181 protein-coding genes, 1 tRNA gene and 1 riboswitch are annotated in these 199,553 nt (G+C 72.3%); of the genes, 102 read left to right on the top strand and 80 right to left on the bottom strand.

What is annotated here, in order from left to right:
* Nucleotides 1-134 precede the first annotated feature (134 nt).
* Entirely contained in the window at nt 135-1,928 is a 1,794-nt protein-coding gene (locus ACFY1T_RS26430) for a 5'-nucleotidase C-terminal domain-containing protein (protein ID WP_390790361.1), read from the bottom strand.
* A 178-nt stretch (nt 1,929-2,106) separates the two neighbouring features.
* On the opposite strand from ACFY1T_RS26430, the gene ACFY1T_RS26425 reads away from it, so the two are divergent.
* The 4 genes from ACFY1T_RS26425 (at nt 2,107) to pyk (ending at nt 6,432) form a co-directional block, all read left to right on the top strand.
* Nucleotides 2,107-3,363 (top strand): ricin-type beta-trefoil lectin domain protein, encoded by a 1,257-nt coding sequence (locus tag ACFY1T_RS26425; protein WP_390790368.1) that lies wholly within the window; start codon nt 2,107-2,109, stop codon nt 3,361-3,363.
* 273 nt (nt 3,364-3,636) lie between these two features.
* Nucleotides 3,637-4,341 (top strand): SIMPL domain-containing protein, encoded by a 705-nt coding sequence (locus ACFY1T_RS26420; protein ID WP_390790360.1) that lies wholly within the window; start codon nt 3,637-3,639, stop codon nt 4,339-4,341.
* Nucleotides 4,338-4,853: a GNAT family N-acetyltransferase gene (locus tag ACFY1T_RS26415; RefSeq protein WP_390790359.1), complete on the top strand. Its 516-nt coding sequence runs from the start codon at nt 4,338-4,340 to the stop codon at nt 4,851-4,853. Before ACFY1T_RS26420 ends, ACFY1T_RS26415 begins: the two co-directional genes overlap by 4 nt.
* Before the next feature lie 151 nt (nt 4,854-5,004).
* Nucleotides 5,005-6,432, top strand: coding sequence for a pyruvate kinase (pyk, locus tag ACFY1T_RS26410; protein WP_030858845.1), 1,428 nt, complete (start codon nt 5,005-5,007; stop codon nt 6,430-6,432).
* 60 nt (nt 6,433-6,492) lie between these two features.
* Here the strand turns inward: pyk and ACFY1T_RS26405 are convergent, their stop codons facing one another.
* Nucleotides 6,493-7,269, bottom strand: a complete 777-nt coding sequence (locus tag ACFY1T_RS26405; protein WP_390790358.1) for a helix-turn-helix domain-containing protein — start codon at nt 7,267-7,269, stop codon at nt 6,493-6,495.
* 85 nt (nt 7,270-7,354) lie between these two features.
* Nucleotides 7,355-7,438: transfer RNA gene (locus ACFY1T_RS26400), tRNA-Leu, on the bottom strand.
* A 92-nt stretch (nt 7,439-7,530) separates the two neighbouring features.
* Between ACFY1T_RS26400 and ACFY1T_RS26395 the strand changes: the two genes are divergently transcribed.
* Entirely contained in the window at nt 7,531-8,181 is a 651-nt protein-coding gene (locus tag ACFY1T_RS26395; protein WP_030155829.1) for an ANTAR domain-containing response regulator, read from the top strand.
* 62 nt (nt 8,182-8,243) lie between these two features.
* Here ACFY1T_RS26395 and ACFY1T_RS26390 read toward each other — a convergent pair whose 3' ends face one another.
* From ACFY1T_RS26390 to ACFY1T_RS26355, 8 genes are all read right to left on the bottom strand, one after another.
* On the bottom strand, nt 8,244-8,960 hold the full coding sequence (locus ACFY1T_RS26390) for an ABC transporter ATP-binding protein (RefSeq protein WP_030858849.1): 717 nt from the start codon (nt 8,958-8,960) through the stop codon (nt 8,244-8,246).
* Nucleotides 8,957-10,018 (bottom strand): ABC transporter ATP-binding protein, encoded by a 1,062-nt coding sequence (locus ACFY1T_RS26385; RefSeq protein ID WP_390790357.1) that lies wholly within the window; start codon nt 10,016-10,018, stop codon nt 8,957-8,959. Before ACFY1T_RS26385 ends, ACFY1T_RS26390 begins: the two co-directional genes overlap by 4 nt.
* Before the next feature lie 5 nt (nt 10,019-10,023).
* Entirely contained in the window at nt 10,024-11,763 is a 1,740-nt protein-coding gene (locus tag ACFY1T_RS26380) for a branched-chain amino acid ABC transporter permease (RefSeq protein WP_390790356.1), read from the bottom strand.
* A 5-nt stretch (nt 11,764-11,768) separates the two neighbouring features.
* Complete coding sequence (locus tag ACFY1T_RS26375; RefSeq protein ID WP_030155821.1) at nt 11,769-12,701, bottom strand: branched-chain amino acid ABC transporter permease; 933 nt, start codon at nt 12,699-12,701, stop codon at nt 11,769-11,771.
* A 111-nt stretch (nt 12,702-12,812) separates the two neighbouring features.
* Nucleotides 12,813-14,051, bottom strand: coding sequence for a branched-chain amino acid ABC transporter substrate-binding protein (locus ACFY1T_RS26370; RefSeq protein ID WP_030858855.1), 1,239 nt, complete (start codon nt 14,049-14,051; stop codon nt 12,813-12,815).
* A 532-nt stretch (nt 14,052-14,583) separates the two neighbouring features.
* Entirely contained in the window at nt 14,584-14,994 is a 411-nt protein-coding gene (locus ACFY1T_RS26365) for a hypothetical protein (RefSeq protein WP_390790355.1), read from the bottom strand.
* Between the two features lie 164 nt (nt 14,995-15,158).
* A complete protein-coding gene (locus tag ACFY1T_RS26360; RefSeq protein WP_030858859.1) occupies nt 15,159-15,629 on the bottom strand; it encodes a PaaI family thioesterase in 471 nt (156 codons plus the stop codon).
* 58 nt (nt 15,630-15,687) lie between these two features.
* Nucleotides 15,688-17,958 carry an FdhF/YdeP family oxidoreductase gene (locus tag ACFY1T_RS26355; protein WP_390790354.1) on the bottom strand — a complete coding sequence of 757 codons (2,271 nt, stop codon included), beginning with the start codon at nt 17,956-17,958 and terminating at the stop codon, nt 15,688-15,690.
* 133 nt (nt 17,959-18,091) lie between these two features.
* Between ACFY1T_RS26355 and polA the strand changes: the two genes are divergently transcribed.
* Nucleotides 18,092-20,812, top strand: coding sequence for a DNA polymerase I (polA, locus tag ACFY1T_RS26350; RefSeq protein WP_390790353.1), 2,721 nt, complete (start codon nt 18,092-18,094; stop codon nt 20,810-20,812).
* A 7-nt stretch (nt 20,813-20,819) separates the two neighbouring features.
* Here the strand turns inward: polA and ACFY1T_RS26345 are convergent, their stop codons facing one another.
* Nucleotides 20,820-21,698 (bottom strand): DUF4184 family protein, encoded by an 879-nt coding sequence (locus ACFY1T_RS26345; protein WP_390790352.1) that lies wholly within the window; start codon nt 21,696-21,698, stop codon nt 20,820-20,822.
* Nucleotides 21,699-21,863: 165 nt separating this feature from the next.
* Between ACFY1T_RS26345 and ACFY1T_RS26340 the strand changes: the two genes are divergently transcribed.
* Nucleotides 21,864-23,033: a lytic transglycosylase domain-containing protein gene (locus tag ACFY1T_RS26340; protein WP_390790351.1), complete on the top strand. Its 1,170-nt coding sequence runs from the start codon at nt 21,864-21,866 to the stop codon at nt 23,031-23,033.
* A 25-nt stretch (nt 23,034-23,058) separates the two neighbouring features.
* Here the strand turns inward: ACFY1T_RS26340 and ACFY1T_RS26335 are convergent, their stop codons facing one another.
* On the bottom strand, nt 23,059-24,084 hold the full coding sequence (locus ACFY1T_RS26335; RefSeq protein ID WP_390790350.1) for a hypothetical protein: 1,026 nt from the start codon (nt 24,082-24,084) through the stop codon (nt 23,059-23,061).
* Between the two features lie 232 nt (nt 24,085-24,316).
* On the opposite strand from ACFY1T_RS26335, the gene ACFY1T_RS26330 reads away from it, so the two are divergent.
* Both ACFY1T_RS26330 and ACFY1T_RS26325 read left to right on the top strand, forming a co-directional pair.
* A complete protein-coding gene (locus ACFY1T_RS26330) occupies nt 24,317-24,457 on the top strand; it encodes an SPW_0924 family protein (protein ID WP_107089976.1) in 141 nt (46 codons plus the stop codon).
* A gap of 13 nt (nt 24,458-24,470) precedes the next feature.
* Nucleotides 24,471-25,475, top strand: a complete 1,005-nt coding sequence (locus ACFY1T_RS26325) for a DUF3068 domain-containing protein (protein ID WP_390790349.1) — start codon at nt 24,471-24,473, stop codon at nt 25,473-25,475.
* Here ACFY1T_RS26325 and hrpB read toward each other — a convergent pair.
* Together hrpB and ACFY1T_RS26315 are read right to left on the bottom strand one after the other, a co-directional pair.
* Nucleotides 25,459-27,999 carry an ATP-dependent helicase HrpB gene (gene hrpB, locus ACFY1T_RS26320; RefSeq protein WP_390790348.1) on the bottom strand — a complete coding sequence of 847 codons (2,541 nt, stop codon included), beginning with the start codon at nt 27,997-27,999 and terminating at the stop codon, nt 25,459-25,461. The genes ACFY1T_RS26325 and hrpB overlap by 17 nt on opposite strands.
* 7 nt (nt 28,000-28,006) lie before the next feature.
* Nucleotides 28,007-28,876, bottom strand: coding sequence for a class I SAM-dependent methyltransferase (locus ACFY1T_RS26315; protein WP_390790347.1), 870 nt, complete (start codon nt 28,874-28,876; stop codon nt 28,007-28,009).
* Between the two features lie 368 nt (nt 28,877-29,244).
* Here ACFY1T_RS26315 and rpsA point away from each other — a divergent pair, with 368 nt between their 5' ends.
* The 4 genes from rpsA to ACFY1T_RS26295 all read left to right on the top strand — a co-directional run bounded on the left by rpsA (nt 29,245) and on the right by ACFY1T_RS26295 (nt 33,039).
* Nucleotides 29,245-30,753, top strand: a complete 1,509-nt coding sequence (gene rpsA / locus ACFY1T_RS26310) for a 30S ribosomal protein S1 (protein ID WP_030160280.1) — start codon at nt 29,245-29,247, stop codon at nt 30,751-30,753.
* Nucleotides 30,754-30,920: 167 nt separating this feature from the next.
* A complete protein-coding gene (locus tag ACFY1T_RS26305; protein ID WP_030858875.1) occupies nt 30,921-31,859 on the top strand; it encodes a PAC2 family protein in 939 nt (312 codons plus the stop codon).
* Nucleotides 31,860-31,929: 70 nt separating this feature from the next.
* Nucleotides 31,930-32,565, top strand: a complete 636-nt coding sequence (gene coaE, locus ACFY1T_RS26300) for a dephospho-CoA kinase (protein ID WP_390790346.1) — start codon at nt 31,930-31,932, stop codon at nt 32,563-32,565.
* Between the two features lie 66 nt (nt 32,566-32,631).
* On the top strand, nt 32,632-33,039 hold the full coding sequence (locus ACFY1T_RS26295) for a tetratricopeptide repeat protein (protein WP_390790345.1): 408 nt from the start codon (nt 32,632-32,634) through the stop codon (nt 33,037-33,039).
* 35 nt (nt 33,040-33,074) lie between these two features.
* Here ACFY1T_RS26295 and ACFY1T_RS26290 read toward each other — a convergent pair whose 3' ends face one another.
* The gene (locus tag ACFY1T_RS26290) at nt 33,075-33,335 is read right to left on the bottom strand and encodes a DUF6343 family protein (protein ID WP_390790367.1); all 261 of its coding nucleotides are present in this window, start codon (nt 33,333-33,335) and stop codon (nt 33,075-33,077) included.
* 31 nt (nt 33,336-33,366) lie between these two features.
* On the bottom strand, nt 33,367-33,924 hold the full coding sequence (locus ACFY1T_RS26285) for a hypothetical protein (RefSeq protein WP_390790344.1): 558 nt from the start codon (nt 33,922-33,924) through the stop codon (nt 33,367-33,369).
* A 279-nt stretch (nt 33,925-34,203) separates the two neighbouring features.
* Here ACFY1T_RS26285 and ACFY1T_RS26280 point away from each other — a divergent pair, with 279 nt between their 5' ends.
* Both ACFY1T_RS26280 and ACFY1T_RS26275 read left to right on the top strand, forming a co-directional pair.
* Nucleotides 34,204-37,092, top strand: coding sequence for an SNF2-related protein (locus tag ACFY1T_RS26280; RefSeq protein ID WP_390790343.1), 2,889 nt, complete (start codon nt 34,204-34,206; stop codon nt 37,090-37,092).
* Nucleotides 37,089-38,294 (top strand): SWIM zinc finger family protein, encoded by a 1,206-nt coding sequence (locus ACFY1T_RS26275; protein WP_390790342.1) that lies wholly within the window; start codon nt 37,089-37,091, stop codon nt 38,292-38,294. The genes ACFY1T_RS26280 and ACFY1T_RS26275 overlap by 4 nt, the downstream gene beginning before the upstream one ends.
* Here ACFY1T_RS26275 and ACFY1T_RS26270 read toward each other — a convergent pair.
* Entirely contained in the window at nt 38,275-38,823 is a 549-nt protein-coding gene (locus tag ACFY1T_RS26270; protein WP_390790341.1) for a hypothetical protein, read from the bottom strand. The two genes, ACFY1T_RS26275 and ACFY1T_RS26270, sit on opposite strands and share 20 nt — an antisense overlap.
* 162 nt (nt 38,824-38,985) lie before the next feature.
* Here ACFY1T_RS26270 and ACFY1T_RS26265 point away from each other — a divergent pair, with 162 nt between their 5' ends.
* On the top strand, nt 38,986-39,660 hold the full coding sequence (locus ACFY1T_RS26265; RefSeq protein ID WP_390790340.1) for a chaplin: 675 nt from the start codon (nt 38,986-38,988) through the stop codon (nt 39,658-39,660).
* Between the two features lie 7 nt (nt 39,661-39,667).
* Here ACFY1T_RS26265 and ACFY1T_RS26260 read toward each other — a convergent pair whose 3' ends face one another.
* Entirely contained in the window at nt 39,668-40,366 is a 699-nt protein-coding gene (locus ACFY1T_RS26260; RefSeq protein WP_390790339.1) for a DUF2293 domain-containing protein, read from the bottom strand.
* A gap of 152 nt (nt 40,367-40,518) precedes the next feature.
* Between ACFY1T_RS26260 and ACFY1T_RS26255 the strand changes: the two genes are divergently transcribed.
* Nucleotides 40,519-40,917 (top strand): cupin domain-containing protein, encoded by a 399-nt coding sequence (locus ACFY1T_RS26255; protein ID WP_390790338.1) that lies wholly within the window; start codon nt 40,519-40,521, stop codon nt 40,915-40,917.
* A gap of 58 nt (nt 40,918-40,975) precedes the next feature.
* Here ACFY1T_RS26255 and ACFY1T_RS26250 read toward each other — a convergent pair whose 3' ends face one another.
* Nucleotides 40,976-42,421: a WGR domain-containing protein gene (locus ACFY1T_RS26250; RefSeq protein WP_390790337.1), complete on the bottom strand. Its 1,446-nt coding sequence runs from the start codon at nt 42,419-42,421 to the stop codon at nt 40,976-40,978.
* A 91-nt stretch (nt 42,422-42,512) separates the two neighbouring features.
* On the opposite strand from ACFY1T_RS26250, the gene ACFY1T_RS26245 reads away from it, so the two are divergent.
* Both ACFY1T_RS26245 and ACFY1T_RS26240 read left to right on the top strand, forming a co-directional pair.
* Nucleotides 42,513-43,175 carry a uridine kinase gene (locus ACFY1T_RS26245; RefSeq protein ID WP_390790336.1) on the top strand — a complete coding sequence of 221 codons (663 nt, stop codon included), beginning with the start codon at nt 42,513-42,515 and terminating at the stop codon, nt 43,173-43,175.
* A 166-nt stretch (nt 43,176-43,341) separates the two neighbouring features.
* A complete protein-coding gene (locus ACFY1T_RS26240; RefSeq protein ID WP_390790335.1) occupies nt 43,342-43,986 on the top strand; it encodes a hypothetical protein in 645 nt (214 codons plus the stop codon).
* Between the two features lie 28 nt (nt 43,987-44,014).
* Here the strand turns inward: ACFY1T_RS26240 and ACFY1T_RS26235 are convergent, their stop codons facing one another.
* On the bottom strand, nt 44,015-44,962 hold the full coding sequence (locus ACFY1T_RS26235) for a carbohydrate kinase family protein (RefSeq protein ID WP_390790334.1): 948 nt from the start codon (nt 44,960-44,962) through the stop codon (nt 44,015-44,017).
* On the bottom strand, nt 44,959-45,885 hold the full coding sequence (locus tag ACFY1T_RS26230; protein ID WP_390790333.1) for a pseudouridine-5'-phosphate glycosidase: 927 nt from the start codon (nt 45,883-45,885) through the stop codon (nt 44,959-44,961). Before ACFY1T_RS26230 ends, ACFY1T_RS26235 begins: the two co-directional genes overlap by 4 nt.
* Before the next feature lie 457 nt (nt 45,886-46,342).
* Here ACFY1T_RS26230 and ACFY1T_RS26225 point away from each other — a divergent pair, with 457 nt between their 5' ends.
* Nucleotides 46,343-46,705: a cupin domain-containing protein gene (locus ACFY1T_RS26225; protein ID WP_030858908.1), complete on the top strand. Its 363-nt coding sequence runs from the start codon at nt 46,343-46,345 to the stop codon at nt 46,703-46,705.
* Here the strand turns inward: ACFY1T_RS26225 and ACFY1T_RS26220 are convergent.
* From ACFY1T_RS26220 to ACFY1T_RS26210, 3 genes are all read right to left on the bottom strand, one after another.
* The gene (locus ACFY1T_RS26220; RefSeq protein ID WP_390790332.1) at nt 46,695-47,990 is read right to left on the bottom strand and encodes an MFS transporter; all 1,296 of its coding nucleotides are present in this window, start codon (nt 47,988-47,990) and stop codon (nt 46,695-46,697) included. The genes ACFY1T_RS26225 and ACFY1T_RS26220 overlap by 11 nt on opposite strands.
* Before the next feature lie 203 nt (nt 47,991-48,193).
* Entirely contained in the window at nt 48,194-48,757 is a 564-nt protein-coding gene (locus ACFY1T_RS26215) for a methylated-DNA--[protein]-cysteine S-methyltransferase (RefSeq protein ID WP_390790331.1), read from the bottom strand.
* A gap of 124 nt (nt 48,758-48,881) precedes the next feature.
* Nucleotides 48,882-49,838 (bottom strand): glycerophosphodiester phosphodiesterase, encoded by a 957-nt coding sequence (locus ACFY1T_RS26210; protein WP_390790330.1) that lies wholly within the window; start codon nt 49,836-49,838, stop codon nt 48,882-48,884.
* Nucleotides 49,839-50,118: 280 nt separating this feature from the next.
* Between ACFY1T_RS26210 and uvrB the strand changes: the two genes are divergently transcribed.
* The 4 genes from uvrB (at nt 50,119) to ACFY1T_RS26190 (ending at nt 56,220) form a co-directional block, all read left to right on the top strand.
* Nucleotides 50,119-52,287 carry an excinuclease ABC subunit UvrB gene (uvrB, locus tag ACFY1T_RS26205; RefSeq protein WP_030858915.1) on the top strand — a complete coding sequence of 723 codons (2,169 nt, stop codon included), beginning with the start codon at nt 50,119-50,121 and terminating at the stop codon, nt 52,285-52,287.
* Nucleotides 52,288-52,373: 86 nt separating this feature from the next.
* A complete protein-coding gene (locus ACFY1T_RS26200; protein ID WP_030858917.1) occupies nt 52,374-52,952 on the top strand; it encodes a TerD family protein in 579 nt (192 codons plus the stop codon).
* Between the two features lie 66 nt (nt 52,953-53,018).
* A complete protein-coding gene (locus tag ACFY1T_RS26195) occupies nt 53,019-55,001 on the top strand; it encodes a TerD family protein (protein WP_390790329.1) in 1,983 nt (660 codons plus the stop codon).
* 235 nt (nt 55,002-55,236) lie between these two features.
* On the top strand, nt 55,237-56,220 hold the full coding sequence (locus ACFY1T_RS26190; RefSeq protein WP_030858921.1) for a TerC family protein: 984 nt from the start codon (nt 55,237-55,239) through the stop codon (nt 56,218-56,220).
* A gap of 19 nt (nt 56,221-56,239) precedes the next feature.
* Here the strand turns inward: ACFY1T_RS26190 and ACFY1T_RS26185 are convergent, their stop codons facing one another.
* The 3 genes from ACFY1T_RS26185 to ACFY1T_RS26175 form a co-directional block, all read right to left on the bottom strand.
* Nucleotides 56,240-57,550, bottom strand: coding sequence for an MFS transporter (locus ACFY1T_RS26185; protein ID WP_390790366.1), 1,311 nt, complete (start codon nt 57,548-57,550; stop codon nt 56,240-56,242).
* A 147-nt stretch (nt 57,551-57,697) separates the two neighbouring features.
* Complete coding sequence (locus ACFY1T_RS26180; protein WP_030858925.1) at nt 57,698-58,354, bottom strand: MBL fold metallo-hydrolase; 657 nt, start codon at nt 58,352-58,354, stop codon at nt 57,698-57,700.
* A gap of 9 nt (nt 58,355-58,363) precedes the next feature.
* Entirely contained in the window at nt 58,364-59,062 is a 699-nt protein-coding gene (locus tag ACFY1T_RS26175; RefSeq protein WP_390790328.1) for a maleylpyruvate isomerase family mycothiol-dependent enzyme, read from the bottom strand.
* Nucleotides 59,063-59,259: 197 nt separating this feature from the next.
* Between ACFY1T_RS26175 and uvrA the strand changes: the two genes are divergently transcribed.
* Nucleotides 59,260-62,235, top strand: coding sequence for an excinuclease ABC subunit UvrA (uvrA, locus tag ACFY1T_RS26170; protein ID WP_390790327.1), 2,976 nt, complete (start codon nt 59,260-59,262; stop codon nt 62,233-62,235).
* 56 nt (nt 62,236-62,291) lie between these two features.
* Here uvrA and ACFY1T_RS26165 read toward each other — a convergent pair whose 3' ends face one another.
* Nucleotides 62,292-63,173, bottom strand: a complete 882-nt coding sequence (locus tag ACFY1T_RS26165; protein WP_390790326.1) for a carbohydrate kinase — start codon at nt 63,171-63,173, stop codon at nt 62,292-62,294.
* Nucleotides 63,174-63,335: 162 nt separating this feature from the next.
* Here ACFY1T_RS26165 and ACFY1T_RS26160 point away from each other — a divergent pair, with 162 nt between their 5' ends.
* On the top strand, nt 63,336-63,767 hold the full coding sequence (locus ACFY1T_RS26160; protein ID WP_030858934.1) for a Rieske (2Fe-2S) protein: 432 nt from the start codon (nt 63,336-63,338) through the stop codon (nt 63,765-63,767).
* Between the two features lie 21 nt (nt 63,768-63,788).
* Here the strand turns inward: ACFY1T_RS26160 and ACFY1T_RS26155 are convergent, their stop codons facing one another.
* Nucleotides 63,789-64,763: a hypothetical protein gene (locus ACFY1T_RS26155; RefSeq protein WP_390790325.1), complete on the bottom strand. Its 975-nt coding sequence runs from the start codon at nt 64,761-64,763 to the stop codon at nt 63,789-63,791.
* A 251-nt stretch (nt 64,764-65,014) separates the two neighbouring features.
* On the opposite strand from ACFY1T_RS26155, the gene ACFY1T_RS26150 reads away from it, so the two are divergent.
* From ACFY1T_RS26150 to pgi, 13 genes are all read left to right on the top strand, one after another.
* Nucleotides 65,015-65,647 carry a papain-like cysteine protease family protein gene (locus tag ACFY1T_RS26150; protein WP_390790324.1) on the top strand — a complete coding sequence of 211 codons (633 nt, stop codon included), beginning with the start codon at nt 65,015-65,017 and terminating at the stop codon, nt 65,645-65,647.
* Between the two features lie 5 nt (nt 65,648-65,652).
* The gene (locus ACFY1T_RS26145) at nt 65,653-66,465 is read left to right on the top strand and encodes a hypothetical protein (protein ID WP_390790365.1); all 813 of its coding nucleotides are present in this window, start codon (nt 65,653-65,655) and stop codon (nt 66,463-66,465) included.
* A 90-nt stretch (nt 66,466-66,555) separates the two neighbouring features.
* The gene (gene uvrC, locus ACFY1T_RS26140; RefSeq protein ID WP_390790323.1) at nt 66,556-68,601 is read left to right on the top strand and encodes an excinuclease ABC subunit UvrC; all 2,046 of its coding nucleotides are present in this window, start codon (nt 66,556-66,558) and stop codon (nt 68,599-68,601) included.
* A 44-nt stretch (nt 68,602-68,645) separates the two neighbouring features.
* Nucleotides 68,646-69,593, top strand: a complete 948-nt coding sequence (gene rapZ / locus ACFY1T_RS26135; protein WP_030858943.1) for an RNase adapter RapZ — start codon at nt 68,646-68,648, stop codon at nt 69,591-69,593.
* On the top strand, nt 69,590-70,660 hold the full coding sequence (gene yvcK / locus ACFY1T_RS26130) for a uridine diphosphate-N-acetylglucosamine-binding protein YvcK (RefSeq protein ID WP_030858945.1): 1,071 nt from the start codon (nt 69,590-69,592) through the stop codon (nt 70,658-70,660). Before rapZ ends, yvcK begins: the two co-directional genes overlap by 4 nt.
* The gene (gene whiA / locus ACFY1T_RS26125) at nt 70,651-71,640 is read left to right on the top strand and encodes a DNA-binding protein WhiA (RefSeq protein WP_030160342.1); all 990 of its coding nucleotides are present in this window, start codon (nt 70,651-70,653) and stop codon (nt 71,638-71,640) included. Before yvcK ends, whiA begins: the two co-directional genes overlap by 10 nt.
* A 171-nt stretch (nt 71,641-71,811) precedes the next feature.
* Nucleotides 71,812-74,763, top strand: coding sequence for a M14 family zinc carboxypeptidase (locus tag ACFY1T_RS26120; RefSeq protein ID WP_390790322.1), 2,952 nt, complete (start codon nt 71,812-71,814; stop codon nt 74,761-74,763).
* Between the two features lie 231 nt (nt 74,764-74,994).
* Entirely contained in the window at nt 74,995-76,002 is a 1,008-nt protein-coding gene (gene gap, locus ACFY1T_RS26115; RefSeq protein ID WP_030160344.1) for a type I glyceraldehyde-3-phosphate dehydrogenase, read from the top strand.
* 144 nt (nt 76,003-76,146) lie between these two features.
* Entirely contained in the window at nt 76,147-77,358 is a 1,212-nt protein-coding gene (locus ACFY1T_RS26110) for a phosphoglycerate kinase (RefSeq protein WP_030858947.1), read from the top strand.
* Between the two features lie 6 nt (nt 77,359-77,364).
* Nucleotides 77,365-78,141, top strand: coding sequence for a triose-phosphate isomerase (tpiA, locus tag ACFY1T_RS26105; protein WP_390790321.1), 777 nt, complete (start codon nt 77,365-77,367; stop codon nt 78,139-78,141).
* A gap of 152 nt (nt 78,142-78,293) precedes the next feature.
* Complete coding sequence (gene secG, locus ACFY1T_RS26100) at nt 78,294-78,515, top strand: preprotein translocase subunit SecG (RefSeq protein ID WP_030858951.1); 222 nt, start codon at nt 78,294-78,296, stop codon at nt 78,513-78,515.
* A 187-nt stretch (nt 78,516-78,702) separates the two neighbouring features.
* Nucleotides 78,703-79,038: an RNA polymerase-binding protein RbpA gene (locus ACFY1T_RS26095; RefSeq protein WP_010352468.1), complete on the top strand. Its 336-nt coding sequence runs from the start codon at nt 78,703-78,705 to the stop codon at nt 79,036-79,038.
* 175 nt (nt 79,039-79,213) lie between these two features.
* A complete protein-coding gene (gene pgi, locus ACFY1T_RS26090; protein ID WP_390790364.1) occupies nt 79,214-80,869 on the top strand; it encodes a glucose-6-phosphate isomerase in 1,656 nt (551 codons plus the stop codon).
* Between the two features lie 88 nt (nt 80,870-80,957).
* Here pgi and pgl read toward each other — a convergent pair whose 3' ends face one another.
* The 5 genes from pgl to tkt all read right to left on the bottom strand — a co-directional run bounded on the left by pgl (nt 80,958) and on the right by tkt (nt 87,653).
* A complete protein-coding gene (gene pgl / locus ACFY1T_RS26085) occupies nt 80,958-81,740 on the bottom strand; it encodes a 6-phosphogluconolactonase (protein ID WP_030858962.1) in 783 nt (260 codons plus the stop codon).
* Between the two features lie 103 nt (nt 81,741-81,843).
* Nucleotides 81,844-82,884, bottom strand: a complete 1,041-nt coding sequence (opcA, locus tag ACFY1T_RS26080; protein ID WP_390790320.1) for a glucose-6-phosphate dehydrogenase assembly protein OpcA — start codon at nt 82,882-82,884, stop codon at nt 81,844-81,846.
* A complete protein-coding gene (gene zwf / locus ACFY1T_RS26075; RefSeq protein WP_373312979.1) occupies nt 82,881-84,407 on the bottom strand; it encodes a glucose-6-phosphate dehydrogenase in 1,527 nt (508 codons plus the stop codon). The genes opcA and zwf overlap by 4 nt, the downstream gene beginning before the upstream one ends.
* A gap of 5 nt (nt 84,408-84,412) precedes the next feature.
* The gene (tal, locus tag ACFY1T_RS26070; RefSeq protein ID WP_390790319.1) at nt 84,413-85,531 is read right to left on the bottom strand and encodes a transaldolase; all 1,119 of its coding nucleotides are present in this window, start codon (nt 85,529-85,531) and stop codon (nt 84,413-84,415) included.
* Between the two features lie 34 nt (nt 85,532-85,565).
* Nucleotides 85,566-87,653 (bottom strand): transketolase, encoded by a 2,088-nt coding sequence (tkt, locus tag ACFY1T_RS26065; protein ID WP_390790318.1) that lies wholly within the window; start codon nt 87,651-87,653, stop codon nt 85,566-85,568.
* Nucleotides 87,654-87,907: 254 nt separating this feature from the next.
* Between tkt and ACFY1T_RS26060 the strand changes: the two genes are divergently transcribed.
* The 3 genes from ACFY1T_RS26060 to ACFY1T_RS26050 all read left to right on the top strand — a co-directional run bounded on the left by ACFY1T_RS26060 (nt 87,908) and on the right by ACFY1T_RS26050 (nt 90,473).
* Nucleotides 87,908-88,855, top strand: coding sequence for a heme o synthase (locus ACFY1T_RS26060; protein ID WP_078860104.1), 948 nt, complete (start codon nt 87,908-87,910; stop codon nt 88,853-88,855).
* Nucleotides 88,856-88,894: 39 nt separating this feature from the next.
* A complete protein-coding gene (locus ACFY1T_RS26055; protein WP_390790317.1) occupies nt 88,895-89,239 on the top strand; it encodes a hypothetical protein in 345 nt (114 codons plus the stop codon).
* A 106-nt stretch (nt 89,240-89,345) separates the two neighbouring features.
* Nucleotides 89,346-90,473 carry an amidohydrolase family protein gene (locus ACFY1T_RS26050; protein WP_390790316.1) on the top strand — a complete coding sequence of 376 codons (1,128 nt, stop codon included), beginning with the start codon at nt 89,346-89,348 and terminating at the stop codon, nt 90,471-90,473.
* Between the two features lie 96 nt (nt 90,474-90,569).
* On the opposite strand, the gene ACFY1T_RS26045 is transcribed toward ACFY1T_RS26050, so the two are convergent.
* From ACFY1T_RS26045 to ACFY1T_RS26030, 4 genes are all read right to left on the bottom strand, one after another.
* On the bottom strand, nt 90,570-91,559 hold the full coding sequence (locus tag ACFY1T_RS26045) for a heme A synthase (RefSeq protein ID WP_390790315.1): 990 nt from the start codon (nt 91,557-91,559) through the stop codon (nt 90,570-90,572).
* Nucleotides 91,560-91,563: 4 nt separating this feature from the next.
* Nucleotides 91,564-92,712, bottom strand: coding sequence for a hypothetical protein (locus ACFY1T_RS26040; RefSeq protein WP_390790314.1), 1,149 nt, complete (start codon nt 92,710-92,712; stop codon nt 91,564-91,566).
* An 84-nt stretch (nt 92,713-92,796) separates the two neighbouring features.
* Nucleotides 92,797-93,579, bottom strand: a complete 783-nt coding sequence (locus tag ACFY1T_RS26035; protein WP_390790313.1) for an ABC transporter permease — start codon at nt 93,577-93,579, stop codon at nt 92,797-92,799.
* A complete protein-coding gene (locus ACFY1T_RS26030; protein WP_390790312.1) occupies nt 93,576-94,502 on the bottom strand; it encodes an ABC transporter ATP-binding protein in 927 nt (308 codons plus the stop codon). The genes ACFY1T_RS26035 and ACFY1T_RS26030 overlap by 4 nt, the downstream gene beginning before the upstream one ends.
* 510 nt (nt 94,503-95,012) lie before the next feature.
* On the opposite strand from ACFY1T_RS26030, the gene ACFY1T_RS26025 reads away from it, so the two are divergent.
* The 9 genes from ACFY1T_RS26025 (at nt 95,013) to ACFY1T_RS25985 (ending at nt 103,221) form a co-directional block, all read left to right on the top strand.
* A complete protein-coding gene (locus ACFY1T_RS26025; protein ID WP_390790311.1) occupies nt 95,013-95,774 on the top strand; it encodes a helix-turn-helix transcriptional regulator in 762 nt (253 codons plus the stop codon).
* The gene (gene sufB, locus ACFY1T_RS26020; RefSeq protein ID WP_030858986.1) at nt 95,771-97,186 is read left to right on the top strand and encodes a Fe-S cluster assembly protein SufB; all 1,416 of its coding nucleotides are present in this window, start codon (nt 95,771-95,773) and stop codon (nt 97,184-97,186) included. The genes ACFY1T_RS26025 and sufB overlap by 4 nt, the downstream gene beginning before the upstream one ends.
* Before the next feature lie 77 nt (nt 97,187-97,263).
* Entirely contained in the window at nt 97,264-98,442 is a 1,179-nt protein-coding gene (gene sufD / locus ACFY1T_RS26015) for a Fe-S cluster assembly protein SufD (protein WP_390790310.1), read from the top strand.
* Nucleotides 98,442-98,759 carry a bifunctional 3-phenylpropionate/cinnamic acid dioxygenase ferredoxin subunit gene (locus tag ACFY1T_RS26010; RefSeq protein ID WP_030858990.1) on the top strand — a complete coding sequence of 106 codons (318 nt, stop codon included), beginning with the start codon at nt 98,442-98,444 and terminating at the stop codon, nt 98,757-98,759. The genes sufD and ACFY1T_RS26010 overlap by 1 nt, the downstream gene beginning before the upstream one ends.
* A gap of 7 nt (nt 98,760-98,766) precedes the next feature.
* A complete protein-coding gene (gene sufC / locus ACFY1T_RS26005; RefSeq protein ID WP_030858992.1) occupies nt 98,767-99,531 on the top strand; it encodes a Fe-S cluster assembly ATPase SufC in 765 nt (254 codons plus the stop codon).
* Nucleotides 99,528-100,784 (top strand): cysteine desulfurase, encoded by a 1,257-nt coding sequence (locus ACFY1T_RS26000; protein WP_030858993.1) that lies wholly within the window; start codon nt 99,528-99,530, stop codon nt 100,782-100,784. The genes sufC and ACFY1T_RS26000 overlap by 4 nt, the downstream gene beginning before the upstream one ends.
* Before the next feature lie 22 nt (nt 100,785-100,806).
* Nucleotides 100,807-101,271, top strand: a complete 465-nt coding sequence (gene sufU, locus ACFY1T_RS25995; RefSeq protein ID WP_030858995.1) for a Fe-S cluster assembly sulfur transfer protein SufU — start codon at nt 100,807-100,809, stop codon at nt 101,269-101,271.
* On the top strand, nt 101,268-101,615 hold the full coding sequence (locus ACFY1T_RS25990) for a metal-sulfur cluster assembly factor (protein ID WP_030160393.1): 348 nt from the start codon (nt 101,268-101,270) through the stop codon (nt 101,613-101,615). Before sufU ends, ACFY1T_RS25990 begins: the two co-directional genes overlap by 4 nt.
* 235 nt (nt 101,616-101,850) lie before the next feature.
* Nucleotides 101,851-103,221: a DUF3616 domain-containing protein gene (locus ACFY1T_RS25985; protein ID WP_390790309.1), complete on the top strand. Its 1,371-nt coding sequence runs from the start codon at nt 101,851-101,853 to the stop codon at nt 103,219-103,221.
* A gap of 44 nt (nt 103,222-103,265) precedes the next feature.
* On the opposite strand, the gene ACFY1T_RS25980 is transcribed toward ACFY1T_RS25985, so the two are convergent.
* Entirely contained in the window at nt 103,266-104,141 is an 876-nt protein-coding gene (locus tag ACFY1T_RS25980; protein ID WP_390790308.1) for a winged helix-turn-helix transcriptional regulator, read from the bottom strand.
* Between the two features lie 85 nt (nt 104,142-104,226).
* On the opposite strand from ACFY1T_RS25980, the gene ACFY1T_RS25975 reads away from it, so the two are divergent.
* Both ACFY1T_RS25975 and dapD read left to right on the top strand, forming a co-directional pair.
* Entirely contained in the window at nt 104,227-105,498 is a 1,272-nt protein-coding gene (locus tag ACFY1T_RS25975; protein WP_390790307.1) for an MFS transporter, read from the top strand.
* 9 nt (nt 105,499-105,507) lie between these two features.
* Entirely contained in the window at nt 105,508-106,488 is a 981-nt protein-coding gene (gene dapD, locus ACFY1T_RS25970; RefSeq protein WP_030859004.1) for a 2,3,4,5-tetrahydropyridine-2,6-dicarboxylate N-succinyltransferase, read from the top strand.
* A gap of 129 nt (nt 106,489-106,617) precedes the next feature.
* On the opposite strand, the gene ACFY1T_RS25965 is transcribed toward dapD, so the two are convergent.
* Nucleotides 106,618-106,872, bottom strand: a complete 255-nt coding sequence (locus ACFY1T_RS25965) for a hypothetical protein (protein WP_390790306.1) — start codon at nt 106,870-106,872, stop codon at nt 106,618-106,620.
* Nucleotides 106,873-107,108: 236 nt separating this feature from the next.
* Nucleotides 107,109-108,950 (bottom strand): endonuclease/exonuclease/phosphatase family protein, encoded by a 1,842-nt coding sequence (locus ACFY1T_RS25960; RefSeq protein WP_390790305.1) that lies wholly within the window; start codon nt 108,948-108,950, stop codon nt 107,109-107,111.
* 319 nt (nt 108,951-109,269) lie between these two features.
* Between ACFY1T_RS25960 and ACFY1T_RS25955 the strand changes: the two genes are divergently transcribed.
* Together ACFY1T_RS25955 and ACFY1T_RS25950 are read left to right on the top strand one after the other, a co-directional pair.
* Nucleotides 109,270-110,769: a hypothetical protein gene (locus ACFY1T_RS25955; RefSeq protein ID WP_390790304.1), complete on the top strand. Its 1,500-nt coding sequence runs from the start codon at nt 109,270-109,272 to the stop codon at nt 110,767-110,769.
* Between the two features lie 214 nt (nt 110,770-110,983).
* The gene (locus tag ACFY1T_RS25950; RefSeq protein ID WP_390790303.1) at nt 110,984-112,423 is read left to right on the top strand and encodes an alkaline phosphatase PhoX; all 1,440 of its coding nucleotides are present in this window, start codon (nt 110,984-110,986) and stop codon (nt 112,421-112,423) included.
* A gap of 69 nt (nt 112,424-112,492) precedes the next feature.
* Here the strand turns inward: ACFY1T_RS25950 and ACFY1T_RS25945 are convergent, their stop codons facing one another.
* From ACFY1T_RS25945 to ACFY1T_RS25930, 4 genes are all read right to left on the bottom strand, one after another.
* Entirely contained in the window at nt 112,493-112,669 is a 177-nt protein-coding gene (locus ACFY1T_RS25945) for a hypothetical protein (protein WP_199813622.1), read from the bottom strand.
* 112 nt (nt 112,670-112,781) lie between these two features.
* Entirely contained in the window at nt 112,782-114,023 is a 1,242-nt protein-coding gene (locus ACFY1T_RS25940; protein WP_390790302.1) for a TerD family protein, read from the bottom strand.
* A 53-nt stretch (nt 114,024-114,076) separates the two neighbouring features.
* On the bottom strand, nt 114,077-114,298 hold the full coding sequence (locus tag ACFY1T_RS25935; protein ID WP_390790301.1) for a hypothetical protein: 222 nt from the start codon (nt 114,296-114,298) through the stop codon (nt 114,077-114,079).
* A 42-nt stretch (nt 114,299-114,340) separates the two neighbouring features.
* On the bottom strand, nt 114,341-115,870 hold the full coding sequence (locus ACFY1T_RS25930) for an aldehyde dehydrogenase (NADP(+)) (RefSeq protein WP_390790300.1): 1,530 nt from the start codon (nt 115,868-115,870) through the stop codon (nt 114,341-114,343).
* A gap of 146 nt (nt 115,871-116,016) precedes the next feature.
* Here ACFY1T_RS25930 and ACFY1T_RS25925 point away from each other — a divergent pair, with 146 nt between their 5' ends.
* From ACFY1T_RS25925 to ACFY1T_RS25895, 7 genes are all read left to right on the top strand, one after another.
* Complete coding sequence (locus ACFY1T_RS25925) at nt 116,017-116,880, top strand: IclR family transcriptional regulator (protein WP_390790299.1); 864 nt, start codon at nt 116,017-116,019, stop codon at nt 116,878-116,880.
* 93 nt (nt 116,881-116,973) lie between these two features.
* Nucleotides 116,974-117,924 (top strand): hypothetical protein, encoded by a 951-nt coding sequence (locus ACFY1T_RS25920; protein WP_390790298.1) that lies wholly within the window; start codon nt 116,974-116,976, stop codon nt 117,922-117,924.
* Nucleotides 117,924-119,210 carry a sensor histidine kinase gene (locus ACFY1T_RS25915; protein WP_390790297.1) on the top strand — a complete coding sequence of 429 codons (1,287 nt, stop codon included), beginning with the start codon at nt 117,924-117,926 and terminating at the stop codon, nt 119,208-119,210. Before ACFY1T_RS25920 ends, ACFY1T_RS25915 begins: the two co-directional genes overlap by 1 nt.
* A complete protein-coding gene (locus ACFY1T_RS25910; protein WP_390790296.1) occupies nt 119,207-119,878 on the top strand; it encodes a response regulator in 672 nt (223 codons plus the stop codon). The genes ACFY1T_RS25915 and ACFY1T_RS25910 overlap by 4 nt, the downstream gene beginning before the upstream one ends.
* Before the next feature lie 62 nt (nt 119,879-119,940).
* The gene (locus ACFY1T_RS25905; protein WP_390790295.1) at nt 119,941-121,389 is read left to right on the top strand and encodes a peptidoglycan D,D-transpeptidase FtsI family protein; all 1,449 of its coding nucleotides are present in this window, start codon (nt 119,941-119,943) and stop codon (nt 121,387-121,389) included.
* A gap of 62 nt (nt 121,390-121,451) precedes the next feature.
* Nucleotides 121,452-121,964 (top strand): GNAT family N-acetyltransferase, encoded by a 513-nt coding sequence (locus ACFY1T_RS25900; RefSeq protein ID WP_390790294.1) that lies wholly within the window; start codon nt 121,452-121,454, stop codon nt 121,962-121,964.
* Nucleotides 121,965-122,007: 43 nt separating this feature from the next.
* A complete protein-coding gene (locus ACFY1T_RS25895; RefSeq protein ID WP_390790293.1) occupies nt 122,008-122,712 on the top strand; it encodes a DsbA family oxidoreductase in 705 nt (234 codons plus the stop codon).
* 117 nt (nt 122,713-122,829) lie between these two features.
* On the opposite strand, the gene ACFY1T_RS25890 is transcribed toward ACFY1T_RS25895, so the two are convergent.
* On the bottom strand, nt 122,830-123,897 hold the full coding sequence (locus ACFY1T_RS25890) for a pyridoxal-phosphate-dependent aminotransferase family protein (protein WP_390790292.1): 1,068 nt from the start codon (nt 123,895-123,897) through the stop codon (nt 122,830-122,832).
* 78 nt (nt 123,898-123,975) lie between these two features.
* On the opposite strand from ACFY1T_RS25890, the gene ACFY1T_RS25885 reads away from it, so the two are divergent.
* Nucleotides 123,976-125,064 (top strand): amidohydrolase family protein, encoded by a 1,089-nt coding sequence (locus ACFY1T_RS25885; RefSeq protein WP_390790291.1) that lies wholly within the window; start codon nt 123,976-123,978, stop codon nt 125,062-125,064.
* 317 nt (nt 125,065-125,381) lie between these two features.
* Complete coding sequence (locus tag ACFY1T_RS25880) at nt 125,382-126,305, top strand: SCO1860 family LAETG-anchored protein (protein ID WP_390790290.1); 924 nt, start codon at nt 125,382-125,384, stop codon at nt 126,303-126,305.
* 27 nt (nt 126,306-126,332) lie between these two features.
* Here ACFY1T_RS25880 and ACFY1T_RS25875 read toward each other — a convergent pair whose 3' ends face one another.
* Both ACFY1T_RS25875 and cobC read right to left on the bottom strand, forming a co-directional pair.
* Nucleotides 126,333-127,571: a CapA family protein gene (locus ACFY1T_RS25875; protein ID WP_390790289.1), complete on the bottom strand. Its 1,239-nt coding sequence runs from the start codon at nt 127,569-127,571 to the stop codon at nt 126,333-126,335.
* Between the two features lie 119 nt (nt 127,572-127,690).
* Nucleotides 127,691-129,121, bottom strand: a complete 1,431-nt coding sequence (gene cobC / locus ACFY1T_RS25870) for an Rv2231c family pyridoxal phosphate-dependent protein CobC (protein WP_390790288.1) — start codon at nt 129,119-129,121, stop codon at nt 127,691-127,693.
* Between the two features lie 86 nt (nt 129,122-129,207).
* Here cobC and ACFY1T_RS25865 point away from each other — a divergent pair, with 86 nt between their 5' ends.
* Nucleotides 129,208-129,933 carry a ZIP family metal transporter gene (locus ACFY1T_RS25865; protein WP_030163119.1) on the top strand — a complete coding sequence of 242 codons (726 nt, stop codon included), beginning with the start codon at nt 129,208-129,210 and terminating at the stop codon, nt 129,931-129,933.
* Nucleotides 129,934-129,935: 2 nt separating this feature from the next.
* Here the strand turns inward: ACFY1T_RS25865 and ACFY1T_RS25860 are convergent, their stop codons facing one another.
* The 7 genes from ACFY1T_RS25860 to ACFY1T_RS25830 all read right to left on the bottom strand — a co-directional run bounded on the left by ACFY1T_RS25860 (nt 129,936) and on the right by ACFY1T_RS25830 (nt 138,576).
* Complete coding sequence (locus ACFY1T_RS25860) at nt 129,936-131,369, bottom strand: cobyrinate a,c-diamide synthase (protein ID WP_390790287.1); 1,434 nt, start codon at nt 131,367-131,369, stop codon at nt 129,936-129,938.
* Entirely contained in the window at nt 131,363-131,962 is a 600-nt protein-coding gene (gene cobO / locus ACFY1T_RS25855) for a cob(I)yrinic acid a,c-diamide adenosyltransferase (protein WP_390790286.1), read from the bottom strand. The genes ACFY1T_RS25860 and cobO overlap by 7 nt, the downstream gene beginning before the upstream one ends.
* Entirely contained in the window at nt 131,962-134,106 is a 2,145-nt protein-coding gene (locus tag ACFY1T_RS25850) for a putative cobaltochelatase (protein ID WP_390790285.1), read from the bottom strand. The genes cobO and ACFY1T_RS25850 overlap by 1 nt, the downstream gene beginning before the upstream one ends.
* A gap of 76 nt (nt 134,107-134,182) precedes the next feature.
* Nucleotides 134,183-135,766, bottom strand: coding sequence for a cobyric acid synthase (locus ACFY1T_RS25845; protein WP_390790284.1), 1,584 nt, complete (start codon nt 135,764-135,766; stop codon nt 134,183-134,185).
* Complete coding sequence (locus ACFY1T_RS25840; protein ID WP_390790283.1) at nt 135,763-136,722, bottom strand: cobalamin biosynthesis protein; 960 nt, start codon at nt 136,720-136,722, stop codon at nt 135,763-135,765. The genes ACFY1T_RS25845 and ACFY1T_RS25840 overlap by 4 nt, the downstream gene beginning before the upstream one ends.
* A 37-nt stretch (nt 136,723-136,759) precedes the next feature.
* A riboswitch (cobalamin riboswitch) is annotated at nt 136,760-136,911 on the bottom strand.
* Nucleotides 136,912-137,045: 134 nt separating this feature from the next.
* Nucleotides 137,046-137,267, bottom strand: a complete 222-nt coding sequence (locus ACFY1T_RS25835; RefSeq protein ID WP_030859054.1) for a hypothetical protein — start codon at nt 137,265-137,267, stop codon at nt 137,046-137,048.
* Nucleotides 137,268-137,295: 28 nt separating this feature from the next.
* Nucleotides 137,296-138,576 (bottom strand): inorganic phosphate transporter, encoded by a 1,281-nt coding sequence (locus ACFY1T_RS25830; RefSeq protein WP_030859056.1) that lies wholly within the window; start codon nt 138,574-138,576, stop codon nt 137,296-137,298.
* Between the two features lie 355 nt (nt 138,577-138,931).
* On the opposite strand from ACFY1T_RS25830, the gene ACFY1T_RS25825 reads away from it, so the two are divergent.
* Both ACFY1T_RS25825 and ACFY1T_RS25820 read left to right on the top strand, forming a co-directional pair.
* On the top strand, nt 138,932-140,062 hold the full coding sequence (locus ACFY1T_RS25825) for an alpha/beta hydrolase family protein (protein WP_390790282.1): 1,131 nt from the start codon (nt 138,932-138,934) through the stop codon (nt 140,060-140,062).
* A 117-nt stretch (nt 140,063-140,179) separates the two neighbouring features.
* A complete protein-coding gene (locus ACFY1T_RS25820) occupies nt 140,180-141,634 on the top strand; it encodes a hypothetical protein (RefSeq protein ID WP_390790281.1) in 1,455 nt (484 codons plus the stop codon).
* A 51-nt stretch (nt 141,635-141,685) separates the two neighbouring features.
* On the opposite strand, the gene ACFY1T_RS25815 is transcribed toward ACFY1T_RS25820, so the two are convergent.
* Nucleotides 141,686-142,081 carry a VOC family protein gene (locus ACFY1T_RS25815; protein WP_390790280.1) on the bottom strand — a complete coding sequence of 132 codons (396 nt, stop codon included), beginning with the start codon at nt 142,079-142,081 and terminating at the stop codon, nt 141,686-141,688.
* Nucleotides 142,082-142,141: 60 nt separating this feature from the next.
* Entirely contained in the window at nt 142,142-143,032 is an 891-nt protein-coding gene (locus ACFY1T_RS25810; protein WP_390790279.1) for a neutral zinc metallopeptidase, read from the bottom strand.
* 248 nt (nt 143,033-143,280) lie between these two features.
* Between ACFY1T_RS25810 and ACFY1T_RS25805 the strand changes: the two genes are divergently transcribed.
* From ACFY1T_RS25805 to ACFY1T_RS25795, 3 genes are all read left to right on the top strand, one after another.
* Nucleotides 143,281-144,879 (top strand): ABC-F family ATP-binding cassette domain-containing protein, encoded by a 1,599-nt coding sequence (locus ACFY1T_RS25805; protein WP_030859065.1) that lies wholly within the window; start codon nt 143,281-143,283, stop codon nt 144,877-144,879.
* A gap of 352 nt (nt 144,880-145,231) precedes the next feature.
* Entirely contained in the window at nt 145,232-145,453 is a 222-nt protein-coding gene (locus ACFY1T_RS25800) for a helix-turn-helix domain-containing protein (RefSeq protein WP_030163146.1), read from the top strand.
* A 162-nt stretch (nt 145,454-145,615) separates the two neighbouring features.
* Nucleotides 145,616-146,395, top strand: coding sequence for an enoyl-CoA hydratase/isomerase family protein (locus tag ACFY1T_RS25795; protein ID WP_030859068.1), 780 nt, complete (start codon nt 145,616-145,618; stop codon nt 146,393-146,395).
* A gap of 44 nt (nt 146,396-146,439) precedes the next feature.
* On the opposite strand, the gene ACFY1T_RS25790 is transcribed toward ACFY1T_RS25795, so the two are convergent.
* Nucleotides 146,440-147,393, bottom strand: coding sequence for a zinc-binding dehydrogenase (locus ACFY1T_RS25790; RefSeq protein WP_390790278.1), 954 nt, complete (start codon nt 147,391-147,393; stop codon nt 146,440-146,442).
* A 199-nt stretch (nt 147,394-147,592) separates the two neighbouring features.
* Between ACFY1T_RS25790 and ACFY1T_RS25785 the strand changes: the two genes are divergently transcribed.
* The 5 genes from ACFY1T_RS25785 to amaP are packed head-to-tail and all read left to right on the top strand — an operon-like array spanning nt 147,593 to nt 149,832.
* A complete protein-coding gene (locus ACFY1T_RS25785) occupies nt 147,593-148,024 on the top strand; it encodes an Asp23/Gls24 family envelope stress response protein (RefSeq protein ID WP_078860112.1) in 432 nt (143 codons plus the stop codon).
* Nucleotides 148,025-148,037: 13 nt separating this feature from the next.
* A complete protein-coding gene (locus ACFY1T_RS25780) occupies nt 148,038-148,220 on the top strand; it encodes a hypothetical protein (protein ID WP_030859074.1) in 183 nt (60 codons plus the stop codon).
* 7 nt (nt 148,221-148,227) lie between these two features.
* Nucleotides 148,228-148,653: a hypothetical protein gene (locus ACFY1T_RS25775; protein WP_390790277.1), complete on the top strand. Its 426-nt coding sequence runs from the start codon at nt 148,228-148,230 to the stop codon at nt 148,651-148,653.
* Complete coding sequence (locus ACFY1T_RS25770; RefSeq protein WP_390790276.1) at nt 148,650-149,252, top strand: DUF6286 domain-containing protein; 603 nt, start codon at nt 148,650-148,652, stop codon at nt 149,250-149,252. The genes ACFY1T_RS25775 and ACFY1T_RS25770 overlap by 4 nt, the downstream gene beginning before the upstream one ends.
* A 4-nt stretch (nt 149,253-149,256) precedes the next feature.
* Nucleotides 149,257-149,832, top strand: a complete 576-nt coding sequence (gene amaP / locus ACFY1T_RS25765) for an alkaline shock response membrane anchor protein AmaP (protein ID WP_390790275.1) — start codon at nt 149,257-149,259, stop codon at nt 149,830-149,832.
* A 6-nt stretch (nt 149,833-149,838) separates the two neighbouring features.
* On the opposite strand, the gene ACFY1T_RS25760 is transcribed toward amaP, so the two are convergent.
* From ACFY1T_RS25760 to ACFY1T_RS25735, 6 genes are all read right to left on the bottom strand, one after another.
* The gene (locus ACFY1T_RS25760; RefSeq protein WP_390790274.1) at nt 149,839-150,594 is read right to left on the bottom strand and encodes an SDR family oxidoreductase; all 756 of its coding nucleotides are present in this window, start codon (nt 150,592-150,594) and stop codon (nt 149,839-149,841) included.
* A gap of 10 nt (nt 150,595-150,604) precedes the next feature.
* Nucleotides 150,605-151,399, bottom strand: a complete 795-nt coding sequence (locus ACFY1T_RS25755; protein WP_390790273.1) for an SURF1 family protein — start codon at nt 151,397-151,399, stop codon at nt 150,605-150,607.
* An 83-nt stretch (nt 151,400-151,482) separates the two neighbouring features.
* Nucleotides 151,483-151,716: a hypothetical protein gene (locus ACFY1T_RS25750; protein WP_078622409.1), complete on the bottom strand. Its 234-nt coding sequence runs from the start codon at nt 151,714-151,716 to the stop codon at nt 151,483-151,485.
* Between the two features lie 64 nt (nt 151,717-151,780).
* A complete protein-coding gene (locus ACFY1T_RS25745) occupies nt 151,781-152,758 on the bottom strand; it encodes a DEDDh family exonuclease (protein ID WP_134075758.1) in 978 nt (325 codons plus the stop codon).
* Nucleotides 152,759-152,801: 43 nt separating this feature from the next.
* Nucleotides 152,802-155,390: an MXAN_6230/SCO0854 family RING domain-containing protein gene (locus ACFY1T_RS25740; RefSeq protein ID WP_390790272.1), complete on the bottom strand. Its 2,589-nt coding sequence runs from the start codon at nt 155,388-155,390 to the stop codon at nt 152,802-152,804.
* 152 nt (nt 155,391-155,542) lie between these two features.
* Entirely contained in the window at nt 155,543-156,178 is a 636-nt protein-coding gene (locus ACFY1T_RS25735) for a TetR/AcrR family transcriptional regulator (RefSeq protein ID WP_390790271.1), read from the bottom strand.
* 125 nt (nt 156,179-156,303) lie between these two features.
* Between ACFY1T_RS25735 and ACFY1T_RS25730 the strand changes: the two genes are divergently transcribed.
* From ACFY1T_RS25730 to ACFY1T_RS25715, 4 genes are read left to right on the top strand one after another with little or no spacing between them, the layout of a single operon-like run.
* Nucleotides 156,304-157,101 (top strand): acetoacetate decarboxylase family protein, encoded by a 798-nt coding sequence (locus tag ACFY1T_RS25730; RefSeq protein WP_390790270.1) that lies wholly within the window; start codon nt 156,304-156,306, stop codon nt 157,099-157,101.
* 1 nt (nt 157,102) lies between these two features.
* On the top strand, nt 157,103-157,987 hold the full coding sequence (locus tag ACFY1T_RS25725; RefSeq protein ID WP_390790269.1) for an SDR family NAD(P)-dependent oxidoreductase: 885 nt from the start codon (nt 157,103-157,105) through the stop codon (nt 157,985-157,987).
* Nucleotides 157,988-158,033: 46 nt separating this feature from the next.
* Nucleotides 158,034-159,326, top strand: a complete 1,293-nt coding sequence (locus tag ACFY1T_RS25720) for an amidohydrolase family protein (protein WP_390790268.1) — start codon at nt 158,034-158,036, stop codon at nt 159,324-159,326.
* Nucleotides 159,326-160,543, top strand: coding sequence for an amidohydrolase family protein (locus tag ACFY1T_RS25715; RefSeq protein WP_390790267.1), 1,218 nt, complete (start codon nt 159,326-159,328; stop codon nt 160,541-160,543). Before ACFY1T_RS25720 ends, ACFY1T_RS25715 begins: the two co-directional genes overlap by 1 nt.
* Before the next feature lie 30 nt (nt 160,544-160,573).
* Here ACFY1T_RS25715 and ACFY1T_RS25710 read toward each other — a convergent pair whose 3' ends face one another.
* Nucleotides 160,574-163,639 (bottom strand): NACHT domain-containing protein, encoded by a 3,066-nt coding sequence (locus tag ACFY1T_RS25710; protein ID WP_390790266.1) that lies wholly within the window; start codon nt 163,637-163,639, stop codon nt 160,574-160,576.
* A 114-nt stretch (nt 163,640-163,753) separates the two neighbouring features.
* Here ACFY1T_RS25710 and ACFY1T_RS25705 point away from each other — a divergent pair, with 114 nt between their 5' ends.
* From ACFY1T_RS25705 to ACFY1T_RS25695, 3 genes are read left to right on the top strand one after another with little or no spacing between them, the layout of a single operon-like run.
* On the top strand, nt 163,754-164,689 hold the full coding sequence (locus ACFY1T_RS25705; protein ID WP_390790265.1) for a sterol desaturase family protein: 936 nt from the start codon (nt 163,754-163,756) through the stop codon (nt 164,687-164,689).
* A complete protein-coding gene (locus tag ACFY1T_RS25700; protein ID WP_390790264.1) occupies nt 164,686-165,381 on the top strand; it encodes a lysoplasmalogenase in 696 nt (231 codons plus the stop codon). Before ACFY1T_RS25705 ends, ACFY1T_RS25700 begins: the two co-directional genes overlap by 4 nt.
* Before the next feature lie 28 nt (nt 165,382-165,409).
* Nucleotides 165,410-166,453: a zinc-dependent alcohol dehydrogenase family protein gene (locus tag ACFY1T_RS25695; RefSeq protein WP_390790263.1), complete on the top strand. Its 1,044-nt coding sequence runs from the start codon at nt 165,410-165,412 to the stop codon at nt 166,451-166,453.
* Nucleotides 166,454-166,520: 67 nt separating this feature from the next.
* Here ACFY1T_RS25695 and ACFY1T_RS25690 read toward each other — a convergent pair whose 3' ends face one another.
* Nucleotides 166,521-168,062 carry a S8 family serine peptidase gene (locus tag ACFY1T_RS25690; RefSeq protein ID WP_390790262.1) on the bottom strand — a complete coding sequence of 514 codons (1,542 nt, stop codon included), beginning with the start codon at nt 168,060-168,062 and terminating at the stop codon, nt 166,521-166,523.
* 276 nt (nt 168,063-168,338) lie between these two features.
* Between ACFY1T_RS25690 and ACFY1T_RS25685 the strand changes: the two genes are divergently transcribed.
* From ACFY1T_RS25685 to moaA, 3 genes are all read left to right on the top strand, one after another.
* Complete coding sequence (locus ACFY1T_RS25685; RefSeq protein ID WP_390790261.1) at nt 168,339-168,704, top strand: DUF485 domain-containing protein; 366 nt, start codon at nt 168,339-168,341, stop codon at nt 168,702-168,704.
* Nucleotides 168,701-170,341 carry a cation acetate symporter gene (locus ACFY1T_RS25680; protein ID WP_390790260.1) on the top strand — a complete coding sequence of 547 codons (1,641 nt, stop codon included), beginning with the start codon at nt 168,701-168,703 and terminating at the stop codon, nt 170,339-170,341. Before ACFY1T_RS25685 ends, ACFY1T_RS25680 begins: the two co-directional genes overlap by 4 nt.
* Nucleotides 170,342-170,536: 195 nt before the next feature.
* A complete protein-coding gene (moaA, locus tag ACFY1T_RS25675; RefSeq protein WP_390790259.1) occupies nt 170,537-171,526 on the top strand; it encodes a GTP 3',8-cyclase MoaA in 990 nt (329 codons plus the stop codon).
* 27 nt (nt 171,527-171,553) lie between these two features.
* On the opposite strand, the gene ACFY1T_RS25670 is transcribed toward moaA, so the two are convergent.
* A complete protein-coding gene (locus ACFY1T_RS25670) occupies nt 171,554-171,829 on the bottom strand; it encodes a hypothetical protein (RefSeq protein WP_390790258.1) in 276 nt (91 codons plus the stop codon).
* Nucleotides 171,830-171,975: 146 nt separating this feature from the next.
* Nucleotides 171,976-172,308, bottom strand: a complete 333-nt coding sequence (locus ACFY1T_RS25665) for a DUF3099 domain-containing protein (RefSeq protein ID WP_030859116.1) — start codon at nt 172,306-172,308, stop codon at nt 171,976-171,978.
* Nucleotides 172,309-172,486: 178 nt separating this feature from the next.
* On the opposite strand from ACFY1T_RS25665, the gene ACFY1T_RS25660 reads away from it, so the two are divergent.
* Nucleotides 172,487-172,765 (top strand): GlsB/YeaQ/YmgE family stress response membrane protein, encoded by a 279-nt coding sequence (locus ACFY1T_RS25660; RefSeq protein ID WP_390790257.1) that lies wholly within the window; start codon nt 172,487-172,489, stop codon nt 172,763-172,765.
* An 80-nt stretch (nt 172,766-172,845) separates the two neighbouring features.
* Here the strand turns inward: ACFY1T_RS25660 and tyrS are convergent, their stop codons facing one another.
* Genes tyrS through ACFY1T_RS25645 form a run of 3 tightly spaced genes read right to left on the bottom strand, consistent with a single transcriptional unit; the run spans nt 172,846 to nt 177,127 of the window.
* Nucleotides 172,846-174,111: a tyrosine--tRNA ligase gene (gene tyrS / locus ACFY1T_RS25655; RefSeq protein WP_390790256.1), complete on the bottom strand. Its 1,266-nt coding sequence runs from the start codon at nt 174,109-174,111 to the stop codon at nt 172,846-172,848.
* A 56-nt stretch (nt 174,112-174,167) separates the two neighbouring features.
* On the bottom strand, nt 174,168-175,568 hold the full coding sequence (locus ACFY1T_RS25650; protein WP_390790255.1) for a metallopeptidase TldD-related protein: 1,401 nt from the start codon (nt 175,566-175,568) through the stop codon (nt 174,168-174,170).
* Nucleotides 175,565-177,127 (bottom strand): TldD/PmbA family protein, encoded by a 1,563-nt coding sequence (locus tag ACFY1T_RS25645; protein WP_390790254.1) that lies wholly within the window; start codon nt 177,125-177,127, stop codon nt 175,565-175,567. The genes ACFY1T_RS25650 and ACFY1T_RS25645 overlap by 4 nt, the downstream gene beginning before the upstream one ends.
* 146 nt (nt 177,128-177,273) lie before the next feature.
* Between ACFY1T_RS25645 and fabG the strand changes: the two genes are divergently transcribed.
* The 3 genes from fabG to ACFY1T_RS25630 all read left to right on the top strand — a co-directional run bounded on the left by fabG (nt 177,274) and on the right by ACFY1T_RS25630 (nt 179,465).
* Entirely contained in the window at nt 177,274-177,993 is a 720-nt protein-coding gene (gene fabG, locus ACFY1T_RS25640) for a 3-oxoacyl-[acyl-carrier-protein] reductase (protein ID WP_030300576.1), read from the top strand.
* A 5-nt stretch (nt 177,994-177,998) separates the two neighbouring features.
* A complete protein-coding gene (gene fabI / locus ACFY1T_RS25635) occupies nt 177,999-178,769 on the top strand; it encodes an enoyl-ACP reductase FabI (protein WP_030162294.1) in 771 nt (256 codons plus the stop codon).
* Between the two features lie 240 nt (nt 178,770-179,009).
* Nucleotides 179,010-179,465, top strand: coding sequence for a hypothetical protein (locus ACFY1T_RS25630; protein ID WP_390790253.1), 456 nt, complete (start codon nt 179,010-179,012; stop codon nt 179,463-179,465).
* Between the two features lie 22 nt (nt 179,466-179,487).
* On the opposite strand, the gene ACFY1T_RS25625 is transcribed toward ACFY1T_RS25630, so the two are convergent.
* Nucleotides 179,488-180,159 carry a FadR/GntR family transcriptional regulator gene (locus tag ACFY1T_RS25625; protein WP_390790252.1) on the bottom strand — a complete coding sequence of 224 codons (672 nt, stop codon included), beginning with the start codon at nt 180,157-180,159 and terminating at the stop codon, nt 179,488-179,490.
* Nucleotides 180,160-180,230: 71 nt separating this feature from the next.
* Here ACFY1T_RS25625 and ACFY1T_RS25620 point away from each other — a divergent pair, with 71 nt between their 5' ends.
* The 4 genes from ACFY1T_RS25620 (at nt 180,231) to ACFY1T_RS25605 (ending at nt 182,683) form a co-directional block, all read left to right on the top strand.
* A complete protein-coding gene (locus ACFY1T_RS25620) occupies nt 180,231-181,550 on the top strand; it encodes a CynX/NimT family MFS transporter (RefSeq protein ID WP_390790251.1) in 1,320 nt (439 codons plus the stop codon).
* A 5-nt stretch (nt 181,551-181,555) separates the two neighbouring features.
* On the top strand, nt 181,556-181,675 hold the full coding sequence (locus tag ACFY1T_RS25615; protein WP_267884370.1) for an SGM_5486 family transporter-associated protein: 120 nt from the start codon (nt 181,556-181,558) through the stop codon (nt 181,673-181,675).
* A 147-nt stretch (nt 181,676-181,822) separates the two neighbouring features.
* A complete protein-coding gene (locus ACFY1T_RS25610) occupies nt 181,823-182,023 on the top strand; it encodes a hypothetical protein (protein WP_390790250.1) in 201 nt (66 codons plus the stop codon).
* Between the two features lie 138 nt (nt 182,024-182,161).
* Complete coding sequence (locus ACFY1T_RS25605) at nt 182,162-182,683, top strand: SixA phosphatase family protein (protein ID WP_390790249.1); 522 nt, start codon at nt 182,162-182,164, stop codon at nt 182,681-182,683.
* A 74-nt stretch (nt 182,684-182,757) separates the two neighbouring features.
* On the opposite strand, the gene serB is transcribed toward ACFY1T_RS25605, so the two are convergent.
* Both serB and ACFY1T_RS25595 read right to left on the bottom strand, forming a co-directional pair.
* Nucleotides 182,758-183,957, bottom strand: coding sequence for a phosphoserine phosphatase SerB (gene serB / locus ACFY1T_RS25600; RefSeq protein WP_390790248.1), 1,200 nt, complete (start codon nt 183,955-183,957; stop codon nt 182,758-182,760).
* Nucleotides 183,958-184,174: 217 nt separating this feature from the next.
* Entirely contained in the window at nt 184,175-185,737 is a 1,563-nt protein-coding gene (locus ACFY1T_RS25595; protein WP_390790247.1) for a streptophobe family protein, read from the bottom strand.
* A 254-nt stretch (nt 185,738-185,991) separates the two neighbouring features.
* On the opposite strand from ACFY1T_RS25595, the gene ACFY1T_RS25590 reads away from it, so the two are divergent.
* The gene (locus ACFY1T_RS25590; protein WP_390790246.1) at nt 185,992-188,523 is read left to right on the top strand and encodes an FHA domain-containing protein; all 2,532 of its coding nucleotides are present in this window, start codon (nt 185,992-185,994) and stop codon (nt 188,521-188,523) included.
* A 102-nt stretch (nt 188,524-188,625) separates the two neighbouring features.
* Here the strand turns inward: ACFY1T_RS25590 and ACFY1T_RS25585 are convergent, their stop codons facing one another.
* The gene (locus ACFY1T_RS25585) at nt 188,626-189,339 is read right to left on the bottom strand and encodes a transglycosylase SLT domain-containing protein (protein ID WP_390790245.1); all 714 of its coding nucleotides are present in this window, start codon (nt 189,337-189,339) and stop codon (nt 188,626-188,628) included.
* A gap of 487 nt (nt 189,340-189,826) precedes the next feature.
* Between ACFY1T_RS25585 and ACFY1T_RS25580 the strand changes: the two genes are divergently transcribed.
* The 3 genes from ACFY1T_RS25580 (at nt 189,827) to ACFY1T_RS25570 (ending at nt 191,987) form a co-directional block, all read left to right on the top strand.
* The gene (locus tag ACFY1T_RS25580; protein WP_390790363.1) at nt 189,827-190,957 is read left to right on the top strand and encodes a GAF domain-containing sensor histidine kinase; all 1,131 of its coding nucleotides are present in this window, start codon (nt 189,827-189,829) and stop codon (nt 190,955-190,957) included.
* On the top strand, nt 190,950-191,591 hold the full coding sequence (locus ACFY1T_RS25575) for a response regulator (protein WP_390790244.1): 642 nt from the start codon (nt 190,950-190,952) through the stop codon (nt 191,589-191,591). Before ACFY1T_RS25580 ends, ACFY1T_RS25575 begins: the two co-directional genes overlap by 8 nt.
* A 150-nt stretch (nt 191,592-191,741) precedes the next feature.
* Nucleotides 191,742-191,987, top strand: a complete 246-nt coding sequence (locus tag ACFY1T_RS25570) for a chaplin family protein (RefSeq protein ID WP_390790243.1) — start codon at nt 191,742-191,744, stop codon at nt 191,985-191,987.
* Between the two features lie 144 nt (nt 191,988-192,131).
* On the opposite strand, the gene ACFY1T_RS25565 is transcribed toward ACFY1T_RS25570, so the two are convergent.
* Nucleotides 192,132-192,914 (bottom strand): hypothetical protein, encoded by a 783-nt coding sequence (locus tag ACFY1T_RS25565; RefSeq protein WP_390790242.1) that lies wholly within the window; start codon nt 192,912-192,914, stop codon nt 192,132-192,134.
* A gap of 145 nt (nt 192,915-193,059) precedes the next feature.
* On the opposite strand from ACFY1T_RS25565, the gene ACFY1T_RS25560 reads away from it, so the two are divergent.
* The 4 genes from ACFY1T_RS25560 to ACFY1T_RS25545 all read left to right on the top strand — a co-directional run bounded on the left by ACFY1T_RS25560 (nt 193,060) and on the right by ACFY1T_RS25545 (nt 196,323).
* The gene (locus tag ACFY1T_RS25560) at nt 193,060-193,860 is read left to right on the top strand and encodes an ABC transporter ATP-binding protein (protein WP_030873641.1); all 801 of its coding nucleotides are present in this window, start codon (nt 193,060-193,062) and stop codon (nt 193,858-193,860) included.
* Nucleotides 193,861-193,937: 77 nt separating this feature from the next.
* Nucleotides 193,938-194,366 (top strand): NfeD family protein, encoded by a 429-nt coding sequence (locus tag ACFY1T_RS25555; protein ID WP_030873642.1) that lies wholly within the window; start codon nt 193,938-193,940, stop codon nt 194,364-194,366.
* 94 nt (nt 194,367-194,460) lie between these two features.
* The gene (locus tag ACFY1T_RS25550) at nt 194,461-195,447 is read left to right on the top strand and encodes an SPFH domain-containing protein (RefSeq protein WP_030873643.1); all 987 of its coding nucleotides are present in this window, start codon (nt 194,461-194,463) and stop codon (nt 195,445-195,447) included.
* 105 nt (nt 195,448-195,552) lie between these two features.
* Complete coding sequence (locus tag ACFY1T_RS25545; RefSeq protein WP_390790362.1) at nt 195,553-196,323, top strand: sulfite exporter TauE/SafE family protein; 771 nt, start codon at nt 195,553-195,555, stop codon at nt 196,321-196,323.
* Between the two features lie 80 nt (nt 196,324-196,403).
* Here ACFY1T_RS25545 and ACFY1T_RS25540 read toward each other — a convergent pair whose 3' ends face one another.
* The 3 genes from ACFY1T_RS25540 to ACFY1T_RS25530 all read right to left on the bottom strand — a co-directional run bounded on the left by ACFY1T_RS25540 (nt 196,404) and on the right by ACFY1T_RS25530 (nt 198,438).
* Entirely contained in the window at nt 196,404-196,907 is a 504-nt protein-coding gene (locus ACFY1T_RS25540; protein WP_030873645.1) for an HNH endonuclease, read from the bottom strand.
* A gap of 149 nt (nt 196,908-197,056) precedes the next feature.
* Complete coding sequence (locus ACFY1T_RS25535) at nt 197,057-197,590, bottom strand: YbhB/YbcL family Raf kinase inhibitor-like protein (RefSeq protein ID WP_390790241.1); 534 nt, start codon at nt 197,588-197,590, stop codon at nt 197,057-197,059.
* 65 nt (nt 197,591-197,655) lie between these two features.
* Complete coding sequence (locus ACFY1T_RS25530; protein ID WP_390790240.1) at nt 197,656-198,438, bottom strand: sporulation protein; 783 nt, start codon at nt 198,436-198,438, stop codon at nt 197,656-197,658.
* 111 nt (nt 198,439-198,549) lie between these two features.
* Here ACFY1T_RS25530 and ACFY1T_RS25525 point away from each other — a divergent pair, with 111 nt between their 5' ends.
* The gene (locus ACFY1T_RS25525) at nt 198,550-199,191 is read left to right on the top strand and encodes a DNA-3-methyladenine glycosylase (RefSeq protein ID WP_390790239.1); all 642 of its coding nucleotides are present in this window, start codon (nt 198,550-198,552) and stop codon (nt 199,189-199,191) included.
* The last annotated feature ends 362 nt before the right edge of the window (nt 199,192-199,553 follow it).

The following is a 199,553-nucleotide window of genomic DNA, read 5'->3' as shown; positions in this document are numbered from 1 at the left end:
CCGCGGCGCGGGGGGGGGGGGGGGGGCGGGGGGGGCCGCGGGGGGGGGGGGGGGGCGGCGCCCGGGCCGCCCCCCCCCCCCGCGGGGGGGGGGGCCGCCCCGCCCCCCCCCGGCCCCCCCCCGCCCCTCCCGCGCTAGAACACCGGGACTCCGGCGCGGGTCAGCCGCCAGTCCACGGACGCGAACTGCGCCGGGTCGATCGTGCCCTTCGCCTTCACCCACTGGATGATCGTGTTGCGGATCTCCTCCGAATTCGCCCACAGCTGCTTGGCCTGCGGCACGTGCGGGAAGTTCCCGCCGCCCGACGCCCGGTAGTTGTTCACCGCCAGCACGAACCGCGCCGCCGGATCCACCGGCTTGCCCTGGAACGACAGCCCCGAGATCCGCGAACCGGCCGGCTGCGCGACGTCGATGTCGTACGTCACCCCGTACACGGCGTCGTAGTTGTAGTCCGGGATGCTCTCGGCGTTCGTCAGCTTCGCCGGGTCCACCGGGGAACCCGCGGCCGTCTGCACGTAGTACCGCGCCGAGAACTCCAGGTAGTCCTTCAGCTGCGCGCCCGTCAGCAGCCGTGCCTCCAGGGTGTTCTCGAACGGGTACAGGCCCGCCGCGTCCTTGATCGTCACCTGCCCGGCCGGTATCGCGGCCGTCCGGGAGAAGCACGACGCCTGCGACAGCACCGGCAGCGCCGCCCACTCCGTACCGGCCAGCGCCCCCTTCACCGTCTCCGCCTGCACATGGCTGATCAGGTCGATGATCGCGACGTCCTTGACCGGCCCCTCCGCCGAGGACATCGCCTGCGTCGACGTACCGATCACCTGGTTCACGTACGCCACGACCTTGCGGTGCTCGTCCGAGAGCAGCCGGGTGATCTTCGGGTCCTCGGCGGCCGTGTTGGAGTTCAGCACCCGCGCCGACACCTTCGCCACCGACCAGCAGCCCTTCGACCAGGTCAGCTCGAAGTCGAACAGCGTCAGGCGCTGCCCCCACTTCAGCGGCTCGGACAGCACCACGTCCTTGCCGGTCGCCTTGTTCTTCACCCGGTACTCCGGGATCTCCGTGTGCGCGTGCCCCACCAGGATCGCGTCGATCCCCGGCACCTGTTCCGCCACCAGACCCGCCGCGTTCTCGATGTACGGCAGCTGGTCACCGTACGAGGAGGTGCCGCTCGAACCGGAGTGCGCGGACACGATCACCACGTCGGCGCCCATCGAGCGGAGCTTGGGCACGTACTTCGCGGCCTGCTCCTCCAGCCCCGGGAAGGTCATCTTCCCCTGCACGTTGGCCTTGTCCCAGATGGCGATGCCCGGGTTCGTCAGCCCCAGCACCGCCACCTTCACGTCCCGCCCGCAGGGCGTGCGCAGCTTGTGCATGCTGTACGGCGCGAAGGCCGGGCGCAGCGTCTTCGCGTCCAGCGCGTTCGCCCCGAGCAGCGGGAAGTCGCACTGCTCCTCGAACTTGCGGAGCACCGGGATGCCGTAGTTGAACTCGTGGTTCCCGAGCGCGGCCGCGTCGTAGCCGATCGCGTTCATCGCCTGCGCCATCGGGTGGACCGGCCCGCGGCGCGCGGTGATCGGGTCCACCTTCGCGTAGTAGTACGACAGCTGCGTGCCCTGGATCGTGTCGCCGGCGTCGATCAGCAGGGTGTTGCGGCGCCCCTTCTGGGCGCGCACCTGGTTCACGAGCGTCGAGATCTTCGCGAGGCCGACGTCGTTGTGCGCCTTGTCGTCGAACTCCTTGTCGGTGAAGTAGTCCCAGTTGAAAACGTTTCCGTGCAGGTCGGTCGTACCCATCACCGTGAAGGAGTACGTGTGCTGCCGCGCGGTCGCCTCGGCCGCGGCGGCCGGAGAGCCCGCGGCCCCCGTCAGCGCGACGGCCGCACCCGTGGCCGCCGAAGTACCCAGAAACGTCCTACGGTCGAACGCCATGCCATCTCCCCTTGTCAGCGTGAACAACGCGCGTAGATTCTGACCGATGGGTAACGGGGAACAACACCCCCGCCGGTGCGGATGTCTTGACGCGGCCCGGCCATGAGCCTTCAATCAAGCATTGAACTAAGGCAGTTGAGGTGAATCCCCCCACTTGAAGTGATGTGATGTCATGGTCATGCGCACCACCTGGCGCCACCGCACCGCACTCGGCGCCCTCGCCCTGCTCTGCTGGAGCGGCCTCGCCGCCCCGCCCGGCGCCGCCGCGGAACCCCCCACGACCGCGGCCGCCGCGGCCGCCGCGGCCACCTTCTCCGACGAGTTCGACGGGCCGGCCGGAGCGGCCGTCGACCCCGGGAAATGGCAGACCGAGACCGGCGACAACGTCAGCAACCACGAACGGCAGTACTACACGGCGGGCAACCGGAACGCCGCCCTCGACGGCCAGGGCCACCTCGTGATCACCGCCCGCCGCGAGAACCCCGGCAACTACGCCTGCTGGTACGGGCGGTGCGAGTACACCTCGGCACGGCTCAACACCGCAGGCCGCTTCACGCAGGCGTACGGACACGTCGAAGCCAGACTCAAGGTCCCGCGGGGCCAGGGGATGTGGCCCGCCTTCTGGATGCTCGGCAACGACATCGGCCAGGTCGGCTGGCCGAACTCCGGCGAGATCGACGTCATGGAGAACGTCGGGTTCGAACCCTCCACCATCCACGGAACGATCCACGGACCCGGATACTCCGGCTCCGGCGGCATCGGCGCCGCCTACACCCTCCCCGGCGGCCAGGCCTTCGCGGACGCCTTCCACACCTTCGCCGTCGACTGGGCCCCCGACTCCATCAGCTGGTCCGTCGACGGCGCCGTCTACCAGCGCCGCACCCCCGCCGACCTCGGCGGCCGCACCTGGGCCTTCAACAAGCCGTTCTTCCTGATCCTCAACCTCGCCGTCGGCGGCTACTGGCCCGGCGACCCCGACGCCGGCACGAGCTTCCCCCAGCAGCTCGTCGTCGACCACGTACGGGTCACCACCTCCGACACCGGCACCGGCCGCACCGGCCCGATCACCGGCCTGGCCGGCAAATGCGTCGACGTCGCCGGGGCCAACCCCGCCAACGGCACCCCCGTCCAGCTGTACGACTGCAACGGCACCCCCGCCCAGCAGTGGACGATCGCCGCCGACGGCACCCTGCGCGCCCTCGGCAAATGCCTCGACGTGACCGGCGGCGCCACCGCCGACGGCACGCCCGTACAGCTCTACGACTGCAACGGCAGCCCCGCACAGCGCTGGGCCCTGCCCGCGGCCCGCGACATCGTCAACCCGCAGGCAGACAAGTGCCTCGACGTCACCGGCAACAACCCCGCCAACGCGACCCGCCTCCAGATCTGGACCTGCGGCGGCGGCCCCAACCAGAAATGGAACCTCCCGAACTGACGGATGCGGCCGCAGCCGCCCGCGCTGCCGCTGCCGCTGCCGCTGCCGCTGCCGCTGCCGTTCCCGTTCCCGCCGGGCCCGCGCCGATCGGCGCGGGCCCGGCGCCGGAGGCTACGCGCCGCCCGCCCGCCCGCCCGATCAGGCCGGCCACGGCAGCGGGCCGCGACACGTACACGCAATGGCTCGCCGGGACCTCCACCACCGGGCCGCCCTCCGCGACGCGCTGGCAGAACTCGAACGACACGCACCGGACGACAATGCGACAGTGAAACCATGACCCAGGACTCCGCACACCAGCCCTACGGAACCCCCGAAGTCCCCCGCGTCGCCGTCCGCGGCGAAGCCCGCCTCGAAGTCGATCCCGAAATCGCCCGCATCGGCGTCACCGTCACCGCCCGCGGCACCGACCGCCGCACCGCACTCGAGGACCTCACGCGCCGCAACAACACCGTCCTCGAGCTCGTCAAGAGCTACGGCGACGCCGTGGAGAAACTCGAAACCGGCGCCTTCTCCATCAACCCGGAACTCACCCGCCACGGCCGCGCCGAACGCATCCGCGCCTACCACGGCAGCGTCCACGTCACCGCCGAACTCAGCGACTTCACCGCACTCGGCGAACTCACCACCCGCCTCGCAGACCTCGAACTCACCAGCATCGACGGCCCCTGGTGGGCCCTGCGCCCCACCTCGCCCGCCCACGGGGAAGCCCGCCGCCAAGCCGTGCTCGAAGCCGTCCAGCGCGCCCGCGAATACGCCGCCGCCCTCGGCGCCGACCTCGCCGCCCTCGTCGAACTCGCCGACCTCGGAGCCGAGAACGCCGTCCCGGGCTACCCGCAGGCGGCCCCCGGCGGCGGCATGCGCACCATGGCCTTCAGCGCCTCCGAGGACACCGCCCCGCCGCTCGACCTCGAACCCCAGCGCCAGACCGTCAACGCCCAGGTGAACGCCCGCTTCACCATGACCCCTCCCCAGCTGTGAACGCGCCCGCCCCGGCCGGCGCGTGGACCCTGGAGAGCCTGCGCGCCGACCACGCCCCCGCCCTCCTCGACTTCGAACGGCGCAACCGGGCCTACTTCGCCCGCACCGTCCCCGACCGCGGTGACGCGTACTTCCTCGAGTTCGCCGACCGCCACCGCGCCCTGCTCGCCGAGCAGGAGACCGGCCTGTCCCGGTTCCACGTCCTCGTCACCCGGCAGGGCGACCTGGCCGGCCGCGTCAACCTCGTGGACATCGAGGACGGCAGCGCCGAACTCGGCTACCGCATCGGCGAGAACGCCGCCGGCCGCGGCCTGGCGACCGCCGCCGTCGCCGAGATCTGCCGCGTCGCGCACCGCGCGTACGGGCTCTCGCGGCTCGTCGCCGTCACCACACTGGACAACCCGGGCTCCATGGCCGTGCTCCGGCGCAACGGATTCACCCAGGTCGAGACCATGACCGTCGACGGCCGGCCGGGCGTCCGCCACGAGCGCCCGCTGACCTCCGCCGACTGATCGAAAACGCGTACCGGCAGGACCTCCGGGGGTGCTCATCAGAGCACCCCCATGCACATTCAACAATTGTCAACAACCTTTTGCCCAAAGGTTGTTGAGTGGTCACCCGGAACCAATTTCCTACTGCCTGGTAGGGGCATACGCTCGCCCCATGCGCCGAGCAAAAATCGTATGTACCCTGGGCCCCGCCACCGACTCATACGACCAGATCAAAGCCCTGGTCGAAGCCGGAATGGACATCGCCCGCCTCAACCTCAGCCACGGCACCTACGCCGAACACGAGGAGCGCTACCAGCGCGTCCGCAAAGCCTCCGACGAAACCGGCCGCAGCGTCGGCGTCCTCGCGGACCTTCAAGGCCCGAAGATCCGCCTCGGCCGATTCACCGAAGGCCCCGTACTCCTTGAACGCGGCGACGAGTTCACCATCACCGTCGAAGACCTCGAAGGCGACCGCCACACCTGCGGCACCACCTACAAGGGCCTCGCCGCCGACGTCACCACCGGCGAACGCATCCTCGTCGACGACGGCCGCGTGACCCTCGAAGTCACCGGCGTCGACGGCCCCCGCGTCCACACCCTCGTCATCGAGGGCGGCATGGTCTCCGACCACAAGGGACTCAACCTCCCCGGCGTCGCCGTCTCCGTCCCCGCCCTCTCCGAGAAGGACATCGAAGACCTCCGCTGGGCCCTGCGCACCGGCGCCGACGTCATCGCCCTCTCCTTCGTCCGCAGCGGCCGCGACATCGAAGACGTCCACCGCGTCATGGACGAGGAAGGCCGCCGCCTCCCCGTCATCGCGAAGATCGAGAAGCCGCAGGCCGTCGAGAACATCGACGACATCGTCGCCGCCTTCGACGGCATCATGGTCGCCCGCGGCGACCTCGGCGTCGAAATGCCCCTGGAACAGGTCCCGATCGTCCAGAAGCGCGCCGTCAAGCTGGCCAAGCGCAACGCCAAGCCGGTCATCGTCGCGACCCAGATGCTCGACTCGATGATCGACAACTCCCGGCCCACCCGCGCCGAAGCCTCCGACGTGGCCAACGCCATCATCGACGGCACGGACGCCGTCATGCTCAGCGGCGAGACCAGCGTGGGCAAGTACCCCGTCGAAACCGTGAAGACGATGTCCCGGATCGTGGAGGCGGCCGAGGAGGACATCCTCGCCAAGGGCCTCCCGCCGCTCACCGAACGCAGCAAGCCCCGCACCCAGGGCGGAGCCGTCGCCCGCGCGGCCGCCGAAATGGGCGACTTCCTCGGCGCCAAATTCCTGATCGCCTTCACCCAGAGCGGCGACACCGTCCGCCGCCTCTCCCGCTACCGCTCACCCATCCCCCTCCTCGCCTTCACCCCCGACCCGGCGACCCGCTCCCAGCTGAACCTGACCTGGGGCGTCGAAACGTTCCTGGGCCCCCACGTCGACTCCACCGACGCGATGGTCGCCCAGGTCGAGGAAGAACTCCTGCGCATCGGCCGCTGCGTACGCGGTGACGTCGTCGTCATCACCGCCGGCTCGCCCCCCGGGGTCACCGGCTCCACCAACCTGGTCCGCGTCCACCACATCGGCGACCCGGTCCACTGACGCCCCGCCTCACCCCGCGTCGGGCCCCGTCCCGCCCGACGCGGCCACGGCGTGCGCCGCCTAGTACTTGGGCCCGATGTGCGCGTCCATGAGCGCGACGGAGCCCTTGCGGGCGACGGAGACGTTGTACGGCCGCCCATGGCGCGTGCAGTTCGTCCAGACGACTCCGAGTCGATCGAGGGTGTCCGTGAACAGCCTCCGGATGTCGTCGGAGACGTTGGTGAACCAGTAGCGGGGGTACTCGTACCGTTTCCCGTTGCGCACGGTCCAGTTGGTCAGTCGGCATCCGTCCGAGTGGATCAGACCCCGGATGAACTGCCAGGAGTGCTGATCCACGATCTCTTGCTGCCAGGGCTCAAGGGCTATGACGCGCTCGTGTTTCCTGCCGGGGCCGTGCTGCGGGAACATGCAGGGCAGGTGGGTCGAGTAGACCTTGATGTTGTGGGCCCCTTTCGCGCGGACCCTGCACGTCGCATGGCGGGGGAACACCGCCTTGAGCGCCGCTTCGGCCTCGTCCTGGATGCCGGGCCATCGGTCGTCGAGGGTGATCATGAGGCTCCAGGTCCTGTGTCCGGAGTAGCGGCTGACATGGCCGTCGCCCAGATAGAGGCCGAGCAGGTACGCGTACGCGGAGCGGTCCAACGGCACACCGTCACACCGCGCGCAATCCCGGGCGCGCCGCCCCGGGCACTCGCCGCGTGTGGCGCGATCCTTGTGCTTCCAATAGCCGACGGTGCCGAGGGGCACGTTCAGCTGCCGGGCCACGTCGGCGTTCTTGGCTCCGCCGCGCAGGAGTGAGAGGGCCGTTTGCCGTATTTCGAGGCTGTGGAACTCCATGGATCAACTGTGCGTGACCGGTCGTGACCGGGCGCGACAAAAAGCGGACGTTCACGCGAAGGTGAACGTCCGCTTTTCGGACACGTGCCGGGTATGGGATTCGAACCCACACGTCCTTTCGGACAGAGGTGTTTGAGACCTCCGCGTCAGCCAGTTGCGCCAACCCGGCAATGTTGCTGGTCGGAGTGTACCGGGTGACCGCCGCGCACTGCAGCTAGGTAGGCTCATCCAAGCATCACCGCCCCGCACCGAGGAGCCATCGTGACCGCCGAGCACGAGTCGACGCCCACGCCCGACGCCGACCAGTCGCACGTTCCGCCGCTGACGACGCGCGTCGTCATCGCCGAGGACGAGGCGCTCATCCGTCTCGACCTGAAAGAGATGCTCGAGGAAGAGGGGTACTCCGTCGTCGGCGAGGCCGGGGACGGGCAGACGGCCGTCGAGCTGGCGCGCGAGCACCGGCCCGACCTGGTCATCCTCGATGTGAAGATGCCCGTCCTGGACGGCATCTCCGCGGCCGAGAAGATCGCGGAGGAGTCCATCGCCCCGGTGCTCATGCTGACGGCGTTCTCGCAGCGCGACCTCGTCGAGCGGGCGCGGGACGCCGGGGCCATGGCGTACCTGGTGAAGCCGTTCAGCAAGAGTGACGTCGTGCCGGCCATCGAGATGGCCGTGTCGCGGTTCGCGGAGCTGAAGGCGCTGGAGAAAGAGGTCGCGGACCTCTCGCTCCGGCTGGAGACCCGCAAGCTCGTGGACCGGGCCAAGAGCATCCTGCAGACCCAGTACGGGCTGACCGAGCCGGCCGCGTTCCGGTGGATCCAGAAGACGTCCATGGACCGTCGCATGTCCATGCAGCAGGTGGCCGAGGCGGTCATCGAGGACGCCGAGGAGAAGAAGAACGCCGCGAAGTAGTCCGTGCGTACGCGAGAGGCCCGCCACCGTTCCCGGTGGCGGGCCTCTCGTGTGTGAGGGGATCAGTCCTCGCCGAGGTAGGCCTTGCGGACGTCCTCGTTGTGCAGGAGCTCCTGACCGGAGCCGCTGAGCACGATCTTGCCGATCTCCATCACGTGGGCCTGGTCGGCCAGCGAGAGGGCGGCCTGGGCGTTCTGCTCGACGAGCAGGATGGTGGTGCCCGTGGACTTGAGCTCGGCGATGGTCGCCATGATCTTCTGCATCATGAGGGGGGAGAGACCCATGGAGGGCTCGTCCAGCATGAGCAGCTTGGGGCGGGACATGAGTGCCCGGCCCATGGCGAGCATCTGCTGCTCACCGCCCGAGAGGGTGCCCGCGGCCTGCTTCCGGCGTTCGCCCAGGATGGGGAACATCTCGTAGGCGCGCTGGACGTCCTTCTCGATGCCCTCCTTGTCGGTGCGCAGGAACGCGCCGAGCTGGAGGTTCTCGGCGATCGTCAGCCGGGGGAAGATGTGGCGTCCCTCGGGGGAGTGGGCCAGGCCCAGGGAGACGATCTTGTGGGCGGGGACCTGCGCGAGCGGCTTGCCGTCGAAGACGACGGTGCCGCCGACCGGCTTGAGGAGGCCGGAGAGGGTGCGCAGGGTGGTGGTCTTGCCGGCGCCGTTGGTGCCGACGAGGCAGACGATCTCGCCCTCGTTGACCTCGAACGAGATGCCCTTGACGGCTTCGATCTTGCCGTAGGCGACCTTGAGGTCCTTGACCTCGAGCAGTGCGGTCACTTGGCCTCTCCGTCCGTGCTGGTGGTGCTGTCCGGGGCCGCGGCCGGCTCGGCGTCCGCGGCCGGCTCGGCGGCCGGCTCCGCGTCGGCCTCGGCTTCCGCCGGTGCCTCCGCCTCGGCCGGTGCCTCCGCGTCGGCCTCGGCTTCCGCCGGTGCCTCCGCGTCGGCTTCGGTCTCCGCCTCGGCCGCCGCGTGCTCCTCGGCGGCTTCGACCTCGGCGACCTCGGCGACCTCGGCGATCGCGGCCGCCTCGGCCGCGCCCGGGTCGCCCTCGAAGGGCTCTCCGAGGTAGGCGGCGATGACGCGCTCGTCGCCCTGGACCTCGGCCGCGGTGCCCTCGATGAGCTTCTCGCCCTGGACGAGACAGGCCACGCGGTCGCAGAGGTTGAAGATGAAGCGCATGTCGTGCTCGATGACGAGTACGGCGATGCCCATGTCCCGGATGGCGAAGATGAGCTCTTCGGCCGCGCGGGTCTCCTGCGGGTTCATGCCGGCGGTCGGCTCGTCCAGGAGGATGAGGCCGGGGTCGCTGGCGAGGGCGCGGGCGATCTCGAGCTTGCGCTGCTCGCCGTAGGGGAGGTTCTTGGCGAGGTGCTGGGCCTTCTTCTCCAGGCCGATGAACTCCAGGAGCTCCATCGCCCGTGCCTCGCTGGCGGCTTCGGCCTTCTTGAAGCCGGGGCCGCGCAGGAGGGCGGACCAGAGGCCTTCCTTGGTGCGGGTGTGGCGTCCGACGAGGACGTTCTCCAGCACCGTCATGTTGTGGAAGAGCCGGATGTTCTGGAAGGTGCGGGCGATGCCGGCGCTGGTGACCAGGTGCGGCTTGGGCGGCAGGACCGTGCCCTTGTAGCTGACGGTGCCCTCGGTGGGGACGTACAGCCCGGTCAGGCAGTTGAAGAAGGTGGTCTTGCCGGCGCCGTTGGGGCCGATGAGACCGACGATCTCGCCCGCGTTGACCTTGAGGTCCACGCCCTTGACGGCGGTGAGGCCGCCGAAGCGCATGGTGACGCCGCTGGCTTCGAGGACCGTGGTCACCGTGGTGGTGTCTGTGGTGGTGGTCATGGTGTTCACGCACCCGCCTTGGCGGTGGCCAGGTCCGCGGGGGCCTGGTCAGTCGTCTCGTCGTCGTGGTACTCGAGCTGCGCGCGCTTGTTGGCGATGAGACCTTCGGGGCGGAAGCGCATGAGCAGGATGAGGGCGATTCCGAATGCGAGGAGCTGGTAGTCCTGGAGGAAGGCCAGCTTCGCCGGGATCAGGAACAGCAGTGCGGCGCCGAGGATGGGGCCGCGGATGGTGCCCATGCCGCCGAGGATGACGGCGGCGAGGAGGAACGCGGAGTTCGGCGGGACGGGCCCGGCGAAGACGTAGTTCTCGGGGACGACCGTGCTGTTGACGTGTGCCTGCACCGTGCCGGCGAGGCCGGCGAGGGTGGCGCCGAGGGCGAAGGCGATGAGCTTGACCTTGAAGCCGTTGATGCCCATGGCTTCGGCGGCCGTCTCGTCCTCGCGGATGGCGACCCAGGCGCGTCCGATGCGGCTGTTGCCGGCACGGGCGAAGACCAGGATGACGAGCGCCATCACGAGCAGCATCAGGAAGTAGTAGTTGGCGTAGGCGCCGAGGACGATGCCGCCGACGTTGTGCGACTCCCCGAAGTTCCACCCGAAGAGTTCGAGGTGGGGGATGTTCGGGATGCCGTTGGGGCCGTTGGTGATGTCCGGGCCGGAGGTGCCGTCGAGGTTGCCCATGGCGATGCGGAAGATTTCTCCGAAGCCGAGGGTGACGATGGCGAGGTAGTCGCCGCGCAGGCGCAGGGTCGGGGCTCCGATGACCACGCCGAAGATCAGCGAGGCGAGGGCGCCGACGATGACGGCCGCCCAGAAGGGGAGCTGGAAGCCGAAGGCGGAGGCGGTGCTCCCGGAGACCAGGGCCGCAGCGTAGGCGCCGACGCCGAGGAAGGCGACGTAACCGAGGTCGAGGAGGCCCGCGAGGCCGACGACGACGTTGAGGCCGAGGGCGACGGTCGCGAAGATCAGGATGTTCACCGCGATGAGCGTGTACGTGTCGCCGCTCTGCTGGATGAACGGGAAGGTGATCGCGGCGGCCGCCGTACCGATGAGGGTGACCTGGCGGTTCTTCGCCGTGAGGAGGCCGAGCCGGTCGAAGAGGCCGGACTTGAGCAGGGCGAAGGCCGCGAAGCCGACGATGATCAGGTACGTGACGAAGAGCTGCGGCTCCTTGTCGTCGGTGTCGATGCCGAAGGTGACCACGTAGAGGCCGACGGCGAAGGCACCGATGATGATGAGGAGCTCGCCCCAGGAGGGCAGCTTCTTGGCGGCGGCCGCCTTGTGGCTGTCGTCGGCGAGCTTGTACGCGGCGAGGGCCGGGACGAGCGAGCCGATGAGGGCGACGTAGGCGCCGGGCTCCAGGTGGACGAAACCGCCGAGGACCACTGCGATGGCGATGACGGTGAACCAGGTGCCGGCGAGCGTGCCGAGCGAGAGGATCCACACGGGCTTGCGGGCGCCGGTGGGGGTGAGCCAGCGCAGGCCCTTGACGCCGAGCGCGGAGAGCGCGTGGACGGCGGTGAGGAGGGCGCCGACGAGGCTCAGGAACTGGATGGGGGCCGGGCTGCCGTAGTAGGTGAGGTCACCGGGGAACTCGGCGGTCCAGGTCCAGGCGAGGAAGGTGCTGACGATCGTCAGCAGGCTTCCGCCGATGACCGTGTAGAGCAGCGCGGTGCGGGAGAGGGTGCCGGTGCCGGCACCGGTGGCTTCGCCCTCGAGGGGGAGAGTGGCTTCGTTGGTCATGGTTCTCACGCCCGATCCGCGACGCGCTCACCGAGCAGGCCTTGTGGCCGCACGAGGAGGACGACGATGAGGAGTACGAACGCCCAGACGTTGGACCAGGCTCCACCGCCGAGCTGCGACATGCCGGGGATGTCCTCGATGTAGGCGATCGACAGGGCCTCTGCGAGGCCGAGGACGACGCCGCCGACCATGGCTCCGTAGATGTTGCCGATGCCGCCGAGGACGGCCGCGGTGAACGCCTTGAGGCCGAGGATGAAGCCCATCTCGAAGTTGATCTGACCCTTGTCGAGGCCGTAGGCGACGGCGGCGACGGCGGCGAACGCGGCACCGATGGCGAAGGCCATGACGATGATGCGGTCGGTGTTGATGCCCATCAGCTTCGCGGTGTCCGGGTCCTGCGCGGTGGCCTGCATGGCGCGGCCGCTGCGGCTCTTCTGGACGAAGATGCCGAGGGCGAGCATGCAGAGCGGGGCGAGGATGAGGACGAAGAGGTCCGCGCGCTGGATGGCCAGGCTGTCGGTGATCTTGAAGGCTTCACCCTTGAACTCGGGGAAGCTGACGGCCTTCTTGGCATCCGGGTAGAACTGCCAGACGAGCTGCTGGAGCGCGATCGAGAGGCCGATTGCGGTGATGAGGGGAGCGAGCCGGGGAGCGCTGCGCAGGGGACGGTACGCGAAGCGTTCGGCTGCGGTGGCTACGGCGACGGAGGCGAGTGCGCCTCCGACGATCATGACGGGGATCGCGATCAGCAGGGAGGTGCCGGTCGGGAGTGCGGCGTAGGCGGTGAGCGCGCCGAAGCCGCCGATCATGAAGATCTCGCCGTGGGCGAAGTTGATGAGCTGGACGATGCCGTAGACCATGGTGTACCCGATGGCTATGAGGCCATAAAGGGCACCGAGGGCAAGGCCGTTGGCCAGCTGTTGCGGCAGTTCGTGCACCGCAGGGCCTCCGATGAGCGTGTCGGATAAGACTCCGCGCGAGGGCGCTGTTGCGCCCTCGCGCGGTGGGTTTGGTTCAGGTGCGGCTGGTAATGCGGGGGTCCTACGGGATTACTGGTTGAACGTGTCGCTCTTGACGTCGATCCACTTGCCGCCCTCGACCTTGTAGACCGTGAGCTGCTTGTTGGTGGTGTCGCCGTACTCGTCGAAGGCGACCTTGCCGGTCACACCCTCGAAGGACACCTTGCCGAGAGCCTCGACGACCTTGGCGCGGGCGTCGGTGGGGAGCTTGCCGCCGTTGGCGGCGACGACGGCCTTGACGGCCTGGACGACGGACCAGCCGGCGTCGTAGGAGTAGCCGCCGTACGCCGCGTACGGGTCCTTGTAGCCGCCGGCCTGGTAGTCGGCGATGAAGGTCTTGGCGGTGGGCAGCTTCTCGACCGGGTAGCCGATCGAGGTGGAGAGGTCGCCCTCGTTGGCCTCGCCGGAGGCGGTGATGAAGGCGGGGTCCTGGATGCCGTCGCCGCCCATGAGCGGGATGTTGGCTCCGGCCTTCTTGACCTGGTCGGCGAGGAGGCCGCCCTCGGGGTACTGGCCGCCGAAGTAGACGGAGTCGGCGCCGGAGGACTTGACCTTGTCGGCGGTGGAGGAGAAGTCGGTCTCCTTCACGGTGACGTGGTCGGTGCCGACGACCTCGCCGCCGAGCTTCTTGAACTCGTCGGAGAAGATCGCGGCGAGACCGGCGCCGTAGGTCTGCTTGTCGTCGACGACGAAGACCTTCTTCTTGCCGGCGTCCTTGAAGAGGTACTGGGCGGCGAACTTGCCCTGGACCACGTCGGTGGCGGCGGTGCGGAAGTAGGTCTTGAAGGGGCGCTTGAACTCGCCCTTGCCCCAGTTGTCGCCCTGGCTGAGCGCGGGGTTGGTGTTGGCGGGGGAGACCTGCGCCAGGTTGGCGGAGGCGAAGACGCCCTGCATCTGCTGCGCGACGCCGGAGTTCAGCGGGCCGACGACGCCGACGACGTCCTTGTTGCCGACGAGCTTGGTGGCGTTGGCCTGGCCGGAGGCGGGGACCGCCTGGTCGTCGAGGGCTTCGACCTTGAACTCGATACCGGGGACCTCGTTGTTCTTGTTGGCCGTCTTGGCCGCGAGGTCTACCGAGTTCTTGATGCCCTGGCCGAGCGCGGAGAGCGAGCCGGTGAGCGGGGCGTCCACGCCGATGACGACGACGGTCTTGGCGCCGTCGGCCTTGTCCCCGCCGGTCTTGGCCTCATCGCGCGAGCCGCAGGCGGTGAGGGTCAGTGCTCCCGTGGTGATCACGGTGGTGAGGACGAGCAAAGAACGGTGTCGCACGATTCTTCCTTTCCCTGGCGCGGCCCCCTCAGATGAGGTGCCGTTGGGTCGCCGGGCCGCACTGGGATGTCCACGGCCGTGCCGGGTTGCGCCCTGTGGCGCGGTGACTGGCCGTGACTCTAGGCCGAGGTGGCGAGTGCGGGGAGCGGGGAAAGGAGGATGTGACTGTCTTGTTATGCCGAGGCCAAGAATGTGTGGCGGGAGTGTGGACAATTCGGACGTTTAACCACTTCGGGGAATGTCCGCATGGTGAGAATTCCCCGTTCCCCTAAGGGGCTTGAGGGGTTCATGCTCCTGTCATTGATCAAAAGGGCAGGAATGTCGCTGGCTGTGTCCGGAAGAATCCGCCGGGTTGCATTCCGCGGGGGTAAAACGGGATTCTGTGGGGCGTCGGCATTACTGTGGGTAATTTTTCCCCTTGATCCACTTCAAGCGGATCGATCTTGGTCAGGGGTGCGGGAGGCTTCCGACCTGCGGATCGGGTCCGCGCCGCCGGGCGCCCGGAAGTCGGACAGCGTGCGCGGGATTCCGGTCATCCGGGCGGGCTCGGGGGCCGCCAGTTCTCGGAGCTCCAGGTTGCCCCGTTCTGTTCGGCGCAGCGCCGTGCGGTGAGCCGGTCGGCGAGCTCAAGTGCCTTGTCCAGCCCGGCAGTTCGCTCCTCGGTGCGACCTGCGGCCACGACTTCCTCGTGGATCTTGTACTGGTCGTTGGACATGCCCTTCTGCTCCCAGTCGAGCCCGGCCCACTTGCCGCCCTTGAGGGCCTCCTTCGCCCAGTAGGACACCAGGCTCGTGCAGATCTGGGCGGGCGAGGAGGGGCTGGAAACGGGCGTTGGCGTGGTCCGCGGGGCGGGTGGGGCGGATATGGAGCATCCGGACAGGGCGAGTGCCGCCAGGAGTGCGGCGGCACCGCAGTGGGCCGCGGTGCGTGGCTGGGTCCCCATGAAGGGAAGGTAGGCCGTCACCTTCGGTGACACAACAGTCGTCGCGGCGCCGGGCGCGGACTGGCGGATTCCTGGTGGTTGCCGGGCCCGTACGCGCCGCAGGCCCGGGTCCGGCCCCCGGGCGGGGGCGGGATCCGGGCCCGCGGGGGCTCTGCGCGGGCGGGTCAGGCCCCGGCGGCGGGGTCCGCGTCGCGCAGCAGGCAGGTCAGGCGGGCAGTGCACACGCGCCGGTCCTGCTCGTCGCTGATGACGATCTCGTACGTGGCGGTGGAGCGGCCGCGGTGCACGGGGCTGGCGACGCCGGTGACCAGGCCCGAGCGCACGCCCCGGTGGTGGGTGCAGTTCAGGTCCACGCCGACGGCGATCTTGTTGATGCCGCCGTGCATCATCGCGCCGACCGAGCCGAGGGTCTCGGCGAGCACGGCCGAGGCGCCGCCGTGCAGCAGCCCGTACGGCTGGGTGTTGCCCTCGACGGGCATGGTGGCGACGACGCGCTCCGCCGAGGCCTCCAGGATGCGGATGTCCATCCGCTCGCCGAGGTGGCCCGCCGAGAACAGCGAGGGCAGGTCGATGCCCAGGGCCGCGTACTCGTCGAGGACCTCCTGCGGGAACTTCACAGCGTGCTGCTCGCCCATGGGCAGGCTCCGTTCGTGTGTCAACGCTCGTTAACCGTCTTGTCCTGAGGTCGTTCTATCAGGCCGGTTCGAAGCGGATGACGACGGACTTGCTCGCGGGGGTGTTGCTGGTGTCCGCCGTGGAGTCGAGCGGGACCAGCACGTTCGTCTCGGGGTAGTACGCGGCCGCGCAGCCGCGGGCGGTCGGGTAGTGCACGACGCGGAAGCCGGGCGCGCGCCGCTCGACCCCGTCCTTCCACTCGCCGACCAGGTCCGTGTACGAGCCGTCCGCGAGGCCGAGCTCCGCCGCGTCCTCGGGGTGGACCATGACCACGCGGCGGCCGCCGGTGATCCCGCGGTAGCGGTCGTCGAGGCCGTAGATGGTGGTGTTGTACTGGTCGTGGCTGCGCAGGGTCTGCAGGAGCAGCCGGCCCTCGGGGACCTTCGGGTACTCGACGGGGGCGGCGGTGAAGTTCGCCTTGCCGGTCTTGGTGGGGAAGCGGCGCTCGTCGCGCGGGGCGTGCGGGAGGCGGAAGCCCTCGGGGCGGGCCGCGCGGGCGTTGAAGTCCTCGAAGCCGGGGATCACGCGGGAGATCCGGTCGCGGATGGCCGCGTAGTCCCGCTCGAACTCCTCCCACGGGGTGGCGGAGGCGGCCCCGAGGACGGCGCGGGCCATGCGGGCCACGATCGCGGGCTCGGAGAGCAGGTGCGGGGAGGCGGGGGCGAGGTTGCCGCGGGAGGCGTGGACCATGCCCATCGAGTCCTCGACGGTGACGAACTGCCTGCCGCCCGCCTGTACGTCCTTGTCGGTGCGGCCGAGGGTGGGCAGGATCAGGGCGCGCCGGCCGGTGACCGCGTGGGAGCGGTTGAGCTTGGTGGAGACGTGGACGGTCAGGGAGGCGCGGCGGATCGCGGCCTCGGTGACGTCGGTGTCGGGGGTGGCGCCGACGAAGTTCCCGCCCATGGCGAAGAGGACCTTGGCCTCGCCGTCGCGCAGGGCCTCGATGGAGCGCACGACGTCGTAGCCGTGGCCGCGCGGCGAGGTGATGCCGAATTCCTTGTCGAGCGCGTCGAGGAAGGCGGGCGCGGGGCGCTCGAAGATCCCCATGGTGCGGTCGCCCTGCACGTTGGAGTGGCCGCGGACGGGGCAGACGCCGGCGCCGGGGCGGCCGATGTTGCCGCGCAGCAGGAGCAGGTTGACGACCTCGCGGATGGTGGCGACGGAGTGCTTGTGCTGGGTGAGGCCCATGGCCCAGCAGACGATGGTGCGCTCGGAGGCCAGGATCATGGCCAGCGCCCGCTCGATCTCGGGGCGGGTGAGGCCGGTCGCGGTGAGGGTCTCGTCCCAGTCGGCTTCCGCCGCGGCGGCCGCCAGCTCCTCGTAGCCGTGGGTGTGCTCGCGGATGAAGGCCTCGTCGGTGGCGCCCGCGGTCTCGATCACGAGCTTGTTGAGGAGACGGAAGAGGGCCTGGTCGCCGCCGATGCGGATCTGCAGGAAGAGGTCGTTGAGGGCGGTGCCCTTGAACATGCCGACCGGGGTCTGGGGGTTCTTGAACCGCTCCATGCCGGCCTCGGGCAGCGGGTTCACCGAGATGATCTTCGCGCCGGAGGTCTTGGCCTTCTCCAGGGCGGAGAGCATGCGCGGGTGGTTGGTGCCCGGGTTCTGCCCGGCGACGATGATCAGGTCGGCCTGGTGGAGGTCTTCGAGGTTGACGCTGCCCTTGCCGATGCCGATGGTCTCGTTCAGCGCGGAGCCCGAGGACTCGTGGCACATGTTCGAGCAGTCGGGCAGGTTGTTGGTGCCGAACTCGCGGGCGAAGAGCTGGAAGAGGAACGCGGCCTCGTTGCTGGTGCGGCCCGAGGTGTAGAAGAGGGCCTCGTCGGGGGAGCCGAGGGCCGTCAGCTCCTCGGCGATGATCTCGAAGGCCCGCTCCCAGGGGACGGCCTCGTACCGGTCGGCTCCCTCGGGCAGGTACATCGGCTCGGTGATGCGGCCCTGCTGCCCCAGCCAGTAACCGGAGCGGCCGGCGAGGTCGGCCAGCGGGTGCTCGGCGAAGAAGTCCGGGGTGACCCGGCGCAGCGTGGCCTCCTCGGCGACGGCCTTGGCGCCGTTCTCGCAGAACTCGGCCGTGTGTCGCTTGTCTCCCTCGGGCCAGGCGCAGCCCGGGCAGTCGAAGCCGTCCTTCTGGTTGACCTTGAGCAGGGTGCGGGCGGTACGGGCGACGCCCATCTGCTGCTGCGCGATCCGCAGGGTGTGCCCGATGGCGGGCAGGCCGGCCGCGGCGTGCTTCGGGGGCGCGACCTGCGGCGCGTCCTGGACGGGATCACCTGCGGGCGGCTTGGTCGCCATGTCGCTCCCCTTTGAGCAGTCGAGCAACGCAGCGTCGGCCGCTGCGCGTATTCGCGTACGCGTCCGATCCTGTCACGCCCGGCCGACATCTCCGACGCCGGAATTGTCAGCGGGGCCGCCTAGGATCGGGTGCGTGGCAGAGAACGCATCGAAGAAGACCGACCAGCCGACCGAAGCGGGCCGCCCCCGCCTGATGCTCATGGACGGGCACTCCCTGGCGTACCGGGCGTTCTTCGCGCTGCCCGCGGAGAACTTCACGACGGCGACCGGGCAGCCGACGAACGCCATCTACGGCTTCGCGTCGATGCTGGCGAACACGCTGCGCGACGAGGCGCCCACGCACTTCGCGGTGGCGTTCGACGTCTCGCGCAAGACGTGGCGCTCGACGGAGTTCCCCGAGTACAAGGCGAACCGCTCCAAGACCCCCGACGAGTTCAAGGGGCAGGTCGAGCTGATCGGCGAGCTCCTGGACGCGATGAAGGTGCCGCGGTTCGCGGTCGACGGCTTCGAGGCCGACGACGTGATCGCCACGCTGGCGACGCAGGCGGAGGCCCTCGGCTTCGACGTCCTGATCGTCACGGGGGACCGGGACTCCTTCCAGCTCGTCTCCGAGCACACCACCGTGCTGTACCCGACCAAGGGCGTCTCCGAGCTGACCCGGTTCACCCCGGAGAAGGTCGAGGAGAAGTACGGGCTCACCCCGCAGCAGTACCCGGACTTCGCGGCGCTGCGCGGCGACCCGTCGGACAACCTGCCGGGCATCCCGGGCGTCGGCGAGAAGACCGCCGCCAAGTGGATCACCCAGTTCGGCTCGTTCGCGGAGCTCGTCGAGCGGGCCGAGGAGGTCAAGGGCAAGGCCGGGCAGAACTTCCGGGACCACCTGGAGGCCGTGAAGCTCAACCGGGTCCTGACCGAGATGGTCAAGGACGTCGAGCTGCCCCGGTCCGCGGGCGACCTGGCCCGCCTCCCCTACGACCGCTCCGCGGTCACGGGCGTGCTGGACGTGCTGGAGATCCGCAACGCCTCGCTGCGCGAGCGGCTGCTGGCCGTGGACCCGGGCGCCGCCGAGGAGCCGGCCCCGGCTCCGGCCGCAGGCGTGGAGCTCGACGCGAGCGTGTTGGGCGCCGGCGAGCTGGCGCCGTGGCTGGCGGCCCGCGCGGGCGAGCCCCTCGGCATCTCCACCGTGGACAGCTGGGCGCTGGGCCAGGGCAATGTCAGCGAGATCGCGCTGGCCGCGGCCGGCGGTGCCGCCGCCTGGTTCGAGCCGTCCGCGCTGGACGAGGCCGACGAGCGGGCCTTCGCGGCCTGGGCCGCCGATGCCGCGAAGCCCAAGGTGGTGCACAACGCCAAGGGCCTGATGCGGGTCTTCCCCGAGCACGGCTGGAGCCTGGCCGGCGTCACCATGGACACCGCGCTCGCCGCGTACCTGGTCAAGCCGGGCCGCCGCTCCTTCGCGTTGGACGTGCTGTCCAACGAGTACCTGCACCGTGAGCTCCAGCCCGCCGCGGCCGACGGCCAGCTCGCCTTCGGCGCCGACGAGACCGCCGAGGCGGAGGCCCTGATGGCGCAGGCCCGCGCCGTCCTCGACCTCGGGGAGGCCTTCACCGGCAAGCTGGCGGAAGTGGGGGCCGTGGAGCTGCTCCACGACATGGAGCTGCCCACCTCGGAGCTGCTGGCCCGGATGGAGCGGGCCGGCATCGCCGCCGACCGCGACCACCTGGAGGCCATGGAGCAGCAGTTCGCCGGAGCCGTGCAGCAGGCGGTGAAGGAGGCGCACGCGGCGGTCGGCCACGAGTTCAACCTCGGCTCGCCCAAGCAGCTCCAGGAGGTGTTCTTCGGCGAGCTGGACCTGCCGAAGACGAAGAAGACCAAGACCGGCTACACCACGGACGCGGACGCGCTGGCCTGGCTGGCCACGCAGACCGACCACGAACTGCCGGTGATCATGCTCCGCCACCGGGAGCAGGCCAAGCTGCGCGTCACCGTCGAGGGCCTCGTCAAGACGATCGCCGCCGACGGCCGGGTGCACACCAGCTTCAGCCAGACCGTCGCCGCGACCGGACGCCTGTCCTCCACCGACCCGAACCTGCAGAACGTGCCGGTGCGCACGGACGAGGGCCGGGCGATCCGCCGCGGGTTCGTCGTCGGCGAGGGCTTCGAATCCCTCATGACCGCCGACTACAGCCAGATCGAGCTGCGCGTCATGGCGCACCTGTCCGAGGACGAGGGCCTCATCGAGGCGTTCCTCTCCGGCGAGGACCTGCACACCACCGTCGCCTCCCAGGTGTTCGGCGTGGAGCGCTCCGAGGTCGACGCCGAGATGCGGCGCAAGATCAAGGCGATGTCGTACGGACTCGCGTACGGGCTCTCCGCCTTCGGTCTCGCCCAGCAGCTGAACATCGAGCCCGCCGAGGCCCGCGGCCTGATGGAGACCTTCTTCGAGCGGTTCGGCGGGGTCCGGGACTACCTGGGCCGCGTGGTCGAGGAGGCCCGCGCCACCGGGTACACGGCGACCGTCTTCGGCCGCCGCCGCTACCTGCCCGACCTCAACAGCGACAACCGCCAGCGCCGCGAGGCCGCCGAGCGGATGGCGCTGAACGCCCCGATCCAGGGCACCGCGGCCGACATCGTCAAGGTCGCGATGCTGCGCGTGGACAAGGCCATCACCGAGGCCGGGCTGAAGTCGCGGATGCTGCTCCAGGTCCACGACGAAATCGTGCTGGAGATCGCCCCGGGCGAGCGCAAGAAGGCCGAGGAGCTGGTGCGCCGCGAGATGGGCGCCGCAGTGGAACTGCGCGCCCCGCTGGACGTGTCGGTGGGCGTCGGCGCCGACTGGGAGTCGGCCGCGCACTGACGCAGGTCTACCGGACGCCCGTTCCCGCCGGCCGCCCTGCGGCGGGGACGGGCGTCCGCGTCTCCTCGTCCGGGCGGGCCGGCCCGCGCCGGTGCAGGAGCCGTACGAGGACCCCGTACAGCAGCAGGCCCACGGCGAGTCCGCCGCCCGCGCCGAAGCAGACGGTCGGGATGATGTCGAGCGGTGTGCGGATCCGGTCGAAGAACGTGAAGAAGCGCAGCACGCGCATCGTCACCCCGACGGCCACGCACACCACGACCAGGGCGGCCGCTCCCAGCAGCTCCGCCCGGCCGAGCACCGGCACGGACCCCGGCACGGGCGAGTCGGGCAGCCGCCGCACGGCGGTCACCGCGAACCAGAGCAGGGCGCAGGCGGCGAGAGCCGAAGTCCCGTACTGCACGTACGTATAGAGGGGAAGCCCCTTCGCGAACGGCTCGCCGAGCACGGGCAGCGCGTCCGTCCCCCACCGGTGGGGGTGCGTGAAGCTGTCCCACACCACGTGCGTGAGGGAGCCGATGACGGCGCAGACGTAGAACCACGACACGAGCGGCACCGGGCCGCGGCCCCGCCAGTCCTCTCCCCGTACGAAGGCGTGCATCCGGCCCCGGCGGCGGCGCGGCAGCAGCGCGATCAGCGGTTCGCGCAGCAGCAGCCAGCAGGCCGCGAGCGCGGCGGTCAGCACGGCGTCCACGGTGAACACCCCGGGCAGCGAGTGCGCGAACTCCCCGTACGGCCAGACGCCCGGGACGACGGCGTCCGCGAAATAGAACGTGTCCGGCGCGAACGACCCGAGGACGAGCGCCGACGCGACCAGCGGTCCGCGGGCCCGGCCCGTACGGCGCACGGCGGGCAGGGCGGCAGCCGCGTGGCTGAGCGTGAACGGCATGACATCTCTTCCTTACTTCGGGCCAATGCGCCCCGAACGGTCCGGGTCAGTATGCGTGAGCTGCCCCTCAGGTGGGGAAGTCGTGAAATCCGGACGCAGATCGGTGCAGGTTGAAGGGAGTTGACGTAGGGTCGCGCCGACGTCGAGGGGGAGGGGACCCGGCTCATGTCGGCTCGGATAGGAAGCAGGCTGCGCAGGGGTGGGGCCGCGGTCCTGGTCTGCGCGTTCGTCGCCGCGGCGCTCACGGCGTCCGGGGCCCCCGTACGGGAGCGGATATCCGCCGCGGACTCCGAAGGGCCGGCCGCGGACCCCGCACGGCCGACCGGGTCCGGAGGGGACACCGACTACCTCACCGAACTCCCGCCGGTGGCGGCGGAGCTGCCGCAGGAGGTCCCGGCCGCCGCACAGCCGGCGCAGCCGGACGCCGGGGCACTGGCGACGCACAACGAACCGGTGGCCATGGGCGGCGGGGAAGGCGCGCAGGGAATCCCGGCGACGGTCCTGGCGGCGTACCGGCTGGCCGAGCAGAAGGTGGGGCGCAGCGACCCCGGTTGCGGACTGCGCTGGCAACTCCTCGCGGCCATCGGCAAGGTCGAGTCCGGGCAGGCGCGCGGCGGCCGCGTCGACGCCGCCGGCACCACCCTGCGGCCGATCCTGGGCCCCGTGCTCGACGGCAACGGCTTCGCCGACATCCGCGACACGGACGGCGGACAGTACGACGGCGACGCCGCGCACGACCGGGCGGTGGGCCCGATGCAGTTCATCCCGTCCACGTGGGCGGCCTGGGGCCAGGACGCGGACGGCGACGGCCGCCGCAACCCGAACAACGTGTACGACGCGTCGCTCGCGGCCGCCCGCTACCTCTGCGCGGGCACCCGCGACCTGCGCGTACCGGCCGATCTGGACCGCGCGGTGCTCTCGTACAACCAGTCCGCGGAGTACCTGCGCACGGTGAAGTCCTGGTTCACGTACTACCTCCAGGGAGCGCACGAGGTCCCGAACGCGGACGCGGGCCGGCCCCCGGCGCAGCCCGGGCCGAGCCCGAAGCCGACCCCGAGCCCCACACCCAAGCCCACGCCGGTGCCGACGCCCACCCCGACGCCCACTCCCACCCCGACGCCGGATCCGAAGCCCACGCCGACGCCGACGCCGACCCCGACGCCGACGCCGACGCCGACGCCGACGCCGACCCCGACGCCGACCCCGAGCCCGACGCCGACCCCGACGCCCTCGCCGACGGCGAGCGCGCGGCCGACCCCGGCGCCCACCCCGAGCCCCTCGGCCACGCGCAAGGCGTCCCCGGCCGCGTCTCCCACCGGGACCAGGGCCCCCTAGCCGGCCGCAGAGGCGGTGGCCGTGGTCACGGCGTCGGTACGAGCAGCTCCGCGGTGAGTCGCGGAGCGACGGCCGTGCTCAAGGATCCCGGCACGAACCGCGAGCTGGCGTTGGCGCCGGTGGTCTGGAGGACGTGGAGCGTGATCACGTCGCCCACGGCCAGCTCCAGGGTCGCCGACACCGACTGCGAGACGTACCCGGTTCCCGGGAGGACCGCGGTGTCCTGTGAGTCGAGCGCGCGTCCACCGCCGTTCACCTGCAGTTGCAGGTTCCGGGCCCCTGCCGGATTCGGGGTGTAGGTCAGCAGGACCCGGCCCGTGACCTGGTAGCGCCCCGCCGTCCTGACCACCAGGGCCGAGTTCGGAGCGTCGAACATCATGCTCGTGTCGTAGACCGCGCTGCTGAAGAGGATCTTGGTGAGCGTGGTGTCCGCGATGATCTGGTCGCTGAAGGACTGGATGCTCGCGCCGACGTTGATCGTGGGCCCGGGCGGGCCGCTGGGGCCGGGCGGGCCGCTGGGGCCGGGGGAGCCGCTGGGGCCGGGCGGGCCGCTGGGGCCGGGGGAGCCGCTGGGTCCGGGCGGGCCACTGGGTCCGGGCGGGCCACTGGGTCCGGGCGGGCCACTGGGACCGGCAGGGCCACTGGGACCGGCAGGGCCACTGGGACCGGCAGGGCCACTGGGACCAGGGGGGCCGCTCGGACCGGTGGCCCCGGGCGGACCGGGTTCGCCGGGTTCACCCTGTTCACCCGGTTCGCCGGGCGGGCCGCTGGGGCCCGGGGGACCCTTCGGGCCCCGCGCGCCCTGCCGCGGGTCCTTCCGGCAGTCCGTCCGCTGCTTGCCGGTGCGGGGGTCCTTCTCGCACTTGCCGCCGCCGCCCGCGGCGCCGTACGCGCTCGCGCGCCCGCCCGCGTCCTGGGCCGCCAGCGCGTTCGGCACGGTCAGCCCGGCCGCCAGGAGCAGCGCGAGCGAGGCGACCGCGCCGCCGGCCATCCATCGGGTGCGAAGGGTGCGCGGATCCGGCCGCGCCCCCGTCGTCTTCTCCGTACTCATCCGCGTGCTCCTCGACTCCGGGGGAACTCCACTGAGATGCCAGGAGGAGCTTGACCCGTGGGACACCGGAACACGTCACGTAGCGTCACAACACGCCTGACCATAGGTAATTCGGACCAATGCCGCTCCGTGATCCCGGGTCACGACGGTTCTCATCTCCGCCCGGCGTTGCTACGGTGCGGGCTCCGTCCTGACGCCCAGTCAGATTCCATCGGATTCCGGAGGCCCCGGCATGCGCGCACTCCTCGCCGCCGCCATCGGGCTTGCCGCCGCGCTGGCCCTCGTGTTCGCCATCACGGCGTTCGGGGCGCCCGAAGGCAAGACCTCGCCCAAGCCCCTGCTCACCACCGCGCCCAGCGCGCCCGGACAGTAGAGGAGGCCCGGCCTTGAGACGTACCGCCAGCCTCGTCCTGCTCGCCTTCGCCGTGTTCCTCGCCGCCCTCGCGCCGCTGCTGCGCTGGTACGCGTACCCCCGGCTCGCCAAGATCCCGCCGGGTCAGTACCAGGAGATGGTCCTGGAGGCCAAGGACGCGACCCTCCTCGACTACACCGCCGGCATGCAGCCCAAGAAGGTGGACAAGGTCACCATCGTCCAGACCCTGAAGGGCAACGTCGAGGCGTCGAAGGAGATCGAGGCGAGCGCCGGCAAGGACGTCGTCGTCTGGGACACCCTCACGTACATCATGGGCCCGGACGGGAAGATGGTCTCCCAGATACCGGAGCGCTACATCTTCGACGCCCACAGCCAGGACCCGGTGCACGCCACCGGCGAGATGGTCGACGGCGACCCGGTCCAACGCCAGGGCATCGAGTTCAAGTGGCCGTTCTTCACCGAGCCGCGCGACTACCTCTACTTCGACGCGCAGACCCGCACCGCCTCGCCCATCCACTACGTCGGACCGCGCACGTACCGCGGGATGGACGTCTACTACTACGAGCAGACCCTCCCGTGGACGAAGGTCGCGCTCCCGAAGAAGATGCCGATCGAGGGCATCGACCCGAAGACCTTCGAGCAGAGCACCGGCACCAGCCTCTGGTACCAGGCCAAGGCGATGTTCTGGGTCGACCCGGTGACCGGGGCGCCCGTCAACGCCGAGCAGGTCATCGAGCAGGAGATGCGCGGCGGCATCGCGGCGGGCGCGCCCGACGGCAGGCTCACCGTCTTCGCGGGGCACGTGAAGATGCGCGAGGACTACGCCGCGTACACCGTCGACCTGGTCAAGTCGAACCGTACGAAGGTCCTCGCGCTGCACACGTACGCCCCGATCGGCCTGGCGGCGGGGGCCCTCGTCCTGTTCGGGGCGGCCCTGTGGCTGGAGGCCCGCAGCCGGCGCCGCGGTGAGGCGCAGGACGGGGAGGCGCCCACCGCGCGGCTCACGGCCGACGTCTGAGCCGGGCGTTGGTGTGCCGGGTGGGCTCGGCGGTCGCCGGGTCCTGCGGCCACGGGTGCTTGGGGTAGCGGCCGCGGAGCTCGGCGCGCACCGCGCGGTAGCCGCCCTGCCAGAAGGAGGCCAGGTCGGCGGTGACGGCGGCGGGCCGCCCGGCCGGGGACAGCAGGTGCACGAGTACGGGCACCCCGGCCACCTTCGGGGTCTCGGCCAGCCCGAACAGCTCCTGCAGCTTCACGGCGAGGACCGGCTGCCCGTGCCCCTCGGCGGCGTAGTCCACCCGGATCCGGGAGCCGCTCGGCACCTCGATCCGCTCCGGGGCCAGCTCGTCGAGGCGGGCCGCCTCGCCGGTGGCCCAGGGCAGCAGCCGGTTCAGCGCCTGCCCGGCGTCGATCCGCCCGAGATCCGCGCGGCGGCGGGCCCGTGACAGCTCGGGCTCCAGCCAGTCGCCGGCGCGGTCCAGCAGGGTGGCGTCGTCCTCTACGTCGGGCCAGTCGCCGCCGAGCGTGCGGTGCAGGAAGCCGAGGCGGGCGCGGAGCATCCGCGCGTCCGGGGACCAGCGCAGCAGGCCGAGCCCCTCGCCGCGCAGGCCGTCGAGGAGGGCGGCCCTGACCAGGTCCGGGTCGGGGTTCCCGAGCGGGCGCACGGCCAGCTCGACGGCCCCGAGCCGCTGCGCGGACCTGGCCACCACGTCCCCGTCCTCCCAGCGGACCTCCTCCCCGCAGGACAGCAGGTGGCCGGCGGCGGCCCGGGCCGTCTCCTCGTCGACGACGGCGGCCAGCCGGACCCGGGCGGAGACGGAATGCGGCCCCCGGTCGGCGACGGCCACCGCCAGCCAGGGCGCGCTGCGCAGCGATGAGCCGTCACCGAGCTCGGCCCCCGTCCCCGAGGCCATCAGGAACGCCCCCTCGCCCTTGGCCCGGGCGACGCGCTCGGGGAACGCCAGGGCCGCGACGAGCCCGGCGGCGGCATCGTCGGAAAGCCCCTCGGGGCTCCCGGCGGGGCGCTCCGCGGCCCGCTCCAGGCGGCGGGCCTCCGCCCGCCAGCGGGCCGCGTACGCGTCGCCGCCCGCGCGGGCCCGGCGCCAGGCGGCGGCCAGGTCGTCCCCGTACTCCCGCGGCGGCTCCTCGCTCAGCAGGGCGACGATCTCGGCGGCCCGGCGCGGTCCCAGCGAGGCGGAGCCGTCCAGCAGGGCGCGGGCGAGGCGCGGGTGCAGCCCCAGCCGGGCCATCCGCTGCCCGCGCGCGGTGACCCCGCCGGCCGGGGACACCGCGCCCACCGCGACCAGCACCTCCCGGGCCGCGGCCATCGCCCCGGCCGGCGGCGGGTCCGGCAGGGCCAGCCCGGCCGCGTCCGGATCGCCCCAGCACGCCGCCTGCAGCGCGAACCGGGCCAGGTCCGCGATCCGGATCTCGGGGGAGGGGAACGCCGCCAGGCGGCCGTCCTCGGCCTCCGGCCAGCAGCGGTACACCGCCCCCGGCGCCTCGCGCCCGGCCCGGCCCGCCCGCTGGCGCCCGGCCGCGCGGGACGCCCGTACGGTCGCCAGGGAGCCCAGCCCCCGCGCGTGGTCCACCCGGGGTTCGCGGGCCAGCCCGGAGTCCACGACCACCCGTACCCCGGGCACGGTCAGGCTGGACTCCGCCACCGCGGTGGACAGGATCACCCGGCGGTGCGGCGCGACGGAGAGCGCCGCGTCCTGCACCGCCGCCGGGGCGCGCCCGTGCAGCTGGAGCACCTCCGCCTCCACCCCGGCCAGCTGCCCGGCCACCCGGGCGATCTCGCCGACGCCGGGCAGGAAGCACAGGACGTCACCGGAACGTTCCGCCAGCGCCCGCCGCACCACCGAGGCCACGTGCGCGAGCTGCGCCGGGTCCACCCGCATCCCGTGCGGCGGCCGCACCGGCCGGGCCGGCGGGACCCAGACCGTCTCCACCGGGTACGAGACCCCGGCGGCCTCCACCACCGGCGCGCCCCCGGGGCGCCCGCGGCCGAGGACGCGGGCCCAGCCCGTCGCGTCGGTCGTCGCCGAAGCCGCCACCAGCCGCAGCTCCGGGCGCAGGGTTTCCCGTACGTCCAGCAGGAACGCGGCGACCGTGTCGGCGTCGAGGTGCCGCTCGTGGCACTCGTCCAGGACCACCACGTCCACGCCGGCGAGCTCCTGGTCCCGCTGGAGGCGCTGGAGCAGCACACCGGTGGTGACCACCTCCACCACGGTGTCCGGGCCCGCCACCCGTTCCCCGCGCACCGTGAAGCCCACCGCGCCGCCGACCTGCTCGCCCAGCAGCCAGGCCATCCGCCGCGCCGCCGCCCGGGCGGCGATCCGCCGGGGCTCGGCGACGACCACCCGGCGCCGGGGCCCGCCGCCCACCAGCCCCGCCAGCACCAGCGGCACCAGCGTGGTCTTGCCGGTGCCGGGCGGGGCGCAGAGCACCGCCGTGCCGTGGGCGTCCAGCGCCGAGACGAGCGCGGGCAGGGCCTCCCGTACGGGGAGGGCGTCGAGGTCGGCCTGGCGGAGCTGTCGGGTCAACCGGGTCTCAGCCCCTCTCGCAGACGAAGATCGCGGTGCCGGGGATCAGGTTGCCGCGCAGCGGGGACCAGCCGCCCCACTCCTGGGTGTTCCAGGCGGGCCACTCCGGCTCCACCAGGTCCACCAGGCGGAACCCGCCCGCCACCACGTCCCGGACCCGGTCGCCGAGGGTGCGGTGGTGCTCCACGTAGACGGCGCGGCCCTGCTCGTCCTGTTCCACGTACGGGGTCCGGTCGAAGTAGGAGGCGGCGATCGACAGCCCTTCGGGGCCGGGCTCGTCGGGGAAGGCCCAGCGGATGGGGTGGGTGACCGAGAAGACCCAGCGGCCGCCGGGGCGCAGGACGCGGTGGACCTCGCGCATGACGTTCACGGGGTCGGCGACGAAGGGGACGGCCCCGTACGCGGAACAGGCGAGGTCGAAGGAGCCGTCGCGGAAGGGGAGCCTTCCGGCGTCGGCTTCGACCAGCGGGACGTCCTCGCCGATGCGCAGGGCGTGCTGGAGCTGGCGGTGGGAGAGGTCGAGGGCGACCGGGCGGGCGCCCCGGGCGGCCAGCCAGCGCGAGCACTGGGCGGCGCCGGCGCCGATCTCCAGGACGTCCTTGTCCTTGAGTGAGTCCGCCGGGCCGAGCAGCGCGGCGTCCGCCTCGTCGAGGCCCTCCGGCCCCCAGACGAAGCGGTCGTCGCCGAGGAAGGCGCCGTGCTCGCTCTGGTACTCGTCGGCGTTGCGGTCCCACCAGCCGCGGCTGGCCCGGCTGCTCTCCGCTTCGTCCGCGTCACGCCGGGTGGCCTCGGCGTCGTCGCCGGCGTCCTCGAAGCCGCCGTGACCGGTGCCGTCGGCTTCGTACGCTTCTTCGGAGGCGTAGTCCTCTTGGTTCATGGGGCCCGTCGTCGTAGTCTGCGGAAAGAGTCGGAAAGAGTCGTGACACGGCAGAGAAGGGCCATCGGCGCCTGCCCGCCCACGAATTGTGCCGGTTATGCGGTGATCCGCCCGGGGTGTGCGCCTTCGCGCATTGACCCTGTCCGGCTGCCCCCGTATGCTACAAGTTGCGCTGCGAGCCTGTGCTCCTCAGACCTAGCAGGCTGCGCTTGCATCTGTTGATGTCCCCTCGGTTTTCGAGGCCCTCACCCGCTTCACGGCGGAGTAGGGGCTTCCTTGGCTGTCCGGCTTCTTCGGCAGATGCCGATAAGGGCTCCCGGCGTAGCAGTACCTACGACTTTCTGTCCGTAACCGGAGCCCTTTCCCACATGACGAGCAGCACCGAGACCACCTCTACCACCCCGCAGGTAGCGGTCAACGACATCGGTAACGAGGAAGCCTTCCTCGCCGCGATCGACGAGACGATCAAGTACTTCAACGACGGCGACATCGTCGACGGCGTCATCGTGAAGGTCGACCGGGACGAGGTCCTGCTCGACATCGGTTACAAGACCGAAGGCGTGATCCCGAGCCGTGAGCTCTCGATCAAGCACGACGTCGACCCGAACGAGGTCGTCAAGGTCGGCGACGAGATCGAGGCCCTGGTTCTCCAGAAGGAGGACAAGGAAGGCCGCCTGATCCTGTCCAAGAAGCGCGCCCAGTACGAGCGCGCCTGGGGCACGATCGAGAAGATCAAGGAAGAAGACGGCATCGTCACCGGTACCGTCATCGAGGTCGTCAAGGGTGGTCTCATCCTCGACATCGGCCTCCGTGGCTTCCTGCCGGCCTCCCTCGTCGAGATGCGCCGCGTCCGCGACCTCCAGCCCTACGTGGGCAAGGAGCTCGAGGCGAAGATCATCGAGCTGGACAAGAACCGCAACAACGTGGTCCTGTCCCGCCGTGCCTGGCTGGAGCAGACCCAGTCCGAGGTCCGCCAGACGTTCCTCACCACCCTGCAGAAGGGTCAGGTCCGCTCCGGCGTCGTTTCCTCGATCGTCAACTTCGGTGCCTTCGTGGACCTGGGTGGCGTCGACGGTCTCGTCCACGTCTCCGAGCTGTCCTGGAAGCACATCGACCACCCGTCCGAGGTTGTCGAGGTCGGCCAGGAAGTCACCGTCGAGGTCCTCGACGTGGACATGGACCGCGAGCGTGTCTCCCTGTCGCTGAAGGCGACGCAGGAGGACCCGTGGCAGCAGTTCGCCCGTACGCACCAGATCGGTCAGGTCGTCCCGGGCAAGGTCACCAAGCTGGTTCCGTTCGGTGCGTTCGTCCGCGTGGACGAGGGCATCGAGGGTCTGGTCCACATCTCCGAGCTGGCCGAGCGCCACGTGGAGATCCCGGAGCAGGTCGTCCAGGTCAACGACGAGATCTTCGTCAAGGTCATCGACATCGACCTCGAGCGTCGCCGGATCTCGCTGTCCCTGAAGCAGGCCAACGAGTCCTTCGGTGCCGACCCGGCGTCGGTCGAGTTCGACCCGACCCTGTACGGCATGGCCGCGTCCTACGACGACCAGGGCAACTACATCTACCCCGAGGGCTTCGACCCCGAGACCAACGACTGGCTCGAGGGCTTCGACACCCAGCGCGAGACGTGGGAGCGCCAGTACGCCGAGGCGCAGGTCCGCTTCGAGCAGCACCAGGCGCAGGTCATCAAGAGCCGCGAGGCCGACGAGGCCGCTGCTGCCGAGGGCGCTGCCGCCCCGGCCGCCAGTGGCAACGCCGGTGCGGGCATCTCGGGCGGTTCCTACTCCTCGGAGTCGGACGAGACCTCGGGCGCCCTGGCCTCCGACGAGGCCCTGGCCGCGCTCCGCGAGAAGCTGGCCGGCGGCCAGAGCTGATCGCAGCGCACCACACCTCGGTGTGAGCTGTAACTGAGCTGAACGGCAAGGCCCGTCCCCTTCGGGGGGCGGGCCTTGTTGCGTTCCTGTGAAAGCGGCCAACCGGGGAATGGAGCAGCAGCCTTGGACGTTGTGCGCACAGTAGGCGGCGAGGAGGAGTGGTGACGGTGCTTGATCCACAGGGTTTGTACGAATGGGATGCCAAGGGCCTGGCAGTGGCTGATCTGGCGCTTGCCCAGGACTCGGCCGGGCTGGTCATGCTCTACCACTTCGAGGGGTACATCGACGCGGGCGAGGCCGGCGAGCAGATCGTCGAGCGACTGCTCGACACGCTGCCCCACCAGGTCGTGGCCCGGTTCGACGCCGACCGCCTGGTCGACTACCGCGCCCGCCGGCCGCTGCTGACGTTCCAGCGCGACCACTGGACCGAGTTCGAGGAGCCGCGCCTGGAGGTGCGGCTCGTCCAAGACGCCACGGGCGCCCCGTTCCTGCTGCTCTCCGGCCCCGAACCGGACGTGGAGTGGGAGCGCTTCGCCGTCGCCGTCCGCCAGATCGTCGAGCGCCTCGGCGTCCGGCTCTCGGTCAACTTCCACGGCATCCCCATGGGCGTCCCGCACACCCGGCCCGTCGGGATCACCCCGCACGGCAACCGGACCGACCTCATGCCGGGCCACCGCAGCCCGTTCGACGAGGCGCAGGTGCCGGGCAGCGCGGAGTCCCTGGTGGAATTCCGCCTCGGCCAGGCCGGGCACGACGTGCTGGGCGTCGCCGCGCACGTACCGCACTACGTGGCGCGCTCCCCGTACCCGGACGCGGCGCTGACGGTGCTGGAGGCGATCACCGCGGCGACCGGGCTGGTCCTGCCGGCCGTGGCGCACGCGCTGCGCACCGAGGCGCACCGTACGCAGACGGAGATCGACCGGCAGATCCGCGAGGGCGACGAGGAGCTGGTCTCCCTGGTCCAGGGACTGGAGCACCAGTACGACGCGGCGGCCGGCGCCGAGACGCGGGGCAACATGATCGCGGAGCCGCAGGAGATCCCGTCGGCGGACGAGATCGGCCGCGAGTTCGAGCGGTTCCTGGCGGAGCGCGAGGGCGAGGGCTGAGGTCCCCGCCCCGGCCGGCCGGGGCGGGGGGCTGTACGGGGGCCCGGGCGCGGGGTCTAGTCTGCTGGGCATGTTGAAGGTGGGCCTGACAGGCGGAATCGGTGCCGGCAAGAGCGAGGTCTCGCGGCTGCTGGCGGGGTACGGGGCGGTCGTCGTGGACGCCGACCGCATCGCGCGGGAGGTCGTGGAGCCCGGTACGCCGGGGCTCGCGGCCGTCGTGGCGGCGTTCGGGGAGTCCGTGCTGACCGCCGAAGGGACGCTGGACCGGCCGAAGCTGGGCTCGATCGTGTTCGCCGACCCGGCGAAGCTGCAGACCCTCAACGCCATCGTGCACCCGCTGGTCGGGGCCCGGTCGGCCGAGCTGGAGGCCGCCGCCGGGGCCGACGCGATCGTGGTGCACGACGTACCGCTGCTCGCGGAGAACGGCCTGGCGCCGCTGTACGACCTGGTGGTCGTGGTGGACGCGGCCCCCGGAACGCAGCTGGCCCGGCTGACCGCGCTGCGCGGGATGGCCGAGGAGGAGGCGCGGGCCCGGATGGCCGCGCAGGCCACGCGGGAGCAGCGGCTCGCGGTGGCCACGCTCGTCATCGACAACGACGGGCCGCTGGAGGCACTGGAGCCGCAGGTGCGCAAGGTGTGGGCGGAGCTCAAGGAGCGGGAAGCCGCTGAAGGACCCGCAGGTACCGCAGGCACCGCCGGTGCCTGACGTGCACATGGAATAGCAGGCGGGGCGCGGGGCGTTGAACGCGGCCGCAGAGGGAAGGATCGAACCGTGTCCGACACCACGCCGCCGTCCGTACCGGCGCAGCCGCCTTCGCCGTCCGGCTCGTCGCCCGAGACCCACGTCATCGACTACCGTGCCGCCGAGCAGCTGCTGGCCGCGCGCGACCCGCGGGGCGCCGTGAAGCTGCTCGACTCGGTCATCGCCGCGCACCCGGAGAACACGGCCGCCCGGCTGCTGCGGGCCCGCGCGTTCTTCGCCGCCGCGCAACTGCGTCCGGCGGCGCTGGAGTTCGAGCTGGTGCTGGAGCGGGAGCCGGACAACGCCTTCGCGCACTTCGCCCTGGCCCGCACCCACGAGCGCTCCGGCCGGCCCGAGCAGGCGCGCAAGCACTTCCGCCTGGCGGCCGCCCTGGACCCCCGGCCCGACTACGTGGCCGCGGCCCGCTTCGAGGAGTAGCGGAGCGGCCCGCTTCGAGGAGCCGCGGGGCCGGGTCAGCGCCGCGGCGGGGGCTCGTACGGGGGGATCTCCGGGCCGGGCTGGTAGTGCGGGCCCTGGTGGATGTGGTGGAGGACAACGGCCAGGTCGACGAGCGCCAGCACGGCGACGACCCCGCAGGCGGCCGCCCACCCGGGACGGCCGACCAGCGAGAACGCGGCGGTCCCGGCGGCGGCCCAGAGGAACCCCCACAGACTCAGCCAGAACCGCAGCCGCAGCGGGCTGCGGGCGGTCACCGGCTCGTTTCCGGAACGCATCACCATCGCCTCGACTCCATGGTCCCACCGGTCATGGATCGAGGCGGTTCACGGCGGTCGTGGTCGTCCGCTTGAAGGCGGCGACGGGGGCGTCGCCCAGGTCGCCCATCCGGCCCCACTGGACGACGGTCACCGTGGAACCGTCGCGGCCGATGCCGAAGAGGTGCACGCCGGGCTCGGAGTCCGGGATCGAGGTGTGCACGCCGTACACGTGGGCGCCCTCCTCGACGGGGAGGGCGCCGTAGTCCCTCGACCGGGCCGTCCCCTCCGGGTGCTCCCGCAGCCAGTCGGCGGCGCAGGCGGCGACCTGCCGCTCCAGGTCCCGGGCCAGCCGCGCCGCCGCCGCGTCGGAGGAGGCCCGTACGGAGACCTGCACGGCGCCGGCGTCGAGGTCGGTGCCGAAGTGCCGGTGCCAGCTCCCGGTGGCCGGAAGCGCCCCGTCCAGGCAGAACGGCGGCGTTTCGGGCAGCCCCTTGGTGACCTTCCCGGCATGCCAGGGCGAGGAGGGCTGCGGAGGGAGGTCGGCGGCGCCGAGGAAGCCGGGGGCGGCGAGCGCGAGTGCGATGACGGCGGCGAGACCCTGGAGCATGGTGGTTTCTCCCGATGCGGCAGCTGGTGCGGTGCTTGTGCCGTCCCCGCCCCGTGCCACCGCAAAACGCCCCGACCGGGTCGGACGCGGCCCGGTCGATCAAGCACCGCCGGGGTTCGAGGCGCGCCGGGGTCCGAGGCGCGGGGAGAGGGCCCCGCGCAGCGATTCGGGAGTCGACGTCTGCCCAGCTCAGCGGCATTGTCAGTGGCCACACCTAGACTCGACGGCAGACGGGACCCGTCTGATCCGACCGCGCCGAGAGGGAGAGGAGCCGACACCGTGACACCGCAGCCGCCCGCGACCGCGCTCCTGCGCCACCCCGCCGTCTTCCTCCCCGCCGCCGTCCCCCGCGAGTCCCGCATCGCCTTCTGGGCCCCCGACGGGGACCCCCTTCCGGAGGGCGGCGCGGGGACCCCGGCCCCGCTCACCGTCGTGCGCCCCCACGGCCCGGGGGTCCGCACCCGTACCGTTCCCTCCCTCACCCTCTCCGTCACCGACGCCCTCCCCCTCCTCGCCCGGGCCCCCCGCGGCCCCGGCGCGCATCCCGCCACCCGCGCCTGGGGCACCGCCGCCCTCCACGCCCTCGCGCTCGTCGCCCGCGGCCGTCTCCTCCCCGGCGTCACCCCCGACGGGGTCGACGCCTGGCGGGCGGGCCCGCTCGACGCACAGGACGTGGAACACCTGCGCGCGGTGGCCGCCGCCCTCCCGTACGAGGGGTACGCCACCCCCCTGGCCGGTCGCCGCCCGCTCCTGCTGCCCGAACCGGAAGCACTGGTCCGGGCGTTCCTCGATGCCGTCGCCGACGGCCTGCCCCGCACCCCGGCCGCGCCGGTGGCCGCCGGGCGGCCCTTCGCCGCGCAGGAGCCCCAGCGGGTGCCCGGGATACGGGACTGGGCCGCGCAGGTCGCGGCCGGCGCCGATGCGGGCGTCGGGATCTCGCTGCGGCTCGACCTCTCCTCGTTCAGCCTCTTCGACCGCCCGGACGGCACCGAGGTCGCGGACGACACCGAGGGCCCGGACGGCACCGAGGGCGCGGGCGCCCTCCGGGACGCGGACATCCGCCGTGCGGGCGCCGCCGTGGTCCAGGTGCACAGCCTCGCCGACCCCACCCTCGTCACCGATGCCGGGCTGCTGTGGGCCGGTGCGGCCGCCGCCGGGTTCGGGCCGCGTGCCCGGATCGACGCCGTACTGGCGCTGCGCCGGGCCGCGCGGGTCTGGCCGCCGCTGCAGCGGCTGCTGGACCAGCCGGTCCCCGATGTCCTCGCCCTCTGCGACCCGGAGCTCGAAGACCTCCTCGGCCGGGCCGCGACCCGGCTGGCGGCGGCCGGGATCCTGGTCCACTGGCCGCGCGAGCTGGCCCGTACGCTGTCCGCGACCGCGGTCGTACGGTCCACCGCGCCCGGCTCCGCCACCGACGGCACCGCCTTCTTCGACGCCGGCCACCTCTTCGCCTTCTCCTGGGAGCTCGCGCTGGGAGGCGACCGGCTCACCCCGGGGGAGATGGACGCGCTGGCCCAGGCCCACCGGCCGGTGGTGCGGCTGCGGGACCAGTGGGTCCGGGTCGACCCCGAGCTGGTGCGCAAGGCGCGCAAGCGGGAGCTGGGCCTGCTGGACCCGGTGGACGCGCTGGCCACCGTACTGACGGGGACGGCCGAGGTGGATGGTGAGCCGGTGGCGGCGGTCCCGGTGGGCGCGCTGGCCGCCCTGCGGGAGCGGCTGACCGGCGAGCTGGCCCCGCTGCCACAGCCCGTCGCCCTGAAGGCCACCCTGCGCGACTACCAGGCCCGCGGCCTGGCCTGGCTGGACCTGATGACCTCGCTCGGCCTCGGCGGCTGCCTCGCCGACGACATGGGCCTGGGCAAGACGGTAACGCTCATCGCGCTGCACCTGCACCGGGACCGCCCCGAGCCGACGCTCGTCGTCTGCCCGGCATCGCTGCTGGGCAACTGGCAGCGGGAGATCGAGAAGTTCGCGCCCGGGGTCGCCGTGCGCCGCTTCCACGGCGGCAGCCGCAGCCTCGACGGGCTGGCCGGCGGGTTCGTCCTCACCACGTACGGGACGATGCGCGCGAGCGCCGCCCGGCTGGCCGAGCAGCCCTGGGGCATGGTCGTCGCCGACGAGGCGCAACACGTGAAGAACCCGCATTCGGCGACGGCGAAGGCGCTGCGCACGATCCCGGCGCCGGCACGGGTGGCGCTGACCGGCACCCCGGTGGAGAACAACCTCTCCGAGCTGTGGGCCCTGCTCGACTGGACCACGCCCGGGCTGCTCGGCCCGCTGACGGCGTTCCGGGCCCGGCACGCCCGCCCGGTGGAGCACCAGCAGGAGGAGGACGGGGGCAACGAGGCGGCGGTGGCCCGGCTCGCCGCGCTCGTCCGGCCGTTCCTGCTGCGGCGCAAGAAGTCCGACCCGGGGATCGCCCCCGAGCTGCCGCCGAAGACGGAGACCGACCATCCGGTCTCCCTCACGCGCGAACAGGCCTCGCTCTACCAGGCCGCGGTGGACGAGGCGATGGCCGTGATCGAGGCGAGCGAGGGCATCGAGCGGCGCGGCATGATCATGAAACTGCTGGCCTCGCTCAAGCAGATCTGCAACCACCCCGCGCAGTACTTGAAGGAGGAGCAGCCCCGGATCCCGCACCGCTCGGGCAAGCTGGCCCTGCTGGACGAGCTGCTGGACACCATCCTCGCGGAGGACGGCTCGGTGCTGGTCTTCACCCAGTACGTGACGATGGCCCGAATCATCGAGCGGCACCTGGCGGCCCGGGGGATCTCCCACCAGCTCCTGCACGGCGGGACGCCGGTGGCGCGGCGCGAGGAGCTCGTGGACCGCTTCCAGTCGGGCGAAGTCCCGGTCTTCCTGCTCTCGTTGAAGGCGGCGGGCACCGGGCTGAACCTCACGCGGGCCGGCCATGTCATCCACTTCGACCGCTGGTGGAACCCGGCGGTGGAGGAGCAGGCCACCGACCGCGCCTACCGGATCGGCCAGACGCAGCCGGTCCAGGTCCACCGGATCATCGCCGAGGGCACCGTGGAGGACCGGATCGCCGAGATGCTGGAGGCGAAGCGGGCCCTGGCCGATGCCGTGCTCGGCTCCGGGGAGTCCGCGCTGACCGAGCTGACCGACCGCGAGCTGGCCGACCTCGTCTCGCTGAGGAGGCCCGCATGATCACCGCGCGGGACGACCGCCGCCGGACCTTCGAGACGGTGCCCGCCGGGGTGGAGGCCGCCAGCTGGTGGGGGCGCGCCTGGGTGTCGGCGCTCGAAGAGGCGTCCGGCGACGCGGCGCGCCTGGCGCGGGGGCACGCGTACGCGGCCGAGGGCCATGTCGACGCGGTCACGGTCACCCCCGGCCGCATCGTGGCGTACGTACGGGGCAGCCGGGCCCGCCCGTACCGCACCGAACTGGCCCTGAGCCCCTTCCCGGACGCCGAGTGGAGCGAGCTCCTGGAGGCGGTGGCCGCGGACCCCACGGCCCTCGCGAGCCTGCTGGAGCGCGAGGTCCCGCAGTCGCTGGCGGGCACGGTCCTGCCGGGCGCGGGCGAGCTCGTCCCGCGCTGCTCCTGCCCGGACACCGCCCGTCCGCCCTGCAAGCACGCCGCGGCCCTCTGCTACCGGGCGGCCCGACTCCTCGACGAGGACCCGTTCGTCCTGCTGCTCCTGCGCGGCCGGGGCGAGCGGGAGCTCCTCGACGAGCTGACCCGCCGCAATGCCGCGCACGCCGCCCGTGAACAGCCCGACACCGCGCCGGACTTCCCCGGGGTCCCGGCCCGCGCCGCCCTGGCCCGCACCGGCCTGCCGCCGCTGCCGGCCCCGCTGTGCGCGCCCGCCGCCGTGGGGCTTCCGCCCGCGTACCCGGCCGACGCGGCGGCCCCCGACCCGCTGGCCCTGGACCAGCTCGCCACGGACGCCGCCGCCCGCGCCTTCGCGCTGCTGAACACCGCCGAGGACCCGATCGCCGGGCTCACGCTCTGGCAGGACGCCGTCCGCCTGGCCTCCGCGCACCACACGGCCGGCCTCACGGGAGCGGCCCGCACCCTCTACCGGGACCTGGCCCGGGCCACCGGTCGCACCACCACCGACCTGGCGCGCGCGGCCGCGGCCTGGCGCCAGGGCGGGCGGCCCGCCCTCGCCGCCCTCGAAGAGCCCTGGGACCCGCCGGCAGGCCCCTTCGACCGGGCCCGCCCCGCTCTCATCGCAGCCTCCCAGGGCGCCTTCCGCCCCGAGCGCAACCGCCTCACCGCGCACACCCGCCAGCTCCGCCTGGGCCGTGACGGCCTCTGGTACGCCTACGAGTCCCGGCCGGACACCGAGGACTGGTGGCCCACGGGCACCCCCGCGGCCGACCCCCTCACCGCCCTGCGCCGCTGACCTCGGCAGCCCAGCGCGTCAACGTGGTGAAGTCCCGGTCGCGCAGGCCGTGTCGGGCGTGGATGGTCAGGGGGAGGGCCGGGGCCGGGTGGTGGGCCGCGATCCAGTCGCGGTCCTGCGGGGTGATCATGTCGTCGACCCAGGCGAAGGGGCGGCCCGCGGCCCAGTCGAGGAGCGGGCGGGTCTTCCAGAAGAGGCCGTCGGGATCGGCGGCGAAGAGTTCCGGCCATTCGATGACGGGAAGATCACCGGGCAGTCCGATGTGCGGGGCGATCATCGTGTTGGCCTGGTGCATCCAGGCCGTGGCCCAGGCGAGTTCGAAGGGCAGGGCCAGCAGACGGGCGCCGTGCGCGGGGTGCAGGCGGATGCGCAGCCCGCGCCGGGCGCTGCGGGACCGGGGGTCCCGGCGGGACATCCAGTCCGCCGGATGCATCCGGTGACTCGTGTACCCGCGCAGCCCCGCGAGGCGGGACCGGAAGGGGTTGAGGGGGCCGTCCACGTCGATGAGCAGGAGCGGGCGTTCAGTCATGACGTAGGCACTACCCAGTACACGATGGGGTGAAATGCATACCTGCTCTATAACCCGAACGGGTTTGCCGCGTTGTTTCCGGTGCGGGTGCAGTGCCCGTGAACTCCTCCGGAAGGCAGGGTACTCATGCGTCACAGTCGTCGGAATGGCTTGATCGCGGCGGTGGTTGCGGGAGGTGGGCTGGCGGTCGCGGGTGTCGGCGGATTCGCCTTCGCCGATGCGGACGCGGGCGGGCAGGCCGAGCGTTCGCCGGGGCTGCTGTCGGGGAACCTGGTGCAACTGCCGGTGCACACCCCGGTGAACGTGTGCGGCAACACCGTGAGCGTGGTCGGGCTGCTCAACCCGGCCGCGGGCAACCGCTGTGCCAACCAGGGCGGTGGCGGCGGCGGGCATCAGGGGTCGGTGTCCTCGCACCCTGCGAAACCGGGATCCGGAGCCGGCGGCGGGTCACACACGGGCGGGGGAGCCCATGCCGACGGGGGCGGAAAGGATTCGCCGGGACTGCTGTCCGGCAACGGGATCCAGCTCCCGGTCGACGTCCCCCTCAACATCAGCGGCAACTCGGTCAACGTCGTCGGGTTGGGCAACAGCTCGACCGGCAACACCTCCGTCAACGGCGGCGAGCCCAGCGGCGGCAAGCCGGCGCAGCCGCCCGTCGTCGAGCCGCCCGTGGTCGAGACGCCCGTCGTGGAGCGGCCCGCCACCCCGGCCGCGCCGTCGCAGCAGGGCCCGGCGCTCGCCCACACCGGTGCCGACGGAGTCGGCTACCTGCTGCCCGGCGGCGGGGCACTGCTGTTGGGCGGGATGCTGCTCTACCGCCGCTTCCGCCTCCGGTAGACACCCCCTAAGGGACGTCCACGGCCGGCGACGGCTGTGGGAGCGGGGGTGGGAGCGGGGGCGTGCGCCAGGCGTCCAGGATCGCGTCGATCCGGGGAGCCAGCCGGGCCCGGGCCGCGAACCGCGGGACACCCGCCATCAGCAGCGCGTCGTACTCGGTGTCGGTGTGCCGCACCGCCGCCCGGACCGCCACCGACACCGCCTGTTCGGTCAGGGCCCGGCCGGCCGCCGTCCGGCCCACCCGGCCGCTGCCGCGCAGCGAGGCGTGCGCGGCGATCGCCACCGCCCGGTCGGCCGGGCACCCCGGGAACAGCCGCACGATCTCGGCGGCGAAGGCCGCCGTGAACCGGGTGTCCTCGACGGCGCGGCGCAGCCGGTCCCGCTCCCGGCGGCGGGCCCGCGCCTCGGCGTCCGCGAGGCAGGCACGCTCGGCGCGGGCCAGGGCGGGATCCTCGACCAGCAGCCCCTGGCGCTCGTAGCGGCGGCGCCGCTTGTTGAAGCGGACGACGACGGCCGAGAGTGAACTCCCCTCGCGGGCCCGCCGGGTGAGCGCGGCGTCCCCGCGCGGCAGGTAGACCAGGTGACCCAGGTCGGCGCAGTCCAGGCACCGGGGCACGCCGACCTCGCGGACGAGATGCCGGAGCGGCCCCTGGCGGCACTCCGCGCAGTGGATCTGCTTCAGCGACTCGAACACCACGAGGCTCATGGCCATGTGATACCGCTGTCCGGACCGGTTATCACCTGGCGGAAAATGACGATTGAGGTTTCGCCGACTTTCCCGGATGTCCGGATGTCCCTCTACCGTGGGGCGTTGGGGCTGCGGTAGGGCCGTGATGCCCGTGGGGGAAGGGTGCGTACATGGGTGGATGGCAGCCGACGGCGCGGCTCACGAGAGCCGTGGAAGGCGGCGCGGAGGGCCTGGCGGGCCGGGAGATCGTCATCGAGCCCGGCGACTGCACCGGCTGGCACTTCCACCGCGTCCCGCTGATCGCGCTCGTCAAGTCCGGGACGCTGACCCGGATCCTGCACGACAACTCCGTCGTCGTCCACCGCCCCGGCACCAGCTTCGTCGAACCGGCCGGCGCCGAGCACCTGCACCTCGGCCGCAACCTCGGCACCGTACCGGTCGTGCTGTACGTGACCTGCACGCTCGCCGAGGACGAGGCCTTCTCCATACCCTCGGACGCCCCGCCCGGCGCCGAACCGTGCGCCTGCCCGGGCCGTCTTCCGTCACCCCGTCCGGGCCGTCTTCCGTGACGCACCCCGCCGGACCCACCCCGCCGGACCCGCCCCGCCGGACCCCGCCCCGCCCCGGTCAGACCAGGCGGCGTATCTCCCCGCGCACCCGGTAGAACCCGCCCGAGGCCGCGTGCAGCCCGTCGACCACGTACCGGGCACCGGGCTCCCGGATCCCGCGCGGGAACTGCACGTTCCACGAGGGCTCGAAGCCGCCCGACACCACCTGCACGCGCATCCGGCCGCCCTGCTGCACGCACTCCACCACCACACCGCCGGCCGGGGCCGCCGCCACCGACACGGTCGCCACTGCCGCGGCGGAGGCCGCCGGGGTGAACACCGGCAGCGCAGCCGCCGACTTCACGTCCACGGCCGTAGGCACCGAACCCCGCTGGGCCGCCAGGATCGCCGCCTCGCTCGCGTCCATGCAGATCAGGGACCCGTCCGTGGTGACCAGGTACAGCCGCTCGTCCAGATACTGCATCGACAGGGCCGAACCGCCGCCGGTGCCCAGCTTCCACAGCCGCTGCCCGTCGGCGTCGAAGCAGTACACCGAAGAGGCGTAGTCGGCGGCGAACACGTGCCGGCCGTCCGGCGAGGTCGCGCACGCGTACACGGCGGCGTCGCACCGGTACGAGGCCTCCACGGCCCCCGTCGCCTTCGACAGCCGCTGCACGGTGTGGCGCCCGGTGGCCGCGTAGACCGTGCGGTCCTCCTGCCAGCCGAACAGCACCGAGCCGTTGGTCGGCGTGTGCCACAACTGCGCGCCGCCGTCGGCCGCGTAGGCCGTCACCCCCTGGCTGTGCCCGTGGTAGACCGACCGCTCGTCCGCCCGGACCATCCACGCATTCGACCCCGGCGACCGCCGCGACCACTGGAACTCGTCCTCGTGGTCGATGACCGTCAGTCCGCCGCTGCGGTCGGACACGCTCAGCACGCCCTCGTGGATGTCGAGCCAGAAGATGTCCACGTCCGCCGCGATGTCGTAGGCCCCGAACGGCACCTTCGACGACAGGTCGTACACCGTGCCGTCGTCACAGCCCGCGTATATCCAGAACTCGTCCGCCACCAGGCATTTCACACCGTCCGGCAGCGAGTACCGGGCCAGCACCTCGCCCTCGTGGCTCAGCGTGTAGACGTCCCCCGCCTGGTTGCCCACCCAGCAGCGGTCCTCGTCCACATGGATCCCGAACGCCGAGGAGCCCGTACGGAACCGCCACAGCACGGGGGCCACCGCACGCGCCGTCGACGGCGCGGACGTGACCTGGCGGCGGGAGACCGCCCGGGCCGCGCGCTGCCCGGCCACGGCCGGCGCGTACCCCTTGCGGACCTTCTCGCCGATCTTCTTGGCGGCCGCCGCCCGGGCCTTCTCGACGCTCGGGAAGGAGGAGCTCTGGACCTGGCCGTCCGCGCCGATCCGGCCGTACCGCACCGAGACGGCCGTGCCGTCCACGGTCACCTCGTAGAACTTGTGCGCCCCGCCGCCGTCCTGCGACAGTTCCAGATACGTCGTCTCGCGAGCCATGACAGACCCCTCCCCAAGGCCGGGCCAACGGCTCTTTCCCGCCGGTGATCCCTCGTGAAAAACGGTAGGGCCCACCACTGACAATGGGCCCGTGCAGCTGGAAGCGATCACATGGCAGCGGATGGCCGAGCGGCTCGCCGGCCACCTCGAGGAACACGAGTCCCCGGCAGGGGAGGCGACGTGGCGGCGAGTGGGCATCGACGGCGCGCCCGCCGCCGGCACCGGCCTGCTCGCCGGGCACCTCGCCGACGAGCTGCGCCTGCGCGGCCGCCCGGTCGTGGTGGTCCCGGCCGGGGGATTCCTGCGCCCCGCCTCCCTCCGCTTCGAGTTCGGCCGCGAGGACGTGGACTCCTACCTCGGCGGCTGGTACGACACCGCCGCCCTGTGGCGCGAGGTGTTCGGCCCGACCGATCCCGGCGGCACCGGCCGGGTGCTGCCCGACCTGTGGGACCCGGCGACCGACCGGGCCACCCGAAGCCCGTACGCCGAACTCCCGCCGGGCGGGGTCGTGATCGTGCACGGACCGATGCTGCTGGGCCACTGGTTCCCCTTCGACCTCAGCGTGCACATCAGCCTCTCCCCGGGGGCGCTGGCCCGCCGCACCGAGGAGTCCGCCCGCTGGACCCTGCCCGCCTTCGCCCGCTACGAGGCCGAGACCGGTCCCGCCGCCCGGGCGGACGCGGTGGTCCGGGCCGACGACCCCCGCCACCCCGCCTGGACCGGTCTCACCGGCCCCACCGCCCCCACCGGCTGAGCTCCGGGCCCCCGTCCCGTCACGGACGTACGGGCTCCGCAACAACGCCATCGCGGACCGGTGACGAACGGGATCCGGCCATCGCCCCCGGCTGCGCCCGCGCACTACGTTGACGTCACGCTTCGACGGCGACCACGCGGTGGCGCCTTGGCAGAAGGAGACGGCAATGGGCGGACGCGGCAGGGCGGTTCAGGGTCCGAGACGGCTGCGGCGGCACGCGGCCGCCGCTCTGGTGCTCTGCGGGGCCCTGACCCTCACGGCCTGCAACGGCGACGGCGACGGGAGTGACGCGGGCGCCGCCGGTACGAGCCCCGGCGCGAGCCCGGCGAGCCCCCCGGCCACGGCCCCCTCCTCCGCCGCGCCCGGCGGAGCGGCCCCGTCCGCCTCCGCGGCGTCCTCGAAGAAGACGTCCCCGACCGCCAGCACCCCGGCCAAGCCGAAGCCGCCCGCCCCCGGACCCGCCTGTGCCTCCAAGGACGCCGTCTCGCCGAACGAGGTCGCGGTCCACCGCTACACCCCCGAGGGCGGCCAGTACAGCCTGATCGTCAAGCACGGCCACTGGGGCTGCCCCGTCGCGGGCGGCGCCACCCCCTTCGTGACCGTCGGCGAGGAGACCTACATTCCGATCGCCGAGGACGCCAAGATCGGCGCCCACGCCCCGATCCTCTCCGGCTCCACGAACAAGCCCATCACCACGCACGAGCTCACCTCGTGGCTGGAAACCCACCCGAACAAGGGCCTGGTGTTCCACTACAGCGTGAACAAGGCGGGCGTGATCGACACCCTCGGGCAGGAGGAGTACAGCTCGTAGCTCCTTCACCCGCCGCCCGCGGCCGCCGTCACGGGCGTCCGCCCAGCCGGGTCACCGCCCGCGCGGCCGCGCGGCACCCGGCCCGGGCCGCGTCCGCCGGGGCGGCGCCCGCGAGCCGCGCGGCCAGGAACCCGCCGGTGAACGCGTCCCCGGCACCCGTCGAGTCCACCGCCTCGGCCGACTCCGCCGACACCTCGGCGGTCACCCGGCCCCCCTCCGCCACCAGTGCCCCGGCCGCACCCCGGGTGACCACCACGAGCGGTACCCGTCGGCTCAGCTCCGCCGCCGCCCGGGCCGCCCCGGCCGGCTCCGGCAGCCCGGCCAGCAGCCGCGCCTCGTCCTCGTTGGGCAGCAGTACGCCGATGCCCGCCACGGCGTCGAGGAAGCGCTCGGGGCCCAGCCCGGCCAGGAACCCCGCCGAGGCCGGGTCCACGCTCACCGGCACCCCCCGGGCCCGGGCCGCCCGCAGCGCGACCAGGGCCAGCTCGCGGCTGCTGTCGGCGAAGAAGAGGTAGCCGGACAGGTGCAGATGGGCGGCCCCGTCCAGCAGGGCCGGAGCCCAGTCCGCCGGGGTCAGCCGCAGCGCGGCGCCGCTGTCGGTGAGGAAGGTGCGCTCGGCGTCCTTGCCGACCAGCGCGACCACCGTCCCGGTGGGTTCGGCCGGATCGATCACCAGCCGCGGCCGCACCCCGGAGTCCCGCAGCGACTGCTCGTGCCACCGGGCCGATTCGGTGCCCACCCGCGCGAGGAGGCGCACCTCCGCCACCCCCGCGTACGCCGCCCAGCAGGCAGCGTTGGCCCCGGCGCCGCCGGGCAGGGTGCGGATCCGCGCGGTCGTGTCGGTGGCCGGGGCCAGCGGCTCCGGATGCACCGCCACGACGTCCGTCACCACGTCCCCGACGACCAGCAGCGCTCCCGGCGCGGCCCCGGACCCCGCCGCGGAGGCGGCCCCGGACCCCGCCGCGGGCGCCGTCACGGACGCGCCGCCCAGGCCCCCGCGATCCTGGCCCCGAGTGCCACGTTGCCCCGTACCGCCGCCAGGTTGGCCTCCAGCGAGGCCCCGCCCGTCGCCCGTACCAGGAACCCCAGCAGGAACGGGGTCACCGCCTGCCCCGTGATCCCGCGCGCGCGGCACTCCTCCAGGGCCTCGGCCAGGACCCGGTCGTGCAGGTCCGGATCCAACTGCTCCGCCTCCGCGACCGGATTGGCCACCAGCAGCGCCGACTGCGGCCCGCCGAGCGCGTCCTGGGCGGCCATCACCGCGGCCACCTCCTCCGGACGGTGGACGGTCCAGTCCACCGGCTCGCCGGAACTGGCCAGGTAGAAGCCGGGGAAACGTTCCGTCCCGTACCCGACCACCCCCACCCCGAGCGTCTCCAGCCGCTGCAGCGTGGCCGGCACGTCCAGGATCGACTTCACCCCCGCGCACACCACCGTGATCCGCGTCCGCGCCAGCAGCGCCAGGTCCGCCGACTCGTCCTGCGTCTGCGCGTACTCCCGGTGTACGCCGCCCAGGCCGCCCGTGGCGAACACGCGCAGCCCCGCCCGCGCGGCCAGGAAGGCCGTCGCCGACACCGTCGTCGCTCCGGTCGCGCCCGTCGCGAGTGCGGGCGCCAGATCCCGGTGGCCGAGCTTGCGCACGCCTTCGCCGCCCGCGATCCGCTCCAGCTGTGCCTTGTCGAGGCCGGCGTACGCCACCCCGTCGACGACCGCGATCGTGGCCGGAACCGCGCCTTCGGCGCGCACCAGCGCCTCAAGTTCCGCTCCCACGGCGAGATTGCGGGGACGGGGCAGCCCGTGCGCGATGATCGTCGACTCCAGGGCCACGACCGGACGGCGCTGCTCCAGCGCCTCGCGGACCTCTTCGGACAGGACCGGGACCTCGGGTGATGTGTGCATGTCCCATCCATGGCACGGGATCCCCGCCCCCAAACGCCTTCCCGCCCACCGCCGCCGAACCTGTCCGAGTAGCGTGCCCCCGTGAACTCCCCGGACAGGCGCGCCTTCCACGACGAACCCGCCGACCGGTACCACCTCCTGTACGCGGACCGGGACGCGGGCATCGCCCGCCGGGGCCGGGCCCTGGACGCCCTGCTCACCGCGTCCCCGGGCCCCGGCCCGCACCGCGTCCTCGACAGCGCCTGCGGCATCGGCACCCGGGTGCTCGGACTCGCGGCCAAGCGGTCCGCGCCGCTCTGGCCGAAACCCCGCGGGTGCTCAGCGCCGGGCGACCGGCCTGATCGGCAGGACACGGCCCGGGGGGTGCCCGGCTGGACAGGTTGCCCCGTGCGGCGGGCGGACCATGGACGTTGTGGTCACCGCGGAGCGCCGGACGCGCGGATTAGGGTGACTCGGCATGAGCACCAGTGAGCACGGTCCCGCCTCGTTCGCCGTATCCGTACCGGACGCCGAACTGGAGGTCGAGGACCTCGATCCCGGCCAGATCCTCTCCGGCGAGCCCGTCGTGACGGGCAAGGTGCTGTGGGAGTCCCCCGACGGCACGCAGGTGCGCGGCATCTGGCAGATCACCCCGGGAGTGGTCACCGACACCGAGGCGAACGAGCTGTTCGTGGTGGTCAGCGGCCGCGCCACCATCGAGGTCGAGGGCGGCGAGACCCTGGAGGTGGGCCCCGGCTCCGCCTGCGTGCTCCGGGAGGGCGACAAGACCACCTGGACCGTCCACGAGACGCTGCGCAAGGCCTACCACATCAGCTGCTAGCGGCCGGGGCGGCGGCGGGGTGGCGGCGCGCGGTGAACAGGGCCAACGCCGCCATCGGCAGCAGCAGGGCCGCGCCGATCGCGTTCAGCCAGCCGTAGCCCGCGTGCGACATGACCAGGCCGGCGGCCGCACCGCCCACGCCCGCGCACGCGTTCATCGTGAGGTCGCTCAGGCCCTGTACGGCGGCCCGCGCGGCCTGCGGCACCGAATCCGTGAGCAGGGCCGAGCCGGAGACCATCCCGGCGGACCAGCCGAGGCCCAGCAGGAACAGGCCGATCGCGCTCTGCGCGTGGCTCGGGCCGGCGGTGCCGGCGAGCAGGGCGGCCACCGACAGCAGGCCGGCCGCCAGGCCGATCACGGCCAGCCTGCCCACCCGGTCCGCGAGCCAGCCCATGACCGGCGAGAAGGCGAACATGCCCGCGATGTGACCGCTGATCACCAGGCCGACGAGCTCCAGCGTGGCACCGTGGTGGCCCAGGTCGACCGGTGTCATCACCATGATCGAGACCATCGCGGTGTGGGACACCGCGACGGTGACCAGGGCCAGCCGCGCCCGCGGGGAGGCCTTGACGGCCGCGAACCCCGCGCGCAGCGAGCGGCCGCCCGTGGACTGCTCCGCGGGCGAGGCCAGCGCCCGCGCCGTCAGCAGCGGGTCCGGCCGCAGGAACAGGCCGATCAGCGCGGCGGTGAGGACGAAGACGGCACCGGCCCACACGAAGGGGCCCGCCGTCTCGGGTATGGAGGTGCCGGCGAAGCTGCGGCCGGCCGGGGCGGAGAGGTTCGGGCCGAGCACCGCGCCCAGGGTCGAGGCCCAGACGACGAGGGAGACGGCGCGGGCCCGGCGGTCCGGGGCCGCGAGGTCGGCGGCCGCGAACCGGGCCTGGAGGTTGGCCGAGGAGGCGGCTCCGAAGGCGGCCATGCCGAGCATCAGCAGCGGGAAGTTCTTGATCGCGGCGGCGAGGACCACCAGGCCCGCGCCGACGGCGCCGATCCCGTACCCGAGCACCAGCCCCGGCCGCCGGCCGCGCGCGGTCATCAGGGCGGCGAGCGGGAGAGAGACCGCCGCGGTGCCGATCACGGCGGCGGTGGAGGCGAAGCCGGACAGGGCTTCGGTACCGCTGACCTCCGTCGCGAGGACCGGGGCCAGGGCGATGCTGATGGGCACGCCGACGCCGCCCAGCATCTGGCTCGCGATCAGCACCCCCGAGACGCGGCGCTGGAGCCGGGGCAGGTCCGCCGCGCTCACGGGCGGGGCGGGCAGGTCGGTGCCGGGTATCGCGGTCATGCCGTACACCCCCGGCGCGGCGCAGGGCGGAGTACGGGCGCGGTGCGGCCGGAGGCGGTGGCAGTGGTCACCGCGGCAGTTTCCCACCCCTTACGGCCGGACGGAACGGGGGATGCGCCCCGCGACCCCGATCCACCAGGCATCCCCTGCGCGTGCACCCCCGCGCACGCGCCCCGCGCCCCGCCGGAGCCCCGCCGCTGCGCTCAGAACAGCGGCTGCGGCAGGACGCCCTCCAGCGCCAGCAGGCTGCGCTTGGTCTCCACCCCGCCGCCGAAGCCGCCGATGCCCCCGTCGTTCTCCACGACCCGGTGGCAGGCCACCACCAGCGGGAGCGGGTTCGACCCCATGGCGTTGCCCACGGCCTGGGCCGCGCCGGGCTGGCCGACGCGGGCCGCGAGCTCCCCGTACCCGACGACCGCCCCGTACGGCACCGAGCGGTCCAGCTCCTGGAGCACCTGCCGGTTGAAGCCGGAGCTGAGCCGCCAGTCCAGCGGCAGCTCGAAGCGCTTGAGCGTGCCCCCGAAGTAGGCCTTCAGCTGGCGTATCGGCTCGGCCAGCAGCACCTCCTGCCCCGGTGCCGGGCGCCAGGCGTCGGCGCCGAGCCGGGAGACGAGGGAGCCGATCATCGTGTCGACCCGGTCCGGCCCGGCGTGGAACTCGACCCGGACCAGACCCTCCGGGGTCGCGGCCAGGAGCAGGGGGCCGATGTCGCTGGGGACGACGGTCCATTCGAGGTGCGGCCCGCGGGGCCGCTCGGTGCTGTCCACCCCTCCACCGTACGGGGAGGGTCCGACAGCCGGGGCGTCCCCCGGGTGTCCGCAGGCGAAGGCCCCGCGCGCCGCTGGAACGCGAAGGCCCGCGCACCGCTGGAACGCGAAGGCCCGCGCACCGCTAGAACGCGAAGGCCCCGAGCACCGCCTGGTGCACGACGTCCGGGGCGTTGGTGATGATCCCGTCCACGCCCATCCCCTGCACCTTGCGGGCCGTCGCCGCGTCGTCGACGATCCAGGTGTCCACCTCCATCGCCTTTCCGTGGGCGCCCGTCAGGTCGTGCACCGCCGCCACCCAGTCGGCCGAGATGGTGGTGTGCCACGGGTTGATCCGGTCCGTGAACTGGGCGTACTTCGGCAGATCGGCGAGGGTCGGGGTGCCCAGGAAGGCCGTCACGAGGTCCGGGCGCAGGCCGTGCACGAGGCGTACGGAGTCCGCGCTGAAGCTCTGGACGACCAGGCGGCGCTGCACGTGGTCCGGGTCGAGCCAGCCGGCCTCGCCCAGCACCTGGAGGGTCTGCTTCTCGATGCCGGGGTAGAGCTCGGGCTTCTTGACCTCCAGCAGCAGCCGCTGCCGGTTGCGCTCCACCCGGTCGAGGTACTCCCGCAGGGTCGGGACGCGCTCGCCCGCGAACTCCTCGCCGAACCAGCTGCCCGCGTCCAGCGTGGCGATCTCCGCCGCCGTGAAGTCCTTGACCCGCCAGGGCTTGCGGTCGGGGAACGCCTGCTCGGCGTCGGTGGTGCGGGCCAGCGTGTCGTCGTGGATCACGACCAGCTCGCCGTCCTTGGTGCGCTGGACGTCGTTCTCGACCCAGTCGAAGCCCAGCCGCATCGCGAGGTCGATCGCGGCGAGCGTGTTCTCGGGGGCGTACGCCGAAGCCCCCCGGTGGGCGTACACGACGGGGCCCAGCAGCCCAGGGGTGCCCGCGGGACCTGCGGGGCCTGCGGGACCGGTGGAGCCGGAAGGGGAGGAGGGGACGGTGGGGCCGGAGGCGGCGGAGGCGGCCGTCCCGCCCAGCAGGGTCAGGGTGAAGCCCAGGAATGCGGCGGCGGCCGCGGCGGCGGGTCGGACGTACATGTGCGTTCTCCTCGTTTCGGGAGCCCTGTTCCTGCGTCAGACGCGTGCGGACTGGCAGACGTTGCGGCGTTGCACTACACGGGGGACCTCTACGGCGATCATGCGGTTGAAGATCACCGGGCCGCCACCGAACTACGACAAACGGACCAGAAAGGAGGACTTCCGACCCGTCCGCCGGACGCGCCCGGCCGCACGGGCCGACGCGCCGGGCCGCCCCCGCAGCGGCGCCCCGGACCCGCGCGGCTGCGTGAGTGTCAGTGGGGGGTCGTACGGTGGACTCATGCGGCCCGTATCGAAGATCGAACGCACGGTGGCGCCTTTCGAGGTCGTCAGCCCCTACCAGCCCAGCGGCGACCAGCCGGCGGCCATCGCCGAGCTGGAGAAGCGCATCCGTGCAGGTGAGAAGGATGTCGTCCTGCTGGGTGCGACCGGCACCGGCAAGTCGGCGACCACCGCCTGGATGATCGAGAAGCTCCAGCGCCCGACCCTCGTGATGGCGCCGAACAAGACGCTCGCCGCCCAGCTGGCGAACGAGTTCCGCGAGCTCCTGCCGAACAACGCCGTCGAGTACTTCGTCTCGTACTACGACTACTACCAGCCCGAGGCGTACGTACCGCAGTCGGACACCTACATCGAGAAGGACTCCTCGATCAACGAGGAGGTGGAGCGGCTGCGCCACTCCGCGACGAACTCGCTCCTCACCCGGCGCGATGTGATCGTCGTGGCCTCCGTGTCCTGCATCTACGGCCTCGGCACCCCGCAGGAGTACGTCGACCGGATGGTCCCCCTCAAGGTCGGCGAGGAGATGGACCGCGACCAGCTGCTGCGCCGTTTCGTCGACATCCAGTACACGCGCAACGACGTGGCCTTCACCCGCGGCACCTTCCGGGTGCGCGGCGACACCATCGAGATCTTCCCGGTCTACGAGGAACTGGCCGTCCGCATCGAGATGTTCGGCGACGAGATCGAGGCCCTCTCCACCCTGCACCCGCTGACGGGCGAGGTCATCAGCGAGGACCGCGAGCTGTACGTCTTCCCCGCCAGCCACTACGTCGCCGGCCCCGAGCGCATGGAGAAGGCGGTCCGCGGCATCGAGGCGGAGCTGGCCGAGCGCCTCGCCGAGCTGGAGAAGCAGGGCAAGATGCTGGAGGCCCAGAGACTGCGCATGCGCACCACCTACGACCTGGAGATGATGCGCCAGATCGGGTCCTGCTCCGGCATCGAGAACTACTCGCTGCACATGGACGACCGCGAGCGCGGCTCCGCGCCCAACACCCTCATCGACTACTTCCCCGAGGACTTCCTCCTCGTCATCGACGAGTCGCACGTCACCGTGCCGCAGATCGGCGCGATGTACGAGGGAGACGCCTCCCGCAAGCGGACCCTCGTCGACCACGGCTTCCGGCTGCCCTCCGCCCTCGACAACCGGCCGCTGAAGTGGGAGGAGTTCCAGGAGCGCATCGGCCAGACGGTCTACCTGTCGGCGACCCCCGGCAAGTACGAGCTCTCCCGCGGCGACGGCTTCGTCGAGCAGATCATCCGCCCCACCGGGCTCATCGACCCCGAGGTCGTGGTCAAGCCCACGGAGGGGCAGATCGACGACCTGGTCCACGAGATCCGGCAGCGGGTGGAGAAGGACGAGCGCGTCCTGGTCACCACCCTCACCAAGAAGATGGCCGAGGACCTCACGGACTACTTCCTGGAGCTCGGCATCCAGGTCCGCTACCTGCACAGCGACGTCGACACGCTGCGCCGCATCGAGCTGCTGCGCGAGCTGCGCGCCGGCGAGTACGACGTCCTGGTCGGCATCAACCTGCTGCGCGAGGGCCTCGACCTGCCCGAGGTCTCTCTGGTGGCGATCCTCGACGCGGACAAGGAGGGCTTCCTGCGCTCGGGAACCTCCCTGATCCAGACCATCGGCCGCGCGGCGCGCAACGTCTCCGGCCAGGTCCACATGTACGCGGACAAGATGACCCCGGCGATGGAGAAGGCCATCGAGGAGACCAACCGGCGCCGGGAGAAGCAGATCGCGTACAACACGGCGAACGGGATCGACCCGCAGCCGCTGCGCAAGAAGATCAACGACATCGTCGCCACCATCGCCCGCGAGGAGCTGGACACCGAACAGCTGCTCGGCACCGGGTACCGCCAGGGCAAGGAAGGCAAGGGCGCCAAGGCTCCCGTGCCCGCGCTCGGCGTGGTCAAGGCGGGCCAGGTCACCGTGGGCGGCAAGGCGGTCAAGGGTGCCAAGGCCGCGAAGGCGGCCAGGGACGCCGCCGTGCTGACGGACCGTCCGGCCGAGGAACTGGCCGCGCTCATCGAGCAGATGACCGAGCGGATGCGCGGAGCGGCGGCCGAGCTCCAGTTCGAGGTCGCGGCCCGGATCCGCGACGAGGTGGGCGAGCTGAAGAAGGAGCTGCGACAGATGAGGGAAGCGGGCCTCGCCTGACCCGGAGCCGGTCAGTAGGGTTGGCAGCAGCCGCAGGTACACATGCGCACCCACATCGGGGGCGGGCTAGGGAGAGGGGACAGCGCGTGACGGTCAACATGACCAAGGGTCAGGCCATCAGTCTGCAGAAGCAGGACGGGGGCACGCTGACCGCGGTCCGGATGGGCCTCGGCTGGCAGGCCGCCAAGCGCCGCGGTCTGTTCGGCTCGCGGACCCGGGAGATCGACCTGGACGCGTCGGCGGTGCTCTTCGCCGACAAGCAGCCGGTGGACGTGGTGTTCTTCCGCCACCTGCAGAGCGACGACGGCTCGGTCCGGCACACCGGTGACAACCTGGTCGGCGGCGCCGGCCAGGGCGGGGACGACGAGTCGATCCTCGTCGACCTCCAGCGCGTGCCGGTGCACATCGACCAGATCGTCTTCACGGTGAACTCGTTCACCGGGCAGACGTTCCAGGAGGTGCAGAACGCCTTCTGCCGCATCGTCGACGAGACCAACGGCCAGGAGCTGGCGCGCTACACGCTGGACGGCGGCGGCCAGTACACCGCGCAGATCATGGCGAAGGTGTCGCGCGTCGGCGGCGGCTGGCAGATGACGGCCCTCGGCAACCCGGCCAACGGCCGGACGTTCCAGGACCTGATGCCGTCGATCCTGCCGCACCTGTAAGCGGCGCCGGACGGCCGGACAGAACAGAACAGCGCGGAAGAGCAAGGCACGGGGGAGGGCTGCAGGATGACGGCCGAACTGGTCCGGGGGCAGAACCACCCCCTGTCCCAGACGCGGGTGGAGATCAGGGTCTCGGCGGGCACGCCCGTGCTGGCCCTGGCCTCGGCCTGCGACGACGCCGGCCGGCTGGCCGGCCCCGAGTCGGTGGCCCACCCCGGCGCCCGCAGCCTGCCCGGACTGGAGGTGCCGGAGACGGTGGCGGGCGAGCACCGCTTCGCCGTCGACCTCGACGCCGTCGCCCCCGCCGTGCACCGGCTCGGGGTGGTCCTCGTCCTGCCGCCCGGCGGGCCGGCGCGGTTCGGTGCGGTCCCCGCGCCGTACGTGGCCGTGGCCGACCCGGAGGGCGCCGAGCTCGCCGGGTACACCCTGACCGGGCTGGACGCCGAGACCGCCGTCGTGGCCCTGGAGCTCTACCGGCGCCAGGGTGCCTGGAAGGTCCGTGCCGTGGGCCAGGGGTACGCGGGCGGGCTCGGCGCGCTCCTGGCGGACGCCGGGCTGGGCGGCCCGGCCGCCGCCGCCCTGGCGGACGTGGCCACCGGGCTCGTGCCGTCCGGCGACATCACCCTGGCCGCCCTGCCGACGGCGGCCCCGCCCACCGCTGCGCACGGCGTGCGGGCCCCGCAGGACACCACTGCCGCGGCGGCCCCGGCGACGCCCCCGCCGCCACCGGAGCAGCTCCCCGCCGCCGGCGTCCCGTACCAGGGCGCCCCCGGAGCCGCGCCGGGTCCCGCGTCCGCCGACACCATCGGCGGGCCGCCCACCATCGACTACGCCCACCCGCGCCGGCGCCGCACGACCACGGAGCCCCCCGAGCCCGGCCCGCGCGCCGTCCCCTCCCCGGAGGAGGACCGGCCGCCCGCCCCGGTCGCGGGCGACGCGAGCGGCTGGTCCCTGGAGGAGCGGCTCTACAACCAGGTCTGGGGCATGTTCGAGGACCTGGCCCGCTCCGTGGCCGCCTACCGCAGCGCCTGCGACTTCGCCGAGTCCCGGATGGACCGTGAGCTCGACGAGGCGCTGTCCGACCCCCGCCACCGGCTCGGGGGCTCCGGCAACGCCGCCCGCGAGACGGCCCGCGCCCGCCACGACGAGCTCGTCGCCCAGGCCCAGGCCGTGCTCGACCGGGACCTCGCCCAGCTGGTCGCCGAGTCCGAGGTGGTCGAGCCCGCACTGCCGGCTCCGTACGCCCGCTGGGCCAACCCCGTCTGGCACGGCCACGCCGTTCCCGAGGAGGCCCCGCTGGCCCTGCGCCTCGGCGACCTGCACCTGCCCGAGCGGCCCGACCTGCGCATCCCCATGCTGGTGCGGGCCCCGCTGGAGCGCGGGCTCTGGATCGACAACGGCCGCACCGGCTCCGAGGCCGCGATGACGATGGACACCGACCGGCTGCGCCGGGCCGCCATGGACATGGCCGTCGCGCACGCGGTCAGGCTGCTCGCGGTCCACCCCGGCGACCGGTTCTCCGTGCACGTGGTCGACGCCGCCGGGGCGGGGGCCGCCTCCCTGGCGCCGCTCGTCGCGGCCGGGGTGCTGGCCGGGCCGCCCGCCGCCGGGGCCGCCGGGGTCACGCGGACCCTGGAGGCGCTGACCCGCCGGGTGGACCTCGTACAGATGGCGGTGCGGGCCGGGGCTCCCGAGGACCTGCCGCCCGACGTGGACCTGGCCGACCAGCTGCTGATCGTGCACGACTTCCCGCACGGGTTCGACGACCGGGCCGTCACCCGGCTGCGCTACCTCGCCGACGAGGGTCCGGCGGTCGGCGTCCACCTGCTGATGGTGGCGGACCGGGACGAGGCCTCGGCGTACGGGCCGCTGCTGGATCCGCTGTGGCGCTCGCTGATGCGGCTGTCGCCGGTGCCCGACAACCACCTCGCCGATCCGTGGGTCGGCCACGCCTGGACCTTCGAGCCGGACCTGCCGCCGGCGGGCAGCCGCGTCCTGGAACAGACCCTGGAACGGATCGCCGCCCACCGAGGCGATGCCCGCCCATGACCGTTCCTTGGTCTTCTCTTTACCTTTACGGGCTCTGACGGGTACCCTGGGCACGCGGAGGGGAGTATTCCTGCTTTCCTGCTACGGCGTACCCGTCAATACGGACCACTCGGCTGTGAACGCAGCCGGTCCCGGGGCGTCGGCCCACGGCCTCCAGGCCGCCTGGGTGGAAGAGACCTCCGGCAGCGATGACGCTGACATGTGTGCTGAGCCATCTGCCGGAGGCGAATTAGCAGTGGACGTTTCGTGGACCCTCTGGGTGCTGACCATTCTCGGTCTCTGCATCCTCATCGGCGCCGATTTCTTCATCGGCCGCAAACCGCACGACGTATCGATCAAGGAAGCGGGCACCTGGACGATCGTCTGGATCGTGCTCGCCGCACTCTTCGGCCTCGGCCTGTGGTTCTTCGGGAACCCGCAGGCCTCGCAGGAGTTCTTCGCCGGCTTCATCACCGAGAAGTCCCTGAGCGTCGACAACCTCTTCGTCTTCGTCCTGATCATGGCGAAGTTCGCGGTGCCCTCCCACCTCCAGCAGCGCGTCCTGCTGGTGGGCGTGCTGATCGCCCTGGTGCTGCGCGCGATCTTCATCGCCGCCGGCGCGGCGATCATCGCCAGCTTCTCCTGGGTCTTCTACATCTTCGGCGCCTTCCTGATCTACACCGCCTGGAAGCTGATCCAGGAGGCGCGCAAGGACGAGGACGAGGAGGAGTTCGAGGAGAACCGTCTCCTCAAGTCCGTCGAGAAGAGGTTCGGCGTCGCCGACAAGTACCACGGCACCAAGCTGTTCATCGAGAGCAACGGCAAGCGCGTCCTGACCCCGCTGATGGTCGTCATGCTCGCCATCGGCACCACCGACGTGCTGTTCGCCCTGGACTCGATCCCCGCGATCTTCGGCCTCACCCAGGACCCGTACATCGTCTTCACGGCCAACGCCTTCGCCCTGATGGGTCTGCGCCAGCTGTACTTCCTCATCGGCGGCCTGCTCAAGAAGCTGGTCCACCTCAGCTACGGCCTGTCGATCATCCTCGGCTTCATCGGCGTCAAGCTGGTGCTGCACGCCCTGCACGAGAGCGGGCTGCACGTCCCCGTCGTCTCCATCCCGGTCTCCCTCGGCGTCATCTGCGGTGTCCTGGTGATCACCACGATCACCAGCCTGATCGCCTCGAAGAGGCAGGCGGCAGCCGAGGCCGCCGCCCGCCCGGAGAGCATCGACGCGTAGGGCCCCGCGCCCGCCGGGGCTATGCGGGGGCGGCCGCTTCGGCCGCCCCCTTTCCCGCATCCGCGCCCGTCCGCGCCCGCAGCAGCGCCGGATTCGTCTCCGGCAGCAGCGCGAAGCAGACCAGGCTGAGCAGGGCGATCCCGCTCAGGTACACGGCCACGCCCCACGGCGGGCCGGAGCCGCCCGCCAGCGCCGTCGCCACGATGGGCGTCAGCGCCCCGCCCAGCACCCCGCCCAGGTTGTAGCCCACGGCCGCGCCCGTGCAGCGGATCCGCGGGGCGTACAGCTCCGGCACGTACGCGCCCACCACGGCGAACATCGTCACCATGCCCAGCAGCCCGCCGAGGCAGCCCAGCGTCATCAGCACCGGGTCCGCCGTCCGCAGCAGCGCGACGAACGGGAACATCCACACCAGGCACATCGCGCTGCCGATCAGGCAGAGCGGCCGCCGGCCGTACCGGTCACCGAGCACCGCCACCAGCGGGGTCAGCAGGGCCTTCAGCGCGACGGCCGCCATGATGCACCCCAGCATCACCGTGCGGTCGACCCTGAGGTGCTCCGTGGCGTACGCGAGGGACCAGGTGGTGACCGCGTAGAAGACCGCGTACCCGACGGACAGGGCCCCGCCGGTCAGCAGGACCAGCCGCCAGTGCCCGCGTACGACCTCGGACAGCGGGGCGTCGGATCGCCGGCCGGTCTCCGCGAGGGCGCGGAACTGCGGGGTCTCCTCCACCGAGCGGCGCAGCCACAGCCCGGCGAGGGCCAGTACGCCGGCCGCCCAGAAGGGCACGCGCCAGCCCCAGGACGTGAACTGCGCGTCGGTCAGTGTCGCGGAGAGGGTGAGGATCATGCCGTTGGCCAGCAGGAACCCGACCGGCGGGCCGATCTGCGGAAAGCTCGCCCACAGCCCGCGCCGCTGCTCGGGGGCGTGTTCGGCGGTCAGCAGGACGGCGCCGCCCCACTCGCCGCCGAGGCCGAGGCCCTGGAGGAAGCGCAGCACGAGCAGCAGCAGGGGCGCCGCCGTGCCGATCGTCGCGTACGTGGGCACGCAGCCGACGGCGACCGTGGCGAGCCCGGTGAGCAGCAGGGAGCCGAGCAGGACCGGGCGCCGGCCGTAGCGGTCGCCGATGTGGCCGAAGACCACGGAGCCCAGCGGACGGGCGAGGAATCCGATGCCGAAGGTGCCGAAGGCGGCGAGGGTCCCGGCGAGCGGGGAGAAGGACGGGAAGAACAGCGGGCCGAGCACGAGGGCGGCGGCCGTGCCGTAGACGAAGAAGTCGTAGAACTCGATGGCGGTGCCGGCGAGCGAGGCCGTCGCCAGCCGCAGCATCGAGGGCGGGCGCGGGACCGCGGGGAGGGAGGGGGAGGGGTCTTGTTGCATGGTGCAGCAAATACCCCGCCCCAACCCCCAGGACGTGCGTTCGGTCATCTTCGACCGGAAGGAGTGCTTCCTGTCGCGGTGTTGACCGTATGCCCCTTACCAGCCGCGCTCGCGCCACTCGGCCAGGTGCGGCCGCTCGGCGCCGATCGTGGTGTCGTTGCCGTGGCCCGGGTAGACCCAGGTCTCGTCCGACAGCTCTCCGAAGAGCTTGTGCTCGACGTCGTCGATCAGCTGCTCGAAGGCCTTCGGGTCGCCCCAGGTGTTGCCGACGCCGCCGGGGAACAGGCAGTCGCCGGTGAAGACGTGCGCGTGCCCGTGCGGGTCGTCGTAGATCAGGGCGATGGAGCCGGGGGTGTGGCCGACCAGGTGGCGGGCGGTCAGCGTGATCCGCCCGACCGTGACCGTGTCCCCGTCCGCGACCAGCACGTCGGACGCCACCGGGATGCCCTCGGCGTCGTGGGCGCCCGCGTAGGTGCGCGCGCCGGTCGCCTCGACGACCTCCGCGAGCGCGCCCCAGTGGTCGCCGTGCCGGTGGGTGGTGACGACCGAGGCGATGCCGTCGTCACCGATCAGGTTCAGCAGGGTCTCCGGCTCGGCGGCCGCGTCGATCAGCAGCTGCTCGTCGGTGGCCCGGCAGCGCAGCAGGTACGCGTTGTTGTTCATGGGCCCCACCGCGACCTTGGAAATCATCAGGTCCGGGAGTTCGTGCACGTCGGCCGGACCGCCGACCTTGACTGCTCCGCTGTACGTCATGTCCTGATCCTAGAGCGGGGGAAGGGTCGGGAGGGGCCCGCCGACGACAGTGAGGTGTGCGCCGCCGTCGCCGCGGCCGGCCAGCCAGGCGAGGAGCTCGGCGCCGGTGCCGAGCAGGGTGACCGGACCGCCCTCCCCGCCGCCCGTGTGCCAGGTCGAGCCGTCGCCGCCGCCTTCGATCTGCAGGGTCACCGGGGGCACCTCGGGGCGTCCGGACCAGCGGTCGGCGAGGAAGGCGATCTCGCGGGCGGTGAACTCCTGCGGGAGGTCGGAGAGCTCGTAGCCGATGTTCAGGTCGACGTGGTGCAGCTCGACCTCGACGAGGCGGCGGAACGGCACGTTCGAGGCCAGGTCGGTGACGCCGTTGCGCAGCTCGACGGTGCGCGACCAGTCTTGGTCCAGCTCGGTCTGCGCCAGGAACGCGGCGTGGGTGGCGCGTACGTCGGCGAGCTGGGCCTCCAGCGGGCGCGGGGCGTCGCGCTCGATGTCGTGGTCGCGGGCCTCGGCGCTCGCGTACATGGGGCGGCCGGCGAAGACGTTGACGAGGGCGTCCGCGTTGCGCGCCAGGTGGGCCAGCACGTGGCCGCGGGTCCAGCCCGGCAGATGTGACTCTTCGGCCAGGGCCGCGTTGTCCAGTTTCGCGAGAGCGGTCAGCATTCGGTCCGTGGCTTCACGTACAGATTGCAGGTCGTGCACATGATCAGTCATGGATCCGAGCCTAGTGCCGCCGACCCCCGGCCACACGAACGGGTGAACCCGTCTGCCGAGTGCCGTAAATCGAATGCGCGTGCTATACGCTCGAAGTCCAAGCTCTTCTCCATCGCAGAGGCGCCCACCCAGCCAGCCGTACGCTGGACAGTCGGGGGCCCCGTGCCCCCGCTCTCTCAAGAAAGGTGCGGACCGGCGTGACCGACCGTCTCATCGTTCGTGGCGCTCGCGAGCACAACCTCAAGAACGTCTCGCTCGACCTGCCCCGCGACTCACTCATCGTCTTCACCGGACTTTCCGGGTCGGGCAAGTCCTCCCTGGCCTTCGACACGATCTTCGCCGAGGGCCAGCGCCGCTACGTCGAGTCGCTCTCGTCGTACGCCCGCCAGTTCCTGGGGCAGATGGACAAGCCCGATGTGGACTTCATCGAGGGGCTCTCGCCGGCCGTCTCGATCGACCAGAAGTCGACCTCGCGCAACCCGCGCTCGACGGTCGGCACCATCACCGAGGTCTACGACTACCTCCGCCTCCTCTTCGCGCGCATCGGCAAGCCCCACTGCCCCGAGTGCCGCCGCCCGATCTCCCGCCAGTCGCCGCAGGCGATCGTCGACAAGGTGCTCGCCCTCCCCGAGGGCAGCCGCTTCCAGGTGCTCTCGCCGCTGGTGCGCGAGCGCAAGGGCGAGTTCGTCGACCTCTTCTCCGACCTCCAGACCAAGGGCTACAGCCGGGCGCGGGTGGACGGGGAGACCATCCAGCTCTCCGAGCCGCCCACGCTGAAGAAGCAGGAGAAGCACACGATCGAGGTGGTCATCGACCGCCTCACCGTCAAGGAGAGCGCCAAGCGCCGGCTCACCGACTCGGTGGAGACCGCCCTCGGCCTCTCCGGCGGCATGGTGATCCTGGACTTCGTCGACCTCGCCGAGGACGACCCCGAGCGTGAGCGGATGTATTCCGAGCACCTCTACTGCCCGTACGACGACCTGTCGTTCGAGGAGCTGGAGCCGCGTTCCTTCTCCTTCAACTCCCCCTTCGGCGCCTGCCCCGAGTGCACCGGCATCGGCACGCGCATGGAGGTGGACCCGGAGCTGATCGTCCCCGACGAGGACAAGTCCCTCGACGAGGGAGCGGTCTCGCCGTGGTCCCTCGGCCACACCAAGGACTACTTCCAGCGGCTGATCGGCGCGCTCGCCGGCGAACTGGGCTTCCGTACGGACATCCCCTGGGCCGGGCTGCCGCAGCGGGCGAAGAAGGCCCTGCTGTACGGGCACAAGACGCAGATCGAGGTCCGCTACCGCAACCGGTACGGCCGGGAGCGGGCGTACACGACGGCCTTCGAGGGCGCCGTGCCGTTCGTCAAGCGCCGGCACGCGGAGTCCGAGAGCGACGCCAGCCGCGAGCGCTTCGAGGGCTACATGCGCGAGGTGCCCTGCCCGACCTGTGAGGGCACCCGGCTCAAGCCGATCGTGCTCGCGGTGACGGTGATGGAGAAGTCCATCGCCGAGGTCGCCGCGATGTCGATCAGCGAGTGCGCGGACTTCCTGGGGCGGATGCGGCTCGACGCCCGCGACAAGAAGATCGCCGAACGGGTCCTGAAGGAGGTCAACGAGCGGCTGCGCTTCCTCGTCGACGTCGGCCTGGACTACCTCTCGCTGAACCGCGCCGCCGGCACCCTGTCGGGCGGTGAGGCCCAGCGCATCCGGCTGGCCACGCAGATCGGCTCCGGTCTCGTGGGCGTGCTGTACGTACTGGACGAGCCGTCCATCGGCCTCCACCAGCGGGACAACCACCGGCTGATCGAGACGCTGGTGCGGCTGCGGGACATGGGCAACACGCTCATCGTCGTCGAGCACGACGAGGACACCATCAAGGTGGCCGACTGGGTCGTGGACATCGGCCCGGGCGCCGGTGAGCACGGCGGCAAGGTCGTGCACAGCGGCTCGCTGAAGGAGCTGCTGAAGAACTCCGAGTCGATGACCGGGCAGTACCTGTCCGGGAAGCGTTCCATCCCGGTGCCGGACATCCGCCGTCCCGTGAACGGGGAGCGGAAGCTGACCGTGCACGGCGCCAAGGAGAACAACCTGCGGGACATCGACGTGTCCTTCCCGCTGGGCGTGCTCACGGCGGTCACGGGCGTATCGGGATCGGGCAAGTCGACGCTGGTCAACGACATCCTGTACACGCACCTGGCGCGCGAGCTGAACGGCGCCCGGTCGGTGCCGGGACGGCACACGCGGGTGGACGGGGACGACCTCGTCGACAAGGTCGTGCACGTCGACCAGTCGCCGATCGGCCGGACCCCGCGGTCCAACCCGGCGACGTACACGGGCGTCTTCGACCACGTGCGCAAGCTCTTCGCCGAGACGATGGAGGCGAAGGTGCGCGGCTACCTGCCGGGCCGCTTCTCCTTCAACGTGAAGGGCGGCCGGTGCGAGAACTGCTCCGGCGACGGCACGATCAAGATCGAGATGAACTTCCTGCCGGACGTGTACGTCCCGTGCGAGGTCTGCCACGGAGACCGGTACAACCGGGAGACGCTGGAGGTCCATTACAAGGGCAAGTCGATCGCCGAAGTCCTGAACATGCCGATCGAGGAGGCTCTGGGCTTCTTCGAGGCGGTGCCGACGATCGCGCGGCACCTGAAGACGCTGAACGAGGTGGGGCTCGGGTACGTCCGGCTCGGCCAGTCGGCGCCCACGCTCTCGGGTGGTGAGGCGCAGCGCGTGAAGCTGGCGTCGGAGCTGCAGAAGCGGTCGACGGGCCGGACGGTGTACGTGCTGGACGAGCCGACGACGGGTCTGCACTTCGAGGACATCTCGAAGCTGATCAAGGTGCTGTCGGGGCTGGTGGACAAGGGGAACTCGGTGATCGTCATCGAGCACAACCTGGACGTCGTCAAGACCGCGGACTGGGTCATCGACATGGGCCCCGAGGGCGGCTACGGGGGCGGCCTCGTGGTGGCCGAGGGCACGCCGGAGCAGGTCGCCTCGGTGGGCGCGAGCCACACCGGCAAGTTCCTTCGGGACATCCTGGGCGCGGAGCGGGTCTCGGACGCCGCCTCGCTCGTGGCCCCGCCGAAGAAGGCCCCTGCCAAGCGGGCGGCCGCCAAGAAGACGGCGGCCCCGGCCAAGAAGGCCGCCGCGAAGAAGGCGACGCCCCGGGCCCGCAAGGCCTGAGCACCGCGCGGAGCGGGTCCCGGCCGCCCCGGCAGGGACCCGCACCTCGTGGGCCGCTATCCGCTGAGCTCCGCCGCGTACGGGGGTTCCGCACCCGCCCTCGTGCAGGTCAGCGCCGCCGCGTGGGCCGCGTAGGCGAGGACCGCCGGCCAGTCCACCGGATCGCCGGCCGGGAGAGCCGACAGGCGGTGCAGCAGGGCCGCGTTGACCGTGTCGCCCGCCCCGATCGTGTCCGCCACCTCGACCCGGCGGGCCGGCACCTCGTACTGCGCACCCTCGCGGGTCCGGACCGACAGCCCCTGCGCACCCCGGGTGAGCACCACCGCCGAGGGCCCGGCCGCCAGCCAGTCCGAGACCCGCCCGCCCAGCCACCGGGCGTCCTCCTCCGACAGCTTGAGGACGGAGACGTACGGCAGCCAGCCCAGGAACCGGGCCCGGTAGGCCGTCGGATCCCCGATCAGCGCCGGGCGGATGTTGGGGTCCAGCAGGGTCAGCAGCCCGCGCCCGGACTCCCGGCGCAACAGGGCCTCGTACGCGCTCGCGCCCGGCTCCAGCGCGAGGGAGCAGGTGCCGAGCGCCAGGGCCCGGGTACCCGCGGGCAGTGCCCGGGGCAGGGTGAACAGCCGGTCGGCCGTGCCCTCCACGTAGAAGCGGTACGCCGCCGAGCCGTCCGGGGCCAGCGAGGGCACGGCGAGGGTGGTGGGCTCCGGCCCGCGCTGCACCAGCGAGAGGTCCACCCCGGCCGCACGCAGCCCGTCGAGCAGGCTCTCGCCGAAGCCGTCCGCCGAGACCCGGGAGCAGAAGGCGGTCCGCGCACCGAGCCGGCCCAGCGCCAGCGCGGTGTTGTACGGCCCCCCGCCCGGCCGCGGCACGAGCGCACCCGGCGGCTGCGCCACGGGCACGAGGTCGATCAGGGCTTCTCCACCGACGACGATCACGCGGGGGAAGGTATCCCATCGGGCGCCGGAACCGGGCAGCGGTATCGTCGGGGGGCCCACCAGAGGCACCCGAAACACCAGAAGCACCGGCGACGCCAGAAGCGCCGGAAACACCAGAAGCACCAGAGTCACCGGCACCAGCCCCCAGGCCAGGAGAACCGCATGTCCGCGTCGCAGCCCGCCGCCCGCCGTACCGTCCTCAAGGGCGCCGCCGCGATCGTCGGGGCCGTCGGTGGCGGGGCCGCGCTCGCGGCCTGCTCCACCGAGGGCAACAGCGGCTCCGGCTCCCCGGCGGTCCCGGCCGCCCCGGTGGAGCTCGGCGCCGTCTCCGAGGTCCCGGTCGGCGGGTCGAAGCTGTTCCGGGAGAAGAAGCTGGTCGTCAGCTGCCCGGCGGAGGGCCAGTACAAGGCGTTCAGCGCCCAGTGCACGCACGCCGGCTGCGTTCTGGACAAGATCGACGACGGCGAGGGCAACTGCCCCTGCCACGGCAGCCGCTTCGACGTGACGACCGGCAAGGTGCTGCGCGGCCCGGCCACCGACCCGCTGCCCGCCGTCCCGGTCAAGGCCGAGGGCGGCAAGCTCATCGCGGGCTGACGCGGCGCGCGGACAGGGGCGTCAGGCCCAGTCCCAGGCGATGCCCAGCAGCCCGCGCCGCACCTCCGGCTCGACCAGGTGCACGGCGCGGTGGCGCCCGCTGGGCGTCAGGTCCGCCAGGCCGCCGCGCGGGGCCCCCGGGCCGGACCGGCTGAACCGCCGGCACCGCACCGGAAGCGCCGCCTCGTCGAAGCGGACCTGGAGCACGTACTGTCCGCCGCTGTAGCTGAACCCGCGCACGTACTCGGTGCAGCGGCCGCCGGTCCCGTCCTCGAAGCCGTAGCCGAAGACGTACGTGTCCCCGGCGCGCAGCCGGGCGTCGAAGAGCAGCTCGGCGACCAGCACCTCGGCCTCGGGGTGCCAGCGGACGCGTCCGGTCCGGCAGTTCTCGTCCGCCCGTACGCGGACTGCGGCCGGGTCGCAGCCGGGGTCGCCGTGGTGGACGGCGAGGTACCGGTCGACCCCGTCGCGGTGGGCCCGTACGACGTGCTGCGACTCGCGGCCGAGCAGTTCGCCGCCCGCCCCGATCCGTACCCGCTCGTGGTGGCCGACGGTGTGCAGGCCGCCGTCGGCGGGCAGTTCCATCCCGGCCAGCAGCCCTTCCACGGCCGCGCCGACGCTGACCAGGGCCCGGTAGGAGCGGGCCGGCGGGCGGACGGCCTGCGACCCGGCGCCCTCGGGAGCGGCCAGCAGTCGCAGCAGGGTCCCCTCGGACAGTTCCAGGATCTGCTCCAGCGCCCCCACGGCCTTCAGGGACTCGGGGCGGCTCGGCCGGCGGGCGCCCTGCTGCCAGTAGCTGAGGCTGGTCACGCCGAGCTTGATGCCGCGGGCCGCGAGCCGGTGCTGTACGCGGTGCAGGGGGAGGCCGCGGGCGGTGAGCGCGGCACGCAGGGCGAGGTGGAAGGGGCCGGCGCGCAACAGCTGTCCCAGCTCCTGCGCGCTCGCCTGCGCGCCCGCTCGCGTACCGGCCCGTGTGCTCTCCCCGGTCGACGGCATGACGGCTCCTCCTGTGAACATTCACGCGCGGTGGGGCGGGAGGGTTCGCCGGTGGCGCCCGGGGTCCAGGTGAAAGGACGGCAGTCGTTCACACTGCGGTCCCGCCGTTCACACAGCAATGTCACGGCGTATTGAAGCCTGTTGACCTGATCGCGACAACACCCTGATGCTCCTCAGCAGCGTCCGGACGCGCTCCTCCGATCCCCACCCTCCCCGCCCCACCGGGGAGATCCCCACACGGGAGGAACGCGATGCGCAACCGAATCCGGCGGCGGCTTTCCCTGGCCGCCGTCCTCACCGCAGTGCTCTTCACCCTGCCCACCGGCACCGCCACCGCCGTCGATGCCGCCGCAGGCTCCGTCACCGCCACCCCCACGAGCGGTGCCGCCGCCGAGTCCGCCCTCGCCTCCAGGCGACTGAACATCACCATGCAGGCGCAAGCGAAGACCAACTGGTGCTGGGCCGCGAGCGGCAACACCATCGCGACCTGGTTCGGCCGGAACTACACGCAGAACCAGTTCTGCAACGCCGCCTTCAACCGTCAGCAGGGCTACGACTGCCCCAACAACCAGGCCACGCTCGGCAACGTCCAGACCGCCCTGGACTGGGCCGGCATCAACTCCGGTTCGTACGTCAACGGCTGGCTGCGCTACACCACCGTGCAGGGCGAGATCGACGCGGGCCGGCCGGTCGAGACCCGGATCCAGTGGTCCAGCGGCGGCGGCCACATGCACGTCGTCTACGGCTACGACACCGCCAACAGCTGGGTCTACTGGGGCGATCCGTGGCCGTCGAGCGACCGCTACAACTGGGCCTCGCACGCCTGGTACGTGGACAACAGCACCTTCTCCTGGACCCACTCGCTCTACCGGATCGGGGCGTGAGCACCATGCACAAGCGCGTCCACCCCGCCGCCGCGGTCCTCGCGGCCTGCACCGTCCTCCTCCTGGCTCCGCAGGCCGCGGCGGCCCCCGTGCCGCAGCCGGCGGCCGTCACCGCCGAGTCGAAGGCCGCGGCGGCGCAGGCCGCGGCCGCCCCCGACACCCTGGCCACGCTGTCCCGCTTCTTCGCCCGCGAGGGCAAGGTCACGCTCGACGCGGCCCGGCCGCGGATCGAGGGCGAGCCGGTACCGGTGAACCACCTCTCCCCGGACTTCGTGGCGGGCCGGGCCGGGGCGGGCGTCGCCCGGCTGGAGTTCCTCGCCAGCGAGGCGGTCTCCTCCGACGGGCAGCGGGCCGCCCTGTGGACCGCCCGGACCGCGGCGGGCTGGCAGGTCGTGAACATCGCGACCGGCGACGACGAATTCCGCTACGCGCAGCTGGGCGCCGCGAAACTGCCGGGCGGCACGGTCTTCCGGGAGCCCCAGATCGACGCCTGGTACGTCGCGGCGGGGGACCGGGTGCTGCCGCTGGACGAGGACGCCGAGCGCGCCGTCGGAGCGGGCGGCGTGACGCTGGCCGCGTACCGGGCGCGGGTGGCCAAGGCGTACGGGGGCAAGCTGCCCGGCTCGGCCTACGCGAAGAAGGGCGAGGCCGGCGGGTACGCGGAAGCCGCCGCCGAAGCCGGGGGCGCCGCCGGCACGGGTGCCGGTACCGCTGCCGGTGCGCCGGTGGCGGCCGGGGGCGTCGCGGGGGGCCTCGCCCTGGCCGCGGCCGGCGTGTTCGCCGTACGGCGGTCGCGGCGGGGCCGGTCCCCGGCCTGACCGGACCCGCCCGCCGGGGCCCGGGCGCCGCGCCGGCCGCCCGGGCCCTGCGGGGGTGTCTTGTCAGCCCCCGCAAGTAGGGTGGGCGGCATGGCCGACCCTTCCAGCTACCGTCCCGCGCCGGGGCAGATTCCCGACTCCCCGGGGGTCTACCGATTCCGCGACGAGCACCGCCGGGTGATCTACGTCGGGAAGGCCAAGAGCCTGCGGCAGCGGCTGGCCAGCTACTTCCAGGACCTCGCCGGGCTGCATCCCCGTACCGCCACCATGGTGACCACCGCCGCCTCCGTCGAGTGGACCGTCGTCTCCACCGAGGTCGAGGCGCTCCAGCTCGAGTACTCCTGGATCAAGGAGTACGACCCCCGGTTCAACGTCAAGTACCGGGACGACAAGAGCTACCCCTCCCTCGCCGTGACGATGAACGAGGAGTATCCGAGGGTCCAGGTCATGCGGGGGCCCAAGAAGAAGGGCGTGCGGTACTTCGGGCCCTACGGGCACGCCTGGGCGATCCGCGAGACCGTCGACCTCATGCTGCGGGTGTTCCCGGTACGGACCTGCTCCGCCGGGGTGTTCAAGCGGTCCGCCCAGATCGGCCGGCCCTGCCTGCTCGGCTACATCGGCAAGTGCTCCGCTCCCTGCGTCGGCCGGGTCACCCCCGACGAGCACCGCGAACTCGCCGAGGACTTCTGCGACTTCATGGCCGGGCGGACCGGTACGTACCTGTCCCGCCTGGAGCGGCAGATGCACGAGGCCGCCGAGGAGATGGAGTACGAGAAGGCCGCCCGGCTGCGCGACGACATAGGGGCGCTGCGCCGGGCCATGGAGAAGAACGCCGTCGTCCTCGCCGATGCCACGGACGCCGACCTCGTCGCCGTCGCCGAGGACGAGCTCGAAGCGGCGGTGCAGATCTTCCACGTCCGCGGCGGGCGCGTGCGCGGGCAGCGCGGCTGGGTCACCGACAAGGTCGAGGCCGTGGACACCGCCGGCCTCGTCGAGCACGCGCTCCAGCAGCTCTACGGGGAGGAGAGCGGCGAGGCGGTGCCCAAGGAGGTGCTGGTCCCGGCCCTGCCCGAGGACGCGCACGCGCTGGGCGAGTGGCTCGCCGAGCGGCGCGGCTCCCTGGTCAGCCTGCGCATCCCGCAGCGCGGGGACAAGAAGGCCCTGATGGAGACCGTCCACCGCAACGCGCTGCAGTCCCTGGCCCTGCACAAGACCAAGCGCGCCAGCGACCTCACCACCCGCTCCCGGGCCCTGGAGGAGATCGCCGAGGCCCTCGACCTGGACAGTGCGCCGCTGCGCATCGAGTGCTTCGACATCTCGCACCTCCAGGGCGACGACGTGGTGGCCTCGATGGTCGTCTTCGAGGACGGGCTGGCGAGGAAGAGCGAGTACAGGCGCTTCGCGATCAAATCGTTCGAGGGGCAGGACGACGTCCGGTCCATGCACGAGGTGGTCTCGCGCCGCTTCCGCCGCTACCTCCAGGAGAAGCTGAAGACCGGCGAGTGGTCCCCGGAGGACGGGGAGGAGGGGGAGAACCCCCTCGCCGAGGACGACGGGCGCCCGAAGCGCTTCGCCTACCCGCCGCAGCTCGTCGTGGTCGACGGCGGGCAGCCGCAGGTGGCCGCCGCCAAGCGGGCCCTGGAGGAGCTCGGCATCGACGACGTGGCCGTCTGCGGGCTGGCGAAGCGGCTGGAGGAGGTCTGGCTGCCCGGGGAGGACGACCCGGTGGTGCTGCCCCGCACCAGCGAAGGGCTCTACCTGCTCCAGCGGGTGCGTGACGAAGCCCACCGCTTCGCGATCCAGTACCAGCGGAACAAGCGCGGGAAACGGCTCAAGGCGGGTCCGCTCGACGAAGTGCCCGGACTCGGCGAAAGCCGCAGGCAGGCGCTGGTCAAGCACTTCGGTTCGGTGAAGAAGCTGAGACAGGCGACAATCGACCAGATCTGCGAGGTCCCGGGCATAGGCCGCAAGACGGCCGAGACCGTGGCCGCGGCGCTCGCCCGGTCGCTTCCCGCCGGTCCTGCCGTCAACACGGCGACAGGAGAGATCATTGAGGATGAGACCCCGCCCCCGCGGGTGGGGGCACCTCCCGGCGGCAGCCGGGGGACATCGTCCGAACGGGGGACCGAGCAATGACCGAGCGCGAGACCGACCAGACGAGCGGCGAGACGGCCGAGCAGATGACCGACCACACGACCGAGCACGACCGAGACGGAGCACAGGTGAGTACGGGCACGACAGTGGAGCCCGGAGATACCGCCGAGGCGGCCATCCCCGAGCTGGTGATCATCTCCGGCATGTCCGGGGCCGGGCGCAGTACGGCGGCCAAGTGTCTCGAGGACCTCGGCTGGTTCGTCGTCGACAACCTCCCGCCCGCGCTGATCCCCACCATGGTGGAGCTCGGCGCCCGCTCGCAGGGCAACGTGGCGCGCATCGCCGTCGTCGTCGACGTCCGCGGCCGCCAGTTCTTCGACGCCCTGCGCGAGTCCCTCTCCGACCTCGACAGCAAGGGCGTCACCCGGCGCATCGTCTTCCTGGAGTCCTCCGACGACGCCCTGGTCCGCCGCTTCGAGTCGGTCCGCCGCCCGCACCCCCTCCAGGGCGACGGCCGCATCACCGACGGCATCGCCGCCGAGCGCGACCTGCTGCGCGAGCTGCGCGGCGACGCCGACCTGGTCATCGACACCTCCAGCCTGAACGTGCACGAGCTGCGCGCGAAGATGGACGCCCAGTTCGCGGGCGACGAGGAGCCCGAGCTGCGGGCGACCGTCATGTCCTTCGGCTACAAGTACGGCCTGCCCGTCGACGCCGACCTCGTCGTCGACTGCCGCTTCATCCCGAACCCGCACTGGGTCCCCGAGCTGCGGCCCTTCACCGGCCTCAACCCGGAGGTGTCGGGCTACGTCTTCAGCCAGCCCGGCGCCAAGGAGTTCCTCGACCGCTACACCGAGCTGCTCCAGCTCATCGCCACCGGCTACCGCCGCGAGGGCAAGCGGTACGTGACCATCGCGGTCGGCTGCACCGGCGGCAAGCACCGCAGCGTGGCCATGTCCGAGAAGCTCGCTGCCCGCCTCGCCTCCGAGGGAGTCGAGACCGTCGTAGTCCACCGGGACATGGGGCGCGAGTGACCGGACGGACCCTGCGGCTGCGCCGCCTGCGCCGCCTCACCTCGGGGCGGGACGAGGACGGCGCGGGCCGCACCGGGCTGCGCCGCGGCGCGGCCCCCAGAGTGGTCGCACCCAAGGTCGTCGCCCTCGGCGGCGGCATGGGCCTGTCGGCCTCCCTGGCAGCCCTGCGCCGGATCACCGGCGAGCTCACCGCCGTCGTCACCGTCGCCGACGACGGCGGCTCCAGCGGCCGGCTCCGGGAGGAGCTCGGCGTGCTGCCCCCCGGCGACCTGCGCAAGGCGCTGGCGGCGCTGTGCGGCGACGACGACTGGGGCCAGACCTGGGCCCGCGTCATCCAGCACCGCTTCCAGTCCGAGGGCGACCTGCACGGGCACGCGGTCGGCAACCTGCTGATCGTCGCCCTGTGGGAACAGCTCGGCGACCCGGTCCAGGCGCTCGACCTGGTCGGGAAGCTGCTGGGCGCGCAGGGCCGGGTGCTGCCGATGTCGGCGGTGCCGCTGGAGCTGCAGGCCCTGGTCCGCGGCCACGACCCCGCCCGCCCGGGCGAGGTCGACACCGTGCGGGGGCAGGCCACGGTGGCCACCACCCCCGGCGAGGTGCTCTCCGTACAGGTCGTGCCCGGGGATCCGCCGGCCGTGCCGGAGGCCGTCGCCGCGGTCCTGGACGCGGACTGGGTGGTCCTCGGCCCCGGGTCGTGGTTCTCGTCCGTGATTCCGCACCTGCTGGTGCCGGAACTGCTCGACGCGCTGATCGAGACCAAGGCCCGCAGGGTCCTCTCGCTGAACCTCGCGCCGCAGCCCGGCGAAACAGAGGGCTTCTCTCCGCAGCGTCATTTGGAGGTTTTGGCCCGACACGCCCCTAAACTCGCCCTGGACGTGGTGCTGGCCGACGAGGCCGCCGTGCCCGACCGCGAGTCCCTCGCCGATGCCGCAAAACGGTTCGGTGCCGCGGTCGAGCTGGCGCCGGTGGCCAGGGAAGACGGCTCTCCGAAGCACGACCCGGAGCTGCTCGCCGCCGCGTACGACCGTATTTTTCGGATGCATGGAAGGATCGGCCCATGGCGATGACGCCAGCGGTGAAGGATGAGATCTCCCGGCTCCCCGTCACCCGGACCTGCTGCAGGAAGGCGGAGGTCTCGGCGATTCTTCGGTTCGCGGGCGGGCTGCACCTGGTGAGCGGGCGGATCGTCATCGAGGCGGAGCTGGACACCGGGATCGCTGCCCGGCGCCTGCGCAAGGACATCCTGGAGATCTTCGGCCATTCCTCGGACCTGGTCGTCATGGCGCCCGGCGGACTGCGCCGCGGCAGCCGGTACGTGGTCCGGGTCGTGGCCGGCGGTGACCAGCTGGCACGCCAGACGGGCCTCGTGGACGGCCGCGGCCGCCCCATCCGGGGTCTTCCCCCGCAGGTGGTCTCCGGGGCCACCTGTGACGCGGAGGCGGCCTGGCGCGGCGCCTTCCTGGCCCACGGCTCGCTCACCGAGCCGGGCCGGTCCTCCTCCCTGGAGGTGACCTGCCCGGGTCCGGAGGCCGCCCTGGCCCTGGTGGGTGCCGCGCGCCGGCTCTCCATCGCCGCCAAGGCGCGCGAGGTGCGCGGCGTGGACCGGGTCGTGGTCCGCGACGGGGACGCGATCGGCGCCCTGCTGACCCGTCTCGGCGCCCACGAGTCGGTGCTGGCCTGGGAGGAGCGGCGGATGCGGCGCGAGGTCCGCGCCACCGCCAACCGCCTCGCCAACTTCGACGACGCCAACCTGCGCCGTTCGGCGCGGGCCGCGGTGGCCGCCGGCGCCCGGGTCCAGCGCGCGCTGGAGATCCTCGGCGAGGAGGTCCCCGAGCACCTCGCGGCGGCCGGCCGGCTGCGCATGGAGCACAAGCAGGCCTCCCTGGAGGAGCTGGGCGCGCTCGCCGACCCGCCGCTGACGAAGGACGCGGTCGCGGGCCGGATCCGCCGCCTGCTGGCGATGGCCGACAAGCGGGCGCAGGACCTGGGCATCCCCGGCACCGAGTCCAACCTGAGCGAGGACCTGGCCGACAACATGGCCGGCTGAGGCCCCGGCTCCGCCGGGAGATCCCCCGTACGCCTCGCGCCGTACGTCTCAAAGGGGCCCGCACGTCACACGTGCGGGCCCCTTTGAGACACGCCCCATTGACATGAGCATCCCTTGATCGTGAGCCTGTCGTCCGAAGGCTTTCGTGGCAGACGACGCCCAGGGGGGCACATGAGGCACCGCGCGAGATCGATCCTCGCCGCAAGCGCACTCGTCATCGGAACCACACTGGCCGCCCTCCCGGCGGCCCACGCCCAGCCCGCCGCAGACGCCTCACCCGGCGCCGACGAGGTGCGGGTCTACGACGCGGACGTCACCAAGGAGCAGGTACCGCTGCTCCTCGCCGCGGGCCAGGACGCCCACGAGCTCACCGAGCGCGCCCCGGAGACCGGGACCGCCAAGGTCGAGCTCTTCCTCACCGGCGCCCAGGCCAAGGAGCTCGCCGGCCAGGGCGTCAAGCTCGAGCACAGGGTCCCGGCGAACGCGGCCCGTACCCAGACCGCCGGCGACGGGGTCTTCCGCCCGTACAGCGGAAAGGGCGGGCTCCAGGAGGAGATCCTCAAGACGGCCCAGGCCAGCCCCGGCCTCGCCAAGGTGGTCTCCATCGGCAAGACCGTCCAGGGCAAGGACATCCTGGCCCTGAAGGTCACCAAGAACGCCCGCACCACCAGGGACGGCGCCAAGCCGTCCGTGCTCTACATGTCCAACCAGCACGCGCGCGAGTGGATCACCCCCGAGATGACCCGGCGGCTGATGCACCACACCCTCGACAACTACGGCAAGGACCAGCGGATCACCAAGCTGGTGGACTCCACCGAGCTGTGGTTCCTGCTGTCCGCCAACCCGGACGGGTACGACTACACGCACTCCCCGGACGGCGACCGGCTGTGGCGCAAGAACCTGCGCGACAACAACGGCGACGGCAAGATCACCACTGGTGACGGCGTCGACCTCAACCGGAACTTCGCCTACAAGTGGGGCTACGACAACGAGGGTTCCTCGCCGAACCAGTCGAGCGAGACCTTCCGGGGCACCAAGCCCTCCTCCGAGCCGGAGACCGTCGCCCTCGACAGGTTCGAGAAGCGCATCGGCTTCAAGTACGCCATCAACTACCACTCCGCCTCCGAGCTGCTGCTCTACGGCGTGGGCTGGCAGGTGGCCACCCCCACCCCGGACGACGTCGCCTACAAGGCGCTCGCCGGCACCCCGGAGAACTCCGCGATCCCGGGCTACTACCCGCAGATCTCCTCCGAGCTCTACACCACCAACGGCGAGGCCGACGGCCACGCCGCGAACGTCAACGGCGTCATGATGTTCACGCCGGAGATGACCACCTGCCAGACGGCGTCGGTGAGCGACCCCGATGACCGGTGGAAGCCCGAGGACTGCCAGTCCGGCTTCAACTTCCCGGACGACGAGAAGCTCATCCAGGCGGAGTTCGCGAAGAACGTCCCCTTCGCCCTCGCGGTCGGCGAGAGCGCCGCCCACCCGGACCAGCCGAAGTCCTCCGTCGGCCTGAGCGCCGCCGACTTCACCCCGGACCCCTTCACCACCTCCTACGCGGCCAAGGGCGAGGACCAGACGGTCTCCGTCACCGCCCGCAAGGCGCTGAAGGACAAGCAGCTCAAGTTCCGCATCAACGGCGGCCGCACGCACGACGACGGGCTCAAGGCCTGGAAGGGCGGCGACGTCTACGGCGGCGACGACAACAACTGGTTCGACGAGTACCGGGCCGAGGTCGACGGCGCCAGGCCCGGCGACAAGGTCGAGGTCTGGTTCACCGGCCGCGGCGGCTCCGGCAAGCAGGTCTCCAGCGCGCACTTCACGTACACGGTGGCCGAGCGGCCGCGCGCCGACGTGCTGGTGATCGCGGAGGAGGGCGCCAAGGCCCAGCACGCGCAGGAGTACGTCGACGCCCTGCGCGCCAACGGCAAGTCCGCGGCGGTCTGGGACGTGGCCACGCAGGGCGCCCCGCACCACCTCGGCGTGCTCTCCCACTTCCGCACGGCCGTCCACTACACCGGCGCCAAGACCCCCGGCGGTGACACCCAGCTCGCCGTACGGGACTTCCTCAACGAGGGCGGCAAGCTGGTCGAGGCCGGTGAGCTGGCGGGCGGCAACGCCCAGGTCGGCCGTGCCGTGACGAACGACTTCAGCCAGTACTACCTCGGCGCCTACAGCCGTACGAGTGCCGGCGGCGCGAAGGGCTTCACCGGTACGGGTGCCCTCACCGGCGCCAAGGGCGGCCTGGGCGACGCGGCGGGCAACCCGTTCAACGCCCCCGGTTCGTACGCGGTCACCTCCGACTCCCTGCCGGCGGCGCAGTTCCCTCAGTTCAAGAGCGCGCAGGCCGGCCAGTACGCCGGGGTCGTGAACCCGTACGCCCCCTACTCCGGCACGGGGATGGCCGCGGCCACCCACGAGGACGACGAGTGGAAGCGGCTGACCCGCACCATCGACCTGACCAAGGTCACCGCCGCCGACAAGCCGCAGCTCAAGATGGCCCTCAACTGGAACACCGAGGAGGGCTACGACCACGCGATCCTGGAGGCGCACACCACCGGCGCCGAGGACTGGACCACGCTGCCCGAGGCGGGCGGTCTGAGCGGCAACGCCGTCCCGACGGAGTGCGAGGCCGGGTTCTACGTCAACGGCCACCCCTTCCTGAAGCACTACCTGACCCTCGACAGCGCCGGCTGCACCGCCAGTGGCACGAGCGGCCAGTGGAACAGCTTCACCGGGTCCTCCGACGGCTGGAAGCAGGTCGCCTTCGACCTGAGCGCGTACGCGGGCAAGACCGTCGAGGTCTCCCTCTCCTACGTCTCGGACGGCGGCTCCGGCGGCCGCGGCCTCTTCGCGGACGACGCACGCGTCGTCGTCGGGGGAGCCGAGCAGGCCGTGGAGGGGTTCGAGACCTCCCTGGGCGCCTGGACCGCCCAGGGCGCACCTGCCGGAAGTCCCGCGGTGCCGGGCGATTGGGCCCGGTCCGGCGAGCTGTTCAAGTCCTACGCCTCGGTGACTACGCGTAACACGGTGCTCCTCGGCTTCGGCCTCGAACACCTGCCGGCGGCGGCGGACCGAGCCGTACTCGTCGGTAAGGCGCTCAGGTCGCTGCACCACTGATCATACGAGCCCCTTTCGCTCACTCTGAGTGATGGGGGCGGAAGTCCCCGGGGTCCCGTTCCGAGCGCAGGGTACGGGCCCCGGGGGCGGTCTCCCGTGGGGCGAGGGGAGTGTCAGGTCCCGGCCGATGTCACTCGGAAGCTCACGGAGAGGTAGGGTCGTAAGCGGTCGGGGACATCCCATACAGCTCGCCGGCGGGACAGGCCGGCGCACCAACGAGGAGATCGGTTCGTGACGATCCGCGTAGGCATCAACGGTTTTGGCCGCATTGGCCGCAACTACTTCCGGGCGCTCCTTGAGCAGGGAGCGGACATCGAGATCGTCGGTGTCAACGACCTGACTGACAACGCGACCCTGGTGCACCTGCTCAAGTACGACACCATCCTGGGCCGCCTCAAGGCCGAGGTCTCCCACACCGACGACACCATCACCGTCGGCGGCAACACCTTCAAGACGTTCGCCGAGCGTGACCCCGCGAACCTGCCCTGGGGCGAGCTCGGCGCGGACATCGTCATCGAGTCGACCGGCATCTTCACGAAGAAGGCCGATGCCGCCAAGCACATCGCCGCGGGCGCGAAGAAGGTCCTCATCTCGGCTCCGGCCAAGGACGAGGACATCACGATCGTGATGGGCGTCAACCAGGACAAGTACGACGCGGCCAACCACCACGTCATCTCCAACGCCTCCTGCACCACCAACTGCGTGGCGCCGATGGCCAAGGTTCTCGACGAGAACTTCGGCATCGTCAAGGGCATGATGACCACGGTCCACGCGTACACGAACGACCAGCGCATCCTGGACTTCCCGCACTCGGACCTGCGCCGCGCCCGCGCCGCCGCCGAGAACATCATCCCGACCTCGACGGGCGCCGCGAAGGCCACCGCTCTGGTCCTCCCGCAGCTCAAGGGCAAGCTGGACGGCATCGCCATGCGCGTCCCGGTCCCGACCGGCTCGGTCACCGACCTCGTCCTGGAGCTCTCCCGCGAGACCACCAAGGAAGAGATCAACGCGGCCTTCCAGAAGGCCGCCGAGGGCCAGCTCAAGGGCATCCTCGACTACACCGAGGACGCGATCGTCTCCTCCGACATCGTGAACTGGCCGGCTTCCTGCACCTTCGACTCCTCCCTGACCATGGTTCAGGACGGTACGCAGGTCAAGGTCGTCGGCTGGTACGACAACGAGTGGGGCTACTCCAACCGCCTCGTCGACCTGACCGTCTTCGTCGGCGGTCAGCTCTAAGTCTCAGGTAGCAGGGCCAGGCACCAAGATGTGAGGACAGGGTCCGGTCAGCGCGATGGAGCGCTGCACGGGCCCTGTCGTCTGCCTCCACCGATCGGCCCCGCACCGGCAGAACCCGTGTATGGGGATAAGGAGTAGAAACACATGAAGACGATCGACGAACTGCTCGCCGACGGCGTGACCGGCAAGCGGGTCTTCGTCCGCGCCGATCTCAACGTGCCGCTCGCGGGCGACACGATCACCGACGACGGCCGCATCCGCGCCGTGCAGCCGACCATCGCGAAGCTCGCCGAAGCCGGCGCCCGCGTGATCGTCGCCTCGCACCTGGGCCGCCCCAAGGGCGCCCCGGACCCGGCCTTCTCACTCGCTCCGGCCGCCAAGCGACTCGGTGAACTGCTCGGTGCGGACGTCGCGTTCGCCACCGACACCGTCGGATCCTCCGCCAAGGAGACCGTGGCCGCCCTCGCCGACGGCCAGGTCGCCGTCATCGAGAACCTGCGCTTCAACGCCGGTGAGACCTCGAAGGACGACGCCGAGCGCGGCGCCTTCGCGGACCAGCTCGCCGAGCTCGCCGACGTCTACGTCGGCGACGGCTTCGGCGCCGTCCACCGCAAGCACGCCTCGGTCTTCGACCTGCCCGCGCGCCTCCCGCACGTGGCCGGCTACCTGATCGCCACCGAGGTCGGCGTCCTGAAGAAGCTGACCGCCGAGGTCAAGCGCCCCTACGTCGTCGTCCTCGGCGGCGCCAAGGTCTCCGACAAGCTGGCCGTCATCGACCAGCTGCTCGGCAAGGCCGACCGCATCCTCATCGGCGGCGGCATGGCCTACACCTTCCTCTACGCCAAGGGCCACGAGGTCGGCATCTCCCTGCTCCAGAAGGACCAGGTGGACGTCGTCAAGGAGTACATGGCACGCGCCGAGAAGCTGGGCGTCGAGCTGGTCCTCCCGGTCGACATCCTGGCCTCGGCGGACTTCCCCGACCTCAAGGGCAAGACCCCGGCCGAGTTCGTCACCGTCGACGCGGACAAGATCCCCGCCGACAAGGAGGGTCTGGACATCGGTCCCAAGACCCGTGAGCTGTACGCGTCGAAGATCGCCGACGCGGAGACCGTCTTCTGGAACGGTCCCGTGGGCGTCTTCGAGCACCCCGACTACGCCGGAGGCACCCGCGCCGTCGCGCAGGCCCTCGTCGACAGCAGCGCGTTCACCGTGGTCGGCGGCGGCGACTCCGCCGCGGCCGTGCGCACGCTCGGCTTCGACGAGAACGCTTTCGGTCACATCTCGACCGGTGGCGGCGCCTCCCTCGAATACCTCGAGGGCAAGACGCTCCCCGGCCTCGCCGCACTGGAGGTCTGAACCCGTATGACCACGCGTACCCCGCTGATGGCGGGCAACTGGAAGATGAACCTCAACCACCTCGAGGCCATCGCACACGTCCAGAAGCTCGCCTTCGCGCTCGCCGACAAGGACTACGACGCCGTCGAGGTCGCGGTCCTGCCGCCCTTCGTCGACCTGCGCTCGGTCCAGACCCTGGTCGACGGCGACAAGCTGAAGATCAAGTACGGCGCCCAGGACATCTCGGCGCACGACTCCGGCGCCTACACCGGCGAGATCTCCGGCTCCATGCTCGCGAAGCTGAAGTGCACGTACGTGGCCGTCGGCCACAGCGAGCGCCGCCAGTACCACGGCGAGAGCGACGAGCTCTGCAACGCCAAGGTCAAGGCCGCCTACCAGCACGGGATCACCCCGATCCTCTGCGTCGGCGAGGGCCTGGACGTCCGCAAGGCCGGGCAGCAGGTCCCGCACACCCTGGCCCAGGTCGACGGCGGCCTCAAGGACCTCCCGGCCGAGCAGGCCGAGTCCATCGTGATCGCGTACGAGCCCGTCTGGGCGATCGGCACCGGCGAGGTCGCCACCCCCGAGGACGCGCAGGAGGTCTGCGGGGCGATCCGCACCCGCCTCGCCGAGCTCTACTCCCAGGAGCTGGCCGACAAGGTCCGCATCCAGTACGGCGGCTCGGTCAAGTCCGGCAACATCGCGGCGATCATGGCGCAGCCCGACGTCGACGGCGCCCTGATCGGCGGCGCGGCACTGGACGCGGACGAGTTCGTGAAGATCGTCCGCTTCCGCGACCAGTGACCTGCGTGATCGTCGCAGCGAGTATGCGGTAGGGCGGATCCGTCGTACCCTTGCGGGGGCCAGGAGGCTGAACCGACAGCCACTGGCCCCCGCGCACGTCAAAGCGGAGCCGGACAGCCAGTAAAGCCAGAAAGTAGGAATCAGCCGTGATTATGGGGTTCTCGATCGCCCTGATCGTCTTCAGCGCCCTGCTGATGCTGCTCGTGCTGATGCACAAGGGCAAGGGCGGCGGCCTTTCCGACATGTTCGGCGGCGGCATGCAGTCCTCCGTCGGCGGCTCCTCGGTCGCGGAGCGCAACCTGGACCGCATCACCGTCGTGATCGGCCTGCTCTGGTTCGCCTGCATCATGGCCCTCGGGATTCTGCTGAAGTAGCGGAGCCGACGGTTCTGGCCATTGTGCCCGTCCGGTCGGCTCCACCCCGCCTATCATGAGGACTGCGTCCACGCCCTGGAGTGAGTAACTCCATGTGATGGACGTGCGTTGGGCCTTACGTAGACTGGGGCGCCCGCAGCGGAATCCACTCACGCTTCGCGGCACCATCACGCAGGGAGTTACGACCGTGGCAAGTGGCAACGCGATCCGTGGCAGTCGGGTCGGAGCGGGGCCGATGGGTGAGGCCGAGCGCGGCGAGTCCGCGCCCCGCCTGCGCATCTCCTTCTGGTGCTCGAACGGGCACGAGACGCAGCCGAGCTTCGCCAGCGACGCGCAGGTGCCGGACACCTGGGACTGCCCGCGCTGCGGGTTCCCGGCCGGCCAGGACCGGGACAATCCGCCGGCGCCGCCGCGCACCGAGCCGTACAAGACGCACCTGGCGTACGTGCGGGAGCGCCGGTCGGACGCCGACGGCGAGGCGATCCTCGCGGAGGCGCTCGCCAAGCTCCGCGGTGAGATCTGACGAACGCAAGAGTGACGGTGTGACATGGGGCCCGGCCCGCAGGAGTCTTCTCCAGCGGGCCGGGCCCCTTTGCGTACCCCGCGCCGAAGGCGCTGTCCGGCACACCCCCCTTTGATCCCTTAAGTTGGTGATCGGCGGGGCACGACAGGACGGAAGAAACGGGTTGATGTCCGAGATGAACGCAGACAGCCGTACGAGGCTCAACCGGACGCCCGAGTGGCTGGCACTCGGCAAGCACCGCGAAGAGCTGGGGCAGACGCACCTGCGCGAGCTGTTCGCGGCGGATCCGAACCGGGGAACGGGCTACACGCTGCGGGTCGGGGACCTGTACATCGACTACTCGAAGCACCTGGTGACGGACGAGACGCTGGAGCTGCTGCGCGAGCTGGCGGCGGCGACGGGCGTGGCCGAGCTGCGCGAGGCGATGTTCCGCGGCGAGAAGATCAACACGACGGAGGACCGGGCGGTCCTGCACACCGCCCTGCGCGCGCCGCGGGACGCGGTGATCGAGGTGGACGGCGAGAACGTCGTCCCCGCGGTGCACGCCGTGCTCGACAAGATGGCGGCCTTCTCCGGCCAGGTCCGGTCGGGGGAGTGGACCGGCTTCACCGGTCAGCGCATCAAGAACGTGGTCAACATCGGCATCGGCGGCTCCGACCTGGGCCCGGCGATGGCGTACGAGGCGCTGCGCGCGTTCACCGACCGCGGCCTGACCGTGCGGTTCGTGTCCAACGTGGACGGCGCCGACCTGCACGAGGCCGTACGGGACCTGGACCCGGCGCAGACGCTGTTCATCATCGCCTCCAAGACCTTCACCACCATCGAGACCATCACCAACGCCGAGTCGGCGCGGGAGTGGCTGCTGGCGGGTCTGGGCGGTGACGCGGCGGCCGTGGCACGGCACTTCGTGGCGCTGTCGACCAACGAGGAGAAGGTCGCCGCGTTCGGCATCGATCCGGCCAACATGTTCGGGTTCTGGGACTGGGTCGGCGGACGCTACTCCTTCGACTCCGCGATCGGGCTCTCGCTGATGATCGCGATCGGGCCGGACGCCTTCCGGGAGATGCTGGGCGGCTTCCGGACGGTCGACGAGCACTTCCGCACGGCCCCGCCGGAGCAGAACGTGCCTCTCCTGATGGGCATGTTGGGGGTCTGGTACGGGGCGTTCTTCGACGCGCAGTCGCACGCGGTCCTCCCGTACAGCCACTACCTCTCCCGGTTCACCGCGTACCTCCAGCAGCTGGACATGGAGTCCAACGGCAAGTCCGTGGACCGGGACGGCAATCCGGTGGACTGGCAGACCGGTCCGGTGGTGTGGGGCACGCCCGGCACCAACGGGCAGCACGCGTACTACCAGTTGATCCACCAGGGCACGAAGGTGATCCCGGCGGACTTCATCGGCTTCGCCCGGCCGCTCGGCGAACTGGAGCCGAAGCTGGCGGACCAGCACGACCTGCTGATGGCGAACTTCTTCGCGCAGACGCAGGCGCTGGCCTTCGGCAAGACGGCGGACGAGGTCCGCGCGGAGGGCGTCGCGGAGCCGCTGGTCCCGCACAAGACCTTCAAGGGCAACCACCCGACCACGACGATCCTGGCGCAGGACCTCACCCCGGCGGTGCTGGGCCAGCTGATCGCGCTGTACGAGCACAAGGTGTTCGTACAGGGCGCGGTGTGGAACATCGACTCCTTCGACCAGTGGGGAGTGGAGCTCGGCAAGGTGCTGGCGAAGCGGGTCGAGCCGGCGCTGACGGACGGCACGGAGGTGCCGGGGCTGGACGCCTCCTCCAAGGCCCTGGTGGCCGCCTACCGGGAGCTGCGCGGCCGCGGCTGACGCACGGCCGCCGGACGGCCGCCGGACACGCACAAGGGCCCGCTCCCCGTTCGGGGGGCGGGCCCTTCGGCCGTACGGGGCCGCCGGATCAGGAGGCGGCCGGCGGGTACAGGCCCGCCGGGAGCTTCGCCGCGGCCGTGCGGTCCAGCAGCCACAGGGTGCGGGAGCGGCCGTACGCCTGGGCGGCGGGGGCCTGGACGGCGCCGGCGCCGCCCAGGGCGATGGCCACCGCCCCGGCCTTGTCCTCGCCCGCCGCCAGCAGCCAGACCTCGCGGGCCGCCCGGATCGCCGGGAGGGTCAGGGAGATCCGGGTGGGCGGCGGCTTGGGGGCGCCGTGCACGCCGACGACCGTGCGCTCGCTCTCGCGGGAGGCCGGGTGCTCGGGGAAGAGCGAGGCGATGTGGGTGTCCGGTCCGACGCCCAGCATCAGGACGTCGAAGGTGGGGACCGGCCCGTGGTCCTCGGGCCCGGCCGCCTTGGCCAGCTCGGCCGCGTAGGCGGCGGCCGCGGCGTCCACGTCCGCCCCGTACGGGCCGTCGGAGGCGGGCATGGCGTGCACGCGGGCCGGGTCGACGGGTACGGAGTCCAGGAGGGCCTCACGGGCCTGGGTGTGGTTGCGCTCGGGGTCGTCGGCGGGGACGTAGCGCTCGTCGCCCCACCACAGGTCGATCCGCGACCAGTCGACGGCGTCGCGGGCCGGGGCCGCGGCGAGCGCGGCGAGGAGGCCGTTGCCGTTGCGGCCGCCGGTGAGGACGACGGAGGCGCTGCCGCGGGCGGCCTGCGCGTCGACGATCTTGGTGATGAGCCGGGCGGCTGCCGCCTGGGCCATCAGTTCCTTGTCGCGGTGGACGACGACTTGGGGGGTCGTCATGCCCATGTGCTGCCGCCTTGTCGATCGTGGGTGAACCGGGCTCCGCCCCGGACCCCGGACCCCCTGCGGGGCCGGGGTCCGGGGCGCAGGCCCGGCACAGCGGTTACTTGGCCGGAGCCTTCTTCGAAGGCTTCGCCGCCGGCTTCGCGGGTGCGGCGTCGGCCTTGGGGCCGGTCGCCGTCTCCGGGGATTCGACGGGCGCGGCCTTGACCGGGCCCTCGGCGTCGAGCTTGGTCACGCCGAACTTCAGCGCGGCCTCGAACGTGTTGTCCGGGTCGAGCCGGCGCAGTTCCTCCGCCAGGAGCTCGGCCGTGTCACGGCGCTTGAGCGCCACGGCACGGTCGGGCTGCCCCGGCATGCACAGCGTCGCCAGGGAGCCGTCCGCACGGTCCAGGACGATGTCCCCGTCCTTGGTCTCCAGCCGGACGGAGGTCAGGCCGGGACCGGCCGAGGCCGTGCGCCGGACGGGAACCTGGAGGCGGTCCGCCAGCCACATGGCCAGCAGCTCGCAGCTCGGGTTCTCGTCCTCGCCCTCGACGAGCACCGAGGAGACCTTGACGGCCTGCTGGTCCAGCGCGGCCGCCAGCATCGAACGCCACGGCGTGATCCGGGTCCAGGACAGGTCCGTGTCACCCGGGGCGTAGGCCGCGGCCCGCTGCCCGAGCGCCTGCTGCGGGTTCTCGCAGGCGTACGTGTCCGAGATCCGGCGCTGCCCGAGCGCACCCAGCGGGTCGCCCGCCAGGTCCGACGGGGCACCGTCCGGCCACCAGACCACGACGGGCGCGTCCGGCAGGAGGAGCGGGAGAACCACCGACTGGGCGTGGTTGACCAGTTCACCGTGGAGGCGGAGCACCACCGTCTCGCCGGTGCCGGCGTCCGCCCCGACGCGGACTTCCGCGTCGAGACGGGCGTCGCGGCGGCTGCGAGCCGAGCGGCTGACCCGCTTGATGACGACGACGATCCGCGAAGGGTGTTCGTGGGACGCGTCGTTCGCCGACTTGAGCGCGTCGTACGCGTTCTCTTCGTCGGTCACGATCACCAGCGTGAGGACCATGCCGATGGCCGGCGTGCCGATGTCCCGGCGCGCCTGCACCAACGCGGCGTTGATCTTGCTGGAGGTGGTCTCCGTGAGGTCGATCTTCATGGCCGGCGCCAGCTCCGTCCGTCTCGTGCGAGCATCTCGTCCGCCTCGACCGGCCCCCAGGTACCCGCCGGGTACTGCGCGGGCTTGCCGTGCTTGTCCCAGTACTCCTCGATCGGGTCGAGGATGTTCCAGGACAGCTCGACCTCCTGGTGGCGCGGGAAGAGGTTCGCGTCACCCAGCAGGACGTCGAGGATCAGCCGCTCGTACGCCTCGGGGCTCGACTCCGTGAAGGACTCGCCGTACGCGAAGTCCATCGTGACGTCCCGGACCTCCATGGAGGTGCCCGGGACCTTGGAGCCGAAGCGCACCGTGATGCCCTCGTCCGGCTGGACCCGGATGACCAGGGCGTTCTGCCCCAGCTCCTCGGTCGCGCCCGACTCGAACGGCAGGTACGGGGCCCGCTTGAAGACGACCGCGATCTCGGTCACCCGGCGGCCCAGGCGCTTGCCCGTCCGCAGGTAGAACGGGACGCCCGCCCAGCGGCGGTTGTTGATCTCCAGGCGGATGGCCGCGTAGGTGTCGGTCTTCGACTTGGGGTCGATGCCGTCCTCTTCGAGGTACCCGACGACCTTCTCGCCGCCCTGCCACGCCGCCGAGTACTGGCCGCGCACGGTGTGCTTGCCCAGGTCCTCGGGGAGCTCGACGGCCGTGAGGACCTTGAGCTTCTCCGCCACCAGCGCCTTGGGGTGGAAGGAGCCGGGCTCCTCCATCGCGGTCAGCGCGAGCAGCTGCAGCAGGTGGTTCTGGATGACGTCACGGGCCGCGCCGATGCCGTCGTAGTACCCGGCCCGGCCGCCGATGCCGATGTCCTCGGCCATGGTGATCTGCACGTGGTCGACGTACGACCGGTTCCAGATCGGCTCGAACATCGTGTTGGCGAAGCGGAGCGCCAGGATGTTCTGGACGGTCTCCTTGCCGAGGTAGTGGTCGATGCGGAAGACCTCGTCCCGCGGGAAGACCTCGTGGACGACCTTGTTGAGCTCCTCGGCGCTCTTCAGGTCGTGCCCGAAGGGCTTCTCGATGACGGCACGCCGCCAGGAGCCCTCCTTCTGCGCCAGCCCGTGGTTCTTGAGCTGCTGGACCACCTTGGGGAAGAACTTCGGGGGCACCGACAGGTAGAAGGCGAAGTTGCCGCCCGTGCCCTGTGCCTTGTCCAGGTCGTCGATCGTGGACTTCAGGGTCTCGAAGGCCGCGTCGTCGTCGAAATCGCCCTGCACGAAGCGGCAGCCCTGCACCAGCTGCTGCCAGACCTCCTCCCGGAAGGGGGTGCGCGAGTGCTGCTTGACGGCCTCGTACACCTCCTGGGCGAAGTCCTCGTGCTCCCACTCGCGGCGGGCGAAGCCGATCAGCGAGAAGCCCGGCGGCAGCAGCCCCCGGTTCGCCAGGTCGTAGATGGCGGGCATCAGCTTCTTGCGCGACAGGTCACCCGTAACGCCGAAAATGACCAGGCCGGACGGCCCCGCGATGCGCGGGAGCCGCCGGTCCTGTGCGTCACGAAGCGGGTTCGCTCCGTTCACAGACAAGGTGTTCAGGCCTCCGTGGGGGCAAGGCGCGCGAGCTCCGCCTCGGTGGACTTCAGCAGATCGTTCCAGGACGCCTCGAACTTCTCGACGCCCTCGTCCTCGAGCAGCTGCACCACATCGTCGTACGAGACGCCCAGCTTCGCGACCGCGTCGAGCTCGGCGCGGGACTGGTCGTACGTGGCGCGCACGGTGTCACCCGTGACCTCACCGTGGTCGGCGGTGGCCTCCAGGGTGGCCTCCGGCATGGTGTTCACCGTGTTCGGGGCGACCAGGTCGACCACGTACAGGGTGTCCTTGTACGCCGGGTCCTTGACGCCGGTCGAGGCCCACAGCGGACGCTGCTTGTTGGCGCCGACGCGCTCCAGGGCGTTCCACCGGTCGGAGGAGAACACCTCTTCGTAGGCCTCGTAGGCCAGACGGGCGTTGGCGAGGGCCGCCTTGCCCTTGAGGGCCTTGGCCTCGTCGGTGCCGACGGCGTCCAGGCGCTTGTCGATCTCCGAGTCCACGCGGGACACGAAGAAGGAGGCGACCGAGTGGATCAGGGAGAGGTCCAGGCCCGCGGCCTTGGCCTTCTCCAGACCCGCCAGGTACGCGTCCATGACCTCGCGGTAGCGCTCCAGCGAGAAGATCAGCGTGACGTTGACGCTGATGCCCTTGCCGATGACCTCGGTGATCGCCGGCAGGCCGGCCTTGGTCGCCGGGATCTTGATGAGCGTGTTCGGGCGGTCCACCAGCCAGGCGAGCTGCTTGGCCTCGGCGATCGTCGCCGTGGTGTTGTGGGCCAGGCGCGGGTCGACCTCGATGGAGACCCGGCCGTCCTGGCCGTCGGTGCGGTCGTAGACCGGGCGCAGGATGTCGGCGGCGTCGCGGACGTCCGCCGTCGTGATCATGCGGATGGCCTCGTCGACGGTGACCTTGCGGGCGGCGAGGTCGGCGAGCTGCTGCTCGTAGCCGTCGCCGCTGCTGATCGCCTTCTGGAAGATCGACGGGTTGGTGGTGACACCGACCACGTGCGACTGGTCGATGAGCTCGGCCAGGTTGCCGGACGTGATGCGCTTGCGGGACAGGTCGTCCAGCCAGATCGCCACGCCCTCGTCGGAGAGGCGCTTGAGTGCGTCTGTCATGGGAATTGCATCTCCTACTGGGTTGGTACGGGCGTCAGCGCGCGGCGGCGGCGATGGAGTCCTTGGCGGCGGCGGTCACGGCCTCGGGGGTGAAGCCGAACTCGCGGAACAGCACCTTGGCGTCGGCCGAGGCACCGAAGTGCTCCAGCGAGACGATCCGGCCGGCGTCGCCGACGTAGCGGTGCCAGGTCAGGCCGATACCGGCCTCGACCGCCACGCGCGCCGTGACCGACGGCGGCAGGACGCTGTCCTTGTACGCCTGGTCCTGCTCCTCGAACCACTCGACGGACGGCATCGAGACCACGCGGGCCGGGATGCCCTCGGCCTGCAGCGCCTCGCGCGCGGCGACGGCGAGCTGGACCTCGGAGCCGGTGCCGATGAGGACGACCTGCGGCGCAGCGCCTTCCGCCTCGAAGAGCACGTACCCGCCCTTGGCCGCGTCCTCGTTGCGCTCGTACGTCGGAACGCCCTGGCGGGTCAGCGCCAGACCGTGCGGGGCGCCCTTGCCGAACACCTTGGTGTGACGGCGCAGGATCTCGCGCCAGGCGATCACGGTCTCGTTCGCGTCGGCCGGGCGGACCACGTTCAGGCCCGGGATGGCGCGCAGCGAGGCGAGGTGCTCGACCGGCTGGTGCGTCGGGCCGTCCTCGCCGAGGCCGATGGAGTCGTGCGTCCACACGTACGTCACCGGCACGTGCATCAGCGCGGACAGGCGGACGGCGTTGCGCATGTAGTCGGAGAACACCAGGAAGGTGCCGCCGTAGATGCGGGTGTGGCCGTGCAGCGCGATGCCGTTCATGGTCGCGGCCATGGCGTGCTCGCGGATGCCGTAGTGGACGGTGCGGCCGTACGGGTCGGCCTCCGGCAGCGGGTTGCCCTTCGGGAGGAAGGACGAGTGCTTGTCGATCGTGGTGTTGTTGGAGCCGGCCAGGTCGGCCGAGCCGCCCCACAGCTCCGGGATGACCGCGCCGAGGGCCTCGAGGACCTTGCCGGAGGCCGCGCGGGTGGCGATGCCCTTGCCGGTCTCGAAGGCGGGGAGCTCGTCCTCCCAGCCGGCGGGCAGCTCGTTGGCGTTGATGCGGTCGAACTCGGCGGCGCGCTCCGGGTTCGCGGTGCGCCAGGCGGAGAAGTCCTTCTCCCACGCGGCCTTGGCCTCGCGGCCGCGGTCCAGCGCCTTGCGGGTGTGCGCGAGGACCTCGGCGGAGACGTCGAAGCTCTTCTCCGGGTCGAAGCCGAGGACGCGCTTGGTGGCGGCGACCTCGTCGTCACCGAGGGCCGAGCCGTGCGAGGCCTCGGTGCCCTGGGCGTGCGGGGCCGGCCAGGCGATGATCGAGCGCATCGCGATGAAGGAGGGGCGGCCGGTCTCGGCCTTGGCCGCGGCCAGGGCCTCGAAGAGCGCCTTCGGGTCGAGGTCGCCGTTCGGCTGCTGCGCGACGCGCTGGACGTGCCAGCCGTACGCCTCGTACCGCTTGAGGGTGTCCTCGGAGACGGCCGTCTCGGTGTCGCCCTCGATGGAGATGTGGTTGTCGTCCCACAGCAGCACCAGGTTGCCGAGCTTCTGGTGGCCGGCCAGGGCGGACGCCTCGTGGGAGATGCCCTCCTGGAGGCAGCCGTCGCCCGCGATCGCGTAGACCATGTGGTCGAACGGGGAGGCGCCCTGGGCGGCCTCCGGGTCGAACAGGCCGCGCTCGTAGCGGGCGGCCATGGCCATGCCCACCGCGTTGGCGATGCCCTGGCCCAGCGGGCCGGTGGTGGTCTCGACGCCGGCCGTGTGGCCGTACTCCGGGTGGCCGGGGGTCTTGGAGCCCCAGGTGCGGAAGGCCTCGAGGTCGGCGAGCTCCAGGCCGAAGCCGCCGAGGTAGAGCTGGGTGTAGAGAGTGAGGGACGAGTGCCCCGCGGAGAGCACGAAACGGTCGCGGCCGACCCACTCGGGGTCCGCCGGGTCGTGCCGCATCACCTTCTGGAAGAGGGTGTACGCGGCGGGGGCCAGGCTCATCGCCGTACCGGGGTGGCCGTTACCCACCTTCTGGACGGCGTCGGCGGCCAGGATGCGGGCGGTGTCGACGGCCCGCTGGTCGAGATCGGTCCAGTCGAGCTCTGTGGTCGTCGGCTTGGTGCTCACCGTGGGTCAGGGCTCCTCTCCACATGTCTGTTACCCGGTGACGAACGGTGCACCGGCGCGATTCCGAGCCTACCCCCGTGACGGCGTGCAGCTATTCGAGTGCCCGCAGTCCGTCATGACGTCGGCGGTCCGATCGGACCAACACGAGGCGACCCCCGCGCAGGGCGACGTAAGTGCAACGTCTACAGTGGCGTGGTACGTGCGAGCCTTCAGCGGACCTTTATGTCCGGAGCTTGCTGGTTTCTCTGTCAGGGGTGTGCGTGACGGCCGTCGAATCCCGTCCAGCGGGGGTGCTCGGGACGAGCCCCGGTCACCGGCCGTTCGGGGCCCGGGTCATGGCTTTCGTGGCTTTGACCAAGCCGCGGATCATCGAACTTCTGCTGATCACCACAGTGCCGGTGATGTTCCTCGCCGAACAGGGCGTGCCGTCGCTGTGGCTGGTCCTCGCCACCTGCTTCGGCGGGTACTTGTCCGCGGGCGGCGCCAACGCGCTGAACATGTACATCGACCGCGACATCGACGCGTTGATGGACCGCACCGCGCAGCGGCCGCTGGTGACCGGCATGGTGAGCCCGCGCGAGTGCCTCGCCTTCGGCATCACGCTCGCGGTGGTCTCCACCCTGTTCTTCGGGCTGCTCGTCAACTGGCTGTCGGCCGCGCTCGCCCTCGGTGCACTCCTCTTCTACGTCGTCGTCTACACGATGCTGCTGAAGCGGCGCACCGCGCAGAACATCGTCTGGGGCGGCATCGCGGGCTGCATGCCGGTGCTCATCGGCTGGTCGGCCGTCAAGAACGAGGTCTCCTGGGCCGCCGTCATCCTCTTCCTCGTCATCTTCTTCTGGACGCCGCCGCACTATTGGCCGCTGTCCATGAAGGTGAAGGAGGACTACGCGCGCGTCGGCGTGCCGATGCTGCCGGTCGTGGCGGGCAACCAGGCCGTGGCGCGCCAGATCGTCCTCTACAGCTGGGTGATGGTCGCGGTCTCGCTGCTCCTCACCCCGCTGGGGTACACCGGCTGGTTCTACACGGCGGTCGCGCTGGCGGCCGGCGGCTGGTGGCTGTGGGAGGCGCACGCGCTGCACGCGCGGGCCAAGGCGGGAGTGACGGGCGGCAAGCTCAAGGAGATGCGCCTGTTCCACTGGTCCATCACCTACGTGTCGCTGCTGTTCGTGGCGGTGGCGGTGGACCCGTTCCTCCGCTGACGCTTCCTCCGTTCATTACCCGCCGGTAGCATGCTGTCCATGGCAGACACCACGGCGGACACCGCAGACAAGAAGCAGGACCGGAAGGCCGCGAAGCTGGCCCGTCAGATCGGAGCGTTCGCCAAGCACCACGGCGGCGCCGAGGGCCAGATCGCGCACATCGGCCAGGCCGGCACCCGGATCGTCCTCGTCGGCACGGACGGCGGCTGGGGCGACCTGGTGGCCCCGACGTACTCGGTGGCCCGGCTGGCCGCCGAGAAGGCCGGCCTGACCCTCCACGAGGAGTTCGACGGCGAGTTCGCCGCGCGCGTCAAGACAGGTCCGTACGAGTGGTCCCGGATGGCCGGCATCCAGCTCGGCGGGGCGGCGAACCCGGCCGCCTGACCGTGACGGTGGCCGCTCGGTCAACAGCGCGAGCAACACCTCACACCCCGCTCACCCGTTAGGACGTGTGGAAGCCCCTTCCTCACGTCCGCAACGGGATGCCCGGATGATCGAAACGCCGCCCCTGGTGGACCAGTACTGCCACGGAGTGCTCCGCACGGAGCTGGGCCTCGGCACCTTCGAGGCCCAGCTGATCCGCTCGGCCGGCCCGCCCGCCGCCGGGACCACCTTCTTCGACACCCAGACCGGTTTCGCGGTGCGCCGCTGGTGTCCGCCGCTGCTCGGGCTGGAGCCGCACTGCGCCCCCGCCCGGTACCTGGCCCGGCGGCGCGAGCTGGGCGTGGTGGAGTCCGGGCGCAGGCTGCTGCGGGGCTCCGGAGTCGCCGCCTATCTGGTCGACACGGGAGCGCCCGGCGACCTCACCGTCCCCAAGGAGCTGGCGCTCGCGGGGGACGCCGACGCCTTCGAGGTCGTACGGCTGGAGCTGCTCGCCGAGCAGGTAGCCGACACCTCCGGCACGGTCCCGGCCTTCCTCGCCAACCTCGCCGGGGCCGTCCACCACGCCGCCGCGGGGGCCGTGGCCTTCACCTGCGGTGCGGACGCGGGGTACCCGGCGGTGCTGGGGCAGGCCCCCGAGCCGCCCGGTCCGGGGGAGGTGCGGGGGGCGGCCGGCCGGTGGCTGGCCCGGCGCGTCAAGGGCGGGGCCGTACGGGACCCCGTACTCCTGAGGCACCTGCTGTGGAGCGCGGTGGCGACCGGGCTGCCGCTCCAGCTGCACACCGGGGCGGGTGCGGGGGAGCCGGGGCAGCGTCCGGAGCAGGCCGATCCGGCGTTGCTGACGGATTTCGTACGGGCCACCGCGGGGCTCGGGACCCGGCTGGTGCTGCTCGGCGGATACCCCTACCACCGGCACGCCGCCCAGCTGGCGGCGGCCTTCCCGCACGTCCACGCCGACCTGGGCGGGGCGCTCGGGCAGAGCGGCGCACGGGCGGCGGGGGTGCTGGCCGAGGTGCTGGAGCTGGCTCCGTTCGGCAAGCTGCTGTTCTCCAGCGGCGGGCGCCGGCTGCCCGAACTGCACGCGGTGGGCGCCCTGGTGTTCCGGGAGGCGCTGGGCCGGGTGCTGGGCGGCTGGGTCGGCGAGGGCGCCTGGTCCTGGCGGGACGCCGAACGGGTGGCGGCGATGGTCGCGGCGGGCAATGCCCGCCGCGTCTACCGGCTGGACGAACGCGGGTGAGCGGCGCGGGGCCGGGGCCCTGTGGGGTGTCCGCAAAGTCCCGCCTGCCCCGCGGTCCGGGCGGACGGCGCTACTTTGGGGACACGCCCTGGCGGCTCAGACCGCGGAGAGCTGCGGGTCGTTCTGCGCCGGGATCTCCGCCTGCGTCGCGGGCCGCTCCCGCAGGCTGAGCGCCATGCGGAGCACGGCGATCCAGACGAGGCAGGAGCCGAGCATGTGCGCGGCGACCAGGGCCTCGGGGACGTGGGTGAAGTACTGGACGTAGCCGATGCCGCCCTGCGCGAGGAGCACGACCAGCAGGTCGCGGGCGCGGGCCCGGGTGTCGGCCGGCGCGTCGACCACGCGCAGCACCAGCCACATGGCCACGGCGAGCGCGCACACCACCCAGGCGGAGATCGCGTGGACGTGGGCGGTGGCCGCCCAGTCGAACGGCATCCGCTTGATCTCGCTGCTGTCGCCCGCGTGCGGACCGGAGCCGGTGACCACCGTGCCCGCCGCGATCAGCACCAGGGTGGTCGCGATCAGGGCCCAGGAGAGCTTGCGCACGGGGCCCGGGACGCGCGGCTTCGCCGCCGTGTCGCCCTCGCGGGTGCGCTGCCAGGTGACCGTCGTGACCGTGATCAGCGAGGTGGCGAGCAGGAAGTGCCCGGCCACGCTGTACGGGTTGAGCCCCGTCAGGACGGTGATGCCGCCGAGGACCGCGTTGCCCATCACGATGAAGAACTGGAGCCAGCCGAGCTTCGTCAGCGAACGGCGCCACGGCTTGGCCGAGCGGGCCGCGACGATGCTCCAGCCAACGGCCGCGCAGAGCACGTACGTCAGCATGCGGTTGCCGAACTCGATCGCCCCGTGGAAGCCCTGCTCCTGGGTCACGATCAGGCTGTCGTCGGTGCACTTGGGCCAGGTGTCGCAGCCGAGACCGGATCCGGTCAGCCGTACCGCGCCACCGGTGACGACGATGAGCACGCTCATGACGAGCGCGGCGAGTGCGGCCCGCCGGACGGTCCGGGGTGACGGGGTCCAGCGGTTGGCGATGAAGGCGAGAGGGGTCAACACGGCCCTTATCGTACGCGGAGCCTTGTGCAAACTTTCACGAGGGGGTGTCCGCAGGCCTGCCCGGAGCGGTGTCGGGCCCCGCCGCCGCGTGGAACCGGGCTCCCGCCGGGTCGCCCTCCTCGTGCCACCACACGCGGACGCGCCAAGGGGCCCCGTCCCCCGGGTAGTCGGCGGACGCCATGAACCCGCGTATCAATTCGTTGCCTATGTCCTCTGCTGTCCTGTTTCTTACTTCTGTTCCGCTGTGCCACGGATGTGCCTTTACGTTCCACAGTCCGTCAGGACCGCGCACCTCGAAGCGCCACACGGCGAGCCAGGGGGTGACCTCCAGCATCGTGCCCACCTGTTCTGCGCCCAGGCTCAGCCGGGCCGCGATCTCGGGCTCGGCCACGCCCTGGATCCGGGCCGCCACCACGGCCTGGGGCAGCAGGGGTTCGGGCAGCAGGCCCTGTGCGCGCAAGCTCACCAGGGAGTCGAAGGACAGGAAGCGCAGCCGCAGTTCGAGCTGGCGGCCGATGTGGTCGAGGGCCTCTTCCGCCTCCTGGGCCTCCTCCGCGCCGGGGGCCGCGCGCAGCAGCCTGCGGAAACCCCCCTCCGCGTCCACCGCCCACGCCACCGCCTCCTCGGCGGAGCCCAGCTCCGCGAGGCGGTCCCCGAGGAACACCTTGGCCTGCGCGAGACCGCGCCGGTTGACCGGATCCCGCTGGTCCAGGCCCGCCCACACCTCGACCGCGGCCCGGGTCAGGTCCAGGGCGCGCTCGCCCGCCGCCCGCTCCATCGCGCTCGGGCCGGACTCGGCCTCCGTGCCGAGCGGGTGCCGGGGCAGCCGTGCCCCGTCGCTCAGCGGCCAGGAGAGCCAGACCCCCTGGTTGATCAGGCCCCGGGCGTACCAGCGGGCGTACTCGGGGGCGTGCCCGGCCGCCTGCCGCGCATGCCGCAGCCCCTCCTCGACGGCCGAGAGGGCGCCGGCCCGGTCACCGCCGGCGAAGCGCCGGGCCGCCAGGTCGCCCAGGCGCAGGCCGAGCCGCGCCGCGCACTCCGGATCCGTGCGCGCCGGTTCGCGCAGCGCGCCGATCAGCTCCGTCAGCAGGGCCTCGGCCTCGGCCGGCGCCGCCCGTGCGGCACCCGAGCGGACCTGTGCCCATTGCGCGTCCAGCCGTAGAACGTCTTCCCGTTGCGCCATGCCCGCCCCCCGGCGTTCTGGTGTGCACCGCCCCCGCGGGGCGGCGCCCATCCTCCTGCCGGGCCAACGTACGGGGGAGGGGATTCACTCCCAGCGGAACAGCTTCGCGGCGGCGCCGAGTCCGAGGACGGCCCATGCGGCCAGGACGGCCACGTCCCCCCACGGCAGGCCGGAGCCGTGCCGGAGCACCTCGCGCAGTCCGTCGGACAGCGCCGAGATCGGCAGCAGTCCCAGTGCGGACTGCACGGCTCCGGGGAACTTCTCCATCGGCACGATCACTCCGCCGCCGACCAGCAGCAGCAGGAACACCAGGTTGGCGGCGGCCAGCGTGGCCTCGGCCCTGAGGGTGCCCGCCATCAGCAGCCCGAGCCCGGAGAAGGCGGCGGTGCCCAGCAGGACCAGCGCGGCGACCGCGAGCGGGTTGCCGTGCGGGGACCAGCCCAGCGCGAGGGCGATCACCGTCAGCAGCGCGATCTGGAGCACCTCGGTGACCAGCACGGACAGCGTCTTGGCGGACATCAGGGCCCAGCGCGGCAGCGGCGAGGCGCCGAGCCGCTTGAGCACCCCGTAGCGGCGGTCGAAGCCGGTGGCGATGGCCTGCCCGGTGAAGGCGGTGGACATCACGGCCAGCGCGAGGATGCCCGGCGCGAGGAAGTCCACGGACTTCTCGGCTCCCCCCTGTTCAAGGGGGACGGTGACGATGTCGACGGCGGAGAACAGGACCAGCAGCAGCGCCGGGATGATCACGGTCAGCAGCAGCTGCTCCCCGTTGCGCAGCAGCATCCGGGTCTCCAGCGCCGTCTGCGCCAGGATCATCCGGGACACGGGTGCGGCCCCCGGGGCGGGGGTGAACGTACCGGCGCTCATGCGCGCAGCTCCTTGCCCGTGAGTTCCAGAAAGACGTCTTCGAGGCTGTGCCGTTCCACCGAGAGGCTGTTCGGCATGACCCCGTGCTGGGCGCACCAGGAGGCGACGGTGGCCAGCAGCTGCGGGTCCACGGCGCCGGTGACCCGGTAGACACCGGCGGTGAGCTCGGCGGCCTCGGTGCCGTCGGGCAGCGCCTTCAGCAGCGAGCCGAGGTCGAGGGCGGGCCGCCCGGTGAAGCGCAGGGTGTTCTCGGCGCCGCCGCGGCACAGCTGCTCGGGGCTGCCGTGGGCGATGACCCGGCCGGAGTCGACGATGGCGACCTCGTCCGCCAGCTGCTCGGCCTCGTCCATGTGGTGGGTGGTGAGGACGACGGCGACCCCGTCGGCGCGCAGTTCCCGTACGAGGTCCCAGGTCGCCCGGCGGGCCTGCGGGTCGAGTCCCGCGGTCGGCTCGTCCAGGAAGACCAGCTCGGGGCGGCCGACCACGGCCATGGCCAGGGCCAGGCGCTGCTGCTGGCCGCCGGAGAGGCGGCGGTAGGCGGTGCGGCCGCAGCCGCCGAGCCCGAGCCGCTCGACCAGGGTGTCCACGTCGAGCGGGTGGGCGTACAGCTTGGCCATGTGGCGCAGCATCTCCACGGCCCGGGCACCGGAGTAGACCCCGCCGGACTGGAGCATCACGCCGATCCGCGGGCGCAGCGCCTCGGCCTGGGCGACGGGGTCGAGGCCGAGGACGCGGACGGTGCCGGCGTCGGGGCGGAGGTAGCCCTCGCAGGTCTCCACGGTGGTGGTCTTGCCCGCGCCGTTGGGGCCGAGGACGGCGGTGACCGAGGCCTTGCGGACGGTGAGGTCGAGACCGTCCACCGCTGTCTTGGGCCCGTACCGCTTCACCAGTCCGCGGATCTCCACGGCGGGGTCGTTGCTCATGCGGGTGAGTCTACGGAGCCGGGGAGGGGGTCCTTGGTCCCGGGGTCGAAGGGTTACGGACCTGCGCATTCATGACTTTTCGGTCGGTTCGGGGCGCGGTGGTGCGGCAGGCGGAGGGTCCGCTCTCCGCGCCCCGGGCGCGGGCCGGACGCGGGCCGGTCGCGGCCGAGATCTTCGCGTTCAGGCTGCCGGCGGCCGTTTTCATGGCCGTCGGATTCGAACACCGAGTCGCGAACGTGGCTCTTTTCAGTCGTGCGGCCCTGGAGGGCCCATCCGGTTTCAGTGACCTTTTCCGCAACCTGATGTTCACCGCTCCCGGAACCGCCGCCGGCGGAGGATTGCTGGTAGGAGCGTTGCGCCGGTTCACAGGAGGGGTCGGCGGGATCGCGGATGATTCCCGTCCGTTTAACTCTCCGTAGATAAATTAGGTAACCCTTAGTGATAGAGGCCACCTGGAGTGGCCCCGGTCACGGCTTGTCGGGGCTCGACTAATTACGCAACAATGGCGTTGTGAAATACGGCGAACGGATGATCGAGACCCCCCAGGGGGAACTCGCTACCGGGGAGCGGTCAACCCGCAACCGGGTCGCGCGCTCCATCCTGGACCACGGTCCCTCGACCGTCGCCGACCTCGCAGCGCGTCTCGGCCTCACCCAGGCCGCCGTCCGCCGCCACCTCGACACGCTCGTCGCCGACGACGTGGTCGAGCCCCGTGAGCAGCGCGTCTACGGTGCGCGCACCCGGGGCCGGCCCGCCAAGGTCTTCGCGCTGACCGACTGCGGCCGCGACGCGTTCGACCAGTCCTACGACTCGCTCGCCGCGGACGCACTGCGCTGGATCGCGCAGGCCGCCGGCGGGGGCGAGCAGGGAGAGGCGGCCGTCGCCGCCTTCGCCAGGGCGCGGATGGACGCGCAGGCCGAGACCTACCGGGAAAGCCTGGACGCCGCCGCCCCCGCGGAACGCACCGAGGCCCTTGCCAAGGCGTTGACCGCGGACGGGTACGCTGCTACGGCGAAGAGCGCTCCCGGTCCGCACAGCGGTGAACAGCTCTGCCAGCACCACTGCCCGGTCGCCCATGTCGCCGAGCAGTTCCCGCAGCTCTGCGAGGCGGAGACCGAGGTCTTCTCCCGCCTGCTCGGGACGCATGTGCAGCGCCTCGCCACGATCGCCCACGGCGACGGGGTGTGCACCACCTTCATCCCGCGAGGCGCGGGCACCACACAGAACGACACATCAGCATCTGCCAGCACGGCCGGGAGGAACCCCGCATGACCACGGAGACTGCTCACCCTGAGCTTGAGGGTCTGGGCAACTACGAGTACGGCTGGGCCGACTCCGACGCGGCCGGCTCGGCTGCCAAGCGAGGCCTGTCGGAGGACGTCGTCCGCGACATCTCGGCGAAGAAGAACGAGCCCGAGTGGATGCTGAAGCTCCGCCTCAAGGGCCTCAAGCTCTTCGGCAAGAAGCCCATGCCGACCTGGGGCTCCGACCTGTCGGGCATCGACTTCGACAACATCAAGTACTTCGTGCGTTCCACCGAGAAGCAGGCCGCTTCGTGGGAGGACCTGCCCGAGGACATCAAGAACACGTACGACAAGCTCGGCATCCCCGAGGCGGAGAAGCAGCGCCTCGTCGCCGGTGTCGCGGCCCAGTACGAGTCCGAGGTCGTCTACCACCAGATCCGCGAGGACCTGGAGGAGCAGGGCGTCATCTTCCTCGACACGGACACCGCGCTCAAGGAGCACCCGGAGCTCTTCCAGGAGTACTTCGGCACGGTCATCCCGGTCGGCGACAACAAGTTCGCGTCGCTGAACACCGCCGTGTGGTCGGGCGGCTCGTTCATCTACGTGCCCAAGGGCGTCAAGGTCGACATCCCGCTCCAGGCCTACTTCCGCATCAACACGGAGAACATGGGCCAGTTCGAGCGGACGCTGATCATCGTCGACGAGGACGCCTACGTCCACTACGTCGAGGGCTGCACCGCCCCGATCTACTCCTCGGACTCGCTGCACAGCGCCGTGGTCGAGATCATCGTGAAGAAGGGCGGCCGCTGCCGCTACACGACGATCCAGAACTGGTCGAACAACGTCTACAACCTGGTCACCAAGCGCGCCGTGGCGTACGAGGGCGCGACCATGGAGTGGATCGACGGCAACATCGGTTCCAAGGTCACCATGAAGTACCCGGCCGTCTACCTGATGGGCGAGCACGCCAAGGGCGAGACCCTGTCCATCGCCTTCGCGGGCGAGGGCCAGCACCAGGACGCCGGCTCCAAGATGGTCCACATGGCGCCGAACACCTCCTCGAACATCGTCTCCAAGTCGGTGGCGCGCGGCGGCGGCCGCACCTCGTACCGCGGTCTGGTCGAGATCGGCGAGGGCGCCCACGGCTCCAAGTCGAACGTGCTCTGCGACGCGCTCCTGGTCGACACGATCTCCCGCTCGGACACGTACCCGTACGTGGACGTCCGCGAGGACGACGTCTCCATGGGCCACGAGGCGACCGTCTCCAAGGTCTCGGACGACCAGCTCTTCTACCTGATGAGCCGCGGCATGACCGAGTTCGAGGCCATGGCCATGATCGTGCGCGGGTTCGTCGAGCCGATCGCGCGCGAGCTGCCCATGGAGTACGCGCTGGAGCTCAACCGGCTGATCGAGCTGCAGATGGAGGGCTCGGTCGGTTAATCCCCGACCGCCCCGGATCCGCAGCAATTCTTTGACGTAGACCGTGTTCTTTTAAGAGAGCGAGCAAGACGACAGCCATGGCTGAGGCTCAGAACATTCCGGCCGGTTCGACCACGGCCGGCGCGATCGCGGTGGCCGCCGAGTCCACCGTCGCCACCCGGATGAGCGCACCCCCGTCCTTCGACGTGGCGGACTTCCCCGTCCCCCACGGCCGCGAGGAGGAGTGGCGGTTCACCCCGCTGGCGCGCCTGCGTGGTCTGCACGACGGCACCGCGGTCGCGGACGGCACCATGAAGGCCCAGATCGACGCGCCCGAGGGCGTCACCGTCGAGTCGGTGGAGCGCGGCGACGCGCGCATCGGCAAGGCCGGCACCCCCGTGGACCGGATCGCCGCCCAGGCGTTCTCGTCCTTCGCCAAGGCCACGGTCGTCACCGTGCCCAAGGAGGCCGTCCTGACCGAGCCGGTGCGCGTCTCGCTGCACGGCGAGGGCGGCACGACCTTCGGCCACACCGTCTTCGACGTGCAGGCCTTCGCCGAGGCCGTCATCGTCATCGACCACACCGGTGACGGCGTGCGCGCCGCCAACGTCGACTTCCTCGTCGGCGACGGCGCGAAGCTCACCGTCGTCTCCGTGCAGGACTGGGACGACACCGCCGTCCACTGCTCCCAGCACAACGCGCTGATCGGCCGCGACGCGACCTACAAGTCGATCGTGGTCACCTTCGGCGGCGACCTCGTACGCCTGCACCCGCGGGTCAGCTACGCGGGCCCCGGCGGCGAGGCCGAGCTCCTCGGCCTGTACTTCACCGACGCCGACCAGCACCAGGAGCACCGCCTCCTGGTCACGCACGACGCCCCGCACTGCAAGTCGCACGTGGTCTACAAGGGCGCCCTGCAGGGCGAGGGCGCGCACGCCGTCTGGATCGGCGACGTCCTCATCGAGAAGAGCGCCGAGGGCACCGACACCTACGAGATGAACCGCAACCTCGTCCTGACGGACGGCGCGCGGGTCGACTCGGTGCCGAACCTGGAGATCGAGACCGGCGAGATCGTCGGCGCCGGCCACGCCTCCGCCACCGGCCGCTTCGACGACGAGCAGCTCTTCTACCTCCAGGCGCGCGGCATCCCGGCCGACGAGGCCCGGCGCCTGGTCGTGCGCGGCTTCTTCGCCGAGCTCGTCCAGCAGATCGGTGTCGACGACATCGAGGAGCGCCTGCTCGCCAAGATCGAGACCGAGCTCGAGGCGTCCGTCTGATGACCTACGTCAAGGCCTGCGCGCTGAGCGAGCTGGAGGAGAACACCCCGAAGCGGGTGGAACTCGACGGCACGCCGGTGTCCATCGTCTCCACCGAGGGGGAGGTGTTCGCGATCAACGACATCTGCTCGCACGCGAACGTCTCGCTCTCGGAGGGCGAGGTCGAGGACTGCATGATCGAGTGCTGGCTGCACGGGTCCTCGTTCGACCTGCGCACCGGCAAGCCGTCCGGTCTGCCCGCGACCCGCCCGGTTCCCGTATACCCCGTAAAGATCGAAGGGGGCGACGTGCTCGTCTCCCTCACCCAGGAGTCCTGAGGTATCCATGGCAACGCTTGAAATCCACGACCTGCACGTCTCCGTCGAGGCCGAGAACGGCGCCCGCGAGATCCTCAAGGGTGTCGACCTCACCGTCAAGGCCGGCGAGACGCACGCCATCATGGGTCCGAACGGCTCCGGCAAGTCCACGCTGGCGTACTCGCTCGCCGGTCACCCGAAGTACACCATCACCGGTGGCACCGTGACCCTCGACGGCGAAGACGTCCTGGAGATGTCCGTCGACGAGCGCGCCCGCGCCGGCGTCTTCCTCGCCATGCAGTACCCGGTCGAGGTCCCCGGCGTCTCGGTCTCCAACTTCCTGCGCACATCGGCCACCGCCATCCGCGGCGAGGCCCCGAAGCTGCGCACCTGGGTGAAGGAGGTCAAGTCCGCGATGGAGCAGCTCCAGATGGACCCGGCCTTCGCCGAGCGCAACGTCAACGAGGGCTTCTCCGGCGGTGAGAAGAAGCGCCACGAGATCCTGCAGCTGGAGCTCCTCAAGCCGAAGATCGCGATCCTCGACGAGACCGACTCCGGCCTCGACGTCGACGCCCTGCGCATCGTCTCCGAGGGCGTCAACCGCGTCCGCGAGAGCGGCGAGGTCGGCACCCTGCTGATCACCCACTACACGCGCATCCTGCGCTACATCAAGCCCGACTTCGTTCACGTGTTCGCGAACGGCCGCATCGCCGAGTCCGGTGGCGCCGAGCTGGCGGACCAGCTGGAGGCCGAGGGCTACGACAAGTACGTGAAGGGTGGCGCAACCGCGTGACACAGCTGCCTGGCCTCCTCGACATCGAGGCGATCCGCAAGGACTTCCCCCTTCTGGATCGTGTGGTCCACGACGGGAAGAAGATCGTTTACCTGGACAACGCGGCGACCTCGCAGAAGCCGCGCCAGGTGCTCGACGCGCTGAACGAGTACTACGAGCAGCACAACGCCAACGTCCACCGCGGCGTGCACGTGCTCGCCGAGGAGGCCACGGCGCTGTACGAGGGCGCCCGCGACAAGGTCGCCGCCTTCATCAACGCGCCGAGCCGCGACGAGGTGATCTTCACCAAGAACGCCTCGGAGTCGCTCAACCTGGTCGCGAACATGCTCGGCTGGGCGGACGAGCCCTACCGGGTCGACCGCGAGACCGAGATCGCCATCACGGAGATGGAGCACCACTCCAACATCGTCCCGTGGCAGCTGCTCTCGCAGCGCACCGGCGCGAAGCTGAAGTGGTTCGGCCTCACCGACGACGGCCGGCTCGACCTGTCCAACATCGAAGAGGTCATCACGGAGAAGACGAAGATCGTCTCCTTCACGCTGGTCTCCAACATCATGGGCACGATCAACCCGGTCGAGGCGATCGTCCGGCGCGCGCAGGAGGTCGGCGCGCTGGTGCTGATCGACGCCTCGCAGGCCGCTCCGCACATGCCGCTGGACGTGCAGGCGCTCGGCGCCGACTTCGTGGCCTTCACCGGCCACAAGATGTGCGGCCCGACCGGCATCGGCGTGCTCTGGGGCCGGCAGGAGCTCCTGGAGGACCTGCCCCCGTTCCTCGGCGGCGGCGAGATGATCGAGACCGTGTCGATGCACGCCTCGACGTACGCCCCGGCGCCCCACAAGTTCGAGGCGGGCACGCCCCCGATCGCCCAGGCCGTCGGCCTCGGCGCGGCCGTGGACTACCTCACCGCGATCGGCATGGACAAGATCGCCGCGCACGAGCACGCGATCACCGAGTACGCGGTGAAGCGACTGCTGGAGGTCCCCGACCTGCGGATCATCGGCCCCACCACGGCCGAGGACCGCGGCGCCGCGATCTCCTTCACGCTCGGTGACATCCACCCCCACGACGTGGGCCAGGTCCTGGACGAGCAGGGCATCGCGGTCCGCGTGGGACACCACTGCGCGCGCCCGGTCTGCCTGCGCTACGGAATTCCCGCGACCACGCGAGCGTCTTTCTACCTGTACTCCTCTCCGGCCGATGTCGACGCGCTGATCGACGGGCTGGAGCACGTACGGAACTTCTTCGGCTGACGAGGGCGACGAGGACGACGCAGTGAAGCTGGATTCGATGTACCAGGAACTGATCCTGGACCACTACAAGCACCCGCACGGGCGTGGCCTGCGCGACGGCGATGCCGAGGTGCACCACGTCAACCCGACGTGCGGCGACGAGATCACGCTGCGCGTGAAGTACGACGGCGAGACGCTCACCGACGTCTCGTACGAGGGCCAGGGCTGCTCCATCAGCCAGGCCAGCGCGTCCGTGCTGAACGAGCTGCTCGTCGGCAAGGAGCTGGCCGAGGCGCAGAAGATCCAGGGCGTGTTCCTGGAGATGATGCAGTCGAAGGGCAAGATCGAGCCCGACGAGGCCATGGAGGAGGTGCTGGAGGACGCGGTCGCGTTCGTCGGCGTCTCCAAGTACCCGGCTCGCGTGAAGTGTGCTCTGCTGAGCTGGATGGCCTGGAAGGACGCGACCGCCCAGGCACTGGGCGACGGCGCGGAGAGGAAGACGGCATGACCGAGAACGCGACGCCCGCCGAGGCGTCGATCAAGCCGGCCACCGAGGAGGAGGTCCGCGAGGCCCTCTACGACGTGGTCGACCCCGAGCTGGGCATCGACGTCGTCAACCTGGGCCTGATCTACGGCATCCACATCGACGACGCGAACATCGCCACCCTCGACATGACGCTGACCTCGGCGGCCTGCCCGCTGACGGACGTCATCGAGGACCAGGCGAAGTCGGCGACGGACGGCATCGTGAGCGAGCTCCGGATCAACTGGGTCTGGATGCCGCCGTGGGGCCCCGACAAGATCACGGACGACGGCCGCGAGCAGCTGCGCGCGCTCGGCTTCAACGTCTGAGCGTCCGAGCGTTCGACCCACCGCTTCACGAAGGGCCCCCGGCACCGCGCCGGGGGCCCTTCGCGTGCTCCGGAGCAGGTGGGGCGGTGTCCGGCGCGCTCCCGACGGGCCCTGTGAGTTCTTCCGGCGGACGATTGACGTGCACCGGATGTTGGCCGCGGTGGCCGAACCTGCTCGACGGCCGTCACGGCGTGACGCGGTTCGCGCCCGGCTCGACTCTTGGGGACGGACACCGATGAAGAAGCAGCTTGGCATCGCAGGGATCGCGGCGCTGGTCGTCGCCGGGACGGTCACGGTCGTGCCCGCCCAGGCGGTGACGTACGGGACGCCGACGATCAGCCTGTCCGCCGCGTACCTGTCCGGCGCCGTCGGCGCGTCCGGGGACCCCGTGGTCGACGTGACCGTGGGGCAGAGCGGCGCCGACGCGTCCGCGCTCACGGTCAGCGCGTCCGCGTCGAGCAAGGCCTCGGTCGCCGGGACCGGCGACGTGACCGTCACCGGGACCGGGGCGGTGCGCCGACTCGCCGTCGCCGCCCGCGGCCGCGGCTACACCAACCTCACCGTCAAGGTCACGGGGCTGGGCGGCAAGAGCGCCACCAAGACCCTGTCGTACGCCGCTTCCGCCGCCGTGCAGAACCCGGCCGACGCCCGCTACTTCACCGGCGCCTCCGACTCCTCGGCCGCCGTGGACGTCGGCGGCGGCTACACCGTCGTCGCCGACGACGAGAGCAACGTGCTGCGCCTGTACGACCGTTCCCGCTCGGCGGCCCCGGTCCGCACCTGGGACTTCAGCTCGCAGCTCGGCGTCACGAAGGAGGTGGACATCGAGGGGGCGACCCTGATCGGGAACACGATCTACTGGACGGGCTCGCTCGGCAACAACAAGGACGGCGAGTACAAGGCGCCCCGGAACACGGTGTTCACCACCACGGTGAGCGGCTCCGGATCGGCCACGCAGCTCGCGTACGGGCGCTCGTACAAGAAGCTCCGCGACGACCTGGTGGCCTGGGACAAGGCGAACGGGAACCGCTACGGCTTCGCGGCCGGCACGGCCGCGGGCGAGGTGCCCAAGCAGATCGACGGGTTCAACGTGGAGGGTCTGGAGTTCGCGCCCGGCTCGACCACCACCGCCTACCTGGGCTTCCGGGCCCCGCTGGCCCCGGCGGTGCCGGGCGGCAAGGCGCTGGTCGTGCCGGTGACCAACTTCGACCAGGTGCTCTCCAGCGGGGCCAAGGCCGCCTTCGGGGCGGGCATCGAGCTCGACCTCGGCGGCCTCGCGATCCGCGACATCCGCAAGAACGCGGCGAACCAGTACCTGATCCTGGCCGGCTCCTGGGCCGCGGACGACAACTCGGACCCGTACGCGCTCTACCAGTGGGACGGCGTCGCCGGCCACGCGCCGGTGAAGCGGGCCGACCTGCCGACGACCGACCCGGGCGGCTGGGAGGCCATCGTGGAGGTACCGGACCTGTCGGTTCCGGGCGCACGGGTCCAGCTGATCACGGACAGCGGCTCGGCCGACCTGTACGGGGACGGCACCGAGGCCAAGGACCTGACGCACGCGGAGTGGAAGAAGTCCCGCGCGGCCTGGTTCACCCTGAACTGACGCCAACGCGGGGCCGGCCCGGTGGACCCGGCCCCGCCGACGGGTCAGCCGGCGTCGCGGACGGCGCTCAGCGCCGCCGCCACGCCGGCCTCGATGTCCCGGATCGGATAGAACACCTCGCGCACGACGCGCTCCCGGTCCACCACCAGGGTCAGCCGCTTCAGCCGGCTCACCCCCGCCGCCCGGAACGTCGGCAGCCGCAGCGCCGCCGTCAGCGTCAGTTCCGCGTCCGAGAGCAGCGGGAACCGCAGCCCCTCCGCCTCCGCGAACTCCCGCTGCTCGTCGGGCCGCTGGGTGGACACCCCGTGCACCGTCGCCCCGGCCGCCGCGAACTCCGCCAGCTGGTCCCGGTACGTGCACGACTCGAAGGTGCAGCCCTTGGCCCCCGGGATCCCCGCCCACCCCGGAGGGTAGGACTCCGCCCGCGCGTACGCGCCGGGGAAGCAGTACAGGACCGTGAACGGCGTGTCCGCCACCGGATCCCGCACCTCCCCGAACCGGTCCGCCAGCACCAGCTCCGGCAGCCGTGTGCCGCGCAGCGCGTGCACCCGCTCGGCCTCCCGCGAGGACTCCTCCGTCGTCGCCGTCATCTCGCCTTCCCCCAGGACCCAGGTGTCTCCCCAGTCCTGGAGGGCCACCAGGACCGGCAGCAGTCCCCGCCCGCGCGGGGTCAGCCGGTAGTCGTGCCGCACCGGGCGTTCCTGGTACGGCTCGCGCGTCAGCACCCCGGCTTCGACCAGCAGTTTCAGCCGCTCGGCCAGCACCTTCCGGGACACCCCCAGCTCGCGCTGGAACGCGTCGAAGCGGTGCACGCCGCGCGCGGCGTCGCGCACGATCAGCAGCGTCCACCAGTCGCCGACCACGTCGAGGGCCTGGGCGATGGCGCAGTCCGCGTCGTCGAGGTGCGTGCGCTGGGCCATGGGCACTCCTTTGTCCGTTGACCCAAGGCTGTCATGCTGACATAGTCCGTTCCCAAAAGGAACTCACTAAGGTTCGGGGGCGGACATGGGAATGGCGCAGGGCTTCAAGGACGTGCCCCGAGTGGTGTGGCTGCTGGCGGCCGGGGTGTTCGTCAACGCCGTCGTCAGCTTCACCTTCGTCTTCGTGTTCCTGTACCTGACCGGCCCGCGCGGCCTCGGAGCCGCCCAGGCGGGGCTGGTCACCGGCATCGGCGGCATCGGCCTGGTCGCCGGGAACTTCACCGGCGGCTGGTACGGGGACCGCTTCGGCCACCGCCGCGTGCTGCTCGCCGCCTCCCTCGCCGGCGGCCTCGCCCTGATGTCCTTCCCGCTGCTGCCCACCGCCGGCCTCTACGCGGCCCTGCCGCTGGCCCAGTACGCCTCCGGCGTGGTCCGGGCGGCGAACTCCGCGCTGGTCGCCGTCACCGTCCCCGAGGGGGCCCGCCGGCAGGCCTTCGCCGTCGTCCGCTGCGTCTCCAACGGCGGCTTCACCCTCGGCCCGCCGCTGGGGGCCCTGCTCGCGACCGGGCTCTCGTACGACTGGCTCTTCGTCGCCGACGGCCTCGGGACCCTGTTCTTCGCCGTCTGGACCGCGCGGGTCGTCCCGGCCCGCGGGGCCGCCCGCGGCGCCTCCCGCCCCGCCGCGGCCCCGGACGGGGGTCTGGGCCGCGGCGTGTGGGAGGAGCTGCGGACCCGGCCCGCCGTACTCGTGCTGCTCGGCGCGATCCTGGTGACCGACCTCGTCTACCGCCAGCAGTACTCCGCCTTCCCCGTCTTCCTCGCCGACCACGGGCTCGACACCCGGGCCTTCGGCTTCGTGATCGCCCTCAACGGGGGCGTCATCCTCCTGCTGGAGCTCCCGGCCGCCGTCGCGCTGCGCGCACGGCCGCCGCTCCCCGTCATCGCCACCGGCATCGTGCTCGTCGGGGCCGGGTACGCGGCGCTGTCCGCCGGGATGGGGCTCGCCGGCGCCGTGGCGATGATGGTGCTGCTCAGCCTCGGCGAGATCCTGTACAAGACCACCGCGACCGCGTACGTCGCCGACCAGGCGCCCGAGCACGCGATCGGGCGGTTCCAGAGCCTGTACGCGGGGGTCTCGGTCAGCGGGGTCGTCCTCGGGCCACCGCTGGGCGGAGCCCTGTACGCGGCCGCGCCCGGGCTGCTGTGGCCGCTGTGCGCGGCACTGGCGGCGGGCTCGGGCGGGGCGGTGCTGTACGTGTCACGGCGCGAGGGGCGGCGGAAGGCGGCGGGTGCGGCGCGACACGCGGCGCGACCGGCACATGAGACCGGTTCGCGGCCTCGGGCCGTCGCCGGTTAGGTTTCGGGCATGACTGCTACGCGTACCACCGGCGCCGTCGCCGCCGGACTTGCCACCATCGCCTCCGACGGCACCGTCCTCGACACCTGGTTCCCCGCCCCCGAGCTGGTCGCCGAGCCCGGCCCGGCCGGCACCGAGCGCCTCACCGCCGATCAGGCCGTGCAGCTGCTGGGGGCCGCCGCGGCCAAGGCGATCCGCCTGGACGCGGTCCGCGACGTCGAGGTCGTAGCCGTCCGCACCGTGATCTCCTCCCTGGAGGACAAGCCGCTCGACGCGCACGACGCGTACCTGCGCCTGCACCTGCTCAGCCACCGGCTGGTCAAGCCGCACGGCCAGAGCCTGGACGGCGTCTTCGGCCTGCTGGCCAACGTCGCCTGGACCTCGCTCGGCCCGGTCGCCGTGGACCAGGTGGAGGCCGTACGGCTGAACGCCCGCGCCGAGGGCCTGTACCTCCAGGTCACCTCGATCGACAAGTTCCCGCGGATGACGGACTACGTCGCCCCCAAGGGCGTGCGCATCGCCGACGCGGACCGGGTCCGCCTGGGCGCGCACCTCGCCGAGGGCACCACCGTCATGCACGAGGGCTTCGTCAACTTCAACGCCGGGACCCTCGGCACCTCCATGATCGAGGGCCGCATCTCGGCCGGCGTCGTGGTCGGCGACGGCTCCGACATCGGCGGCGGCGCCTCCACGATGGGCACCCTCTCGGGCGGCGGCAAGCAGATCATCTCGATCGGCGAGCGCTGCCTGATCGGTGCCGAGGCGGGCGTGGGCATCGCGCTGGGCGACGAGTGCATCGTCGAGGCCGGCCTGTACGTGACCGCGGGCACCCGCGTCACCCTCCCGGACGGCCAGATCGTCAAGGCCCTGGAGCTCTCGGGCGCGAGCAACATCCTCTTCCGCCGCAACTCGGTCACGGGCACGGTCGAAGCCCGCCCGAACAACGCGGTCTGGGGCGGCCTGAACGAGGTCCTCCACTCCCACAACTGATTCCCCGGCCCCAGCGGCCCCGGAGCGGCCACGACGCCCCCACCTCCCCGGCAAGGGGTGGTGGGGGCGTCGTGTTTCTCCCGGTCCCGCCGACGTCCGCCCGCCCCGAGCACGGGGGGACGCGGCGGTTCAGCGGAGGGCGATGGTGCGGATCAGGCCGGCGAAGGCCTCTTCCTCGGCCTCGGTCAGCTCGACCGACTCCATCGGGTGCATGGCGGCGCTGCGCTGGGCCGGGATGACCGCGACGCCTTCGTACGCGCCTGGCTCCGGCTGGTGGAAGCGGGAGTCCCACAGCATGTGCCCGAGGCCGAGCACCCACACGAGGCCGGCCACGAACAGGACGGCCAGGCCGATTTCCTGGGCGAGGGAGATGGAGGGGAACACGCGGTCCTCCGGGGGATACGGGGGGACATGGTCGAGCGTGGGGCCACTCAACACCACAACCCGGGTCGAATGGGCGGTGATGTGGCGAGCGTCACGCCAGGGGCGAAAGTCCCGACTTCTCCCCAGGTGTCCTGTAGCGCCCGCGCGCCGGCCCCGGGAAGACCGCGGCCGGAAGCGCGGCAGGGCCCCGGACCGGACGGCGTCCGGGGGCCCTGCCGGTCGGTGGCGCGCCGCCGCTACGGGCGGAAGCGGAGCACCTGCGGGTCGTGGTCGCTGTTCTGCGCCGAGAACTCCGCGTTGATGTGCACGCTGTCGTACGTGAAGTTCTTGATGGCCGGGCTGGTCAGGATCTGGTCCAGCACCTGCGCGTTGCCCTGGTACACGTACGAGTAGCGCTCCGCCTTCGGCAGCGACTTGATCGCCGAGTACAGCGCCCCGCCGTCCTCCAGCGCCTGCGCGGTCGCCGAGAACTCGAAGTCGTTGATGTCGCCGACGGCGAGGACGCTCGCGTTCTTGTCCGCCGCCAGGAGCTGCTTGACGAAGCCGTTCACGGCCTGCGCCTGGAGCAGCCGCTTGGCCTCCGAGGAGCGCACCGGCGGCTGGTGGACCGAGGTCAGGCCCTCGTCGCCGCCCTTGGAGCCGAAGTGGTTGGCGATCACGAAGACCGTCTTGCCCTTGAACACGAACTCGCCGGCCAGCGGCTTGCGGCTGTCGGCCCACGCCGGGTTCGCCGGGTCGATCCGGCCGGGGGAGTGGGTCAGGGCGGCCTTGCCGTTCACCTGCGTCACGCCGGTCGGGGTCACCGAGTCGCCCGCCGCGCGGTCCGTGAAGGAGACGCGGGCCGGGTTGAAGAGGAACACCTGGCGGATGTTGCCGCCGGGCTCGCCACCGTCCTTGTTGTTCTCCGGGTTGACGGTGCGCCACTGGTACGCCGGGCCGCCCGCCGCCGCGATCGCCGCGGTGAACTTCGTCAGGGTCTGCTCCGCCGAGACGGTGCCGTCGTTCTTGGCGCCGTTGTCGTCCTGGATCTCCTCCAGGGCCAGGATGTCGGGCGAGGCGAGGTTCGCGACGACGGCCTTGGCCAGGTTGTCGAACTTCTCCTGCGGGTCGCTCGGGTCGAGGTTCTCCACGTTGTACGTGGCCACCGCGAGCTCGTTCGCCGCCTGCGCCTTGGTCTTCTCGGGGGCCAGGGTGCCCGCCTTGACGGTGCCGAGGGTACGGGCCACCAGGGTGTAGCCGCCGAACTGGTTGAAGTCCAGCGGGCCCTCGGTGGTGCCGGTCAGCTTGTCGCCGACGTTGGCCACCGGGAAGGGCTGCTGCGCGAGCGGCGCGAGCTGCTGGACCTGCAGGCGGCCGGTGTTCTGGGACTCGTACGAGCCGTACAGCGTGCCGCCGCGCTTGGCGGTGTTCTCCCAGCCCTTCACCGTGACCCACAGCTCCGAGTACGGGTCGGTGGCGCCGACCACGCGCGAGGTGCCGATCTTCACGTTCATGCCCTCGAGGGACTCGTAGAAGTCCAGGGCGTAGCGCGAGGGCTCCAGGGTCAGGCCGTTGATGCTGCCGGCGGCGGCCGGGTCGCCCGCCGGGGCGTACTCGGCGGGCACGTTGTACTCGTTGATCGCCGTGGCCTCGGGCAGCGCGTTGCCCGAGGAGACCACGGTCACGGCCGGCTTGGAGATCTGGGTGACCGACTGGTTGCCGGAGGAGACGCCGCCGGGGATGTACTCGCCGACCAGGCCGGAGACCTTGACCGCGTCGCCGACGGCGACGGTCGGGACGGAGTTGGTGAAGACGAAGACGCCCTCGCTGGTCGCGTCGTTGTCGTCGGCGTCCGGGTCCTGCATCCAGAAGCCGCGCGAGCCGTACGTGCGCACGCCCGTCACGATGCCGGCGACATCGGCGACCTGCTTGCCGTTGAGCGGCGATATGCGGGTGGTGCCCTGGATGTCGTGGATGCGTATCGGCTCGGCGGACGCGGAGCCTTCGGCCGCGTCGGCGGTGCCCGCGAGCAGGCCGGTGGCCAGGGCGGTGGCGACGAGTGCCGAGACGGCGGCGGAACGGGGGTGCGAGGAGCGCATGGTCAAGAACTCCGGTGTGTGGAAGACGAAAGCGAAGGGGTGTTGCGTGCGTTTGGCGGGATTTATGCGGAGGCCCCGCCGTCGTGCCGCGGGAGATCCGCAGGAATCCCGGAGATTCCCCATAGATCTACGCGCGTCAATTTCCTGTGTGACCAGGGAAGTTGTCAAGGCCTCCAGGGCATACGGCGGCTGACTGTGGGATGAACCAAAGGAGATGGCGCCCCGGGCGCGCCCGATATGCGTCTACGCTGGTGCGCCGGACGGCCGCCCCGCGGGGCCGTGCCCCATCGCCCCACCGCGTTCGCGAGGAGACCGCCCCATGTCCGCAGAGCCGCACCCCACGCTGCCGCCGGTACGGCTGCCCTCCGATGCGGAACTGGCCCGCGACGCCCTCGTCGCCCCCCTGTTCGCCCGTGCCGTACGGCTGGCCCGCTGGGCCGGACCGCACACCCGCGTGGACATCGGCGGCGAACTCGCCGCGGCGCAGCTGCCCGAGGCGGCAGCCGTACTGGGCCTCGACCCCGCCGACGAGGAAGGCCCGGTGCTGGCGAGCCAGGCCTGGCGGGTGGCCGTGGACACCGGCCTCGTCGACGTGGCCGAGCCGGAGGAGAACGGCGACGAGGAGTCCGGCACCGCCGCACCCGGCGAGGACCTGGCCCTGGTGGCCGGCGGCGCACCCGCAGAGGTGCTCGACCTGTGGCTGGCGGCCCTGGACACCGTCCTGGCGGACGCGGCCGTGCCCGATCTGGACGACCTCGTCGACGCGCTGGACGCGGGCGGTGAGATCGACTTCGACCGGCTGGACTGGAACCCGAGCCGTGAGGCGGACTTCCTCGACGGGGTCCTCGCCAACCTCTACCTGCTCACCGTCTCCCGGCACGGCGCCTCGGACGGGCCGATTCCGCTGCCGGTGCTCGCCGCCTCGATGGTCATCCCCGACGACATGGGCGAGCCGACCGACGCCGTGCTGGAGCAGGTCTCGGACGCGATGATGCGCCTCGACGACCAGTTCCGGCAGCTGGAGCCGATCGGGCTGGTCGAGTTCCGGCCCGTGGACGAGGCGCTGATGGCGGAGGCGGACGACGAGGAGTTCGCCGCCGCCGGCTCGACCGGCGGCCCGGGCGCGGGGGCGTCCCCCGGCGAGGCCGACGACGAGGACGTCTCCCGGTACGGGCTGGTACGGCTGACCCCGCTCGGCCTGTACGGGATCCGCGCCCGCATGCTGGAGGCAGGGGTCTGCGCCCCCGCCGTCGGCGAACTGGCCGACAAGGGCGCCGACGCCCTCCTCGACGCGGTCTCCGGATACTCCGAGGGCGCGGCCCAGGCCGAGATCGAGCAGTGGCTGGCCGGCCGTGAACTGCGGGGCGCGGTCGCCGAACTGCTGGCCGCGGCCCGCGGCACCGACGAGGGCGGCCCGCTGCGCCGGCTGCGCTGCCAGCAGGCCCTCGCCCCGGCCGGTCCCGAGGCGGAGCCGGCGGTCCGCGCGGTGCTGGACGACGCCGAGCTCGGCGGGCTGGCCCGGGTCTGGCTCTCGGAGCGCGGGGCGGCCGACGTACCGGCGCCGGACGAGGCCATGGTGTTCTGGCTCACCGTCGACACGATCGCGGCGCAGCTCGCGGCGGACGGGGAGACGGAGGAACTGCCGCTGCTGATGCAGTCCCTGACCGAGCACCACGCGGGCTTCTTCGACCAGGCCTGGCGGGTCGAGCACCCGGCGACGGCGTACGTGCTGGAGGCGATGGGCCGGATGCACCCGGACAAGAAGGCCGCCAAGGAGGCCCGCAAGGCCGCCTTCAAGGCCCGTTCGCGCCAGCCCTGACGCGAGGGGATCCCGGGTACGGGAGCGGCAGGCGGGACAGGGGGAGACCGGCGGCCGGAACGCGCCGTTCCTGAGCCGGAGTCGGCCATTGCGGCCACCGGCAAGGGATCCGCTCCGCTTCGCGGGTAATTCAGCCGCCGTTCACGTGCGGGCGAGAGCGTGTGCGCCGACGACCGCACGACAGGCGCACCACCTCCCCACCCCTGGAGACCCGATGCCGCTCAGCCGTAGAGACTTCACCGCCCGCACCGTCATCGCCGGCGCGGGAGTCGCGCTCACCGGGACGGTCGGCGCGCTCGCCACCGCCCCGGGAGCGCTGGCGGCCGACGACAGCACCCTGCGCGACGAGCACGGCAGGCCCTGCGAGCCCGGTTACGGCCCGCTCCTCGCGGACCCGGCCGGACTGCTCGCCCTCCCCGCAGGATTCCGCTACCGCGTGATCACCCACAGCGGGGTCACCACCCTCGACTCGGGCGAGTCCACCCCGTCCAACCACGACGGCACGGCCGCCTTCGAGGGCCACCGCGGGGTCACCCTGCTCGTCAACAACCACGAACTCAAGGGCAAGCGGGCGGACTGGGCGCACCCCGTCCCGCTCACCGAGGGCCTCGTCTACGACCCGGCGGCGGCCGGCGGCTGCACGGTGGTCGAGGTCCGGCGCGGCGGCGAGGTCGCCGAATGGGTGGGCGTCGCCGGTACGTCCACCAACTGCGCGGGCGGAGCCACCCCCTGGGACACCTGGCTGACCTGCGAGGAGACCGAGGACCTCGCCGGCAAGAACGGCATGACCAAGGACCACGGGTACGTGTTCGAGGTCGACCCGCACGACCGGCGCGCCAACCGCGACCCGAAGCCGGTCAAAGCCTTCGGCCGGTACGCCCACGAGGCCGTGGTCATCGACCCGCGCCAGGGCCACGCGTACCTGACCGAGGACGCCTCCGGCCCCAACGGGCTGCTCTACCGCTGGACCCCGCCGAGCGGCTTCCGGCACGGGCGCGGCAAGCTCCGTACCCTCGCCGCCGACGCCGGCGTGCTCGCCGCCGCCAAGTGCTTCGACAGCGCGGGCCGGTTCGTCGACGACCTCTCGCGCGCGACCAGGATCGGCACCGTCTACGGGGTCGACTGGGTGCCCGTCCCGGACCGCGACGCGCGGACGGTGTCGGTGCGCAAGCAGTTCGCGGAGGGCGCGGTGACCCGCGCCCGCAAGCTGGAGGGCATGTGGTGGGCCGACGGGGGCGCGTACTTCGTCTCCTCGTACGCCCGTGAGGAGAGCCCGGGTACGGCCCACGACGGCCAGGTGTGGTTCTACGACCCGAAGCGGCGCACGATCCGGCTGACGGTGGTGCTCGGGGTGAACGCCGACCCGGCGAAGGACGGCTCCTTCGACGGCCCGGACAACATCACGGTCTCGCCGTACGGCGGCCTGGTCATCGCGGAGGACGGCAGCGGGCTGCAGCACCTGTTCGGCGCGACCGAGTCGGGGCGCACGTACCCGCTGGCGCGCAACGAGCTGAACATCGGAACGGCTCAGGAGCCGGAGTACTCGGAATTCACCGGTGTCTGCTTCTCGCCGGACGGGCGCACGCTGTACGCCAACATCCAGGACCCGGGCATCATGCTGGCCATCACCGGCCCTTGGCGCCGCGCGCGCTGACGACCGGCGCTCGCGACCGAAGGCCGCGGCGCCGCCCGTTCACGGGGCGGCGGCGCGGCCTTCGGTCGTTCATTGTGCTGCGGCGATCTCGGCGCGGCTGGCGGCGGCCCATTCCTCCAGGAGGAACTCGTACGCCTCGGAGGGCCACTCGTCGTCCACCCGCGTCTCGACAAGGTGCCGTATCGCCTCGTTCGCCTCTGCGGCGGACGGGCGGGCGGGACCCGCGGGCCGGAGTGTGCTGTACATGCTTTCAAGGCTACGGGCGGGCACTGACAGTCACCCACCTATTAAGGGTGGAATCCATCACCTCGGCCCTCCGGCCGATGGTCACGGTCGCTCCATGTGCCCGCCCACCTGCTCAGAGTGCCGAAGAGCCGGGCTTGACCATCCCGCGCACTGTGCGGGACTTCACAAACTCTCCGATGGCCGTCATCTCCCATTCGCCCGAGAACTGGCGAATCAGCTTGGCCATCATGACCCCGGTCTGCGGCTCGGCACCGGTGAGGTCGAAGCGCACCAGCTCCTCCCCGCTCGCCGCGTCGATCAGGCGGCAGTAGGCCTTGGCGACCTCGCTGAACTTCTGGCCGGAGAAGGAGTTGACCGTGAAGACGAGGCCGGTGGCCTCGGCGGGCAGCCGCCCGAGGTCCACGACGATCACCTCGTCGTCCCCGGCGCCCTCGCCGGTGAGGTTGTCACCCGAGTGCTTGATCGCGCCGTTCAGGATGGACAGCTTGCCGAAGTAGCAGCTGTCGATGTGGTTGCGCTGCGGGCCGTACGCGATGACGGAGGCGTCGAGGTCGATGTCCCGGCCGCGGAACGCCGGCTCCCAGCCCAGGCCCATCTTCACCTGGGAGAGCAGCGGGCGGCCGTTCTTGACGAGGGACACGGTCTGGTTCTTCTGGAGGCTGACCCGGCCCTTGTCGAGGTTGATCTTCCCGGTGCCGGCGGCGGCCGCGGCCGGCGCGGCGGCCGGCGGGGCCGCGGGGAACGACGGGGCCGCCGGGGGCGCGGGAGGCGTCGACGCCGGGGCGCTCGGCCAGGAGGAGGGTGAGGGCGCGGCCGGGGCCTGCGGGGAGGCAGCGGGCGGCGCGGTGGGCTCCTCGTCCACGGAGACGCCGAAGTCGGTCGCGATCCCGGCGAGGCCGTTCGCGTACCCCTGGCCCACCGCGCGCACCTTCCACACGCCGCCGCGCTGGTAGACCTCGACGACCACGAGAGCGGTCTCGGCGCCCAGCTGCGGCGGGGTGAAGGAGGCGATCACCGCGCCGGTCTCCGCGTGCCGCACGGTGGCGGTGGGCTCGATGCCCTGGAAGGTCTGACCGGCGGCGTCGGGGCTGGCCGTGACCACGATCCGCTCGATGCCCGGCGGCAGGGCGCCCGTGTCCACGGTGATCGAGTCCGGCGCCGCCCCGCCGCCGGACCGGTAGCTGACACCGGGCCCGGACGGCTGGTTGTAGAAGATGAAGTCGGCGTCGGAGCGCACCTTGCCGTCCGCCGCGAGGAGCAGCCCCGACACGTCGAGCCGCACCGGGGCAGCCACGTCCACCGTCACACGGACGGTGTTGAGCGGCAGATTGGAACCTGGGGTCATAGCGGTCATGCCCGGAGAACGACCGGAGGTGCTTTGCCGTTCCCTTACCCTCGTGACAGATTTCAGCGCTTGTTGCGGGGGTGGTTCTTCGCCGTGCGCTCGTTGCCGAACTTGTACGCGCCTGTCCAGCGGGCCATCACGAGCTGCGCGTCGCCGGACTCCACCTCGGCGAGGAACTTCTCGGCCCGGCCGCCGCGCAGGGTGCTCGCGGCCCGCCCCTGGTGCGTGATGACCACGCTCGCGTCGGCGCGCTGTTCGTACGTGAATCCGTGAGGTCTCGGCATGACCGGCAGCCTGCCCCCGCGGCGCGGGGGCGGGCAAGGCAATTACGGAGCCGTGGGCGTGACGCGGCGCGGCAGCCCCAGCGGATTCGCCTCGCGCAGCTCAGCCGGAAGCAGCGGGTCCGGCACCGACTGGTAGACCACCGGCCGCAGCCAGCGCTCGATGGCGGTCCCGCCCACCGAGGTGGAGTGCGAGGTCGCCGCCGGGTACGGGCCGCCGTGGTGCTGGGCGGGGGCCACCGCGACCCCGGTCGGCCAGCCGTTGACCAGGATCCGCCCGGCCAGCGCCGTGACCCGCGCGATCAGCTCCGCCGCCGGGCCCGGGCCGCCGTCGGCCTCGGCCGCGGAGAGCTGGAGCGTGGCGCTCAGGTTCCCGGGGAGCCGGCCGAGCACCGACCCCGCCTCGCTCTGGTCCGCGTACCGCACGACCACGGTCACCGGTCCGAAGCACTCCTCCAGCAGCACCTCGTACGCCCCGCCCTCCAGCAGGCTCCCGGCGGACACGGTCAGGTATCCCGCGCCGACGGTGTGCTCGCCGCCGGAGCCCGGGGTGACGGGCGCGGTCACGCCGGGGAGCGCGGCCCGCTCGCGCACGCCGGAGATGAAGTTCTCCCGCATCCGGTGGTCGAGCAGGACGCCCGGCTCGGTCTCGCCGAGGGCCTTCGTCAGCGCGCCGGTGAGCCGGTCGCCGTCGGCGCCCTCGGGGACGAGGACCAGGCCCGGCTTGACGCAGAACTGGCCGACCCCGAGGGTGACCGAGCCCGCGAGCCCGGCGGCGATCTCCTCGGCGCGCTCGGCGGCGGCCGCGGGCGTGACCACGACGGGGTTGAGGGAGCCGAGTTCGCCGTGGAACGGGATCGGCACGGGCCGGGCGGCGGCCGCGTCGAACAGCGCCCGGCCGCCCCGGATGGAACCGGTGAATCCGGCGGCGGAGACGAGCGGGTGGCGGATCAGCTCCAGGCCCGCGTCGAAACCGTGGACGACGGCGACCACCTCCGCCGGCAGCCCGGCGGCCACGGCCGCCCGGCGCAGCAGCGAGGCGCACAGCTCGGAAGTGGCCGGATGGTCGGGGTGCGCCTTGACGACCACCGGGCAGCCGGCGGCCAGCGCGCTCGCGGTGTCCCCGCCGGGGACGGAGAACGCGAGCGGGAAGTTGGAGGCGGCGTAGACCGCGACCACGCCAAGCGGCACCTTGTAGCGGCGCAGCTCGGGGCGGGGCGGGACGGCGCCGGCGTCGGGGCGGTCGATGCGGATGTCGAGGTAGGAGCCCTCGTCCACGGCGTCGGCGAAGGCGCGCAGCTGGCCGGTGGTGCGGGCGAGTTCGCCGGTGAGCCGGCCCGGACCGAGGGCGGTCTCGGCGTCGGCGGCCTCGATGACGTGGGCCGCGGCCCCGTCGAGCAGCTCGGCGGCCGCGCGCAGGAAGGCCGCGCGGGCGGTGCGGTCGGCGAGCGCACCGCGGGCCGCGTGGGCGGCGCGTACGGCCTCGTCCACTTCGCCGGACGTGGCCTCGACGGCAACTTGTTCGCGCTGCTTCCCGGTGCGGGGGTCCACACTCCAGACTGGTGTTGCTGCCATGGCGCACTGCCTCCTGGATCTCGCTGACCCGCGCGGTGGCGTTCAGTATTCTGAACGCCGTTCCGATGGATGGATGATCACATCCGTTCCGGACTCTATTTCCGGGCCTTCCGCGTTGACAAGGGACAAGAGGGGCAAGAAGGCGAATGACCACAGGTGAACCGGACGGATCCGGCGCGGAATCGGAAGGGTCAGAGGGCGGCGCGGGGGCGCCGGAGGCCGACGGGCCGGGGGCGCCGGAGACAGGGGGCCCGGGGGCGCCGGCGGCCGTCAAATCGGCCGTCCGCACGGTGCTGTTGCTGGAGCACTTCGCGGCGCGGCCCGGACTGCACAGCCTGGCCGACATCCAGCACGACCTCTCGCTGCCCAAATCCAGCCTCTACATGCTGCTGCGCACGCTGGTGAACCTCGGGTGGGTGGAGACGGACGCGACGGGCACGCGGTACGGCATCGGCGTACGGGCCCTGCTCGTCGGCAGCTCGTACATCGACGGGGACGAGGTCGTCGCCGCGGCCCGGCCCACCCTGGACCGGCTCTCCGACGACACCACCGAGACCATCCACCTCGCCCGGATGGACGGCACGAGCGTGGTCTACCTGGCCACCCGCACCTCCCAGCACTACCTGCGGCCGTTCACGCGGGTCGGCCGGCGGCTGCCCGTGCACTCGACCGCACTGGGCAAGGCGCTGCTGGCGACCCACACCGACGAGGAGGTGCGGGCGCTGCTGCCGCGGCGGCTGGAGGCGGTCACCGAGCACACGATCACCGACCGGGAGCAGCTCGTGGAGGAGCTGGCGCTGGTACGGGAGCAGGGCTACGCGGTGGACCGGGAGGAGAACACGCTCGGGCTGCGCTGCTTCGGGGTGGCGGTGCCGTACCGGACGCCGGCCCGGGACGCGGTGAGCTGCTCGGTGCCGGTGGCCCGGCTGACGGCCGACCACGAACTGCGGATCAAGGCTGCGCTGTTCGAGGCGCGGGACCGGCTGTCGGTGGCGACCCGGCGCATGTGAGGCGGCGGAGGGGGAGGTTCCTCCCCCGGGCGGGGGAGGCGGTTCCCTCCGGCGGGGGAGGTGGCGGGGCGGCGGACGCGGGACCGTTGGGGCATGACCACACAAGCCGTTCACACGGGGGCCGGACGCGAGGCCCTGAAGGCGGTGGCCCTGGCCGCCACCGTGCCCTATCTCGTGCTCAAGTCCGCCTGGCTGTCGGGGAGCCGGGTCGGGATTCCCGACGGCAGCCCGCTGCTGGACGCGGGGATGTTCCTCACCGCGGCCAACGCGGTGACCCTGGCCATGGACGCGAGCGTGGTCGTGCTCGTCCTGCTCCTCACCAGACCCTGGGGGATGCGGGTGCCTCCCTGGGTGCTCACGGTCCCCGCGTTCACCGCCACCGGGCTGCTCACCCCGATCCTCGTCGCGTTCCCGGCCCAACAGCTCATACGGGCGGTGGACCAGGGCGGCCCGGCGTATGCCGGGGAGGGGGTGCGGCCCTTCCTCGACCCCTGGGTGTTCACCGTCGTCTACACCGGCTTCTGCGTCCAAGGACTCGCCCTGGCCGGGCTGTTCGTGCCCTATGCGCGAAAGCGCTGGGGCCGGCGCTGGCAGGGCGTGCTGGGCCGCGGACTCCCGTCACCCACGGGGGTGGTGGCGGGAGCCGCGGCGGTGGGCGGCCTGGTGGTCGCGGCCGTCCACGTGTACTGGGCCTTCGGCGGGACGGCCGGGCCGGGGGAGGAGCGGGCGGCCGCGCACACGGCGACCGAGGGCGTGGTGTCCGGGGTCCACGCGCTGTGCGCGCTCGCCGCCGCCGCGGGGGCGCTGATGCTGGTCCGCGGCGGGAGCCGGGCCGCGCGGTGGCCGCTGGCCCTGACGTGGATCGGCTCGGCGGCGGCCCTGTGCTGGGGCCTGTGGCCGTGGCTGGCCTCGCTGGGCCCGCAGCTCGACGGCGGCGAACCGGCGGCCGCGGCAGTGCAGTTGATCTACGCTGTTCAGATGATCACCGGAATATGCGCCGCCGCCGTGCTGACCCGGTTCCTCGCCTCTCGCCGCGAGGAGTGATGCGGACGGCGGCGTCCCGGCTACTGGGGGCGCGGGCCCGGCTGCGGTGGGTGCACCTGGTCCTCGGCGGGGCCCTGCTGATGCCGTACTTCTTCCTCGCCCAGGTGGTGGTCAGCGTCTGGACCGGCCGGGGCGGCTTCCTCGGCTCCGGCCCGCTGGCCTTCGCCTCGTACGGGCTGTCCTTGCCGCTTGCCGCCGCGACCGCCGTGTTCGGGCTGGTCCGGCCGCTGTCGGCCGGCGCCGTACGGGCCCTGTGCGGGGTGCCGGGCGAGCGGCTGGCCGCGGGGCCGGCGCGGTCCTGGGCGGCGCGCGGGCGGACCTCGGCCTGGTGGACCCTGCACCTGGGGGTCGGCGCGCTGGTGAGCGGGATCAGCCTCGCGGTGCCGCCCATGGCGGTGGTGCTGATCGCGCTGCCCTTCGTGAGCGGGCTGCGGACCGCCGAGCTGGGGCTGGGGTGGTTCAGCACGGACGCCCCGCCGTACGTCGCCCCGCTGCTCGGGATCGGGATGCTGGCCGGGCTGGCCCTGTGCGCCGCCGGGGCCGGGGAGCTGCTGGCCCGGACGGCGCCCGTACTGCTCGGGCCGACGGCGGCGGACCGGCTGGCCGCGGCCGAGGAGCGGGCCGCCGACCTGGCCGTGCGCAACCGGCTCGCCCGGGAGCTGCACGACGCGGTCGGCCACGCCCTGAGCGCCGTCACCCTCCAGGCGGTCGCCGCTCGGCGGGTGCTCGACAGCGACCCCGCGTTCGTCCGGGAGGCGCTGGCCGCGATCGAGGACACCACCCGGCGCACGGTGGGCGAGCTCGACGCCGTGCTCGGCCTGCTGCGGGACGGGGACTCGGCCCGGGCAGCGGCCGCCCCCGCCCCGACGCTCGCCGCCGACCTCGACGGGCTGCTGGCCCGCACCCGGGCCGCCGGGACCGCCGTCACCGCCCACCAGCACCCCGGACCGGCGGGGAGCTGGGAGCGGCTCCCGGCGATCGCCTCCCGCGAGGCGTACCGGATCGTCCAGGAGGGCCTGAGCAACGCCCTGCGCCACGGCACGGGCCCCGTCGAGCTGCGGATCACCGTACGGGGCGCACACGACGGAACCCCTCCCGAACTGGAGATCACCATGACCAATCCGCCGGCCCCCGCCGAGAGGCCGCGGCCCCGTACCACCGGGGGCCGCGGGCTGCACGGCGCCGCAGAGCGGGCCGCCCTGCTCGGCGGCATCCTCGAAGCCGGCCCGCACCGGGGGCTGTGGCGGCTGCGCGCCCTCCTCCCGCTGGGCGGAGCCGCGCGATGACCTCCCAGGGCCCGCCGCGGCTGCGCATCGTGCTCGCCGACGACGAGCGGATGGTCCGCACCGCCCTGCGGGTCATCCTCGAAGCGGAACCCGATCTGGAGGTCGTCGGCGAGGCGGCCGACGGCGCCGAAGCCGTCCCGCTGGTCCGATCCCTCGCCCCCGACGTGGTGCTGATGGACGTCCGGATGCCCGCGATCGACGGCATCCGGGCCACCGAGCAGATCATCGCCACGATGGCCGAGCCGCCCCGGATCGTGGTCGTCACCACCTTCGAGAACGACGCCTACGTCTACGACGCGCTGCGCGCGGGCGCCTGCGGGTTCCTCCTGAAGCGGGCCCGACCCGACGAGCTGATCGGCGCGGTCCGCCTCGTCGCCCGCGGCGACAGCCTGCTCTTCCCGGCGGCCGTGCGCGCCCTGGCCTCGTCGCACGCGCCCGGCGGCCGGGGCCCCGCCGCCCCCTGGGTCGCGCGGCTCACCGAGCGGGAGGCCGGCGTGCTGCGCCTGATGGCCGCCGGGCTGTCCAACCAGGAGATGAGCGAGCGCCTCGGCGTCGGTCCCCAGACGGTCAAGACCCACGTCGCCGCGGTCCTCTCCAAGACCGGGTCCCGCGACCGCACCCAGGCGGTGATCGCGGCCTACGAGGGCGGCTTCATGAAGAAAGACTGAGAACCCCGCCACAATCGGGGCAGAGCGGAACGCCCGGGGGCCTTGGCGCGTCCTTCTGGGGGATGAACAAAACGATCAGGCGTGCGTCGGTCTTCTGTCTGCTCCTGGTGCTGGCCCTTCTGGTGCGGGTCACCTGGGTGCAGGCCTACCAAGGCCAGGCCCTCGCAGACAACGAGAACAACCGGCGGAACCTCATCGGGCAGTACGAGAACCCGCTGGGCAACATCATCGTGGGCGGCGAGGCGATCACCGGCTCGGTGAAGACGGACGGGAAGGACTTCGGCTACAAGCGCACGTACGTCAACGGCCCGCTCTACGCGCCGCTCACCGGCTACAGCTCCCAGGCCTTCGGCACGAGCATGCTGGAGGGCGTCTACAAGAAGATCCTCAACGGGTCCGACGACCGGCTCAAGACGGTGATGGACATGCTCACCAACAAGCGGGCCTCGCCGGGCAACGTGCTGACCACCGTCGACAAGGACGTCCAGCAGGCCGCGTACGACGCGCTGCAGGGAAAGCAGGGCGCCGCCGTCGCCATCGACCCGGCGACCGGCGAGATCCTCGCCATCGTGAACAACCCCTCCTTCGACCCGGGCAGCATCGCCGGCGCCAACGACAAGGAGGCCTGGGAGAAGCTGCTCGAGAACAAGGGCAAGGCCCTGGAGAACGTGGCCCTGCGCAAGCCGCAGGCACCGGGCTCCACCTTCAAGCTGGTCACCCTCGCGGCGGCCATCGAGAACGGGCTCGTCACCAACATCGACACGCCGACCGGCACCCCGGACCCGTACACGATCCCCGGGACCCGGACCCTGCTGCCCAGCGAGGCGGGCTCCGCGGCCTGCAACAACGTCTCGCCGCGCACCGCGCTGCGGCTGTCCTGCAACAACGTCTTCGCGGAGCTGGCGCACCAGCTCGGCCAGGACAAGATGCGGGCGATGGCCGAGAAGCTCGGCTTCAACACCGAGACCGCGACCCCCGTCGCCGCCCGGCCGGCGAGCAAGTACCCGACGAACAAGATGTCCGTCGACCAGGTCGCGCAGACGGGTATCGGCCAGTTCGACGTGCAGGCCACCCCGCTCCAGATGGCGATGGTGACCGCCGCGATCGAGAACGGCGGCAAGCTCGTCGCCCCGCACTCGGTCTCCGAGGTCACCGACGCGAACGGCAACGTGCTGGAGAGCTTCAAGAACCCGAAGTCCGAGCAGGTCATGAAGGCCAAGACCGCATCGATGCTCCAGGACGCCATGCGGACGGTCGCCACCGAGGGCGGCGGCAAGCCCGCGCAGGTGACCGGCGCCGAGGTGGGCGGCAAGACCGGCACCGCCCAGCGCGGCGTGAACAACAGCCTGCCGCCGCTCGCCTGGTTCACCTCGTACGGCAAGCTCGGCGGCAAGCAGATCGCGGTTGCCATCGTGATCGAGAACTCGGACACCGACCGCTCCGAGATCGGAGGCGGCAAGCTCGCCGCCCCCATCGCCCAGAAGATGATGGCGGCGTGGCTGAAGAAGTAGCCGCGCCACTCGCTCCACGACGCGCCGGGAACCGACATGGCTCCCGGCGCGTTTCCCTTCCCATGATCAGAACCGCGCAGCCCGCAGATCTCGACACCATAGCCGCCCTGCACGCCCGGGCCCGCGCCACCTACTACCGCGGCCGCATTCCCGAGGACGCGTACGCCGGGGAAGCCGAGCTCGAGCGGACCCGCGAGGGCTGGTCGGTGGCGGTGGCCCGGGCCGCCGCCGAGGGCGGGGTGCTGTGCGCGGAGCAGGACGGGGAGCTCACGGGGGTCGCCGCGTTCCGGACGACGGACGGCGAGACGACGCTCACCCAGCTGCACGTGGATCCGGTCCACTGGCGCCGGGGCGGCACCGGGGCCGCCCTGCACGCCGCCTGCGTCGACGCGTGGCGCCGGGCCGGCGTCGGCCGGGTCCGCCTGGAGGTCTACGAACACAACCTCCGCGCCCAGGCCTTCTACGCCCGGCAGGGCTGGCACCGGGATCCGGCCGGCGCGGAGCGGTCCGGCTCGCACCTCACGCTGTGGCTCAGCGTCGGGACCGGGGAATGCGACGCCCCGACAGGTGGTTGAAGCCGAAACCGTCCCATCCCGGAACAAGGAGAGAAAAAGGATCATGCGCGTCGAGATCTGGAGCGACATCGCCTGCCCCTGGTGCTACATAGGCAAGGCCCGGTTCACCAAGGGGCTCGCCGCGTTCGCGCACCGCGACGAGGTGGAGGTCGTCTTCCGGTCCTTCGAGCTCGACCCGAACAGCCCCAAGGGCACGGTTGCGCCGGTCCTGGAGATGCTCGCCAAGAAGTACGGCCGCACCCTCGAGGAGGCGCGCGGCATGGAGGAGCACGTCGCCGCGAGCGCCCGCGCCGAGGGGCTGACGTACCGCACCGACGGGCGCGACCACGGCAACACCTTCGACATCCACCGCCTGCTGCACCTGGCCGCCGCCCGCGGCCGTCAGGAGGAGCTGCTCGACCTGGCCTACCGCGCGAACTTCGCGCAGGAGCGGTCGGTGTTCGACGCCGAGGTGCTGGTCGCCCTCGCCGTCGAGGCGGGCCTGGACGAGGCGGAGGCCCGTACGGTCCTCGCGGACGACACCGCCTACGCCGCCGAGGTACGGGCGGACGAGCGCGAGGCGGCGGAACTCGGCGCCAACGCCGTGCCGTTCTTCGTCCTCGACCGCCGCTACGGGATCTCCGGCGGCCAGCCCGCCGAGGTCTTCACCCAGGCCCTGGAACAGGCCTGGGCCGGCCGCGAGGTCTCCGAGCCCGCCGCGGCCGACGCGTGCGACCCGGCCGGCGCCTGCCCGGCCCCGCAGGCCTGACGAGACCCCGCAGGCCTGACGAGACCCCGCAGGCCTGACGAGACCCCGCACCTGACCGGGCCGCCCGCGGCCCCGGCCGGCCCGGGACCCGGCCCGTTCCGGCTCCGGGCGGTCCGGTCAGTGCAAGGTTTCCGACCAGGCGGCTTCCGCCGCGGCCACGGCATCGGCCGGATCCGCCCCCAGCGCCGAGGCCAGCGCCGTCAGGGACGTGAGGACCGCCTCCAGGGACGCCGCCCGGCCGTAGTGGTTGACGCGGATCATCTCCCCGGCCGCCGACACGGGGGCCGCGGGGGCGGCGGCCAGGGCCTTGGACGCCACCGCCGGGGCCTGCGGCACGCGGAGCGTGGTGGCCACCGGCGCCGCCTCCCCCGGGCGTACGACGTACGGGGCGATGCCCAGGCCCTGCGCCCCGGCGCGGGTCGCCGCCGCCGCGGCGCGGTGGCGGGCCATCACCGCCGACAGTCCCTCGGTGGCGATCCGGTCCAGGCAGGCCTCCAGCGCCAGCATCTCCAGCTGCGCCGGGGCGTGCGGCAGCGCCGTGCGGCCCGCGTCGATCCAGCGCTCCTTCCAGTCCAGGAGGGAGAGGTACGAGCGGCGCGGGGCGGCCGGGTTCTCCGCGAAGCGGGCCCACGCGCGGTCCGACACCGACACCGCCGAGACCCCCGCCGGGCCGCCCATCGCCTTCTGCGCGCCGATCACGCACAGGTCCACGCCCCAGGCGTCCGGCAGCAGCGGCTCCGCGCCCACCGACGCCACCGCGTCCAGCATGAACAGCGCCCCGTGGGCCCGGACGACCTCGCCGATCTCCGCCACCGGGTTGGTGTTCCCGGTCGCCGCCTCCGCGTGGACCAGCGAGACGAAGTCGATCCGCGGGTGTTCGGCCAGCGCCCGGTCCACCTGCTCGGCGGTCACCGCCGTGTCGAACGGCACCGCCAGGTCCACCACGCCCGCCCCGCAGTTGCGCAGCCAGTTGCCGAAGGTGGTCCCGTACGGGCCGGTCACCACGTTCAGCGCCGTCGAACCGGGCCGCGCCCCCGAGCGGATGCACCCCTCCAGCGGCAGCAGCGCCTCGCCCTGCGTGATCACCACGTCCTGCCGGGTGGAGAGGAGGTCCGCGACCCCCTGCTCGATCGACGCGAAGTGCTCCGCCGTGAGCGGCGGGAGGTCCAGCAGGGGGTGGGTCACGGTGGTGCTCTCTCTTCGTCCGCTGCGTCCGGGGGCTACCCGCACGAGCGTACCGAGGCCGCACGTACAGTGCGGAACATGACCGATGACGTGCTGCATGTGAAGGGGCGTGTGCTCGTCGGACCCGACGACGCGCGCGACGAGCTCTGGGTGGTCGGCGGCCGGATCACGTACGAACGCCCTCACGGGGCCCGCGAGATCACCACCGTGTCCGGGTGGGCCCTGCCCGGCCTGGTCGACGCGCACTGCCACGTGGGGCTCGACGCCCACGGCCCGGTCGACGCGGAGACCGCCGAACGCCAGGCCCTGACCGACCGCGACGCCGGCACCCTGCTCATCCGGGACGCCGGATCCCCCTCCGACACCCGCTGGATCGACGACCGCGAGGACCTGCCGAAGATCATCAGGGCCGGCCGGCACATCGCCCGGTCGCGCCGCTACATCCGCAACTTCGCCCACGAGATCGAGCCGGCCGACCTCGTCGCGTACGTGGGCCGCGAGGCGCGGCGCGGCGACGGCTGGGTGAAGCTGGTGGGCGACTGGATCGACCGAGAGGTCGGGGACCTCGCCCCCTGCTGGCCGCGGACCGAGGTAGAGGCGGCGATCGCCGAGGCGCACCGGCTCGGCGCCCGGGTCACCGCGCACTGCTTCGCGGAGGACTCGCTGCGCGACCTCGTGGAGGCGGGCATCGACTGCGTCGAGCACGCCACCGGGCTCACGGAGGACACCATTCCGCTGTTCGCGGAGCGCGGGGTGGCGATCGTCCCGACGCTCGTGAACATCGCGACGTTCCCGAAGATGGCGGCGGGCGGCGAGGCCAAGTTCCCGCGCTGGTCGGCGCACATGAGGCGGCTGCACGAGCGCCGGTACGACACCGTGCGGGCCGCCTACGACGCGGGCATCGGCGTGTACGTCGGCACCGACGCGGGGGGTTCCCTGCCGCACGGCCTGGTCGCGGCCGAGGTCGCGGAGCTGGTGCGGGCCGGGATCCCGGCCCTGGAGGCGCTCTCGGCCACGACGTGGGCGGCGCGCGAGTGGCTCGGCAGGCCGGGCCTGTCCGAGGGGGCGCCGGCGGACCTGGTGGTCTACGACACCGACCCGCGGGCCGACGTACGGGCGCTGGCGCAGCCGCGGCGGGTCGTCGTGAACGGCAAGGTCCGGGCCTGACGGACGAGTCGGCCCATCCGTGGGCATGCGGTTGACGCATGCGTGACGCCGGTGCCCCGGCGGTCGTTGTGAACGGCCGCCCGGGGCACCGGCGTCGGCGTTTTCCCCACGACTGTGTGGCGGAAATGAACTCCCGTTCCGTGTGATGCGCAGCTAATCGAATACCTGCATGGAAACCACCCTTTGGGGTGAACTCACCCCAGGTTGCCGCCCGTTCACTCTCCGTGCGTAAAGATTCCCAGGGTTAGAGGCCGTCGGCGCGCGATGTCCCCCATTGGCTGCGCGACGGCTCCCATCTCCCCGGGGGTTCCACCACCTTGAACAGCAACGCCTTCCGCATGCCCGCAGCCGTCCTGATCGCCACGGGGGCGGTCGCCCTGCTCACCGCCCCGCCCGCCTCCGCCACCGGAGGAAACGGTTCCGCCAGCGGCGGCGAGGGCAAGGCCGGAGCGGTCGTCCTGCGCGCCGGACTCGACGTGGGCCTGCTCAACAAGACCGTCCACGTGCCGCTGACGACCACCCTCAACGAGGTCAGCGCACCGGCGGCGGCGCAGAAGACCGCCCTGGCCGTGACCCTGGACGGGGTCGAGGGAGGGAAGCCGGTGAGCGTGCTGCGCGCGGACGTGGCCACCTCCAAGGCCACCGCGGACAAGAACCGCGCCGAGGCGGAGGCCAACCTGGTCAACGCCAAGGTGCACGTGCCGGGGCTCCCGGCGCTCTCCCTGATCCAGGTGGAGAAGGTCACGTCCAAGGCGGTGTGCGAGGCGGGCAAGAAGCCCGTGGCCAGTTCGAACGTCCTCGGTTCGGTGACCGTGCTCGGCAAGAAGGTCACCCTCTCGGCGGGCGGCCCGACCAAGGTCGAGATCCCCAAGGTGGGCATGGTCGGCCTGGAGCTCTCCGGCACGCAGACCACCTCCACCACGGCCGCCGCGGCCGCGCTCCGGCTGAAGGTGTCCGTGAACCCGCTGGACCTGAACGTGGCCCAGGTCGAGGGCGAGGTCGTGCTCGCCGAGGCGCACTGCGAATCCCCGGCCGGGGCGCCGGCGCCCGAGCCCTCGGCGGAGCCCGGCACCAAGACGCAGACGGTGGCCTCCGGCACCGGTCAGGCCGTCACCGCCAACGCCGACCTGGCCGAGACCGGCGGCGGTTCGGCGACCCCGTACGTCGCGGGCGGTGCGCTGGTCCTGCTCGGCATCGGGGCGGCCGCGCTGGTCGTGACCCGGCGCGGCCGCACCTCGTAACCCTGCGGAAGGCGGCCCCGCGACCGTTCAGCGGGTGGCGCGCTCCAGGCCCTGCTTGTCCGCTCCACGCGAGAGCACGGCCTCGCCGACCTGCTTGTCGACGGCGGAGTACGCGGACTTCGCGGCGGCCCCGAGCCCGGAGCCGGTGGCGGCGCAGGAGGTGCACACGACGCGGAACGGCCCGTTCATGTCCGAGTACTGCGTGAAGTACTCGGCCTTGGTCACGTCCCAGCGGCCGGGGTGGGCGGCCGCCGGGGTGAAGGTGAAGCGCGGGATCGAGGACATGTTGCCGCGCGCCTTGTCGGCCTCGTAGAAGCTGGCGATCTGGTCGCCCATGCCGAACACGACCCACGTGCCGTTGATCTTCTCGTAGGGCTGCGGCACGTGGTTGTGCGTCCCGATGATCAGATCGATGTCGGGGAGCCCGTCCGGGCCGCGCGAGGCGGTCAGCGCCTGTGCCAGGTCCCGCTGCTGCTGGTCGGGCGCCGTCTGCCACTCGGTGCCCCAGTGGACGCTGAGGAGGACGACGTTCGCGCCGGCCGCCCGGGCCGCGCGGGCGTCGGCGATGATCCGGTTCTGGTCGATCAGGTTGACGGACCAGGGCTTGCCGGCCGGGACCGGGATCCCGTTCGTGCCGTACGTGTAGTCCAGCTGGGCGACCTTGGCGCCCCCGGCGGAGAGCACCGCCGGGGCCTTGGCCTCATCGGCGCTGCGGGCCGAGCCGACGTGCTTGATGCCGACGCGGTCGAGGTGTTCCAGGGTGCGGACGAGGCCGTCGTAGCCGTCGTCCAGGGTGTGGTTCGAGCCGGTCGAGCAGCTGTCGTAGCCGGCGTCCTTCAGGGCGTCGGCCAGCTGGTGCGGGGCCTTGAAGGCGGGGTACCCGGTGTAGGGGCCGCCGGGCCGGCCGTACGGTATCTCGTGGTGGCATATCGCCAGGTCGGCGGCGGCCACCAGGGGTTTGACCCCCGCGAGTATCTTCCGGAAGTCGTGGCTCTCGCCGCTGCCCCGGGCGTCGTCCGCGGCCCGCTGGACGATCGAGGGGTACGGGATGATGTCGCCGGTCGCGACCAGCGTGAACGGCTTGGCGCCGGCGGGCGCGGTGGGGCTCGCCGTGCCCTGGCCCGCCTTGCCCTGCCCGGGCTTGGCCCCCAGCCGCTGCCCGGCGGCGTCCTTGCCGTGGTCGAGCAGGCTCGGCAGGGCGAGGATCCCGCCGGCTATGGCCGCCACCGCGGCCACGGCCACGGCCGTCGTGGCTGATGTCTTCATTCCGGACCCCCCGGGGCTTCCCTGCTGATGCGGAGATCATCGCCTACCTCCCCCCGCCCCGCCAACGGAGCCCGAGCCTCCGGATGGCGGCGCCGCCACGGGCCGGCGCGCCGCCCGGATCAGCGCGCCGTCAGTGCCAGGGCGTGGTCCAGGGCCTGCAGGAGCCGGCCCGTCGTGGCCCGGTCGCGGACGGCCAGCCGGAGCCAGGAGGAGTCCAGCCCGGGGAAGGTGTCCCCGCGGCGGACCGCGAAGCCGAGGGCGCGCAGCCGCGTGCGGACCTCCGCTCCGCCCGCCACCCGGATCAGGACGAACGGCCCCTCGGCCACCCCCGACACACCGATCTCCTCGAACTCCGCGAGCCCCGCCAGCAGATGCGCCCGGTCCACCGCGATCTGCCGGGCCGCGTCCTGCGCCTCCACCAGCGCCGCCGGGGCCATGCACGCCTCCGCCGCCACCAGGGCCGGCGTCGACACCGGCCACAGCGGCTGCGCCGCCGCCAGCTTCGCGATCACCTGCGGCTCGCCCAGCACGTAGCCGATGCGCAGCCCCGCCAGCCCCCACGTCTTGGTCAGGCTCCGCAGCACCACCAGACCCGGCACGTCCGTCCGCCCGGCCAGCGCCTCCCGCTCGCCCGGGACCGCGTCCATGAAGGCCTCGTCCACGACCAGGATCCGGCCCGGCCGGGCCAGCGCGATCAGCACCGCCGCCGGATGCAGGACCGACGTCGGGTTGGTCGGATTGCCGACGATCACCAGGTCCGCGTCCTCCGGTACCGCCTCCGGGTCCAGCCGGAACCCGTCCGCCGCCCGCAGCACCACCCGCTCCACCGTGTGCCCCGCGTCGCGCAGCGCCGCCTCCGGCTCCGTGAACTGCGGGTGCACCACCACCGGCCGCCGGGCGCCCAGGGCCCGCGCGATCAGCACGAACGCCTCCGCGGCCCCCGCTGTCAACAGCACCCGGTCGGCCGGCAGCCCGTGCCGAGCCGCCACCGCCGCGCGGGCCGACCGCCCGTCGGGGTACGCGGAGAGACCGTCGAGCGAAGCCGCGATGCGCTGCTTGAGCCAGTCGGGCGGGGTGTGCGCCCGTACGTTGACCGCGAGGTCCACCAGCGCGCCGCCGTCGCCGCGCACCTCCGCGTCCCCGTGATGGCGCAGGTCGTGCGGGTGCGCCGTGGCGACGGCACAGGTCGCCGCCACCGACCGGCGCTTCGGCACGAGCAGCTCACCGCCGCCCGCGAGCGCCGCGGCCTCCGCCACCGAAGAGGTCCCGGCGGCGCCCTGCACCACCTCGGAGGGGTGCGGGACGGGGATGCCGGCCAGCTCCTCGGCGGGGTAGCTGAGCAGGGGCACGCCGAAACGTTCCGCCGCGCCCGCTATCCCCGCCTCGCCCGCCTTCGACTCCACCGTGGCCAGCGCCTTCACCGACCCGGCGGCCAGACCGGCCCCGCGCAGCGTCTCCTCGACGAGGGCGCAGACCTCCGCCACGGACACCCCCGCGCGTCCGCCGACCCCGACCACCAGCTGCGTCGCGTACTCGCCCACCGGGATCATGCCCCCTCCGTAGTCGTCAATGGTTCGTTGCCCGTCGCCCGCGCGCACACGTGCGTACGGGGCGAGGAGTCGGTATTCAGGGGCACATGGCCGTGATCGTGGCGCTGGGCGCGTTCCTGATGACCCTGGCGGGCGGGTGGACGGCGCAACGCGTCACCGACCGCCGCCATCTCGTGCTGGGCCTGGCCGGCGGGCTGATGCTCGGCGTCGTGGGCCTCGACCTGCTGCCGGAGTCGCTGCACGCGGCCGGCCGCAAGGTGTTCGGCGTGCCGCTCGCCCTGCTGCTCTTCGTGGCCGGCTTCCTGATCGCGCACGTCGTGGAACGCCTGCTGGCGGTACGCCAGGCCGCGCACGGCGCCGAGAACGGCGGCCGCGTACCCGAGGTCGGGCTGACGGCGGCCTCGGCGATGGTCGGCCACAGCTTCGCCGACGGCGTGGCGCTGGGCGCCGCCTTCCAGGTCGGCGGCGGGATGGGGGTGGCCGTGTCGCTGGCCGTCATCACCCACGACTTCGCCGACGGGTTCAACACGTACACGCTGACCCGGCTCTACGGGAACGCCCGCCGCAAGGCCCTGATGATGCTCTTCGCGGACGCCGTGGCCCCCGTGCTGGGCGCGGTGTCCACTTTGCTGTTCACCCTTCCGGAGGAACCGCTGGGGGCGTACCTCGGCTTCTTCGGCGGAGCCCTGCTGTACCTGGCGGCCGCCGAGATCCTGCCGGAGGCGCACCACAAACACCCCGCGCTGTCCACGCTGATGTGCACGGTGGGCGGAGTGGCCGGGATCTGGCTGGTGGTGGGCCTCGCGGACTGAACTCACCTGGCCCGCGCCGCGGCTTCCGTGAACCGGCGGGCCACGGAGGGCTCCGCCGCCCAGTGCGTGTGCAGGTAGCTGGCGTGCACGCCCTGCCGTACGAAGCCCTCGACCCGGCGTTCGGGGTGCGTGAACCCCCACGCGGGGGCGGAGCCCGCGCCGGGCTCGATCACCGTGCGGTGGAACTCGTGGCCGCGCAGCCGGGTGCCGGTGACGGCGAGGGCGCTGTCCGACACCGCGACGGCCTCGCGGTAGCCGAGGGTCAGCCGCTCCGACATCCGAGCGTCGGCGTCGAGGACCCCGCACATGGGCTTGCCGTCCAGCGAGCGGGCGAGGTACAGCAGCCCGGCGCACTCGGCGGCGACGGGCCCGCCGGTCTCCGCGAAGGCCGCGACGGCCTTGCGTAGCGGCGCGTTGGCGGCGAGCTCGGGGGCGTACACCTCGGGGAACCCGCCGCCGATCACCAGGCCGGCGGTCCCCTCGGGCAGGGCCTCGTCCCGGAGCGGGTCGAAGGTGACGACCTCCGCCCCGGCGGCGGTGAGCAGCTCGGCGTGCTCGGCGTAGGAGAACGTGAACGCCGCACCGCCCGCGACGGCGATGACGGGCCGCGGGCCGGAGCCCGCGGCGACCACCGGCCGCGGGCCGGAGTCCGCGGCGCCCGGCGCCGGCGGGGCCGCGACACCCCGGGACGTCAGAGCGCGCTCCGGCGACCACGGCTCACATTCCAACGCGGGGGCGGTCCGGGCCAGGGCCATCAGGGCCTCCAGATCGCAGCCCGCCCGGACCTGGTCCGCGAGGGCGGCGACCGAGGACAGCGCGTCCGAGCGCCGCTCCGCGACCGGGACCAGCCCCAGGTGGCGCGAGGGCGCGGCCACCTGCGGGGCCCGCCGCAAGACGCCGAGCACCGGCATCCCGGCCTCTTCCAGCGCCTCCCGCAGCATCGCCTCGTGCCGGTCGGAGCCGACCTTGTTCAAGATCACGCCCCCCAGCCGCACCTGCGGGTCGAACGACGCGAAGCCGTGCACCAGCGCCGCCACCGACCGCGACTGCGACGAGGCGTCGACCACCAGCACCACCGGCGCCCGCAGCACCTTCGCGACCTGCGCCGTCGACGCCAGCTCACCCCGGCCCGCGGCCCCGTCGTACAGGCCCATCACGCCCTCGACGATCGCGAGATCGCATCCCGAGGCCCCGTGCGCGAAGAGCGGAGCGACCAGCTCCGGCCCGCACATGAACGCGTCCAGGTTGCGCCCGGGCCGCCCCGTGGCCAGCGCGTGGTAGCCGGGGTCGATGTAGTCGGGCCCGGCCTTGTGCGGGGACACGGCGAGGCCGCGCTCCGAGAAGGCCGCCATCAGGCCCGTGGCGACGGTGGTCTTGCCGCTGCCGGAGGACGGCGCGGCGATGACCAGCCGGGGGATGTGGAGCGACGTCACCACTCGATGCCCTTCTGGCCCTTCTGGCCGGCGTCCATCGGGTGCTTGACCTTGGTCATCTCGGTGACCAGGTCCGCGAACTCCACCAGCTTCTGCGGTGCGTTGCGCCCGGTGATCACCACGTGCTGGGTGCCGGGCCGGCTGCGCAGCACCTCGATGACCTCGTCGACGTCGATCCAGCCCCAGTGCATCGGGTACGCGAACTCGTCCAGCACGTAGAGCCTGTGCGTCTCGGCGGCCAGATCGCGCTTGACCTGCTCCCAGCCCTCCTTGGCCGCCTGCTCGTTGTCGAGCTGCGCGTCCCGCTGGACCCAGGACCAGCCCTCGCCCATCTTGTGCCAGACGACCGTGCCGCCCTCGCCGGAGGCGCCGAGCACCTTCAGCGCGTTCTCCTCGCCGACCTTCCACTTCGCCGACTTGACGAACTGGAACACCCCGATCGGCCAGCCCTGGTTCCACGCGCGCAGCGCCAGCCCGAAGGCCGCCGTCGACTTGCCCTTGCCCGGGCCGGTGTGGACGAAGACGAGCGGGCGGTTGCGGCGCTGGCGCGTCGTGAGTCCGTCGTCCGGAACGACGGTCGGCTGTCCCTGCGGCATTACGCGGCCCTCCTGTGGGTGTCTGATGCGGTACGTACGTTCTTCACGAGCCCGGCCAGCGAGTCGGCCCGCAGCCCGTCGAGCGTGACGGCGGGCCCGCCGAGGTCGGCGGCCAGTACGCCGGCCAGTCCCAGCCGGACCGGCCCCGACTCGCAGTCCACGACCACCGACGCGACGCCCTGGGCCTGGAGCAGCCGGGCGCTGCGGCCCGCGAGCGCGCGCGGGTCCCCGCCGGCGGAACCGGCGGGTCCCATCGCACCGGCCGAACCGGTGGAACCGGCCGAGGTGGCCCGCCCGTCGGTGACGACCACGAGCAGCGGGCGGCGGCTGGGATCGCGCAGCCGCTCGATCCGCAGCACCTCGTGTGCCTTGAGCAGGCCGGCGGCGAGCGGGGTGCGCCCGCCCGTCGGCAGCTGTTCCAGCCGGACCGCGGCCGCGTCCACCGAGGAGGTGGGCGGCAGCGCCAGCTCGGCGGCGGAGCCGCGGAAGGTGATCAGACCGACCTTGTCGCGGCGCTGGTAGGCGTCCAGCAGCAGCGACAGCACCGCGCCCTTGACCGCGCCCATGCGCTGGCGGGCCGCCATCGAGCCGGAGGCGTCGACGACGAAGAGGACCAGGTTGCCCTCACGGCCCTCCCGGGTGGCCTGGCGCAGGTCGTCCTTGCGGACGACGAGCCCGCGCCCGGTACGTCCGCGCGCCTTCTGGTGCGGGGCCGCGGCCTGGACGGTCGCGGCGAGGTGCAGCTTGGTCAGCTGGCCGCGGGGGCGCTGGGCGCCGGTGGTCCTGCCGTGCGCGGTACGGGCGCGCGAGCGCCGCCCGGACGCGCCCTCGCCGAGGCCCGGCACGCTGAGCATCTTGGTCCGGAACGGCTCGGCGGCCCGTACGGCGGCCTGCTCGGGCGCGGCGCCGTCCTGGGAGGCGGGCTGGGGGGCGGGGGAATCGGGGGAGTCGGGGGTCTGCGGGGCGTCGTCCGGGGCGGGGGCCTCGGGGGCCTGCGGCGCCTCGGGTCCGCCCTGCGGGGGGACGCCGCCGTCCCCGCCGTCCGGGCCGCCGTCCTGCGGACCGCCGTCGTCCGGGCCCTCCGGCTCCGGCTCCGGGTCCGGGTCCGGCTCCGGGTCGTTCTCCGGCTCCTCGTCGGGGAAGCGGTCCAGGATCTCGTCGAGCTTGTCCTCGTCGAGGCCCGGCGCGTCGAAGGGGTTGCGGCGCCGCCGGTGGGGGAGCGCCAGCAGCGCGGCCTGCCGCACGTCCTCCTTGCGGACGTCGCTGCGCCCGGCCCAGGCGGCCAGCGCGGTCGCGGTGCGGGCCATCACGATGTCGGCGCGCATGCCGTCGACCTCGAAGCCGGCGCAGGTCGCGGCGATCTGGAGCAGGGAGGCGTCGCCGAGGCGGACCTTCGGGAGCAGGGCCCGGGCGGCCACGACCCGGGCGCGCACGTCCTGCTCCTCGCCGCTCCAGCGGGTGGCGAAGGCGGCCGGGTCGTCCTCGTACGCGAGCCGGCGGCGCACCACCTCGACGCGCTGGGCGGGCTCGCGGGAGGCCGCCACCTCGACGGTGAGCCCGAACCGGTCGAGGAGCTGCGGACGCAGCTCGCCCTCCTCGGGGTTCATGGTGCCGACGAGCAGGAAGCGGGCGGCGTGGCGCACGGAGACGCCCTCGCGCTCCACGTACGAGGCGCCCATGGCGGCGGCGTCGAGGAGGAGGTCGATGAGGTGGTCGTGGAGGAGGTTGACCTCGTCGACGTACAGGATCCCGCGGTGCGCGTCGGCGAGCAGGCCGGGCTCGAAGGCCTTCACGCCCTCGGCGAGGGCCCGTTCGATGTCGAGGGCGCCGACGAGGCGGTCCTCCGAGGCGCCGACGGGCAGCTCGACCATGCGCGCGGGCCGGGCGGCCCCGGGGCCCGGCTCGTGGGGGCCGTCGGGGCAGGCGGGGTCGGGTGCGCCGGGAGCGCAGGAGAACCGGCAGCCGGGGACGACGTCGACCTGCGGCAGCAGCGCGGACAGCGCGCGGACGGCGGTGGACTTGGCGGTCCCCTTCTCGCCGCGCACGAGGACGCCGCCGACCGCCGGGCTCACGGCGTTGAGCAGGAGCGCCAGCCGCAGGTCGGTCTGGCCGACCACTGCGGTGAACGGGTAGGGCGTGCTCATGCGATGCCTTTCCTTGTGCGGGTACGGGTCTGCGGGCGCGGGCCGGCGGCGGGGGCCGCCCGCGGGGCCCGGGCCTTCACGGGGCGCCCGGGGGGAGGAACGGGAGGCCCGTCGGGGCGCCCGTCTCGATCAGGCGGAGCAGGGCGTCGGTGTCCGCGTGCTCGGCGATCAGATCGCCCAGCAGGTCCAGCTGTTCCTCCCGCAGCGCACCGAAGGAGGTGTCGGGCGCCGGGACGAAGCGGCGGCCCGAGGCCAGCGCCACCTCCCGCAGGAACGCCCGCCGGAAGCCGTCCGACTCCAGTGAGCCGTGCCAGTGGGTGCCCCACACCGAACCGACCCGGCACCCGTCCAGGAACGGTTCCCCGCCGAGCACCCGGGCCACCCCGTGGTGGATCTCGTACCCTTCGACCGGCTCGCCGAGCGCGGTCCCGGAAGGCCGCTCCAGGGTCTTCTCGCGCTCGAAGCGGATCCGCACCGGAAGCAGTCCCAGCCCGGCCACCGAGCCGGCCCGCGATTCGACCTCGTCCTCGATGTGCTCGCCGAGCACCTGGAAGCCGCCGCAGATGCCCAGCACCGGACGGCCCTCGGCGGCACGCCGCAGCAGCGCGTCCGCGAGACCGCGCTCGCGCAGCCACTCCAGGGCCTTGACCGTGCCCCGGGTGCCAGGCACCACGACCAGGTCCGCGTCGACCAGTTCCTCGGCCCGGTCCACGAACCGGACCACCACGCCCGGCTCCGCCGCCAGCGCGTCGACGTCCGTGAAGTTCGACATCAGCGGCACCGCGCACACCGCGACCCGCAGCACGTCCTCGCCGACCGGCGGGGCCACCGCCGACTCGCGCACCGCGCCCCGCAGGGAGACCCGGAGCCCGTCCTCCTCGTCGATGCCCAGCCCGTGCCGGAACGGCAGGACTCCGTACGTGGCCCGGCCGGTCAGGTTGCGCAGCATCTCCATGCCGGGCTCCAGCAGGGACACGTCGCCGCGGAACTTGTTGACCATATAGCCGGCGATCAGCGACTGGTCCTGCGGCGACAGCAGCGCCGTCGTCCCGAAGAACGAGGCGAAGACCCCGCCCCGGTCGATGTCCCCGACCACGACCACCGGGAACCGCGCGGCCCGCGCGATGCCCATGTTCACGATGTCGGTCCGGCGCAGGTTGATCTCGGCCGGACTGCCCGCCCCCTCGCAGATCACGGCGTCATACGTGCCCCGCAGCTGCTCCAGACAGTCCGTGACGACACCGAGGAGCTGCTCCCGCCGTCCTCCGTGCAGCGCCTTCCCGGGGGACACCGCGCCCGATTGCGGCTGGGCCGCGGACCCGACACTCCCGAAGAACCCGCGGGCGCTCATCTCGCCCACCGGCTTGCCCAGCAGCACCACCTGGCTGCTCTGGTCGCTGCCGGGCTTGAGCAGCACCGGGTTCATCAGCGCCGTCGGCTCCACGCGGGCCGCCTGCGCCTGCATCGCCTGCGCGCGCCCGATCTCGGCGCCCTCGCGGGTCACGAAGGAGTTCAGCGACATGTTCTGCGCCTTGAAGGGCGCCACCTTCACGCCCTGCCGGGCCAGCCAGCGGCAGATGCCCGCGGTGACCACGCTCTTGCCCGCGTCCGATGTGGTGCCGGCGACGAGGAGTCCCCCGCCGAGCTTCCCGCCGCTCATCCGCGTCCCTTCCGTATGCCGTACGACACCGCACAGCGCAGTGCCACGCACGCTCCCAATGCCAGCCACGTCACCTGACGCGACAGCCGCACCGCGCGTTCGATGTCGCGGACCTGCACGGGCCGCCCCGCCCCGCCGTTCAGCACGGCCCGGTGCTCGACCCGCCCCCCGTACGCCAGGGTGCCCCCCAGCCGCACGCCGAGGGCCCCGGCGAAGGAGGCCTCCACGGGGCCGGCGTTCGGGCTCGGGTGCGCGGCGGCGTCCGCGCGCCAGGCCCGTACGGCTCCCCGCCGGTCGGGCCCGGCCGCTGCGGCGGCCAGCGCGGTCAGCCGGGCGCCCGGCCAGCCCGCGAGGTCGTCGAGCCGGGCCGAGGCCCACCCGTAGCGCAGATGGCGCGGTGACTTGTGGCCGACCATGGCGTCCAGGGTGTTCACGGCGCGGAACGCCAGCAGGCCGGGGACACCGGCGGCGGCGCCCCACACGAGGGCCCCGACCACCGCGTCGGAGGTGTTCTCGGCGACCGACTCCACGACGGCGCGGGCCATCTGCTGCTCGTCCAGGGCCTGAGGATCGCGCCCGCACAGGTGCGGCAGCCGCTCGCGGGCCACCTCGGCGTCCCCGGCGGCCAGCGCGCCGCCGATGGCGCGGGCCTCGCGGCCCAGCGAGGTGCCGCCGACGACGGCCCAGGTGGCCGCGGCGGTCAGGGCGACACGGGCGGCCGCGGGCCCGGAGCGCACGGCGCGGGCGCCCAGCGCGCCGACGGCGGCCGCGCCCCCGACGCACAGGAGGGTGTGCAGGACGCCCCGGCCGCGGTCGTCGCGCCACAGGGCGCGCTCGACGGCGGCGGCGGTTCGTCCGAAGGCGGCCACGGGGTGCCCGCGGCGCGGATCACCGAAGATCCGGTCGCCGATCAGGCCCGCCGTGGCGCCGTACGCGAAGACGCGGTCGGCACGCATGGTGCAGGTATGTCCTCACTCAGGGTCCGCGCCCTGGTTCGACGTGTCCGGCGGTGGGAGTTCCTGGCTCCCGGGGTGCACGAGCCGCGTGCTCCCCGGTGACAGTGGCGGGACCGCGCCGGATTCGCACCGGACTTCCTCTCCATGCCGCCGTATTGGCTCGGGCAGTCCACCACGCACCGCGAAGGCCCGTCAACTCGCCGTTGACCTGCGGCGGGGCAGGTGAACGGCACACGTCACAGACGTACGAAAGCTCCCCCCGGGAAACCCGGGGGGAGCTTTCGTACGCCGTGCCCGAATCGATCGGGTCGGGTCGGCCGGGATCAGGTGACGATCAGGTAGATCCCGTAGGCCACGGCCCCCGCGACGAGCGCGAAGCAGGCGTACGCACCGCTGCGGGCGAGGGCGGCGGTCCCGCCCTGCTCGGTGGCGGCCTCGTGCTTGGAGAGGCCCACCAGGCCCAGCGTGAACAGGGCCACGAGGGCGACGGTGGCGGAGAGGCTGACCCCGAAGACGGAGCCGAGTGCTGCCCAGTCGATCTTCATGCTGCGGATTCCTCTGTCGTTCTCGGGGTCAGACCGCGGCGGCGGGAGCCGCCGGCGTGGCCGGGGCGGCAGCCGGGATGGTGGCCTTCAGCGCCTCGTCGGTGACCGCGGCGGTCGTACCGGCGGCGGCCTCGGCGGCCACCGTCGGCGGGACGGTGACGGCGGCCATGGCCGTGGTGACCACACCCGGCGCCTCGGCGGCGGCCGGCTGCACCTCGTTGACGTTGCTGTGGTCGACGACCTGGCGGCGCGAGATGAGCCAGATGGCGACGCAGGAGGCGACCAGGAACAGCGCGACCGCGGCGACGCCGACGTCACCGGTGCGCATGACCAGCTCGGCGCCGGAGGCGACGACGGCGGCGGCCGGCAGGGTCAGGCCCCAGGCGATGAACATGCGGGTGGCGGTGGACCAGCGGACCACGCCGCCCTTGCGGCCCAGGCCCGCACCCATGACGGCGCCGGAGCACGCGTGCGTGGTGGAGAGGGAGAAGCCGAGGGTGGAGGAGGCCAGGATGACGCTCGCGGCCGAGGTCTGGGCGGCGAAGCCCTGCTGCGGCTGGAGGTCGGTCAGGCCGCTGCCCATGGTGCGGATGATGCGCCAGCCACCCAGGTAGGTGCCCATCGCGATCGCCATGCCGGCGGAGACGATGACCCACACCGGCGGGTTGGAGCCGGGCGCGAGCGCGCCGCCGGCGACCAGCGCCAGGGTGATGATGCCCATCGTCTTCTGCGCGTCGTTGGTGCCGTGCGCCAGGGAGACGAGACCGGCCGAGGCGATCTGACCGGCCTTGTAGCCCTTGGCGGAGGTCTTCTTGCCGACGTTCCCGCCCACCTTGTACGTGACCTTGGCGGCCAGCATCGCGGCCACACCGGCCACGATCGGCGCGGCGACCGCGGGGAGCAGCACCTTGGTGACGAGCGTGCCGCCGTTGACGGCGCCGAGGCCGGCGGAGGCGACGGCCGCGCCGACCAGGCCGCCCATCAGGGCGTGCGAGGAGCTGGAGGGGAGTCCGACCAGCCAGGTGACGAGGTTCCAGAGGATCGCGCCGACGAGGGCCGCGAAGATCACTTCCGGCTGGATGCCCTCTTCGTTGACCAGGCCCTTGGAGATCGTCTTGGCGACCTCCACGGACATGAACGCGCCGACGAGGTTGAGCACGGCGGACATGGCCACCGCCGTCTTGGGCTTGAGGGCGCCGGTCGAGATGGTGGTGGCCATCGCGTTGGCCGTGTCGTGGAAACCGTTCGTGAAGTCGAACACGAGAGCGGTGATGATCACGATCCCGAGGAGAAGCGTTATGTGCTCCATTTACCCAGGCTTCTGTTTGACGTCAGTGGCTCGGCGACCGTAGGCAACCTGGATGAACGGAAGGTGAACTGACTCGGGCGGAGCGGTGTACTGGCCCGTCGTGCCATCGGGACCTTCATCCCCATTTTGGCGTTGATACGGCGATTAATGCACGTCAAAGCCGGGTGAACGGACGGCTCCACAGGGGGCCGAAGGCCCCCGGACCCGCCCCGGGGGCGATCGCGGGGAGACGTAGATCACTCCCGGCCGCCGACCCGGGCGGACCGCCCCCGGATCTCTTCCCGGACCCGCCGGGCCGCAATCGGAGCATTCCGCTCCAGTGGCCCGCTCGCCCTCCCGCCTCGACACTGGAGCCGTGCCTTCCGCCACAGCGACGGCCGCGGCCGTCGCGACCACTCTCGTCGGGGCCGGCGCCGCCGCGGTCGCGGCCGGCCGGTACGCCGCCGACGCCGCCCTGCGCCACGAACCCGGCCGCCCCCTGCCCGGCGGGGCCCGGCTCAGCGTCCACTCCAGCGGATCCGGCCGGGTCACGCTGACCCGCTCGCTGGCCTCCCTGCGCCCCGGTACGTACGGGCTCTGCGCCCCGGGGGTGCACGCCGTCGTGGGACCCGTCCTCGACGGGTTCGACCCCGGCCCCGACGCCGTCGTACGCCGGCTCCTCGCCGTCACCCACGGCAGCCTCGACCCCGGCGCCCGGGTCGCCCTCACCCCCCAGGTGTACGCGGGCAACCCGCGTACCGCCCTCGGGCTCGACCACGCCGACGTGGACGTCCCCGGCGAGCTCGGCGGGCTGCCCGCCTGGTTCGTGCCCGCCGCCCGCGACACCTGGGTGATCACCGTGCACGGGCTCGGCGCCGGCCGCGAGCACCCGATGGTGGTCATGCCCTTCCTGCACGGCCAGCGGATGCCCGTCCTCGACCTCGCCTACCGCGGGGACCTCGGGGCACCCGCGTCACCGGACGGTCTCGGTCACCTCGGTGAATCCGAATGGCGGGACGTGGACGCCGCGATCCGCTACGCCGTGCGCTACGGGGCCCGCCGGGTCGTCCTGCACGGCTGGTCCACCGGGGCCGCCATGGCCCTGCACGCCGCCGGGCGCTCGGCGCTCGCCGACCGCATCTGCGGGCTCGTGCTGGACTCGCCGGTCCTCGACTGGCACACCACCCTGCGCGCGCTCGTCGCCGCCCGCCGCACCCCGGCCGCGCTGGTTCCGTTCGCGGTACGGGCCGCCGAGGGGCGCGCCGGACTGCGCGCCGACCGGTCGGGGCCCGGGGCGGACCCCGGGGCGCTGCGCGTCCCCGTACTGATCTTCCACGGGCCGGACGACGCGCTCGCCCCCTGGGAGCCCTCGCGCCGGCTCGCCGAGGCCCGTCCCGACCTGGTCACGCTGCGGACCGTCCGCGAAGCCCCGCACGGGGCCATGTGGAACGCGGATCCGGCCGGATACGAGGAGGCCCTGAGGCGGTTCTTGACCCCTCTTATGTGAAGGCCGTGTGCCGGACGGGGCAGGGCGGGGACATTTTCCCGGTATGTCCCCCCGTCGAGTGGCGATAATGGCTGGTTCCGTTTGGGCTTTCGGCCGGTGACGGGCGAGACTGCTTCCGTGACGTCCCGAAAGCCTGATGAGCAGTTGGCTCGCGACTCCAGACTCCGACTCGTCTCCCCGCGTTCCGTCGCCGCGGCCCGCAAGGCGGTGACCGACCGACGCGCCCGTTCCGCCTCCCGGCCCCCGGCGGGCACCCCTGCCACGGCCGAACTCGCGAGCCGGGCCCGGGCCTCGCTGGCCGACGCGGTACGGCTCGCCCGCTGGGCCGAGCTCAACCTCGGTGCCGGCGACGGAGGGCGGCCCGCCCCGGCGGGAGCGCTGCCCGCCGCCGACGTCGAACGCGCCGCCGGTGAACTGAACCTGACACACGGGCAGATCCGGGTCGGCTGGGACCGCGCCCGGCTCGCGGGCCTCGTCGAGGTGCACGGCGGCCAGGCCCGGCCCGGCTGGCGGCTGCGCGCCTGGGACCGCGACGACACCGCCGTACTGCGCGGCTGGGTCGCCCTGTTCGACGCCTGGTCGCTGGTCCACCCGGCCCCCGCCGACATCGCCCCCGCGGTCGTCGCCGAGGTGGTCGAGGCGATGCCCCAACTGCTGTCCCTGCTCCAGCTGTCCGCCGGTCCCGTGACCGTTCCGGATCTGCTGGACCTGCTCGGGCAGCGGGTCACCGAACTCCGCGACGAGCGCTGCGAGATCCCGTACGACGCCCCCGCGCGCGAGACTCCGCCCGCGGACGGCGCGGGGTCCGACCCGGACGCCGGCTCCGGGACGGCCGGCCACACGGCGCCCGTACCGCTCGCCCGGCTGCTGCGCTGGGCGCTCGGCGGGCTCGCCGCCGTCGACGCCGTCACCCTCGGTCCCGCGCAGGCCGCGCTCACCCCGCTCGGCAGCTGGGCCGTCTGGGTCAAGCTCGAACAGATCTGCGTCGCCGCGCAGAGCCCCGCCGGGAACATCGAGCAGTCCGCCGCCGCGATGCTGCACGGCTGCGCCCGGCTCACCCCGGGACCGGCCCGCGCCGAATACCGGGCCTGGCTCGCCGCCCGGCCCGTCGGACACGCCGTCAGCGAGCTGCTGCACGCCGCCCGCGGCGAGGACGCCCTGCTGCGCGGGCTCGCCTTCGAGGCGCTGCGCGTGGTCGGCGCCCCGGCCGAACCCGAGGTGCGCGCCGCCGTGCGCGACCCGGCCCTGCGGCCCTACGCCCTGCTCTGGCTCGCCGAGCACGACGGGGTCGATCCCGACGAGGCGCAGGACGTGCTCACCGCCGAGGAGACGACCTGGCTCTGGGTGGACACCGCTGCCGCCATCGCCGACCACGGCGAGGCGGACCTGCTGGCGCGCCACCTCGACTCGGCCGTCCGCACCACCGTCCCGCGACTGCTGGACGAGGTCCGCGCGGTCGGCCATCCGCGCACCGTCCAGGTCCTGGTCGCCCTGGCGGCCGCGCACCCGGACCCGGCCCTGGCCAAGGCGGTCCGCCGGGCCGCCTTCCAGGTCCACACCGGCGGCGCGTAGCGCCCGCGGCGCCGCGCACCCGGGAACGGGAACGCGAACGCGCCGCGGGTCTCAGACCTGCGGCGCGTACGTCCCGAAGCTCCAGATGTTGCCCTCGGCGTCCCTGGCCATGTAGTCGCGGGACCCGTAGTCCTGGTCGGTGGGCTCCATCAGGATCTCCACGCCGTGCTCGGCGGCCCGCCGGTGATGGGCGTCCACGTCGTCGACCACCACGTAGACCCCCACGGGCCCGCCGTCGCCCATGGCCTTGTCGAAGACGCTGCCGGTGCCCTTGCTGCCCAGCATCACCAGGCCGGTGCCGTACGCCAGCTCCGCGTGCATCACCGCGCCGTCCTCGCCCTCGTACACCGCGATCTGGCTGAAGCCGAAGGCCTCCGTGAGCAGCTTCACGGCCGCCTTCGCGTCGCGGTAACGCAGCGTGGGACAGATGGACGGAACGCCTGCCATGACGACCACTCCCTCTCGTGACGGTGACCTGCGTCACAGCATGGCAGGCGCCGCCGACAGTCAGCGGAAGGTGTTGCACTGGGCCATGTCGCCCGTGCGGTAGCCCTGGTAGAACCACTGCTGGCGCTGCTGGGCCGAGCCGTGCGTCCAGGACTCCGGGGTCACCCTGCCCTGGAACTTCTCCTGGATCCGGTCGTCGCCCACCGCGGCCGCCGCGTCCAGGCCGTCCCTGATGTCCTGGTCGGTCAGGCTGGTGATCAGCGGCCGGCCCGTGGACTCGTCCGGGGTCCTCGTCGCGTTGTGCGCCCACACCCCGGCGTAGCAGTCGGCCTGCAGCTCCACCTTGACCGCGTTGCTGTTCGCGCCCTGCCGCCCGTCCTGGGCCTTCTGCAGGGTCCCGGTCAGGTTCTGGATGTGGTGCCCGTACTCGTGCGCGACGACGTAGGCCTGGGCGAAGGGGCCGCCGCTCGCGCCGAACTTCGTCCGCAGCTCGTCGAAGAAGCCCAGGTCCAGGTAGACCTGCCGGTCGGCGGGGCAGTAGAAGGGGCCGACCGCCGAGGTGGCGGTCCCGCAGGCGGTGTTCACGCGGCCGGTGAAGAAGACCGTCGAGGCCGGGCTGTACCGGCCGCCGCGCCGGGCGAACTCATCCTTCCAGAAGTCCTGGGTGCTGTTGACGACCGCGACCAGCCGGCAGTCCTCCCGCGCGTTCGCGTCGCGCCCGGTCCGGCAGGTCTGCTGTACCTCGCTGAGCGACGAGGAGGTCGCAGCCGGCTCCGGGTTCCCGGAGGACAGTCCCAGCTGGTCCGGGCCCACCCCGAAGAGCAGTCCGAGGACCAGTGCGATGAGGCCCGCGATGCCGCCGCCGATCGTCGCGCGGCCGCCCGGGACGCGGCTGCCGCGCACATCCTTGACCTCGGATGTGTCCAGGTTGGCGTCGTCGTCGAACTGCATCCCGCACCGCCTCGATTCAACGTGGCCGCCCCTGCGGCGAGTATCACCCGGTCCATCCTGGTACGCGCCCCGCCCCACCGGGGCGATCCGTACGCCGAACGGGCGACATGTCAAGGGCAGGACGCCCCCAAAACTGGTTGCGCACCCCCGGTAGAATGAATCCCATGGCAAATCTCCTCGCGGATTAGCGGCGTCGAAGCATCGCGTCCTGCCCCCCTTCCGCCGTCCCCCCGCCCTGGAGTATTTCCGTGATCACCGCCACCGGCGTCGAGCTGCGCGCCGGCGCCCGCGTCCTCATCGAGTCCGCTTCCTTCCGCATCGCCAAGGGCGACCGCATCGGCCTGGTCGGCCGCAACGGAGCGGGCAAGACCACGCTCACCAAGTGCCTCGCCGGCGAGGGCCAGCCCGCCGCCGGCTCCATCACCCGCTCGGGCGAGGTCGGCTACCTCCCGCAGGACCCGCGCACCGGCGACCTCGACGTCCTGGCCCGCGACCGGATCCTGTCCGCCCGCGGTCTCGACGTCCTGCTCAAGAAGATGCGCATGAACGAGGAGCGCATCGCGACCGGCTCCGGCGGCACCCGCGAGAAGGCGCTCAAGCAGTACGAGCGCCAGGAGACCGAGTTCCTCACCAAGGGCGGGTACGCAGCCGAGTCCGAGGCCGCGACCATCTCGGCCGCCCTCAGCCTGCCCGACCGGGTCCTCGGCCAGCCGCTGCACACCCTCTCCGGCGGCCAGCGCCGCCGCGTCGAGCTCGCCCGGATCCTCTTCTCGGACGCCGACACCCTGCTCCTCGACGAGCCCACGAACCACCTCGACGCCGACTCCATCGTCTGGCTGCGCGACTACCTGAAGACCTACCGCGGCGGGTTCGTCGTGATCTCCCACGACGTCGACCTGGTCGAGACCGTCGTCAACAAGGTCTTCTACCTGGACGCCAACCGTTCGGTCATCGACATCTACAACATGGGCTGGAAGCTCTACCAGCAGCAGCGCGAGGCCGACGAGAAGCGCCGCAAGCGCGAGCGCCAGAACGCCGAGAAGAAGGCCGCGGCGCTGAACTCGCAGGCCGACAAGATGCGCGCCAAGGCGACCAAGACCGTGGCCGCGCAGAACATGGCCAAGCGCGCCGACCGCCTGCTCGCGGGCCTGGAGGCCGTCCGCGCCTCCGACAAGGTCGCCAAGCTCCGCTTCCCGGACCCGGCGCCCTGCGGCAAGACCCCGCTGACCGCCGAGGGCCTGTCGAAGTCGTACGGCTCCCTGGAGATCTTCACCGACGTGGACCTGGCCATCGACAAGGGCTCCCGCGTCGTCATCCTCGGCCTCAACGGCGCCGGCAAGACCACGCTGCTGCGCCTCCTCGCGGGCACCGAGAAGCCGGACACCGGCGAGGTCACCCCCGGCCACGGCCTCAAGCTGGGCTACTACGCCCAGGAGCACGAGACGCTCGACCCCGACCGCACGGTCCTGGAGAACATGCGCTCGGCCGCGCCCGACCTGGACCTGGTCGCCGTGCGCAAGACGCTCGGCTCCTTCCTCTTCTCCGGCGACGACGTGGACAAGCCGGCCGGAGTCCTCTCCGGCGGCGAGAAGACCCGTCTGGCCCTGGCCACCCTGGTCGTCTCCTCGGCGAACGTGCTGCTCCTCGACGAGCCCACCAACAACCTGGACCCGGCCAGCCGCGAGGAGATCCTGGGCGCGCTGCGCACGTACAAGGGCGCGGTCATCCTCGTCACGCACGACGAGGGCGCGGTCGAGGCGCTGGAACCGGAGCGGATCATCCTGCTCCCGGACGGTGTCGAGGACCTCTGGGGCCCGGACTACCGGGACCTCGTCGCCCTCGCCTGATCCTCCCGGAGCCGGTGATCCAGTTCCTTATGGATCATTCGGCTCAGGCGTGATCCATCATCTGAGTGAGACGGTCTCGTACCTCTGCGCTCTGTACGACGGCCTCGGCCGTGCCCGTCGGGGTACGCGTCCGGGGCCGTCGCTCTTTGCCCTTCGGCCCCTGACCTGGAGATTCCCGGTGAGGGTGGAGAAGTGTGACGGACGTCATGCAGCGGAAGAGGAGATTCCGTTCTGCTGATGTGTCCACGACTCGGGAAATGTCGTCGTACCGACCTTGCTGAATGGGTGGCCAGGAAGCCGGGGAGGGGTGATCATGAGAAGTCCAGAGCGCACTTCCCATGAGGAGGCACGGGTGGCCGAGACTCTGAAGAAGGGCAGCCGGGTAACCGGCGCTGCGCGCGACAAGCTCGCGGCAGACCTGAAGAAGAAGTACGACTCCGGTGCGAGTATCCGTGCGCTGGCCGAGGAAACCGGCCGGTCCTACGGGTTCGTCCACCGGATGCTCAGTGAGTCCGGAGTCATTCTGCGTGGTCGCGGTGGCGCGACGCGCGGCAAGAAGGCGGCTTCGGCCTGACCCCGATCCGGGTCGTCAGACCCGGCGCCGGGGTGGATCACGCTCGCCTGCCCACACCGCGGTTCCTTCGGTGACCCCCGGTCGGCCCCCCGGCCGACTGGGTGGTTACTGTGCAGTCACTTAGGCCGGGATTGCGGCCGACTGCACACCGGAGGCACACAGATGGCTCTGCTCGACAAGGACGGCGTACGGCTCACCGTGGACGACTCGGTCGCGACGGTGACACTGACCAATCCGGCCAAGCGAAACGCCCAGTCCCCCGCGCTCTGGCGGGCGTTGGCGGAGGCCGGAAGGTCGTTGCCGGGCACCGTCCGGGTCGTGGTGCTGCGCGGTGAGGGCAAGTCCTTCTCCGCCGGACTCGACCGGCAGGCGTTCACCCCCGAGGGTTTCGAGGGCGAGCCGTCCTTCCTCGATCTGGCGCGCGGTTCGGACGAGCTGCTCGACTCCACCATTGCCGAGTACCAGGAGGCTTTCACCTGGTGGCGGCGGAACGACATCGTCTCCATCGCCGCTGTTCAGGGCCATGCGATCGGCGCCGGCTTCCAGCTCGCGCTGGCGTGTGACCTGCGCGTGGTCGCGGACGACGTGCAGTTCGCCATGCGCGAGACCAGCCTGGGTCTCGTGCCCGACCTGGCCGGAACCCAGCCGCTGACCTCGCTGGTCGGCTATGCCCGCGCGCTGGAGATCTGCGCGACGGGCCGCTTCGTGCATGCCGAGGAGGCCGAGCGGGTCGGTCTGGCCAACCTGGTCGTACCGGCCGACGAGCTGGACGCGGCGGTGCAGGACCTCACGACGGCGCTGCTGTCTCCGCCGCGCGATGCCGTGATCGAGACGAAGGCGCTGCTCCGCGACGCCGGATCCCGGCCCTACGACGCCCAGCGCTCGGCGGAGCGCGCCGCCCAGGCGCGCCGCCTGCGCGACCTGGCCGGCCTCTCGGACTGACCCGGAGCTCCGGGGGCTCCCGCCCCCGGACCCCGGTGGGCCCGTCAGGGGATCAGGAGGGCCTTGCCCGGGATCTCGCGGCCTTCCATCGCGCGGTGTGCCCGCGCGGCCTCCGCCAGCGGGAACCGCCGCGCGATCACCGGGCGCAGCCGCCCCGCCGCCGCCTCGGCCAGGGCGAAGCCCGCCAGGCGGGTGATCTCCTCCGGCGGGTACTGGACCTCGGCGATCCCGCGCAGCGCGATCCCGCGCCGCTGAGCCCGCGCCGGGTCCAGTGCGGTGAAGCCGCCGCTGGGGGCGCCGTGCGCCGAGACCCGCCCGCCGTCGCGGACCAGCCCGAATCCGGCCAGGCCCAGCTCGCCGCCGACCCCGTCCAGGAGCACGTCGACCGGACCGCCGACCGCCTCGGTCCACCCCGGCTCCGCGTAGTCCACCGCCAGGTCCGCGCCCAGCTCCCGGATCAGCGCCAGCTTCCGCTCACCCCGCGCCGCCCCCACCACGTACGCCCCCGCGGCCACCGCGAACTGCACCAGCAGCGTCCCCATCCCGCCGGCCGCGCCCAGGATCAGCACCCGCTCGCCCGCCTCGATGCCGATGCCCTCCACGATGCCGGAGCCGGTCACCCCGTCGTGCGCCAGCGCCGCGGCCTCCGCCGCCTCCAGCCCGTCCGGGACCGGGACCAGGAATTCCACCGGGACCCGGACCAGTTCCGCGTACGTCCCCCGCGTACCCGGGGCCGCCACCATCCGGCGCCCGCGCAGGCCGGGATCCACCCCCTCGCCCACCGCGACGACGGTGCCGGCGGCCGCGCCGCCCGGCACGTACGGCGGGTGGATGCCGAAGGATTCACCCCAGCCCCCGCGGATCTGGGTCTCCACGAAGATCGTGTCCACGGCCTCGGCCCGGACCAGCACCTCGCCCGGCCCCGGCACCGGATCCGGCAGTTCCACCGGCACCAGGACCTCCGGACCGCCGTACCCGTCCACCCGTATCGCCCGCATGACGCTTCCCCCTGCCAGCCCTGTTCGAAAACGGCCCCTCGGCCTTGATCACTCGCCCACTCTCCGACCTCGACCGCAGTTGAGGTCAAGAGGTGGCGGGGGGTCCGTTCCCGGCCGACCGGCGTAGTCCCGGTGCGCCGCCGGGGCACCGCGCATACCGTGGTGCGGAGTGAGTCCAATCCGCGCGAAGGGACACGCGATGACCGAATCCACATCCGGGGGTGCCTCGCGCAACCCGGCCGACCGCGGCCGCACCACCATCTCGGACGGGGTGGTCGAGAAGATCGCCGGACTCGCCGCCCGCGAGGTGGTCGGCGTCCACGCCATGGGCAGTGGCAGCGGCCTCTCCCGTACCTTCGGCGCCGTCCGCGACCGGGTGCCCGGCGGAGCGAAGTCCTCGGCCACCCGCGGGGTGAAGGCCGAGGTCGGCGAAGTGCAGACCGCCCTCGACCTGGAGATCGTCGTCGACTACGGCGTGTCGATCCGCGACGTCGCGAGGGCCGTCCGTGAGAACGTCATCTCGGCGGTCGAACGGATGACGGGCCTGGAGGTCGTCGAGGTCAACATCGCGGTCAGCGACGTGAAGCTGCCCGACGAGCCCGACGAGGAGCCGGAGTCCCGGCTCCAGTGAAGGAGGAGCTCCCATGAGGATGGCCGTCGTCGGCCTCTTCGCCGGCATGGCGCTCGCGTTCGCCGGGTACTTCGGCGGATTCGGGGCCTTCCTGCTGGTGGCGGCACTCGGCGCCATCGGCTTCATCGTCGGCCGGTTCCTGGACGGGGACCTGGAACCCGGCGTCTTCTTCCGCCCCCGCGACCGCGACAGGTGAGGCCCCGATGACCACGCCACGGGTGGTTCCCCCACACGCGCCCCCCGCAGAACGGGGGGCCACCCGGATCGCCGACCGGGTCGTCGCCAAGATCGCGGCCCAGGCCGCCCGCGAGGCCCTCGCCGCACAGCCGGACGGGCCGCCCCGGGGCGCCGGGCCCGCCGGCGGCTCCGGTTCCGCCGGTTCCGCCGCCGGGCGGGCCGCCCCGCACGCCGCCGTCACCGTGCACCACGACATCGCCCGGGTACGGGTGAGCCTGGAGCTCGACTACCCCTGCGACCTCGCCGCCCGGTGCGCGGCCGTCCGCGGCCAGGTCGTCCGCCGCGTCGAGGAGTACGCCGGCATGTCCGTGCCCGAGGTGGACATCGACATCGAGCACCTGCACTCCGCGCACACCCGCACCGCCGCCCTGCGGGACCGGAAGCTGCGGTGACGGCGCCCGCCCGCGGCCAGGCCCCGCCCCGGGAAGCGGCCCCGGCCCGCGTCCGCCGCTTCCGGTCCGCCCGGCGGATCCCGTCCGCGCTGACGGCCCTGGCCGTGCTGGGGGCGGCGGGCCTCTTCCTCTACGACCTCGCCGCCGTACGGGCCGGCCGCCCCGGCATGCGGTGGCGCGGGGAACTCGCCCACCAGCTGGAGCAGCAGACTCCCGCGGACCCGTGGGTGCTCGTCGGCGCCGCGGTGCTCGCGGTGGCCGGGGCGGTGCTGCTGCTCCTCGCCCTCACCCCGGGGCTCCGCGGGATCCTGCCGATGCGGACGCCGGACCCGGACGGCGGGGTACGGGCCGGCCTCGGCCGCAAGGCCGCCGCGCTGGTGCTGCGGGACCGGGCGATGGAGGTGTCCGGGGTGCGCTCGGCGCGGGTCGCGGTGCGGCGGTCCCGCGTCGCGGTCCGGGCGCAGTCCCACTTCCGCGAGCTGGACGACGTACGGGCCGACCTGGAGGAGGTCGTGGCCGTCGGCATCGGTGAACTGGGCCTCGCGCACGAGCCGAAGCCGCGGGTACGGGTCACCAGGGCCCCCGTCGGGAAGAGGTGAGGGGATGCTCGGGACGGTGAACCGGATCCTGCTCGGGATCATCGGCGCCGTGCTGCTGGCCGCCGGGGTGGCGGTGCTGACGGCGCTGCGGCCGCTCGGCGGCCGCCACGAGCCGCTGCTCTCCGCGGCGACCCGCGCGCGGTACTGGCATGCCGAGGGCTGGTGGTGGTGGGCGGTGCTCGCCGGGCTCGGGGTGTGCGTGGTGCTCGCGCTGTGGTGGCTGCTGGCGCAGCTGCGGCGTTCGCGGCTGCCCGCGGTCCTGGTCGACACGGGTGACGGGGCGTTCGCGGTGCTGCGCGGGCGGGCGTTGGAGGAGGCGGTGGCCGCGGAGGCGGGGGCGCTGGACGGGGTCGCCCGGTGCAGCGTCGCGCTGCGGGGCAAGCAGGGGCGCCGGAGCCGGCGCGCGGGTCCGAAGCTGCGGGTGGAGCTGGAACTGGAGCCGCACGCCGTGCCGGCCGACGCCCTGGCGGGGCTGGCCGGCCCGGTGCTCGGCCACGCCCGCCGGTCGGCGGGCCTCCCCGAACTGCCTGCGGAGGCCCGCTTCCGGATCACTTCCCACCGCGCGCGGCGGGTGACGTGAGGGGCTTCAGAAGCCGTGGCGGGAGCCGCCGTCGACCGGGAGCATGATGCCCGTCAAGTACGAGGCCGCGGGCGACAGCAGGAAGGCCGCCGCGCGGCCGAACTCCTCCGGGGTGCCGTAGCGCCGCAGCGGAATGCCGGATTCGTTGGCCGTGCGGGCCGCCGCCGCGTCGCCCGACAGGGCGTCGAGCTCGCGGACGCGGTCGGTGTCGATCCGGGCCGGCAGCAGTCCGACCACGCGGATGCCGCGCGGTCCGAGCTCCACCGACAGGGACTTGGCGAAGCCGGCCAGCCCCGGCCGCAGCCCGTTGGAGATCGTCAGGCCCGGGATCGGCTCGTGGACCGAGCCCGACAGGACGAAGCCGATGACCCCGCCCTCGCCCAGCTCGGCCGCCGCCGCGCGGGCCAGGCGCACCGCCCCGAGGAAGACCGACTCGAACGCCGCCGCCCACTGCTCGTCGGTGTTGCCCGCCGCCGAACCGGGGGCGGGGCCCCCGACGCTGATGAGGATGCCGTCGAGACGGCCGAAACGGTCCTTCGCGGCGGCGACGAGCGCGGCCGCCGCCTGCGGGTCGGCGTTGTCCGCGGCGAGGCCCACGGCGTTCGGACCCAGCGAGGCGGCCGCCCCGGCGGCGCGCGCCGCGTCACGGCCCGTCACGATCACCTTCGCGCCGTCCGCAGCCAGTTCGCGCGCCGAGGCGTAGCCCAGGCCGCGGGTGGCGCCGGTGACGACGTAGACACGGTCTTTCAGTCCAAGATCCATGCCCGACACGCTACGCCGTGGGCGCCGGCTCCCGCTCGGGGGTGGCGCCGGCGGCCGCGGCCGCGGCGCGGTCGCGCCTCTCGCGCCGTACGAGGACCAGCCAGCCCACCGGCACCGCCGCGGCGAACAGCCACCACTGCACGGCGTACGCCATGTGCGGGCCGATCGAGTCGTGGTCGGGATCGGCGATCGGCTCGGGGCTGCCGCCCGCCGGGACCGGAGCCGTGAGCTCCATGTAGCCGCCGAGGACGGGCTTGCCCAGGTACTCCGCCTGCCGGGCGCTGTTGATCAGCATCACCTGGCGGTCCGGCAGGCCCTTGCGGTCCTTGATGCCGCTGCCGACGCTCGTCTCGTCGGCCTTCAGCCGCCCGGTGACCGTCACCTCTCCCGAGGGCGCGGCCGGCACGGGCGGGTACGCGCGCGGGTCGTCGCCGCCCGCCACCCAGCCGCGGTTGACCAGGACCACCCGGCCGTCGGCGAGCACCAGCGGGGTCAGGACGTGGAAGCCGACCTTGTCGTCGTTGTCGGTGCGCATCCGGACGACGACCTCGTGCGCGGAGTCGTACGTGCCGGTGGCGGTGACGGCGCGCCAGAAATCGGCGCGCGGGACCTGGTGGCCGGGAGAGGTCACCTCGGTCACCGGTACCGGCTTCGCGGACAGGTTCGCCGCGATCAGCTCGTTCTGCGCGACCCGGTGCTCATGGCGGTGGTACTGCCAGAACCCCAGCTTGATCATCGCGGGGATGAGGGCGAGGGCGATGAGGGTGAGGCACACCCATTGCCGGGTCAGTACAAAGCGGTACACGCCCACGACGGTACCCCCAGCCGGGAAGACCCCGGCGGCCGGGTGGCCGTCCGGGGTCGGGAGGGGCGAGAGGGAGAGGAGGGTCACACGCGGTCGACGATGCCCACCTTCCCCTCCGCGCGGGCGCAGTGCGCCCCGCAGTACCACTGGCCCTCGACCTCGACGCCCTGTCCGATGATCTGCACCCGGCAGTGCTCGCAGATGGGCGCCATGCGGTGGATGGCGCAGGAGAAGCAGTCGAAGACGTGCACGCTGCCCTGCGCGTGCACCTCGAAGGACATGCCGTAATCGTTTCCGCAGACCTCACAACGTGCCATGCGCCACAGGGTGGGACCCGACGGGCGGGACGGGAAAGCGGGTGCCGGGCGAGTCGCCCGACGCTCACCCGTCTGCCGCAGCCACGTCCCGGAGCAGTTGGGTGAAGGCCGCCTCGTCGACCACCGGGGTACCGAAGGACTTCGCCTTGACCGTCTTGGAGGTGGCCGAGTCCGGGTCGTTCGTCACGAGCAGGCTCGTGAGCCGCGACACGCTCGTCGCGACGTGCAGCCCGGCCTCGACCGCCCGGTCCTCCAGCAGCTCCCGGTCCACCGAGGTGTCACCCGAGAAGGCGATCCGCATGCCCTGCTTCAGCGGTTTGCCGTCCTCGAAGCGCCCCGGGTTCGGGTGCGGGCACGGCGGCCGCTTGCGCGAGGGCCGCCAGCTGTTGCTCCCGTACGACGCCTGCTGCCCGATCCGCGGGGTGACGGGGGAGTCCGACCACTCCGTCAGCGGCCGGCACTCCAGCAGGGGCAGCCGTACGCCGTCCCGTGCGGCGGCGTGCAGCGACGGACGGAACGCCTCCGCGAGGACGCGGGCGTCGTCGAGGGCGTGGTGGGCGCGCTGCTGGACCACGCCGAAGTGCGCGGCGAGGGACTCCAGCTTGTGGTTGGGGAGCGGGAGGTTCAGCTCCTTCGACAGCGCGATGGTGCACAGCCGCTGACGGACCGGTGCGGTCTCGGCGGCCCGCGCGTACTCCCGGGCGATCATCTGCCAGTCGAACATGGCGTTGTGCGCGACGAGCACCCGGTCCGCGAGCCGGCCCGCGAACTCCTCGGCGATGTCCTTGAAGAGCGGCGCGTCCTGCAGCATGTCGCTGGTGAGCCCGTGGATCCAGACCGGTCCCGGGTCCCGCTGCGGATTGACCAGGGTGTACCAGTGGTCCTCGACATTGCCCTGCGCATCGAGCCGGTAGACGGCGGCGGAGATTATCCGGTCGTCGCGAGCGAGCCCGGTCGTCTCCACGTCGACGACCGCGTACCCCTCTGGGTACGCGGTCGGCCACGTCGTCTCTGCGGTCGTACGGTCGTCGAGCATGGTCACAGAGGATATCGGCACACACTGACACCCGGCGCCCCGCGGACCCTCACCCCAGTGCCGCCACGAGGTCGCCCGCCGAGAGCTGTTCGAGCCCGCAGCCGTCAACGGGCCCCGGCAGCAGCCGGTATGCGGACCCGCCGGACCCGGCCGGCGCCACATCGCCCTCGACCAGCGCGAGGAACACCGACTTCCCCGAGACCGCGGCGCCCGCGAGGGCGCCGGCGTCCTCCGTCGGCCGCCGGACGTCCGGATCGCGCAGCCCGACCAGGCGGGAGGCGAAGGCGACGGTGTCCTCGCCCGCGCCCCGCCGGTACGTCCAGAGCTCGTCCGGGTCGCCCGGCCGCGGGGTGCGCCGCAGGACGAGCACCTCGGGGCAGCGCGCGGCCGCGTGCCAGGCCGCCAGCTCCCACAGGGTGGTGCGGCCCGTCGAGAAGTACGTGAACAGGTCGCGGCCGATGCGGGCCAGGTCCTCCTGGTGCGCCCACACGCTGTGGTAGCCCTCGTCGTCCGGCAGGTGCACGTCCGTCCACAGGAACCCGCGCCGTTCCAGGTCGACGAGGAGCGGAACGTGGATCCGGGAGTTCCCGGCCAGGTCGTAGCGCTGGCGGACGGTCCGCGGATCGAACCGGGAGGTGCGCCCGGAGCCGCGGGGCAGGGCCATGAACCCGGCGAACGCGTCGGGCAGCACCTCGAAGGGGATGTTGTTGTAGCCGAAGACCACGGGCATGGCGAAGCGCACCCCGGTGTCGGCGAGCCGGTCCAGGTCGATGTCCACGTACTCGCTCGCGCCGCGGGGCGCGGGGGCGGAGGTGAGGTCCCCGGAGTGGACGACGGCTCCCTCGCGGTAGACCAGGTTCGTGAAGTCGCACAGGCCCGCGTAGTTCCAGTCGGAGTCGAACAGGACCACCGACAGGTCCAGGTCCACCCGCTTCTTCGGCGGCTCCATCCAGTGCAGGAACATCCGCAGCACATCGCCGCCGGGCAGTGCCTGGAAACTTCCCTTGGGCACCGTCACCAGGGCCTTGGCCGCCGCCCGCTCGGCGGAGGGCACGTGGAGGCGGGCGAGCCGGGAGTCGAGCACCGCCGCCTCGTACGGGTCCGCCGCGGCCAGCCGGCGCAGCAGCTCGCGCTCGAACAGCTCGCACACCGAACGGGTCACCGCCTCGGCCAGCGGCGCCCGGTCCTCGTCCCGGGCGTACGAGTGCGCGACCCGGCCGCGCGGGAAGAACACCCGCCGGGTGCCGGGCAGATGGCGGATCCGCAACCGGCCGAGCGCGGAGAGCAGGGGCCCGGGACCCGCCTTCGGCAGCCGGTCGGCCAGCACCCGCGCCACCCGCCCGGGCAGGGCCTCGGCCGCGTACAGCCGCAGCAGGTGGTCGAGCCGACGTACGAGTTCGCCGGGCCGCTCGGCGAGCACGGTCAGGGCCGCGTCCGGGTCGCCGGCGCGCAGGGCCTCCTCGGCGCGCCCGGTCCAGGTGGCCGGGCGCAGGCGCGCGCCGTCGACCCGTACGGCCTGCGGGTGCGCGGCGGCGGTCGCCCGCAGGGCGGCGCCGAGCCCGGGCCCGGAGGTGTCGGTCCCGCGCAGGACGGCGAAGGCGAGCGCGGCGCGCGGGTGGTGCGCGTACCGCTCGAAGGGGTGCAGGATCTCCGCGGCGCGCTTCCAGGGGTCGGGGTGGCGCAGGACGTCCTCGACGAGCGGCCCCGGATCGAGGGCGTCCAGTACGGCGAGCAGCTCGCGCCGCAGCGCGCGCGGCAGGGAGCGCAGCCGCGGCGGCGCCAGCAGGTCCGCCTCGCCGCCGGACCAGACGGCGAGCAGCCGCAGGACGTCGGTGGCGGTGGTGAGCCGCTCGGGCAGCAGGGCCCGTACGCCCTCCCGCGTGCGGCGCTCGCGCAGCAGGGTGCCGAGCACCAGGGCCTTCGTCTCCCGTACGGGGATGGCGTCGGGCAGCCAGTCGAGCGCGGCCGGGGCGTGCGCGAGGAGGACCCGGGCCTCCTCGGTGTCCTGGGCCGAGAGCGGGGTGCGGCGGGCGAGGAGCTTGCCGAGCGCCGTGACGGCGTCGGCGGCGCGGTCGGCGCCGAAGGCCAGCAGCCGCAGCGGGCCGCCCCCCGGGGGAGCGGCGTCGTGCGGTGGTGACGGCCGCAGGAACGGGTCGGCCGGGTCGATCCGGCGGTGGCAGATCGGGCAGCCCGCGTAGTCGGCCCCGTCCCAGCAGGTGCGGCAGACGAGGTGGGCGCAGGGCGCGACGGGGTGGACGGAGCCGACGGTCGCGCACAGAACGCACGGCTGGTCCGGCCACTGGTGGAGCAGCGTGAGCACGCGCTCGGTCCACAGGGCACGGGTGTCGTCCGGTACCGAGGCGGGGAACGAGCGGAAGAGCGGGATGTGGGTGCGGTCGGCGCCCAGCAGGATGTCGATGTCCTTGAGCAACTGCTTTCCCGCGGCGGCGAGTCCGGCGGGCCCGAGCCAGGCGAGCGCCGAACGCAGGGGGCCCGTGAGGGCGTGGCCGCGGTCGAGGAGTTCGGCCTCCAGGGCCGTCAGGCCCTCGGCGGTCGACGGATCGCCCGGGCGGGGCCCGGCCTGGTCGACGTAAACGGTGTGCAGACGGCGCAACAGGACGGTCGACAGCTCGGGCAAAAGGGGGATTCCTCCGGAACCGGGAAGGGCGTGGGGCGGGGGCGGAGAGGGGACGCGCTACGGGTGTCGTCAGAAGGATGAGAAGGAAGCACGTCGCGGAGCCGCCCCCGCGCAGCCGATACAACCACGGACACCGGGGGCCTCCAAGCGATTTACCGCGGGGGCGGGTTCGGCGCCGCCAGCAGGGAGCGGACGAGGGCGCGCAGGGAGAGCAGGAACAACCGTTCCGGGTCCGCCGGGCGGGCGAGGGCGCGGGCGAGCTCGGGGTCGTCGGGAGCCGCGGAGGGGTCCCAGAGCTCGCTTTCGGCGGGGGACTGGGCGGGGGAGCGCTCGCGATTGCGCTCCACGAGGAGGTACCCGACGATCTGGAACTGGACCGCGCGCACGGCGTCGGCGGCCCGCGCCCCGCGCAGCCCGGCCGCGTGCACCTCGTGGACCAGGGCCTGCTGCGCGGGCAGGAACATCCGCTCGGTGAGACCCCGTTCGTGGACCATCGCGATCAGGTGCGGCCGCTCGCGCAGTTCACGGCGCAGGGTCCGGGCCACGGACAGGATCCGCTCGACGGGGGTGCGGCCGGCCGGCCGGATCGCTCCCATCTCCTGGACGGTCCGCTCCACGAGGGCGTCGAGCAGCGATTCGCGGTTGCCGACGTGCCAGTAGATGGAGGTCACCGCCGTGCCGAGCTCGGCGGCGAGTTTGCGCATGGTGAGGGCCGCCGGGCCGTGCTGCCTGACCAGGGAGCCGGCCGCCGCCAGCACCTCGTCACGGGTGAGCGTGGTTCTGGCCATGGCCGTCTCCCGCCAATCTGTCGGATCGTCAGTTCTGGTCCGTGCAGGGGTCTTTACCCTTCATCGGAGGCGGTGTAACTGTGTTACAGAACCGATCCGCTCAAGGACGAGGGATGGTGCGAGACATGGCACGCGTACGGTACGGAGCGCGCACCGAGGCAGAGATCACGGCGTCGCGCGAGAAGAGCGCCAGGCTCCCCGACATCTGGTCCACCGGCGTGGTGGCGGTCTGGGAGAGCGACCCCGACGTGGTGGCGGCGGTCCTGCCGCCCCCGCTCAAGCCCGCCGACCGGCCCCTCGTACGGGCCAACATCAGCAAGGTCGACCTGCCCGGCTACCCCCTGGGCGCCGGCTCGGTGGCCGTCGCCGCGCAGCACGGCGGGGTCGAGGGCTGGTACCCGCTGGTCATGCCGATGACCCACGAGCGGGCGCTGATCGGCGGCCGAGAGGTCTTCGGCGAGCCGAAGAAGCTGGGCGAGGTCGACGTCGAGCGCGACGGGCTCGTCGTACGGGCCGCCCTGGCCCGGCACGGGATCGCCTTCGTGGAGGTGCGCGGGGCGGTCGACCGCGCACTGCCGCTGCCCGAGCCCGCCGCCAAGACCGACTTCTACTTCAAGTTCCTCCCGGCGGTGGACGGTTCGGGCTTCGATGCCGACCCGGTGCTCGTCCACGTCACCCGCAACGAGAAGGTCCGCAAGCTGGAGCACATCACCGGTGACGTGGTCCTGCGCGAGTCGATGTTCGACCCCGTCGCCGACCTCCCCGTACGCCGGATCGTGGAGATCACCATCGGCGAGAAGACCACCGACCAGAAGGGCCGCGTCGTCGAGCGGGTCAGCGCACAGGCCCTCCTCCCGTACATCCACCAGCGCTACGACGACCCGATGCAGATCCTCGACGGCCCGCCCGAAGGGAGCGTGTGACATGCGGCTCGAACCCGGACAGGTGGCCGTCGTCACCGGCGCCGCAGGCGGCATCGGGCTCGCGATGGCCCGCCGTTTCGCGGCCGAGGGGCTGAAGGTCGTCCTCGCCGACGTGGAGGAGGCGGCCCTGCGCAAGGCCGCCGACCAGCTGACCGCCGACGGAGCCCGGGTGCTGGCCAGGCCCGTCGACGTCAGCGACCGCGACTCCGTCATCGCGCTCGCCGACGCCGCGTACGAGACCTTCGGCGCCGTGCACGTGCTCTGCAACAACGCGGGCGTCGGATCCGGCGCCGAGGGTCGGATGTGGGAGCACGAGCCCAACGACTGGAAATGGGCCTTCTCCGTCAACGTCTGGGGCGTCTTCCACGGCATCCAGGCCTTCGTCCCGCGCATGATCGCGGGCGGCGGCCCCGGCCACGTCGTCAACACCTCCTCCGGTGACGGCGGCATCGCCCCGCTGCCCACCGCCTCCGTCTACGCCGTCACCAAGGCGGCCGTGGTCACCATGACCGAATCGCTGTACGCCCACCTCAAGGCGGAGCGTGCGGCCGTCGGAGCCTCCGTGCTCTTCCCCGGACCGCACATGCTGCGCACCGGACTGTGGGAGTCGCACCGCAACCGGCCCGAGCGGTACGCGAAGCAGCGGCCGCGCAAGACCCCGTACCGCAGTCTCGACCAGTACGAGGCCGCCATGAAGCAGGCCGGCCACGAGGTGGAGTTCACCCCCGTCGAGGAGGTCGCCGAGCACGTCGTCGAGGGCATCCGCGCCGGCCGCTTCTGGATGCTCCCGGCGAGCGAGCACAGCGACCGGCAGATCCGCGCCCGGTCGCAGTCGATGCTCGACCGCGCCGACCCCGCCTACCTGGAGAGCTTCATCCTCGACTGACTCGTCTGACGCGATCGAATCGACCGACTCGCCCGAGGAGCGACCGTTGACCGACAGCAGCGCGTACGAAGACCCGTACCTGATCATCTCCTCCGACTGTCACGCGGGACTGCCCACCGAGCAGTACCGCCCGTACCTCGACTCCCGCTTCCACCCGCAGTTCGACGAGTTCCTGGGCCAGCGCGACGCCCGCCGCGCCGAGGCCACGAAGCTGGGGGTCCGCAACGAGGCCTTCGCCGAGAAGTGGTTCCACGATCACGAGGAAGGCCTGCGGGGCGGCTGGGACACGGGGCAGCGCCTGAAGGAGCTCGACGGCGACGGGGTCGCCGCCGAGGTCGTCTTCCCCGACGCCGACGCCGTGGACAGCCAGACCGCCGCCCCCTTCGGGGTGGGCCTCGGCCTCTCCGGCGACCAGGACCCCGAGCTCGGCATGGCGGGCGCGCAGGCGCACAACCGCTGGCTGGCGGAGTTCGTCTCCGAGACCCCCGAGCGGCACTGCGGGGTCGCCCTGCTGCCCGTCACGGGCGAGCCGGGAAAGGTCGTCGCCGAGATATACCGGGCCAAGGAGTCCGGGCTCGGCGCGCTGATGATCCCCGCGATGTGGGTGGACAAGGCGCCCTACCACGACCGCCGCTACGACCCGGTGTGGGCGGCCGCCGCCGAGACGCGGATGCCGATCGTCACCCACTCGGGGTCCTCGCCGCGCCACGAGTACGGCGACCACCTGGGCATCTTCGTCTCCGAGGTCACGTGGTGGCCGGCCCGCCCACTGTGGTTCCTGCTCTGGTCCGGGGTCTTCGAGCGCCACCCGGGGCTGCGGTTCGGCGTCGCCGAGTCGGGCTGCTGGTGGCTGCCGAACCAGCTGTGGTTCATGGACCGGCTCTACCTCGGCGCGCACGGCGGCAAGAAGCTGTCCCCGTTCGAGGAGCTCAAGCGCCCGCCGAGCGAGTACCTGGACCGCCAGGTGTTCGTCTGCGCGACGAACACCAAGCGGCGCGAGCTGGCCCAGCGGTACGAGATCGGCGTGGACAACATCCTGTGGGGCTCGGACTTCCCGCACCCCGAGGGGACCTGGCCGAACACCCGGAACTGGTTGAAGAACACCTTCCACGACATCCCGGTCGGCGAGACCCGGCGGATGCTGGGGCTGGCGGCGGCGGAGGTCTTCGGCTTCGACACCGGGAAGCTGGCCCCCATCGCCCGGCGGATCGGCCCGACCCCGGCGGAGCTGGGCCAGCCGGCCGACCAGGCGGCGGTGGAGGCCTCGTGGGCCCGCTCGCGGGAGACGGGCCGCCACTGGCTGACGGGCGGGGACTTCCCGGTCCTGGGGGTGAACTGATGGCGGAGCGGTACACGGTCATCTCGGCGGACTGCCACGCGGGCGCGGACCTGCTGGACTACAGGCCGTACCTGGAGAAGCGGTACCACGAGGAGTTCGACGCCTGGGCCGCCACGTACGTGAACCCGTACGAGGACCTCCTCGCGGACACGGCGGACCGCAACTGGAACTCGGCGCGCCGGCTCTCCGAGCTGGAGGCGGACGGCATCGTCGCGGAGGTGGTCTTCCCGAACACGATCCCGCCGTTCTTCCCCAAGGCCTCGCTGATGGCGCAGCCGCCGACGGCCGCGGAGTACACGATGCGCTGGGCGGGGCTCCAGGCGCACAACCGCTGGCTGGCGGACTTCTGCGCGGACGCGCCGGGGCGGCGGGCGGGCGTGGTCCAGATCCTGCTCAACGACGTGGACGCGGCGGTGGAGGAGATCCGCCGCACCCGCGAGGCCGGCCTGACGGGCGGCATCCTGCTGCCCGGCGTCCCGCCCGGCTCGTCCGTCCCCGAGCTGTACTCGGCCGCGTACGACCCGATCTGGGCGGTCTGCGACGAGCTGGACGTCCCGGTCAACCACCACGGCGGATCGGCGTCGCCGCCGCTCGGCGACGAACCGGCCGCGCGGGCGGTCTTCATGGTGGAGACGACCTGGTTCTCGCACCGTGCCCTGTGGCACCTCGTCTTCGGCGGGGCGTTCCGCCGCCACCCGGGCCTGAAGCTGGTCCTGACGGAGCAGGGCTCGGGCTGGATCCCGGGGGTGATGGAGATGCTGGACTACTACCACGGCCGCCTGGTCGCCGCCTCGGCCACGGCCGAGTCGAAATTCGGGGCGGGCCTGGCGGAGGCGATGGGCAAGGGCCCGAGCGAGGTCTGGCGGGACAACTGCTTCGTGGGGGCCAGCTTCATGCGCCCCCACGAGGTCCCGCTGCGGGACCGGATCGGCCTCGACAAGATCATGTGGGGCAGCGACTACCCCCACGACGAGGGCACCACCCCGTTCTCCCGCGAAGGCCTCCGCATCGCCTACGCGGGCCTCCCGAGGGAGGAGGTGGCGGCGATGGCGGGCGGCAACGCGGCCCGCGTCTACGGATTCGACCTGGCCCTGCTGGACCCGATAGCCGCCGTACACGGCCCCCTGGTCTCGGAGATAGCCGAACCCCTGAAGGAGGTCCCCCCGGAAGCCACCAGCCCGGCCTTCGCCCGGGGCGGCTCGGTCCGCGTCTGGTAGCCCCCGGATCCCGCCCGCCGTCGGGGCGGCTCAGCTCATGTGGACGAGCCGCTCCGGCGGGAACAGCTCGGTGCCGAGCAGGTCGTTGGGGCCGTACACCTCCACGGTGAGGTCGTCCTTCGCCGCCAGCGGGGACAGGTCGACCGGCCCGGCGGAGAAGCTCACCACGAGCCGGGTCAGGTGCGGCAGCGCGAGGAGCGGCTCCAGCCCCGATCCCGGCGTGCACTTCAGCAGGATGAGGTCGGTCAGTTCCCGGTGCCGGACCAGCATCGAGGGTACGACCGCCATCCCGTTCAGCTGGAGCAGCTTCAAGCCCGGCACCGACGGCCCGTCCGCCAGCCGAAGGGCCTGCCGTTCCCCGGAGATGGTCAGGGCTTCGAGCTCCGGCCACCGCTCCAGCCCGTCGAGACCGACGTGGCGGGCTCCCTTCAACAGCGCGAGCGACCGCAGGGTGCCGGCCAGGGGCAGGTCGGCGAGCTCGGAGATGCCGGCCTCGAAGTCCAGCGTGAATCCCGTGAGCGAGCGGAGCGTGGCCAGCGGCGCCAGGGACATGCCCTCCGCGAGCCGCGAGAGGCCCAGGGAACGCAGGGGCAGCCCGGACAACGGGGAGAGGTCCGCGATGCGGGGGCATTCGTAGAGCCCCAGGCCCCAGAGGTCGGGGAGGGCGGTCAGGGGTGAGAGATCGGTGAGCAGCTCGTCCCGGTGAATGGTCAGCCCTTCCAGGTCCGGCCGGCTGACGACGGCCTCGGGCAGCCAGTGCCCGTCCCTGAGGCTGATGTGCCGGGCGTGGGGCAGCAGCGGCAGGTGGGCCAGTTCCTCGGAGGTGTAGACGCTCACATAGGTGGTGGCCAGCTCGGCCTGCGCCAGGACGGACTCGACGTAGTCCGGCGTGTTGAACCTGCGCCAGTTGTCGGCCAGCTCGACCGCCACTTGAGGCCGCGCATCCGTCCGGAACCGGGCGATGAGGCCGAGTGCCTGGGGGCCGCCCACCAGGGCGGCGGTCCGGACGGTGACCGCGGCCTCCCTTTCGGTCAGATCCGCCGGCCCGGGCAGCAGGTCCAGGACCAGCTCGCCGGCCCTGGCCAGTTGCTCCGCCTGCGTGAACCGGGCGGGTGGCAGCAGGCCGGCGGTGCGCGACTGGATCTCGGCGCGGATCCCCGGGTCGAGCTCGGGTGCGTGCTCCAGGCAGGCCGCCGTCAGCAGGACGAGGCGGTCGTGGGCCGACTTCACCTTGTCGGCGCGGCGCAGCAGGCCCCGCAGGAGGCGGGCGCGTTCGTCCGGGCGGGCGTGGCCCACCGCCATGCGGACCACGTCGTCCCAGGAATCGTCCTGCGCGTTCTTCACCAGCACGCCGAAGTCCCGCGACTCCACCGCCGCCTTGGCGCCCAGGTAGTCCTGGAAGGTGCGGTGGACGAAGACCACCGACCCCGGGGACGGCTCCAGGAGCAGGCCGCTGCGGATCAGCAGGTGCGTGAAGACCGGCTCGGCCCCGCCCTGCGCCCGTACCTGCGGCATCGCGTCGAGCCACTCGCCCACCATCTCGACGGCCTCGTCCCGGCCCGCCTCCAACTGCCCGTTGCGGATCAGCCAGTACGCGAACCGCTGGAGCAGCGCGATCTGCTCCTCGCGGGTCAGGTAGACCCCCTCGACCCCGGCGATCTCGCGCTCGGTGTCCCGCCGGACCAGGAGCATGTCCAGCGCCGCGTCGTACAGTTCCTTGCGCGCCCGGGGCAGCTGCATCCGCCGGTCCTGGTTGAGCGCGCACAGCAGCGCGCACATCAGCGGGTTCGTCGCCAGCCGGGCCAGGTCCCGCCGGGAGGAGACCGCTTCCAGCAGCGAGGCCTCGTACGCGTCGACCTCCTGCCCGTCCGCGCGGGCCGCCGCGTGCCAGTGCGCGACGAAGGCCCGGATGTCCCCCCGCTCCATCGGCAGCATGGAGCGGGCCGCGAAACCCTGGCCCGCGAGCCAGTCCTCGGGGACCGCCGACGGACGGGTGGTCACCACGTACCGCGCCTTCGGGAAAGCGGAGACGAGCGAGCGCAGCCAGGTCTCCGTGCGGGCGCGCAGCCGCTGCGGGACCTCGTCCACCCCGTCCACCAGCACCAGCGCCCGGCCGCTGACCATCAGGTCCTCCACCCAGCCCGGCGGGCCGGAGAGCGGTACGCCGCCCGCGCGCAGGAAGTCCTCCGGCAGCGGCAGATCGCCCGACGCGGTGAACGAGCGCAGCCGCAGTACGAACGGGACGCAGGTGCTCCTCGGGCCGGCCGTACGGCGGGCCGCGTTCAGGGCGAGCCACTGCACCAGGGTCGACTTCCCCGAGCCCGCCGGGCCGCGCAGCAGGATCCGGTCGGCGCCGTCGAGGGCCTGCTCGGCCCGTACCCGGGTCCGGTGCACGGCCGGGTCGCCCGGCATCGGATGCTCCTCGCCGCTGACCGCCAGGCTGATGTACGCCACGTCCAGCGGCCATTCCCGGCGGGAGCGGCTCAGGGTGAGGCCGAAGAGCCGGAGGCGGCCGTGGGTCTCGGCGACGTACCGCGCGTACCGCTCCTCGAAGGCGAGGGCCGCCCCGTCCGGGCGGTCCGCCAGCCGGTCCACCGCCCGGGCCAACTCGCCCGTCCGGCGGACCAGTTCCACGTCCGTCCGGGCGCCGAAGCCCGGGAGGGTCGTGACGTACTCCACCGCGTGCGCGCAGCAGAGGGCCACCAGGCCGCGGTACAGGCGCTCCGCCGCCTCGTTCAGGCCCGGTGGCGGGGGCGGCAGGGTCGCGGCCAGGGCCGAAGGATCGAGGTCCGCCGCGAGCAGGGCGTCCGGGGTCAAGGGGCCGAGCGTCGTGAAGGCGTCGGCCACCGCGTCCAGCGCCGCCAGGCGCTCGTGCTCCGGCAATGACCCGCACACCGGCCCCATGCGGGAGGCCAGGCTGTGCGTCAGGCGGCGGATCTCCGGGTCGCCGAGCTCCGCCGGGCGGCGCCAGGGCGGGGTCGGGCGGGCCGGGTCGGGCGTCAGGCCCGCCCCCGGGGACCGGGTCAGCAGCGACTTCACCAGCGCCCCCGCCGCCGTACCCGCCACACGTAAGAGAACCGTCTCGAAGCCCGTCATGCCCCTGCCCTTCCCCCGGCCCGGAGATTATCGCGCGAACCGCCGGTAACCCCGATGGATACCGATCGGTAACAACCCCTGGCGGTGCCCCCGAAGCCGCTCTATGGTGCGGGCATGCCGAACCTGCCCGATGTCGTGCTGTGGTCCATACCTGCCTTCGTGCTGCTCACCGTCATCGAGGTGGTGAGCTACCGGCTCCATCCCGACGAGGACGCCGCCGGCTACGACACCAAGGACGCCGCGACGAGCGTCGCCATGGGCCTCGGCAGCATCGGCTTCGACCTGCTCTGGAAGCTCCCGGTCGTCGCGGTCTTCACGGCGGTCTACGAACTGACCCCGCTGCGCGTGCCGTTCCTGTGGTGGACCGTCCTGCTGATGCTGCTGGTCCAGGACTTCCTCTACTACTGGCAGCACCGGCTCCACCACGTCATCCGCATCCTGTGGGCCTGCCACGTCGTCCACCACAGCAGCCGGAACTTCAACCTCACCACCGCCCTGCGCCAGCCGTGGACCAGCGCCACCACCTGGTGGTTCTACCTGCCGATGGTCGCCGTCGGCGTGCACCCGGCCGCCATCCCGTTCTGCTACGGACTCAACCTCCTCTACCAGTTCTGGGTCCACACCGAGCGCATCGGGAAGCTCCCGCGGCCCTACGAGTACGTCTTCAACACCCCCTCCCACCACCGCGTCCACCACGCCTCCCAGGGCGGCTACCTGGACCGCAACTTCGGCGGGATCCTGATCGTCTGGGACCGGATGTTCGGCTCCTGGGTGGCCGAGACCGACAAGCCCGTCTACGGGCTCACCAAGAACATCAACACCTACAACCCCCTGCGCGTCGCCACCCACGAGTACGCCGCCATCGCCCGCGACGTCCGCGCCGCCCGCAGCTGGCGCGAGCGCGCCGGACGCGTCTTCCGCGGCCCCGGCTGGCAGCCCGCGGCCCCGGCCGCCGCCGACGCCGCCCCGGCCGCCGCCCCCGCCGGGACCGCCGCCCCGGCCGCCGCCGAGTCCGCCGCCCCCGCGAAGGCCTCGGAGCACGCCGCGTGAGCGACACCGAGTCCCGTACGCCCTCCTGGGCGCGGCCCGCGCCCGAGCGGGCGCCGGGCGCCGGCCGTGTCCTGCTCGGCGCCTTCGCCGTCGCCACCGCCCTCGACCTCGGCTCGCTGCTGGCCGGCTGGCACCTCGGGCACGTCCTCGCCAAGCCGCTGCTGATGCCGCTGCTCGTCGCGTACGTGATCACGCGCAAGGCTCCCCGCCTGCTGGTCGCGGCCCTGCTCTTCGGCTGGGGCGGGGACCTGGCCCTGCTCTTCGACGCCGACCCCGCCTTCCTCGTCGGCATGGGCTCCTTCGCCGCCGGGCACGTCTGCTACCTCGTGCTGTTCGGCCGCGGGAAGACGCATCCCGCGCTCGGGGGCGCGTACGCCCTCGCGCTCCTCGGGACCGTCGCCCTGCTCTGGTCCGACCTCCCGGCCGACCTGCGCATCCCGGTCGCCGGGTACAGCCTGCTGCTCACCGCCATGGCCTACCGCTCCAGCGCCCTCGGCCCGCGCGCCGGCCTCGGAGGGGCGCTGTTCCTGGTCTCCGACACCCTGATCGCCACCGGGGTCGCGGACTGGCCCCAGCTCCCGCGTCCCGACTTCTGGATCATGGCCACCTACGCCGCCGCGCAGTACCTGCTCGCCACCGGCGCGCTCCCCGCTCCCACTCAGGCGTACCGTAGGACAGTCATACAAGACTGAACCAACTGATCCGGAGGGCTGCACACCCATGCGCGCCACCGTCATCCACGCCCCGCACGACATCCGCGTGGAGGAGGTGCCCGACGCTGCGATCCAGCGCCCCGAGGACGCCGTCGTCCGCGTCCTGCGTGCCTGCATCTGCGGCAGCGACCTGTGGGCCTACCGCGGCGAGGCCGCGCGCCAGCCCGGCCAGCGCATCGGCCACGAGTTCCTCGGCGTCGTCGAGGAGACCGGCTCGGCCGTGTCCGGCCTGAAGGCCGGCGACCTCGTCGTCGCCCCCTTCATGTGGTCCGACGGCACCTGCGACTACTGCTCCGAGGGCCTGTACACCTCCTGCGTGCACGGCGGCTTCTGGGGTTCGGTCGGCTTCGACGGCGGCCAGGGCGAGGCCGTCCGCGTCCCGCACGCCGACGGCACCCTCGTGAAGCTGCCCGCCGCGGCCGTCTCCGACGACCAGCTGCTGACCGGGCTGCTCGCCCTCTCCGACGTCATGGGCACCGGGCACCACGCCGCGCTCGGCGCGGGCGTCCGCAAGGGCTCCACCGTGGCCGTCGTCGGCGACGGCGCCGTCGGCCTGTGCGGGGTCCTCGCCGCCAAGCGCCTCGGCGCCGAGCGGATCATCGCACTGGGCCGCCACACCGCCCGGACGGACATCGCCAGGCTCTTCGGGGCCACCGACATCGTCGCCGAGCGCGGGGAGGCCGCCGAGGCCGCCGTCCGCGAGCTCACCGGCGGCCAGGGCGCCCACGCCGTCATCGAGGCCGTCGGCACCGAGCAGTCCATGCGCACGGCCGTCAACATCACCCGCGACGGCGGGGCCATCGGATACGTCGGCGTCCCGCACGGCAGCGGCACCGGCCTCGACCTCGGTGTGATGTTCGACCGCAACATCACCCTGCGCGGCGGCGTCGCGCCCGTGCGCGCGTACATCCCGGAGCTGCTCGAGGACGTGCTGAGCGGCGCGATCGACCCGGCGCCCGTCTTCGACCGGGCCGTGTCCCTGGACGAGGTCCCGGACGGCTACCGCGCGATGGACGACCGCAGCGCGCTGAAGGTGCTCATCAAGCCCTGACGGCCCGCAACGGGAGCAGGGGCCGGTCCGGGGGAGTCCCCCGGGCCGGCCCCTGCCGTTCAGACCGCTACTTCACGGCCTTCAGCGCGTCCACCACGCCGTAGCCGTAGTAGCCGGTCTGGCCCCACTTGCTCTGGCACGTCGTGGCGTCGACCAGCGCGCCCGTCGCGTCGTAGACCTTCTCCGGGCAGGCCGTCTTCGTGGCCTGGGCCTTCAGCATCGCCTGGAGCTGCGAGGGCGTGGCCTTCGGGTGCGCGCTCTTCAGCAGCGCCGCCACGCCCGCCACGTGCGGTCCGGCCATCGAGGTGCCCTGCTTGTAGCCGTAGCCGCCGCCCGGCACGGTCGACAGCACGCGCCCGTTGGCGTCCGGGGTGGCCGGGACCTGCCACTTGTCGCCGCCGGGGGCGGCGACGTCGACCACTCCCAGCCCGAAGCTGGAGTAGTACGACTTGAAGCCCTGGTCGCCGGTGGCGCTCACGGTGACCACGCCCGGGAGCTGGGTGGGGATGTCCAGGCAGACGTGCGGGTCGATCGTGCGCGGGACCGGGGTGCCGTCGTCCGGGCTCGTGTCGTCGACGATGGCGTTCGACGCCAGGTCGTGGTTCGAGTTGCCCGCCGAGGCCACGCTGAGCACGCCCTTGCGCTCGGCGTACTTGGTCGCCCGGCCGAGGGCCTCCACCAGCGCCTTCTGGTCGTCGTCCGCCTTGCAGTTGTAGAGCCAGGGGTCGACGTAGTAGCTGTTGTTGGTCACCTCGATCCCCTTTTCGGCGGCGAACATGAAGCCGCAGACGACCGCCTCGGTGAAGAACAGGCTGGTGCCCGGCTCGCTCACCTTGATCGCGGCGACCTGCACGCCCGGCGCGACGCCCGCGACGCCGATGCCGTTGCGCGCGGCGGCGATGGTCCCGGCCACGTGCGTGCCGTGGTCGCTGCCGTCGGGGTACGGGCGCCACGCGCCGTCGGTGGTGTCCGCGACGCCGCCGACGCAGTTGGCCGACTGGCCCTTGGAGAAGTTCGGGGCGAGGTCCGGGTGGGTGTCGTCGACACCCGTGTCGATGACGCCCACGGTGACGTTCCGGCTGCCATCGTTGATCTTGTGCGCCTGATCGGCCCTGATCGCCCGCAGGTCCCACTGGTTGGGCTCCAGCGGCTCCTGACCGTCCGTGGCGGACGCCGCGGCCTTGGCGGCGTCCGCCGCGCTGAGCTTCTGCGTCGTGCCCTCCTCGGTGGTCGCCACCGTCTGGAGGGGGGCCGTCCGGGTGGCGCCCACCGACACGAACAGGCTGCGCTGCGCGCGCAGCTGCTTGGCGAAGTCCGGGTTCTGGGAGTGTGCGACGACGACCCCGATCTGCTCATAGGACGTCACCACCGTTCCACCGGCCCGTTCGACGGCCTTCTTCGCGGCCTTCACGGAGGCGTAGGTGGTCAGGTTCGCGACGTACGAGAGCTTGGGGCCGGTGGTGTCGGGCTTCGCCGCGGCCGCCGTACCCGCCGTGTTGCCCAGCGGGGCGGCGGAGGCCGCGACCGAGGGCAGGAAGGCGAGCGAGGCCGTGAGCGCCAGGCCGACCGGAACGGCGATACGCCGGCGGCCGGGTCCCAGATGAGCCATGGGTTCTCCACATCATCCGTGAAAGAAGCCGTCCGCGCGGGTTCGCGCCGGACGGCGGGTTCATGACAACCGAACCTAGTGCCGACGTTCGACTTTCCGCCATCAGTTCGACGAAATCAGATTTCGAAGAATCATCCCAAGAATCAACGGGTGTTGAACCGTCCCGACGCGCCGTACGTGCCGTTGACAAGGGGGGATCAGCGCCACCGTCCCCCCCATACGGAGGTTGTTTTGTCCGTCGTCCCCACCGCACCCGCGTCACAAGGAGAGCCCCCCGTGACCACCGAAGCAGCGCCGCCGCACGGCAGCGCGGGAACGCCCGCGGCGAGCCCCACGGCCGAAGAGTTCTCAGCCGTCCAGCAGAGCGCCGAATTCGCCGAACTGCGCAGTTCCCACCGGTCCTTCGCCTTCCCGCTCACCGTGGCCTTCATCGCCTGGTACCTGCTCTACGTCCTGCTGTCCAACTACGCCGGCGGCTTCATGGGGACCAAGCTCTTCGGCAACATCAACGTCGCCCTCGTGTTCGGCCTCGCCCAGTTCGCGACGACCTTCCTCATCGCCTGGCTGTACTCCCGGCACGCCGCCGCGAACCTCGACCCCAAGGCCGCGGCCATCAAGGCGCGGATGGAGGCCGGCGAATGAGCCACACCCCGCGCCTCGACCTCGCGACGACCGCCGCCGCCGGAGCCAGTGAGCACCGGCCGCTGATCATGACCCTGTTCGGGCTCTTCGTCGTCGCCACCCTCGTCATCACGATCTGGGCCGGCCGTCAGACCAAGGACGCCGCCGACTTCTACGCGGGCGGCCGCCAGTTCACCGGATTCCAGAACGGCCTGGCCATCTCCGGCGACTACATGTCCGCCGCGTCCTTCCTCGGCATCGCCGGCGTCATCGCCCTCAAGGGCTACGACGGCTTCCTCTACTCCATCGGCTTCCTCGTCGCCTGGCTGGTGGCCCTGCTGCTGGTCGCCGAGCCGCTGCGCAACTCGGGCCGCTACACCATGGGTGACGTCCTCGCCTTCCGGATGCGCCAGCGGCCCGTCCGTACCGCCGCCGGCACCTCCACCATCGTGGTCTCGATCTTCTACCTGCTGGCCCAGATGGCCGGCGCCGGCGTACTGGTCTCCCTGCTCCTCGGGATCACCAGCGACGGCGGCCAGATCGCGATCGTCGCGCTGGTCGGCGTACTGATGATCCTCTACGTCACCATCGGCGGCATGAAGGGCACCACCTGGGTCCAGATGGTCAAGGCCGTCCTCCTCATCGCGGGCGCGCTGCTGATCACCTTCCTGGTGATGTGGAAGTTCAACTTCAACGTCTCCGACCTGCTGGGCAAGGCCGCCGAGAACAGCGGCAAGGGCTCGTCCTTCCTGGAGCCCGGGCTCAAGTACGGCATCACCGGGACCTCGAAGCTGGACTTCATCTCCCTGGGCCTCGCCCTGGTCCTCGGCACCGCCGGCCTGCCGCACATCCTGATCCGCTTCTACACCGTGCCCACCGCCAAGGCCGCCCGTAAGTCCGTGAACTGGGCCATCGGCATCATCGGCGTCTTCTACCTGATGACGATCGCCCTCGGCTTCGGCGCCGCCGCCCTGCTCAGCCCCAAGGAGATCACCGACTCCAACCCGTCCGGCAACACCGCCGCCCCGCTCCTGGCCCAGGCCGTCGGCGGCGGCGCCGACTCCACCGGCGGCGCGATCCTGCTCGCCGTGATCTCCGCGGTGGCCTTCGCGACGATCCTCGCCGTGGTCGCGGGGCTCACCCTCGCCTCCTCGTCCTCCTTCGCGCACGACATCTACGTCAACGTGATCCGCAAGGGCGAGGCCACCGAGAAGGAAGAGGTGCGGGCGGCCCGCTGGTCCACCGTCGTCATCGGCGCCGTCGCCATCGTCCTCGGAGCGCTCGCCCGGGACATCAACATCGCGGGCCTGGTCGCCCTCGCCTTCGCCGTCGCGGCGTCGGCGAACCTGCCGACCATCCTCTACAGCCTCTTCTGGAAGCGCTTCACCACCCAGGGCGCGCTCTGGTCGATCTACGGCGGTCTGATCTCGTCGGTGGTCCTGGTGCTGTTCTCGCCCGTAGTCTCCGGCAACGACAAGACCTCGATGTTCAAGGGGGTCGATTTCCACTGGTTCCCGCTGGAGAACCCCGGCATCGTCTCGATCCCGCTCGGCTTCCTGCTCGGCTGGCTCGGCACAGTCTTGTCCAAGGAGAAGGCGGACCCCCGGAAGTTCGCGGAACTCGAGGTCCGCTCCCTTACGGGGACGGGCGCGCACTGACACCGTGTTCATCGTGAGATGGGCCGAGCACGCAGCGTGGCCGCGTCGTACTTCTCTACGACGCGGCCACGCCGCGTCTCGTTCATTCGGGCATCCCTACGCGCCATGGTCGTCGCGTAGGCTCGAATACGGCGCCAGGCCTTTATCCGGACCGGCGCGAACGTCTCTATGGACCGGACAGGGAGGGGGCCCGAAATGCTTCTGGACACCTACGGCCGCGTGGCCACTGACCTGCGCGTCTCGCTCACCGACCGGTGCAATCTGCGCTGCACGTACTGCATGCCCGAGGAAGGCCTGCAGTGGCTCGGCAAATCGGATCTGCTGACCGACGAGGAGATCGTCCGGCTGATCCGCATCGCCGTCACGCACCTCGGGATCACCGAGGTCCGCTTCACCGGCGGCGAACCGCTGCTCCGCCCCGGCCTGGTCGGGATCGTCGAGCAGTGCGCCGCCCTGGAGCCGCGTCCCCAGATGTCCCTGACCACCAACGGCATCGGCCTCAAGCGCACCGCACAGGCGCTCAAGGCCGCCGGCCTGGACCGGGTAAACGTTTCGCTGGACACCCTGCGGCCCGAGGTCTTCAAGACCCTCACCCGGCGTGACCGCCACCGCGACGTCATCGACGGCATGGCCGCGGCCCGCGAGGCCGGCCTGACCCCCGTCAAGGTCAACGCCGTCCTGATGCCGGGCCTGAACGAGGACGAGGCCCCCGACCTGCTCGCCTGGGCCGTGGAGAACGAGTACGAGCTCCGCTTCATCGAACAGATGCCGCTCGACGCCCAGCACGGCTGGAAGCGCGAGGGCATGATCACGGCCGGTGACATCCTCGCCTCGCTGCGCACCCGCTTCACCCTCACCGAGGAGGGCGCCGACGAGCGCGGCTCCGCCCCGGCCGAGCGCTGGGTGGTCGACGGCGGCTCCGCCACCGTCGGCGTCATCGCCTCGGTCACCCGCCCCTTCTGCGGGGCCTGCGACCGTACGCGGCTCACGGCCGACGGCCAGGTCCGTACGTGCCTCTTCGCCACCGAGGAGTCGGACCTGAGGGCCGCGCTGCGCTCCGGGGCGGCCGACGAGGAGATCGCCCGCCTGTGGAAGGTGGCGATGTGGGGCAAGAAGGCCGGGTCCGGGCTCGACGACCCGTCCTTCCTGCAGCCCGACCGCCCGATGTCCGCGATCGGCGGCTGACGGCCCGGCCGGGCCGGCGCGACCTCGCTACGGGCGCTCCGAGCCCTCCGGCTGGACCCACTCGTCGAGCTCCACGACGTCCTTGAGGAACCCGCGCACGCCCAGGAACCGGGAGAGGTGCTCCCGGTGCTCCTCGCACGCCAGCCAGGTCTTGCGGCGCTCCGGCGTGTGCAGCTTCGGGTTGTTCCATGCCAGGACCCAAACGGCCGCGTCGCGGCAGCCCTTGGCCGAGCAGGTGGGCGCGTCCGCGGAACCGGTGGAACGGGCGGAGCCGGGGGAGCGAGGGGAGTCAGGGGAGTTCACGCCTCAACCCTACAAACCCCGGCCGCGGAAAGGCGACGCCGAGCAGCCACGGGGGGAGCTGCCCGGCGTCGGTCCGTCGCTCCGACGGGGGATGCGGAGCGCGTAGGCAGTATGTCACGCAGGACCCGGTGCGGTGCACCGGAACTTCATGATTGATCTGAGCTTTTCTTGAGGTTTCCCGCGTCCAGTGCAGGGCGCACAGGTGACGGGATGAAGTGCGAGGGCAGCGAGGGGGTCGACTCGCGCCCCGCGTTGGCGATGACCACGGCCACGTACGGCAGCAGCGCGCCCGCGACGAGCGTCACGATCGCCACGTGACGCTCCACGTTCCACAGGATCACCGTCGCCAGCACGGAGAGCGTCCTGATCACCATCGAGACGACGTACCGGCGCTGGCGTCCCCGCACGTCCTCGTCGAGGCCCATCCGGGCTCCGGTGATCCGGAAGACCTCGGCCCCGTTCCGCTTCTTCCGCTCCACGCTCCACCGCCCGATCCGCCGCCGGACACTCCCGGTCCGGACTCCTCCCACCGTACGCCGCCCGCCCGGTGGCGAGGAGAGGGGGTGTCCCCCGAATGGGGCTGTCCGAAATGCGTAGTACGCCGTACGGGTCGAAACTGGGCCCACATGCGCACAACGCGCCACGAGGAGGCTCGACATGTCATGGTTGTGGGCGATCATCGTCGGTTTCGTGCTGGGCCTCATAGCCCGGGCCGTCCTGCCGGGCAAGCAGCACCAGCCCCTCTGGCTGACCACCCTGTTCGGCATCGCCGGAGCCATCCTCGGCAACGCCGTCGCGGTGTGGATCGGCGTCGGGGAGACCAAGGGCATCGACTGGACCCGGCACCTGCTCCAACTCGCCGGAGCGGTGCTGATCGTCGCTCTCGGTGAGATGGTCTACAAGTCGCTCAAGGGCGGCAGCAAGCAGATGACCTGAGGGCGGCATGTCGGAGGGGCCGGCCGGACGTGGTGTCCGGACCGGCCCCTCCGCCGCGCTCGGCCGTCAGGCCCGGGCCGTCAGCCCGTGACCTCGACCGCCGCCAGGTTCTTCTTGCCGCGCCGCAGCACCAGCCAGCGCCCGTGCAGCAGCTCCTCCCGCGAGGGGACCGCGTCCTCGGCGGTGACCTTCGCGTTGTTCACGTAGGCGCCGCCCTCCTTCACGGTCCGGCGGCCGGCCGACTTGCTCGCCACCAGCCCGGTCTCCGCGAGCAGGTCCACCACCGGGCCGAGCTCGGCGACCCGGGCGTGCGGCAGCTCGGACAGGGCCGCGGCCAGCGTGGCCTCGTCCAGGTCCGCCAGCTCGCCCTGGCCGAACAGCGCCTTCGACGCCGCGATCACGGCCGCGCACTGGCCGGCGCCGTGCACCAGCGTGGTCAGCTCCTCCGCCAGCGCCCGCTGGGCGGCGCGCGCCTGCGGCCGCTCGGCGGTCTGCGCCTCCAGCTCCTCCAGCTCCTCGCGGGACTTGAAGGAAAGGATCCGCATGTAGGTGGAGATGTCCCGGTCGTCCACGTTCAGCCAGAACTGGTAGAACGCGTACGGAGTGGTCATCTCCGGGTCGAGCCACACGGCCCCGCTCTCGGACTTGCCGAACTTGGTGCCGTCCGCCTTGACCATCAGCGGGGTCGCCAGCGCGTGCACGACCGCGCCCGGCTCGACCCGGTGGATCAGGTCGAGCCCGGCCGTCAGGTTGCCCCACTGGTCGGAGCCGCCCTGCTGGAGCACGCAGCCGTAGCGCCGGTACAGCTCCAGGAAGTCCATGCCCTGGAGCAGCTGGTAGCTGAACTCGGTGTAGCTGATGCCCTGGTCGGAGTCGAGCCGCTTGGCGACCGAGTCCTTCGTCAGCATCTTGTTGACCCGGAAGTGCTTGCCGATGTCCCGCAGGAACTCGATGGCGGACATGCCCGCCGTCCAGTCCAGGTTGTTCACCATGAGCGCCGCGTTCTCGCCCTCGAAGGACAGGAACGGCTCGATCTGGGTGCGCAGCCGGGCCACCCAGTTCGCGATCGTCTCCGGGTCGTTCAGCGTCCGCTCGGCGGTCGGCCGCGGGTCGCCGATCTGACCGGTGGCCCCGCCGACCAGCGCCAGCGGCCGGTGTCCGGCCTGCTGGAGCCGGCGTACGGTCAGCACCTGCACGAGGTGTCCCACGTGCAGGGAGGCCGCCGTCGGGTCGAAGCCGCAATAGAAGGTGACAGGACCGTCCGCGAACGCCTTGCGGAGCGCTTCTTCGTCGGTGGACTGGGCGAACAGCCCGCGCCACTTCAACTCGTCGACGATGTCCGTCACGGTTTCTCGACTCCTTCGAATGGTTTGCGTCGCGCCGAGGATTCAGTCTAGGTGGATCAGACGCCCTTGCTGACCGAGCTCATGTTGAAGTCCGGGACGCGCAGCGCGGGCATCGCGGCCCGGGTGAACCAGTCGCTCCACTCGCGCGGAAGGGTCTTCTCGGTCCGGCCCGCCTCCGAGGCCCGCGACAGCAGGTCCACCGGCGATTCGTTGAACCGGAAGTTGTTCACCTCGCCCACGACCTGGCCGTTCTCCACCAGGTAGACGCCGTCCCGGGTCAGGCCCGTGAGCAGCAGCGTCGCCGGGTCTACCTCGCGGATGTACCAGAGGCAGGTCAGCAGCAGACCCCGCTCGGTGGAGGCCACCATCTCCTCCAGCGAGCGGTCGCCGCCGCCGTCCAGGATCAGGTTCCCGAAGCCCGGTGCGACCGGCATCCCGGTCATGCCCGCGCTGTGCCGGGTCGTGGTCAGCCGGGACAGCTCGCCGTCGCGGATCCACTCGGTGGCCGGGACCGGCAGGCCGTTGTCGAAGACGGAGGCGTCGTCGCCCGAGCTGTGCGCGATCACGAACGGCGCGGACTCCAGGCCCGGCGCGTGCGGGTCGCTGCGCAGGGTCAGCGGCAGCCGGGACAGCTTCTCGCCGAGCCGGGTGCCGCCGCCGGGCTTGGAGAAGACCGTCCGGCCCTCCACCGCGTCCCGGGCCGCCGCGGACCACATCTGGTAGATCAGGAGGTCGGCCACCGCGGTCGGCGGCAGCAGGGTCTCGTACCGGCCGGCGGGCAGCTCGACCTTCCGCTCCGCCCAGCCCAGCCGTACGGCGAGCTCGGCGTCCAGCACGGTCGGGTCCACGTCCTTGAAGTCCCGGGTGGAGCGGCCGGCCCAGGCCGAGAGCAACCGGCCATCGGCAGTGGCGGCGGACTTGGCGTTGAGCTCCAGGGTGCCGTTCGGCTGGTCGTGGCGCAGCCGCAGGCCGGTCGAGGTGCCGACGTACGTGGAGACCAGCTCGTGGTTGGCGAAGCCGTACAGCTCCCGGCCGCCCTCGCGGGCCCGGGCGAAGGCCTCGCCGAGGGCCGGGGCGAAGTCGGCGAACACCGTGGAGGAGGTCTCGGCCGGCGCTTCGGTGAAGTCCGGCGAGGCCGGGGTCCCGGTCACCAGGGGCTGGGCGTCCTCGGCGGGACCGGCGCCCCGGGCGGCCGCCTCGGCGGCCCGTACCAGCGGCTCCAGGTCCTCGGCGGTCACGGCGGAGCGCGACACGACCCCCGAGGCCGTGCCCTCCTTGCCGCCGACCGTCGCGATGACGGTCAGGGTCCGGCCCCGGGTGACGCCGTTGGTGGTGAGCGCGTTGCCCGCCCAGCGCAGGTTGGCCGTCGACTGCTCGTCGGCGATGACGACGCAGCCGTCCGCGGTGGACAGCTCCAGCGCGCGCTCGACGATCTCGTGGGGCTTCGTACGGCTCATCGGCCGGCCTCCTGCGTGGTGTTCAGGATGTTCACGTCGCGGAACAGCGCGGACGGGCAGCCGTGCGAGACGGCCGCGACCTGGCCCGGCTGGGCCTTGCCGCAGTTGAAGGCGCCGCCGAGGACGTACGTCTGCGGCCCGCCGACCTTCTCCATCGAGCCCCAGAATTCGGTGGTCGTGGCCTGGTAGGCGACGTCGCGCAGCTGCCCGGCCAGCCTGCCGTTCTCGATCCGGAAGAACCGCTGCCCGGTGAACTGGAAGTTGTAGCGCTGCATGTCGATCGACCAGGAGCGGTCGCCGACGACGTAGATGCCGCGCTCCACCCCGCCGATCAGGTCCTCGGTGGACAGCCCGCCCGGATCCGGCTGGAGCGAGACGTTCGCCATCCGCTGGACCGGCACGTGCCCGGGGGAGTCGGCGAAGGCGCAGCCGTTGGAGCGGCCCAGGTCGGTGAGTTTCGCGATCCGCCGGTCCAGCTGGTAGCCGACCAGGGTGCCGTCCTTGACCAGGTCCCAGCTCTGCGCCTGGACGCCCTCGTCGTCGAAGCCGACGGTGGCGAGCCCGTGCTCGGCGGTGCGGTCACCGGTGACGTTCATGATGGGCGAGCCGTACTTGAGCTTGCCCAGCTGGTCGAAGGTGGCGAAGGAGGTCCCCGCGTACGCCGCCTCGTACCCCAGCGCCCGGTCGAGCTCGGTGGCGTGCCCGATCGACTCGTGGATGGTGAGCCACAGGTTGGACGGGTCCACGACGAGGTCGTAGCGCCCGGCCTCGACGCTCGGCGCCCGCATCTTCTCGGCGAGCAGCACGGGGATCTGCTCCAGCTCGGAGTCCCAGTCCCAGCCCGTGCCGGTCAGGTACTCCCAGCCGCGCCCGGCCGGCGGGGCGATGGTGCGCATCGAGTCGAACTCGCCGGTGGTGGCGTCCACGGCCACCGCGGTGAGCTGCGGGTGGATCCGCACGCGCTGCTGCGTGGTCATGGTGCCGGCGGTGTCCGCGTAGAACTTGTTCTCGTGCACGGCGAGCAGCGATGCGTCGACGTGCGCCACCCCGTCGGCGGCCAGCAGCCGCGCGCTCCAGTCGGCGAGCAGGGCCGCCTTCTCCGCGTCCGGCACCTCGAACGGGTCCACGTCGTACGCGGAGATCCACGTCTTGTCGGCGTGCACCGGCTCGTCGGCGAGCTCCACCCGCTCGTTCGAACCGGCGGCCTTGATGACCTGCGCGGACAGCTTCGCCATGGCCACGGCCTGCGAGGCCACCTTGGCGGCGCCGTCCATGGTCAGGTCCACACCGGAGGCGAACCCCCAGCTGCCCCCGTGCACCACCCGGACCGCGTACCCGAGGTCGGTGGTGTCGGAACTGCCCGAGGGTTTGGCGTCCCGAAGCCGCCAGGCGGCGCTTCGGATCCGTTCGAGCCGGAAGTCGGCATGGTCGCAGCCCAGCGCGCGGGCCCGGGCGAGCGCCGCGTCGGCGAGCGCCCGCAGGGGCAGCGCGGTGAAGGCCGCGTCGATGGAATGGGGCACGGTGGTCCTCCCGGGGTCGGGGCCGGTCGCCTCGATCATGTCGCGCTCGAGGCTCTTGTGCCTACATCTTTCTGTAGGGACTCGACAGAGCCCGTACCGAGGCCCTGTGGGAGATCGATTCTCCGCTCGGGGGACCTGGCCTATAGGTTTTTGGTACTCAGACCGCTAGTCGAAAGGGTGATCCGTTGAGCCGCTCGGTTCTCGTCACCGGAGGAAACCGGGGCATCGGCCTCGCCATCGCCCGAGCCTTCGCGCAGGCCGGCGACAAGGTCGCGATCACGTACCGGTCGGGTGAGCCGCCGCAGGAGCTCACCGCGCTCGGCGTCCTGGCGGTCCGCTGCGACATCACCGACTCCGAGCAGGTGGAGCAGGCCTACAAGGAGATCGAGGACGCGCACGGCGCGGTCGAGGTGCTGGTGGCCAACGCCGGCATCACCAAGGACACGCTGCTCATGCGCATGTCCGAGGAGGACTTCGCCTCCGTCGTCGACACCAACCTCACCGGCACCTTCCGGGTGGTCAAGCGTGCGAACCGTGGCATGCTGCGTGCCAAGAAGGGCCGCGTCGTCCTGATCTCCTCGGTCGTCGGGCTGCTGGGCTCGGCGGGCCAGGCCAACTACGCCGCCTCCAAGGCGGCGCTGGTCGGCTTCGCCCGCTCCCTCGCCCGTGAGCTCGGCTCGCGCAACATCACCTTCAACGTCGTGGCCCCCGGTTTCGTGGACACCGACATGACGAAGGTGCTCACCGATGAGCAGCGCGCGGGCATCGTCGGCCAGGTGCCGCTGGGCCGCTACGCGCAGCCCGAGGAGATCGCGGCAGCCGTGAGCTTCCTGGCGTCCGACGACGCCGCGTACATCACAGGAGCCGTCATTCCCGTTGACGGCGGATTGGGCATGGGTCACTGATCACCATGAGCGGAATTCTCGACGGCAAGCGCATCCTCATCACCGGGGTGCTGATGGAGTCGTCCATCGCCTTCCACGCCGCCAAGCTGGCCCAGGAGCAGGGCGCCGAGGTCATCCTCACCGCGTGGCCGCGCCCCACGCTGACCGAGCGCATCGCCAAGAAGCTGCCGAAGCCGGTCAAGGTGATCGAGCTCGACGTCACCAACGAGGAGCACCTGGCCCGCCTGGAGGGCCTCGTCCGCGAGGAGCTCGGCAGCCTCGACGGGGTCGTGCACTCCATCGGCTTCGCCCCGCAGGACGCCCTGGGCGGCAACTTCCTGAACACCCCGTTCGAGTCGGTGGCCACCGCCATGCACGTCTCGGCGTTCTCGCTGAAGTCGCTGACCATGGCCTGCAAGCCGCTGTTCCCGGCGGAGGGCGCGGCCGTCGTCGGCCTCACCTTCGACGCGCAGTTCGCCTGGCCGCAGTACGACTGGATGGGCCCGGCCAAGGCCGCGCTGGAGGCCACCAGCCGCTACCTTGCCCGTGACCTGGGCAAGGAGAACATCCGCTGCAACCTGGTCTCGGCCGGTCCGCTCGGCTCGATGGCGGCGAAGTCCATCCCGGGCTTCTCCGAGCTGGCCGACGTCTGGAACTCCCGCTCCATGCTGGAGTGGGACATGACCGACCCGGAGCCCGCGGGCAAGGGCGTCGTGGCCCTGCTGTCGGACTGGTTCCCGAAGACCACCGGCGAGATCGTCCACGTGGACGGCGGCCTGCACGCGATGGGTGCCTGAGCCGGGCACCGGCAGTACTCGTACCCAGAGGTACCCGTACGTCCGTACGGCGGCGGCCGCGTCTTCCTTCCGGGAGGCGCGGCCGTCGCCGTGTCCGCCGGTGCGGGCGGGGGTTCCGGGCGGACGCTCGATCAGATTTCCGCCCTCCGGCCGGATCTTCCCGAGTCGAAAACCAGGACAGATGCCTGCAAACTGGCCGAGTCGGGATCTTCCCGGCTCGTGCGGGGAGGAGGTGCGGGAGTGCGCGCGAGGCGGAGCCGAGCGGTATCGCTGCTGGTGACCTCGGTGGTCCTGACGGGATTCCTGCTCCCGGCGGCCGACGCACAGCCCGAGGGGGGCGAGGCGCTGCCGGTGCCGGAGGCGGTGGCCGTCGTGCGGCCCGCCGTCGCGGAACCCGCCGCCGTGGACCTCGACGAGATCCCCGCCGAGCCGCCCGTACGGCCCCGGCCGCCCGCGGAGCGCGAGCTGTACGGCGCCGACTGCGAGACCGCGATCGAGGGCTCGCAGGTGACGGCCACCTGCCAGAACGGCTATCCCGAGACCGACTTCCTGCGCCTGCACGTGGAATGCGACCGCTGGTGGGACGTGGACGCGGACAGCGCCCCCGTCGCCCTGGAGCCGGCCGGCCGCACCGAGCTGACCAGCCGCTGCTGGAAGGAGGTCCGCTCGGCCTGGGTCACCCACCGGCGGCCCTGAACCCGCCGGGCCGCGGTCGCTCCTACTTCCCGCCGAGGCACGCGAACGGGTAGCCCGCCGCCTCCGAGGCCGCGCCGTCCCCGTCCCCGCGCCGGATCGCCTCGATCAGCCGCGCGTGGTCCAGGTGCGCCGCGGGATCCAGCTCCGTGCCCACGTCCGCGCGCAGCCAGTCCGCGACCAGGTCGCCGAGATCCGCGTACAGCTCGATGAGCACCTCGTTGTGCGAGGTCGCCACCACCGCCATGTGCAGCGCCACGTCCGCCGCCACGAACCGCTCCGCGTCCCCGCCCTCCCAGGCCTGCTCGCGCCGCGCCAGCAGCGCGTCCAGCTGGCCCAGGTCCCGCTCGGTGCGCCGCTCCGCCGCCAGCCGGGCCGCGGCCGACTCCAGCGTCGAGCGGAGCTCGGCGATGTGCCGCGGGTCGGCGCCCGCGAAGCGGCGGTGCATCACCCCGGCCAGCTCGCTGGTGGCGATGACGTACGTCCCGGAGCCCTGCCGGATGTCCAGCAGCCCGTTGTGCGCCAGCGCCCGTACGGCCTCGCGGACGGTGTTGCGGGCGACGCCCAGCAGCTCGACGAGCTCCGGCTCGGTGGGGATGCGGGCTCCGACGGGCCATTCGCCGGAGGTGATCTGGTTCCGGAGCTGGGCGATCACCTGGTCGACCAGCGCGGATCGCCGGGGCGAGGTCAGCGGCATGCGGGCGGGTTCCTCTCCAAGTTCAGTCTCGGGGGTGACAACCAATCATCCCATGATTCTATGATGGTGTAATGCCCGACGAAGAAATACAGACCCTGAACCGGCCCGAGGCCGCGCGCACCGTACCCGCCCCGTCCCGTTCCTCCGCCGCCACGAGCGCGCGAACGGAGCCGACCCCGGAGCCCGCCTGGCTCGGACCGGTCCTCATCGTCGGCATCGTGCTGGCCGCCCTCAACCTGCGGCCCGCCATCACCAGCCTCGGCGCGCTCTTCGAGGAGGTCCGCACGGGCCTCGGCATGAGCGGCACCGTCGCCGGACTGATCACCTCCGTCCCCGCCCTGTGCTTCGCCGTCTTCGGCGTCACCGCGCCGCGCCTCTCGCGCCGCTTCGGCCCGGCCGCCGTCGTCTGCGCCGGCATGGCCGCCGTCGCCGCCGGGCTGCTGATCCGGCCCTTCGCGCAGGGCGCGGCCGGCTTCCTCGCCGCCAGCGCCCTGTCCCTGGCGGGCATAGCCCTGACCAACGTGCTGCTCCCGGTCATCGTCAAGCGGTGGTTCCCGGACCGCGTGGGCACCATGACCGGCCTGTACTCCATGGCCCTGGCCCTCGGCACCTCGCTCGCCGCCGCCGTGACCGTCCCGATGACCTCCGCCCTCGGCGGCAGCTGGCGTACGGGCCTGCTGGTCTGGGCCGTGCTCGCGCTGGTCGCCGTACTGCCCTGGCTGCCCGTCGCGGCGGCCGCCCGGCGCGAGAAGCGCGCCGCCGCCTCCGAGGCGGCCGCGACCGCACGGGCGGACGCCGGCCCGAACATCGTCCGCAGCCGCACCGCCTGGGCCCTCGCCTGCTACTTCGGCCTCCAGGCCACCGGCGCCTACATCACCATGGGCTGGCTCCCGCAGATCTTCCGCGACGCCGGGGTCTCCGCCTCCACCGCGGGCGTCCTGCTGGCCGTCACCATGGTCATGGGCGTTCCGCTCGCCTTCGTCATCCCCAACCTGGCCGGCCGGATGAGGAACCAGGGGGCCATCGCCGTCACCCTCGGCCTCTTCGGCCTCGTCGGATACACCGGCCTCCACTTCGCCCCCGCCGGCGGAGCCTGGGCCTGGGCGCTCCTGCTCGGCGTCTCCAACTGCGCCTTCCCCCTCGTCATCACGATGATCGGGCTGCGCGCCAAGTCCCCGGCCGGCGTGGTCAAGCTGTCCGCCTTCGCCCAGAGCGTCGGCTACCTCATCTCCATCCCCGGACCGCTCCTCATCGGCGCGCTCTACCAGCACAGCGGCGGCTGGGACCTGCCGCTCACCGTCATGGCGGCCCTGCTGGTTCCGCAGATCGCGCTGGGCGTGCTGGCCGGCCGGGACCGCACGATCGAGGACGAATGCGGCATGCGAGACTGAGCGGCATGTCGCCCGTACTCGAACCGAACCCGCAGGACAGTCACAAGAAGCTCGGCCTCGTGCTGGGCGCGATGCTGGTCGTGACCGTGATCATCTCCGTCATCGCGACCGTCGTCTCCCCCTGACGCCCTCGGGGTAGGGGTAACCCCCCAACCCTTAGGGGGTCAGGGTCAGGGTCGACTGGGGTGTGTCCCGGATGGGCACCGCACCTTCGAATCCATAGATTCGAAGAGAGCGAGCCAGTCCCACCCCGCGTACCCACGGAGGCGGCCATGTCGGCCCCCACGCATACACCCGGTCCCCGATTCCACGGTGCCAGCACCCGGCTGCACTGGTGGGCGCTGGCCCTGCCCGCGCTCGCCTTCGGCCTCCTCCTGCTGCTCCTCGCCGGCTCCGGCCAGGCCCATGCCGCCACCGGTGAAGCCTCCGCGATCATCCAGGTCACCCAGCAGATCCTGCGCGTCGTCGGCTGACCGCCGCGCGCGGCCGGGCGCGCGCCCGAGCCCGCGCCCGCGCGTGCCCCCGAGCCGGCGATCGGGCCCTTCGGCCGACTTCCGCCGAGCCCCCAACACCCTGCGCTCCGTGGCCCGATTCATGCGAAGCTGGGAGCCATGAGCGCCGACACACCCCGCAGGATCGTCCTCCTCCGGCACGCCAAGGCCGACTGGCCCGAGGTGTCCGACCACGACCGCCCGCTGGCGGAACGCGGCCGCAAGGACGCACCGGCCGTCGGGTTGAAGCTGGCCGAGACCGGCATCGCCTTCGACCTGGCCCTCTGCTCCACCGCCACCCGCACCCGTGAGACCTGGAAGCTCGCCGTCCAGGAGATGCCGCACCGGCCCCGCACCTCGTACGAGGAACGGCTCTACGACGCCTCCCCGGGCGAGCTCATCGCCCTGCTCAACGAGGTCTCCGACGAGGTCGGCAACCTCCTCGTCATCGGCCACAACCCGGGCATGCACGCCCTCGCCGACGCCCTCTCGGGCCGCGCCGAGGGGGATGCCCTGGCGCGGATGAGCCGTACCGCCTTCCCGACCGCGGCGTTCGCCGTCGTCTCCTTCACCGGCTCCTGGAAGTCCGTGGAGCCCGGGGTGGGCACGCTGCTGGACTTCTGGACCCCCGAGGACCACTGAGCACCCGTACGCAGGTACGAGGACGGGCCCCGGCGCGATCGATCCGCCGGGGCCCGTCCTCGTACGCGGGCGGATCAGGTCAGACCCGCCGCCTCGACCTCTTCGCGGGTGATCCCGAGCAGATACAGCACCGCGTCCAGGAACGGCACGTTCACCGCCGTGTGCGCGGCCTCGCGCACCACCGGCTTGGCGTTGAACGCCACGCCCAGCCCGGCCGCGTTCAGCATGTCCAGGTCGTTGGCGCCGTCGCCGATGGCCACGGTCTGGGCCAGCGGTACGCCGGCCTCCGCGGCGAACCGCCGCAGCAGCCGGGCCTTGCCCGCCCGGTCCACGATCTCGCCGGTGACCCGGCCGGTCAGCCGCCCGTCGACGATCTCCAGGGTGTTGGCCGAGGCGAAGTCCAGCCCCAGCCGCTCCTGCAGATCGTCCGTCACCTGGGTGAACCCGCCCGAGACCACACCGACCTGGTAGCCGAGCTGCTTGAGGGTGCGGATCAGGGTGCGGGCGCCGGGCGTCAGCCGCACCTCGGAGCGGACCTTGTCCACGACCGAGGCGTCCAGCCCGGCCAGCAGCTGCACACGGGCGTGCAGCGACTGCTCGAAGTCCAGCTCCCCGCGCATGGCCCGCTCGGTCACCTCGGCGACCTCGGCCTCGCAGCCCGCGTGCGCGGCGAACAGCTCGATGACCTCGTCCTGGATGAGGGTGGAGTCCACGTCCATGACGACCAGGCGCTGCGCCCGGCGGTGCAGCCCGGCCGAGACCACGGCCACGTCCACGCCGATGTGGGAGGCGGCGGTGGCCAGCTCGGTGCGCAGCGGCCCGGTCTCCACACCGGATACGGCGAACTCGACGGCCGTCACGGGGTACTTGGCGAGACGGAAGATGCGGTCGATGTTGCCGCCGGTCGCGGTGATGCGGGAGGCGATGGCGGCCGTGGACTCGGCGGTCAGCGGATGCCCGAGCACGGTGACGTGGGAACGGCCGCTGCCGCGCGGCCGGTTGTCACCGGTGCCGGAGAGGATCTCGGCCTGCAGTTTCAGCGAGTCGGCCCAGCTGTGGACGGTGGCCCGCAGCTCGCCCTCGCCGCTGTCGGCCGGCTTGGTGACGAGGGCGCACAGGACGATGCGGCCACGGGTGACGACCTGCTCGATGTCGACGACGTCGACGGAGTAGGCGGCGAGGGTGTCGAACAGCCCGGCGGTGATCCCGGGACGGTCCTTGCCGAAGATCTTGACGAGGAGGGTGGGGACGTCGGAGGTCTGCGAAGCGCTCATGGTGCCCTCACCGTATCTTCCCGTCCTGCCTGCCAGGACCCCCGTCCCACCTACCGGAACCATTTTCCGGCTCGGCGCCCTCCGGCGCCGCCGATCGCGGGCGCCCGGGGGACGGCGGGGGAGTGGCGGCGGGGTGAACACGGGCCGGCGGGGAGGTGGCGCGGGGCCTCGGGGCGGAGCGGTGGCCGAGCGTGTTCGATTCGTCGCTCCCCGCCCCTCAGGGCTTCCCGCCGCCTCGGCCCGCAGGCCCCGGCGGCGGCGGTGGAGGAGGGGGCGGCGGCGGGGTGAACGGCGGGCGGTGGCGGGGCGCCGGACGCCCGGCGGGCCTGCGGGGCAGCCGGGTGATCGTGACGTCCCAGGAGCCGTCCGGCTCGGCGCAGGGCTCGGGCTCCGGAAGGGCGTACGGGTACGGTCGCCCGGGCGGGGACGTGTACGCGGCCGTCGGCGCCCCCGGGTGCGCCCCGCCTGCCCCGCCTGCCCCGCCCGCCCCGCCCGCCCCGCCGGGCCCCGCGCCGGGCCCGGGTTCCGCCGGCCGGCGAAGCCGCGCCAGCAGCGCACCCGCCCCGCCCGCGACCGCACCCCACGCCGCCCCGAGCAGCAGCGCGTACCAGGCCTCCCCCCGCAGCTCCACCCCCGCGTCCACCGCATCGACGCCGAGCACCGACAGCGAGGCGTCGACCGACACCCCCGTCAGCACCGTCAGCGCCGCCAGCGCCACCCCGGTCACGGCCGCCAGCCGCACCGCGCACGCCGCGGTCCCGCGCCCCGGAGTCCGTACGGCCGCCAGCACACCGGCGCAGAGCAGCAGCAGCCCCGCCCCCGCGACCAGCAGCCAGATCCGCCCGTCGTACTCCGCGAGCCGGGCCACCGTCACCGGATCCCGCGCGGGCGCCCCCAGCAGGTCGTCCAGCGGATCCGGCAGCAGCCGGCCGAGCGTGCCCGTGGCCCGCCCGTGGAACGGAACGAGGAGCCCCAGCAGCACCCCCGTCCACGCCCCGTTCGGCGCCCCCAGCAGCGCGGCGCCCAGCACCCGCCCCGGATGCCCGTCGCCCGCGGCCGCCCACGCAGCGGCGGCCAGGGCGGCCGCCACCGACACCAGCAAGGCGGTCACCAGCGCCGACACGACGGGCCGCAGCCGCGCGAACGCCGCCGGCCCCCGCCGCGACGCCAGCAGCGCCACCGTCAGCACGGCCAGCACCCACACCCCGGCGCCCAGCAGCGTCGGCCCGGACTCCACCGAGAACCCCACCCGGGCCCGGGTGCCGACGAGGTCCCCGACACGGTCCGGGAGCAGCCCGCCCACGTCCCCGATCCCCGGGACCACCACCTTCGGCGGCGCCGTCGGCAGCCGCGGCCCGTCCAGGGTGACCACGTCGTGCCCGGCCCTGGCCAGCCCGCCCGCCGCGGCGACGAGCAGCACCGCCACCGCGGCCGCCCGGGCGGCGAGTTCCCCGCGCGGAGCCCCGGTCCGGATCGAACGCAGGAAGATCCGGGCCAGGACGAGCGCCCCGGCCAGCCCCACCCCGAGGGGCATGACGCCCAGCGAGGACTGCGCCCCCGCCCCGGTGATCCCGAGGACCGAGACGTCCCCCGACGGGGTGACCGTGCCACCGATCGCGAGCACCACCACCGCGGCGGTCATCGCCCCGAGCGAGCCTCCCGCCGCGTCGGCGCCCAGCAGGCGGAGCCCGAGGGCGGCGACCGCGGCCATGGTGACGAGGGCCCAGCCGGTGGCGGCGACGCCCGACACGACCACGTCTCCCCAACGAATGCGGCGCATGCGTACCCCCGGTGCGTGTCGAGCGTGCGTGCCGAGCGGGACGGGGTCGGGCCAGGGCGAGAAGTCCCGTATCTCACTCTCCGGGTGACTTTCGCCCCCGTCAACGGGCAGGCGTAGACGCCCCGGGAAGGCCCCGATTCCACATGTGGCCGCAGGCCTGAAATAGTTCCCCCGGATGTTCGCCATCCCTAGACTCCCTGACGTCGGACTCCCTGGCGTCAGGGGGATTCTCGGGGGACTTAAGTGGGGCTGGAGTGCCGGAACTCGTACTGGAATTGAATGGAAGGACCTGGACGCTCGATCCGTCCAGGTCGTACTCGTTGGGGCGTGACCCCCAGGGAGACGTGGTCATCGACGACGCCCGGGTGTCGTGGCGGCATGCCACCATCGCCTGGAACGGCCGGGGTTGGGGCATTGAGGACCACGGCAGCACCAACGGCACCTACGTGCGCGGCGCGCGGGTCCAGCAGACCGAGCTCGTGCCCGGTACGCCGGTGCACCTGGGCAACGCCACCGACGGCCCGCGGCTGAATCTGAGCGCAGCCGCCGCGCCGCAGCAGGCCGTACCGCAGCAGGCGGCGCCCGCCTACCAGGCCCCGGCGCCCGCCTACCAGGCCCCGGCCCAGCAGGCCGCCGCCCCCGCCTACCAGGCTCCGGCCCAGGCGCAGGCCCACCAGCCGCAGCAGCAGGGCTGGCAGCAGCAGCCGCAGCAGGCCGCCGCCCACCAGCAGCCGCAGCCGCACGTCCCGCAGCAGGGCGCGGGCCCCGCCTACGGCGGTGACCGCAGCCCGACCACGTTCCACCAGATCGCCGTCGGCCGCGTCATGCGGATCGGCCGTGCGCTGGAGAACGAGCTGGTCGTCTCGGACCTCCAGGTCTCGCGCCTCCACGCGGAGTTCCGCTCCACCGGCGGCCGTTTCGAGATCCACGACCTCGGCAGCCACAACGGCACCTACGTCAACGGCCAGCCGCTGCCCAAGTCCGGCACGGCGCTGCTCGGCCCGAACGACATCGTCGGCGTCGGCCACTCGACGTTCCGGATCGTCGGCGACCGGCTCGAGGAGTTCGTCGACACCGGTGACGTCTCCTTCTCGGCCCGCCACCTCACGGTCACGGTCGACGGCGGCAAGCAGATCCTCAAGGACGTCACCTTCGGCGTCCCGGAGAAGTCGCTCATCGGCGTCATCGGCCCCTCCGGCTCCGGAAAGTCGACCCTGCTCAAGGCGCTGACCGGCTACCGGCCCGCCAACGAGGGCGACGTCCTCTACGACAACCGCAACCTGTACAAGCAGTTCGCGGAGCTCCGCCAGCGCATCGGCCTGGTCCCGCAGGACGACATCCTGCACAAGGAGCTGAAGGTCAGCACGGCCCTCAAGTACGCGGCCAAGCTCCGCTTCCCCGGCGACACCGCCGAGGCCGAGCGCGCCGCCCGCATCGACGAGGTCCTGCGCGAGCTCAAGCTCGACATCCACAAGGACAAGAAGATCACCTCGCTCTCCGGTGGTCAGCGCAAGCGCGTGTCCGTGGCCCTCGAGCTCCTCACCAAGCCCTCGCTGATCTTCCTGGACGAGCCCACCTCAGGCCTCGACCCGGGCATGGACCGCGACGTCATGCAGCTGCTGCGCGGCCTCGCCGACGACGGCCGCACGGTCCTCGTCGTCACCCACTCCGTGGCCGAGCTGTCGCTGTGCGACAAGCTGCTGGTCATGGCCCCGGGTGGTTCGGTCGCGTACTTCGGCCCGCCGGACGAGGCGCTGAACTTCTTCGGCTACAGCACCTGGGCGGACGTCTTCTCGGCATTCGAGAACTACCGCGAATACGACTGGGCCGGCCGCTGGAAGGGCTCGCAGCACTACCAGCTCTACGCCGCCGACCTCGACGCGGTGGCCCCGCAGCAGGTCGCCATGGTGCCGATGCAGCAGATGATGCCGCCGAAGGCGCAGGGCTGGGGCGACCAGCTGTGGACCCTGATCCGCCGCTACGTCTCGGTGATCGCGTCCGACAAGGGCTTCATGGCCCTGATGCTGATCCTGCCCGCAGTCCTGGGCATCGTCTCGACTGTCATCCCCGCGACCTTCGGCCTCGCCCCGCCGAAGCCGCCGTCCCGGTTCAACGGCGACGCCGGCACGATCATGCTGATCCTCTGCGTGGGCATGTGCTTCTCGGGCGCCGCGAACTCGGTCCGTGAGCTGATCAAGGAACGGGTCATCTACGAGCGCGAGCGCGCCACCGGTCTGTCCCGGTCGGCGTACCTCATGTCGAAGGTGATCGTCCTCGGCTTCATCACGGCCATCCAGGGCGCGGTCATCTGCGCCATCGGCTTCGTCCCGCGCGACCTGCCCACCGAGGGCCTGCTCATGCCGCCGGCCGTCGAGCTGTGCCTGTCGGTCACCGCGCTCGGCTTCACGTCGATGATGTTCGGCCTCGTGATCTCCTCGCTGGTGAAGACCGCCGAGAAGACCATGCCGCTGCTGGTCATGTTCGCGATCGTCCAGGTCGTCTTCACCGGCATCCTCTTCCAGGTGTACGACTCGCCGGGCCTGGAGCAGTTCGCCTGGCTGATGCCGTCGCGCTGGGCGGTCGCCGCCGCGGGCACCACGCTCGACCTCGGCAAGCTCATGCCGCCGTGGGACCAGCAGAACCCGACCAACACCGACCCGCTGTGGGAGCACTCCGTCGCGCAGTGGGGCGTGAACATCACGATCCTGCTGCTCATCGGTGTGGCCTGCGGCTTCGCGGTGCAGAAGCTGCTGCGCCGCCACGAGCCCGAGGTCATGCGCAACTAGCCGGTCCGCTCCGGCCGAACTCCACGGACAAACGCCTCAGGGCGGCACCCGGTATCCGGGTGCCGCCCTGAGGCGCATGGGGGGTTGCTACGCCCGTCGCCGTCAGTAGGCGCTGTTGACGTTGTCGATCGAGCCGTAACGGTCGGCGGCGTAGTTGGCCGCGGCGACGATGTTGGCGACCGGGTGGTACTGGTCCAGCGGGGTGCCGGGGATGTGGTACGCGAGGAAGGTCGGCTTGATGACCTGGAGCAGGCCCTTCGAGGGGATGCCGTTCTGGGCGTTGATGTCCCAGTTGTTGATCGCCCGCGGGTTGCCGCTCGACTCGCGCATGATGTTCTTGTACAGGCCGTTGTACGTGCCCGGAATCTTGTGCGCCTTCATGATCGCCAGCGACTCCTTGATCCAGCCGTCAAGGTTGTTCGCGTAGATCGGCTTGCGGACGGTGGAGCGGCTGGCGGCCGCCTTCGCCTCGCGGTCCTTCTTCGCCTTGGCCTCGGCCTCGGCCTTCGCCTTGGCGGCGTCGGCCTTGGCCTTCGCGGCGACGGCCTTGGCCTTGATCGCGGCCTCGACCTTCGCGGAGTCCGTGGCCAGCTTGGACTGGGTGCTGAGGTGCTGCACGGTCTTGGCCTGGACACCCTCGACAGCCTGGGTCCACGCCACGGGGGCGGCGGTCACGGTCGTGCCGGCGTCGGCGGAGCCGGCGGGGACGACGGTGGCGGCCAGGGCGGCGGCGCCGATGGTGGCGAACGCGGCGAAGGACATCTTGTGCGCCTTCGTCAGACGACGACTGTGGCCGGGGATGCTGGTCTTGGACATGCGTAGCAACCTCTTCGAATCGGGGAGCCGCAGGAAAGCGCCGCTCGGATCCGGGATCCGCGGCGCTGTGCGACGGGAGCAATTCTTAGCGGCGGCAAAATCGCCTGGCAAAGGTGTGACGTACGATCCCGCTTAGTGGATCAGGGGGCGGCGACAAGACCGGAATTAAGGGCCACACGCTAGGCGTGGCAGCGCTGACACGGTCTTTATGCGTCAACTAGGCACCTTCGTAAGTGACGTGGGTCCTATGCGCGGGCTCACATCGGCCATGTAACGGTCTCACCATCAGTTGCTACAGCAATGCATTCCGTAGCGGAATTCTCCACCTTGAGGACCAGAAGCCCTCTTCCGGCCTCATCCCCAGGGCAGAGACGGCCCTCCGGACCCCCTTCCCGAGGAGGAGGACACACCGTCCCCGGCCCTAGGGCCCGAGCCCGATCCCGCAGGTCAGGGCCGCGAGTACGGTGAGCCCATGACAGGTAGTCCCGTGTTCGGCGGCCCCCGGGGCGGCCTCGCCGCCGTCAGCACCGCCCTGCTCGCCATGAGCCGCCGGCTGGAGGTCCGCGACGTCCTGCGCACGATCGTCGTCTCCGCCCGCGAGCTCCTCGACGCCGAGTACGCGGCCCTGGGCGTCCCGGACGACCACGGCGGCTTCGCCCAGTTCGTCGTGGACGGCATCAGCGAGGAGCAGTGGCGCCGGATCGGCCCGCTGCCCCGCCAGCACGGCATCCTCGCCGCGATGCTCCACCAGGACGGACCCGAGCGGCTGGCCGACGTGCGCAAGGACCCCCGCTTCGAGGGCTGGCCCGCCGCCCACCCCGAGATGTCCGACTTCCTGGGCCAGCCCGTCCGCGACGGAGAGGAGACCCTCGGCGCCCTCTTCCTCGCGAACAAGAGGAGCCCCGGCGGCTTCACGGAGGAGGACGAGGAGCTCCTCGCCCTCCTCGCCCAGCACGCGGCGATCGCCCTCACCAACGCCCGGCTCTACGAACGCAGCCGCGAGCTCACCATCGCCGAGGAGCGCTCCCGCCTCGCCCACGAGCTGCACGACGCGGTCGCCCAGAAGCTCTTCTCGCTCCGCCTGACCGCCCAGGCCGCCGCCGCCCTCGTCGACCGCGACCCTGTCCGCGCCAAGGGCGAGCTCCAGCAGGTCGCCGTCCTCGCCGCCGAGGCCGCGGACGAGCTGCGCTCCGCCGTGACCGAGCTGCGCCCGGCCGGCCTCGACGAGGACGGCCTGGTCGCCACCCTCCGCGACCAGGTCCACGTACTGGACCGAGCCCACACCGCGCACGTCACCTTCACCTGTGACGGCATACGGGCCCTCCCGGCGACCCAGGAGGAGGCGCTGCTCCGGGTCGCCCAGGAAGCCCTCCACAACGCCCTGCGGCACTCGGGCGGCGACCACGTCGAGGTCACCCTGGCCCGCCGGGACGCGGGAGCCGTGCTGACCGTCACGGACAACGGGAGCGGCTTCTCCCCTTCCTCCATCCGTGCGGCCGGACGCCACCTCGGCCTCGTCTCCATGCGGGACCGGGCGAGCGGCGCCGGCGGCCGCCTCACCGTGCACTCGGAGCCCGGTACGGGCACCACGATCGAAATGGAGGTCCCCGGTGGCTGACACGCCCATCCGCGTCCTGCTGGTGGACGACCACCAGGTGGTCCGCCGCGGCCTGCGCACGTTCCTGGAGGTCCAGGACGACATCGAGGTCGTCGGGGAGGCCGCCGACGGAGAGGAGGGCGTGGCACGCGCCGAGGAGCTGCGGCCCGACGTGATCCTGATGGACATCAAGATGCCGGGCACCGACGGCATCGAGGCCCTGCGCCGGCTGCGCGCGCTGGCGAACCCGGCGCGCGTGCTGATCGTCACCAGCTTCACCGAGCAGCGGACGGTGGTCCCGGCCCTGCGGGGCGGCGCCGCCGGATACGTCTACAAGGACATCGACCCCGACGCCCTGGCCGGGGCCATCCGCTCCGTCCACGCCGGGCACGTACTGCTCCAGCCGGAAGTGGCCGAGGCCCTGCTTTCCCAGGAGGGACCGCCGACGCCCGGCCGGGCCGGCTCGCTGACCGAGCGGGAGAAGGAGGTGCTGTCGCTGATCGCGGACGGCCGGTCGAACCGGGAGATCGCCCGCGCGCTGGTCCTGTCGGAGAAGACGGTCAAGACGCACGTCTCGAACATCCTGATGAAGCTGGACCTCGCGGACCGCACGCAGGCCGCGTTGTGGGCGGTCAGGCACGGGATCACGGACTGAACCCGGCCGGATCGGACCGGCCGGCTCCGATCCCGGATTCATACGGTCGGGTGGATGTCGCCCACATGGCGCATCCCGTTCGTCCTATGACCGTTCTTCATGACGTGTCGCGGCGGCTGGCCGCGGCAGACGTACTGGAGGACGAAGAACGTGAAGAACATCAAGAAGGCCACCGCCGTCACCGTGATCGCGGGCGGCCTCCTTGCCGCGGGTGCCGGTGTCTCCTCGGCGCACGGCGGGGCGTCCGCCGCGGGCGAGGCCGTCGGCTCCCCCGGCGTGGCCTCCGGCAACCAGGTCCAGGTTCCCGTCCACGTCCCGGTGAACGTGGTCGGCAACGCGGTCTCCGTGATCGGCCTGCTGAACGGCGCCTGGGGCAACACCGGCGTGAACGCCTGACCCGCCCCGCCCGCCGGCCCCGCTTCCCCCACCTCTCCCCGGGAAGCGGGGCCGCGCCACATCCGGAACGTACGGCCAGGGGGTGTCCGCGAAGTGGCGCCGGCCGCCCGGAGGGCGGGGCAGGCGGGACTTTGCGGACACGCCCTAGCCCCGCTCGCGCTCCTCGACCGCCGCGTTGTACGCCGCGACCAGCGCGCGCCGCGCGACCCGCTCCACCGGCCGCAGCGCCTCCGCCCGCGCCGCCATCTCCGAGGCGGCCACCGCACCGCCCGGCCCGTGCTCGGACGCCAGCGACACCAGCAGGTCCACCCGCTGCGCCAGCGCCAGCACCCGCACCGCCCGCGGCGGGTACCCCGGCGCCAGCACCTCCCGCCCGGCGTCCGCCCGCGCCCGGTACGCCGACAGAGCGGCCTCCGCCACCGGCCCCGACCCCGCCACGTCCAGCCGGGTCAGTACGACCGTCGCCTCGCGCAGCGCCTCCGCCAGCTCCCGCTCCGCCTCACCGAGCGACGGCACGTCCGCCGGCGGGGCCTCCCGTACGGGCAGGCAGTGCCACGTCACCGAGACGTGCACGTCCCCCGCGGGCCCCGCCTCGGCCACCTCCGGCACCAGACCCAGCGCCGCGCCCGCCGCGACCACCGCCTCCTGCGCCTCCAGCGCCCGCGCGTTGAACTCGGCGGGGCCGCTCAGCCCCAGCGGATGCCCCGGAGCGGGCAGGGCCACCCGCAGCCCGGTCACCCCCAGCGCCCTCATCCGCCCGAGCGCCAGCGTCAGGCCCACCGGACCCGGTTCACCGGGCAGCCCCTCCACCCGGTGCACGGCGTCCTCGCCCACGATCGACAACACGGCCTCGTCGGGCGAGACCAAACCGGCCAGCAGCGCGTTCCCCCAGGCGGCCAACCGCCCTGAACGTGGTTCGAAAAGCATCCCCCCACTTTACGGATCACCCCGGATCCGGCCGCGCGGCCAACCTGGCGCCCGGACCGCTCTCCGAGTGGCGTAGGTTTTCCCCTGGGGCTGCGCCTACCGGTGCACAGACGAAACCGAGACTGCAAGGGGAGACAACACGCTCATGAGCGATGTTCTGGAGCTGGTGGACGTATCCGTGGTCCGCGAGGGCCGGGCTCTGGTGGACCAGGTCTCCTGGTCGGTGAAGGAGGGGGAGCGCTGGGTGATCCTCGGCCCCAACGGCGCCGGCAAGACCACGCTGCTGAACCTCGCCTCCAGCTACCTCTTCCCCACCAAGGGCGCCGCCACCATCCTCGGCAGCACCCTCGGCAAACCCGGCAGCGACGTCTTCGAGCTGCGCCCGCGCATCGGCGTCGCCGGAATCGCCCTGGCCGACAAGCTCCCCAAGCGCCAGACCGTCCTGCAGACCGTCCTCACCGCCGCGTACGGCATGACGGCGACCTGGCAGGAGGAGTACGAGGACATCGACGAGCAGCGCGCCCGCGCCTTCCTCGACCGCCTCGGCATGACGGAGTACCTCGACCGGAAGTTCGGCACCCTCTCCGAGGGCGAGCGCAAGCGCACCCTGATCGCCCGCGCCCTGATGACCGACCCCGAGCTGCTGCTCCTCGACGAGCCCGCCGCCGGCCTCGACCTCGGCGGCCGCGAGGACCTCGTACGCCGCCTCGGCCGCCTCGCCCGCGACCCGCTCGCGCCGTCCATGGTGATGGTCACGCACCACGTCGAGGAGATCGCCCCCGGCTTCACCCACGTCCTGATGATCCGCCAGGGCAAGGTCGTCACCGCGGGACCGATCGACCTCGAACTGACCTCGCGCAACCTCTCGCTGTGCTTCGGCCTCCCCCTGATCGTCGAGCGCAACGACAGCGACCGCTGGACCGCCCAGGGCCTCGCGCTGCGCTAGGAGCGCAGGCGCACACCGACGGTCCGCGCACCGTCGCACCCTGTCCTGACCGCGCCCGCCCGACCTACCATGACCATGTGAACATCGACGCGTGGCTGTGGTGGCTCATCGGCGCGGTCGGACTGGGCATTCCGCTCGTCCTGACGGCGATGCCCGAGTTCGGCATGTTCGCCGTCGGCGCGGTCGCCGCCGCCGTCACGGCGGCGTTCGGCGGGGGAGTGGTCGCCCAGGTCCTCGTCTTCGTGATCGTGTCCGTGGCACTCATCGCCGTCGTCCGCTCGATCGCCAACCACCACCGCGAGCAGCGGCCCCAACACCGCACCGGAATCGACGCGTTGAAGGGCAGAAGCGCCCTCGTCCTCGAACGCGTCGACGGCAGCGGAGGCCGGATCAAACTCGCCGGCGAGGTCTGGTCCGCCCGCACCCTCGACGCGGACAGCAGCTTCGAGCCCGGCCAGCAGGTGGACGTCGTGGAGATCGACGGAGCCACTGCGATCGTCATGTGAGCTTCTGATCAAAGCAGCCGACCCGCGGCCCCGGGGTCTGCGAGACTCCGCTCAACGGGGCAGCACAGACAGCCGGAAGGGCACGGGGAACCGCATGCAACCGATCATCATCGTCCTGATCATTCTGGTGGTTCTGGTCTTCATCGCACTGGTCAAGACGATCCAGGTGATCCCGCAGGCCAGCGCCGCCATCGTCGAACGATTCGGCCGCTACACGCGCACCCTCAACGCGGGCCTCAACATCGTCGTCCCGTTCATCGACTCGATCCGCAACCGCATCGACCTGCGCGAACAGGTGGTGCCGTTCCCGCCGCAGCCGGTCATCACGCAGGACAACCTGGTCGTCAACATCGACACGGTCATCTACTACCAGGTGACCGACGCCCGGGCCGCGACGTACGAGGTCGCCAGCTACATCCAGGCCATCGAGCAGCTCACCGTCACCACCCTGCGCAACATCATCGGCGGCATGGACCTGGAGAGGACCCTGACCTCCCGCGAGGAGATCAACGCGGCCCTGCGCGGAGTCCTCGACGAGGCCACCGGCAAGTGGGGCATCCGCGTCAACCGCGTCGAGCTGAAGGCGATCGAGCCGCCGACCTCCATCCAGGACTCGATGGAGAAGCAGATGCGCGCCGACCGCGACAAGCGGGCCGCGATCCTCCAGGCCGAAGGCGTCCGGCAGTCCGAAATCCTGCGCGCCGAGGGTGAGAAGCAGTCCTCCATCCTGCGCGCCGAGGGTGAGGCCAAGGCCGCCGCACTGAAGGCCGAAGGCGAGGCGCAGGCCATCCGCACGGTCTTCGAGTCCATCCACGCCGGCGACGCCGACCAGAAGCTCCTCGCCTACCAGTACCTCCAGATGCTCCCGAAGATCGCCGAAGGCGACGCCAACAAGCTCTGGATCGTGCCCAGCGAGATCGGAGACGCCCTCAAGGGCCTCTCGGGAGCCATGGGCAACTTCGGTCCCATGGGCGGTGGTTCGGGCTTCAACCCGCAGAATTCCGGCAAGGACGGCGGCAACGGCGCCGGAGCGGCCGACAAGGCCGCCGCCGAGCGCCGCGAGCAGCCCCCCATCGACTGACCCGCCCGTCCCCTCCTGCATGATCAGTGAGGCCCCTCGACCTTCATGGCGGGGAGGCGACTCACTCATGCAAAGGGGATGGCTCAGTCCATGTCTCTGCTCTCGATGTCCCCCTGGGAATCGCTCGCGGTGTTCGCGGCCGGTACCGGCGCCGGCACGATCAACACCATCGTCGGCTCCGGCACCCTCATCACGTTCCCGGTGCTGCTCGCCACCGGACTCCCGCCGGTCACCGCCAACGTGTCCAACACCCTGGGCCTGGTGCCCGGTGCCGTCAGCGGAGCCATCGGCTACCGCAAGGAGCTCCAGGGCCAGCGCGGCCGCATCCTCCGGCTCGGCGCCGTCTCCCTCGTCGGGGGACTCGCGGGCGCGATCCTGCTCGTCACCCTGCCGTCGGACTCCTTCGACACGATCGTGCCGATCCTCATCGGACTCGCCCTCGTGCTCGTCGTCCTCCAGCCCCGGCTCGCCGCGGCCCTGCGCAGGCGCCAGGAAGCCGCCAGAACCGAACCCGGACACCCCGACGGCGGCCCCGCACTGCTCACCGGAATGCTGCTCTCCAGTGCGTACGGGGGCTACTTCGGCGCCGCCCAGGGCGTGTTGTACGTCGGCCTGATGGGACTGCTGCTCCACGAGGACCTCCAGCGGATCAACGCCGTGAAGAACGTCCTCGCCGCCCTCGTCAACGGCATCGCGGCCGTCTTCTTCCTCTTCGTCGCAGAGTTCGACTGGACGGCCGTGGTCCTGATCGCCCTCGGCTCCACCCTCGGCGGCCAGATCGGCGCCAAGGTCGGCCGCCGCCTCTCCCCGACCGTGCTCCGCGCGGTCATCGTCGTGGTCGGCGTGGTGGCGATCGTCCAGATCCTGCTGCGCTGAGCGACGTACGAGAAGTACGTCGCCCAGCGCACCGGCGGTCATCCGTTCATACGGGGTTCCCCGGTCGGGCCCGGGCGGACCTAGGCGGTCCGCTCCAGCCACTCCGGCAGCGCCTCACGGCCGCCCACCCCCAGCGCCAGCAGCATGGCGTCCGCCGGAGACGGTACGAACGGCTTCCGGAGGAGCGGCATCCCCGCCTCCTCCGGAGTCCGGGCCGCCTTGCGGTGATTGTCCTCGGCACAGGAGGCCACCGTGTTCAGCCACGTGTCCCCACCGCCCTGGGCGCGGGGCAGCACGTGGTCCACGGTCGTCGCGCGCTTCCCGCAGTACGCGCACCGGTGCTGGTCCCGGACCAGCACCCCCCTCCGTGACCAGGGAGCATGTCTTCGGAACGGCACCCGTACGTACCTGCACAGCCTGATCACCCGGGGCATCGGAAGATCCATGCTGGCACCGCGCACACGCAGTTCGGGATGCGACTGTTCGACCACGGCCTTGTCCTGGAGCACCAGGACCACAGCCCGGTTCAGCGTCACCGTCGACAGCGGCTCGAAGCTCGCATTCAGCACCAGCGTGTCCCGCATCTCGCCCACCTCCCGTGTGCAGGCCCGCGACCACACCGGCGGCAGGGCCCGCAACCACTCTGGCCGCGCGCGCCACGCGGGACAACGCAATAAAAATGCCCGGTCCTGGTCGCCTTTAGACCAGGACCGGGCAAACGCACGGCGAACGATCAGCTCGCGGGGCCCTCGTACTCACCGATCAGCTGCGCCCGGCCCAACGAGTGGAACCGCAGGTTGAATCCGACGACGGCCGGCGAGACGTCCGCACCGGGACCCAGCTTCTCCTGGTCCACCGCGTAGACGGTGAACACGTACCGGTGCCGTTCCCCGGCCGGCGGAGCCGCCCCGCCGAAGTCCTTCGTGCCGTAGTCGTTCCGTACGTGCACGGCCCCGGCGGGCAGCCCCTCGAACTTCCCGCTGCCCGCCCCGGCCGGCAGCTCGGTGACCGACGCGGGCAGATCGAACAGCACCCAGTGCCAGAACCCGCTGCCCGTCGGGGCATCCGGGTCGAAGCACGTCACGGCGAAGCTCTTCGTCCCCTCCGGGAACCCCTCCCACCGCAGCTGCGGAGAGACGTTCCCGCCCTTCAGCACCTGGGCGTCGCCCAGCTCCCCGCCGGGCTCGAGATCCGTGCTCTGCACCGAGAACGCGTGCACCCGCGGGTGGAAATCGTGGGGAAGGGGCGCCCTGTTCTGCTCGGCCACTGCTGAACCTCCTGATCGCGAACCAGTACGGGTACCGGCACCGGAATGCCGGTACCCGGCCGAGCCTAGAACCAGTTGCGCTGCGAACCCACCGAAGCGATCCACTGGTTGAGGTACGCCGCCCAATCGGTCCCCTGGTAGGACTGCAGACCCACCTGGAAGCAGCGGTACGTGTCACTGCCCTCGGAGAACAGCCCCGACTTCTTGTCCATCTCCAGCACGACGTCCATCTCGCGGCCGTCCGAGACGAAGGTGAGCTCGACCTGGTTGAGCCCGCGGTACTGCGACGGCGGCAGGAACTCGATCTCCTGGTAGAACGGCAGCGTCTGGCGGGTCCCGCGGATGTGCCCGCGCTCCATGTCCGCGCTGCGGAAGCCGAAGCCCAGCTGACGGAAGGCGTCGAGGATCGCCTGCTGCGCCGGCAGCGGGTGCACGTTGATCGGGTCGAGGTCGCCGGCGTCCACCGCGCGCGCGATCTCCAGCTCCGTGCTGACCCCGATGTTCATCCCGTGCAGGTGCTGGCCCCCGAAGTGGGTGATCGGCGTCTCCCACGGGATCTCCAGCCCGAACGGCACGACGTGCAGGGCGCCCGCCTGCACCTGGAAGGCACCGCCGAGGCGCTGCTTGGTGAAGACGATGTCCTGCTTGTACTCCTGGTCGTTCCCCTCCACCTCGACCCGCGCCTGGAGACCGACGGACAGGCCCTCGATCTGCTGCTCCACGGAACCGCCCTGGATGCGGACCTCGCCCTGGACGATCCCGCCCGGCACGACGTTCGGCTCGGTGATGATCGTGTCCACCGAAGCACCGCCGGCACCCAGTGCCGCGAACAGCTTCTTGAACCCCATGCTCTGACTCCCCTTGAAGGCTCGTGCGACTACCGCTTACGAGTACACCCTGACAAACGCGGAACCTTAGGCCCCGGTTGCAGGTGTGCGCGTTGGACTACGCTCGACCGGATGAGCGCGCGCCCCGACCGTACGCCCCTGGCCCGGTCCTTCTTCGACCGGCCGGTCCTCACCGTGGCCCCGGACCTCCTCGGCCGGATCCTGGTCCGCCGCACCCCGGAAGGCCCGATGGAACTGCGCATCACGGAGGTGGAGGCGTACGAGGGGGAGGCCGACCCCGGCTCCCACGCCTACCGGGGGCGCACACCGCGCAACGCGTCGATGTTCGGTCCGCCCGGACACGCGTACGTCTACTTCATCTACGGCATGTGGTTCAGCCTGAACCTGGTGTGCGGCCCGCCGGGGCACGCCAGCGGAGTGCTGCTGCGCGCGGGTGAGATCACCGTGGGCGCCGACCTGGCCCGCAAACGTCGACTTTCGGCCAGAAGCGACCGAGAACTGGCCAAAGGCCCGGCCCGCCTGGCCACCGCCCTGGCGGTGGACCGCTCCCTGGACGGCACGGACCTCTGCGCCGGTCCCGATTCGCCCCTGGCGCTCCTGACGGGTACCGCCACCTCATCCGACCTGGTGGGCAACGGCCCGCGCACGGGAGTCGGGGGCGCCGGCGCGGATCACCCGTACCGCTACTGGATCACCCACGACCCGACGGTGAGCCCGTATCGCGCCCATGCGCCACGACGCCGTTCAACTTGACTCCACCTTGGCGGACGCCTAACGTAGCCCGAGCCGCTTGAACGGGGCACTGCCATCAGCAGACCCCCGGAGCGGCAAACCCACTACCTACGACGTTCCCCTGGCGGGGTCGATTTCGGCATGCCCGAATTCGAATCCGGTGGCTCGATTATGAGCCGCAAGGGATAAGCGCTAAAGTGGTGGAGCGCCGAAAGGCAAAGGCCCCCAACGGCCGCCGAATTCAAATCCGAGTCGGAAACGACAACGAAATGATCTGGTAGAGTTGGAAACGAAGAACGAAAGCCCGGAGGAAAGCCCCAGTAAGTGTTACTGAGGGTGAGTACAAAGGAAGCGTCCGTTCCTTGAGAACTCAACAGCGTGCC

The organism is Streptomyces sp. NPDC001194 (assembly GCF_042896985.1).
Taxonomy (GTDB): domain Bacteria; phylum Actinomycetota; class Actinomycetes; order Streptomycetales; family Streptomycetaceae; genus Streptomyces.
This window is presented reverse-complemented; position numbering and strand designations above follow the sequence as displayed.

Excerpts from the sequence above, each read along its gene's own strand:
- ACFY1T_RS26430 (WP_390790361.1), bottom strand. The coding sequence starts at position 1,928 with ATGGCGTTCGACCGTAGGACGTTTCTGGGTACTTCGGCGGCCACGGGT.
- ACFY1T_RS26425 (WP_390790368.1), top strand. The coding sequence starts at position 2,107 with ATGCGCACCACCTGGCGCCACCGCACCGCACTCGGCGCCCTCGCCCTG.
- ACFY1T_RS26420 (WP_390790360.1), top strand. The coding sequence starts at position 3,637 with ATGACCCAGGACTCCGCACACCAGCCCTACGGAACCCCCGAAGTCCCC.
- pyk (WP_030858845.1), top strand. The coding sequence starts at position 5,005 with ATGCGCCGAGCAAAAATCGTATGTACCCTGGGCCCCGCCACCGACTCA.
- ACFY1T_RS26405 (WP_390790358.1), bottom strand. The coding sequence starts at position 7,269 with ATGGAGTTCCACAGCCTCGAAATACGGCAAACGGCCCTCTCACTCCTG.
- ACFY1T_RS26385 (WP_390790357.1), bottom strand. The coding sequence starts at position 10,018 with ATGACCACCACCACAGACACCACCACGGTGACCACGGTCCTCGAAGCC.
- ACFY1T_RS26380 (WP_390790356.1), bottom strand. The coding sequence starts at position 11,763 with ATGACCAACGAAGCCACTCTCCCCCTCGAGGGCGAAGCCACCGGTGCC.
- ACFY1T_RS26365 (WP_390790355.1), bottom strand. The coding sequence starts at position 14,994 with ATGGGGACCCAGCCACGCACCGCGGCCCACTGCGGTGCCGCCGCACTC.
- ACFY1T_RS26360 (WP_030858859.1), bottom strand. The coding sequence starts at position 15,629 with ATGGGCGAGCAGCACGCTGTGAAGTTCCCGCAGGAGGTCCTCGACGAG.
- ACFY1T_RS26355 (WP_390790354.1), bottom strand. The coding sequence starts at position 17,958 with ATGGCGACCAAGCCGCCCGCAGGTGATCCCGTCCAGGACGCGCCGCAG.
- ACFY1T_RS26345 (WP_390790352.1), bottom strand. The coding sequence starts at position 21,698 with ATGCCGTTCACGCTCAGCCACGCGGCTGCCGCCCTGCCCGCCGTGCGC.
- ACFY1T_RS26340 (WP_390790351.1), top strand. The coding sequence starts at position 21,864 with ATGTCGGCTCGGATAGGAAGCAGGCTGCGCAGGGGTGGGGCCGCGGTC.
- ACFY1T_RS26335 (WP_390790350.1), bottom strand. The coding sequence starts at position 24,084 with ATGAGTACGGAGAAGACGACGGGGGCGCGGCCGGATCCGCGCACCCTT.
- ACFY1T_RS26330 (WP_107089976.1), top strand. The coding sequence starts at position 24,317 with ATGCGCGCACTCCTCGCCGCCGCCATCGGGCTTGCCGCCGCGCTGGCC.
- ACFY1T_RS26315 (WP_390790347.1), bottom strand. The coding sequence starts at position 28,876 with ATGAACCAAGAGGACTACGCCTCCGAAGAAGCGTACGAAGCCGACGGC.
- rpsA (WP_030160280.1), top strand. The coding sequence starts at position 29,245 with ATGACGAGCAGCACCGAGACCACCTCTACCACCCCGCAGGTAGCGGTC.
- coaE (WP_390790346.1), top strand. The coding sequence starts at position 31,930 with ATGTTGAAGGTGGGCCTGACAGGCGGAATCGGTGCCGGCAAGAGCGAG.
- ACFY1T_RS26290 (WP_390790367.1), bottom strand. The coding sequence starts at position 33,335 with ATGCGTTCCGGAAACGAGCCGGTGACCGCCCGCAGCCCGCTGCGGCTG.
- ACFY1T_RS26285 (WP_390790344.1), bottom strand. The coding sequence starts at position 33,924 with ATGCTCCAGGGTCTCGCCGCCGTCATCGCACTCGCGCTCGCCGCCCCC.
- ACFY1T_RS26275 (WP_390790342.1), top strand. The coding sequence starts at position 37,089 with ATGATCACCGCGCGGGACGACCGCCGCCGGACCTTCGAGACGGTGCCC.
- ACFY1T_RS26270 (WP_390790341.1), bottom strand. The coding sequence starts at position 38,823 with ATGACTGAACGCCCGCTCCTGCTCATCGACGTGGACGGCCCCCTCAAC.
- ACFY1T_RS26260 (WP_390790339.1), bottom strand. The coding sequence starts at position 40,366 with ATGAGCCTCGTGGTGTTCGAGTCGCTGAAGCAGATCCACTGCGCGGAG.
- ACFY1T_RS26255 (WP_390790338.1), top strand. The coding sequence starts at position 40,519 with ATGGGTGGATGGCAGCCGACGGCGCGGCTCACGAGAGCCGTGGAAGGC.
- ACFY1T_RS26250 (WP_390790337.1), bottom strand. The coding sequence starts at position 42,421 with ATGGCTCGCGAGACGACGTATCTGGAACTGTCGCAGGACGGCGGCGGG.
- ACFY1T_RS26240 (WP_390790335.1), top strand. The coding sequence starts at position 43,342 with ATGGGCGGACGCGGCAGGGCGGTTCAGGGTCCGAGACGGCTGCGGCGG.
- ACFY1T_RS26230 (WP_390790333.1), bottom strand. The coding sequence starts at position 45,885 with ATGCACACATCACCCGAGGTCCCGGTCCTGTCCGAAGAGGTCCGCGAG.
- ACFY1T_RS26225 (WP_030858908.1), top strand. The coding sequence starts at position 46,343 with ATGAGCACCAGTGAGCACGGTCCCGCCTCGTTCGCCGTATCCGTACCG.
- ACFY1T_RS26220 (WP_390790332.1), bottom strand. The coding sequence starts at position 47,990 with ATGACCGCGATACCCGGCACCGACCTGCCCGCCCCGCCCGTGAGCGCG.
- ACFY1T_RS26210 (WP_390790330.1), bottom strand. The coding sequence starts at position 49,838 with ATGTACGTCCGACCCGCCGCCGCGGCCGCCGCCGCATTCCTGGGCTTC.
- uvrB (WP_030858915.1), top strand. The coding sequence starts at position 50,119 with ATGCGGCCCGTATCGAAGATCGAACGCACGGTGGCGCCTTTCGAGGTC.
- ACFY1T_RS26195 (WP_390790329.1), top strand. The coding sequence starts at position 53,019 with ATGACGGCCGAACTGGTCCGGGGGCAGAACCACCCCCTGTCCCAGACG.
- ACFY1T_RS26185 (WP_390790366.1), bottom strand. The coding sequence starts at position 57,550 with ATGCTGCGGCTGGCGACGGCCTCGCTCGCCGGCACCGCCATCGAGTTC.
- ACFY1T_RS26180 (WP_030858925.1), bottom strand. The coding sequence starts at position 58,354 with ATGACGTACAGCGGAGCAGTCAAGGTCGGCGGTCCGGCCGACGTGCAC.
- ACFY1T_RS26175 (WP_390790328.1), bottom strand. The coding sequence starts at position 59,062 with ATGACTGATCATGTGCACGACCTGCAATCTGTACGTGAAGCCACGGAC.
- ACFY1T_RS26160 (WP_030858934.1), top strand. The coding sequence starts at position 63,336 with ATGTCCGCGTCGCAGCCCGCCGCCCGCCGTACCGTCCTCAAGGGCGCC.
- ACFY1T_RS26155 (WP_390790325.1), bottom strand. The coding sequence starts at position 64,763 with ATGCCGTCGACCGGGGAGAGCACACGGGCCGGTACGCGAGCGGGCGCG.
- ACFY1T_RS26150 (WP_390790324.1), top strand. The coding sequence starts at position 65,015 with ATGCGCAACCGAATCCGGCGGCGGCTTTCCCTGGCCGCCGTCCTCACC.
- ACFY1T_RS26145 (WP_390790365.1), top strand. The coding sequence starts at position 65,653 with ATGCACAAGCGCGTCCACCCCGCCGCCGCGGTCCTCGCGGCCTGCACC.
- uvrC (WP_390790323.1), top strand. The coding sequence starts at position 66,556 with ATGGCCGACCCTTCCAGCTACCGTCCCGCGCCGGGGCAGATTCCCGAC.
- rapZ (WP_030858943.1), top strand. The coding sequence starts at position 68,646 with ATGACCGACCACACGACCGAGCACGACCGAGACGGAGCACAGGTGAGT.
- whiA (WP_030160342.1), top strand. The coding sequence starts at position 70,651 with ATGGCGATGACGCCAGCGGTGAAGGATGAGATCTCCCGGCTCCCCGTC.
- ACFY1T_RS26120 (WP_390790322.1), top strand. The coding sequence starts at position 71,812 with ATGAGGCACCGCGCGAGATCGATCCTCGCCGCAAGCGCACTCGTCATC.
- ACFY1T_RS26110 (WP_030858947.1), top strand. The coding sequence starts at position 76,147 with ATGAAGACGATCGACGAACTGCTCGCCGACGGCGTGACCGGCAAGCGG.
- tpiA (WP_390790321.1), top strand. The coding sequence starts at position 77,365 with ATGACCACGCGTACCCCGCTGATGGCGGGCAACTGGAAGATGAACCTC.
- secG (WP_030858951.1), top strand. The coding sequence starts at position 78,294 with ATGGGGTTCTCGATCGCCCTGATCGTCTTCAGCGCCCTGCTGATGCTG.
- pgi (WP_390790364.1), top strand. The coding sequence starts at position 79,214 with ATGAACGCAGACAGCCGTACGAGGCTCAACCGGACGCCCGAGTGGCTG.
- pgl (WP_030858962.1), bottom strand. The coding sequence starts at position 81,740 with ATGACGACCCCCCAAGTCGTCGTCCACCGCGACAAGGAACTGATGGCC.
- opcA (WP_390790320.1), bottom strand. The coding sequence starts at position 82,884 with ATGAAGATCGACCTCACGGAGACCACCTCCAGCAAGATCAACGCCGCG.
- tal (WP_390790319.1), bottom strand. The coding sequence starts at position 85,531 with ATGACAGACGCACTCAAGCGCCTCTCCGACGAGGGCGTGGCGATCTGG.
- ACFY1T_RS26055 (WP_390790317.1), top strand. The coding sequence starts at position 88,895 with ATGGCAGACACCACGGCGGACACCGCAGACAAGAAGCAGGACCGGAAG.
- ACFY1T_RS26050 (WP_390790316.1), top strand. The coding sequence starts at position 89,346 with ATGATCGAAACGCCGCCCCTGGTGGACCAGTACTGCCACGGAGTGCTC.
- ACFY1T_RS26040 (WP_390790314.1), bottom strand. The coding sequence starts at position 92,712 with ATGGCGCAACGGGAAGACGTTCTACGGCTGGACGCGCAATGGGCACAG.
- ACFY1T_RS26035 (WP_390790313.1), bottom strand. The coding sequence starts at position 93,579 with ATGAGCGCCGGTACGTTCACCCCCGCCCCGGGGGCCGCACCCGTGTCC.
- ACFY1T_RS26030 (WP_390790312.1), bottom strand. The coding sequence starts at position 94,502 with ATGAGCAACGACCCCGCCGTGGAGATCCGCGGACTGGTGAAGCGGTAC.
- sufB (WP_030858986.1), top strand. The coding sequence starts at position 95,771 with ATGACCACGGAGACTGCTCACCCTGAGCTTGAGGGTCTGGGCAACTAC.
- sufD (WP_390790310.1), top strand. The coding sequence starts at position 97,264 with ATGGCTGAGGCTCAGAACATTCCGGCCGGTTCGACCACGGCCGGCGCG.
- ACFY1T_RS26010 (WP_030858990.1), top strand. The coding sequence starts at position 98,442 with ATGACCTACGTCAAGGCCTGCGCGCTGAGCGAGCTGGAGGAGAACACC.
- sufC (WP_030858992.1), top strand. The coding sequence starts at position 98,767 with ATGGCAACGCTTGAAATCCACGACCTGCACGTCTCCGTCGAGGCCGAG.
- ACFY1T_RS25990 (WP_030160393.1), top strand. The coding sequence starts at position 101,268 with ATGACCGAGAACGCGACGCCCGCCGAGGCGTCGATCAAGCCGGCCACC.
- ACFY1T_RS25985 (WP_390790309.1), top strand. The coding sequence starts at position 101,851 with ATGAAGAAGCAGCTTGGCATCGCAGGGATCGCGGCGCTGGTCGTCGCC.
- ACFY1T_RS25980 (WP_390790308.1), bottom strand. The coding sequence starts at position 104,141 with ATGGCCCAGCGCACGCACCTCGACGACGCGGACTGCGCCATCGCCCAG.
- ACFY1T_RS25975 (WP_390790307.1), top strand. The coding sequence starts at position 104,227 with ATGGGAATGGCGCAGGGCTTCAAGGACGTGCCCCGAGTGGTGTGGCTG.
- dapD (WP_030859004.1), top strand. The coding sequence starts at position 105,508 with ATGACTGCTACGCGTACCACCGGCGCCGTCGCCGCCGGACTTGCCACC.
- ACFY1T_RS25960 (WP_390790305.1), bottom strand. The coding sequence starts at position 108,950 with ATGCGCTCCTCGCACCCCCGTTCCGCCGCCGTCTCGGCACTCGTCGCC.
- ACFY1T_RS25955 (WP_390790304.1), top strand. The coding sequence starts at position 109,270 with ATGTCCGCAGAGCCGCACCCCACGCTGCCGCCGGTACGGCTGCCCTCC.
- ACFY1T_RS25950 (WP_390790303.1), top strand. The coding sequence starts at position 110,984 with ATGCCGCTCAGCCGTAGAGACTTCACCGCCCGCACCGTCATCGCCGGC.
- ACFY1T_RS25945 (WP_199813622.1), bottom strand. The coding sequence starts at position 112,669 with ATGTACAGCACACTCCGGCCCGCGGGTCCCGCCCGCCCGTCCGCCGCA.
- ACFY1T_RS25940 (WP_390790302.1), bottom strand. The coding sequence starts at position 114,023 with ATGACCGCTATGACCCCAGGTTCCAATCTGCCGCTCAACACCGTCCGT.
- ACFY1T_RS25935 (WP_390790301.1), bottom strand. The coding sequence starts at position 114,298 with ATGCCGAGACCTCACGGATTCACGTACGAACAGCGCGCCGACGCGAGC.
- ACFY1T_RS25930 (WP_390790300.1), bottom strand. The coding sequence starts at position 115,870 with ATGGCAGCAACACCAGTCTGGAGTGTGGACCCCCGCACCGGGAAGCAG.
- ACFY1T_RS25925 (WP_390790299.1), top strand. The coding sequence starts at position 116,017 with ATGACCACAGGTGAACCGGACGGATCCGGCGCGGAATCGGAAGGGTCA.
- ACFY1T_RS25920 (WP_390790298.1), top strand. The coding sequence starts at position 116,974 with ATGACCACACAAGCCGTTCACACGGGGGCCGGACGCGAGGCCCTGAAG.
- ACFY1T_RS25915 (WP_390790297.1), top strand. The coding sequence starts at position 117,924 with ATGCGGACGGCGGCGTCCCGGCTACTGGGGGCGCGGGCCCGGCTGCGG.
- ACFY1T_RS25910 (WP_390790296.1), top strand. The coding sequence starts at position 119,207 with ATGACCTCCCAGGGCCCGCCGCGGCTGCGCATCGTGCTCGCCGACGAC.
- ACFY1T_RS25905 (WP_390790295.1), top strand. The coding sequence starts at position 119,941 with ATGAACAAAACGATCAGGCGTGCGTCGGTCTTCTGTCTGCTCCTGGTG.
- ACFY1T_RS25900 (WP_390790294.1), top strand. The coding sequence starts at position 121,452 with ATGATCAGAACCGCGCAGCCCGCAGATCTCGACACCATAGCCGCCCTG.
- ACFY1T_RS25895 (WP_390790293.1), top strand. The coding sequence starts at position 122,008 with ATGCGCGTCGAGATCTGGAGCGACATCGCCTGCCCCTGGTGCTACATA.
- ACFY1T_RS25885 (WP_390790291.1), top strand. The coding sequence starts at position 123,976 with ATGACCGATGACGTGCTGCATGTGAAGGGGCGTGTGCTCGTCGGACCC.
- ACFY1T_RS25875 (WP_390790289.1), bottom strand. The coding sequence starts at position 127,571 with ATGAAGACATCAGCCACGACGGCCGTGGCCGTGGCCGCGGTGGCGGCC.
- cobC (WP_390790288.1), bottom strand. The coding sequence starts at position 129,121 with ATGATCCCGGTGGGCGAGTACGCGACGCAGCTGGTGGTCGGGGTCGGC.
- ACFY1T_RS25865 (WP_030163119.1), top strand. The coding sequence starts at position 129,208 with ATGGCCGTGATCGTGGCGCTGGGCGCGTTCCTGATGACCCTGGCGGGC.
- cobO (WP_390790286.1), bottom strand. The coding sequence starts at position 131,962 with ATGCCGCAGGGACAGCCGACCGTCGTTCCGGACGACGGACTCACGACG.
- ACFY1T_RS25850 (WP_390790285.1), bottom strand. The coding sequence starts at position 134,106 with ATGAGCACGCCCTACCCGTTCACCGCAGTGGTCGGCCAGACCGACCTG.
- ACFY1T_RS25845 (WP_390790284.1), bottom strand. The coding sequence starts at position 135,766 with ATGAGCGGCGGGAAGCTCGGCGGGGGACTCCTCGTCGCCGGCACCACA.
- ACFY1T_RS25840 (WP_390790283.1), bottom strand. The coding sequence starts at position 136,722 with ATGCGTGCCGACCGCGTCTTCGCGTACGGCGCCACGGCGGGCCTGATC.
- ACFY1T_RS25835 (WP_030859054.1), bottom strand. The coding sequence starts at position 137,267 with ATGAAGATCGACTGGGCAGCACTCGGCTCCGTCTTCGGGGTCAGCCTC.
- ACFY1T_RS25830 (WP_030859056.1), bottom strand. The coding sequence starts at position 138,576 with ATGGAGCACATAACGCTTCTCCTCGGGATCGTGATCATCACCGCTCTC.
- ACFY1T_RS25815 (WP_390790280.1), bottom strand. The coding sequence starts at position 142,081 with ATGGCAGGCGTTCCGTCCATCTGTCCCACGCTGCGTTACCGCGACGCG.
- ACFY1T_RS25810 (WP_390790279.1), bottom strand. The coding sequence starts at position 143,032 with ATGCAGTTCGACGACGACGCCAACCTGGACACATCCGAGGTCAAGGAT.
- ACFY1T_RS25795 (WP_030859068.1), top strand. The coding sequence starts at position 145,616 with ATGGCTCTGCTCGACAAGGACGGCGTACGGCTCACCGTGGACGACTCG.
- ACFY1T_RS25790 (WP_390790278.1), bottom strand. The coding sequence starts at position 147,393 with ATGCGGGCGATACGGGTGGACGGGTACGGCGGTCCGGAGGTCCTGGTG.
- ACFY1T_RS25785 (WP_078860112.1), top strand. The coding sequence starts at position 147,593 with ATGACCGAATCCACATCCGGGGGTGCCTCGCGCAACCCGGCCGACCGC.
- ACFY1T_RS25780 (WP_030859074.1), top strand. The coding sequence starts at position 148,038 with ATGAGGATGGCCGTCGTCGGCCTCTTCGCCGGCATGGCGCTCGCGTTC.
- ACFY1T_RS25775 (WP_390790277.1), top strand. The coding sequence starts at position 148,228 with ATGACCACGCCACGGGTGGTTCCCCCACACGCGCCCCCCGCAGAACGG.
- amaP (WP_390790275.1), top strand. The coding sequence starts at position 149,257 with ATGCTCGGGACGGTGAACCGGATCCTGCTCGGGATCATCGGCGCCGTG.
- ACFY1T_RS25760 (WP_390790274.1), bottom strand. The coding sequence starts at position 150,594 with ATGGATCTTGGACTGAAAGACCGTGTCTACGTCGTCACCGGCGCCACC.
- ACFY1T_RS25750 (WP_078622409.1), bottom strand. The coding sequence starts at position 151,716 with ATGGCACGTTGTGAGGTCTGCGGAAACGATTACGGCATGTCCTTCGAG.
- ACFY1T_RS25735 (WP_390790271.1), bottom strand. The coding sequence starts at position 156,178 with ATGGCCAGAACCACGCTCACCCGTGACGAGGTGCTGGCGGCGGCCGGC.
- ACFY1T_RS25730 (WP_390790270.1), top strand. The coding sequence starts at position 156,304 with ATGGCACGCGTACGGTACGGAGCGCGCACCGAGGCAGAGATCACGGCG.
- ACFY1T_RS25725 (WP_390790269.1), top strand. The coding sequence starts at position 157,103 with ATGCGGCTCGAACCCGGACAGGTGGCCGTCGTCACCGGCGCCGCAGGC.
- ACFY1T_RS25715 (WP_390790267.1), top strand. The coding sequence starts at position 159,326 with ATGGCGGAGCGGTACACGGTCATCTCGGCGGACTGCCACGCGGGCGCG.
- ACFY1T_RS25710 (WP_390790266.1), bottom strand. The coding sequence starts at position 163,639 with ATGACGGGCTTCGAGACGGTTCTCTTACGTGTGGCGGGTACGGCGGCG.
- ACFY1T_RS25705 (WP_390790265.1), top strand. The coding sequence starts at position 163,754 with ATGCCGAACCTGCCCGATGTCGTGCTGTGGTCCATACCTGCCTTCGTG.
- ACFY1T_RS25695 (WP_390790263.1), top strand. The coding sequence starts at position 165,410 with ATGCGCGCCACCGTCATCCACGCCCCGCACGACATCCGCGTGGAGGAG.
- ACFY1T_RS25690 (WP_390790262.1), bottom strand. The coding sequence starts at position 168,062 with ATGGCTCATCTGGGACCCGGCCGCCGGCGTATCGCCGTTCCGGTCGGC.
- ACFY1T_RS25680 (WP_390790260.1), top strand. The coding sequence starts at position 168,701 with ATGAGCCACACCCCGCGCCTCGACCTCGCGACGACCGCCGCCGCCGGA.
- moaA (WP_390790259.1), top strand. The coding sequence starts at position 170,537 with ATGCTTCTGGACACCTACGGCCGCGTGGCCACTGACCTGCGCGTCTCG.
- ACFY1T_RS25660 (WP_390790257.1), top strand. The coding sequence starts at position 172,487 with ATGTCATGGTTGTGGGCGATCATCGTCGGTTTCGTGCTGGGCCTCATA.
- ACFY1T_RS25650 (WP_390790255.1), bottom strand. The coding sequence starts at position 175,568 with ATGAGCCGTACGAAGCCCCACGAGATCGTCGAGCGCGCGCTGGAGCTG.
- ACFY1T_RS25645 (WP_390790254.1), bottom strand. The coding sequence starts at position 177,127 with ATGATCGAGGCGACCGGCCCCGACCCCGGGAGGACCACCGTGCCCCAT.
- fabI (WP_030162294.1), top strand. The coding sequence starts at position 177,999 with ATGAGCGGAATTCTCGACGGCAAGCGCATCCTCATCACCGGGGTGCTG.
- ACFY1T_RS25625 (WP_390790252.1), bottom strand. The coding sequence starts at position 180,159 with ATGCCGCTGACCTCGCCCCGGCGATCCGCGCTGGTCGACCAGGTGATC.
- ACFY1T_RS25620 (WP_390790251.1), top strand. The coding sequence starts at position 180,231 with ATGCCCGACGAAGAAATACAGACCCTGAACCGGCCCGAGGCCGCGCGC.
- ACFY1T_RS25615 (WP_267884370.1), top strand. The coding sequence starts at position 181,556 with ATGTCGCCCGTACTCGAACCGAACCCGCAGGACAGTCACAAGAAGCTC.
- ACFY1T_RS25610 (WP_390790250.1), top strand. The coding sequence starts at position 181,823 with ATGTCGGCCCCCACGCATACACCCGGTCCCCGATTCCACGGTGCCAGC.
- ACFY1T_RS25605 (WP_390790249.1), top strand. The coding sequence starts at position 182,162 with ATGAGCGCCGACACACCCCGCAGGATCGTCCTCCTCCGGCACGCCAAG.
- serB (WP_390790248.1), bottom strand. The coding sequence starts at position 183,957 with ATGAGCGCTTCGCAGACCTCCGACGTCCCCACCCTCCTCGTCAAGATC.
- ACFY1T_RS25595 (WP_390790247.1), bottom strand. The coding sequence starts at position 185,737 with ATGCGCCGCATTCGTTGGGGAGACGTGGTCGTGTCGGGCGTCGCCGCC.
- ACFY1T_RS25585 (WP_390790245.1), bottom strand. The coding sequence starts at position 189,339 with ATGTCCAAGACCAGCATCCCCGGCCACAGTCGTCGTCTGACGAAGGCG.
- ACFY1T_RS25565 (WP_390790242.1), bottom strand. The coding sequence starts at position 192,914 with ATGCTTTTCGAACCACGTTCAGGGCGGTTGGCCGCCTGGGGGAACGCG.
- ACFY1T_RS25560 (WP_030873641.1), top strand. The coding sequence starts at position 193,060 with ATGAGCGATGTTCTGGAGCTGGTGGACGTATCCGTGGTCCGCGAGGGC.
- ACFY1T_RS25550 (WP_030873643.1), top strand. The coding sequence starts at position 194,461 with ATGCAACCGATCATCATCGTCCTGATCATTCTGGTGGTTCTGGTCTTC.
- ACFY1T_RS25545 (WP_390790362.1), top strand. The coding sequence starts at position 195,553 with ATGTCCCCCTGGGAATCGCTCGCGGTGTTCGCGGCCGGTACCGGCGCC.
- ACFY1T_RS25540 (WP_030873645.1), bottom strand. The coding sequence starts at position 196,907 with ATGCGGGACACGCTGGTGCTGAATGCGAGCTTCGAGCCGCTGTCGACG.
- ACFY1T_RS25530 (WP_390790240.1), bottom strand. The coding sequence starts at position 198,438 with ATGGGGTTCAAGAAGCTGTTCGCGGCACTGGGTGCCGGCGGTGCTTCG.
- ACFY1T_RS25525 (WP_390790239.1), top strand. The coding sequence starts at position 198,550 with ATGAGCGCGCGCCCCGACCGTACGCCCCTGGCCCGGTCCTTCTTCGAC.